Origin of the sequence: Corynebacterium parakroppenstedtii (genome assembly GCF_019754935.1) — a bacterium.
GTDB classification, from domain to species: domain Bacteria; phylum Actinomycetota; class Actinomycetes; order Mycobacteriales; family Mycobacteriaceae; genus Corynebacterium; species Corynebacterium parakroppenstedtii.
The window spans coordinates 403,699-634,384 of sequence record NZ_JAGSOA010000001.1; the positions used below are offsets into that span (position 1 = coordinate 403,699).

The following is a 230,686-nucleotide window of genomic DNA, read 5'->3' on the forward strand; positions in this document are numbered from 1 at the left end:
CAACGTGTTTCGTTGGAACACGATATATTATTTCATCTGAAAAGCATAGGTTGCAGAATGAGCTTTTCACGCTGCCTATTCGGGTGCTGACGCGACCGGTAGACGCACAATCATCACCGGCCACGGCCATATTCTTACCCGAGCAGTGCGTCAACGAATCCCTCAACCTCAAACGGGGCTAAATCGTCGACGCCCTCCCCCAGGCCAACCATCTTCACTGGAACACCGAGCTCTTCCTGCACCTGGAAGACAATTCCGCCCTTGGCCGTGCCATCCAACTTCGTCAAGACCACACCAGTGATGTCCACTGTTTCCGCAAAGATGCGGGCCTGGACCAGACCATTCTGGCCGACGGTCGCGTCGAGAACCAGAAGGACTTCGTCCACGACAGCCTTCTTTTCGACGACGCGCTTCACTTTGCCCAGCTGATCCATCAAGTTGTTCTTCGTGTGGAGCCGGCCTGCGGTATCCAACACAACGACATCCGCGTGATCGGCGACGCCGGCGGCTACCGCATCGAATGCCACCGATGCGGGATCGGCACCTTCGGGACCACGCACAGTGCGGGCATTAACGCGACTCCCCCACGCTTCAAGCTGATCGGCCGCCGCGGCACGGAAGGTATCCGCAGCACCCAAGAGCACGCTGTGTCCCATAGCGGTCAACACGCGTGCCAGCTTTCCGGCCGTCGTCGTCTTACCCGTGCCGTTCACACCGACAACAAGAATCACAGCCGGCTTGCCCTCATAAGGCATCGCGCGGATAGAGCGATCCATCTCCGGGTGGCACGACTCGATCAAAGCCTGGCGGAGCAAAGCTCGAGCCTCCTGCTCTGACGAAACACCCTGAGAAGCGATTTTCTCCCGCAGGGAATCGACCACTTTCATCGTGGCCGCAGTACCCAGGTCCGCCATGACGAGCGTGTCTTCGACGTCTTCCCACGCATCCTCGTCAAGATCGCCGCCGCCCAGAATTCCTAAAACGCCTTTACCGATGGCGTTCTGAGAACGTGACAGCCGGCCGCGCAGCCGGTGGATACGACCATCGACGGGCTCGGGAGTTTCTGCGGGTTCCTCCAGCTCCGCCTCAGCTACAGCCGCGGTGCCTTCATCGGTGGATTCCGTGGACGACGGGCGTTCCTCAGCGGTGCTGCTCTCGCGCGCGAGATCAGCTGCTGCTTCCACACCGACAGCAACCGACTGTGCTGCAGCCGCCGCCTCTTCGGCCTCGGTCTTTTCTTTCTCAGTGAGGGCGCTCTCTGAGAGCCCACTGCTATCCGACGCCGGTTCCTGTTGTGCCGACGAGTCCTCAGCTTCGGCGTCATCTGGCTGCGCTGACGATGCAGCGACGACTGGTTCCGCGGGAGACTCTGTCTCCACGGGCTGCGAGGACGATTCAGTCTCTACCGGCTGTGCTGACGGCTCCGTCTTGTCGTCTTCAACGGCGTTCTCGCTGGTGGCCGATGTCTTCGTTTTTTGTGTTTCGTTTTCGAATGTCTGGTCGGCCGCCTTAGCCTTGCTGGCCTTATCGGCCTTATCAGCTTCATCAGCCTTGTCAGCCGAATCGTCGACTGCTTCATCAGCAGGAGGAACAACCGGCTCATCCTGTTCGCGATCAACGGTTTCCGGGGATTCCGTCACCCCAGCAACGTGATCATCGGGACTCTTCGGTGCTTCGTCGGCACGGGAGTCGTCGGCAGGCTCAGTCGATTGAGGTGCAGGTTTTTCTGCGTGCGCACTAGTTTCTGACGCAGCAGCCTGTTTGCTCGTCGAGGCGCTATTCTCGGCAGAAACTGGTTCCGGTTCTTTTTTAGCCTGTTTCGTTTGCCCAAATTCACCGGCGACGACGTCGGCCTGTGACGGCTTGTGCCCCGTCGCAGGCCCAGCTGCGAAATTAAATCCACCTTTTGCCTGGTAATTGCCCGAATCGGGACGCTTCTTCTCCTCGGTGTCACTCGCCTTACTTTCGAATGACACCGTGTTCTTTTTACGCCTGTGCAGCCCAAAAATAATGAGGAGCGCAAGGAGCACCAGGACAACAACAACGCCAACAATGGTCCACAACACAACAGGAGACATAGTGGCCATTATGTCAGCAACCGTCGCACTGTGAAGAAGGAGCCACAGGATGTCGTACTATTTGCTGCCTATTTACTTCCTTTTGTGGCCGACAACACCCAGCACCATGGCATCGGCAGAGACAATATCCCCGGCGACGAGGTCCGGCAGCATCTCGGCGACACGAGCCCACCCTGCTACTGCTTGTGGGGACAAAGCGCCCATTTTGCCTGCACCGTGGGCTTCCAAGCGCGCGGCCAAGGCAAAAACGAGAGACACGATGGGAGCCAACGCCCACCGATTGTCGACGGATTCCGTGTCCACTCCCTCTAGGCGATCGAACCGGACGCGCGCCGCAGCGTACAACTGGCGATTGCTGTGTCGAATCCTCTTCAGCAGTTTCGCAGCCGTGACCATGAGGTCTTCTTCGCCCAAAAGCTGAGTTAGCTCCTCCCGGTGGGAGAAGGTCTCCAACACGGCCAACAAGCGGGAGTTATCCTCGCTGATCGGGCCTGGCATGATCCCAGCACTATCCAAGAACTGCTGCAGAATAACCTTCTGCTGAGCCTCGGGCATGCGAGCAATATGAACAGTCGTGGGGTCCAAGCACGCGTTGTCCAAACTCTGATCCCGCCCAGTGGTAAACGCTTCAACAGCGCGGTCCCCAACCAAGGAACGGAGTTTCTCCAACGCATTGTTCCGCCCTTGAGCAGGAGTGACGTCAGGGTCAGGAGCCAGGTCGCTTGCCGCATTCGTGTCGTCGCCATTGTCGCCGCCATCACCATCGTCGCCGTCGGACGATTCGGACGATTGCTCCGCAGCTTCCTCCGCAGCAACCATCGCCGCATCCCAACGCTCAACCTCAGCTAAGGCTCCCAAAGCGCCGATCCACGGAGCTGCCGACCCTTGGGAGGTCAACGACTCTGAATCAATCGCAGTGGGATCGAACGCCGACCGAACGAGCCCGCTCGAGATCAACACACTCGGACGCTTCGATGCGTCGACAAGCGATTGAGCCAAGCCCACCAACGCAACACTCGGCTTAGACAGGAAGGCGTCACGGACCACTTCAGCACCGCGAGGCAATGACGTGAACGCTCGCGAATCTGACATCCAGCCCGCTTGCAAGTCCCACAGCAAACTGAAGGTTTCGGCGCCGCCTTCGATTTCTTTCGATTCGCCGGCCAAGAAGGCGCTCAACGAATCGAGCCCGTGGCCCGTCGCATATCCTGGCTGATCCACCATGACAGCTTGGAGGCCTGGACGCGCCGGCGCGCGCAAGTTTTCGCTGACATCCGCGCAATAAACCTGAACAACCAGGGGCCCGACGTTGCGAAGCTCCTCGGGCAAGGTCGCTTCACCTTCGACGACACGAACGCTCAAGGCGCGGCGCCACGGAGCCGTCGTCGGCCACATCCACAAACCCAGCGGACGGCCATCGGGCGAGCCCTTGACCACCGCGACCGAGGTCTCATCCCCCGGAGCCTTGTCCGCCGAGACGACCACGGTGTCGTCTTTCAGCTCGATCTGCCATTCCGGCGTGGGAGCTAACGTCACAAGGCGGACCGATGTGCTCTTCCGGGTCTCCTCATCTACCCAGCTCAGTTCGATACTTCCGCCAGACTGCGAGGCAAGCGCGTGCGCAAAGTCCTTCAAGGGGATGCGCCAGGTCATGCCGTCCCACGTGATCATCTTCTTCGTGCGCACCGGGGACCCGTGATGATTCCTCGCGGTAATCACCGGTTTGTGAAGCTCACTGCCCGTGCGGACACGCAAGAACATCTCGCCGTTCAACTCGGACCCCGCGCACACCAACGGCGTCGACCGCCATCGAGCTTCCTCGCCTTTGAGGGGAACTTGGAAGCGCAGCCGAGGAGGCGTCACCACGATAGGAAGCAGATCACCGTCATCGGTGCTCACCGTCGCCGAGCCACGCGCCGAATCCGCGCCGACCTCAACCGGGTTCGGTTCAATCGAGGCGGGCTTTTCCGTCGCCAATTCGACTGACATCGGTGAGAGCCCACCGGCAACCGGGATACGGAAACCGTGGTTGTCCTCGAGCGACGTCACCAGGCCTTGGACAATCGCGTACCGGTGGCGGAAGGACTCATTCCGCGGACCACGCAGGCGGACAATGTATTCACCCGTCCACGGTGATTCATACAGATCGGGGTCAAACACGTAGACGGCGCCACCATCGGCGGGCACCTCGACAGGTTCCGCAGGGGTGACCTCAACACCAGCCTGACCAGGGCCAGCGTAGGAAGAAATCGATAAATACCAGACCTCATCGGCACCGGACAGCGTCGCCGGGAATTCCGCCAACAGACTTTCAGAATGAACAGGTAGCCCAGAGACCGACCGAACGTGTGAGCACAACTCGCCCTCGGTGAAAATCACTCTCTGACGAGGATCAACACTGCGCAAGGCCGTGCCGGCAGGCTCCCCCGGGCGACGCACCTGGAAGGACGCAGCATCATTAACGTCGACGGTCCGAGCAATCCAGCCATTCCAGCCCCGAAGCTCCACTCCATCGTCGGCGGGCAACGGGGTTTCACGGACAGGGTCGACGATTTCCGCGTCATCGGGCGAAACCACAATGAGGTCCGTGTGGTGGAGCGATACCTTGCTCGTCACGTTGTGGCCGCGCATCGTGAACGCCAAGAACGGCTCCGAGAGCACAGGGATTGTCCACGAGACCCGACGAACAATTTCCTTGACGACGATTTCCCGGGCGGCTTTGCGCACGGGGACGTCGAGGATCTCCGAGAAGCCTTCCGTGTCATTGTCATAGCCCGTGCGGTACTCGACGACCTCACCGTCAATAGAGACGCGCCACCGCAGCTCAACGACGGTTTCGTCCAAGGGCATTTGCGGCAAACGCAGTACCACGCGCTCCCTGTTGACGTCGTAGACCAAGCGCGGCGACGTCTCCCACGACGCCGTCCCCACCGTCGATAAGCGATCTACTGTGCCCGCGGGGCGTTCGCGTAATTCGTCGACAAGATCTTCAAGAATCAGTAGCGGGACGCGATAGGAGCCGTCCTTGCCCACTCCCCATTCGGCCCACTGATCGACCTCATACGGGTGCTGGGCGGCCCACCGATAAAACTCGATGATGTCGTCGAACAGGCGGGTGGCACGCTCTGGTGCAACCGTGCAGAGGGGACCCAGCTGGCGAGTAGGCGATGTCTCCACAAAATGCTCAGTCAGCGATGCGCCGGTGACATTGTCGGGGTCCTCGTCGATGAGCGCGATGAGGCTTGGAATCCACCCCGCGGGAATGGTTGCATGCACTAAAAGCCGGCCCAACTCGCCATCGGACCCCGACGCAGCAATGTCCATCGGATCGAGGCCAGCACGAGAGAGAATCTCGGCCACGTGACCGTCAAAACACCCGTAAAACTGCTCGGCCAGATCGTGGGGTACGCCAAGGCCAGCCCAATATTCAGAATCAAAATTGCTTAAATCGGCGATGCGGCCAGCGCGGCCCACCAACGTCGTCGCCACAATGGCCGGGCACGCCTCCAGAACCGCGGAAAGCTCTGCCCCGGCAGAAATTTGTCGAGTGACAAACCGACCCCAGAAACGGTCCAGGCGCTCTAACTCGTCGCCACTGAGGTTGACCTCGACGGCGAAATCAAGATCTGACAGCTGCCGAGACAGTTCAAGCTCCGTCGTCGATGCCCAACCCAACAAGGGGTCAGCGGAATCTGCAATAAAACTCGTGGGGGCGTCAACGCCTGACAACTGAGTAATCCTTTCCAAGACGCAATTGTGGCTACACGATTATTCGACGTACACCGATCATCTGAGCTCACGACACTTCCGATGAGCCAGCAGGCGACCCGGCGGCTGAACCAGCCACAGCAGGGTCGCTCACTGGCTGGGAGTGAGGGCTCATTCGTTGAGAGATTACACGTGTCATCCCGTCGCCGCGCATTGTCACGCCATACAGCACATTCGCAATGTCCATCGTCGGTTTCTGGTGTGTAATCACAATCAACTGTGAGTCTTCCCGGAGCTCTTCAAAGAGCGCAATCAACCGTCGGAGATTGACATCATCCAGGGCTGCTTCTACCTCATCCATGACGTAGAACGGGGATGGCCGAGCGCGGAAGATCGCTACCAATAAGGCTAGTGCTGTCAGAGACTTTTCACCCCCAGAAAGCAGCGATAGCCTCGTCACTCTCTTCCCCGGCGGGCGCGCGTGGACCTCGATACCGGTGGTCAACATGTCATCGGGATCGGTCAGGGACAGCCGACCTTCGCCGCCGGGGAACAGTGTCTCGAACACCCGGGGGAATTCGTCTTGGACGTCCTCCCAGGCGTCGGTAAAGAGCTGCAAGATGGTGGCGTCGACATCTTTAATCACCCCGCGGAGGTCCTCGCGTGCCTGCTCAACGTCCATGAGCTGGGTGGAAAGGAATGAATAGCGCTCCTCCAGCGCCTTATATTCCTCCAGCGCCAAAGGGTTAACTTTGCCGAGCTGCTTCAATGCACGCTCCGCGGACGCCAGCCGTTTCTTTTCCGACGCGGGATCGAAATCTGTCAGATCCTGGTTTGCCACAACGTCCTCGGGATTGAGACCAAGCTGCTCGACGATGTGCTTCTCAGCCTGTTCCACCCGCACCAACGCTGCTTCACGTTTAACATCCGCGTCGTGCGTCGTTTTCAGCGCATGTTCGCGCTGCGTCGTGATGGCACTCAATGCGTCCCGCGCGCGCCCCCGCTGTGCCGTCGCTTCCGACATGCGCGCGTGGAGTGTGTCGCGCTCCTCGGCCGCTTTGTGGACTGCGGTGTCCACCCGTTTCGCCAGGCTGTCGCACCACTGCGCGATGTGTGCTGCTCGTTGCCGTGCACGCCGACGAGCCCGCTGTGCTTCTTCGTGCCGACGTCGGTGGGCCCGCTCGTGCTCGGCTTGGCGGCGAAGCCTCTCCGCCTGGCCTTTGATCGCCGAGGCTCGTTCCTCGGCACTACGCAGCGCCAACCGGGCCTCGGTTTCCATCGCCCGCACCTGAGTCAGTTCCTCGTGAGCCTGGTCCCGGGCGATTGCCGACGACTCCTCGGAGGAATCATCGGCGTCACTGATTTCCGCGTCGATGCGTGAGCGTCGATCAGCCAAGTCGGCAAGTTCGGCGTGGATATTATCGATGCGCCCTTCGGCGTGGGCGCGGTTTTCCTGGACCTCGTGGAGTTCCTTTTTCAGGCGTTCGACGGCTGCTTCCGCGGTGCTCACGCGCTCTTTGAGGTTCGATGCCACGGCGGTGAACTCAGTGTGCGCAGCACGGGCGGCACCCAAGGCGTCTCGTCGTTCCTGCACGGTCGTTTCCGCGCCGGCAATGGTGCCCGCGAGTTCCCTTGCCTTGGCCGTGTAGTCCGCCAATTCTTCTTGTGCTTGGTCGACGGAGGACTTGATGTCAAGGGTTGTGGCTTCACCGGAACCGCCACTCATCCAACCAGGGCCAATGACGATACCGCTCTGCGTCACAGCACGCAGCCTGGCATCGTCGCGCACCAGCGCAACCCCGGCGGCCACCGACGGGACCGCAACGACGTCGACAAGCAGACCAGTCACCGCGTGGGTGAATTCGCTATCCACTGACACTTTGTCTAAGAACCACTCGCAACCAGCGGGAAGATCCGCATCCAGCCGCCAGGTGGATTCCTGCGATTGGCCCATAATCCACGCCCGGCCAGCATCGGCAGCAACGAGCGATTCGAGGGCATCACCCACACTTCCCGACGCATCCCCCGGTGCGGTAATCGCATCAGCCGCCTCCCCCAACGTCGAGGACAAGGCCGCTTCCCATCCTCGTTCCACGCTGACCGAATCGACGAATGATCCCCACTCCACCGACGAATTTGTGCGGAGCCAGGAAACCCCATTGGTGGGGCGAACCGTGGCTTCTAAGGTGTCAATGCGCGATTGAAGTGCAGAAATGGACCGTTCGTAGTTTCGATCGGTGTCGCGGAGTTCACGGAGGCGATCATCCGCGCTCGCCACATCGCGCTCGGCCTCACTGACCCGATCGAGTATCGCCCTGGCCTGGGAATCGTGGTCCTGAAGAGCAGCATGAGCTGAATCAACATCACTCTTCGCCTGGGCTAGGGCCGGAACAACCGCATCGACGGCCTTCGTTGCACGCTGAAGGTCATCATTAGCAGCCTCCAACCGCTGGCGTGCGGAATCTTCCGCAGCATCTAAACGGGCGACTCCCTCCCGGCGATCCGCAATAGCCCGCAGAGCAGCGAGGTGCTCTTTCTCAACCTGCTGGGCTTTCTCCTCTTTTTCATCAACCTGCTCGCGGATGGTCTCTAACCGCTCGGCTGCTTCTTCCACCGCGGCAGTGGTCTCTTCTTCGCGCTCTGCGGCCTCGCGGGCCCGCGCTTCAAGATCCTCCGGGTCCGGGCCGCGGTAGTCCTCGGATTGATCATCCGCCGATGCCCGATCGGCGGCAATACGTTCGGTCGCCGTGACACGCTCCGACAAGGACGACAACCGGAACCACAGCTGCTGGGCCTCTTCACTCCGCGGCCCGAGCTCGGCAACGCGATGTTCCAGTTCATCGACATGTTCGCGCAATTCCTCGAGCTTCTCGACGAGGGCTTCTTCTTTCTCCCGCGCCTCATTGGCCCGGCGCGTCAATTCGTCGGCATCGTCCCACGCGGTGACCAGCGAGTGCGCGGCGAGGTTGAGTCGAGCCTCGCGAAGGTCCGACTGCACTGTCGCGGCTTTTTGGGCTGCTTCCGCCTGCCTGGCCAGGGGTTTAAGTTGTCGTTCAAGTTCTGCGGTGAGGTCGCGCAGCCGGTCCACATTGGCCTGCATAGATACGAGCTTGCGCTGGGCCTTGTCTTTGCGGCGGCGATGCTTCAAAACTCCGGCCGCTTCTTCGATATAGGCTCGCCGGTCCTCCGGCTTGGATTCCAAGATGGTAGACAGCCGCCCCTGCCCCACGATGACGTGCATCTCCCGGCCGATTCCCGAGTCAGAGAGCAACTCCTGGATATCCATCAAGCGGGCTCTGGCGCCATTTATTTCGTATTCGCCACCCCCGTCGCGAAACACCCGTCGGGTGATGGAGACTTCCGAATAGTCGATGGGCAGGGCACCGTCGGAATTGTCGATCGTGAGGGTGACTTCGGCACGACCAAGGGGTTTGCGTGCGCCTGTGCCTGCGAAGATGACGTCGTCCATGCTTCCGCCGCGCAAAGACTTGGCGCCTTGCTCCCCCATGACCCATGCGAGGGCGTCGACAACGTTGGATTTTCCTGACCCATTCGGCCCGACGACCGCGCAGATTCCGGGTTCGAGTTTTAAGGTCGTCGACGAAGCAAAGGACTTGAATCCTTTAAGGGTCAGCGACTTCAGGTACATGCCAGTAAATCTATTCCGTTGATCAAATTAGCGGTTACCATGTAATGGTTACCGCGTTTCGAACGTTTGGTACCCGCCCCGTGGTTCTTCCCACGACTCCACCACATTATCGACGGAACCGGGGCGATTGGTCGACGTCGGCTCTTCACGCAACCGCGCCAAGAGCTCGGTAACGGGCGCCCGCTCACCTTCAGCGCACACGAGGACTCGGCCGTCGGAGTAGTTAGTCGCGGAGCCCACTAATCCGAGTTCGAGGGCTTGGCTTCGTGTCCACCAGCGGAATCCGACGCCTTGAACGTATCCATGAACCCACGCGGTCAGGCGAACAGGGTCATGCGACTGACCGGATTCAGCTGTAGCCATAAGCTTTGGTCCCTTCCCTACGAGCGTCTACTGCGCAGTATCCTACTCGGCTGCACCGGTTAATGGGCGGCCTACGAATTCTCACTCAGCGCGGACAGAACCGTTAGCACTGCGCCGAATGACTTGCGGGGCGGGCGTTCCCGGACGACGTCCATAGACTTCCTGACCGTCGCCGCGGATGGTGAGGGGATCACTCCCGTCCCAGCACTCGATTCTGTCGTGTCCAGGCAGATTCGGCAGATCGTCGCGGTGGAAGACCGGCGACAATCCTTGGTTGCGCTGCTGTCGGTAATTCTTGAGAAGCGCGATCGCAGCCCCGCCCAACGGGAGAATGGCGGTGAGGTTGATGGCCACCATGATGCCGGCGAACAGGTCCGCGAGTGCCCAGACGATGCCGACCTTACCCAGCGAACCACCCAGCACACAGAGGCACACGAGGAACCGGTATGCGGTCATCACTTTGTTATTCCTGGTGAAGAACTCAATGTTGGATTCACCGTAGTAGTAGTTTCCGATGACCGACGAGAAAGCGAGGAAGAAGATAATCACCGTCACCAAGTGGACTCCCCAGTGGCCCACGGCGGCCGCAACAGAGTTCTGGGTTAACGATGTCGACTCAACGCCTTCACCAAAGGACGGGTTGTTGAGCAAAATGATGAATGCCGTGATTGAGCACACGATGATCGTGTCGAAATACACGCCGAGGGTCTGAATAAGTCCCTGCTTGACCGGGTGGCTCACGGAGGCAGTCGCGGCAGCGTTAGGAATCGACCCCTCACCGGCCTCATTCGAGAACAAGCCACGACGAATGCCGTACATGAACGCCTGTCCGAAGGTTGCCCCCGCGACCTCGCGAATACCCAGGGCCGACGTCACGATCTCCGCAAACATGTGAGGAACCTGCTCAATATTCACCGCAACGACGATGAAACCGGTGACGATGTACAACACAGCCATGATGGGAACCAGCCAGTTGGTGACCGACGCAATACGCTGCACGCCACCGAACACGATGAGTGCCGTCAGGATGGCCAGCGCGACGCCCAACAACGCCTTCCACCACATCGCGTCGGAGCCCGTCGACTCGGTAATGGCGTCGACAATGGAGTTGGACTGAACCGCGTTATAGACAAATCCGTAGGTCACGGTAATGGCGACCACGAACACAGCGGCCAACCACTTAAGATTCAGCCCCTTGGTGATGTAGTAGGCCGGGCCGCCTCGGTAGGAATCGGTGTCCTTCACCTTGTACAGCTGTGCCAGTGTGGACTCGACGAATGCGGTGGCGCCACCGACGATGGCGACCAACCACATCCAGAACACGGCGCCGGGCCCACCGATGGTGATGGCCACTGCGACACCGGCGATATTGCCTGTCCCCACCCGCGATGCCGCCGAAATGGTAAACGCTTTGAACGCGGAGATTCCTTTTTTATCTTTCGAAATGTCACTGGGTTTTTCTGTCAGCGACCGAAACATTTCCGGAACCATACGGATCTGGACGACGACCGTACGGAAACAGAACCACACACCTGCCGCTAACAGCACCCACGTGATGACGGTCCATAACCCGTCACTCGAGCCAGTCACCGCGTTCTCAATAGCTGTCATAGTGAACTACCCTACGACCAACGACAGGAGATCCAGAATTTCTGGTGGCCCGCTCGGCGCTATCGGCAAACATTTAACATGTTTGAAATAAATGGGCAGAGAATCTCTAAAGAATCTCCGTCACAATGCGTCGTGGGCTTCGCGGGCCGCCTGGTGCTCCGCTTCTTTCTTGGTGTGCCCCTCCCCGTGACCCCACACTTTGCCCTGCAAGGACACTGTCGAGGTGAAATGCGGATCGTGGGCCGGCCCGGAAATCGTCGTGTTGTATTCCGGTTCTCCTAAACCACGGCCAGCAATCTTCTCCAGCAACTCCGTCTTCCAGTCCATATGCAGTCCGACGGTCGGCGCAGATTCAATCCTGGACTTAAACAAACGCAGAATAACGTCCTTCGCAGTCTGGAAACCATGCTCCAGATAAATCGCACCCAGCATGGCCTCTGTGGTGTCAGCCAGAATGGAATTTTTATCTTTGCCGTTAGTCAGCTGCTCACCACGGCCCAGCAGCACGTGTTCGCCCAGGCCAATCTCTCGTGCCACATCGGCCAATGCGTACATATTGACGACGCCGGCTCGCATCTTAGAAATCTCCGACTCAGTGCGGTCGGGATAATCCCGGTACAGGCGCTCCGCAACGGAGAGCCCTAACACTGCGTCGCCCAGGAACTCGAGGCGCTCGTTATTCGGCAGCATCCCGTTTTCGTTAGCGAACGAACGGTGGGTCAGCGCCAGGCGTAAAGCGTCGGCAGGAAGAGAGACTCCGAACCCATCGAGTAAAGGCTGATGATCAACATCACCAAAAGCAGCGACCCAGGCTTCTTCGCCCGTCAGCCGCTCGTGCTTCGAATTCTTTTGTTTAGACATCACGTAGATCTTTCAGCTTGTCCTGCAATCCTGCCCACCGCGGATCGACCGTCTCTGTCTCCCCGGATACTCCGTCGGGCTCGGGAGTTTGGGAGTCACACTCCTCACCAAACTCTTCGCACGTGGGAGAGAAAGGCAGTGACACTCCTGCTTCGTCGATAACGGCCTGGGTGAGATCCAACCGATTGTCTTTCACCATCGGGGTCGGATCATCGTCGTCCGCATCGTCGGAATCCTCCGAGGTGATAAAACCCTCTGTCAGCGCCCATACCCCGTTGATATGGAAGGAGAGGTGCGGGGTTAACGGTTTAAGGCACCGAACGCACTCGGCTTCACCGGAGCCCGAAATCTCAGCATCAACCACAAGCCCCTCGCCGACATTGGTGACCGTTGCGTGCACATCAAGAGGGGTGCCGACGCCAAACGCGATCATTTCTAGGCCGATGCGTACTGGCGATGGACCTTCGGTGTCGATGGTCTCTACAGCGCCCGATTGCTGCGATACCGTTGAGACATCCAGGGACAGCGGGTTATGTGCCGTCGGTGTCACTGATTCTTTGCGGTCAGAATGTGAAATTCCCATAACACCGCCCATGGTAATGCACCGCGGACACTACGTCCTCCTGTACCAACTCGGCCACCACCGCAGCAGGGCAAAACTGCACGACAAAGCGGCTTTCGCTGAGTCTTGAAATCGGCCTCAGACTCAACCACAAAGGTAGATGGTTTTAGTTCCGACGGGAGTCTCGGCCGCGGTAATCGTCGCGAGGTTCACGGGAAGCGGACCGGGAACGTCCGCCGGAAATCCCTGCCCCGCCACGCAAGGCAGCGCGATCCTTCCCCACCGTACGCAGCACTGAGGTCAAGGACTCCTCAAACTCGGCCAACTTCTGGTCGACGTACCGGTCGCAATCGCTACGGAGCTTATCCGAATCAGCATGGGCGGAATCGCGAACGCGCGTCGCTTCCTCATTCGCCATCCGTACGACTTCTGATTCGCTAACCAGGCGTGCCTGCTCTTTCAGGCCTTCGTTCACGCTGCGGTCGTAGGATTCATTACCCGACGCGACCAAGCGCTCTGCTTCAGCAGCCGCGCGACCTGTGACGTCGTCGTATTCACGCTGGGCATCTTGGACAATGGAGTCTGCCTCGTCCTCGGCGTGGGCGACCATGCCATGGGCGCGATCTTCCGCGTCATTCATCATCGCGTCGCACTTTTCTTGTGCTTCGGCTACTAAACGCTGGGCTTCAGCCTCGGCATCAGCCACCATGGAGTGCGAGCGTTCAGTGGCTTCGTTTATGATGCCGTCGCGCTTATCCAGAACATCCTGCGCATCGTCCATCTCAGTAGGTATGGCGTTGCGGATTTCGTCTAAAAGATCCAGGACTTCCCGGCGGGGAACCATACAGTTACTAGTCATGGGTACGCCGTAGGCCTGATCGACCATTTGGAGTAGTTCGTCGATGCCTTCGAAAGTTCTGTACATAACCACTAGCTTGGCAGAATTTTCGTAGTTTTGCAGGAAGCCACGCCAACTAGCCGACGAGACCCTTTAACATTCCTGCTCATCACGAGGGCTTAGACCGGAATTACTCTGAAAACTTCTGTTGCATCGCCGCGATGACGTGATCAGGCATGAGTCCCGACACGTCGCCGCCGTAGCGAGCCACCTCCTTACATAGTGTCGACGAAATATGCCCGAACTTCGGCGTCGTCAACAAGAAAAGGGTATCGATTCCAGAAAGCGACCTGTTCATCTGTGCCATCGGCAGCTCATAGGCGTAATCAAGTGAGCTGCGCAAACCTTTCACGAGGGCGCTGATGTGATGTTCCGTGGTGTAATCCACCAGCAGTTTGTTCCACGAATCAACATCGACGTTGGGCAAGTGCTCGACTGCTGTCCGGATCAGGTCACAGCGCTCCTCGACGGAGAAAAGGCCGTGCTTATTCGGATTAAACGTCACCAGCACCGTGACCTGGTCAAACTGAGCAGCTGCCCGCTCGATAATGTCCACGTGTCCGTTGGTGATGGGGTCAAATGACCCCGGGCAGACAACATGCATCCTTGTGTTCCTCTCTCTAGCGCTCCGCGTCCGTGCGCATCATTCTGTGCACATAATATCGAGCGCAATGCGGGCTAACGCTGGATCTACTCAGAAGCTGGATCTACTCAGAACGAGTAAAAGAGGCCATATCCATGCGCGCAGCCCCATATGTCCGCTTTTTTAACTTCTGCCCGGTCGGCTCATATCCCTCTGGCCACTGTGTCTCAGGGCTGGCAGATGAACGCTCCACCACCACAGCAGCCCCGTCCCTCAGATGGGGAGCCAACGCTACCAACATGTCGTGGACAGCTTCGTCGATGAGCGCATAAGGAGGATCGATCAGCACGATGTCGAAGTAATTCTCCGGCGCGCCCGATAAGTAACTGGATACTTTGAGCTGGACGACGTCGGCATCGACATCGCCGACGCGACGAATGTTGTCCTTGATGGTCTCGATCGCAGCCGAATCCGTATCGACGAAAACGACGCTATCTGCCCCGCGCGATGCTGCTTCCAACCCCAACGCGCCGGACCCGGCGAAGAGGTCAAGAACGCGGGCCCCATCGAAACCGAACCGGACACTGAGCGAGGAGAACACTCCCTCTTTGGCCCGGTCAGATGTGGGACGCGTGCCTTCGGCGGGGGCTTTAATGGTCCGCCCGCGTGCGTATCCTGAAATAATTCGCATCTCAATTCCCCTCTTTATGCCTGGACTGCGCTGCCGTATGCGCCGACGTGTGTATGGCCGTGTGTATTACCGCGTGCGCTACTGCGTTGTACCGCCACGCAAGAACTTCTAACTAATCCGTTATGGCTACAATCCTGTCGCCACCGTCGACATTGGAAAAATCGTCACGATCAAGTGAACCTACTGTACCGGCGACGGGCGATACCACGGGAGCTTCTAGCTTCACAGCTTCGACAACTGCGAGGGTTTCCCCAGGCTCTACCCGCTGGCCCGGGGTGACGTGGTAGTGAACAACTCCCGCGAAAGGCGCACAAATGTCCATGCGGTTCACTTTACCGTCCATGTTGGCCTGCTCTTTGTTCACCTCACCTGGGGAAAACTTACCCCGGCTAATCCCCCGCGAAACACTCACCCTTTGCCCAAGAACTCGCGTTCAGTACTGCTATACCCTTCGCTAAGCCGTCGGGCGAGACCAGGATCCGTCTGCACGATGTGCTCAGCTTCGGTTTTCGCCGCCTCAATCAGCGGTTCATCATGGACGACGTCGAGAAGGCGAATATGCGTGGATCTGCCGGACTGATCAGCTCCGACGAGGTCTCCCTCACTGCGAGTGGCCAAATCTAATTCCGCAAGAGCGAAACCGTCAGTGGTGGCCGCAACCCCCTGGAGACGTCGGTACGAGTCACTATCTTCCGGCTGGGCCGTGTGGAACAGGCACCACGATGCATGACTCCCCCGGCCAATCCGCCCACGGAGCTGGTGAAGCTGCGAGATGCCAAAGCTCTCGGCTTCGCGGATCAACATGAGCGTTGCGTTAGGGACATCAACGCCCACCTCGATCACGGTCGTCGAGATCAACACGTCACAGTCGCCGCGCGAAAACTTCCCCATGATGCGTTCTTTGTCAGGATTGGGCAGTTGCCCGTGCAGCATCCCAACCCGTAACCCGTGGAGAGGACCAGCCGTCAATTGCTCGTACATGTCATTCACGCCGCCCTCGCCCTGGATCCGCGGACATACGATGTAGGCCTGCCGGCCCGACGCTACTTCCTCCCGAATCCGCTGGTAAGCGCGGTCAAGCCACCCCTTCTTCCACTCCGGAACGACGGAACTCTGGATGGGTTTCCTGCCCCCGGGGAGCTCAGTGATCGTCGACACGTCGAGATCCCCAAACGTAGTCATCGCGACCGTACGCGGAATGGGCGTGGCAGTCATCACCAGCTGGTGCGGAGTGAGCGGCCCGTCCTCCGTGTCACGCCCTCGACCGCGCAGGCGATCGCGCTGCTCAACACCGAACCGATGTTGCTCATCGACGACGACCAGCCCGAGGTTGAAGAATTCGACATTATCGCTGAGTAACGCATGGGTGCCGACGACGATATCCGTCTCCCCGGTCATGAGCGAGAGGAGGGTCTCTTGGCGCGAGGACGCCGACATCGACCCTGTCACCAGGCGAATCGTGGCGGCGACGCCAGCGTTAGCCATCATCGTCATCAGCGAGTGTGCGTGCTGCGCGGCCAACACCTCAGTAGGGGCTAAGAGCACCGCCTGATATCCGGCGTCCACTGCCTGAAGCATGGCGATGAGAGCAACGATCGTTTTTCCCGACCCTACGTCCCCTTGGAGTAGCCGACACATCGGTGTGGTGGCGGCGAGATCGTCGCCAATCTCGTCCGTGACCGCGCGTTGTTGGTCCGTCAGGGCGAAAGGCAGGCCGGCTAATAACTCGGCGCGGTATCCGTCCTCGCGAGGAGGACATTGCGGGGCGCGACGGTCCGCTGCAGCGTGGCGTCGTAAAGCAAGAATCAACTGCAAACCCAAGGCCTCATTAAAAGCAAGACGCTTGCGGGCCATGGCTTGATCTGCCCACGAGGACGGCATGTGCATTGCCCGGATGGCGTGATCCAGCGACGGCAGGGGTTTGCCCTGCACAGTAGGCACGCGCGGCAGGGGGTCCGGGATGTGATCGCTATGGGTGAGGACGGTGGTAATCGCGTCCAACGTGGTCCACGAATCCACGCGGACCGGGCGCTTCGAACCCCGTTTTGAGCGCTTCGCTGGACGCTTGGTTGATTGTTTGCCCGTCTTTGAACTGCCCGTCTCACTACCAGTAGCCGACGAGAACCGCGATGATTCACTCTTCAGCGGGTAGATAGGCAAAAGCGGAAGCTTGGTGACCAGCGCTGCGGTGTCACGATCAATGATGTTTCGGGATGAACCTCGTTGAGAACCATGTTTGGCCGGCTCATCTGGGGGTTGAGCATCTAATGTCCACTCGTGCGCGAAGTCAATCACCTTGTAGTCGGGATGCGCTAGTTGCAGCGCCCCTCGATACTCCGAGACTGTGCCCACGAAGATAGCTCGGGTTCCGACGATCAAATCTCGAGCCGGAGCAAACGCGTTAAAAAATGTGGCGTTGATAGTCTGGCAGCCGTCGGTAATGACCACCGTGTACAGGCGCTTTCGGGTGCGGGTCGTGATCTTGTTCCCGCGGAGAATCTCCCCCACGAAAGTCACGGTGGTCCCCACGTCAACAGACCCCATATCCGACGTCGACCCGGGCTCGACATACCGGCGCGGGAACCATTCCACCAGCTCAGCAACCGTCGATACCCCGACGGCAGCTAAGTGCGAACGCGTCGAGTCAGGAAGGGAATCAGGCAGGGGAACGACGAGCGGCTCCCACCCCATCATTGGGCGCACGTGTTCCACCTCCCTACTGCCGACGCTGCGAGGGCACGCTTCGTGTACATCACCATTACTCCACACCGATCATGACAGCTGCACCGCACTTCGGGATGGTGAAGAACGAATACTCCGCGTTATCCGACTGTGGAAGCGATTGCACCACCCGGGACCAATGATCGTCGGCAGAAATGACGGTGACGAGTTCGCCGCCTTTGGCAAGTAATTTGGTGACAGTTTCCCAAGCGCGGATCGCTGCAGGGGGCGGTGTGAGTTCGCCGCTGGTGGGGCCGTCGTCATGGTGGCCGGTATCGTTACGGCCGCCCATGTCGTCATAGCTCAGGGCCATCGTTGTTGTCCCCCGTGCTGCGTCAACCATGGCCGCGGCGTCCGCGTCGAGAGATTGTGAGGGATCATGAACCGCCATGGCAGCCAAACCTGCGCACAATGATGATGCCGGAACGACGACAACATTCGGCATGTGCCCATCCACGTCGTGGGGATCAACAATGCCGTTCGTGAGGAGCACTACTTCATCAACATCTTCTTTCGCGATGGCCTCACGTAAAACGTCAAATTGATGCTGTTCAGCGGCTTTTTCATCTGCTTCTATGACGACGGTGTCCGCCCCGGCACGACCAAAGAATGCTGCTGCATCCTCACTCGGCACCACGGCTAAGACGGACCGTAGCCGCGGCCGAGCAGTCTGCAAGGCGGACGGACGATCCGCAGAAACCTGGTGCAGAGTCTCAACCGTGAGTTCGGACACGTCACCGCGCTCATACGCCCCAGAAATGACCTCGCCAGCCCGGTTAGTGTGAATGTGGATGCGGGCGGAATGGTCCGTCAGTGCGCCCACAATCAGGCTGTCGCCCAGGGGAACCAAGAACGTCCGCAGATCCTCAAGATCCGTGTCCTCGATAAAAAACATGACTTCGAGCTGTGACGCCGACGCATCCGCTGCTGTGCTTTCACCACTGGCGCTTCCGCCGCTAGTGTGTCCGGCGCCGGTTTCATCGTTTCCCGTGCCCGGCGCGGAAGCCCTCATAGCGTTTATTGCAGCACTGGCAGAGAGCCCCTGCGCCGACCACCCGCTCCCCGTCAGTAAACTATCACCGCTGGTCCACGTTGTTTTTCCATCAATGTCCGCGGGGTTGAAAGCGTCAACATGACCGGCCCGCGTGCTTAGTACTCGTTCCAGCTCTTCTAACAGGACGACGAGACCACGCCCGCCGGCATCAACGACACCCGCGCGTCGTAACACGGGAAGCTGCGACGGAGTGCGTTCAAGAGCTCGGCTCGCGGCAAGCCTGGCAGCGTGTGCCACTGCACCCGCACTGTCGGTCGAGTGAGCAGCCGACGTCGCCGCAGCAGCTGCGGACCGCAACACGGTGATAACCGTTCCCTCGACCGGATTCACGATGGCAGCCTGCACGAAACGCAAACTATTCGATAACGCGTCACATACCGAAGCACCGTTCAAAGGCCCGGCTTGCGCAGACTCGGCGAGCCCTCGAAGAAGTTGAGAAAGAACAACACCTGAATTTCCGCGCGACCCCTTCGTCGCTCCAATAGCTAGTGCTATGGCTGCTTCGGAGGTCGTTAATTCCGTCGTGTCGTCGCGGTGCGGACTAGAACCAACCCCAGTACCGTTTCTAGTCCGCAACCTGCTCTTTTTCATCTCACGCTCGCGAAGAGCATGGTCCAAGGCAGACACAGCCGACGCCATCGTGAATGCCATATTTGATCCGGTGTCGGAATCCGGCACCGGAAAAACGTTCAGGCGGTTAATCTCTTCCTTCTGCCGGGCCAGGGTATGGGCGCAGGCACGCGCCCACCGCTGAAGCGTCGTGGAGTCAATGGCATCCGGCAGTGATTTGGTCATGGAAGTGCCCATTCGACGGGTTCCGCACCTTGGCTGACCAATAGCTCATTGGCCCTGCTAAACGGGCGTGAACCGAAGAATCCCCGGCTCGCCGATAATGGCGATGGATGCGGGGAGCATACGGTCGGGGTGTTCCCCAACCACTTCGCGGTACTTTGCGCGTCTCGTCCCCACAAAATAGCCACCAGCGGGAGATCCCTCTCAGCCAGCGCTTTGATGGCGCACTCGGTTACTTCCTCCCACCCTTTGCCACGGTGTGATCCCGAATGGCCGGGCTGCACAGTGAGAACCCGGTTAAATAACGCCACACCATGTTCCGACCACGAGGTTAAGTCCCCAGTGGAGGGGGCCGGGCATCCGATATCCTCCTGTAATTCTCGGAAAATGTTCGCCAAACTGCGGGGAATCGGTGTGACATCCGGGTGAACTGAAAAGCTCAACCCCATCGGATGGCCAGGTGTCGGATATGGATCTTGCCCCACAATCAAGACCTTGACCTGGTCGAATGGGTAAGTGAATGCCCGCAACACGTCGGTCCCTGCTGGTAAGTATCCACGGCCGGCTGCGTTTTCCTCTCGCAAAAAATCGCCGAGCTCGTGGATCCGGTCGGTAACAGGATCCAGTGGCTCTTTCCAGCTGTCGTGGATCGGTAACGGTGTCTGCAGGGTCATGGTTCACACTTTAGCGACGCTGGCCCAGCAGGCTCCACACTCTTCGGCATTACTCTCTACCGGACGACTCACCGCCGAAAGGATCCCACCCTAATGTGAACGTCGGCGGCTGCCCGTCGATAGTTAACGGCTCGGTACCCTGTTTGTGGACGCGGCCGAGGAAGCGGAAGCCCGAGGGAATATCCGCTCCGGTGGTGGCGAGAAGAGCGTGGTCCTCACCGCCCTGGCATATCCATTCCATGGGGTCGCGGCCCAGCAAGCGAGCCGCTTCACGCACAGCCGGATCCGGCGCGATCGCGTCCTTATCGAGGTCAATCGTGACGTGACTGGTCCGAGCCATCGTCGAGAGGTCAACAACGAGCCCATCCGAGTTATCCGTCATCGCTGTGGCCCCGGTGGACCGTGCCACCGTGCCGCGCGCCCGAGCCAAAGAGGGGACGCGAAAAGCGTCCACCAGCGTCTGAAGGTGCTCTGAATCGGGAATGGCGTCGGGCGAACCGAAATGCTCGAGCAACGCCCAACCCGCTGCCGAGTACCCCAGCCGTCCACTGGCTATCAGCGTTTGCCCCGGATGAGCGCCTGATAGCGACAAGGCCGGGGCTGGTCCTGCCAGCTCGCCGATCGCGGTGATGCTGAGCGTCAACCGCTCGCTAGTCACCACGTCTCCCCCAACCAGTTCCGCGGGCCACCGGCCGGCCTCGTCGGCAATGCCCCGTGCAATCCCGGTGAGAACGTCACTATCCAGCTCTGGCGGGGCCGCAACTCCTAAAAGAAGTGCAACCGGACGCGCCCCCATCGCTTCTATATCCGCGAAATTTTGCACCACAGCACGGCGACCCACGTCATAGGGCGTCGACCAGTCACTCCGAAAATGCTGGCCCTCCACCAAAAGATCCGTGCTACACACCGTTTTCGACGCAAACGATGACGGAGAGAGAACGGCGGCGTCATCACCATTCATGTCGGAAGGAGCGGCTGAGCGGATGGCGTCGATCACGCCCCGCTCACCTAGGCTACGTATAGGTTGTCCCATTATTCTCTCATCTCAGCGCGACTATCGACATGATGATAATTGATTCCGTAACAATCGGCCGTTGACGCACCGAGACACACCGGGACACACCGAGCGCGCTCCGGGGCAGCTACAGAACCGCCACTGGCACCCGAGCAGCAAGCGACCACCAGTACACTGAGAAATTATGTCTGATGACCAGCCGACTACAGACGAAATCCAACGACTCACCGGCCCAGGAACGATCATTTCCCTCGTCTTGGCCGTCGGGTTAGTCGTCGGTGTCATCATTGCTGCCCGAATTGCGTACGACCACGCTGAGCACCAGCCCGTCACTCTCAACACCATCGATGCGCCTGGTGCGTCGTCGGAGGAATGCAGCAGTCTTATCGACAACCTCCCCAACCACCTCGGTTCTTATGATCGGGTGTCGCTGTCAGACCCAGCCCCTGATGGTGCCGCTGTCTGGATCGATGGCGACAATCGCATAACGCTGCGCTGCGGGGTTCAGCCACCCGATTCCTACACAGCATTATCGACGACGGAAGAGCACGGCAAGGACGAATCCGGCGGCCAGTCAGAGGGTATTCGCTGGTTAGGCATTGCCGACGCCCGCGGTGGCGATAAGCCCGTCACGGATTCCGTGACCTGGTACACGCTGGGGCGCGCGCAAGAGGTTGCCGTCACTGGACCCGAGGATGTGGCAGATGATTTGAGCGATCTTTCTGGTGCGCTGCACCACAACCCGGTGTCGGACGCATCGGCGACAGCGCATCCAACTCAGACACCGTTATCTACGCTCCCCGTCACGGATGAGGCGGCTCGTGGCAAGCAATGTCGTAGTGTCCTTGATACGCTCCCCGGTCACTTCGGTGCGTTACAACGTACGACAAAGGACGCGCTGGGTAACGATCTTCCCGACGGAATGGCAGCGTGGACGGCACCCCGGCGCGACCCCGTCGTCGTGAGGTGCGGAGTGCAGCAGCCCGAGAGTTACCACCCTGGGGCTCAGCTCCAACAGATTAATGATGTTCCGTGGTTTAACGACGGAACGCCCGGTAACCAGCCCGAGGCGGAGGATTCCTCGGGGGATTCGGCGGAGAGCTCAACGCAGAACGCGCCCGAGAACACTTCCACATCGGCGACGGATAACACCTGGTACGCACTGGGATACAGCGATATCGTCGCTCTTTCGATGCCGGCGTCGTCGGGAAATAGCGTCATTACAACGCTGTCCAACGCAATCAGCAAGAATATGGAAAAGTCCGGGGATTAAACGAGGGACTAAGCCAGAAGGCTAAGCCAAAAATCGTTAGGCCCCGGGGTGGGCCACCATCGCACGTTGGATCAGGAGATCCAAGAGGTCGGGATAGTCAATCCCCATCGCACCGAACATTTGTGGATACATCGAGATCGGCGTGAACCCAGGCATGGTGTTGATCTCGTTCAGCACCGGGCCACGGTCCGTCACGAAGAAATCAACGCGTGCCAGGCCTTCACAATCCAAGGCGTGGAAGGTTTCCACAGCGAGTTCGCGGATGTGGCGGATGGTGGCGTCGTCAAAGTGCGGTGGGATTTGTGCCGTAATGACGTTATCCAGGTACTTTGTGTCGAAACCGTAGAACCCTTCGTCGCCCGATTCGGTGTCCTCGAGCTGCGCGGGAAGGGAAGCCTCAACAGTGCCATCTGGCCGCTGAAGAACGCCGCACTCCACTTCCGTGCCCACAATCATGGACTCCACAATGACCTTGGAATCATGCTGACGCGCCAGAGCGAGAGCGTCGTCAAGTTCATCCCACTGGTCAACCTTGGAAATGCCGATGGAGGACCCACCACGCGCAGGCTTCACAAACACTGGCAGGCCCAGAAGATTCTTTTCTTCCTCGGTCAAAGAACGCGTCTCACGAAGGACGACGTCACGCCCGATGGGAAGCCCTTCCGCCGCGGCCAGTTTCTTCGTGAACTCCTTGTCCATCGACGCCGCTGACGCCAATACACCTGCGCCGACGTAGGGGACGGAGGCCATATCAAAGAGCCCTTGGACGGTACCGTCTTCACCGAATCGCCCGTGGAGAACAGGGAAAATGACGTCGACGTCGGCAAATACCTGACCAACGTCAGGGCCGTCCGCATAGACAAAACGGCCAGCGTGCTGCGGGTCGAGTGACAACGACAAGCTGGTGCCGGCCTTCACTTCCGGCAGCTGCCGCTCACGAATGGATAGCTCCTTCGGATCCGAGGACCCTACTACCCAACGCCCATCTCTCGTGATACCGATCGGAACCACCTTGTAACGGTCGGGGTCGAGGTGAGAAATCACAGCGCCCGCAGACACACAAGAAATGGAATGCTCAGAACTACGCCCACCATAAACGACGGCGACGCGGATGCGACTGTGCTCGTTATGGCCGCTGTTCTCGTCGCGCTCCCCACCAGCACCCGGACCTGATTGAGTCGTAGCAACTAGGGGCGATGCCGACTGCGATGTGATGTCCGCCGACGAGTCAGATGAAGGTTCAGATCTAGTCACGGGGACTAAGTGTAGCGGCACTATGCGATGTCGCGGTACTACTCCGCTTTGGTATCGCGCTCCATCAGGTTCATAATGCTCTCTTTCACGGTGGCGCCGTCAAAGCACACCGAGACCACCGCATCCGCGATAGGAACGTCGACACTATGAGCCCGGGCCAACGACTGAATTGCCCGGCACGCGTTAACGCCCTCCGCGACTTGTCCGTGGCAAGCTTCTTGCGCTTCCTCGAGGCTCATTCCCTGACTGAGGTGCTCCCCGAATGTTCTGTTCCGCGACAGAGGTGAATTACAGGTTGCTACTAAGTCGCCGAGCCCGGCGAGCCCGGAAAATATTGCAGGGTTAGCGCCGAGAGCCGTCCCGAGACGCACTGTTTCAGCAAGCCCGCGCGTTATGATCGTCGCTGCGGTGTTAAAACCCAGGTTCTGGCCAGCCGCCATCCCCGCAGCTAGAGCAATCACATTCTTCGCGACTCCCCCGATCTCACAGCCAATAACATCCGTGTTGGTGTACGGCCGGAAATAGGCCGTCGTACACGCTTCCTGAACCCGTTTGGCGCTGTCATGATCGGTGCAGGCCACCACCGTCGCCGCCGGTTGCTCGTCCGCTACCTCCTTAGCCAGATTAGGCCCGGACAGCACTGCGATCTTCTCCGACGGCCGCCCAGACGCCTCCGCGATGACCTCACTCATTCGGCGGGCCGTGTCACGTTCAAGCCCCTTCGGCAGCGACACAATCAACGCGTCGTCGGGAAGCAATTCTTTCCAGTGGGTCAGACTGTCCCGAACCACATGGGACGGAACACCCAGCACAACAGTGTCCGCATCCGTCAAGGCCACGCGAGGATCACTCGTCGCAGTCACAGCATCGGGGATAACGACGCCCGGGAGGTAGCGCTGGTTGCGCCGTGTCGATTGGATCTCATCGGCCACCTCGTCGCGCCGGGCCCACAGTCTGACCGTGTTTCCAGCGTCGGCAAACACTTTCGCCATCGTGGTTCCCCACGATCCTGCCCCCATCACCGCTACTGCAACCATTGCGGACCATCCTTCCCTTCGTCATGCGCACCCTTTGTCATGCGCACTATCGCGTGGGTGCCGCGCCCTTCCCCACCGTGTGCGGCCCTTCCCCACCGTGTGCGTCGGCTCGTCTTTTGGATCCAGCCTAACCGCCCCTATTCGGGCTCGCGCGGATTAACCTCTCACCATTGTTTGAGTTCCTCGCTTATCGTTGACATAGATTCACTCCACAGAATCCCCGGGAGGATACACATCACTATGTCGAAGAAACGTTCATCCCAGTCACACCAAGCCACTCTTGCCGACGCTCCTCTGCCCGGATCACAGGAAAGTGGCAAAAACACGAAGCACCGGTCCGACGCGGAGGGTCGCGTGCAGGGTATCGCCCGTCACCCCGCCCGGGAACTGGACAAAATTACGCTGGCCGCCGGTGCGGTCGTGTGGCGACGTCGGCAGGGAGCGGATTCTTCTACACCGGCCGCTGATGAGTCGTCGCGTGATTCGTCGGCAAGTACTGTGACCGTGGATGACATCGAGGTCCTCCTGATTCACCGTCCACGGTACGACGATTGGTCGCTGGCGAAGGGGAAACTGGATCCCGGTGAGACCCTCCCCATGACGGCTATTCGGGAGATCAAAGAGGAGACCGGTTACGACGTCACGTTGGGGAAACTTCTGGGCCGGGTGACGTATCCGGTGAAGAGTAGGACCAAGGTGGTGTATTACTGGACGGCCGAGAGCGTTGGTGGTTCCTTTGAGGACAATAACGAGGTTGACCAGCTGGTGTGGTTGCCGTTAGAGGAAGCGAAGAAGCGCACGACCTATAAGGTGGATGCGGAGATCCTTGAGAAGGCGGCCCGCGACATTGTCCTCTCCCCCACGTCCCGGATCATTCTTATCCGTCATGCTCATGCCCATCCGCGCGAGGGGTGGGGCGGTAATGATAATCTCCGGCCTCTTGACCGGAAAGGCCGCCGTCAGGCCGACATGTTGCCCCGCGAGTTGGCGGGGTTTGGAATCACCCGGTTGTATTCGGCAGATCCGATCCGCTGTCAGACCACGGCCGAGCCACTATCTCAGAGTTCGGGGCTGCACATTACTATCGACGAGCTGTTCGGCGACAAGGGCTGGGCCGCGCACACGGCCGATGCGAAGCGTCGGATTTCGGACATCATTACGCATGGCGGAGTTTCCGCAATCGTCAGCCAAGGAGAAGCGATTCCGGAGATCATTGCCTGGTTGTCGTCACAAGGGAACGCGTCGATCGATGACATACCGTGTAAGAAAGGCAGCGCATGGGTGCTGACGTTTGTCGACGGGAAGCTATCCGGCGCGGACTATCTCGCCAGCCCGCTGCCGATTAAATAGCGGCGACGGACGCTGGTTGCCGGCCCCCGGACGCTGGGCACTTAAATCGTCGTCGGCATAAACGGCGAGCGCGACTTTTCGTATTGCGTGATGGCGTCTTCATTGCGCAGCGTCAGCGCAATGTCGTCGAGGCCCTCCATCAACCGCCACCGCGTGTGGTCATCGATATCGAACCCAAACACCGCATCGCCGACCGTGACTGTGCGTTCTTCGAGGTCGACGGTCATGGTACGGCCCGGTTGTTCATCCAGAAGTTTCCAGATCAACTCGATATCTTCTTCAGTCATTTGCGCGGCAACAAGCCCGTTCTTGCCTGCGTTGCCGCGGAAAATATCGGCAAACCGCGCAGATATAACGACGCGGAATCCATAGTCCATCAGGGCCCAGGCCGCGTGTTCGCGGGAGGATCCGGTACCGAAATCTGGCCCGGCAACAAGAATCGACCCGTTCTTGTACGTGTCCTGGTTGAGGACGAAATCGGGATCTTCCCGCCATCGCGCGAATAATCCATCCTCGAATCCGGTCCGCGTGACCCGCTTCAGGTACACGGCGGGAATTATCTGATCTGTATCGACGTTGGAGCGCCGGAGTGGAACTCCCACCCCAGTGTGGCTAATGAATTGCTCCATAACCGACCCTTTCTGTGTGGCGTTGTTCGTGGTGTGTGCGTTTTCCTATGCGCGTTTTTCTATGCGCGCGTGCGCGGCGTTCTTTCAGCTACTCCGCTCTATGCACTCGTTGCAGTGCTCTGCGGTGACGCCGTCTCACTGTGTGCGCTACCTACTGGACTGAGATCTGCTGGCGACGCAAAACGACCTTGGACAGCAGTAGCTGCGGCTACATAGGGGCTCACGAGGTGCGTCCGTCCACCCCGCCCTTGGCGGCCTTCAAAGTTACGGTTCGACGTCGACGCACAACGCTGACCTGGCGAAAGCTGGTCAGGGTTCATCCCCAGGCACATCGAGCACCCGGGCAGACGCCACTCGGCACCGGCTTCGGTGAAAATGGCGTCCAGGCCTTCTTCCTCAGCTTGCTGCTTCACGCGCGCGGATCCCGGCACCACCAGCATGCGGACCCCGTCGGCAACTCTCCGACCCTTCACGACGGACGCTGCCGCGCGCATGTCTTCAATGCGGCCGTTCGTACACGATCCAACGAAAACGACGTCAATGGGAACGTCGCGCATGGAAATCCCAGGGGTGAGATCCATGTACTTCAGGGCTTTCTCACACGCCGACGCTTCTTCTGCGTCGGTAAAATCTTCGGGCCCCGGAACGGGTTCCCCGAGTGCAATGCCCTGGCCGGGGTTTGTTCCCCACGTAACGAACGGCGTGATGTCGCTGGCATCGAGGTTAACGACGGTGTCGAATTCAGCGTCGTCGTCGGTCCTCAGCGATTTCCAATATTCGACGGCACCGTCCCAATCCTTCGGAGCGTGCGGGCGGCCCTTGATGTAGTTGAACGTCGTCTCGTCGGGGGCAATCATTCCGGCCCTCGCGCCCGCTTCAATCGACATATTGCACACCGTCATCCGGGCTTCCATCGACAATTGGCGGATCGCTTCGCCGCGGTACTCAATGATGTGTCCTTGACCGCCGCCGGTTCCGATCTTCGCAATAACAGCCAAGATGATGTCCTTGCCCGTCGTTCCTTCAGGGAGGGTCCCGTCGACATTAACCGCCATTGTTTTGAATGGCTTGAGGGGCAGCGTCTGCGTCGCCATCACATGCTCTACTTCGGAGGTTCCGATTCCAAACGCGATAGCGCCGAAAGCTCCGTGGGTTGCGGTGTGGGAATCCCCGCACACCACCGTCATCCCCGGTTGAGTCAGCCCCAATTGTGGCCCGACGACGTGAACAATGCCTTGTTCGCGGTTCCCCATTGGGAAGAGCTTGACGCCGAATTCTTCGGCGTTTTTCCGTAGCGTCGAGACCTGTGTGCGCGACGTGATGTCTTTAATCTCTGCTACGTCGCCGGTCTTGACCCCAATGGTGGGGACATTGTGATCCTCGGTGGCGATGGTGAGGTCAGGCCGGCGAACCGGTCGGCCCGCCATGCGGAGGCCGTCGAACGCCTGGGGCGAGGTCACTTCGTGGACCAGGTGCAGGTCAATGTAGATGAGGTCAGGGTCCCCATTATCCCCGCGTGAGACAATATGGTTTTCCCATACTTTCTCCGCCATCGTGCGCGGGCGGTCCTTGTGGTCGTCCTCAGCAGAGTCCGAGAGCGTCGTCGATGGTGTGCGAGTGGTAGAGGCTCCGGTGGTTGCGGAGGTTTTGTCTGCGGTGGAGTTCGTCATTCTCCAATCCTTCCGTCGTGTCGGCTGCCGTTCCGACGTCCGAGCGTCTCACTATGCAAAATGATAGTATCAAAATATGGGAAAATTAAGCGACTTTGACAACGAACTCGACGACAATCACGCGACCTTCAACCCCGATAGTGGGATCAAAGTTCTTGATCGATCTTTACTCATCCTGCGCACAGCGACCACCCGCCCCATGAACCTGAGCGAAATATGCTCCGCAACCGGGCTGCCACGCGCAACGGCACACCGATTACTTACCGCGCTCCATGTTCACCGATTGCTCGAACGCGATAAAGATGGCCGCTGGAGTGCAGGCCCAGGGCTCTCCGAACTATCCCCCGCCAGCTCGGACCGAATTATCCAGGCCGGAATGACGGTCATGCGCAGCCTCATGGAAAAAACCAACGAATCCGTCCAGATTTACCGCCTCACGGGCAATGTCCGCACATGCATCGCGTCCATCGAACCGGCGAGCGGACTACAGAATACGGTCCCCGTCGGCGCACGCATGTCGCTGCTTCGCGGCTCAGCTGCTCGAGTGTTAATGGCCTGGGCACCGGAGGAAATGATTCAATCCATTATTCCCGACGCCGCCTTCACGGAGGAGGATCTTGCGGAGACACGCGCGACGGGCGTCGCTGAATCAATCGGTGAACGTGACCCGAGTTTAGCCAGCGTCTCGACGCCGATCCGCGCGAGTCAAGGCGTCGTTGCAGCCTTGTCTATTTCAGGCCCTGTGGAACGCTTACGACCCTCGCCACAACAACTGTATGGAAATCTTATCCGCGAGGCGGCCGAAAGGATTAACCAGTCATTGCAGTGAAATTTCTCAAGTTAGTCAGGCTTGACCGCGAAGAGTCATCACAATAAGTACGATATTCAGCCCGATAATGAGCGCTGAGATGACAACACCTATCCATTTCAGCGCTTTATCCCGGTACTGCCCCATGACTTTCCCGCCCGTCACCATTTGCAACGGGATGAGAGCAAACGGAATACCAAAACTCAAGACGACTTGTGAAATAACAAGTGCATAGGTGGCATCTATATTCAGCCCAATAATGAGGAGCGCCGGAATGAGCGTAATTGCGCGCCGTATCCACAGCTTCACTTGGAAATGAAGCATTCCCTTCATCACTTCGGAGCCGGCATATGCCCCGACCGACGTCGAGGCGAGTCCGGAAAATAGCAGCCCGATGGCGAAGATGACGCCTATTGCGGGCCCTAATGCGCTGCTCAGAGCAGCATGGGCACCTTCGATGGTGTCGGTCCCGTGTCGGCCACTTAAGGCGGATGCGGCCAGCAAGAGGAGCCCGATATTCACGAGCCCCGCGATTCCGAGCGCGATAATAATGTCGATACGGGTCGCTTTTAATAAACGACGAATAACGTGGGGATCTTCATGGCCCGCACCATGCCGATGGATAACTAATGACGAATGTAAGTAAATAACGTGGGGCATCACCGTTGCCCCCAGCATCGAGGCAGCGAGTATCACGCTATTGCTTCCTTCAAAGCGGGGAACTAATCCCCCCGCGATTCCTCGAAGATTGGGTGGAGCAAGAAACAAACCTGCAAGGAAACCAAAGGTGATAATGACCAGCATTACTATGATGACCCGCTCGAATACCTTTTGAGCGGTTCCCTGCGTTAACAGCAGAGCCATCGAGACTGCCCCGACAATGATCCCGCCCGTCAGCGGGGATACCCCGAACAATAGATGCAGGGCGACGGCACCACCGATGATCTCTGCGAGGTCAGTAGCCGCCGCCACAATTTCCGCTTGTAGCCAATATGCGATTCGCCACGGTCGGGAAAGCCGTTGGCCTAGCAGCTGGGGAAGGCTCTTCCCGGTGACGATTCCGAGCTTGGCGGCCTGATACTGGATGATCATGGCCATCAGGTTCGCGGCCGCGAGCACCCACACCAGTAGATATCCGTAGGTCGCCCCCGAGGAGATATTCGCTGCAACGTTACCAGGGTCCACGTAGGCAATAGCAGCGATGAAGGCTGGGCCCAGCAGGCCGATAAGCCGCTTCGATGAAGGAGATGCCGGTGGCTGTGACACGGGGTCGGACGAACCTGAGGCTGGTTTTCCGGATGGTCGCCGTCCGCTGTGAGAATCGAGTGATTTCGTCGGCACAGCCTGCTCTGAATCTGACGTAACCTACTCCTTCCGTGAGAGTTTCAGCTTATCGGTTCGGCAGTGCGCCGTCGTAATGTCACACTCTCTCGCGTGGCCTCACGTGCGTGATCTCACGCGGCACATGCCAATGTGTGGGGAACAACAGAGATGGTGATCTCGTCGTACTTAGACAGGCGCATGACCTCGCCATCCAGTTGGACGTGGGAGTCTTTTTCCAAGATGAAATGCCACCGTTTTTCTCGGTCGGTGTTGTGGAGACCCAATGTGCTTGCGCGGAACAGGTAGCCGACAAGCATGGCGAGTGTCAGGCTTTTGTGCTTAACGACATCGAATTTCCCGTTTGTTAGCGAAGTGTGGTCACTAATTTTGATAACTTTGCTCATCCTGGGGACATTGGCAAACACCAAATTATCGAATTTTTCCTGGTGGCCTTCGTGAATGATTTTCACAGGCTTCACTGAGAAGAGGTTCCTGAGGACAATCCAACCCTGATTCCACTTGGTCAAATGCGCCTCAGTGAGTTTTTCTCCGATATGAGGAGTCAGACCGAACCCGATATAGGAATGCGCATAACGCTCAAGATTATCTTTTCCAGTACTAACCAATTTAAGGACATCGATATCCGTATAATCACTGGTAATAATGCGATGCGCTAATGTCTTACCATTACTCAGCGCGTGATAATGATCGTTTGCATTACCGCTCGGCAAGATAGCAGTGCGAATGTGGTCGTGGGGATAACGCATAACGCCATTGACTACTTCGTTATACGTTCCGTCACCGCTGGAGCAAGCGATAACATGAATGTTCTCGGATTCTTTGGTGATCTGAGCGGCTAACTTCTCGGCATGACCCGGATATTTCGTGGCTACGACAGTGACCTCAAAGAGTCCCTCCAGCTGATCAGCCAACCGTCGTGCGCGTGTTTCGCTGTCACCTGTCGAGTGGGGATTAAAGAGGATTGTTACTGGTGTCATATCTTTTCTGTCGTCGTCGTTTGGAGATTATTTCGGTCATTCATCCTGCCGGCGTGAGGCTTCACCAATAGTAGATCCTCCCAAAGAGTGGGCGAGAACAACAACCCATAGGTAGGCTTAACAGAACTGTTGCCCCATGATCGAATAGGACTTTTCATGAGACAGAGTATGGCTGTCGCCATGGCATTTGTAGGCCTCCTGGTTGGTGCCGGTTTCGCCACTGGTAAAGAAATGCTCCAGTACTTCATCGCCTTCGGGTCAATTGGCCTGGTAGGAGTGGTGATCACTGGAACACTCATGGCTATTTTCGGGTGGGTTGTTCTGCAGGTCGGAAGTTATTTCCTTGCCGACGAACACGGGCATGTTTTTAAAAACATTGCACACCCACGAGTATCACGAATTTTGGACCTCTGTGTCTCCGCAACCATGGTGACCATGGGCATGATGATGCTGGCTGGAGCAGGCTCCAGCGTGAAGCAAACCTTCGGTTTACCCACATGGCTGGGTTCTGCTGGGTTAGCGATCATCGTGTATTTCGTCTGTTTCCTTGACGCCGAAAAGGTATCCAACATCATCGGTATTGTGACCCCACTAATGATCGTTGCCGTCATCATTCTTTTCATATGGTCACTCGTTCACGTTCCTGACGACTTTTCCTTTAGCGCAGCGAGCGAACTCGGTAAAAAAGAAGCCGCACCTGTGTCACCGTGGTGGTGGTCAGCTATCAACTGTGCCGGCATGACCTTGATGTGCGCGATCGGAATGTCACTTGTCATCGGCGGTACTCACACTAAGCTTCGCGACGTTGGTATCGGTGGCCTTATCGGTGGCTCGATTATCGGAATCATGATGTTGATGGAGACGGTCACGCTCTTCATCAACGTTAAAGATGCCGGCGGAAAAGATATTCCGATGGCGTCGGTTACCCACGCTATTAACCCTGCCGCCGGTATTATCCTTCAGATCATTATTCTGATCATGATTTTTAATACCGCGTTAGGCGATTTTTACGCCTTCTCACGGCGTATCGACGTTGCCCTTCCCACCCATCCGAAGATTAACCTCGCCGTTATTCTGACTGTGTGCTGGGCAATTAGTTTGTTCGGTTTCGGCCCGTTGATTCAGGTTGTTTTCCCCATTCTGGGATACTTGGGAACGTTCGTCGGAATCGTGTTTATTGCATGGCGTATTCGCTGGAGCCGATTGATCCGCGGCGAAAAGGAACGCCGTAACCGAATTCGACAGCTCACCCACCTGTATATCCACCCCAATATCGCTGTGGATAGCACGATGGAACTGAATCACGAGCTCGAGGGTTCCGACGCTAATAGTGAGAAACTTTTCGCAACGGTTGCCCAAGAGGAACGTCGGAAATTAGATCCCGATGCAACACTGCATAAAGAGGATCGCTAAAGCCACAGCTCTTCGACCATCGCGATGGCATCTTTGTCATGGCGGTGGCGTAGCCGAGCAACGATCCTGCGGCGCGGTGCATCGGGTGCTAGCCCGAGGTATTCCGCAACCAAGCTTTCACACGCTTTATCAATCGTGTTTCCAGTCTCACCGCCGAGGTCGTCGATGCGGTGAGCAATCTCATCATGGGAAATTCCCATGTAATTGGCCAGATTGACCATGGTGATAGACCGGCTCTCTGGGCCCAGCCCTACCCCACCGGCATGAAGTGGATTGGGTGTATCTCCTGGTTCTTCGCGTTCGGCAGAGACTTCATCCTCAAGGAGGAACGGAGCGCGCGGTGCTGCCGGTTCAATGCGGAAATACGTGCCGTTCCCGAAGTCCATCCAAATGCGTTCGCCCTCTGTGATTCCTTGCGCGAGAAGAAGCCGTCGGATCGATCCCGTTGTGGTGCCTGTCGCGTTCCAGGTGACGGATTGATCGCCGTCGTCGCTGGGAATGTGCCGAGGTTGCCCCAGGCGCAATTTGAGTAGCAGGGCGATACCGGCGGGGACTCCGGTTCCGCTGCCCCGCATGTGGTCATGGTTCACGATGACGAGGTATTGCCACCGGCCATTGCGCCAATAAAGTCCCCGAGAATCCTCGGGCTGCCGGTGGGGTTCTACATCGTCGTTCCGTCGGCTCACAATTCCATCATCCAGACGGAATTCACCAGAACTGGCATATGAACGAATCGACGACGCTGATACCCCGAACTTTGTTGTTCCTTCAGAGATGAGATCATCAAGATCCGCCGACGCATCGCCTACACGGGAACCAATAAAGTCACGGATGGAAATGAACTCTTCCAGCCCCCACTCCCGTAAAGCGATCTTGGTTTTGCTAATCCGGATAATTGAGTCTTCAGAATAAGCAGCATTTGCCAAACTACGGGCCTGGCCGATGCCCCACATATGCGCAATCTCATCAAGGGAAAGAGGATGGCCGGCAACATCGAGGGCAGATTGAATGCGGTTTACCGCGGTTGTCGGATTCGCCACCACGTGGTCGCCAATAATGGCGGCACCACAGCCCTCGAGCCACTTGATCAGGTCGTCCTCCGGAACATGGCTGATGCGCTGAATATCTTTAAAAGCGACGACACCGTATTTGTCGGTCATATCATCGAGTAACTCTGTCGTCTTCTTTTGGCATTCGCCGAAGCTAGGAAAACATACCCACCCTTGTTCGACAGTAAAACGATCGTCCAAAACATCGAGTATTTTCCACAAGGGCGCTTCCCAACCGTGCAAAGTTCGTTCGAGTTCTGGGTATTTCTGGGAAAGCGCCTTCACTGTGCCGACGGGATACGCATGATACCGCATTGCGGCAAGGAGGTTGGCGACGGGACCTCGCGATATGGATTCACTGATCGTCGAATCCAGTCCCGCCAAAATTTGACGAATACGCTCCCGGGTTACGCCGACCGCGTGGCCAATGTTCTCTAGCGTTTCTCCATGGCCATCCCCGTAGCGTCGATACAGTATTTCCTGCTCTCGGTCAGAAAACTGTACGAAGATGGTTTCCAGCAGGCGGGCAGCGCGTTCCGCAGGTGGGATGCCGATGGCCCACGAATGAGACATCCCGACAGAAGAAGACAAAGCGTTGTCAACGGCTTCGTTGATGTACGTCGGCGCATCACGATAGCGGTCAACTACGCCGCGAAGGGACCCTTCCATGGCAGCGAGATAAGAAACAATATCCAGCGCAGTGCGTGATTCATCAGGCGATTCGTCATCCTGTCCCTGCCTGGCGAATGTTTCATAGTCGGAGGAAAACAGTAAAGGCGAGGCTTCACTGGAATCATCGTCGGCATAAAAGGTATCGCCCAGACGACTAGATGCATGACCGAGCTGGTCGACGTGAGTTTCGTCGGAAAGGTTATCTTTATCGTTCATAGGGACCTTTCTCGCGCGTGGATGCATGTCAATGCGCACTCACTACCGGTCGATGCATGCCCACTACCTGCCAATACCGTCGAAAAGACCGGTTTCCTTACAGCCTAATCCCCCGACGCTGCTCGAGCAGCATAAGAGCGGGCGAACTGTACAGGAAACCCCTCCGCGAAGAGGTATCGATTCAGGCCGATGCACTTCACAACAGCGATCAATGAGGGTAACCCTAACCATTTTTAAAGTTTTAAGCTAAGCCCAAAGGTAATTTGGTCACCAAAGAGGTCCTACCCGGGTTAACAGATTAATATTATTTAACTTAGCACAATCGCTTGCAGTCGCTCCCATGTTAGGTTACTGTCTAACTTGAATCTGTTTTGTTAAACCTAACTTATTAGCAATACCGGTTCAACCTTATCCATCCTGACATCGGCCGTTAAACACTAGGGCCACCCCGCACTATTCCCACTACGGCAGTAAAACTCCCGGAGGACTCACAGCGATGCCTCATAAGATAGAAAGACCTAATCATGGGTAAGGGGTTTCAGGGCGCCATACTTCGTCTGATGGGCGTGGAAGAACACTATGCACACGTAATCGGGAAGAGTCCGATAACGGACTCTATGTTGCAAATCGATTTCGTATGCCCAAACCTGCTCGAAGAGGGTGGCGAAGCGCCTTCCTCCTGGGTACGAGCATGGTTCCCCGATCCAGATGGCGGAAATAGACTCTTCCAGCGCGCCTACACGCTTATTAATACTTACCCCGAGCAGGGGAAATTTTCCCTTGCCTTCTTGATCCACGACCCCGCCGGACCAGCCGCAATATGGGCTCAGCAAGCACAAATCGGCGATGAATTAACGATTCAACGAATGGGGGGGAGGCTACACCCCCAGCGAGCCAAATCCCGAAGGTTACCTCTTTCTAGGTGACGCGGCTTCCTGGCCCGCAATTTCTTCGATTGTTTCATCGCTTCCCGATGAAGTTCCAGTTGAAGTTGTCATGGAAATGCACCGTGACTCTGACCGTGAACTTCCCTTTCCCTCGCGACCTCAGATGAGGATCACATGGGTACCCAGCAGAGCAGATGATCGCGCGTTGCTCAATGCGCTACAAAACCATGATTATCGCGGATGGCACACTTGGGTCGCGGCTGAAATGAAAGCCACCCGGCTAGTCCGTTCGAATCTGCGCAGTTTGCACGATCAAAATCGTTCCACCATGCACGCCACAGCGTACTGGGTCCGTGGCCGAGCCATGGGTAGGAAACTAGACGTTCCTTCGGAAGAAAACCCTTCATCGGAGAGCCGAGTAACGACGCCAAATGCTCGCGTCTCGGCTGCTCCCGAAACCGATAGCGCGTCGGCTCCATCACACGACCCTCTTCACAACACGGATCTGAGCCACAGCCACCCGCAAAACCAATTCGAAGGCGTTGGCTCACCTACGACCGATGCCACAGGCACTTCTCAGTCTAATGATTCCACCACCCTCGAGGTGAACCAACCGAACTCGCTCCCCAAGACACGTGTAACCCTCATCGCCTGTGGAATTGCCGCTGCGCTCATAACTACCGTACTTCTGCTGCACCACAAGGTGCACTGACTGTCCCATTGGAGAATCCCATGACATCAGAACCCTCCTCTCCTCATGATCACGAGTTACCTGCAGACCAGGATCCCGAGGTACCTCACAGATCCTCTGACCAAAGACTTCGCTTCTCCCCTGCCATAACTATTGCAGCCTTCATCGTGGCGCTGGCATGCCTCGTTACTGCCGTAGCGGCTGTGACAATGGCGGTTCACTCAAACCGACAAGCCCAACGATCCGACGAACGCGTCGCTGAACTCGTCGATGCCATTGAATATGGTGGCGATTCGAGCGTGGACCCCAGTACCAGCAATACTGCCCGTAGTTCGTCGAAAAAGACGAATAAAAAGAAAACCAGCGCTACACCTAAAGGTGGAGATAAGGCCAAGGCCGCGGATACCGCCAAGGGTGGTAACAAAGCCAAAGCTGCTGATACTGCCAAGGGCCAAAATAAAGCCCAGAACGCTAAGGCCGCAGACGGCGCTGCTTCGCGGGGTGGCTCCAACAACCACGGAAATAGCAACAACCACGACGGGAAAAAGTCTGATAATCACCAGAACGAAGCGCCTGCAGCTGAGGACAAGAGTATTCCTGAGCCCACAGCGGACGAGTTATTGCACAGTGTTCTAGCAGCGTCGGATGATTCTTTGAGTTCATCGGAGCGCTATTTCTATGCCACTGACGGTGCAGCAGCTGGTCCTACTCTGGATGAGGTCGCTCGTATCCGAGCTTCAGCCGCACCGCCCGCAGGAGCAGAAGACGTAATTGGTGGATTGAGCTACGAAGTTAGCGACATTGTCACCAAGGGAGACACCGCAACGGCCAAGATCACCCTAGTTTTCCCTGGTGGATGGGGAAAATGGGACTACCCGAATTCCGAGTTTAAGTACGTCGATGGAACATGGAAGCTGCAGAAATCGTCGGTGTGCAACCTCGCTAAGGCCGCATGGATTGGGTGCTACTGATGACCGGCTCCTCTACGAATACGACAAGTAATCGCAGGTTCCTGGTTTTAGTTTTCGCGACTCTCGCGAGCATTTCTTTGCTCTGCATCGCGCTTAGCGGCTGTTCCAGCCACTCAGACAATGACGCGTCGGGAAGTAACGGAAAAGTCAAAGTCGAGCATGCCTACGGAAGCTCTGACCTCCCTAAGGATCCTAAATCGGTTGTTTCCCTAGCGCCCGGCTATACCGACGCCCTGCTTGCTCTAGGCCATCAGCCCAAGGCAATAACGGCCTTCGCAGGTTTCCCTAGCGCAGTCCTTCCCTGGGAGGAGGGGAAACTCAAGCTAAAGCCAGAGGGCGAAACAGCAGAGATGAAGATGATGAATCCCTCCGACGTTCCTCTGGAAAAAATTGCGTCAAATAAGCCGGATGCCGTATTCGCCAGTTCAATGGCAACTGACCAAGGAATATACGACCAACTGAGTGAGATTGCACCAACTGTTGCGGCTTTGAATAAACCGCCCAAACTCGACGACTGGGTAGAACAAACCAAACTCGTCGGCAAAATCTACGGTGAAACCGATAAAGCGGAGCAGGCCATCAACGACGTTGATAAAGACCTGAAAGCTATTTCTGATAAGTATCCCAAATCTAAGGGCGCTACCGTAGCCGTCGCTTTATTCGGTGGGCCAAACAATATTCAGGTTGTGACAGACCCGAACGACGTAACGATGAAAGCGCTCAGCCACCTTGGCTTAGAGATTCCAGATCAACTAAAGAATCTTGGTGGCGGAGAAGGCGGAGTTCAGGGCCGTCTCTCTATGGAAAACATTGATAAGTTGGACGCCGACATTATCATTGTCAGCTCCATGGGAACCACGGATTCACTAGAGAATTCCCCGCAATGGAAAAACCTCAAAGCCGTAAAAGCGGGTCGGGTCATTAAGCCAGATGTCGCAGGTGTAACGGCTTTCCGCGTGCCCACTATTCTTTCCATCCCTTACGCCGTCAACCTAATCCAACCTGCACTGGAAAAACTCTAGTCAGCCAAGGTAAAGGGCGTGGAAGCACGAGAGCTATCCATGCCCTTGGGGTCGGTGCCTCAGCTCAAAGCCTATATCCGCGCAGCTGATACGTCGCACCACGTGAGAATGCCATCACACGCAACCGACACAAAAAGATTCGGCTCACGCACTAAGGGCAAGAGCGCTCGACAAACGTCGGCAAGGAATATGAGGAAGCACTGAGGCGAAAAGAAGTATCGGACGCCCTACTCACACTTCCTGTGACACCGCAGCCCGAACCTCCGTGAAGCGCAATGGGTCGAAGAGCTCAATGGGATGATCCGTACGACCATCGGTAGCAAGATCTGCAAGCATCTCGCCGATGACGGGAACAAATTTAAACCCGTGCCCTGAAAACCCACACGCAATAATTATGTTCTGATCATTCCAACGGGGGTGCCGGCCAATCACAAAATGCTCATCAGGCGTGGTGGTGTACATGCAGCCCCGACTATTCCGATGCTCCCCACGGCCCAGAGCCGGCACAAAAGTCAGCAGACGCTCCCGCATCTTATCGATCTCAGCATCAGTGACCTCCCGATCCAACTGGTCCGGGTCAACCGTCCGGCCATTACGGAAAAACGCCACCTTCGCCCCTGCTTCTTCCCCATCCGCGGCCGGGAAACCGTAAATCTGGAGCTCATCGGCGCGCTCGTGGATATACACCGGGCCCCGTTCATACTTTGGGAACTCCTCCCCTGGGCTAAACCAGTGCATGACCTGGCGCTCCGCGCGCTGCGGAATGCCCGTCTCTTCAAAAAGACCGGGCGCCCAGGCACCTAGGCAGATCACCACTGAGCGGGCAGTAAAGACTTCCGGATCTCCGTACGTTTGTGTGCCGGGCTTTCCTTCCTTGCCGACGGCTCCAACGACCGTCACAGCAACCCCACCGTCCCTTGGCTCAATGTTCAACACCTTGTGGCGATGACGTAGTACCGCGCCGCGTTCTTCCGCTCGGGCCAGCTGTAAGGCAACTGTTAACTCCGGGCGAACAAAACCGGCACGCTTTTCAAACACCGCCACCTCATCGTCCTGCACCGAAAAGTAGGGAAAACGAGCGCGAATGTCGTCGGCAAGAAGTAATTCATGGTCAAGCCCATGCTCTACCGCAGAGATCCGCGACCCCTCCACCGTGGTGCAACCGGGCGGTCCCGCGTACAGGCCTCCCGTGTAATGGACAAGCTGCTCCCACCCACGCTGCTGGCTATCTTCTTCCAGCTCGTCCCACAGCTCAAAAGCCCGCCGTAACAGTGGCACATAATCCGGATGCTCAAAATAGCTCATCCGAATGATCCTCGATCCACCATGGTGGGATCCATTGTCGTGACCGCGATGAAATTGCTCGAAGCCTAAGACCTTCTGCCCTCGTTCACTCAGCCGATCCGCGGCAGCAGACCCCATAGAACCCAAACCCACAACAATGACGTCCGCGTCAAAACCGTCATCTTTATCAAAACCGTGATTGCTCGTCATGCTCTTTATTCTCAGACACGAGCCATTTCCAATGGAATCGAAATCTTAAATTTCGTCAATAGTTTTAACAAAAAGACAAGACAGAAACTCAAAGATCACTAACCTGAAATAAATCAGTAACTAAGGCTACTTAGATTTCAATTACTGGTTGGTTCGCTTCCGCGCCGGTGCCCCGCATACCGCGCCCTCCCGCGGCGCAAGAAAGGAGCGGAAATCACATGAAGGCTCCACCAATAACGAGGGATTCCTCAGATTCCGTCGTAACAACAACCCCAAGCCCCCATGGACTCTGCCCCGTGGAAGAAACCGCGCCAGAAGGAGAAAGCACAATCGTCGACCTAGCAGGTGCGGAGGAACATTCCCGTACGAACATTCGTCGCTCTGTCACCTCTAGCTTCATCGGTAACTTTATCGAGTGGTTCGATTACGCCATGTACGGCTACCTCGCCGTCCTCATAGCCTCGGTTTTCTTCCCAGAATCGGACTCCAATGTCGGGCTAGTTCTCACTTTCGGACTCTTCGCCATCAGCTTCCTCATCCGGCCCATCGGGGCAGTTTTCTGGGGACATATCGGCGATCGCCTGGGGCGCAAAACAACCCTGTCGTGGTCAATTCTGCTGATGTCCGGCGCCACCATGTGCATCGCTTTCCTTCCCGGTTACGACCACATCGGTATCCTCGCCCCGCTCCTCCTCCTAGCACTTCGCCTCGTCCAGGGGTTTTCCGCCGCCGGAGAATATGCCGGTGCAGGAACAATGCTTACCGAAATCGCACCATCCGGTCGTCGCGGGCTCTATGCCGCTATCGTGCCGGCGTCTACCGCTTCGGGATTGCTCCTCGGCTCCTTACTCGCTGCGCTGCTTAATGGAGTTCTCTCCGACACGTATCTGCACTCGTGGGGGTGGCGGATCCCCTTCCTCCTCGCCGCTCCCCTCGGGATCATCGGGCTGTGGATCCGTCGCCACATGGATGAGACCAATGAATTCCAACGCGCACAGGAATCGAAGGAAGTTGCCGTCGGCACTGATGAACCCCAAAAATCTCCCCTGGCCATGGTGTGGAAGGAACCCAAGGCTCTCGGGATCGCTCTTGCCGCGTCCTTGCTGAATACCATCGGTTTTTACGTGATCCTGTCATACTTACCGACGTATCTCAGCGAGGAATTGGGCCAGAACCACACAGATTCCTTCATCGCCACATCCGTCACCCTGTTTGCATATATCTTCAGCGTTCTCTTTACCGGCTGGCTATCCGACCGCGTGGGCCGTAAGAGGATTATGCTCACCGCGTCCATTGCCTTTGTCATCACCATTGTTCCAGCATTCATGCTCCTCGAGGGCGCGGGATTGTTACTCGTTATCGTGATCCAGTTGTGCATGGGAATGGCCCTCGCTCTCAACGACGGTGTTTTGCCGTCGTTCCTTTCCGAGCAATTCAGCACCAAGGTTCGGCTGAGTGGTTTTGCCCTGACCTTCAACGCCGCTAATGCGGTTTTCGGTGGAAGCGCAGCGATGGTTGCCACGCTGTTAATCGGCTGGACGGGATCAGATCTTGCACCTGGCTTTTACCTCATGGCGGCCGCCGTCGTCACGTTTTTTGCGGTACTCGCCGCACGCGAAACCAGTAACCACGAATTAAAGAGAGGATAGGTTTCCATGCCATCTCTACCCACCGGGGTCGTCCCCACTATTGATTCCACGGATTTTCTGAATGAGCGTCTGCGCACTTTTTACAACGGTGAGAAACAGCCTTTGACCTTCAGCGAGGAGGAGATGCAGCGTCGCCTCGATGCTCTGCGCGGCGTCATAGCCGAGCAAGATCTTGATGCCATGGTGCTGACCTCCCAGCACAACATCAAGTACTATTCCGATTTCCTCTACACCCATTTCGGACGTTTCTACGCCGTCGTGGTGACCGCCGACGACTGCTGCACCATCAGTGCCGGTATCGATGCAGGTATGCCTTGGCGACGTTCCAACGGCGATAACCTGATTTACACCGACTGGGGCCGCAACAACTATCCCCACGCGATCAACACCGCCATTCGCGAGCGAGTAACACCACAACGGGTTGGTTTGGAATTCGACGGTCTTTCCGTTCATCTTTATAGCGCCATTACGACGACCATTGGGCCTGAAGTTGAATTCGTCGACATTGCTCCGTCGACAATGAGATTGCGCATGATCAAGTCCGAGGAAGAAATCGCCGTCATTACCGACGGTGCCAACGTGGCGGATATTGGCGGTTTCGCTATCCGCGAGGCTCTCGAGGCCGGGCCTAAGACGGAATACGAGCTTGCGCTCATTGGCACCGAGGCCATGGTGAAGGAGATCGCCCACCGGTATCCCGGCAGCGAGATCCGCGATACATGGGTGTGGTTCCAATCCGGCATTAATACCGACGGTGCCCACAACTGGCCGACGACCCGCATGGTTCAGGCAGACGACATTTTGAGTTTGAACTGTTTCCCGATGATTAGCGGGTACTACACGGCCTTAGAAAGAACGCTATTCTACGGGGATATTGACGACGCCTCCCGCCGCTATTGGGACGTCAATATGGAGGTGTACAACCGGGGCCTTGAACTTATCCGACCAGGTGCGGTGTGTGGGGATATCGCTAAGGAGCTGAACCTTATTTACGCCAAGCACGGGATGCTGGGGCTACGCACCTTCGGCTACGGGCATTCGTTTGGCGTGCTCTCGCACTACTACGGGCGGGAAGCCGGGCTGGAGCTCCGCGAAGATATCGATACTGTCCTAGAGCCGAACATGGTGGTGTCCATGGAACCCATGATTACCGTTCCTGATGGTGAACCGGGTGCCGGCGGATACCGCGAACACGACATTCTTGTGATTACCGACGACGGTGCCCGTAATATCACCGGATTCCCGGCCGGCCCTGAAAAGAACGTGATTGCTGCTGGGTGATTGTTCCGCCAAGGTGGTTGTTCCGCCCGGTGATTGTGGTGGATGTGGGTCGGCTAGCCGTTGTCGCCGATAACCCAGTCCACCATTTCGTAATTATCGAGTAAGGCTTCTTCTTCGTACGTGAGATCATCGGCCTGGCGTAGGTTTAATCGCCTATAGCCCATTTCAATTGTTCATACCGGCGAAGCAAACGGTCTTCGTCATATTCGATAGCCGAAGCGTCGCGGAGCCTACGAAGGATGCCAACAGAGCAAGGCATTTGTTTTTCCACTTTGTCTCGTTCCGCGCGCAATTCTTCAACGGTCCGAGGCTTAAAAAGTGGTCCGGACATTGCTATCGCCTCCCCTTTCTTAACTAGTCTTCCCCCTGGCGAATTTTCTGTGATGTCGAGCCTAGTCAATCAGTGGAGCGTACACGGTAAAATGCCAGGTAACCGAGAGCAATCACAGGGAATCCGGCCACCAAATTCGGCTCGAAACACACACGGCCATTGCACGATCCAGAAAACGCATTACTCGGGGTGCTCACAGGTTACGACGCATCGTATTCTATGCAGGAGTTGAAACTCCTTTTAAGTCACATCGTTCACAAAGAACGATACAACTGACTGAACTATAAAAGTTACTATTAGTGCGATGTTCAGTTTGGATATTGCTGGGTCATAATTATGCCCACTTGAATGCGCGATAGATATGAAACAGAGGATCCATATGCAGACCAAAAGCAGAAAAGATAGAGAAAAGACAAATAACTTCAAGCGATGATTCGAGCCGGAACTTAAAAACATGGAGCAAGCTACAAGCCATGCCAAAGACGATAAGGCCCTGGCCCAGTAATCAGAATTCCGGCCGTCGGCTCCCGATATAATCAACGAGATCACTACTAGCAGTACTACCACTAGGAATCTCCAGCTTAGAAGAATCTTCATGGGGTTCCCTTTAGCATTCACACCACTTCATAATAGCCCGAGAATATGAAATTCGGTGTCTCTATTGCGCCAATTGAACTGGTCAAAACACTTCTTTGGTGACCCCGGTCACCCAACCTCCGTCACTTCTTTCAGGGAGCCACACCACCGCAACCCACTAATCCCCGGTAGCATCGGGGCATCGTGGGATGGCTAGCGCCTAGTGTCGCCGCCCCAGCAATGACCAACGACTGGAAAGAAGGAGCCACGGATATGATCGTAACCACCACAAACACCATCGAAGGGAAGCAGGTCGGCCAGTACCTGCGCGTCGTGGCAGGCGAGACCGTCGCAGGCATTAACGCGTTCAAGGACATCAGCGCAGGGTTCCGCAATCTCGTCGGCGGGCGCTCTAACAGCTACGAGGGTGAGATCCGCAAGGCACGCGAGGATGCGCTCGCAGAGATGGTCGACCGCGCGCACGAGCTCGACGCAGAGGGGGTTCTCGGCGTAGACATCGACTATGAGTCCGTGGGTCAGAACATGATCATGGTCACTGCTTCCGGCACCGCCGTGACATTTCAGTAGACGGCCCAGCTGAACAACCTGGATAGCGCACGGCGCGCCACGGAACTAGGTGTAGGCCTGCAAGAACGCACAGTGGGGTTTTCGCGGAATCATGGAACACCCCTGCAGCCCCGATCATTTCGACATACAGAAAACTTTTGACAGACCCCACCAGCCGCACTAACTTCGCTCTCGGACGCCCTTAGGTGCTCCAGTTCCGAGGCTCGTGCGTACACCGTACGAGCTTTCGTGTATCCAAGAATCCCACGCATATCGGTTACTTCGACGAGTTCGGCCACAGCGGGCCTACTAATCTCGCCAGAACCAACGCCTCAAAGGCCACCCAGTCTTCGGCATTGGCGGATTTATCATCCCGGCAGACAACGTACGCTTATGCCCCGGGCAATTCCGACACCTGAAAAAGATCGAGTTGAATGCGCACAATCATCAATCGCCTGCTAACCCCCTGGACAGACTCGATGCCAAAATCGTCTTCTCCGGCCAAGAAAAACCCCGAGGCGCGGATTATCACACAATGGGATGAGTAAGTTTTAAAATGCTTTCGTCGTTTTCGTTGCCAGATTTATATTCGTGCTACGACGAGCCGGTTACCGAAGCGGTCTACCAGCCGTCATGTCTTCGCGGCAGCTCAGGCGGTTGAGCTTCCGGGTCTTCGACCGTGTACCCGAGGTCTCGAAGCACGCGGGCGGCTACGTTGGGCGCATCACGAACAGCTGCTGCACATTGGGTATCCATCCATTGACTGCGGCGCTCAAGTAGCTTTCTCTTTCACTCACGGTTGCCTTGGAATCCACACTCTTTGATTACAAAGTACAGGAAGCCTTCCAAGGATGGACGGAATCTGTGCCCGCCGACGGGCAAATGTATATCCCCCTGCTCACCTCGCCGCTTGTTCCCTTTCTTTCTGCCGGTGAAGTTTTTCATCAGCGCCGGACTTATAAGGCCTGCAATCCCGTGATAATGAATATGGGCTGCGGGGACACTAGTTTTTCGTCGGTCGTAGTCGAAACGGATACCTGGGGCGGTGTGGACAGTAAGTTCAAACCGACTTTCTAAAACCGTTAGGTGCCTTTCGGTTCGATCTGCCCCCATCGTGTAGTTAACGGATATCCGAAAGAGATCACTGTAGGGAAAATCTCCGTCTTGAGTGGGAGTGCCTGAGTAGACCAGTGGTGCAGTTATCTTGCCGCTTACTGTGTTTGTATCTGCACCTGAGTCGATATTGACTTCAAGGTCATCTTCACTATTGAAGGGGAGCGCGTCCTTGATCGTTTCTAGGACGCGGTTGAAGAAACCTTCGGAGGCCTCCCAAGCTCGTCGATGTTCATGAGTTGAGTAGGCTCTCGATCCTTACGAATTCGTCGTAGAGGCGTCGTTCGGGGTCGGATAGTACCCCCATGACGGCGAGGCCTCGGAGATCTTGTTGTGTCAGCGGGGCGCCTTCGCGCATGATGCCGGCATCTTCAAAGCTGTTGTATATCGCTTTGCGCCGCTCGTGGAGTTTCTTTAGTGGTTCTCCGGTTGATTGTGATGCTCATGGCCGTCTCCTTTTAGCTGTAGTGTGCCATATACAGTAGCGGGGAGTCGAGACATTTTTCTTGGCTGGAGCACAGTTTTATTCGAACATCAGGAAACGCCTCAGGTTTGTGGTACAGGCGTGGTCGCTCCTCCTCTGTGCATGTCCCCACCGCCTTTTGCTACTTATCCCCACTTATCCCCCGAAAAAATCGGACTTCACAAATGCAAAATCCCCCTGACCTGCGTTAACAGGTGAGGGGGTGCTGTACCCTGTACGGGATTTGAACCCGTGCCGCCGCCGTGAGAGGGCGGTGTCCTAGGCCGCTAGACGAACAGGGCATAAGAAACTAAAAAGCTTCTTGCTGGCCTACCAGGACTCGAACCTAGAATGGCGGTACCAGAAACCGCTGTGTTGCCAATTACACCATAGGCCAATGAGCACAAAGCACCGCCAGGCCCGGCTGCGCTGTGCAACGGGGAATAATATAACCATAGGGCCACAGGTGGAGCAAATCCTCAGGTCAGCACTATTCCCAACGCAGCACAGCCCCCGCACAATGCCAACGAATGCCATCCGCTACGGCAATCACTGCAGCAGCAATTACTGTTGGGCTGACCACGGAGTGACGGCCCGCGCATCCTTCAGGCGCTTCATCGTCGTCTGCTTCCCCAACAGCTCCAGGGACTCGAACAAGGGTGGCGATACGGCAGCGCCCGACGTCGCTACTCGAATCGCACCAAACGCCTTCCGAGGCTTCAGACAAAGCCGATCGATCAACGCGCCATGCAGGGCAGCTTCGATGCGGTCCGTCGTAAAGGAGGATTCATCGATCGCATCCAGTTCCTCCATCGCAACATCAAGAGCCTGCACAGCATCCTCTTTGAGGTTCTTCCTGCCGGACTTCTCGTCGATCTCGAAGTCCTCATCCGACACCACGAGGAACTTCAGGAGATCCCACGCATCTCCCAAGGTCTTAATGCGCGTTTGGACAAGCTCAGCAGCAATAGCGAACTTGTCGTCCGGATAGTCCTCGGGGAACCCCTTGTACTCTTCCAAGTACGCCCGCAAACGCTGAGCAAAATCATTTTTGTCGAGCATACGAATATGCTCGGCGTTGATAGCGATCAGCTTCTTCTCATCAAATCGCGCGGGATTGCCCAAGACATCGGCAACGTCGAAATTCTTGACTAATTCATCCCGACCGAAAATATCCTGATCGGCGGACAAAGACCATCCCAAGAGAGACAGATAGTTCACCATTCCTTCCGGAATGATGCCCGCATCCCGGTGATTAAAGAGATTCGACTCCGGGTCCCGCTTCGACAGCTTCTTATTGCCCTGCCCCATCACGAACGGCAAGTGCGCAAACTGCGGAGTCTGCTTCGCAATCCCCAACTTCTTCAGGGCCTCGTACAAAGCCAACTGGCGAGGTGTCGAAGCCAAAATGTCCTCACCGCGCAGCACGTGAGTCACACCCATCATGGCGTCATCAACCGGGTTGACCAGCGGATATAAAGGAGAACCGTCAGACCGGGCAACAACATAGTCTGGCTGAGTTTCAGGCTGGAAGGTCACATGGCCACGGACCAGGTCATCCCATTCCCACACCTGCTCCGGCATGCGGAAACGCCATACCGGTTTGCGGCCCTCTTTTTCATATTCCGCAATTTGTTCATCAGTTAAATTGCGGTCGTAATTGTCATAACCCAATTGCGGATCACGGCCCGCAGCCTTGTGGCGCGCTCTCACTTCATCCGCCGTCGAATAAGCGGGATAAACAAAGCCAGCCTCAATAAGTTTATTTAAAACATCGGCATAAATATCTAACCGCTGAGACTGTCGGTAAGGACCATTCGGCCCGCCGACCTCGCCGATTCCTTCGTCCCAGTCAATGCCCAACCATTGAAGTGAATCAATAATCGCAGCATAGGATTCCTCAGAATCGCGTTTAGCATCGGTATCTTCAATACGAAAGATCATCTTTCCGCCGGTATGACGCGCATACGCCCAGTTAAACAAAGCGGTACGCACCATTCCCACATGGGGAGTACCCGTCGGCGATGGACTAAATCGGACAACAACGTCACTCATGCCCATCAAGCGTAGTGGACACGGTATTTCTCACCACCCCCGCCCTTGTCGCACACGATCAACACAGTGACACCGCCCGAGCATCACGCGATCACGACTGACCTTCATTATCGACGACGGATCCGCCGGAAAAGCTTGCCACCTCGCGCGAACGAACGTACTGTTTCAGCGTGGCTTCAGCATCCGACAACAGCTCCGCACCCCGACCCCGAAACGCCCCTGACTTCCTTCTTTCACGTGTTGACGGCTCGTTGCGCACACAAGGCTCGGATGCCACTTTCACCACTATTAGCGACGCTCAAAGCGCCTTAGACAACGGAAACGCCTCCTACATTGTCGGCGCACTGCCCTTCGATCCGTCACACCCGGCGGCGCTCATTAGCCCCCGCTCCGTGTGGCGATACACGGGCCCCCTGGAACCCCCCGCCTACTACAGGGGCAAAGGCGCCCACGCACACATCATCGCCGAAAACCCCACCCTCGACGAGCACGCGGAGATTATCGACGCCGTCACGCGAACGATCGCGCGGACCAGCGTCGATAAGGTCGTTATTGCTCGCAATGTTGATCTGTTCTTCGATGACCCGATCGACCCCCAGCTGCTGGCCACGCGGCTTATCGACCACGCTCCGAATCTGGACGGTTTTCTTGCGGACCTCTCCCCCGCCGGGGACGAATACGCAGGCCACTGGCTTGTTGGTTCCTCGCCCGAAATGCTGATCCGGCGCCAAGGTCCCATTGTGTCGGCGTATCCCCTGGCCGGTTCGCTCCCGCGGAGCAACGACCCTCAGGAAGACGAACAGCGCGGCCAGCAATTGTTGCACAGCACGAAGAATCTGGATGAGCACCACTATGTCGTCGATCATTACCGACGGGTTCTCGGCCAGCTTTGCCACACGGTTGACATCCCGAGTTCACCAGAGCTCATGCAAACTGCCGAAATGTGGCACTTAGCGACGCCAATCAGGGCGACTATCAACGACGATGGGCCGAGCGCCCTGCACCTTGCGGAGGCCCTCTACCCCACGCCCGCTCTTGCTGGCGTTCCCACCAACGCCGCCATGGAAATTATCCGCACCGCCGAAGGAGACCGCCGATTTTACGGTGGGGCTGTCGGATGGTGCCATGCCAACGGTGACGGCGAGTTCATGGTTAGCATTCGGTGCGCTGAACTGGACAAAGATCTCCAGCACGCCCGAGCCTGGGCCGGTGGTGGGATCGTCGAACAATCCAACTCCACTGAGGAAGTTGAGGAAACATGCGGGAAGATGAAAACAATGCTTCTCGCGATGGGGGCCTCGGAAATTCGCCACAATTAGGGCCGCGACCAGAAAAATCACGGCCGAAAATTAAGGCCGCGACCGAACAAAGGCCGTGTAGCCTACCTAGGCCTTAGCAACCGGATTCTTGAGCGAACCCAATCCAGGTATCTCAATCTCAATCTCGTCACCGGGAACCATCTGCGCTGTCCCCGCAGGTGAACCAGTAGAAATAACGTCGCCGGGGAGAAGAGTGAACGCCTGGGAGACCCACTCAATAATCTCCGGAACCGACTTAATCATTTGATTCGAATTGGAATCCTGCTTCACCGTGGTGGTCCCGTCGTGAGTCAGATGAGCACGGATAGGCAGGCCCTCCAAGTCCAGGGCATCGAGGTTGGTCTCGATCCAGGGGCCCATCGGGCAGAACGTATCGAGTCCTTTGGCGCGCGCCCACTGACCGTCTGAGAACTGCAGGTCACGGGATGAAACGTCGTTCACGATGGTGTAGCCGAGCACAGCGTCACGCCAATTTTCCGCGGCGACATTCTTGACCGGCCGGCCGATGACGATGGCTAGTTCACCCTCGAATTCAACATTCGTCGCGAAGTCCGGGATCCTAATCGGCGATCCCGGCCCCGTAATCGCTGTCGGAGGCTTCAAGAAGATCGTGGGCGGGAGATGCTCCGCGCCCTTTTTAAAGACTTCCGCCACGTGGTCGGCGTAGTTCCGGCCTACCACAACGACTTTCGGCGCCAAAATCGGGGCCAAAAGCCGGACGTCCGCAAGGGGCCATTCCTTCCCTGTTAATGTTGGTTCCCCAAACGGGTGGCCATCAATCTGGCGGCAGACGATGTCGTCGCCCTCACCCTCCACGGAACAAAATGTCATACCTTCAACAGTGGCGATTCGAGCTATTCGCATGCGAACCAGCCTACATAACCCCTCACAGCTGATAAGGAAAACATCCTAAAAACAGCGAGGCTGCTGCCGGCACAGTGCAGGTGCACTGGGGACGCACTGCCACGTCACCACCGCGTCGTCCCCTTCTTCCGAATGACACTCCTCAGCTCCGAACCGAAGTGATCGGCCGACGTTTGTGCCAAGTACAGCTCCGCGCACGCCAGAGCATCCACCAGCGCATTGTGATTGTGATAGCTCGGCAACCCACGCGAATAGCGAGCATTCATCAACCGGACTTCACCACGGCCGGGTCGACGTCCAAATGACACCGCCGACCGTCGCTCCAAATCCATAGTGTCGACGACACGAAGGGGGCTCCACGGCACGCCGACCGCACGCTCACAGGCTGTGGAAATAAAGTCATGCTCGATCAGCGCTAAATGCGCCAACAGAGCACGCCCGGCGGCCGCAGTGACCACATCGGTCAGGATCTCCAATAACGATCGGCCGTTCTCCAGCTGCGAATCCGTGATCCCATGGATAGTCGCCGACTGTCCCACTGAGGCGTCTCCCTCGTGATAGCGCACGAGCCAATGGTCCGCCGATGATAAAGGAATAGCACGACCGTTGATGGCCACCATCCCGAACGACAGCAGACGGTCACGGTCGGCATTCAGACCAGTGGTTTCTACATCAACAGCCAGCAGAGGTAGTTCTGTGAGCGGGGTGTCTAAGGCAGGCGCAGGCGTCGTATAGAAATGATGAAGCGCTTCCGCTAGAGCACGGCGAGAGCGGTTGCGCGGGTCGTCCTTCTCGCGTAACTGTTCGCACACCTCGCGGGAGCGGTCTGCATAGTCTTCCCACGACACCCGTGGTCGTCGTCGAAAAAACCTCATAGCCCCGTGCTCGATTCAGCCGACTTAAGCTCAGAACGAACCAACCGGAACGCATCGCGGAGCGATTCCCGCTCCAAGTGGGCCAGGGAGTCAGGGTCGATACGAGCGTTCGTTTCTTTCCCATCCCGCCACTGCGAAGCTTGATTAGCCAGCAAAATGAGTTGAAATATGTCAAATGCATCGACGAGGTCCTCGACCCGACGGTGGCTAATGACCCCAGCCCGCGCCGCAGCCCGCAACCGATCACGCGTGCCGACCTCATCAACCCACGCTTGAATCGCATACAACCGCGCGAGCTGAACGACAGCCGTCAGCCCGCCCCTCTTGATATCAAGAGTGTTGGCATAATTGCCGGAGCGATCCAGGACGAATCCGCGGAAGAAGCCCAGCGGTGGTTCGCGGTGGCGCGCGATCTTCACCAGCGCGTTAAGGAACCGTCGGTCCCGGCGCGCAGTCATGAGAGCTGCGGAGCGGACGTCGTCGCACAGTTCACTATCTCCGACCACGGGACGCATGTCGAAGAAGGTTTGTGCCTTCATTAATGCCTTCGGGCCGAGGTCATCAGTCCATGTACTAAATTCCTTTTCCCAGGCACTCGCGGTGAGACGCCAATTGCTATTGGACGCCATCATGTCGCCGGGGCACACGGGCAGCCCGGCTTGGGCTACCAGGCTGCTGAACTTTTCACCCAACTGTTTGAAGTAGAAACCGTGCTTATCGGGGTCGTACTCGTCGGACAGAATGATGGCATGGTCCTGGTCGCTAGAGAGCACCATCTCGGAGCGGCCCAGCGATCCCATCACAACAAGGCAGAAGGGCACCGGAGCGGGTCCGATTTCCTCCTGCACTAATTCGATGACGCGCTTCATCATTTCGTCGGTACCCAAGGTCAAAAGCCTCGTGGCCTCGTGCGGAGTGGCGCCACGGTCGATGAAACGCACGGCCACGTCTATCACCGCGTCAAAGCACTCAGAGAGCTGGTCCGTTCGCGCTTCGCGGAATTGCGCGGCGGCAAAAATCGGGTCGCCCTGGAGCTGCCGCATGACGGCGCCCGTCGTCAAGACTCCGACGACATTGTCATCGTCGATCACGGGAAGGTGGTTCACACGGGCTTCTGTTAACTGCAGCATGCCCTCGAACAGCGGCATGCTGGCGTAGGTCACCATGGGTTTGGGCGACATGATGCGCTCCACGGGGCCCGACGGGTCCGCGCCCTTCGCGAGCACTTCCGACCGCAGCGTTGCATCCGTCACAATGCCGACGATCCTGCTCGGGCGCTGGTCGTCGTCGGCTGCCTTCACGACGATGGCGCTGGATAGCTTCCGCTCGCTCATTTTGGTGGCGGTGTCGCGGATCGTGGTCTCGGGCGAAACGATGACCGGTTTCACGGCGACTTCGCCGACGGTTCCGCGGAGGGCGTCGATATCGGCGACTCCCCCTGTGCCCGATGTCTCCCGCAATTCGTTGGCTGAGCTGCGGCGCCTCGTCGTCACTGTGCCGAAGAATGTGGTGACTTCGGGATAGTTCTGGAGGCTTTCAATAACCTCGACGGGAATTTCGATCAGCAGGCTATCTTCGTGCGCCCAGTAAGAATAGTGCTGCGTCGGTTTATCGGATACCCGGCGCGGATAAATTTCGCCGGGGCCGAAGCGGTCGACCAGTTGATCCCGTTCACCGAAGCAGTTGATGGCCCCGGACCGAACAATGCGGATTCCGGTCATAGCGTCGTCACCTGACGTGTCGCGCGAGTGGCTGTGCGACGTATCAGATGTGGCGTCGGCTTTTTCGCCTGCTTTGACGTAGAACATGGTTGCGTTTCGGGCGACCCGTGCGCGGTGGTCGTCGGTAATGCTGTCAAAGGGCGGGGTGTGCGCTAAGAAATCGGTGATTTCTGAGACTTCAACCGTCATGCCCCTACCGTATCGGATTTGCGCGCCGTTTTTTACATGTGGTTTTTTACATGTGTTCCGCGGGTATTTCGCTTCCAGTACTTTCACTTACTCTATTTCCACTTCCAGACAAAGCGGTCTATGTTAAAGGACTATGTCTCGCTCCCGACCTTTATCTTCTGGTTCTTTAGCCTCAGAAGAGTCCTCTTCCGTTGCTGCGCGGATGGATAGGCTCCCCGTCCTTCGGTCACACAAATTGATCACCATTGTGATCGGATTGGGAGTCTTCTTCGATCAATACGAGAACTTCCTGGCCCCCATCATGTCGACGGTGCTGAAGAAGCACTTTGACCTGGGCGGAACTCAGCTGTCGCTTGTTCTGGCGTCGGCGTTCTTGGGCCAATTTGTGGGCGCGCTCTGGATGGGCCGGTTAGCTGACCGCATCGGGCGGCAACATACCTTCATCATCAACTTATTGGTCTACTCGCTTGCCTCGATTGTGTGTGGTCTCGCGCCGCATCCCTCCGTTCTGATCCTCGCGCGGTTCGTCGCGGGAATCGGCATCGGCGGGGAATACGCGCTGGCAGACTCGTACCTTGCCGATATCCTCCCGTCCAAGGTGCGCGGCCGCTACATTGTCTGGGCCTACACGGTGAGCTTCTTCGGTGTGCCTCTGTCAGGGTTCCTCGCCCGGTGGCTCGTTCCCCTGGAGCCTTTCGGGTTCGACGGTTGGCGCTGGATGTTCATTATCGGCGGTGTCGGTGGATTAATCGTGTGGGCCATCCGCAGCTTTCTCCCCGAATCGCCGGTCTGGCTTGAGGCTCATGGCCACACGGAGGAGGCCGAAAAGATCGCGCGTCGTTTTGAGGATGAAGCACGAAAAGAGGGCCACACCCTCGCGGAACCGGACACCCGCGTGCGACCTGTCCACCAGAAGAATGTGCAGTTCTCGGAAGTGTTCGCCCCCGCGGTGAGGAAACGGACGCTCGTTGTCTCCATCATGAGTGTTCTTCAGGTATTCGGGTACTACGGTTTTGGCACGATCGCGACCCTCGCTCTGGCGGCGAAAGGGTTCGATGTCGTCGATTCCATTGCGTATACCGCAGTGACCTACATCGGTTATCCGGTCGGTTCGTTACTGATGGTGCCGCTGGTTGACCGATTCGAGCGCAAGCACCTCATTGTTGCCACCGCCATCATGATGGGCGTTTTCGGTCTCGTCTTCGGATTCTCACCTACACCCGCCGTTGTCATGATTGCCGGTGGATTGTTTACAGCGTCAAGCAACATGTTCTCCGGTGTCTACCACACCTATCTGGCGGAAAACTTCCCCACTCGTATTCGGGGTACGGCTGCTGGTTTCGCCTACTCCCTATCAAAAATCTCGGCGGGCGTCATGCCTTTCATCTTGCTGCCCATTCTTCATAGCGCCGGCCCCGGAACAGTATTCACTGTCGTAGCCATCGCCATGGTGATCATGATGATCGACATCGGAGTTTTCGGAGTGCGCACAACGGGACGCAACGCAGACATCGAAGACCATCTGTGATCGAGGACGTCTAATTCTGCACCCCTAGCATCGTGGCCAATTCCGGTGTCCAACTATCGACCCGCACCGAGGTAGACCCGCAGTTAAACATGTCTGGGGTGCAATACATTCGCACCTTTTCATTTTCATTGCCGACGTCATTATTGCCGACGCCGCTACCGCCGGCATCACTCTCTTCGGCGACGGCGGAGGCGCCATTGATGGCGTCGGGACGCGTGCCAAGGAATGTGTAACCACACGACAGCGAAACCGCTTGGGACGCAGCATTCGTCGGCCAGCTTTCGGATACCGCAATGCCGAAGCCGCAATACGTAAATGCCACAGTGAGTGCGGCTCGTCGGGCCTGAGTTCCATAGCCGTGCCCTTGAAAAGGCCTCAAGATATACGACCCGGTCTCGACGTAGCTATCACCGGCTTTGAGGCCGAGGTCACGAAGGAGTCCGCGCAGCTCCTCCCCGTCTGAGGAGGCAGAGCCAGGAATTCGACGCCGGCGGAGATCAATAACCCCAATAAACTCGCCGTGATGCCGGATAACTAAGGACAAGGTCCACTCGGGCGAGGATGGGTCGCCGGCCCCAAGGCTTGCCATCGTGCTCAGGTGGAACGCAGCGTTGGAATACTTCGGCGCACCGATCCATGGAAAAACCTCGGGACCTGTGGGATCGGCGAACACATCATCCACTCGGGACACCGCGCGAACGGCGTCGGAAATGGCCTGCTCATCCATAGGCCGGAGCTCCAGTGCACCCGCCCTTATGTGCAGGCCGGACGGCGGCCAAATCTCAGGTGGTAACACGGCGGTCCCCTACCCCACAGCTAATTGTCGAGACTGTCCGCAATCCGAGTTCCAACCTCATCAGTGCGTATGCTGCTATCCCTCGAGGCAACATCGTTGCGGACTGCGGCCTCGATGGCATCGGCTTCGTCGGTCTTACCCAAGTGCCGGAATAACAACGCACCCGACAAAATAGCAGCCGTCGGATCCGCGATACCCTTCCCAGCAATATCAGGAGCAGAGCCATGCACGGGCTCAAACATGGATGGATTCGTGCCGGTCGCGTCGATATTGCCCGATGCAGCCAAGCCGATGCCACCGGTGACAGCTCCAGCTAAGTCGGTGATAATGTCGCCGAAAAGATTATCTGTCACGATGACGTCGAAGCGCGACGGGTCAGTGACCATATAAATTGTCGCCGCGTCGATGTGGCAATAATCCACGGCAACGTCTGGATACTCCCGGGCAACCTGGTCGACGGTGCGTTGCCACAGTCCACCTGCATACACCAGGACATTAGTTTTATGGACCAGTGTTACCTTCTTGCGTCGCTCCTGAGCACGGTCAAAGGCGTAGCGGACAACACGTTCAACCCCGTACCGAGTGTTCACACTTGTTTCGTTGGCAACCTCGTGAGGCGTATCGACCCGAATCGAACCGCCGTTTCCGGCATAGAGTCCCTCGGTGCCCTCACGGACGACGATAAAGTCAACCTTCCCCGGATTCGACAGCGGCGAGGCTACCCCCGGATACAGGACTGATGGGCGTAGATTGACATGGTGATCGAGGGCGAATCGCATCTTCAGCAGAAGGCCACGCTCCAGTACCCCCGATGGAACTGTCCTGGGATCACCAACGGCCCCGAGCAGAATCGCATCGTGCTCGCGCAAGGAGGCGAGATCGTCATCAGTAAGAAGCTCCCCGTTGCGAAGGTACCGGCGGGCGCCGAGGTCGTATTCCGTGGTCTCAATGGACTCGCCGCTCCCCGCCAACGCAGCTCGCATCACTTTGAGCGCTTCCGCCGTTACTTCTGTGCCGATCCCGTCGCCAGGGATAACCGCAAGTTTCATATCCTGAGATACCTTTCTCACATCACGGGTTTCTTGTGAGTCTAACCGATCGCCGACGCTCCAGCCATACGTTTAAGCAGCGCGCGGGATTCGTCGTCATTTAGTGTTGCTGCCTGGAGCCGAGCCAGAGCGTCGGCACCATCAAAGTTCACACCAATAAGGACAATTTCCGACGACGGAGCCTCCGACGCCTGCGACCACAACGCTGCAGGTGAGATCGTTAAGTTCGGGCCGGCCTGGGACCACATCTGAATGAGCTCCGGGCGGTCAGCGATCCAACAATGCCCTTTTGACCGAACCAAACCGCGCATTGATTTCACGGCTGCAATGAGACGGCGCTGGTCAAATGGCCGTTGGGACCGAAACGCCACTGAGGAAATCCCGTACTCTTCGGTTTCCGGAGTATGTGGATTCGCGAGCTCATCAAGGTACCCGGGAGCTGCAGCCGACTCCTCAACGTCATAAAGATGCGCATCGAGCACGGCTTCCATCGGAATCTCGCCATTGACGACGCGACGTATGCGGGCACGTGGGTTCATGGCGTGAACTGCGTCTTCAGTTGCCTGGGCGAGTTCATCACGAACCAGGTCACATTTCGTCACAAAGATCATGTCGGCAAACTCGACTTGGTCGACAAGGAGCTCAGCAACCGTGCGGTCATCATCGGGAGCGGCCTCCAAACCTCGATCAGATAGTCGTCCCCGTTTGTGCATCTGAGGCAGGAACGTCGTCGCATCGACCAGGGTCACCATCGTGTCGATCGGAGCGATGCCACCTAGATGGACCCCGTCGGAGAATTCCCACTCGAAGGTCGCGGCGACAGGCATCGGCTCTGAGATCCCCGTTGACTCGATAACAATGTGGTCGAACTTTTGGCTCGCCGCGAGCGACGCCACCGATTCAACGAGATCTTCCCTTAATGTGCAGCAAATGCAGCCATTGGAGAGCTCGACCATACGGTCACTTCCACGCTCAAGGTGCCCCTCACCCGCGATGAGCGCTGCGTCAATATTCACTTCCGAAAAGTCGTTGACGATCACCGCGATTTTGCGGCCAGCGCGGTTGGCCAACAAGTGGTTGAGGAGCGTGGTTTTCCCCGAACCGAGGAACCCGGACAAAACCGTCACCGGCGTCGGCCGAAAGTCGGTCATGCCGGCGTTTCGGACGTTTTCTCTTATTACGTCGTCCATATGGCGCTCTTCAAACACTGTGCATCCCCTTAACGTCTCTCCGCGTCAGTCGCAGCTCAGAGCTCGACATGACGCACTAGTTGAGATGGAGGAAGGTAGTCAGCCAAAGCTAGTCAGCCAGTTCCCGGCGCGGTTGGCTGACTACACATCCTCCAAAGCGTTAATGATACACACTGTCAATAGTGGTGGCTGTCGCCGATCCAGCCAGACATGCCTTCTTAATCAAAATCGAGCGCAATAGCGTACTCGGCATCCAAGGACGCCTTCATCGACTCCATCACATCGTCAGGAACCGCCTTATCCACCCTAAGGACTAGCGTGGCGCCAGTCCCGGCCTTATCCTGCGACAATGCCGCGGCCTCGACGTTAATTCCACGCTCGCCCAACTGGGATCCGACGGCACCCAAGGCGCCCGGGCGGTCCTTGTAGTGCAGGAACACGTTCCGACCTTCCGCGCGCAGATCCAACCCTCGGTCGTTGATGCGGACAATCTTTTCCACACCGTCTAAACCAGTCAGGGCCCCCACGACCGACACAGTGTCGCCCGTATTCGTCACCAGCCGAACCTCTACAACAGAGCGGTGCAACACCGATTCGGCAGCCGTCGTCACAGCGAGTTGGACCCCGCGATCCTCAGCAATAGCCGGGGCATTAACAAATGTCACCTTTTCATCCACCGTGCCCGCGAACACGCCCCGCAACGCTGCAAGGCCCAAGGCGTCGACGTTTTCCGATGACAGCTCACCCCGCGCAATAACTTCCACCGACGTCGTCGCACTATGCTGAATTGCCGACGCCAACACTGCCAGCTTGCGCGTCAGGTTCAGCCACAGAGAAACCTCTTCGCCAATAGCCCCGCCGGACACGTTCACCGCGTCGGGGACAAATTCTCCCGCGAGGGCAAGCAAGACGGATTTCGCTACATCTGTCCCAGCGCGATCCTGCGCCTCCACCGTCGACGCGCCTAGGTGAGGTGTCACCACGACTTCGGGCCGGTCGAACAGCGGAGAATCCGTGCACGGTTCCGTGGCGTACACATCCACACCCGCGCCACGAATGTGGCCGGAATCGATCGCACGAGCCAGTGCTTCTTCGTCGATAAGACCACCGCGAGCAGCATTAACGATAATCTGCCCCTTCTTCGCCTTCTCAAGGAGAGCGTCATTGAACATGCCCGCCGTCTCCTTGGTCTTGGGGAGGTGGATGGTGACGAAATCAGACACCGCCATCAGCTCCTCGAGGTCAATGAGTTCAACCCCCAACTGTGCGGCACGAGCAGGGTTCGCGTAGGGGTCATAAGCAACAATACGTTCAACATCGAAGGCAGCGAGACGCTGAGCAAAGAGCTGCCCAATATGTCCAAAGCCGACGATACCCACGGTCTTGCCGTAGACCTCGACGCCTTTGAAGGAAGACCGTTTCCACTCGCCTTGCCGCAGCGATTGATCGGCCTGAGGTATCTGGCGGGCCGCAGCCAGCAGCAAAGTGATCGCATGTTCGCAGGCTGAGTGGATATTCGACGTGGGCGCATTGACCACCATCACTCCACGCTGCGTTGCGCCCTCAATGTCAACATTGTCCAATCCGACACCCGCTCGGCCAATGATTTTCAGCTCTTTGGCGGCGTCGAGAACTTCTTCATCCACCGTGGTGGCGGAACGTACTAGGAGCGCATCTGCCTCTGGGACGGCAGCCAGGAGCTCAGCACGGTTAGGCCCATCTACCCACCGGACCTCAACGCCATCCCCTAGCGCCTCGATTGTTGATTGAGCAAGCTTGTCAGCGATAAGAACCACAGGTAAGCAGTTGTGATTCACGATTTGGTCCTCCTAGTAAAACAGCGCACGGTCAGGTGCACTCCATCGTGTGGGTTGGGTCTGTGAACAGGTATACGGCCCGGATACGCGGGCGCAGATATACAAAAAGCATAGCCCTCCTACCAGCACATTATGGTGAAATAAGAGGACTATGCTGAATAATATCCCTTTTTTGGGATAATTTAAGCGGTTTCGTCCAACGGGTTAGCGATCCAGCTCATCATGGAGCGCATGTCTTTGCCTGCCTTCTCCAGCGGATGGTTCGCATATTCTTCGCGCAGCCCCTTCAGGCCAGGCTGGCCAGCGTCAACATCCTTGAACATGGCATCGACAAAGGTGCCGTCCTGGATCTCGGAGAGAACCTTCTTCATCGACTCCTTGACGTGGTCATCAATGATCTTTGGTCCCGAAACATAACCACCGAACTCAGCGGTTTCCGAAATCGAGTAATTCATATTCGACAGGCCACCCTCGAAGATGAGGTCGACGATCAGCTTCATCTCGTGGCACACCTCGAAGAACGCCATCTCCGGTGCGTAACCAGCTTCGACAAGAACCTCGAAGCCCGTCATCATCAGCTTTTCCAAGCCACCACAGAGGACTGCCTGCTCACCGAAGAGGTCGGTTTCGGTCTCTTCGCGGAAGGTGGTCTCGATAACTCCTGCACGTCCAGCGCCGATAGCGGCCGCATAGGACAGTGCCAAGGCTGTGCCCTCTCCGCTCGGATCATTTTCCACGGCAATCAACGACGGAACGCCCTTGCCCTCCGTAAACTGGCGACGAACCAGGTGGCCGGGCCCCTTCGGTGCAACCATGCCCACCGTCACTCCCTTAGGAGCGACGATCTTCTTGAAGTGAATGTTCAAACCGTGGGCGAAGAAAATCGCGTCCCCGTCTTTCAGATGAGGTTCAATCTCATTCTTGAAGATCGTGATCTGCGACGTATCAGGAGCCAAGATCATGATAAGATCTGCCCACTCAGCGGCCTCAGCGTTAGATAACACTTCAAAGCCAGCTTCTTTGGCCTTCTCCGCAGACTTCGAACCCTCGCGCAGGCCGATACGGACCTCGACGCCAGAATCACGCAAGCACTTAGCGTGTGCGTGGCCCTGTGAGCCGTAGCCAATCACCGCTACTTTGCGGCCTTGGATAATGCTCAGGTCTGCGTCATCGTCGTAATAAGTTTTGATTGCCATTGCAACTCCTTTCAAGAGTTCCACTTGTCGAGAAAATCATATCATAGGGTGAGACTAACGTTTGGGCATCATCGGATTCGCACCACGACTTAAAGCAACCACCCCCGAATACACTTGTTCGCGGATACCGAACGGGCGAAGGACATCCAACAAGGCAACCAATTTCCCGGGCTGCCCCGTCGCCTCAATGACCACCGACTCAGGTGCTACATCCACTACGCGAGCACGGAACAGGTTGGCAGCGTCGACGACCTGTGCCCGGTTCTCATTATTCGCCGCAACCTTCACCATCAACAGTGCACGGGAGACCATTTGATCGTCCTTCTGCCGAATAACCTTCAGCACCGGGACCAATTTATTGAGCTGTTTTGTGATCTGCTCAATAGAAACCTCATCTATTTCAACGACAATGGTGATCCGATTGACCCCCTCCAGATCGGTCGTGCCTGTCGTCATTGAAATAATGTTGAACGATCGCCGAGCAAACATCCCGGACAGCCGAGCAACAATGCCTGGCTGATCTTCCACTAAGAGACTCAACGTGTGTTGCATGCCCCTACTCCTCTCCCCCGCCGCGCTGGTCATCGGTTGCTGTGGTGGTTCCTTCCGCAGCCACCCGAGCCTGGTCCTCTTCAATAACGTCGCTCACCTCAGTAACAGACTCTTCATCAATCATCTGATCTGAGTCGAATAGTGGTCGCAGGTTGAGGGCGTACTGGATCTCATCATTCGAGTGTCCCGAGGCAACCATTGGCCAGACTTGCGCATCCTCACCAACAATGAAATCAATAACCACAGGCCGGTCATTGATCTCACGCGCTTTTTTGATCGTCGGCACGATGTCTTCTTCTTGAGTAACCCGGAAGCTCGCGCACCCCATCGACTCTGCCAACGAGACAAAATCTGGTAAATACTCACCCTTCGGGTGAAGACCGGTGTGCGAATAGTGGCTCTGATAAAACAAATTCTGCCACTGACGAACCATGCCCAAGTTGCCGTTATTAATAACCGCAACTTTAATTGGGAGATCGTTGACCGCGCAGGTCACCAGTTCCTGGTTAGTCATCTGGAAACAACCATCACCATCGATAGCCCAGACTTCTTTCCCCGGAGAGCCGGCTTGGGCACCCATTGCCGCGGGGATGGCATATCCCATCGTCCCCAGACCACCCGAGTTCAACCATGTCCGGGGTTGTTCATAATCGACGAACTGCGCCGCCCACATTTGGTGCTGCCCCACACCAGCACAATAAATTGCGTCAGGGCCAACTTCATCAGAAATAGCCTTAATGACGGCTTGAGGAGCTAACTTGCCATCGTCGGGATTTTCCCATCCCAATGCATAGGTCTTCTGCAAAGAGTGGAGGTAGTCAACCCAGCGACTACATTCAGGCTGCTTCAGGTTCTTTTTCTCGTACATGTTGGTAAGAGACTGAAGAACTTCCCGAGCATCCCCGACAATGGGAACCTCAACTTCACGAATTTTCCCGATCTCCGCGGGATCAATATCAGCATGGATAAACTTCGCCTCCGGAGCGAAGGACTCAACATCGCCTGTAACACGATCATCGAACCGTGTCCCGATGGCTATAACAACATCGGCTTTCTGCAATGAGGCGACAGCCGAGACGCTGCCATGCATCCCCGGCATCCCCATGTGCAGAGGATGAGAATCGGGGAAAGATCCCAGCGCCATTAACGTCGTCACCACGGGAATGCCCGTGGTCTCGACGAACTCTGCAAGCTCCGCGCTGGCATTAGCTTTAATCACCCCACCGCCGACATAAAGCACCGGGCGACGAGATTGCGCGATAAGATCCACAGCCTGCTTGATCTTCCGCGAGTGCGGCGACGTCGTCGGCCTGTAACCAGGAAGCTCTAGCTCAACAGGCCACTGGAACTCAGCAACTTGGTTCTGAATGTCCTTCGGCACATCCACAAGCACCGGGCCAGGCCGACCAGTAGATGCCAAGTGGAATGCTTCAGCAATCAGACGCGGGATGTCCTCGACTTTGGTCACCATGAAGTTGTGCTTCGTAACTGGAAGGGTCACCCCGCAAATATCAGCCTCCTGGAAAGCGTCGGTTCCCAATAAGTGCAGCCCCACCTGACCCGTAATCGCGACGACCGGAACAGAATCAATATTGGCATCGGCCAGCGGCGTAACAAGGTTTGTCGCACCGGGTCCTGATGTCGCAATGCACACGCCAACTTCACCGGTTGCTTGGGCATAACCAGTTGCGGCGTGTCCAGCACCCTGCTCGTGGCGGACCAGAATGTGATTGAGGGTGGTCGATTCGTAAAGGGCCTCATAGAGGGGAAGAACAGCACCACCCGGAAGTCCGAAAACAGTCCGGGCGCCCAATACCTCGAGGGTACGGACAATAAGCTCTGCGCCGGTGAGCTTCTCTTTTCGGACTTTCTGGGCGGGTTTCTTATGTGCTCCCGACTGCGTTGCCACAGTTGAAGCCGCAACCGTCGCCGGAGTGGGCGGTTGAGAGGGGGCGTTCACGGTTTTGTGCTCTCCTCACTGTGTTATCAGGGGTATTAGCCTCAGCGGAACTTTATCCCCGACGAATGAGCGCGATAGTGCCATCGTCGCGAGTTCCGACAAAGCATCGGATATGAAAAAAGCCCTTCTCGCGTGGTGCGAAAGGGCGGTGACGAGTAACCAGGAAAGCTAACGCCCTCTCGGTACTACAAGAATGATGGTGGTCATCGTTGCGCTCGTCATATGTAGAACTATAAAGGCACAGACACGTCAGACCAACTACGACCACGAAAAACCACTGGAATTGCCCGATAATGGCGCACTATCACCCCCAAATGGTAAGAAAAACGCCGAAACTCCGAGGAAAGCGCCACCACGAGAGCGACCTAGCACTCCCCTACCATCCCCGTGCTGATAGTTCACTGAGAATATTTACTGAGATCAGTGAAAAGATCATCCGCATCGTGGCCAACCGCACAATCTGGTGACTAAGTTTAGGTCTATGCCGTTCAAGTTCTATTTGACTTCCATGTGGGAGTGGGTGGCCAACACCGGTCTATCCCTTGCCATCTTGATCTGTATCGCCATACTCATACCGCGCATCGGTCGACTCGTGGTCCGCTGGGCGACGATCAAGATGAACGAGCACGAAGAACGGCGCGGAGAAATTGCCGACACCGAAGGCTACAAGGGGCGGTTAGCCATCCTCGGCGCACTGGTCTACATCGCGGAGGCCATCGCCTTCTTCTTCGTAGCCATCCGGATTCTTAAAGACTTCGGATTCTCGACGACCGGCGCGGCCGTTCCCGCAACCGTTGTTTCTGCCGCGGTTGCGTTTGGTGCGCAGAAAATCATCGCTGACTTCCTCGCTGGATTCTTCATCATTACCGAGCGGCAGTATGGCGTCGGTGACTGGGTCATCCTTCAGAATAAGGACGCCCCGGTGGAGGGAACAGTGACGGCTATTACCTTGCGGTCGACGACGGTGCGGACGATCAACGGCCAAGAGGCCGTGGTACCTAACTCGGTGCCACTGGTGGCCGTTAATGCCTCCTCTGGGTGGGCGAAGGCTCAGATCGACATCCCCGTTCCGCTTACCGCAGGTGACAATACTGAGGACCTGAACGCGCTCTTCGACGGGTGCGTGAACCGCACTCTGGCTAAACCTGAGATCGCGCGCCTCGTCAGCGACGACGCCGATGCCGTGAGCATCCTGCCCGCGCTGGATCTGATTCCACCGACATCGGCGGGCGTTCCGTGGAGCATCCAGTACCGCGTCCTTATCCGCGTCGAGCCGGGACAGCAATGGACTGTTGAACGTGCTCTTCGGTCAGCTGTCATGGATGAGATGTGGGCATCGTATTCCCGGTCAACTATTGAGAGCTTGCCGGGACTCACTCGGTCTTCAGGAGACTCGTACCATGCGCATGGTGATGGGCATGGTGACGAGCACCACGGTGAACGCAGTGGTGACGGTGCACACGCGTCGACAACTTCCGGCACAGACAAGGCGACCACCGGTGACAACACCCAGGCGTTGGATACAACACGTCGGTGGGCTGCGACACTGCAACACGAAGAAGACGAATTCGAAGGCCGGCCAACGTCGTCGGATGTGCAAGGGCCTGCGTCGTCAGAGACCGCCTCTGGTGTCGGGCCTAATGTCGGTGCCAATGGCAGCGGCACGGCCAGCGACTCGGAAACCGTCGTCTTCCCCTCGGCATCAGGCTCCGGATCAGGCTCTACGTCAGGCTCAACGGCGGAAACGCGAGTCTTCTCAGCCGAAGATGACACCACAGCTGCTGAACGTGCTGCCCAGGCCTCCGATCATGGGGTTAACCCGACCGATCGGGGGACCAGCAGCGCCGATGCTTCAGACGCAACAACGTCGAAGAAGGCAGAAGACACCCGTACGTCGCTAGAAAAAGAAGCGGAAGATGCGCAGCAAAATGGTCTGTTCAGGAGGATTTCGTATGAGCGACGGATCCAACGGCTCTTCTCGATCGGCGGACGGTGCCGCGCATCAACCAGTGCCATCGTGCTGGTTCTCATCATCTTGGTGATCCTCCAAGGGCTCACCTATGACGGCGGCGACCGCGGCTCTGGAATACTAGCCCCCTCGTCGTTCCAATCGCGTTCGGACAAGAAGGAGTCTGACGACAAATCGGAGAGCTCAGCTCCCACGACACCGGAGTCAAATACTCATTCTGAGAATCCGACTACGGAGCAAGATAGCAATAGCGAGAACGGCAGCAACACTCCAACGACAACGCCGAATCGCACGCAGCCCACGACGACCACCACGAATACGGAGAACAACCGGAACCAACAGAATTCCACGAATGGAAATCAAAATTCCGGGAATAACGGGAATACGGGATCCAATTCTGACGAAGACAACTCCGGTACCGGAGGGGCCAACCAACAGGACACTGATAGCAGCAACCAGGGCTCAGGGTCCGGCAACTCCAACAGTGGGAATGACAACTCCGGCCAGATGAATCTGAGCCACGGTCAAGGCGACAACAACACAGCATCTACAATGGCCCCATGAGTTCGACTCCGTCCGGCGAGCACACCCCAGGCTCTCACCCACGCCCACACCACGCACGACCAGGTCAGGGTGCGGGCCGACAGGCATCTCGCCCTGCGGCATCCTCACCCCGCACACAGAAGGATAAGATCAGGACAACGACGACCATCCGTCCCGACAGAATGAACCTCATCGGGGCGATCGTCATGTTCCTGATCTTCCTCATTTTCGTGGGCTATAAACCCGCCTACCTCTTCTGGGTGCTGATCTTCCCTATCCTCTTCGCCGTGTGGGTTCTCCGTGCTCGTACTGAGATCTCACCGACGGGTATTACCGCGCGGTATCTTTTCCGCTCCAGCCGAACACTATCCTGGGATGACTTCTCCGGTATTCAGTTCAGCCGTGGCGGACGAGCCTTTGCTGTGCCGAATGGGCCGGGTCACGGGGCGACTGATCAGCCTGCGGAGCGCGGACGCACAAGCCGGTCCAGGCAAAAACGCGATACCATCGCATTACCTGGAGTGACGTTTAATAACCTTCCGAAGCTTGCCAAGGCCTCCGGCGGACTCATCCCTGACCCTGTTACGCCGGGGCGAAACCGCGATGATGACGAGTTGACCACCGTCAATCGCGACGGGTACGCCGTCGTCAAGACCCGTGAGGAGGCGACGAAGGAGCACAATGCCAAACTCATCGCCGCCGAGATGGAACGACGACGCGCCGCCCAGCACTCCACATCCGACGAAACCTCGGAGACAAGCCACCGCGACCAGTCAGACACACCGGAAAAACCTGACCAGGATTAGCAGCGGCTGCCGACCATTCCAGACATCACACTGTTGAGGAGCCAACCCCCATGATCCCCCTACGATCGTCGGTCACTACCCAAGGCCGCAACGCCGCTGGAGCCCGCGCGCTATGGCGAGCGGCCGGCTTAAAAGATGGCGACTTTAACAAGCCCATCATCGCCATCGCGAACTCCTACACGCAGTTCGTTCCCGGCCATGTGCATCTCAAGGACGTCGGGGACATTGTCGCTGGTGCCATCCGTGAAGCCGGCGGCGTTCCGCGAGAGTTCAACACCATTGCCGTCGACGATGGAATCGCCATGGGCCACGGCGGGATGCTCTACTCACTCCCCTCCCGCGAAATCATCTCCGATTCCGTGGAATATATGGTCAATGCGCACGCCGCGGACGCAATTGTCTGCATTTCCAACTGTGACAAGATCACGCCGGGAATGCTCAATGCGGCCATGCGGCTTAACATTCCCGCCATCTTCGTGTCCGGTGGCCCCATGGAGGCAGGAAAAGCTGTCGTCGTCGACGGAGTTGCGCATACTCCAACCGACCTCATTACAGCGATATCGGCGTCGGCAAACGATAATGTCGACGACCGCGGGCTCTCTATCGTCGAAAATTCGGCGTGCCCGACCTGTGGATCGTGTTCAGGAATGTTTACCGCGAACTCGATGAACAGCTTGACGGAGGCGCTCGGGCTGTCACTCCCCGGTAATGGCTCCACTCTGGCTACTCATGCGGCCCGGCGCGCGCTCTTTGAGAACGCCGGGCGGATGATCGTTGATATGTGCCAGCGTTACTACAACCATGACGACGATAGTGTCCTCCCACGTAAGGTGGCCAATAAACATGCCTTCGATAACGCCATGACCCTCGACATGGCGATGGGTGGATCCACGAACACTGTTCTGCATATTCTTGCCGCGGCGCAAGAGGGCGACATCGATTTTGATCTTACCGACATCGACCGTCTGTCTAGGGAAGTTCCTTGTCTGTCCAAGGTCGCGCCGAATTCCAATTACCACATGGAAGACGTCCATCGTGCGGGTGGAATCCCTGCGATCCTCGGCGAGCTCAATCGCGCGGGGCTACTCCACGACGATGTGCACGCGGTTCATGCGCAGTCTCTGTCGGACTGGTTAGCGACCTGGGATATTCGCACGGATAACCCCACACAAATTGCTTTGGATTTGTTCCATGCTGCCCCAGGTGGCGTGCGAACAACGGTCCCATTCTCCACGGATAATAAGTGGGACGAACTTGACACGGACTCCGAAAACGGGTGCATCCGCGACGTGGGCCACGCTTATACCGCCGATGGTGGGCTGGTTATTCTGCGCGGGAACCTCGCTGAGGACGGAGCGGTCATTAAGGCTGCCGGAATTGATGAGTCGCTATGGCACTTCTCTGGGCCTGCCCACGTGTTGGAGTCACAAGAGGATGCCGTTAACGCTATTTTGAACAAGCAGATCAAACCCGGCGAGGTCGTCGTCATCCGGTATGAGGGCCCCGCCGGTGGTCCTGGGATGCAAGAAATGCTACATCCTACCGCGTTCTTGAAAGGCGCTGGCTTAGGAACCCAGTGCGCGCTGATCACGGATGGGCGCTTCTCGGGTGGCTCATCAGGTATTTCTGTTGGACATATTTCACCCGAGGCAGCACATGGTGGCTTGATTGGTCTTATTCACGACGGTGACACCATTACTATCGACGTCCACAAGCGCCAGCTCACCCTTGACGTGCCCGAGGACGTGTTGGCGGAGCGTCGTGAGAAGATGAACGCCTCTGAGCACCCGTGGCGTCCTCTCAACCGTCAACGTCGGGTGAGCAAGGCACTCCAGGCGTACGCGTCGATGGCAACCAGCGCTGATACAGGTGCTGTTCGGAAAGTCAACGACCGCCGGTAGTCCCCGGTTTCGAGTTTGCCATCATGCGCAACACGAACGGCCCCTCTGGGATCAACGGTCAGGGTTGAACCTGCGAGGGGCCGACTTTATGGGTTAGTTAAACGGGTTTGACTGGGCGACGACGACCCACACCGCTGCTCCCGCGAGCAATCCAATAATCGTGCTGAACCAGCCGCTCCCCAGCGGACGTCGAGCCCAACCGCGAGTGGCATCCACTCCCCACCTTCCGGGACCACTGAACGCCACACCGATAGATAATGCGGTGAGCAACACCCACACCTGTACGTGCGGAGCCATGTTAAACGGCGAGAATGCGCCCGGCTGGAGGTCGATGGAGTACATGGCCATAAAGCTCGATACCGCAACCGCCATGCAGGCGCCCAGCGGTGCAAGTACGCCCAATACGAGGAACGCTCCGGCGGCAGTTTCGATGATGGGCACGGCCCAGGCTAGGAGCTCATTGCCCTTCATGAAGTAGAAGTCGTTGTGCAATCCATCGACGCCGGAGCTGCCTCCTAGCTCGAAGAGGGTTCGGACACCGTAAAAGAGCAGCATCGCTCCCAGAGCCAGGCGAATGAGGAAGAGCCCGAAGTCGGTAGTTCCCCGGCGCGGGTCCTCATCCTCATAGATCTCGTCGTCGACGTCGACGTCACCAGTGCTATCGACCGGGCGGTCGTCGTCCTCTCCCAATGGGACAGCACCATCTCTATATTCACCGGCGACGCCATCGCTCGCCACGAGACCGGCAGCCACCCTGTCACCCTGACGGTCGTCGGAATAGTGAGCTCTATCAACGTGGTCACGGTCATAAGCGCCTGATGTCGGCATATCGACGCGTGTCTCGTTGATCTGCTCATCAGGTCGATCGACGTATGTGTCGTGGGGCGCGTAGCGCGACGCGGATTCCGGGGATGCACTCCTGTCGGCCGAAGCCGGGGTTGCCGACGCAGGTTCTTCCTCATCCATGGTGGCCATATTTAAATCTGACACCGGAGCGTTAGCGAAAACGGCATCCTCGTCCGACGTTGACCGCGCACCGGGAATATCCTCAGGCTGATCGAACAACGGATCATGAGTCTTCGCTTCCTGAGACTGCTCACGAGGTGTAATCACCTGTGGTGCGGCCCGTCCCGTCAAGGAATAAATGTCACGCCGTCCCCGTGGACGCTGCTCAACGACAGTGAGTTCGTCGGCTGCAAAATCTTCATCAGATGGCACTTCAGATTCTGGTTCACTACTAGCGACGTCGTGAGGCACATCGTGAGCTGTGACACGCTCAGGTTCGCCGGCCCCGCGATTATCTGCGTGATCATCCCTAGGATCATCATTGCCGGCACGAGTCTCCGATTCCGCAGGGGTAGCCGCAGAGCTAGCCGAACTAGCAGGCTTGACCGGCCGTGATCCGGCCACCGTCGGAATGTCGTCTAAATCATCCATTGCCTGAAGATCGTCTAGATCACGGGAATCACTCGCGTTGGATGACCCGCGTGACTTCTCATCCCACGGATCCAGCCCACGATGATCTATCGCCCCATATGACAATGACGGTGCAGACTTCTCCTGCACTTCGTGGGACTCCCCTTCTGCCGACGCAGTTTCACGTGCGGCATCGGCGCTATTCCCCGTCGATGTGGACGTATCAGATGTGGGCACATCGATCTCGTCCCGGGATTCGCGGTCAGGGATAGGGGTATCAGCTGTAGGGCCACTAGGTTTATTGCGGGACTTTCTTCCGAACATAACCCCACTTTAAAGGTGAACAGTGACACAACGCAGATAATTTACGTGGTGTGTCGATTAATATCCTTACAACCAGGGCAAATAGTGTTTGAGGCAGTCTCCGTTATCAACTACTCAGACGTGGACGCTGGCACACTTCCCGGCCGACCACCGGAGTTATCGGTTGATTTACCTTCTCCAGATGCTCCCCCATCACCCGACGTGTTCTCGTGTGAGGAAGCGTCGTGTGAGTCATCATCTGACTCCTCATCGAGCTCTTTCCTCACTGCTTCCCTCAGCTCCGCATTTTCAATATTTGACGCCCTGACAAGGTGGCGTAATTGTCGACGCTGCTTTGAGGTAAAGCGCTTCTTCGGATTGTCACGGCGCTCGACTAATTCGCTAATTCGATCACGACGTTCAGCCTCATCCTCAATGCGAGAATGCCCGCGGAACCAGGCAATCAACAACACAATAATAAGGAAAACGCCCAGGTAACCTAAGGCAGGATATACCGTCGCAATTAAGGATTTGAACCCCAGAAAGCTCAAAACAAATCCCGCCAATGTCGTGCCAATGAAAATAATGCGGAACTTGTCGGGACGCTTGGCCGATAGGCGTCGTCCCAATGAGTAAAACATTCCAATCGCGGTATTAAAGATCATGCCGTAAATAACCACGGCCATGACCCAACCAAGGCCGCCGTTGATGTTATCCACCAGGGAAAGCATGGGTAATGCGTCATCTTTAACCGTCGCCGTGGAGCACAATAAAGCAACTGCTGAAATGGTGAGCAAAATACCGAAGGTAAGGCCTCCGAAGAAGCCTCCCCACCCCGCCTCACGCGGGTACAGGTGAGAACCGCCAATAACAATGGCCATGGATACCGACAGAATTAATGACAGGCCCACATAGTTCAGACTCGACAACGCAAAGTTCGGGAAGCTATTGGGAATTGATGAGGCTACCTCACTGAGGTGCCCCCAAGAATCACTGCGATCAACGAAGGAATAGATCGACGCGGCGACAACAAAAACGATGATAAATGGCGTAATACCGCCAATGACGGCTGAAACTCTATCAACGTCCAACATGCCGGCTGCTAAAACGAGAACCAGCATGATGACCGAACCAGCCCACACTGGCCACCCCAGCTGCTGTTTGAGGTTCTCCCCCGCACCCGCGAACATCACGAATCCAATACAAAACAGCGTGGCAATAATGGCGAGATCGAGAAACTTGGATACCCAGGTGGGCAATGAGCCGGACAATACTTCATTGTGCTCATCAGCCATGTAATAGCTGCCCAGTTGCAGCACCGTGTACCCTGTTGCCGCCATGATCACCGAGGCAAGAATCGCACCCAGAATTCCCCACGTTCCGTAGGACACGAAATACTGCTGGATCTCCTGCCCCGACGCGAAACCCGCACCAACAATTAATCCAACAAAGGACAACGCAATACTTATTGTGCGTTTAACCACTGATCTAACTTTCTATCTATTCCGAATGTAACGATCGACTGCTATTCCCGATGCCCACTAGTTCACCGGGGTGCTTGACACCGTGGAACTTGAGCCAGTATCTCCCCCAGCGCTAGTACCTCCGCCCGCGCTGTCCTTCGCATCCGGCTCATCGATCTCTTCGGGTTCAGGAGCCTCATCAGACTTGGTATCACTCGTCACGTCGTCGCGAATAAGTTTCCGAAGATCGTCATCGTCCAGGTTCGAGTCCCCGATCAGGTGCCGGAGCCGACGAGCTTGTTTCGAGGTAAACCGCACATTCGGATCGAGCTTGCGCTCAGCAAGTTCGCGAGCCTCTTGGCGACGGCCTCCTTCGTCATGCATCGCAGTCCGTCCCCGGAACCAAGCAATGAACAGCAACGCGATGAGCACGAACCCGACATAGCCCATGATCGGGTAAACGCTGGACAGCAACGTCTTGAATCCGAAGAAGCTGACGGCAAAGCCGATCACGGTGACGACCGTGAACACGATCCGGAATTTCTCCGGGTGACGTGCGGTCAAACGACGTCCCAAGGAATAGAACAGGCCCAAGCAGGTGTTAAAGATCATCCCGTAGATGATCAGGGACATGATCACACCTAAGGCGGGGTGAATGTCGTCAACCAGCGTCAACATGGGCAGGTCGGACCCCTGAACGGTTTTGATCTTCAGGAAGAGCGACAAGGTGCTGATGATGAGCAGCACACCGAACGTGATGCCTCCCACGAGCCCACCGAGGCCGGCTTCACGCGGGTAAAGGTGAGAGCCACCAATAACAATGGCCATCGCCACATTGACCATAAGGACCAGGCCCGCGTAGTTAAGAGCACTGATCCACCAGTTTGGAAGATTGGTATCGACGTTCTGGGTAAGTGGTTCGAGATTCGACAGGCTTCCGTCAGTGTGCGTGTACGCCCATATCGCCGCGCCGACGAGGGCGACCACGATGAATGGTGTGATGGCGCCGATCACTGTGCTGACGCGATCGGCATCAAGCATTCCTGCGGCCAACACGAGAACCAGCAGAATCGCAGACCCCACCCACGATGGAATTCCGAACTGTTGGTTGAGGTTAGAGCCGCCCCCGGCCAGCATCACGAAGCCCACGGAAAACAGCGTGAACACAATGCCGATATCCAAAACCCATGACACCGTTTTTGTGCCGATGGTGCGTAAGACACCAGCATGCTCATCAGCTTGGAAATAGCTTCCTAGCTGCAACACAATCATTCCGGCAGCGGACATCAGGACCGCTACGACAACAGCCCCCCAGATCCCCATTTTTCCGAAGGCCACGAAATACTGGAGCACTTCCTGGCCAGATGAAAAGCCGGCGCCGACGATAAGGCCAACAACCGACATAGCAACAGCAATTGTTCTTTTGAACATCGAATCCTCAAGAAAGGGTTGATTAGCTTTCTATTGAGGAATCATACCGGGCGAGGGGCTATAACTAATAGTTAGTACAGCGTCCTAACTGCATTTGGCCACAATGAGCTGCTGAACACGAGCCGGATCAGCCTTGCCACGGGTCGCCTTCATTACTGCACCAACGATCGCGCCCGCTGCCTTCGTCTTCCCGCCCTTGATCTTCTCGACAATGTCGGGGTTAGCCGCCAAAGCCTCATCGACAGCTTTCTCGAGGGCGCCGTCGTCGCGGACAACTTCAAGCCCACGGTCCTTCACGACATTATCGACGACGGCCGGGCTTTCGGGATCATCAACATTTTCCTTACCCTCACCGGCGAGGACGCCATCGATAGCAGAGCGAGCCAGCTTATTTGTCAGCTTCCCCTCGCCGACGAGCCCCGCCACACGAGCAACCTGGCGAGGGCTAATGGGCAGCGCATCCAGCTCTACTTCCTGCTCATTCGCCTTTTGCGCCAGGTAGGAAACCCACCACGAACGCGCCTCAGTTGGCGTAGCGCCGGCTTCGACCGTGTCAGCCACGAGATCCAAGGCGCCCGCGTTCACGAGATCGCGGAGCTCCTCGTCGGAAAGCTTCCATTCCTTCTGGATCCGAGCACGGCGCACCCACGGAAGCTCAGGCAACGTCGCACGGATTTCCTCGACCCATTCAGATGGAGCAACGACGGGTGGTAAGTCAGGGTCGTTAAAGTAGCGGTAATCCGCCATCGTTTCTTTCGGACGGCCCTTCGACGTCGTGCCGTCGGTCTCCTGATAGTGCCGTGTCTCCTGGACAATCTCGACGCCGTGCTTCAGGCACTGAGCCTGACGCTGCATCTCGAACCGCACAGCCTGTTCCACTGAGCGCAACGAATTGATGTTCTTCGTCTCCGTGCGGGTACCGAATTCTTCCGTACCGATTGGGCGCAAGGACAGGTTCGAGTCAACACGCATCGAACCCTGGTCCATGCGGGCGTCCGAAACCTTGAGAGCTTTCATAAGATCACGCACGGCCGTGACATAAGCACGAGCCACTTCCGGCGCGCGTTCACCCGCACCCACGATGGGCTTGGTCACGATCTCGATCAGCGGCACACCAGCGCGGTTAGCGTCGACAAGGGACTTTGTTGCGCCAGCGATGCGACCACCCTGCCCACCGATGTGGGTCAACTTACAGGTGTCTTCCTCCATATGGGCGCGCTCAATCTCCACGCGGAACGTCGAACCATCATCGAGCTGAACATCCAAATAGCCGTCGTACGCGATCGGCTCGTCGTACTGGCTGATCTGGTAATTCTTCGGCTGGTCCGGGTAGAAGTAATTCTTTCGCGCAAACCGCGACCGCTCGGCGATCGAGCAATTGAGGGCCAAACCAATTTTAATTGCCCATTCGACGCCCTTCTTATTCACCACGGGCAGCGCGCCCGGCAAACCTAAACAGCACGGGTCGGCGTGGGAATTGGGGGCATCACCGAACTCAACCGAGGACGACGAAAACATCTTCGATTTCGTCGCGAGCTCAACGTGAATTTCCATTCCCATAACGGGATCAAACTGCGCGACGACGTCCTCATAATCCATAACATCGTCGGAATAATCCTGAATCGACTGAGCGGGAGAAGTCATAACCAACAGTGTAGCGCCAGAGTATTCAACAACTTGTAAAGGGACAACAGAGCCGAACACCTACACGTCGTTGCGGTCGAGGATGTCGCGCAACACATCGTCGTCAATATTCGACTCGCCGATGAGGTGGCGGAGCTGGCGCTTCTGTTTAGAGGTGAACCGCTTGGTGGGGTCCAACTTTCGCTCAGCCAACTCATGCAGTTTCCGACGTCGGTCCCCTTCTTCCTGAATCTGGATCCGCGATTTCCTCCACGAATAAACCAACACAATCATGAGGACGACACCGACATACCCCAAGATCGGATAGACATTCGACACCAGCGTTTTGAACCCGAAGAAGCTGATCACGAAAGCAACCAGGGCTGTCGCAACGAGCGTCGGGCGGAAGCGTTCCTCATGGTTTGCAGTCAACCGACGGGCCAGGGCGTAGAAAACGCCCAGTGCTGTATTGAAGATCATGCCGTAAATGACAATCGACATGACCCACCCGAACGGGCCGTTAAAATTCGCCGCGAGGGCCAGCATCGGAAGATCTGCGTCTTTGACGTCATCGACCTTCACGTACAGCGAGAATGCGATGACGATCAGCAAGAACCCGAAAATCAGGCCTCCGAGGCCGCCACCAATGCCGGCCTGACGCGGATAAAAATAGGAACCACCAATCACGATGGCCATGGACACACCACAAATAAGGTTGAAGCCCACATAGTTAAGCGCAGAAATCCACCAGTTCGGCAGGTTCGTGTTGATGGCCGTTGAGGACGCGTCTAAGTGACTGAAGTCAGGATGAATTCCGATCAACGTCACCAGCCCGACAACCGTGATACAGACAATGATGAACGGAGTAATCGCTCCAATAATGGCCGAGACTTTGGAAACATCTAGCATCCCTGATACCAGGACGAGGACCAGCAGAATCGTCGCACCCACCCACGTCGGAAGACCATATTGCTGCTTCAGGTTTGAACCCGCGCCTGCGAACATCACAAACCCTAGCGAAAACAGGGTGACCAGGATGCCGATGTCCAAAAAGATGGCCAGCAACTTGGTCGCGGAACTGTCAATGACCCTTTTGTGCTCTTGGGCTCGGTAATAGCTACCTAGGACAAAAACAGAGGTGCCGGCAATACTCATCAAAACCGCAGCGAGGACCACGCCCCACAAGCCCCAGTGTCCAAAAGCGACGAAAAACTGCAGCCCCTCCTGCCCCGAGGCTGTTCCCGCGCCAACGATCAGCCCCACAAAAGCTAAAGCGATCGAAAGCGTATTTCTGAACATGAGGAGTTCTCCTTGGAACAAGATCACCAGAGAGCCGGAAAGACTCAGCTACCACCGGGACAGGTTACTCGACTACACGGACAAAAACCGCCATTTAACACGATCGCTCGCATTTGTAACACACTATTAATGAAAAACAATGATGGCTGTCACAGCGGTTCCATAAGGTAAAAAGAATGAATCCGCTCCCCCACCGACAAACGTCGAAAAGCCAGCGAATACCGTCGACACCACTGGTTGCGACGCAATCACCACAATTACCTCATCGCAGACGGATATGGGCGTCGTTGTTGGGTACCCTCGTCCTGGTTATTGCCAGCGGATATGCGCAGGCACCCACACTGACAGCACACGCTGCACCGCCGACACCTCCCCGAGATATTTCCGTCGCTCCCGAATCAAATACCGAATACCGCCCAGACATGACGGCGGTGCAGACGGACTCGTACTCCATTTCGACGGCAAATCCCGTCTCGACGGCTGCCGCCCGCGATGTGTTAGCCGCCGGAGGAACCGCTGCTGATGCGCTAGTCACAGCGCAACTCGTGTTAGGGCTGGTGGAGCCTCAATCGTCGGGTATCGGCGGCGGGGGCTACATCCTGTATCACGACGCGGCGAGTGACTCTGTCACCGCCATCGATGGCCGCGAAACCGCACCCGACGACGCACCTGACACCTACCTGTCGCAGATATCCGCTACCGATACCCGCACACCGCAGCCCGACGCGCGACGTTCCGGTAGGTCAATCGGCGTACCGGGCATCATGGCCGCCTTAGGTACACTCCATGCTCAACACGGAAAAACGCAGTGGGGCGACCTTGTTCAACCGGCCATCACCCTCTCTGAGAACGGGTTCGACATCAGCCCTCGGCTCGCGACAACAATTGAGGACAATGCCGCAGACCTCGCTCGCGATCCAGAAGCTGCGGCCTATTACCTCAACCCGGACGGAACCGGAAAGAAAACCGGAACACGCCTCACCAACCCGGCCTATGCCACGACGCTGACATCACTCAAGCTGGGTGGCCCACAAGTGCTGTATACCGGGAAAATAGCCGACGACATCGTCGCCCGAGCACGCAGCAACCACGACGGAACCACGCCATCGTCCTTAACAACGGCTGATCTCGCGAAATATAATCCCACTGTAAAACAAGCGCTGTGTGGCCCCTACCGCACCCATATTGTCTGTGGTGCGCCCCCATCCACCTCGGGTGGCGTTACGGTAACAGCCACTCTGGGGATTCTTTCTCACGCGAATCTGTCCGCCATGAAACCGCTCAAGGTCGACGAGAATGGTGGTGTTCCCTCCCCCGAAGCGGTCCATACTATTTCTGAAGCAGAACGACTCACCTACGCGGACCGCGACGCCTACCTTGCTGATACCGATTTCGAGAACCTCCCCGACGGGGACTACACGAAATTACTCAACCCGGAGTACCTCGCGCAGCGATATTCGCAGATCAACCCAGAGAAATCCATGGGAACAGCGAAAGCCGGAACTTTCGACACGGACCACGCCCGCGGTGAGGATCAGCCCGAACACGGAACCAGCCACATTTCCGTCGTCGATTCGTATGGGAACGCGGCCAGCATGACAACGAGTGTGGAATCGGCATTCGGTTCATTCCACATGGTCGATGGGTTCATGCTCAACAATCAACTCACCGATTTCGAGGCAACACCCCGCGACGACGCCGGCCACCTCAAGGCGAACCGAGTGGAAGGCGGTAAACGGCCACGATCGTCCATGTCCCCCACGATCGTGTACACCACGACGAAGACCGGTGAGCGGGGGGACCTCTACGCCGTCGTTGGATCTCCCGGCGGAGCCGTCATTCCGCAATTCGTCATCAAAACATTGGTCGGCATCCTCGACTGGGGGCTAGACCCGCAGCAAGCCGTCGCTCTTCCCAATTTTGGGGCCCGTAACACACCGGACACCGGAATTGGTGGTGAGCATCCGGACATCGGACATAGCGGAACGGCCACGCCAGAGGCTCACGAACTGATCGACGGGCTCACATGTCGAGGGCACACCGTCAACCTCGACGAACAATCGAGTGGACTATCCGCCATCGTCCGAACTCGCGACGGACACCTCCTCGGTGGAGCAGATCCGCGTCGGGAAGGAACCGTCATGGGCGGGGCATTACCCGAAATAATTATCCGAAGAGGGCAGCCGCAGCCTCGTACCGTTCGATTGGAACAACCTTCAGCGTGCCCACGGCATCCTGGAGGCTGACCAGCCCGATGTTCTCTCCCTGGAGGGATGCAACGGTCCCGTATTTACCTTCGTGAGCTGCCCGACAAGCGTGAACACCATAACGCGTAGCCAGAACGCGATCATAAGCAGTCGGCGTTCCACCGCGCTGAATATGGCCCAAGACCGTTGTACGAACATCGTGGCCCAGGCGCTCATGGATGGCATCGGCTACTTGCTGGCCTACGCCGGTGAAAACCTCATGGCCGAATTGGTCAATCCCACCAGTTTTCAGTTCCATGGTTCCTTCTTTCGGGCGGGCACCCTCAGCAACGACAACGATTCCGTATTTCTCGCCCATCTGGAAGCGGCGTTCCATGGCTTTACAGATCTCGTCGATATCGAACGGAACCTCGGGAATCACAGTGTAATGAGCCCCACCGGCCATACCGGAATGAAGTGCAATCCAGCCGACGTGCCGACCCATGACCTCCACGACCATCACACGATTGTGCGACTCTGCGGTGGTGTGCAACCGGTCAATCGCGTCAGTGGCGACGGACACGGCGGTGTCGAAACCGAAGGTGTAGTCCGTCGCGTTGACGTCATTGTCGATGGTTTTAGGGACGCCCACCACAGGAATTCCGTTTTCATGAAGCCAGAGAGCACCTTTCAGCGTTCCCTCGCCACCGATGGGGATCAAGGCATCGACCCCGGCGTTCTCTAGGTTTTCCTTAATTTGTTCAATTCCTTCGCGGAATTTGTCGGGGTGCAAACGGCCCGTGCCCAAGATAGTTCCGCCCCGGAGGAGAACCCGGTCAATCTCCTCATCGTCGTAGAGCTGAATTCGGCGATCCTCGAGGAGCCCCACCCAGCCATCTTCATAGCCGACCACGGTGGAGCCATATTCAGAACTTGCGGTGCGGACAATCCCACGAATCACCGCGTTCAGTCCCGGGCAATCACCACCGGAGGTAAGAGTCGCAATACGCATAGTGACTACCCTAGCCGGATCGCCGCCATGTTGCCTATCCGGGACCACCTACTTCTTTCCGCGCGTTGCAGCTGTTGTTCCTTGGAATTGCGTAACAACGACCAAACCGATCAATAACACTCCTGCTGGGAAAATCATGGTCCAGCCCAATGACGATACTGGATCAGTATGCTGCATGAACACGTCGAGCGTCGCCGCAACAGTAGCTGAACCAATCACTGAACCGACTTGGCGTGTGGTGTTATACACGCCAGACCCCGCGCCCGTTTTCTCCATCGGAAGATCACGCATCGTCGTGGTCGAATTGGGTGCCCACACGAACGCGTTCCCCAGCCCTTGCAAAGCGATGGGCACGAACATCCACCACACCGACGTGTCCGGCTTCATGACCAAGAAGTAGCACAGCATGGACACTGTCATAAAGGTAAATCCAGATAGAGATAGCCGACGCGGCGGAACTGTATCCGACAAACGGCCGACGAATGGGGATAGCACACCTGATATCAGAGCCATTGGCACCATCATCAGCCCTGCCTTCAACGCCGACATCTGATGGAACTGCTGGAAGTAAATCATGATCGGAACCATCGGACCTGCCACGGCAAATCCCATCGTCGTGATCGAAATATTCCCCACCGAGAAATTCTTATCCTTAAAGAGGGACAGTGGGACGAGAACCTCGACGCCACGCTGAGCGCCCCACTTTTCAATCATGATGAAAATACCGAAGACAACAACGGACGCTGCGATCATGATCCAAATCCACGGTGCCCAGTCTGCATTACCACCCTCTTGAAGCGCGAAGACCAGCAAGAACACTGCGATGACTGACGTGACAATCCCGCCCCAGTCGTAGCCGTGATTTCTGGTCGGCAATTGTGGTACCCATTTGAGCACCATGATGACTGAGACAACTCCGATCGGGACGTTAACGAAGAAAATCCATTCCCAGCCGATCCACGTGGTCAATAACCCACCGAGGACTGGGCCGGCCAAGCCTGCCATGCCGGCGGTGGCACCCCATAAACCCATGGCCGCGCCGCGTCGTTCACGCGCGAAGATTCGGTTAATCACGCTCATAGTTTGAGGGGTCAACAGAGCAGCGCCCAGCCCCTGAACAGCGCGAGCAGCTATGAGCCAATGAATATCCGGCGCTAAGCCACAACCCAAGGATGAGAGGGTGAAGACAACCATGCCGGCGACATAGACGTTCTTCGGCCCTATCTGGTCTCCCAATCGACCTGTGACCAAAAGTGGGACAGCGTATGTCAGGAGATACACCGACGTCACCCACAGCACTTGGCTGTAGTCGACATTTAACGCACTCTGAAAATCAGGGGTCGCCACTGCCACAATGGTTTGGTCCAAGAGGATCATAAAAAAGCCCACACAAAGCGCCACTAACGCACGCCACGCGTCTCTTTCCGAGATCATTCCCTTGGATTGATTCGCCTGAGCCGAGATGGCGGAGGAATTATTCTCTGCTGTGTTTGTTATCGTCTCCTGGTGCGACGATCCGCTGAGGTTATCAGTCAAAAAAGCTTCCTTACCTCTTATCTATTCACCACTATTTATCTACTCATCGCTACAAAGAAAAGAGTGAACGCTGACGGCCTTCGGGGTTTGTGCCCCGGGGAAGTCACGGTACATTCCGGCTGCACATCCACAGAAATACTCGAAAAGCGAACTATTTAAGGTGAAAGTCGTGCTCTCAGCAGAGGCTCCACCTTTTCCATCCAGACAGGTTACGCGCACACAAAGACCATCGCGAAACCACGAATCGGGTCAACGATCAGACGGTGGCCACAAGGCTCAGGGGGCATAAGTCGAGCCAGCCCCCGAGCAACACCTTGTACAGCGTGCCTATTTAATTAGGCTACCGAGGCACCACCCAAAGCGCGCCCTCGCCAGACTCATTAGCGCGCATCGTCGGCTGAGAAACATCACCATGCTGGACGATACTCGAGGTCATCGGCAACGAACGTCGGAACGGAGCCATTAAATTCAAGCTCTCAATCTCAGATTCCGGCACCCACACCAGTTCAATGGACTCATTATTCTTGTGCACCTCAAGCGGATGAGAGGCAAAGGCCGACACCGTCGTATACGTCCACTCACGCACACTGGGATCCATCAGCCCCACCCAACGCTTCCCCGTCAGCGAGGTGTACCAGGGCAAACGCGGCCAATCTTCAGCTGGCGCCCTCCGCACAGCATAATCCACCGGCACCCGCGTCGTCACTTGCTTTTGTACGACGGTGACATCCTGGGGATTGAGACCGGCTTCTTCAATGGCTTCGCGTAACGCGGCTTCTTCGACTCTCTCATCTGCGTCGCGCGCTCCACCCGGGACACCCCAGGTCAGAGGCATTGATGTCCACTCGGCGCGATATTGCATGAGGACCATGGGAAGACCATCAGGCCCCGGCGCTCGAAGCAACAATCCCGCTGCTCCTTCGACTCCCCAGAACCGCGCACCGTTTGCTTGAATTGCCCAACCGTCTCCACTGTGGTCCATAGGCCCTAACCTACTCTTGTGACTCTCCCGAGCGAGCAGCCTCATAAGCAGCACCGACGCGATAAAGCCGATCATCCTGGTGCGCTGGGGCCATAATCTGCAGGCCAACGGGAAGATTCGTATCAGAGGCAAGCCCGGAGGGAACAGACATTCCGCACAGACCTGCAAGGTTCAGCGGCAGCGTGCACAGGTCGAATCGATACATCGAAATGGGATCATCGACCTTGGTGCCCAACTTGAACGCCGTCGTCGGCGTAGTCGGAGAGACCAACACATCGACCTTCTCATACGCCTTGGCAAAATCACGGGCAATCAACGCACGGACACGCTGAGCCTGCAGATAGTAGGCGTCATAGTATCCAACAGAGAGCGCATAAGTTCCCAGGATGATGCGTCGCTTCACCTCTGAGCCAAAGCCCTCTTCGCGGGACAGTTCCATCACGTCATTGGCCGAGTGATGACCATCATCACCGACGCGCAGACCGTAGCGCATGCCGTCGAACCGGGCGAGGTTGGAGCTCACCTCACACGGAAGAATGAGGTAGTACGCGCTCAACGCATCGTCGAAGTGAGGACAATCCACATCCACGACCTCAGCACCCAGGCGAGAGAGGGTGCTCACGGCCTCGTTGTACGACTCGAGGACGCCATCCTGGTAGCCATCGCCAGCCAATTGCTTGACGACGCCGACCTTTAGGCCAGACAGATCCCCCTTCGCGCCCTCGCGGGCGGCCTGAACCACCGGCGCAACGGGGCGGTTGACCGAGGTGGAATCATGCGGGTCATACCCCGCGATAACCTCATGCAAAAGCGCGGTGTCCAACACTGTGCGCCCGGTGGGGCCACCCTGGTCAAGCGACGAAGCACAAGCGACGAGGCCATAACGCGACACTGTGCCATAAGTCGGCTTTACCCCGACCGTGTTGGTGAGGGCCGCCGGCTGGCGGATCGATCCGCCCGTGTCTGTACCGATCGCCAGGGGTGCCATTCCCGACGCCAACGCCGCGGCCGAGCCACCGCCGGAGCCACCCGGTGTCCGGGCAAGATCCCACGGATTGTGTGTCGGCCCATAGGCGGAGTTTTCCGTGGATGAGCCCATGGCGAATTCATCCATATTGGTCTTTCCGACGATAGGAAGACCGGCCTCGCGCAGACGCTTCGTCACGGTCGCGTCGTACGGGCTCATGTATCCTTCAAGGATTTTTGACGCACACGTCGTCGGTGCGTCCGTCGTCGTAAAGACATCTTTTAGGGCTAAAGGAACACCGGCAAGAGGTGAGGATGGCTTCTCACCACGGGCGATACGGTCATCGACTTTCTTAGCCGCCGCAAGAGCTTCGTCGGCAGAAACATGCAAGAAAGCATGAATATCGCCGTCGATCTGTGAAATACGGTCGAGATGGGCTTGAGTCGCCTCTACCGACGACACCTCGCCGGAATGGATTTTTTCAGCCAGATCTGCTGCGGTGTACGTCGTTAGATCGTCGGCATTGAAGTTCGCAACGCGATATGTGGTCTCCATGGTTTACTCCCCCAGAATCCGCGGTACTTCGAAACGATCACGCTGGCTAGCCGGAGCCTGATCCAAGGCCTGCTCTGCCGTCAACGTCGGATGAACTTCATCCTCTCGCATAACACCGGCAAGATCAGAGGGATGGCTCATGGGTTCCACGCCCTCAGTATCAACATTCGATACTTTTTGGACGTGCTCGATAATGCCGTCGATCTGGTCAGCGAATTCATTCAGCTCGTCGTCGGTGAGAGAGAGCCGAGACAAGCGCGCAAGGTGCGCAACCTCGTCGCGGGAAATAGAAGACACAGTGGTTCCTTCACCTGGTGTGACAATGATGACTCCCCTAGCTTAGCCGGTTGCGCGGTCTATGTGGGCTTAGGGGGACGGCCGCCGACACTAACCAGGTACACCGGGGTGCGACAGTCCAAAATGCACCAATCTGTCTACTTCTGTCACCCGGTTCCTACGCATGTCACAGAGAAGGCCTACACTGTCTAGTTGATCACAGCGCAATGATCACACCGCATCGTCGAATATAAGGGTTTTCTATGTCGTTCCTCCTCCGCGTCTTCCTGCCTGATGCTCCCGGCAGCTTAGGCCGTCTTGCCGCATCTATCGGCGAGGTCGGCGGGGATATCCGCAGCGTCGATGTCGTTAGCCATAATTTTTCCGACGGTGCAGTGGTGGACGATGTGGTGATCGACCTTCCACCCACATCCCTACCGGACACCCTCATTACCGCAGCTCAACAGGTCGACGGCGTCGAAGTCGATTCCATCCGCCCGTTCTCCGGCTCGGTGAACCGCTCCGGGCAAGTCGCCATGTTGGCATCGATCGCCCAGGCACCATCCCGAAGCAAAGCTCTCCAGCTCCTTGTTGACGGACTTCCCACGACAATGTCGGCGGGCTGGGCCATCGTGTTAAGCGGACGAACGGACGTGCATCGCGTTGCTGCATCCATGGCCGCCCCCGAGGATGACGGGCGCATTCTTCAGTCCGCCCCGGTGACGACGGCTCGGTGCCTCGACCGCGAAGACGACGATTGGCTGCCCGAGAGCTGGACGGTTATGGATTCAGCGCTGGCGGCCGCACCAATTAGCGACAAGGACGACGTTCTCGTTATCGGCCGCCCGGGCGGGCCGGATTTCCTCGCCGGTGAGGTTGAGCACCTCGGCAAGCTCGGCACCATCCTGAGCGCAATGATGGACTAGCAGCCTACGACTTGAGGAAGTACGTGTAGGCCACCGAATCCGTGACCTCCTTGAACTGGTATCCCAGTTCTTGCATGTGATGGTCGAAATCATCATCCGACCCATCGCCCGCCGGGTTCTCCGTGTCATCGAATCCGCAGAGCACGCGACCGTAATCCATCCCGTGGCTCCGGTAGTGGAAAAGGCTGATATTCCAGTGCGTGCCCAGGACCTTCAGGAAGTGGAGCAAGGCGCCAGGGTGCTCAGGGAACTGGATGGAGAACACGCGCTCGTTGAAATGCCTAGGTGCTCGCCCACCGATCATGTAGCGGACATGCTCCTTCGCAGCGTCGTCGCTGGATAAATCGACGACGTCATAGGAGCGCTCCTGCAAGCCTGCGATGATGTCATCGCGCTCTTGATCTCCCTCGTGGAGCTGAACACCGACGAAGATGCGCGCACGATCATGGTCATCCACGCGGTAGTTAAATTCCGTCACAGACCGGCCGCCGAGAACCTGACAGAACTCAAGGAACGCGCCTTTACGTTCTGGAATCGTCACACCCAGAAGCGCTTCACCATGTTCACCCAGCTCAGCGCGTTCGGAAATGTACCGGAGGCCATGGAAATTCAGGTTTGCGCCGGATAGCACATGGGCCAGCGTCTCACCATGCACTCCATGGGTCGTCACGTATTTTTTCAACCCCGCGAGAGCAACGGCCCCCGATGGCTCAGCCACCGCGCGGGTGTCGTCGAAAATATCTTTGACGGCAGCACTGATTTCGTCGGAATTGACCGTGATGACCTCGTCCAAATTATCCCGACAGACGCGAAAGGTCTCGTCCCCAATGCGAGCAACTGCCACACCTTCCGCATACAAGGACACGCGGTCCAATGTGACGGGCTCGCCGGCCTTCATGGCTGCGGTCAAACAGGCCGAGCCCTCGGGCTCCACCCCAATAACGCTGATGCGCGGGTTCAGCTGTTTCAACACGACGGCCACACCAGCGGCTAGGCCACCGCCACCGACGGGAACGAAAACACGATCAACTGTCGACGCTTGCTGGAAGATTTCCAGCCCAATGGTCCCCTGACCAGCGATGACATGCGGGTCGTCGAACGGAGGGACGAAAACTCGGCCCTCGGATTGGGCGATTTCAGAGGCGCGTTCCTTGGCCTCGTCGAAGTTGTCGCCGAAAAGGAGGACCTCGCCGCCGAAGTTCCGGACCGCATCGACCTTGATCTGCGGGGTCATCGTCGGCATAACGATGAGTGCCGACACATCCATGATGCTGCCGGATAGAGCAATACCCTGCGCATGGTTACCCGCCGAGGCCGTGACCACACCGCGACGTTTCTCGTCGTCGGTGAGGGCAGCCATGCGAGCATAGGCGCCACGGACCTTGAAGCTATGGACCGGCTGGGTGTCCTCGCGCTTGACATAGACGTTATTGCCCAACCGCTGCGACATCCGCGGCATAGGCTCCAGCAGGGTCCTCTCCGTGGCGTCATACACAGGGGCTCGGACAACCAGGCTCAAATAATCAGAATTGGAACGGTGGGGGTTCTGGGCGGGGGACATTGTGTTACTCCTGAGTGTCGTCTATCTCATGTCGTCTATGTCATCGTTAGCATCATGACCGAAAGTCGGCCAAAGGGAAAGCCGCAGCTTAAGCGGGGTCACTCACATGGCCTGTTTCTAAAAGCTCTTTAAATTCGTCCTCGTCGAGAATACGCAACCCGAGGTCCCGCGCCTTCGTCTCCTTCGATCCGGCATTAGCCCCGACCACGACATAATCCGTCTTCTTGGACACGGACCCCGCTGCCCGACCTCCCCGAGAGATAATCGCTTCCTTCGCCGAGTCGCGCGTGAAATCCTCCAAAGTACCTGTAACGACGACGGTCGTGCCCTCCAAAGTCTGAGGTTGCGCCTGCTGCTGGTCTTCCTCCATACGGACACCGGCCGCGGCCCAGGCGTCGACAATTTTTATATGCCAACCGACGGCAAACCATGATCTCAACGACGCTGCGATGATGCTGCCTACTCCATCGATCCGGGCTAGTTCTTCCTCGGACGCGTTACGAATGGCGTCGAGAGACCCATACTTGGTGGCCAGTGCGCGGGCAGCTGTGGGGCCCACGTGACGAATGGAGAGCGCCACGATAACCCGCCATAGCTCGGTGGATTTCGCTTCCTCGAGGTTTTTCAGCAAAGCCTTCCCCGTCGCATTGACCTTCCCAGCCTTCGTCGTAAACACCGAGGTCATCAGAAGATGTGATTCATCGAGGTCAAAGAGCTCGGATTCATTCGTCAGCGCTCCCGACCTGATCAGATCCTGGATGCCCGACACACCCAAAGCATCGATGTCGAAAGCGGAGCGGCCGGCCAAATACGTCATCCGGGCGAGCAACTGGCCAGGGCACCCCTGTGTATTGGGGCATCTCCAATCCGCGTCATCTACCTTGGCCTGCACCAACGGCGTGCCACACTCAGGGCAGACAGTGGAGAACACGAATGGTTTTTCGGACCCATCACGCGCATCTGCTACCGGGCCCAGCACTTCGGGAATGACCTCACCGGCCTTGCGGATGGTGACCCTATCGCCGATCAGCACACCTTTGTCGTGAACTTCCGACGGGTTGTGCAGCGTCGCCCGAGCAACCGTGGAGCCAGCCACCAAGACGGGATCCAGCACGGCGTACGTCGTCGCGCGACCAGTCCGGCCGATGCCGATGCGAATATCGCGCAGCGTCGTTACGACCTCTTCGGGCGGATACTTGTAGGCAATAGCCCACCGGGGAGCGCGCGAGGTCTCCCCCAAATCCTCCTGCTCAGCGAGGTCATCAACTTTGACAACTAAACCGTCCATTTCGTGGGTCGCGTCGTGACGGTGCTCGCCCCAGTACTCCATTTGGGCAATGACCTCGTCGGCCGAGGTCACACGCTTGGTGTACGGCGATACCCGGAAACCCCACGCGGCCAAAGCAGTGTACGCATCATGTTGGGTCGAAGGTTCCCAGCCCTCGCGTGCTCCGATCCCGTGGCAGATCATCGACAAGTTCCGCTTAGCGGTTTCCGCGGGGTTCTTTTGACGCAAAGATCCTGCCGCGGCATTGCGTGGGTTGGCAAAAGGCTTCCGGCCTTGCTCCACGCGGTCAGCGTTAATCACAGCGAACTCTTCGACACCAATGAACACTTCGCCTCGAACTTCCAGCAACGCTGGTACGGGATACTCGTCCGTCGGGGAAATTGTTTGGGGGATATCGGAGATCGTCCGGGCGTTCGGAGTGATGTCTTCGCCGGTGACGCCGTCGCCACGAGTGGCGGCAGACACGAGTTCGCCGTCGCGATATACCAGATCGATGGATAAACCGTCGATCTTTAACTCTGTTAAGTACGTCGGCGCGGGGGTTCTATGCAGCCATTCCAACAACTCTGATTTCGAAAAAACATTGTCCAAGCTGTACAAGCGCTCGATGTGGCGGACCGGGGCAAAGGTCACTTCGCCAGCGCTGGTCTCGATAGGGGGCGGAACGGGCGCGCCCACCTCTTCCGTCGGTGAACCATTCTTGGCTAACTCCGGATGGTCGGCTTCCAGGTCTTGGAGGGTCTTAAAAAGGTGATCGAATTCAGCATCCGAGATCACGGGCTCACTGTTGTAGTACAAGTCACGGTGGCGCCGAACATCAGCAGCAAGTTGGTTCCAATACGCTTGAAGATCGGTGCTCACGTCAGTGGAATTCCCGGAATTATTCACACGCCCAGCATAGAGGGATTTCATCGCCGGCCCACATTACAACTGCCACTGCCAGCGCACGCCGCGAACAACGTCGCAGGTGCTACCACAGGCCCTACCACCGCCAATGCCGGCGCGGACCGAACACCTATCCTCGTGTCCGACCCGTCGTCTAATCTATGCCTATGCCGCTTCCATCGTCCGTGCCGAGTCACTTTGATCCCGCCTCTATGCTCAGCTTCGATCTGGAGACCACTGGGACCAACCCTCTACAGGCGAGAATTGTGACGTCGGCCCTCGTCTCCATCCACGGTGGATCGGCTAACTCCACAGAATTACTCGCCGACCCTGGTATTGAGATTCCCGAGTCGGCATCAAAAATCCATGGGATCTCGACGGAGTACGCGAAGGAGCATGGTGAACCTCATGACGAAGTCCTCCACAAGACCATTCGTGCGATTTACGACGGATGGGAGCGCGGACAAACGCTCATTGTCTTCAACGCTGCCTATGACCTCACGATTTTGCGGCACCTAGAGCCGTCATTTGTCTGCAGCGGATTAGTGTTCGACCCCCTCGTGATGGATCGGGCGTTGGAGCCACAGCGGAAAGGCGCGCGTAAGTTGGGGACCTTGGTGAAGCGCTATGGGATTCAGTTGGACAATGCCCACAATGCCAGCGCGGATGCCCTCGCGGCTGCTCGAGTGGCGTGGAAAATGGCGCGGATGTGGCCTGACCTGGTCAAGAAAACGTGCGATGAGCTGATGGAATTCCAGGCGGTCTCTTACTTCGACTACCAATCGCATCTGCGTGACTATTTCGCGTCCCAAGGCCGAGAGATGACAGATTTCTCCACCGCGTGGCCAATGCGGGATGGTTCGCACATGTGACCCGCATAAACCAGTAGGGCTGCTACACAATGATGGGGGTTCTTCTTCCCCGCTACTTTCACTCACCACAATTAAAGGTTAGGATAGCCTCATGCCAAGGATTTCAGCGAAGTCAGTGATTGAACACCGGCGTCAAACGTCCGAGAAAATCCTCGATGCCGTCGAAGAAATCCTCGAAGAATCCCAAACCGACCAGAACGCAGCCCCGCTAACTGTCGGGACTGTTGCTAAGCGCCTCGGTATGGGCAGGTCAAGCCTCTACCGGTATCACAACAATGTCGACGACATGATCGAGGCCGTCGTCGTTCGGGATTTCCCCCGGCGCGCCCAGGTCATCACCGACCAAATGGACGATGCACCAGGGCCGCTCGACGCTATCGAGGCCTACGCCCGCGCTAGCTTCCGCGAAGCCCGCGAGTCTCGACACTCGTGGCGATCAGCCCTTTCGCGGGTCCACCTTGACGACGACGCACGAGCAAGAATCGGACGTCTGCACGCCAAATTGACCCAGGCCTTAGCGCGTGAGGTCGATAAACTGCCCGACATTCCGGCGGAATTGAAGCCGGAACTGATCTCGAGTATCCAGTCGCTTATTAACGCTGGGGTCACCGCGATGGGTGGTCCCATGAATGGTCACGGTGGAACCAAAGGGCCGCACGGTCGCGAAGTCACCTCAGGTTCCGCTGGTGAGGATAGTGCCGAGTCCGGGCACGATTCTGTCCCCGTGATGCAGCACCACACCGCGGTGGAAACCGAGAACACCCGCGCGGTAGAACCGCTGGATAACACCGAAGTGGAAGATTGGTACGTGACAGCTATCCAGGCTGTGATTACTGCTGCACAGAGTTCTGTGCAGCGGCCGACGCAATCCAAGTAAACCCGGGGCCGACGGAGTGCCCGCGCCGATGTGGCGGTCGCACCTACAGCAGATGCTAGGACTATAGATCTCCGCTATCGCGGCGGAGAATATCCCGCACATCGTCAGCTAACCGCAGCGATTCCGCAGTGGACTGCTCCCTCCCACGTCGGCCATGTCCTTCAACAACGCTCACCCGCTCCCCCATGAGAGTCGGGTCAATCCCCGTCGCTTTCCACACGCGGGCGATGCGCACGGCCCGATCACGGGCGGGATCCTCACTCGCGTACGCGGTTGTCACGATGGCCTGGTCGCGATAACGCTCACCAGCGTCAGCGTCAACGTCAGCACCGATTCCCGCTGCGCCCGGCGTGGCCCCAGCGTCATCATCCGCGCCTGTATTGCCCGCCACGCCGATCACCATCGACCGACCATCCGCGTCGATAAACTCACCTACTCGGTCGAGCATATGATGCGTCGACGACCCATTCGCCGCAGCGCGTTCCAGTTCATCCAACCCGATTAGCGGCATTGCCCACTCTGGCATCTCGAGATCGTCCGGCAGCGACGCCACACAGGACATCACAACACCAGCAACAAGCCCCTGCGAGGCGTCATCGGTAATAACCCCTCCCAGCTCGTCGAACACGCCATTGATGGTCCTGTCCCACTCGGTGCTCAGAACATCGTTGTGGACGGGAGGAATAATGTCCCAATCAGTGGTCCCAGCGATACGTCCCCGGACGAGCGTGCCCACATAGGGCTCCTCAATGTGCAGGACAATGCGCTTGCCAAACCGGCGGTGAATCTCCGAAAGATACTCGGCGACGCCACCGCTCCACTCGTCGTGAAAACCGCGGACCGCCGACCTATCCGACACGATACGGTGGCCATCCGATAATTCCGTCGCGACGGCCAGCGACCACGGGCCCATCACCTGGACCTTCATCTCCTGGCTAGAGAACGCGGAACCCCCTTCCCACGCTTCCTCATACACATCGATATCGCGATGGATCTCATCGTTGCGGCGGCGGGAGGCCACCGTCGGCCCCGACATTTGCCACGATCGTGGCCCCTGAACATAGGAGGACGACAACAACGACAACGTCGATCCCGACAATGACGACCCCACACCGCGGTTAATCAACTGAGGGATGAACGGTAGCGCGGCCTCCCCTGCAATGATGCGAGCTGCCTCGCGAGGATCGCGAGTCTCCAGGGCTCCCCACCCCGACGCCCACGCCGCGCCGGCCGAATTCTGGTTCATGGCCAGCATATTAGCTGTTTGAGGACGCGCCCGCGGTGGTTGGTTGCAGCTTAGAGACCGACACCGTGTCACAAATCGTCCCCGAGCCCAACACAATGTCGCCGTCCGGATCGGGTCGGTAAATCACCGCAGCTTGACCACGCGCAACACCAGTCAGCGGAGAATGAAGATCAATCGTTGCCACACCGTCGTCAATAGTGACCGTGGCATCGACAACACCGCCATGGGCACGAACCTGGACCTGGCACTCCTGCGTCGATCCTTCATGCTCATCGAGGCGAATGAGACGATCGGCATACAACCGTCCAACGCGAAGATCATCGCGTGTGCCGACGGTGACAGTTCCGGTGTCAGCATCAATATCGGTGACATACCTGGGTTTTCCGTCGGGCGCTGGACCAGGTAGGCCGAGGCCCTTGCGCTGCCCGATGGTGAAACCGTAGATGCCGTCGTGATGGCCGATCACGTTGCCATCCTGGTCTTTCAGGTCACCCGACCGGACACCGATGTGGTTGCCCAAGAATGCCTTCGTATTCCCATCCGGGATGAAGCAAATGTCATGGCTATCGGGCTTCGACGCCGTCACGAGTCCAGCCGCCTCCGCCTCTTTGCGGATATCAGGCTTGCGGGTGTCTCCCAGAGGAAATAAACAATGGGCCAGCTGCTCATCGTTCAAGACGCCCAGGACATACGACTGGTCTTTCTTATCATCGATTGCCCGACGGAGTTCGCCGTCCTTCAACCGCGCATAATGGCCCGTCGCCACGGCATCAAACCCCAGCGCGATACCGCGGTCGAGCAGCGCCTGGAACTTGATCTTCTCATTACACCGCAGGCAAGGGTTGGGCGTCTCCCCCATCTCATACGAATTAATAAAAGGATCGACGACGTCCTCGCGGAATCGATCGGAGAAGTCCCAGACGTAGAAAGGGATTCCCAACGCGTCGGCAACACGGCGAGCATCGCCGGAGTCTTCCAGCGAACAGCACCCGCGCGAACCGACGCGCAACGTCGTCGGCGTCGAGGCTAGTGCTAAATGAACGCCGATGACCTCATGCCCCTCGGCGACCAATCGCGCAGCGGCAACGGATGAATCAACACCGCCACTCATTGCTGCCATTACACGCATGACAATCCCATCTGTTGAATACGAAACTAAGCCACACACTTTAGGTAGTTGTGCTCACCGGGACAACCCTGCTTATGCCATCCCGGCAGCACGCGCCTGTTCGACGATCTTCGGGAGGACCGCTTCCAGAGCGGCAACATCCTTCTCCGACGTCGTCCGACCCAAGGTAAACCGTAGCGTTCCGCGGGCGGCGACGGACTCCACTCCAATCGCCATGACCACATGGCTCACCCGATTCACGCCAGCCGCACACGCCGACCCGGTCGACGCGTCGAAGCCCGCTTGGTCCAACAACATAATGAGGCTGTCGCCTTCCGCGCCCGGAAAACTCACGTGAACGTGTCCCGGCAGTGCTGGCTCCGCGGTATGAATTAACGAATCCGGAATTTCTCGGCTAATAAAGGACAAGAGGCGGTCCCTAAGGCCGGAAAGCCGAGCGCGTTCGGCCTCCATCTCGTGGCAGGCCTCTGACAGGGCGGCAGCGGTCCCCACCGCACCGGCAACATTTAGCGTTCCTGGGCGAATGGACCTTTCCTGCCCGCCACCACGCAGAATCTTATGAAGATTCGTCGCGCGCCCGCACAACAACAGGCCCGTCGATCGCGGACCACCAAATTTGTGTGCCGACGCTGCAATCGTCGTTGCACCCGACGAATGGAAATCCACGGGAACGTGGCCAACGGCCTGCACGGCATCAGCATGCCACGGGACGTTGTGCTCTGCGGCCAGCGATGCAATCTCATCAACCGGTTGCAGCGCGCCGGTTTCATTGTTCGCCCACTGGAGAGCCATGAGCGCAGCTGGGCCGTCGGTAAGAACGTCGGCAAGAAAATCGGTGCGATAATGGCCGCTGGAATCGACCGGCACCTCGATAACATCAGCTTCCGGCCCCGGCGAGGACGGATCTGTGCCCGACGCTTTGGCCGGTTCTAACACGGCGGGGTGTTCCACCGATCCGACGATGACGCGGTGTGGCGACGACTTTTCTTGGGCACGTTCGGCATAAAGCCCCTGCACAGCGAGGTTATCGGCCTCTGTTCCGGATGCCGTGAAAATGACCTCGATCGGCTCGGCACCGAGCAAACGCGCGATGGTTTCGCGGGCTTCTTCCACAGCTTTGCGTGCATCACGCCCTGACGCGTACTGGCCCCCGGGGTTCAACAGATCCCACGAGTCCATGATGGCGTCTTTGGCAACCTGCCTGAGAGGACTTGTTGCGGCATGATCCATAAAAAAACGAGCTGTAGTCACCCTTCGAAGGGTAATACAGCTCGTTCAAGCCTTCATCTAGTGCTCACGCGCCGTGCGGTGCTGAGTTATCTAGTGGCTTTTAATGGCCTCGGTAGCCTGGGGAGCTACGTCGAACAGGTCACCGACGATACCGAAGTCGGCGATCTCGAAGATGGCTGCTTCCTCATCCTTGTTGACCGCAACGATGGTCTTGGACGTCTGCATACCTGCTTTGTGCTGGATAGCACCTGAAATACCGAGCGCGACATAGAGGTCTGGCGACACTGTCTTACCCGTTTGTCCCACCTGGAACTTGCCTGGGTAGTAGTCAGAGTCGACGGCGGCACGGGAGGCACCCACTGCAGCGCCGAGGGCATCGGCTAGGGGCTCGATAACGTCGGCGAACCCGTCGGCGGATCCGACGCCGCGGCCACCAGAGACCACGATCTTCGCTTCGGTGAGCTCGGGGCGGTCGCCAGCCTCTGCCGGTGAGAAGGAGGTGACCTTCACGGCAACTGGGCCGGGCTCAGGCATCTCGACGGGCTCAATATTTCCTGCGGCCGCCTGAGGCTCGGGATCGACCGAACCGGGACGGAGAAGGAAGATCGGGGAAGATCCTCCGACGGAGAGCTCGACGGTGTAATCGCCACCGAAAATAGAGCTGGCTGCGGTGTGATCAGCGTTAATCTCGGTCACATCACAGAGAACGCCGGATGCTACGCGGGCACCGACGCGCCCTCCGATCTCTTTGCCCGTCGCGGAGGACGAAATGATGACGGGCACTTCGAGGCCCGCTGCCAGGGCTGACAATGCGTCTACAGAAGGCGTGACCAAGTAGTTAGCAGCGTAATCGTTTTCTGCTGCGTAAATCGTTTCCGCACCTGCAGCGGCTAAGTCGTCCTTCAAGGCTTCTGCTGTGCCCTCAGCACCAACGACAACCGCGCCCACGGAACCGAATACGCGACCCGCGGTAATCAGTTCGTTGGTGTTGTTGGACAAGGCTCCATCAGCATGTTCGACGAGAACTAGTACATCAGTCATGGGAAAGTCCTTTCGTTACCGGCCATTACTGACCGAATATTCCTGTTAGTAAACAAACAACGATGGTGAGTTATGGTCTCGATGCCACGTTTAGATGAGCTTTTCGTTGGCCAAGAATTCCACGAACTTCGTTCCACCATCGCCTTCGTCGGTAATGATTTCACCAGCGGACTTTTCCGGCTTGGGTGCGTATCCGGTCACGGACGTCGCAGCATTCTCCAATCCGACGTTGGCAGCGTCGACTCCAATATCCTCGAGATCGACCTGCTGAATCTTCTTCTTCTTTGCTGCCATGATTCCCTTGAAGGCAGCGAAGCGGGGCTCGTTGGCCTTCTCAGTTACGGAGATAATGGCCGGTGTCGGAGCCTCCAGGCTGTACACGCCCTCTTCGCGGGCGCTTTCGCCGGTGACCGTGCCATTTTCGACGGAGAATGAACGCAGACCGGTCACCGCGGGGATCTGGCGGTATTCCGAGATCAACCCGGGCACAGTTCCCATATTGCCGTCGGTGGACTCGTTGCCGCAGATAATGAGTTCAATGTCATCGACCAGGTTGAGGGCCTGCGACAGTGTCCATGCAGTTCCCAGGACATCGGAGCCAGCGAGGGCATCATCACACACGTGGATAGCTTCGTCGCAGCCGAGCGACAGGGCCTTCCGCAGTGCTTCCTTGGCACTATCGGGGCCGACGGTCAGCGCGGTGACTGTGTAATCCCCTCCTGCTTCCTTGAGCTGAAGGGCTGCTTCCACGGCGTTTTCATTGATCTCGTCGAGAACCTGATCGGTGCTCTCGCGGTCAACGGTGTAATCGTCCTCGGTGAGCTGCCGCTCGGAGTAGGTGTCCGGTACTTGCTTAACTAACACGACAATGTTCGACATTCATTCACCTTTCTCATGGTGTCGGGGCGAAAAACCGGAGGCTGCAGCCGTCGCCGGCGTACCTCACATCAATATCTCGCTCGTTTTGAAGACCACTTTAACGCACTTTTGTGGCCTAGCACACAAAAGTGTGTTCAAACTCTCTAGACCCGTGACCAATGCCCCCGTTTGTGTGGGCCACAGCGCCGACATCATTCCCGCGATCCGATCGGCTTCCCGCGGTCTCACCGGGGTTACTGGCGTTGTCGTTAATAACCCTTATTAATGGAACTCTCGCGGGCCGCAAATGAACGCGACCGAGGAATTCTTCCCCTGCCTATCCCCCACCTGCGTGATCACGATCGTGTAGCTGCCACCTGATAATCCGGCCGACGGTGAATCCGTAGCCGCCCCTCCTCGAGTCATCCCGTGAGCAGAGGCTTCTTTGTTGCGCTTGTTGTGCTGATTGCGCGCCTTCTTCCCCGAATGCTTCCGCGCGGCAGACATGATTTTTGCCCGAACATGATCGGGGTTCGCAGCCACACCACGCACGAGAATTTCAATCTGCCCAGGAGCACGCTTCGCCATCGTCGACGTCAATTTGGACAGTGGCACGGCATCCAGGACCTCACACGCTAAAACACCTGCTGGCGGTGTATCGCCAGTTAAGAAGGCAATATGAGGATCGATCTGCCGCATTCCCCACCGGTACGCAGCTTGACGCACCAATCCTGCCCGAACAATCGCTCCATCCGGATCGACGATGTACCGGTCAGCCAGGCTCTTCTTTCGGCTTCCGGAGTCGTCATCTACATCCGACGAAGGCGCCGAAGAGCCTGCCGATTGCGGGATTTCTGGATCCGTATCAGTGAACATGTCGACGGATCCATCCGCATGGATCAGGGTTGCCCGGCGCGTAATGCGTCGCTGCTGAACCGAGCTGTCGTGACCGGCGTTATTGTGATCGGTGCTGTTCTGATTATCCGTGTTGCCGTCGCCAGTAACCGCCGCACGAATACCCGACGTTGACGCCGCGATTTCAGGCGTCCACAAACATGCCTCTTTCACCGCACCGGCGACGGAGATAATCTCTACTTCCCCATCCCAACTGGAGTAATCGATCCCAGGGGCGCACTTCACGACGAGCTCCGGCGAACGATCGGCGTGGCCCCTCGCCTGTTCCCCGGGCCTCAGACCACGCCATGTATCGATCAAACCAGGTAGAGGCGGGATTAAATCCTGAGGCTGAGAGATTCGTCGGCCCTGAACACGACGGGCAGGATCGGCAATGACAACAGCCGGAAACGACACCGGGCACAAAGCATCAGCGCGAACAATCAAAGGGCGAGTAAACCGCGCCGGATCTACTTGTGCGGCCTTCTCGGATACCGCTTTTCCAAGCACGGCCATATTGTGCTGGGCCATCGCTACCCTGCCGGGATCGATATCAGACCCGATAGCGGTCAACCCCTCGCCAGCAAGAGCAGCAAGCTCACTACCGATGGAGCATGTCACATCGTGCACCAGCCCGCCTGCCTGCAACGACGGCGCCAACGCCAACCGCCTCGCCCTGTACTGAGCAATGACCAGGGCGGTTGCTTGTTGAACCGACTCCGCGTCGACGAGCCACTCGTCAACAACATTCTCGGATACTTTGGCGTCCACAGGTCGAGCGCCCCGCGCCGACCGTCGAGCAACCATTAATTCAGCCAACGCACGACCATATTGCCCATATTTCGAGCGCAACATAGCCCCGTCGGCAAATTCAGTGGCCTTCGAAAACTCCAGAGGTTCTGCCTCGGCGCACGCGTCCGGATGGCTCGTTATCCACGCAACGTCGTCTCGAGACAACACCGTTAGGCCCACCCGCGGGCGTAGTACGTGTCAAAGGAGCGTTCCACAGTGAAATATTCATCCATAAAGGGACGATCCCGAACCGCGCCGGTCACAGGTTCAACAGTCAGATCCGACGCATACCCCAGCACTTCATCAACAGTTCGGAATGTATCCAACATGCGCAACTGCACCCACGTCGGCGGGAGGAGACGGATTTTGCGGTAACGCCAGCCATCGAGCAGTGTTGACGGCCTGAACCACCCGCTCGACGCGGCTTCTATCGCATCATCGTGTGTGTTCTGTCCTTCCGGCTGCGCGGCCACAAAGAAGTGGGTGTCATAGCGCGCCGTGTCTCCGGGAGGGCTCACCCAGTTTGCCCAGGGTCGCAGCAGGTCAGCGCGGAGATACAGACCGGTGTCGTCCAAGAAATTAGAGAACGCTAGTTCGTGGCTTTCTAGGCGCGAGCGGAAAGGAATGTAAGGGTCGGTATCGCCCACGACATTGCCGTCGTGAAGCCCGGCCAAAAGAGTTCCCGATTCTTCAAAGGTTTCTCGCACAGCAGCACAAACCAGTGCACGGGCATCGTCTCGAGGAACTTTCAAATGACGTGCCCACCAGGATGTATCGTGACCAACCCACCGAAGCTCCGGTGAATCCACACCATCACCGTCGACATCCCCGGGAAGATCACGCTGGTCAACGCCGCCTCCAGGGAAAACGGTCATTTCCGGGTAGTGGATCATCGTGGAGGCGCGTTCTTGAACGTAAACCTCCATCCCCCACACCGTGTCCCGCAGCAACAGAACGGTAGAGGCACGTCTCTCACCTGTCGGTGTCAGAAACATGACCCTCCCTTTCTGCCAAGCAGATAACTTGTACACCACACCGCGATCTCACAGTTTCGTCCGTGAGCATCTTCTGCGAGCATCGTTCTCAATGAGCATCGTAGATTAGCTCAAACACTACCGGAATTATCGACGATGACGTCGCGAAGATTTCACTCGGTGAGCGAAGAAACGGCCGTCGACGGTATCCAACGTAATCGGCTGATGGAACGTCTTCGTTAAATTCTCCCCGGTGAGGACCTCGTCGATGGGCCCGGCGACAACCTGTTTGCCTTCGTCAAGGAGCATTGCGTGGGTGAAGCCCTGAGGAATTTCTTCCACGTGGTGAGTAACCATAACGATCACGGGAGCATCAGGGTTATTCGCCAATGTGGACAGGCGCTCGACAAGGTCCTCACGCCCGCCCAGGTCAAGCCCAGCGCCTGGCTCGTCGAGAAGAAGTAATTCCGGATCAGTCATTAACGAGCGCGCGATTAAAACCCGTTTACGCTCCCCTTCCGACAGGGTCGACCACGTGCGGTCGGCTAAATGCATCGCGCCGAGATCCTCAAGGATAAGCGTTGCTTGTTCCTTATCGACGTCGTCGTACTGCTCACGCCACCGCCCCAGAATGTTGTAGCCGGCGGAGATCACTAAGTCGAGAACACGCTCCCGACCGGGAATACGCTGGGCCAATGCGGAGGACGACATACCGATCATCGTGCGCACATCCCGCACATCGGTCTTGCCCAAAACTTCGCCCATGATCACGCTGCGGCCCGTCGTCGGATAGGTTTCCGCACCCGCGACCTTCATCAGCGTCGTCTTACCAGCACCATTCGGGCCGATAATGACCCAACGCTGCCCGGGTTTCACCACCCAGTTCATGGGCTGCAATAACGTCGAACCATTCCGAACGACGCTCACGTCGTCAAGAGAAATAAGAGCGTCGGGGTCAATCGGAAGTGCATCAAGCTCCTCACGAGAGCGAACCGTCGCGTGAGGCTGGGAATCATCGGAACCGTGCGTGTGGGAAGAAGTGTCGTGTCGAGTCACATCACCATCTTAGGGCTAACCCACGACACGTTCCGTCACTTTGCACAACGCGTCGTCACTTTCGGTGGACGGCCGCCGAAACTGTTCAGCCCAAAAAGGGGTTCTGTGCTGCGCGATATCTGGGTTGTCCTCTACTCTGTTGGAGAGAACGAGTGCGGAGCACGACAAAAAGGAGATACCTGTGACCGGACGGCTCGGAACCGTTGGACGACTCGGCATTGACGACGTCCGCCCCCGCGTATCCAGTGGCGAAGTACCCGCCAAGGCAGTGGTCGGAGAGGTCATCCCCCTCAGCGCCGTCGTGTGGCGCGAGGGGCACGATGCTGTCTCTGCCACAGCCATCGTGAAGGGGCCTGCTTCCGCGTCGGGACCCTCCGCCGTTCAGCGCATCCCCATGATGCCGGCACATGGCGACCCTGACCTGGTCAACGCCATATTCGTGCCCGACTGCCCGGGGACGTGGACTTTCCGTATCGACGCATGGTCAGACCCCTACCGCACGTGGCGGCGCGCCATCGAGGCCAAGGTTGAAGCTGGTCAAAGCGCCGAGGAGGTCGCGAATGACCTCGAAATTGGGGCGCGGATTATGGAGGACACCGCCAACAACGTCGCCTCCGTCACCGACCGTCCCCACCTCTTGTCTGTCGCCGCGTCCTTGAGGTCCGATCGCGATATTCGCGCGCGCATTGCCCCGGCACTGTCGGCAGAGACAACAAGCATTTTCCGACGGACACCTCTCCGCGAACTGTTGACGCGCGGCCGCACTTACGAGGTGTACGTGGAACGTCGGCGGGCGCTCGTCGGATCCTGGTACGAGTTCTTCCCGCGCTCCACCGGCGGCGTGGAAAATGGCGAACCGGTACACGGAACGTTTGCGACAGCCGCCGAGTCTCTCGACCGGATCGCGCGAATGAACTTTGACGTTGTGTATCTTCCGCCGATCCACCCCATCGGGCATATCAACCGCAAGGGGAAGAACAACACGCTTGACCCCACCCCGGATGACGTCGGCTCCCCCTGGGCCATCGGATCATCCGAGGGTGGGCATGACGCGGTCCACCCCGACCTTGGCACTCTCGACGATTTTGATGCGTTCGTTGCCCGTGCTCGTGAACTGAACCTCGAGGTAGCGCTCGATTTCGCGTTGCAGTGCGCCCCTGACCACCCGTGGGCTGCGCCTCACCCCGAATGGTTTACCGTTCTTCCCGACGGCACCATTGCCTACGCGGAAAACCCGCCGAAGAAGTATCAAGACATCTACCCCTTGAATTTCGATAACGATCCCGAAGGATTATTCGCCGAGATTCACCGCGTCCTGGTGTTCTGGATCAAACGGGGAGTCCATATCTTCCGTGTGGATAACCCCCACACCAAGCCCACCGCGTTTTGGGCACGTCTGATTTCCACGATCCACCAGACCTACCCCGACATCGTGTTCCTCGCGGAAGCGTTTACCCGTCGGCCAATCCTCTATGGCCTGGCAAAAGCTGGTTTTTCACAGTCGTACACCTATTTCACGTGGCAGACGTCGAAAAAAGAACTGGAAGCATTTGCTGAGGAAATTCGCGATGCGGCCGATGCCTGCCGGCCCAATCTCTTCGTGAATACACCCGACATTCTCCATGCGAGTCTTCAGCATGGCGGAAAGGCGATGTTCGCGATTCGTGCGGCTCTCGCCACCACTCTGAGCCCATCGTGGGGAATGTACTCCGGTTTCGAGATTTACGAACACGTCGCGGTCAAAGAGGGCAGCGAAGAATACCTCGATAGCGAAAAATACCAGCTCAAGCCACGCGATTTTGAGGGAGCTCGCCTCCGCGGTGAATCACTGGAACCCTTCGTGACGGTGCTCAACACCATCCGCCGGGAGCAGCCCGCTCTTCAACAGCTCCGGACGCTCAGGCTCGTGCCGTCGGATAACGACAAGATCATGGCGTACACCAAGGTTGATCCGCTTACGGGAAATGCGCTGGCCATCGTCGTCAATCTAGATTCTGAGAACGTCCAAGAGACCACAATTCACCTTGACCTGGAGTCGCTGGGGCTGCCCTCGACTGTTGAGGTTCACGACCTTATTACTGACCAACAATGGACGTGGGGTGAGGACAATTATGTTCGCCTCGATCCGACCTTCAACGTGTGTCACATCGTTAAATTGCCGGAAATCCCCACTGACTATCGCGACCGCAGCGGCTTTGCTCCTCACCACGAGTATCGCTACACCTGCTAAGACCTGCTAAAACGACGGTACCCGTACACGCCGCCCACCTCCTGAGGAGAGACCATGCCAACTATCCACCCGAATGACCGCGCACGAATACTTGCAGGTACTCATTACAACCCGCACTCTGTTCTTGGTGCACATCCCCACGACGACGGAACGACGACAATCACAGCATTTCGTCCCGGCGCGCAATCAGTCACCGTCGAGACCCCGTCTGAGACTGTCGACGCGGTTAACGACGGTGATGGTTTCTTTACCGTATCCATACCGGGCGGAGTGACCGACCACCGGCTGCACATCACCTATCCCGATGGTGAAACCATAACGATTGCTAACGGGTACACGTGGCTACCCACACTCGGGGAAATGGATATCCACCTCATCGGCGAGGGACGCCACGAGCGCCTGTGGGAAGTGCTGGGTGCTCATGTCCGCCATTACGACACCGAGATGGGGAGCGTCGACGGCACATCGTTCGCTGTGTGGGCGCCGAATGCTCAGGGCGTGACAGTGACGGGATCTTTCTGCGCGTGGAATAAGAACCAGTTCCCCATGCGCTCGCTGGGGTCGTCGGGAATTTGGGAAGTTTTCGTCCCCAACGTCTCCGCCGGGGCGTACTACAAATTCTGCGTGACCACGCCTGATGGGGATCGGATCGATAAGGCCGACCCCATGGCGCGCCGGGCTGAGGTGCCGCCGGCCACGGCGTCGATCGTGGCCGATAGTGATTATTCGTGGTCCGATGATGAGTGGATGGCTGAGAAAACGCGGAAGAATCTCCAGGACTCGCCCATCTCCATTTACGAAGTTCACCTGGAGTCCTGGCATAAGGGCCTTTCCTACACGGAGCTCGCGGATGAATTGGTGTCCTATGTTTCGGATATGGGATACACGCATGTGGAATTCATGCCGGTCACCGAGTACCCGTTCTCGGGATCGTGGGGGTACCAAGTCACCTCGTATTACGCCCCCACTTCGCGTTTCGGTACTCCCGACGAGTTCCGCGCCCTTGTCGATGCCTTCCACGAAGCGGGAATCGGCGTCATCATGGACTGGGTTCCCGGGCACTTCCCCAAGGACGAGTGGGCACTAGCCCGCTTCGACGGCCGGGCCTGCTACGAGCACCCCGATTGGCGACGGGGGGAACAAAAGGACTGGGGTACCTACGTCTTCGACTTCGGACGAGCGGAAGTGCGCAACTTCCTCGTAGCCAACGCGTTGTACTGGGTAGATCAGTTCCACATCGACGGGCTGCGTGTCGATGCCGTCGCCTCGATTTTGTACCTGGATTACAGCCGTAAAGAGGGCGAATGGCTCCCCAACCAGTACGGTGGCCGCGAGAACCTCGATGCCGTTCAATTCCTGCAGGAGATGAACGCTACCGTCGAGAGGGCCTATCCCGGAACAATGACCGTGGCGGAGGAATCCACCTCGTGGCCAGGGGTGACGGCCCCAACTTATGACGGCGGGCTGGGATTCACGTTTAAGTGGAACATGGGGTGGATGCACGACACCCTCGAATACATCTCCAACGACCCCATTTACCGCCCCTGGCACCATGGGGATATCACGTTTTCGCTGGTGTACGCGTGGTCTGAAAAGTTCATCCTCCCCATCAGCCATGATGAAGTGGTTTATGGGAAGGGGACGCTGTGGTCGCGGATGCCGGGCGATACATGGAATAAGGCAGCAGGGCTGCGTACCTATCTGGCTTTCATGTGGGCGCACCCCGGTAAGCAACTTCTGTTCCAGGGGCAGGACTTTGGGCAAACCACCGAGTGGAATCACGACGAGTCTTTGCCGTGGGGGCAGCAAGAAGGCTGGGAAGGCGAATACCACGCAGCCGTATCGCGCCTGGTCAAGGACCTTAATGGCCTTTACTCGACTACCCCTGCGCTCTACACACAAGACAACGAACCCAGCGGTTTTTCGTGGATTAACGCTAGCGACGCCCAACGCGGCGTGCTGAGCTTCATGCGGTACGGGTCGAACGGGCAGCGCGTCGCGTGCGTATTCAACTTCTCGGGAACCACATATCCCCAGTACCAATTGGGTCTCACCAATGCTGGACGGTGGACAGAAATTCTCAACACCGACTCGTCCGATTATGAAGGCGCCGGTGGCGGAAACCTGGGGCAGATCACGGCGAATAGTGGTGAATACGACGGCTACCCTGCCTCAGCGACTATCTTCGTGCCCGCCATGAGTGCCCTGTTCTTCCGCTTCGACGGGTAACGCGGGGATGATGTAGCCCGGCTGGCGGGCTAGCGGGAACGATCGCTACCTGTCTGCTGGCCAACCAAGCTGGGGTTTTAGAACAGGGCGCTCGCCATTTCCCGCCTGGCTGTGGCTACGCGCGGGTCGGCGGGATCACACAGCGTGAACAGTTCAATCAACCGATCCTTGACCTGAGTCTTTTGATCCCCTGCCGATACCCGCAAGAGGTCGAGAAGCACGCGAAACGCGTCCTCTTCCTTCGACGAGATCATGTACTGATCAGCCTGAGCGAAGGTCTTCTCTGGTTCAGACGTCGGGTCATCGGGTGCCTGTGCCTCTGACACTCGTTTGAGGAGGGACACGTTCGCACGCGCAGCCTTGGCCTCAGTGTTATGCGGCTCGGCGTCAATAATGTTGTCGTAGGCGGCGAGCGCAGCATCGAAGTCCCCATTATTGAGGGCCTCTTCAGCAGCATCAAACCGAGGGTCTGATGGGGGTTGTTCGTCCTCAGTGGACGACGCTTTATCGGCGTCGGGAATACCGGGCAATTGATCGCCGACTGCCTGCAAGATTTGGTCGATCCACCCTTGTAACTGTTCTTTTGGCTGTTGCCCTTCGAGAACCGAAATCGGGCGACCATTTCCCAATGCTATGACTGTCGGAATAGCGCGAACACCAAAGGCCTGGGCAATCTGGGGAACTGTGTCCGCACTGACATTGGCAAAGATCCACTTGTAATTCGCCTGTCGTGCCATGGACTCAAGATTCTGGACGATGTCTTGAGAATCTGGCGACCGCGTCGAACTAATCGCGACAATAACCGGGACCTGCATAGACCGCTTGAGGACGTCATTTTCAAAATTGGCCTCGGTAACATCGACGGTCATCTGGGCTGTGCCACTCGTAGAGCCGCCACCGGGAACGCCGGCACCACCCTGCGCATTATTCCCGGCGCTTGAAACCGGCGCGTCGTTCGCCCGGCGCGCTTGGCGCTGACGTTGCTTTTCCGCCTCCGCCCGAGCTTCAGCTCGTGCTTTAACTTCGCCTAAATCAACTGCACCAGCTATAAACCGCTCAGGGCCTTTTCCCGGAGATGTCATTACTGTCTTGTATCCCTCTCAGTAAGAATGCCTAATTGTTCTGTGTCGTCACTATATTCTTGGCGATCCCGTCGGACGCTACTACGTGGTGCGACGCTCCGCCCGTCCGCCGTTCACTTCTCAGATGACGACTCAAGGCGACGGTTCACCGCGTCCACCTTCTCGGTGAGCTGATGGTCAAAACCCGGGCGAATATCGGCCTTTACCACTAGAGACGTTCTAGGACTCACCGAGCTGACAGCTTCCGTTGCCCGCTTCACGACATCGAAAACCTCGTCCCATTCACCTTCGATCAGCGTGAACATGGCGTTTGTCTCGTTCGGAAGACCCGACTCCCGAACAACTCGGATTGCCTCAGCAACCGCATCCGCGACACCACCATCGTCGTCAGTAGAAGTAGTCGGAGCAACAGAAAACGCAACAATCATGGCCCCGATGTTAGTCCAGCCTGACGGACAATGTCGTACAAAATCACACTCCTGAATACGCCTGCGAAGGAGCAATATTGGCCGCGGGGGGCTTAGCATAGAAGCATGAGTAACAACGAGTACAGCACCGAAGTACCGCACGAACTAGTCACCTGCCTGGATCACGTAGGTATCGCCACAACTGACTTGGATGCCACGCTGGAGTGGTACCGCACGAACATGGGGTGGATCTGCCACCACGTCGAAACAAATGAAGAACAGGGTGTTCAGGAGGCCATGGTTGGCCCGAAGACACTCACGGAGTTACAGGGAATGATTCAGGTTCTGGCTCCGCTGAACGAAAAGTCGACGATCGCTAAGTTCCTTGACAAGAAGGGCCCGGGTTTGCAGCAGATGTGTCTGCGCACGACCGATATCGACGCCCTCTGTGACCACCTGCGTAAGCAAGGTACCCGGCTTCTTTATGACGAGCCGAAGAACGGAACCGCTGGTGCTCGCATTAACTTCGTTCACCCGAAGGATGCAGGCGGAGTTCTTCTCGAACTGACTCAGCCAGGGAAGTAAGTTTTCCTGTCGCTCTGGGGTCCACGTTGGTGGGCCCCATTTTTGTTGGGTCCTACGGTAATGGCAGGACCTTTGTTGGGGCCCCGTTTTCACTGGACGAGCGAGCGACCCCGCCTTGGCACGCTAAACCGGCCGGACCCTGGCACGCTAAAAAAGACGAAGCTCCTGAGACGGGGTACCACGCAGTTCGTCGTAGTCGACGGTCACGCACGTGAACCCACGATCCTCCGCAAGCGTCCGCGCCTGCGGTTTGATCTCTTGCGCCGCGAAAAGTCCCTGCACTGGGGCTAAAATCTCATCCCTGTTCAGCAACTCGACGTACCGCGTGAGCTGCTCAACGCCATCAATCCCACCGCGTCGCTTCACCTCAACGGCCACGGTCTTCCCGCTCGCGTCCCTGGTCAAAATATCAACGGGACCAATAGGCGTCGGATATTCGCGGCGAACGAGCGTAAAGCCCTCCCCCAACGCTTCCGGATGCTGCGCTAACAGCTCCTGAAGATGCGCTTCCACACCATCCTTCGTGAGGCCTGGATCCTCGCCCAGGTCATACATGGTGTCAGAAATCTTGTCATGCACCGTGATGCGGAGCTGTTCGCCTTTTTTATTCTCGACGACCCAGAGCTCTTCCTCATGCGCGGTTCGGGCCGAGCCGTCGGTCTCCTGTCCTTCAGAGTTGCCGACGGAGCTACCGTCGGTAAAGTCGGCGTCGGGATCGTCGATGGCAATCGGGTGGACCGTGAGCGTACACGGCGGAGTCATCCAATTGAGAGGTTTATAGGCCCGGTCATCGGCGTGGACTGACACTGATCCGTCAGCTTTAACCATGAGTAAACGAGTTGCTTTAGGCAAGTGGGCGGTTAAACGACCAACATAATCGACGGAACACGTAGCGATGACAAGGCGCATGAGCGAGAGAGTACCAAATCGTGTTCTCTCAGAACCTATTACGTCACGGCGTCGAGCAAGGCGCTGCGTCTAGCGATGTAGGCGATCAAGCCACGCTTGATACCACCGTCGTTAACTGTGACTGTGGAACCTGTGGCCCCGTTCTTTAACCCGTCGGGGGTGTTTACTGAGCCGCTGGATTCTGGTGCTCGGGGCGGATTCCAACCACGCCACCAATGCCATATCCATAGCGTGTCCCCCGGCTACATCCACTCGTACATCCCCCGCTTGAAGTTCGACTATCCGCGGATCGGCTAATAGCCGTAATACCCCCGTTTTGACGTCTCGTCGGCCAACAATTTCTATGTTGTGCCTTTCACACGATAAGTCTGCCCCCGGTTTAAGAGACCGCAGCAAGTAAAGCTTTGCGGCGTCTTCCCCCAAAATGATGACCCCGTGGTGCCAGCGATGTCGTCGGCCGTCACGATAAACGGCGGTACAGACTGGTATGCCACGGGGCCGGATCCACGAAAATCGCCATATGGCGACTCCCATTCCCCATACGAGGATGGCCATACACGCCATTGTCACGGTGAAGAGAACCATGGGCCACCTCTCCCATTACGTCCGTCGACGGCTCGTCATGCACGTCGTTCCTTGACCTGAGTATAAACGACGAAACCCCCGTGTTCCTAAGAATTGGCCTTAGAAACTACGGGGGCGTAGGTGAGAGCTATACAGTCGACCTACTTTTCTTTCGCACGCTGGACTGCTCGGAGCTCGGATTGAGCTTGAGCACGGTCATGTGAATCCGTGTCGGAGCCTTTGTAGCTCTGCTCTGCGCTGGAAACATCCACTTCTGATGACCACGTGGCGTGGTCCGCCAGAATAGATACCTTGTGCTTGCCGACGGACAGGAACCCGCCCTGTACTGCAGCGACTTTCTTTTCGCCGTCGGTGGTACGGATGATGACCACACCGTTTTCAACAAGCTGCCCAAGGATAGGTTCGTGTCCGGGAAGTATGCCGATTTCACCTTCTGTGGTCTGTGCGGTGACAGACGTCGCAGCACCGGACCATAGCGCTCGCTCAACGGAGACTAACTCAGTGGCAATTTCAGCCATGGTGTCCCTACCTTACTTCTCTTGCAGCTTCTTGTATTCGGCTTCGACGTCGTCCAGACCGCCGAGGCCGTTAAAGCAGCGCTCGGGGTATGCGTCATATTCGCCATCGCAAATACGGCGGAAGGCGTCGATGGTGTCCTTCAGCGGGACGTAGGAGCCTGGCAGGCCGGTGAACTTTTCAGCAACGAAGAAGTTCTGGCCGAGGAAGCGCTCGATACGACGTGCACGCTGGACGGTGATCTTGTCTTCTTCAGACAGCTCGTCCATACCAAGAATGGCGATAATATCCTGCAGCTCCTTGTTCTTCTGAAGGATATTGATGACTCGCTGCGCAACTTGATAGTGCTCCTCGCCGACGATTCCAGGCTCGAGGATACGAGACGTGGAGGTCAGCGGGTTCACAGCGGGGTAAATACCCTTCGATGCGATGGAGCGGTCGAGCTCTGTGGTCGCATCCAAGTGGGCGAACACGGTCGCAGGAGCCGGGTCGGTGTAGTCGTCGGCGGGGACGTAGACAGCCTGCAGAGAGGTAATCGAACGACCCTTGGTCGACGTAATGCGCTCCTGGAGCTCACCCATCTCATCAGCCAATGTTGGCTGGTAACCCACAGCAGAAGGCATGCGACCCAGCAGCGTGGAAACCTCGGAACCTGCCTGGCTGAAACGGAAGATGTTGTCGATGAAGAGCAGCACGTCCTGATGCTGAACGTCACGGAAGTATTCCGCCATTGTCAGCCCCGAGAGAGCCACACGCATACGAACTCCCGGCGGCTCGTCCATCTGGCCGAACACGAGGGCCGTATCTTGGAGCACGCCCATCTCTTCCATTTCGAGGAAGAGGTCCGTGCCCTCACGGGTGCGCTCGCCGACGCCGGCGAACACCGACGTACCGGAGAACTCGCGGGCAATACGGGTGATCATTTCCTGGATGAGCACTGTCTTGCCCACACCAGCACCACCGAACAGGCCAATCTTTCCACCCTTAACGTACGGGGTGAGAAGGTCGATGACCTTAATACCGGTCTCGAGGATCTCGGTTTTACCTTCGAGTTGGTCGAAAGCTGGTGGCTTACGGTGGATGGACCATTGCTCGCCGTCACGGCCGAGCCCTGGCTCGTCAAGGCAGTCGCCGAGGGCGTTGAACACGTGTCCCTTGACGGTGTCCCCGACGGGAACAGAAATCGGTTTGCCGGTGTCTTTCACTTCGGCACCACGGATCAAACCATCGGTCGGTGCCATTGACACGGCACGGACGATGTTGTCACCGAGGTGCTGGGCAACCTCGAGGGTAATTGTCTTGGCGACGGCCTCTAGATCAACGTCGACGGTCAGCGCGTTGAATAGCGCCGGTAGTTCTCCGCGAGGGAATTCCACGTCGACAACCGGGCCGATGACGCGTGCGACACGGCCACTGAGGCCCGTCTGCTGCTCACTAAGAGCTGTAGTCATTGGTTAGTCACTTTCTCCGCTGTCGTCGAGCGCTCCCGCGCCACCGACGATCTCTGTAATTTCCTGGGTAATTTGTGCCTGACGAGCTTGGTTAGCTGTACGAGACAACGTGGTGGCAAGCTCAGTTGCGTTATCCGTCGCCGAACTCATAGCTGTACGGCGTGCTGCGGATTCTGACGCAGCTGACTCCAGCAGCAAGGCATACAAAGCACGAGACACGTAGTGCGGGAGGAGCTCCGACAGCAATGTGGTCGCGTCGGGCTCAAATTCGTAGTTGGCACTAATTTCGGAATCGTCCGGGTCAGACAGCATGTCTTCGCCAGTCTCTACTTCCTCATAGTCGATGACGGCTTCCATCGGAAGCATCTGGCGTGCGACGGCCTTCTGAGACAGCATCGACTCGAACTTCGTGTACACGACGTGGAGCTGGTCGAAGCCTTGCACACTCTCGCCCTCAGGCGCGGTGAGCCCGGGGCGCCACTCTGCTTTGCCCGATGAGCTAGCAACGAATGCGTCGATAAGGTGCCGACGCATTTCGTGCGTGCCTTCGTACTCGGGGTCCTGAGAATATCCGGTCCAAGCACCTTCAAGGGCCTCACCGCGGAAGCGGTAGTAGGTCAGCCCCTTGTTACCGAAGACATAGAGGACAACCTCATAGCCCTGCTTTTCCAACAAAGCGCGTAGTTCAGCAACTTTCTTGAAAACGTTGTGGTTGTACCCGCCACACATTCCCCGGTCGCTGGACACCACCAAAATGGCGGCACGGTTTCCGCCTTCGCGTTCGCGGAGCATCGGGTGGTCCAGTGAACTTGCCGATGACAAGCGATGGACGACCTTGGTAATTTCCTCCGCGTACGGTTGCGAGGCAGCTACCCTGGCCTGCGCTTTCGTGATCTTCGAAGTGGCGATCAGCTCTTGGGCCTTCGTGATCTTCTTAGTCGAGTTAACGGACTTAATCCGGTCTCGCAGTTCACGTAACGTAGCCATTTACACTCATCGCCTCCCTTCGTTCTTATCCATTGCGCGCACCGCCCTTACTTGCCCGAGGACTTACGCGACACAGTGATTTGTTCTTTACCCAACTCGGATTGCTCCATTGGGTCTACATCGGGCTCGTTGATAACAGGTTTGCCGTCGGAGGCCTGGAAGTTCTGCTTGAACTCATCCACAGCGGAGGAAAGCTCTGCCTTGGATTCGTCATTGAGTGGGGATCCACCCTCGACCTGCTCGAAGACACCAGCGTGCTTCGAATGGAGGTGCTCGAGGAATTCAGATTCGAACCGACGAATATCTTCGACGGGAACGGAGTCAAAGTCGCCATTGCCAGCTAGGTAGATCGACACCATCTGGTCTTCCACAGCTTGCGGATGGTTCTCCGGCTGCTTCAACAGCTCAACAAGGCGAGATCCGCGCTCCAGCTGTGCCTTGGAGGAATCGTCGAGGTCCGAGGCGAAAGCAGCGAATGCTTCCAAGTCGCGGTATGCGGCGAGGTCAATACGCAGCGAACCCGAAACCTTCTTCATGCCCTTCGTCTGGGCGGCACCACCGACACGGGAGACCGACACACCGACGTTAATAGCGGGGCGAACACCCTGGTTGAAGAGGTCTGACTCCAAGAAGACCTGACCGTCGGTAATAGAAATGACGTTGGTCGGAATGAAGGCGGACACGTCGTTCGCTTTTGTCTCGATGATCGGCAGGGCCGTCATAGAGCCGCCACCCAAGTCGTCGGAGAGCTTAGCTGCACGCTCCAACAAGCGGGAGTGGAGGTAGAAAACGTCACCTGGGTACGCCTCACGTCCCGGCGGACGGCGCAGCAGCAAGGAGATGGCACGGTAAGCCTCAGCCTGCTTGGTGAGGTCATCGTAGACGACCAGTACGTGCTTGCCCTTGTACATCCAGTGCTGTCCCAGTGCGGCACCAGCGAAGGGTGCGAGCCACTTAAAACCAGCTGAATCTGATGCGGGAGCAGCGACAATGGTCGTGTAATCCAGGGCGCCGTTGTCCTCTAGGGTCTTACGGACACCAGCGATTGTGGAACCCTTCTGACCGATGGCGACATAAATGCAGCGAACCTGCTTTTCCGGGTCCCCGGATTCCCAGTTGGCTTTCTGGTTAATGATGGTATCGAGGCAAACAGCCGTCTTACCGGTTTTACGGTCACCAATGATGAGCTGTCGCTGGCCCCGCCCGATCGGGGTCATCGCGTCGATAGCTTTAATACCGGTCTGGAGTGGTTCCTCGACTGGTTGACGCATCAACACTGAGGGCGCCTGCAGTTCCAGGACGCGATCTTCTTCTGCCTCGATGGATCCCAGGCCGTCGATTGGCTGGCCCAGGGGGTTAATAACGCGGCCGAGGAATTTGTCCCCAACCGGAATGGATAGGACCTCTCCGGTCCTTTTTACTTCGTCGCCTTCCCGCAAGGTCTCGTAGCTTCCCAAGACCACGACACCGACTTTATCGGTGTCAAGGTTTTGGGCGACGCCGATGACGCCACCTGGGAACTCGAGCAACTCATTAGCCATGACTGATGGCATACCCGAAACCTGGGCGATACCGTCAGCCGCACTAATGACCACGCCGACCTCCTCACGGGAGGCCTCCGCGGAGTAGCTCGAGGTGTAGTTCGCAATCGCGCTACGGATCTCGTCGGAGGAGATCGTCAGCTCCGCCATGTTCTTCCTGCTCTCGGTAGTCTCTTCCAGCATTACTTGTTTATTACGTCGTATTTCTGGTCGCGGTCACGACCGGCATTCCGTCCGCCGTGGGCGTCAGGCAAAAGCTCGCCGTAATTTCTCGAGTTTGCCCGATGTGCTGCCATCGATACGCTCATCTCCGACCCGGATGACCATTCCACCGAGGATGCTGGGATCGACCTCTCCGTGGATGGACATCTTGTGACCATAAATTCGACCGAGCTTGTCAGCCAGGGTGGATCGTTGGGTATCGCTCAATTCGCCGGCAGTCACAACATGAGCAACGTCGTACCCACGCAGCTGCGCTGCCTCCCGCGATAGCGTTTCACATGCTTCGACAGGACGTTGTTTAGCACGAGAAATCGCCTGCAAGGCAAGAGTTTCTGTAATTGAAGTAACTTTGCCGTACAAGACTGAGGCCAACAATTGGCGACGTCGGTCCGCACTAGCTTGTCGGTCTGCCAAAAGCATCTCCAGCTGCGGGGCGTCTTCAAGAACCCTCGCCAACTGGAACAACTCAGATTCGACGGTCGTAAGCTTGTCGTCTGCCTCGGCAGCGCGGAACAGAGCCCGGCGGCCAAGTTGAACAAGCCCATTGCGGAAATCGCGCGTATTCGACCAGTCTTTATCTACTGCAGAACGCAACACGCTGCGCGAAGCCTGATTGAGCTTCTCACCGAAAACGCGATCGGCAAGGTCTGCACGTTTCTCGGAGGACGCTGCGGGATCAATAAGCGCCACACGCAAGTCACGGTTGGAGTCCAAAACCTCAACGACGTCGAAGAGCTCGGGTCCGATTTGTGCGCCGTCGACGGCCGCGTTGGACTGAGCAACGGTGTTGTCGAGGGTAGTCGCCAACTCGGTCATCGATTCTCGGCTCGCTGCGTGCATACTGATCACTTCCCTGCCGGAATGTCATCCAAGGAAGACAGGAAAGAATCCACTGTCTCCGCGCGCTTGGCATCGTCGGATAGATGAGAGCCGAGGAGCTTCTCCGCCAGATCGACCGAATTCTGACCCATGTCCTTACGCAGGTCAGCGACGACGGCATCACGCTGAGCAGCAAGTTGCTTTTCGCCTTGAGCGATAATGCGGTTGCTTTCCTCCGTTGCTTCGGTCTTCATATCCGCAACGATCTTTTGCCCGTCAGCACGAGCTTCGTCGCGAATACGAGCGGCCTCTGCACGAGCCTCAGCGAGCTGGTCATTGTATTTTTGCAACGCAGCCTTCGCCTCGGATTGCGCGGCCTCCGCACGTTGAATACCGCCTTCAATGCGATCTTCACGCTCAGAAAGAACCTCTTGGAACTTCGGAAGAACAAACTTCCAGAAAAGCCATAGGATCAGTACGAAGCAGACGATGGACCAGACGAGGTCGTATGGCAAAGGGAGAAGCGGCAAGTTGCCCTTTTCGAGAGGCAGCGTGTCCTCAGCCAAAATAAGTGAGTTCGTCATAGTCTCCAGCTTTCGCTATTTCGAATATCAGGATGTAGTGAAAACAACCTGATTAGAACAGGAAGCCGGCGACCAAGCCGATAAGGGCAAGAGCCTCAGTGAAGGCGATGCCCAGGAACATTGTGGTACGCAACTGGCCAGCCATTTCCGGCTGACGTGCCATGCCTTCCACCGTCTTTCCGGCGACAATACCGATACCGATACCAGGGCCGATAGCAGCAAGGCCGTAGCCGATAGCACCGAAGCCGTCATAGCTGGTGGAGTCTGCAGCGAGAAGGATCTCGTTCATGGGGTGTTCCGTTCCCTTTCAAAATGCCGTTGGTTTTCCAACGACGTATTCGTGAAAAACTTCGAGTGGGGTGTTCAGTTAGTGTTCGTCCGCATGCAGGGAAAGCTCAATGTACACCGCAGTCAGCAGAGCGAAAATGTACGCCTGCAGGAAAATCACCAAAATCTCAAACAGCGAGAAGGCAAAAGCTGCCGCGATGGTAAAGCCGGACGCAACAAGCCAGCCGTTCATCTGCCAGAAGAAGAAGTTGGTTGCCGAGTACAAGAGCACCAGCACGATGTGACCTGACAGCATGTTGGCCATAAGACGAATGGTCAGCGTGACAGGCCTCAAAATGAAGGTCGAGAAGAACTCAATCGGTACGACCAAGAAATAGAGAAGGAAAGGCAACCCCGGAATTACCAGAGAGCTCTTCATGTACTTCCCGAACCCGTACCGCTTGGCACCTGCGTAAATCATGCAGATGTAGGCAACCACGGCCAAGAGCAGTGGCATACCGATACGAGCATTGGGGGAAACGTTCAAGAACGGGATCACCGATGGTGCGTTCATGAACAGCACAAGGAAGAAGATCGTGGAAATAATCGGAAGGAAGCGACGTCCTTCTTTTCGACCAAGAATCTCCTCACTGATGTGGATACGGACGAAATCCAACAAGTACTCAGCGACGTTCTGCACGCCACGCGGAACTAACTTCGGCTTCCGCATAGCGAAGAAGAAGAACAGCCCCATGAGCACCATCACGAGGAGTCGGACGAACATGATGCGGTCGATGGCGAACCAACCGTCGGCAAAATTACCGAACCAAAGGTTGATGTGATCACCATTCGACGCACCGTCGGGACAGCGTGGCTCACCGTCACTGCCGGTCCCACAAACGAACCCCGGGAAAAAGTCGTGGTCCAGATCTGGGGCGTGGAAATGCCCCTTCATGGACAAGGTTGTAACGCTCAGCGTTCTCTCCCGTGTTCGGGCCGCTTTCTGCCAAACAGAAAACGGTGCGATGGAGGTCTATGTGCATAGCCCACCGCGGATTCCGTCGCACATCATCGCGGGGGCCCGGGGGTTATTCGGGGGTGGCTACGCATAGCGACTTTTCCTTATAACCCGCAGTTGACGATAGCAGCTTAATTCAGGTTTTTCCCAAGCGATCTCTCAATCCGACCCCCCTAAAACTACACCTGATTCACCCCCATGCAGGCTATTGCTGGTGGTCCCGTTCTTCTGCCCATTCTCGGTCAGCGATATAGGTCACACGCGCGGTTAAAACACCCCATGTTTCTGAGACCAATCCGACGATTAACGCGGCGATCACAGTGACCGCCAACGCCAGGTGGTCATAGAAATACATGTTCTTCAGGACGACTAAGACAAGTAAAACAACGACAACCTTGAGCAGCCACGTCCCCATCACCACAGCCATCGTCGTTTGGGGATTTGTCCGGGAGGTGATGAGCACACTCACGATAGTGAGCAAAACAAAGGCACCACCGATGACCGACCCGATGAGCGCCCCCCAGACACCTCGCATCCCTGATTGTCCACCCCAAGCCAACAACGAAACCACAGCTAAACAGGCAATTGCGATACCCCCCAGGCGCGCAGCCTTCAGCAGCGGCCACCGTGGATCCGACACATGCCGGTTCTTCTTCGCGATCACGTCGTCGATAGGAGAAGCACCGTCGGTCGACGAGCTAGCCGACGAGTTCGACGTTTCAGAAGAGTTCTGTCCATCAGATTGTTCTGGTGTATTTTCGCCGGAATCCCCCGATGCGAAAGTGGAGTATGGAGACGTCGGCTTAGACGAGGCGCTGTTCGGTTCGCCAGAGGAATGGGAATCAGTCACGCTGGCTGATTGTAGCGGTCCGGGTGCCGACGATCACGCGAGCGCGGTACAGACGTAATCCCGACGGCGATGATGATCGCTAGCCCCACCGCAATGAGGGTAATGTCCGTCGGCAAAATTGTTGCTGCCACCGCGCTGAAGGCGACAACGCTCACCCACGTGTAGAGCACAAGGACCACTCGTCGGTGCGTGTGCCCGAGCTGGAGCAGCCTGTGGTGCAGGTGCTTTTTATCCGGGGCGAACGGGCTTTTGCCATGACCGACACGGCGGATAACAGCCATGATGAGGTCGAGCATCGGGATGAACACACTCGCTGCCACCACGATGATCGGGCTCAGCAGCGCGAAAATATCGGCGGCACCATAGAGCGACATCGTGATGCGGCCCGACGCTGAGGTCGATGCCGCCGCGAGGAGGAGGCCGATCAGCATGGATCCCGTGTCGCCCATGAAAATTCGGCTTGGCTCAAAGTTGTGGGGCAAGAAGCCCGCGCAGGCTCCGATCAAGACGGCGGAAATAATGGCCGGAGGATAAGCGCTCACCGCTCCCCCTTGGTCGTGGAGAATGGTGAGCGAAAACGCGAAGAGTGAGATTCCCGCGATCCCCCCGACGCCGGCCGCCAACCCGTCGAGACCGTCGACAAAGTTAATCGCGTTGATCAGGGTGACGGTGAAGACGACAGTCAGGACTGTGGACTGGACTTGATCCAGAATGACCGTGGTGCCCCCATGCCAAGGCACATAGAGGAGGTACCAGCTCAGCCCCAGCAAACTCATGACCGTTGCGCCCGCAATCTGCCCGACCAGTTTCACGAGAGCCGGAATGTCATACAAATCATCGATAATGCCAACAACAACGATGATGAGGGCAGCCCATAACACGGCTCTCAAGTCCGGAGTCATGGGAGGAAAACCGCGGTTCAACGCCGGTAATTGGTTGGCCACCAGTAAGGCTGCAATGACGCCGGTGAACATCGCGACTCCCCCCAACCGCGGTCGGGGTTGTTTATGGACGTCGCGGGCACGTGGTATAGCTACTCTCCCGGTCCGCACCATGGCGGATCGTATGCATCCTGTTGTCAGGAAAGTCACGATGCAGCCCGTGCAGAGAACAAGGATGAGTTCCCGAATGGGCACACCGGTTCCCCCCACCGCTGATTGTGCACAAACGATCATGATGTTTCTCTACCCCGCATTCCCTGGACTATCCGCGCACGTGAGGCCGTTCTTTTCCCCTCGAACTATCTCTGACGCAGCGTAGCAGGGCTCGTTCCAATAACCTCGGAAATACGTTCTGCAGAAATCGCCCCTTCACGCAAAAGATGAGGGGTGGGCGAGGTCAGATCAATGATGGTCGACGGCTCCCCGATCGTCGCCTCTCCATCATCCAGATAGACGGATACTTCGCTTCCCAGCATCTGCTTCGCGGCAATTGCCGACGTCGCAGGCGGCTGCCCCGAAATATTGGCGGAGCTCACCGCCATGGGGCCTGTGGCTCTCAGTAGCTCAATCGCGACCGGCTGTAGCGGCATCCGAAGCATCACTGATCCGTTAGTATCCCCAAGGTCCCAGGGCAACGACGGAGCCTGTGTCACCACAAATGACAGTCCGCCAGGCCAAAACGCTTGGACTAATTCGCGCATCCGCGGGGTGACTGTCTGCACTAGGCCGTCGACGGTGTCCCATGACCCAATCAACACGGGAACAGGCATGTCAGGGCCACGATGCTTCGCCCGCAACAGCGCGGCAACAGCGTCGTTATCGAATGCATCACACCCGATGCCATAGACGGTGTCGGTGGGGATAACGACCAGACGTCCGCCCTTTACTGCGCTCTGGGCAGCCTCCAGGCCACGACGTCGTTCGTCTTGGTCAGTGCAATCGTAAATTGTGTTCATGAGTGTTATTACGCTTTCCTCGTGTGTGCGGCCCGAATGCCCGTCACAAACCTATCGCGTCCAGCTAAGTCCTTATGTATTTCTACATCGGTGAAACTGTGATCATTCAAACATTGTGAGGTCACAGGACCGTTGAGCTCGTCATGTTCCACAGCCACGAAGGTGCCGGGGCTAGACAAATCCTCAACCACGGCCATCATCGGCACGATCACGCTCATTCCATCCGCACCAGCGAAAACGGCATCATGAGGATCGGCCGCGACTTCGGGCGAAATCGCCGTGTTCTCGGGCACATAGGGTGGATTCGAAACAACCATATCCACCTTCAGGTCAGGCGTCGTTTCACGCGTCGGCTCGGGATTGTCACCGTCACGCGTATCCCGATCACGCGTGTCCCGGCCACACATGTCCCGAATGGCTTTCACGATACTGGGATCGGTGGCGTCCCCTGTGCACAGGCTCACAGAGAGCTGTTCGGCGTCGTCTTCTGACAGGCCAGCGTCCAGCGCTTCGGCCCGCCAATTCTGTATGAAGGTCTCGACGTTGCGACGGGCGTAATCCAGTGCGACGTCGCTTGTGTCAACGCCAACAATCTGGATTCGTGGGAGCGTGCCGACGTCACCGGTAACGATGTCTCCCCCGCGCGGATCCGCTACCCGCTGCTCTCTCAAGTCGCGATGAAGAGACAGCAACGCATTACCCGCCGCGTGCGCAACACCCAGCGCTAAAGTTCCAGGCCCGGTACACAAATCAACGATGGTGTAATCCGCAGGCACAGAGTTCGGCGACCCGGATTCCCCGGACGGGTTATCTAACGCCCTGCGGAGTTGCTTTCCCGCCCATTCCACAATCAATTCGGTTTCCGGACGAGGAATAAAAGCCCCCGGGCCAACCAGCAGGTCGATCCCGGCGAAACGCACCGTCCCCATAATGTGCTGCAGGGGTTCCCGCTGCTCGCGTCGGCTAATACACGCTTCGAAAAACTCGGCCGTGTCGGGATCGACGTGGTCTTGGCGTCGGAAGAATAATGACGACCGTGTGACCGGTTCCGCACCCGGCGCGCCCTTAACAGTGAGCGCATGTGCCATCAGAAGCTCAGCATCGACCCGTGGAGAATCCACCCCCGCAGCGCGCAGTCGTCCGCCGGCGTTGTTGATCATCTGGCGAACAGATGTACGGGGATATGTCATTCTGCCTCGAGCCGCTCGGCGCGCTCTGCGGACTGCAGCGCAGAGAAGAGGTCATCCAGGTCGCCGTCGAGAACCTGGTCGAGGTTGTGCGCCTTGTAATTAATTCTGTGGTCAGAGATGCGGTTTTCGGGGAAATTGTATGTACGGATGCGCTCCGAACGGTCCATGGTCCGCACCTGAGCGGCACGATCGGCCGACGCCGCAGCCTCGGCTTCTTCTTCCTTCATCTGCTGCAGCCGGGCGGCCAGGACCTGCATCGCACGCGCCTTGTTTTGGATTTGGCTACGTTCTTTCTGACAGGTCACGATCAGCCCAGTCGGCAAGTGTGTGATGCGGACAGCGGAGTCGGTCGTGTTCACACCCTGGCCACCTTTACCGGATGAGCGGTACACATCGACGCGGATGTCTTTGTCATCAATCTCGACATCCTCGATCTCATCGGGTTCCGGATAGACGAGGACACCGGCGGCTGAGGTCTGGATACGTCCCTGGGACTCGGTGACGGGAACTCGCTGAACACGGTGAACACCACCCTCAAACTTGAAGACACTCCACGCACCGTCCCGAGACGGTTTCTTGGAGCGAATAGACATGGTGATGTCTTTAATTCCCCCGAGGTCCGTGGGAGCGTCGTCCAGAACGTCGATCGCGAAGCCATGTTTGTCCGCGTAGCGCTGGTACATCCGCACTAATTCGCCGGCGAAGAGGGCTGCTTCTTCCCCGCCCGCACCGGACTTCACTTCCATCACGATGTCATCGCCATCATGGGGATCCCGCGGGGCCAAAAGGTCAGCTAGCTTATCCGATAGCTCCTCTTTTTCCGCCCGAAGACGCTCGGCTTCTGCCGCGAATTCCTGGTCTTCATGGGCCATTTCCTCGGCGGCTTCGAGATCGTCGGTAACGGCATTTAACCGGTCATTAGTCTGAATGATGGGCTGGAGTTCAGAGAACCGCTTCCCCACCTTCCGCGCGCGAGCAGCGTCGTTGTGTAAATCAGGATCAGCTAATTGAGCTTCGAGCCCTTGATATTCCGAAACAATGTCGTCGACCGCCGAAACATGCGTCGCCATGACCCAGAGTGCTCCTTTAACTGCTCACTACAAATACCGGTAACTACACGAATATAGCGCGACGGCGGCGGCTCAACCGAACCACCGCCCGCACCGTGACCAGGAGAGCTTTACCTCCTGGCGCCACTACTTCACATCATTGCCTGGCTTCACGGCTTAGCGTCGCGCATAAGGGGGACGAATTACTCGTCATCATCATCGGGAACACTCATGGGTGCCGACGATGCAATCTGCATGAGGAACTCGCCATTGTTCTTGGTCTTGCGCAGCTGCTTGATAAGCAAGTCGATAGCCTGCTGCGGGTCCAGTGCCGACAAGATTCGACGCAGCTTGTGCATGACGCGTGCCTCATCGGGAGCCAGGAGTAGCTCGTCCTTACGGGTACCCGACGGATTCACGTCGACAGCTGGGAAGACGCGGCGCTCCGAAATCTTCCGGTCAAGCTTCAGCTCTGCGTTACCCGTGCCCTTGAATTCCTCGAAGATGACGGTGTCACCGGCGGAACCAGTCTCGACCATCGCCGTCGCGATAATGGTCAGCGAACCACCGTTTTCGATGTTGCGGGCTGCGCCCAGGAATCGTTTCGGCGGGTAGAGGGCGTTGGAATCCACACCACCGGAGAGGATCCGTCCCGACGCCGGCGACGAGTTGTTGTACGCACGACCCAGGCGAGTAATGGAATCCAACAACACAACAACGTCCTGACCAGCCTCAACAAGGCGCTTAGCCCGCTCAATCGCCAGTTCAGCGACGGTGGTGTGCTCGCTCGGCGGACGGTCAAACGTCGAAGCGATCACTTCGCCATTGACCGAGCGCTGCATGTCGGTGACTTCTTCAGGGCGCTCGTCGACAAGAACGACCATGAGGTAGCACTCTTGGTTATTCGTCGTGATGGCGTTAGCGACGTCCTGCAGAATCGTCGTTTTACCAGCCTTCGGCGGGGACACGATCAGCGCGCGCTGCCCCTTACCGATCGGCATGATGAGGTCAATCACACGGGTCGTGAGCTTCTTCTGGTCCGTCTCCAACCGCAGCCGCTGGTTCGGGTACAGCGGTGTGAGCTTGGCGAACTCGGGGCGGGCCTTGGCCTCCTCCGGCGTCATGCCATTGACTGTGTCAACGCGCGCCAACGGGGCGAACTTCTGCCGGTTGCGGCCGCGACCATGCTGTGGGCGGCTGGAGCCGTCCTCACGGACCTTGATTTGCCCGGTCACAGCGTCGCCACGACGCATTCCTTGGGACCGAACCATGTTCATGGACACATACACATCATTCGGGCCGGACTGGTACCCCGACGTGCGAATGAACGCGGTGTTGTTGTCAACAACATCGAGGATGCCCGCGATCGGCTGGAATGTCTCCCCTTCGCGCAGCTGGTTCGGGTTCTGGTTGTCGCGATTATCCCGGTTGCGGCGGTTGCGCCGATTGCCACGGTTATTACGGTCGTTGCGGTTATTGCGACCTCCACGATCGTTCCGGTTGTCACGATCATTGCGGTTGTTGCGGCCACCCCGGTGGTCCTGGTTATTGCGACCACCGCGACCATTGTGGTCGTTGTTGTCGCCGGAGTTGTCGTCATTGTGGCCATAGCGGTCATCACGGTCGTCATGGGACCGTCGATGATCATTATTGTTATTCCGATCATCATCCCGGCGGGAGTTGTTGTCATCCGAATCGTCGGAAGAATCGCGGGACGACGTGTTCCGGTCATCCCCGTCATTGGAATGACCGTTGTGCCGGGCACGGTGACGACGCGCGCGACGTGCCTGGGAGCGCGATTTGTAGCCGTGGTGGCGGGAATCGTCAGAATCGTCGTCGCGGCCGTTGTCATTGTCCGAGCCGGAGTCCGAGTGGGAATCGAAGCCACCCGAGTGCTCGTCCCCACGACGTTCATCGTGGCCGTTATGCCGGTTATCGGAGCCGGAACCGTGTCCGGAGCCATGTCCGTCGTTGTTTGCCGACGATCCAGCGTTAAATGAATCGGAGTTCGGCGATTCAGAGTTATCCGAATGGTGGGACTCTGCCTTCGGTTCCCCCGCTTTCCGTGTGGATCGACGAGGCCGAGAATACGGCTGACCAGCGTCGGCGGCCTGAATGGCTGCGATAATATCCCCCTTGCGCAGCCCTGAGAGTCCTCGAATCCCCTTTTCGGCAGCTAGCGCCTTTAATTCCGGGATGCGCATAGCGGCCAGGTTGTTCGTGTCCGTATCAGTCACGGATGTCCTTTCGTTGCCAGCCCCTCCGGGGACAATTGTCAGTATTTGTCAGTGGATACGTGTCTCATGACGCGTTGGAGGGTTAGCCCTGTGGTGTTGTCCTATCGCGACGCTGCTTCATCGCTCTACCGTCGGTGGCCTCACGATGGTGTTTCTCCGATGATGCAGCATGTCAACGGAATGTGCGTCATTTCGTGTCCGCTTGTGCCAATGTGCCTAAAGGAAGACACGTGACCTGCCCGAACTGCTATCGCGGTTTTTACCATTAGCCATCGCGGGCGATGCAGATTCGCGACACTACGCGCGATTACGAAATGAAGGATTCTTTGTAGTGTCCGGTCATCGGTGTTGCATTCAGGGTGGATGAGAAATCCCCTGGATCCACCACGCTTGCTAGGCCGGAAGCCGATGTTACACATCGTTCGGCTCGATGCCCTAGCGGAGAATACACAACCTGATGAGCAGTCCGAAAACTACAACCAAAGGAATCGCCCATAACCGTACCACTTTCCAGCACAAGTCGCTGCAATGGCACGCGGATGGGCTTCACCTGTATTTACGGTCTGTCTGACTTAAAGTAAACGGCATGAAGTCGACGATGATGGACGTGCCTCTTTCTGTCACCCAAATTTTCACCTACGGTGCCACAGTTTTCGGGGACACAGAGGTAACGAGTTGGGGCGAATCCGGGCCAGAGACCATCACGTTTTCCGCACTCGCCGGCCGAGCTGCCGCCTGTGCTCATGCTCTACGGTCACTCTGCAGTATCGACGCCGACCAACGCATCGGAACCATGATGGACAACTGCGCGGAACACCTCGAAGTGTTTTTCGCCTCGTCCTGCATGGGAGCCGTCTTTAGCCCCCTAAATTCGCACCTTTCCGACGATCAGATCGTCCACATCATTAACTATGCGGACCAGAAGATCATCGTTGTTTCGCCCCGCAATGCACCCCGCTTGGCACGGCTGATCACCGAATGTCCGGGAGTCAACCACATCATCGTTGCGTCCGGGTCGTCGGCACAGCGCGCTGAGGGCGTCGCTGCGTTCGATGCTGTCCCTGAGCCCCATTTTTCGGTCACCGATTATGAGGCTTTTATCGACGGACAATCCACGGAGTTTCCGTGGCCCGATCTTCCCGAAGACACCGCTGCTGCCCTCTGTTTTTCGACGGGCACTGAGGGGGCACCCAAGGGGGTGGCCTATTCCCACCGTTCTATGTTCTTGCACTCGCAGTCATTGCTGGGGGTGGATTCCTTCGCCATCACTAATGGCGTGTCTTTCCTGTGTTGTGTTCCCATTTATCACGTCCTGAGCTGGGGTGTTCCTCTCGCCGCGTGGATGGCTGGTGCGCCGCTTATCTTCCCCGGCGAGGATCTTTCGGCGCCTCGTCTTGCGCAGGTGATTGCCACCTCTATGCCTCGTACGGCACATGGGGTTCCGACATTATGGGTTTCGCTCTTTTCCTACTATTTCCACAACCCACCGAAGCGTATGAGTCTTCGGGAGATTTTCGCTGGTGGCGCTCCTGTTCCTCCGGTGCTCATTAAAGTGTGGGAAGAAAAGTTTGGTGTCGACGTCATTCATTGCTGGGGAATGACAGAAACGTCACCTGTGGGGACAGTATCGCGCCCACCAGCAGGCTTAAGCGGGGAGACAAGGGATCTATACCGCGAATCCCAGGGTCGTTTCCCTGTCGCTATGAATTTTCGTATTGCCGACGATGCCGGCCATGTTCTGGAAGGTCATGATCGCAATCAAGGCGAAATCCAAGTGCGCGGCAACTGGGTGACCGGGTCCTACTTCCATTCACCGACGGGCGAAGGCGATGGGCCTGCTTCCCGTTTCCGCGGCGAAGCCATCGATTATGCCGATGATCGTTTTACCGACGACGGATGGTTCCGTACAGGAGACGTCGGCTCTATTAACCGTGATGGGTTCTTAACGGTCAATGATCGCATTCGCGATGTCATCCGCTCAGGTGGGGAATGGATTTACTCAGCCGAATTAGAAAACTATGTTGTCGACGCTCCCCCGGTTCTTGAGTGTGCTGTTATTGGGTATCCCGATGAGACCTGGGGTGAGCGCCCGTTGGCGGTGACTGTTCTTGCCGACGGGGTTGAGCGGTCGGCGGCGACAGCGGAGCGCCTTCGCACACGATTGCGTGGGGTCATTCCTGGGTGGATGATCCCCGAGTACTGGGCGTTCGTTGACACTATCGATAAGACGAGTGTCGATAAATATGACAAGAAGGACCTGCGGCAGCACCTTGCCGACGGGAAGCTAGATGTCATTTCGTTACAAGGCCCCCGTCGCAGTGGCGATAGCTATGGGGATCCGAGTTCCTCTAGCTCACCATCGCAGGGCTAGCGTCTGGGTGGGCGGTCCCGCCACATACTCATCCCAGTTTTTTGCGATTGACCTGGATAGGCCCGGCGATGGGTAGCGTCAGGACACGAAGCCCTTCGGAGGATGCCGTATCGACGATTTCAGCGGGCAGATCCTCGGTAGACAAAACCATGATGGTGGGGCCGGCACCCGATAAATACGCTGCATAACCGCGGTTACGCAGGCGGTTAACCCATTCTGCAGAGACCGGCAAGGCATCTGCACGATAGGGCTGGTGAAGGCGATCCCTCGTGCCCTCCCACAACAATTCCGGGTTGGTACGCAGTGCGACCGTCATGACTGCCGTTCGGGATACGTTAAATCGTGCGTCAATATGGCTCACGTCACTGGGCAGTACTCGGCGCACCGCATTCGTCGACGCTGTGAAATCGGGTATAAAGGCCGTCGCGCGAATGTCAGGGTGAACATCCACGCCGATCGCATGGTACTGGGGCGCAGTTTCACCATCGACTGGTGTATCTGTCCAGGACACTACTGCACCGCCCAGCACGGATGCTGCCGCATTGTCAGGGTGTCCCTCAAAAGAACTAACTACTTGGACAACCTGATCGGTGGCGAGGGCGTTATCTGCCAGGGCATTGGCAGCACATACCCCAGCAGCTGCAGCCGCCGCTGACGAGCCAAGACCACGTGATTGGGGAATCGCATTTTCACAGGACACCGCCAGACCAGGCACGTCGGCATGTGCCGCCCGGAGCCCTTCACGAATCGCCCGAACCACCAAATGAGTTCCATCGAGGGGGACCTCGCCGGCACCTTCACCCTGGACGTCAACGGTTAAACCAGAAGGAGTGACCTCGACGGTCACGATGTCATACAGCCCCACAGCCAAGCCAAGGGTGTCGAATCCAGGTCCTAAATTGGCCGACGACGCTGGCACGCGTACCGTTACTGAGCGCCCCACCGGTATGTCATGTGGCACTTAGTCGTCTCCCTCCATACGCAGCACGCGTTCGACGGAGAGCACCGTATCAATGGATGCGACATCAGCCACGGTTTTCTCAAGGTCTTCTTCCCGCGCCGTGTGGGTGACAACAACCAGACGGGCACCGTTTTCACTGCCCTCCTGGCGGACAGTTTTCAACGATATGCCACGGTTAGCGAAGCACTTAGCGACGTCGGCAAGAACACCAACCTGGTCCTTCACGTGCATCACAACGTGGTACCGGGTGTCAATAGAGCCAAATGAAGCGATTGGCAGCGACGCGTAGACAGATTCTCCCGGGGCGCGACCACCCAAGAGGATATTTCGCGACGCCCCAATCACGTCACCTAAGACAGCTGACGCGGTCGGATTTCCCCCGGCGCCATTTCCGTAAAACATCAGACGCCCCGCGGCTTCCGCCTCAACGAACACCGCATTGAACGACTGCGACACGCTCGCTAACGGGTGGTTACGCGACACCAATGCCGGATACACCCTGGCAGAGACTGATTCTTTGCCATCGCTATCAACAAGTCGCTCACAGAGGGCAAGCAATTTAATAGTGCATCCAACCGCTTGTGCCGACGCGATATCCGCTGCGGTGATTTCACGAATACCCTCGCGGTAGACGTCGTCGGCAGATACGCGAGTGTGGAAAGCAATGGATGCGAGGATGGCCGCCTTGGATGCTGCGTCATATCCATCGACATCGGCGGTGGGATCTGCCTCGGCATATCCTAAGCGGGTGGCTTCGGCCAGCATCTCGTCATAGGACGCACCCGACTCATCCATGGCGTCCAGGATGAAGTTCGTCGTCCCATTAACTATGCCCATGACCCTGTTCACACGGTCGCCAGCAAGGGAGCGGCGCAGAGGCCCCACCACGGGGATCGCTGCTGCCACTGCTGCTTCGAAGAACAAATCTGCGCCCGATGCGTCGGCTGCTTCTGCTAACTCGTCCGCATGAGCCGCGACCAGGGCTTTGTTCGCGGTGACTACTGATTTACCCGCACGCAACGCCGCCAACACGAGTTTTCGTGGCAGGTCAATGCCACCGATGACTTCCACGACGAGGTCGACGTCGTCGCGAAGCACCAAGCTCATGGCGTCGTCGGTGAGGAGATCGGGATCAACGCCTTCGCGCGGGCGGGATAGATCGGAAACCGCCACACCGCGGATTTCGATTGGTCCACCAGCTCGCTCGGTAAATTCGTCGGCATACTCGTTCATGAGCCGATAGGCAGCCTGCCCGACAGTGCCAAAACCGAGGAGGGCAACTCCGACGGTTTCCCCGGCCCCTTTTCCGGTGTTGTAGCTAGTTTGCTGGGTCATATTCCTATCCCTTGTGCTTCCCTTATGTTGGTTCCTTTATGTGGTGTTCGGTTTACAACGTTGTTGGCTCAACGTCGTTGTCCTATATGCGTCGGCAGACAAAGCTGTATGAAGGATACTATATCTAGTATTTATGCTGTTCTACTCAGGTTTTAGGTAACCGACAGATCAGATCGACGGATTCGACCTATCGTCAGCAGTGGTCAGCAATCTTCAGCATCCGTCAGCAATCTTCGTCGAGCGCAAGAAGGTCATCAATAGTTTCCCGACGAACCATCACGCGTTCGTGCCCGTCGCGCACCGCGACAACAGCCGGCCGACAGAACATGTTGTACCGCGACGACATAGAGAAGCAGTACGCACCAGTGCCTGCGAGGGCGATACGGTCCCCAACCTCGATGTCGTCGGGATAAATCCCGTCTTCAACGAGGATATCTCCGGATTCACAGTGCGATCCCACAAGCCGAGTGGGAATCGGGTTTCCGTGCATCAGGCGATTAATCACCCGTCCGTCGTAATGGGCGTTGTACAGCGCGGGGCGGATGTTATCGGACATCCCGCCATCGACGGCGAGATAACGCCGCGTGGATCGCTCATCCGTGGGCACATCTTTAATCGTCCCCACCGTGTACACGGTCACGGTCGACGGGCCGGCAATGGCGCGGCCAGGCTCAACCATCAATGTCGGGGGGTCAAAGTGCAGGTCATGGGCCGCTTTGTGGACGCGAGCTTTGAGATCGTCAGCCACCGACCGTACATCCAGGGGCGAATCCGACGCACTGTAGGCAATACCGTAACCGCCACCCAGATCCAGGATGTCCAAGGAATCCTTGACATCTTTTTTCTCGACGCCACCATCGCTGCCGTACCGCCCGAGTTGGTGGTGCAGATCAGCCATCAAGCCAAGTAAACGTTCGGCCGCAAGCGAGAATCCGTCGGCGTCGAAAACCTGCGACCCGACGTGACAATGCAGCCCCGAGACCGCCAAAGACTCATATTCCATCGCCGCAAGGACAGCATCCTTAGCTGCACCGGAAGCCAACGACAGGCCGAATTTCTGGTCCTCGTGTGACGTCGCAATAAATTCGTGAGTGTCCGCGTGAACACCTGGTGTCACACGAATCAACACTTCTTGGCGGACGCCAGCATCCCGCGCAATCTTCCCTAACCGATCCACTTCCTGACGAGAGTCGATCACGATGTGGCCCACACCCGCCTGAACGGCCTTGGTCAACGTGCTGTCCAACTTATTATTGCCATGCACGGTGATGCGCTCGGGGGGAAAATCTGCACGTAATGCCACATCCAGCTCACCATCGGAGGCGACGTCGAGGCATAATCCCTCGCTCGCTACCCATCGGGCAATGCCGACAGTGAGGAATGCTTTGGATGCGTAGTGGACATGGCCGGGGCCGTCGAACGCATCGGCCATGGCCCGGCACCGGGCACGGAAATCGTCCTCATCCACGACCATGAGGGGGGTTCCATATTTATTTGCCAAGTCGGCCAGGCGGACACCGGCAATCGACACCTGACCATCGTCGTCGCGGTGCGCGTTCATAGGCCACACATGAGGTGGCAGAGCATTGAATTGCTCGGTTGAAAACTCGGGCAGGCTTGCATCGGCGTACAGATGCGCGAAGCCTGGTCCTTTACCCAGTAGATCCACGGGGGCTCCTACATACGTTCGGGTGCGCTGACACCGAGAAGGTTCAATGCGTTAGCGATTGTTTGGCGGGTTGCTTGAGCTAATGCCAGCCGTGCGTAGACAATCGGGGCTGCATCATCGCCCGCCGGTTCTGATTTCTTAGGGAGGATTTGGCAGGAGTCATAGAACCGGTGGAATGTCCCCGCGAGCTCCTCCGTATAGCGCGCAATGCGGTGCGGTTCACGGAGCTCCGCTGCGGTTCCCACCACAGAGGGAAACTCGCCCAGAGTGCGGATAAGCGCACCCTCATAGTCATTGGTCAGAAGAGAGTAATCGGGGTCTTTGACCGCGATATCCGCCGCCTGCGCTTTTCTTCCCAATGAGCACAGCCGCGCGTGCGCGTACTGCACATAAAACACGGGATTGTCGTTAGTTTGGCGGGCCCACAGATCCATATCAATATCCAGTGTTTGATCCACTGAGCTGCGGATAAGCGCATAGCGGGCAGCGTCGACACCAATAAGTTCGACAAGGTCATCGAGCGTGATGACCGTTCCGGCGCGTTTGGACATTTTGACAGCTTTGCCTTCGCGCACCAAGTTCACCATCTGGCCGATGAGAACCTCGACTTGGGTGGGGTCATAGCCCAGTGCCTGCGCTGCTGCCTTGAGGCGGGCGATATAACCGTGGTGGTCGGCCCCCAACATATAAATGCATAAGTTATGCCCCCGTTCGATTTTGTCCCTGATGTAGGCAATATCTCCCGCGATATATGCTGCGTCGCCGTCGGACTTGATCACGACGCGGTCTTTGTCGTCACCAAATGAGGTGCTGCGCAGCCACCAAGCCCCATCGGCCTCGTAGAGGTTGCCATTGTCCTTCAGTTTTTGTATCGCCTGATCCACCGCGCCGGATTCGAAGAGCGAGTTCTCATGGAAGAACACATCGAAGTCGGTGCCGAATTCGTGGAGGGTGCGCTTAATGTGCGCAAACATGAGGTCCACGCCTTCCTTACGGAAGATTTCCTGACGCTCCTCAGGGGGCAGCTGCGTTGCTTCCGGGTGCTTTTCGACGACGGAGGACGCGATGTCCTGAATGTATTCGCCTCCGTAGCCATCCTCTGGGGTGGGCTGGCCGAGTGCGGCCGCGACGAGCGATCGTGCGAAGCGATCGATCTGCCGCCCGTGGTCGTTGAAGTAATACTCCCTGGTAATCGACGCACCGCGGAATGCAAAAATACGGCCGAGAGCATCGCCGACTGCGGCCCAGCGTGTACCACCCAAGTGGATGGGCCCGGTGGGGTTCGCTGATACGAATTCGAGGTTGATGACCTCGTCGCTGAGTTCTGAGCTGCTTCCAAACCGTTCCCCCTCGGCGAGGATGCGACCCACGATTTCTCCCTGAGCAGCGGCGGCCAAACGAATATTGAGGAACCCGGGGCCGGCGACGTCGACAGTGCCGATGGCGGAATTAGTGGCTAAATCTTCTGCTAACCAACCGGCTAGCTCTCGGGGTGATGTCCCCACTTTCTTAGCAATCTGCAAGGCCAAGTTGGTTGCGTAGTCGCCATGTTCCGGGTTGCGGGGTCGTTCTACTGTCACCGTCGGCGGTAAAACCGAGGCATCTTTCCCGTGGTGTGACAATACGGATTCAGCACGCGTGGCAATGAGAGTCGACAATTCTTCGGGAGTCATAGGCCCACAGTGTACGGCACCACACCAGGGTTCCCTATCACCGCCAAGCGCTGCTCCAGCTCGCTGTCAGTTTCGGTTGGTTGAACCGTTTGTCACGACGGAGTGTCGCTGCCAGCTCTTCGCTATTCACCCCGAAAGAGGGTAAATCGGAGATTTTATTTCCGAAACGTTGGTATTGCGTTAATACACATACGTTTCTAGGGAATTTCCGTGCACTGCGCGAATGCTTAATAAAGTTTCCCGACAATCATTTCCATTTCATTTTCAACTCATTTACCTGCGCCAATACACGCTGATCACCTCTGAGGAATGCAGTTTTAGTCCTAAACTGATGATGACGACTTTAACCCTGAGGAGGGCTTGTGCGTATCGCACTATTTTCCACGTGTATCGGGGATGCCCTATTTCCTGACGCTTCCAAGGCGACGGCAGTGATCTTGTCCCGGCTTGGCCACGAAGTAGTATTCCCCGAAGGCCAGACGTGCTGCGGACAGATGCACGTCAACACTGGCTATCAAAGAGAAATCATCCCCCAGATCCGCGACTATGTTGACGCATTCTCGGATCCTTCCATTGACTACGTCATCGCACCATCGGGCTCATGCACGGGCGCGGTCCGCCACCAGCACCACATGGTTGCGGAACGCTATGGCGATAAAGCACTCGTCGACGGTGTGAAGAAGACGGCACCGAAGACCTTGGATCTCTCGGAGTTCCTCGTTGATATCGAGGGGAAAACAAATATTGGTGCTTATTTCCCCCACCGCGTGACGTACCACTCAACCTGCCACTCGCTGCGCATGGTGAAGGTGGGCGACCGCCCCTATCAGCTACTCAAACAGGTCAAGAGCCTGGATCTTGTCCGCCTGCCCGGCGCGGAGGAATGCTGCGGTTTCGGCGGAACGTTCTCAGTCAAGAACGCGGATACGTCGGCCGCCATGGTGGGCGACAAAGCTCGCAATGTTGTCTCGACCGGTGCGGAATTCGTCACCGCCGGCGACCCGAGCTGCCTGATGAATATCGGCGGTAGCTTGTCCCGCCAGCGCTCTGGGGTCCGCGCCCTGCACATTGCGGAAATCCTCGCATCGACTGAAGAACACCCCTGGACGCCGGAAGGCGCGTTCTATTCCAAGGAGGCAATGCTGTGACCATCAGTCTTGGTATGCCGACGATGCCACCCACCGCCCCTGACGGCGTCGGCAATCTTCGCGGTACGGAGAGATTCCAGCAAGCTGCCCGCCATGATCTAAAGAATTCGGTCCAGCGCCACAACTTGCGGATGGCGACGCACACGATTCGAGATAAGCGCGCCCGTGTCGTCGGTGAAATCGACGATTGGCAGCAGCTTCGCGACGCCGGGTCGGCCATTAAACGTGATGTGATGGCTCGGATGCCTGAGCTTCTGGAGCAGTTTGAGGAAGCCGTCACCGCCCGTGGTGGTCATGTGCACTGGGCCCGCGACGCGAAAGAGGCCAATGAGATCATCACCGGTCTTGTGAAGGAGACGGGTGAGAAGAAAGTCGTCAAGATTAAGTCGATGGCGACGATGGAGATCGGCCTCAACGATGCTCTCAAGGAAGCTGGAATTGAGGCGCGTGAAACGGACCTGGCGGAGCTGATTGTTCAGCTTGGTCATGACCGTCCGTCGCACATCGTGGTTCCTGCGATTCACCGCAACCGCGCTGAAATCCGGGACATCTTCATCAAGGAGATGCCCAACACAGATGAGAGTTTGACGGATAACCCTGCAGACTTGGCCGAGGCATCGCGACTCTTCCTGCGCAAGCAGTTTATGGATGCGAAGGTCGCCATTTCTGGCGCTAACTTCGGTATCGCAGAGACGGGCACCCTGTCCATCGTCGAGTCTGAGGGTAATGGCCGCATGTGCCTGACTTTGCCTGAGACCTTGATTTCCGTGATGGGGATTGAAAAGCTCTTGCCGACGTTCAAGGACCTCGAGGTGTTCTTACAGCTGCTTCCCCGGTCCTCCACTGGCGAGCGCATGAACCCCTACACCAGCCTGTGGTCAGGAACGACTGAAGGCGACGGGCCGAAGAACTTCCACATTGTGCTCATTGACAATGGACGCACACATGCGCTGGCGAATGCCATCGGCCGTGAAGCGCTGAAGTGCATCCGCTGCTCCGCGTGCTTGAACGTGTGCCCGGTCTACGAGCGGGCTGGTGGCCACGCCTACGGGTCAACCTACCCAGGCCCAATCGGCGCCATTTTGACCCCACAGCTGGCCGGCATGGAATCCGCTGAGGATCCCAATGCCTCACTCCCCTATGCCTCCTCATTGTGCGGTGCCTGCTTCGAGGTCTGCCCCGTCGAGATCGACATCCCGTCCGCGTTGCTGGAGCTTCGCCACCAGAAGATTGAGCACCACCGGCCGAAGTTCGAGGGCATGATCATGAGCAGCATGGGGCTGGTCTTCGGGAACAAACAGATTTGGAACTTCTCCGCCCGAGCCGCTGTGTTGGGACGCGCTCTCGGATGGCCGAAGGGGAAGATCACGAGCCTGCCGGGCTTCCTCGCTGGCTGGTCGAATGTGCGGGATACGGCAATTCCGCCGAAGAAATCGTTCCGTGCGTGGTTTGCTTCCGAGGAAGGCAAGAGGACTCTGGCCGCTGCCCGGAAGGAAGGCATTCCGGATAACAGTTTCCGCCATGCCGATCACAACACTGGCAACGCCGCCGAAGTAAAGGTCAGTGAACCTGGCGAGCGGAAGACGTCATCGAAGCCTCTCGAGCATGTGCTGGACGACGCTACTTCTAAGTCACAAGCACACGACGACAGCAGCGCTAAGAATTCGTCGAAGGAGGGGAAGTAGTCATGGGATTCCGGTCTACGTCCGCTAAAGAAGAAATCCTCGGACGAATCCGCAACGCAAACAAACTGGCTGGTGTGCCATCGGACCCCTACCCCATTCCACGGGACTACAGGACCAACCGGACCCGGTCCACCGACGAACTAGTTGATCTTCTCGAAGATCGATTGGTGGATTATAAGGCCGACGTTCACATCCTGAAAGAGGCTGACCTGCCGTCCACGGTGGCTGACCTGTGCCGCGAACATGGCTTCTCCAAACTCGGAGTAGCTGAGGGCATCGACGAATCGATTTATTCCTCAGTCTCGGCGGATGTTGAGAAGGATGATCGCTCCACGGATCCACATAAGTTGGGGCGCTTTGATGCGATTATCACGGAATCTCACGTCAGTTCCGCACAGACGGGCACGATCTACCTGGATGGGTCAGCGACGAATGGGCGACGTGCCCTGACGCTGGTCCCCGACTGCCACTTATGCATCGTGCGTGAGGAGTCGATTGTCTACGGTGTTCCTGAGGCAATTGATCGCCTCAACCCGGAGATGCCGATTACTCTTGTCTCTGGACCGTCGGCGACCTCTGATATCGAGTTGAGTCGTGTTGAAGGGGTTCACGGACCACGAACTCTGATCGTGTTGATTGTTCGGAAGTGACTGGTAGATGGGGCATTCTCGCGTGATTGCCGACGCGAGTTACCCCACGTGTTCGTACTTTCACGGCGGAGTGCTAAGGTAGTTTCGTCGTGCGGTGAACACCCCGTTATCCGTTGAATCAGTGTCAAAGGATCGTGGTGTTTTGCCAGTGATGCCTCCGTAGCTCAGGGGATAGAGCGTTGGTTTCCGGTACCAAAGGTCGCAGGTTCGAATCCTGTCGGGGGCACAGTAAAACCCCGCTTTGACCAGTACAGATACTTGGCCAAAGCGGGGTTTAGTCTTTATCTAACTAGCTTGCTTGATCGTCTCTACCTCAATATCCACGTCATCTTCTTTTATTCCTGCAAGATAAGCGATCGCTTCCCGCATTTCATCCGCGGCATCATCGAGGTTTTCCACCTGGGAAACGGCACCCACTTCTGGGCACACGAGGACCCAGACATCACTACTCGTTCCTGGTTCAGCTGTGACAGTAAAAGTAGACATTATTAACCCACCGTCTTTCTTTTCCTCGGTCAAAGCCGGTATACCGCTTTCTATTGTATTGCTTTGAATCCGATAAGAATGAAAGTTATTCGGGTTACATGCCACGGAGGACAGCGTGTGGCGGGGTGTGAATCAGCTAAATCAGGAGTTCCCCCAAAACAAAACCTGAAGCAACCGCCGTTGCAATAGCCACCGTGCCAGGAATAAGGAACGGGTGGTTAAACACGTATTTTCCGATCCGCGTGGTTCCCGTATCGTCCATTTCCACGGCCGCGAGAAGCGTCGGATATGTCGGCAAAATAAACAAGGAACTTACTGCTGCAAACGATGCCACAGCTATGACAGGGCTTACCCCCACCGCCAATGCTGCGGGCATGAGAGCCTTCGTTGTAGCCGCCTGGGAGTACAACAAGGCCGCAGCAAGGAACAACACCACAGCAAGCATCCACGGGTAGTCCTTCAACACGTTCCCGGCTAGATCTTTAATCTGGTCCAGGTGCGCGTCGATAATGGTTGTTCCCAGCCATGCAACACCCATGACGCATATACACGCGGACATGCCCGACTTAAACACCTGAGTCGTCAAAATTTCAGCAGCCGGTAGTCTGCACACGAGCGTAATGATCGTGGCGGTGGCCAGCATCAACGAAATGATGGCTTCATTTCTGGGCAAAGTCGGATGTGAAATTAAGCCCACTTGGTCGGAAATGAGGGTCGCGTAGACCATTACCGCAACAATTGCGATAAGGAAAATCCACACCGAAAGTTTGGAATTCTTTGTGGGGACATACGCCTTCTGACCTTGCGTCCGCTTCACTAGACCTTTAGCTAGCCGATCTTGATAAATCGGGTCATCGCTTAACTCTTTACCCAGGTGATTGGTAATGAACGCTGCAGGAAAAATAGCCAAGAAAGTGGACGGAATAACCACAGCAAGGAGCGTCAGATAGCTCACCCCATGCGGCTCCATTAGCGAGGCCATCAGGACGACCGCGGCCGAAATCGGCGACGCGGTAATCGCAATCTGAGATGCGACAACGGAAATGGATAACGGCCTGGACGGGCGGACACCACCCTCTTTCGCTACTTCGGCAATGACCGGAAGCGTCGAAAAAGCGGTATGCCCTGTACCGGCCAATAACGTCATGAAATACGTGACAATCGGGGCAAGGAATGTGACTCGCTTGGGATTCTTCCGCAAGAAACGTTCAGCAACGTGAACCAGGTAGTCCATTCCCCCGGCCAATTGCATCGCGGCAATCGCCGAAATGACAGACATAATAATGCTGATGACGTCGAACGGGATCTGTTCATGGGACACCGGGACTCCGGTCAGTCCGAGGACAAGTACCCCCAGGCCGCCGGCGAAGCCGATTGCTATTGAACCTAACCGGGCCCCCAGGACAATAGCCGCCAAGACGATCAATATCTGCAGTGCAAACAAAAATCGAGGCTTTCTACTCACGCGTAAACAGGTGAATCAACGGGCGCGACCGCGTCATCATCGCCAACGTTTACAACGGGCCGTAGCCCGGAACGCTTGTGATCCGTCCACACACTAGTACCCCCGGATTCACATCCCCAACACCCCAGGAAGAAGGCACAATTACACTGACATTCACTCTCGGCAGAGGCTCAGGCGCGTGCCGGCGCGGCTTAGGACGTACCAACACATGCCAGAAACGCGAAATTCGCCGTCGATAATCTACTTATCAACGACGAATAAGCGCTCAATCTTGCGGCTACGTGTCAGTTCTAGCGCGCGCTCACCTGCCCGAACCGACTTGCGATCGGAGCCAAAACGAGCGGTCGTGCCGCCATCACAGCTGCAACTGCAACAGCTAGGCCACCGACGAACCAGAGGAAGCCACCCCAGTTCGCAGAGTCATTACCAGCGAACATGTGATTCAGGTTTTCGCGGAAGCCCGTCGTGAAGACAAGGAAGACGTGAACGAAAACGAAGAAAACGAAGAAGATCATCGTCGGGTAGTGAATGTGACGGGCGACCGGGGCCGGGTACAGCTTGTTCAGGTTTTTTGCCTTCTTCGGCCACCATTCACTCATGCGCACGCCCGAGATCGCAGCGAGCGGGGCTGCGACGAAGATCACCAGGAAGTACATGATCTGCTGCAAACTGTTGAAGTTCTCCCAACCGTGTTCCGCCGGCCACTCGAACGACGCATACTGCAATGCTGCGGATAGGGCGTTCGGGAAGACTTTCCAACTGGTCGGCACGAGGCGCGTCCAGTGACCAGTGGAGAACAAGAGCACGACGAAAACCACACCGTTGACCAGCCACAACACATCAAGTGAAGTGTGCAGCCACAAGAAAATGCTGATTTTCTTACCGCCACGTTTCGATTGCCACACGGCGGGAGGCTTTTGCTGATGACGCACTTGCAAACCAGTCCGGATAATCAGCAGCATGAAGAAGAAGTTGAGGTAATGCTGCCATCGAGCCCACAGTGGGAAACCAGGATCCGGCTCGGGCGAAGGATCGTATTCGCCGGGATACTTGTCCACCCATCGAGAGACGGCATCCAGGCTCATCAGCCATCGGGCGCCAACAACCACGATGACGCCGAGGACAATGAGTCCAGCGGCAACGAGGCCTGCGATCTTGCCCCACTGCATCAGACTCTTTTCACCGATCATGATCGGTTCACGCTGCTTCTTCGAGTCCTTCTTCCCGGACTTTTTGGCAGCGTCTTTGCCGGTCTTGCCTTTTCCGGCCTTGCCAGTGCCTGATTTCTTATTGCCCGGCGCTTTCGGCCCACCGGGTTTATTCGCAGCTGGAGCTTTTGCGCCCGGCTTGCCTGGTGCGCCTGCGCCCGGTTTGCTGGGTTTCCCTGGCTTCCCTGGCGCACCAGGTTTCTTAGCTCCAGGTTTACTGGGGGCACCGGGAGCGGCTGCTCCAGCCGCCGAGGGTGCCTTCGGAGCGCCTGGAGCGGACGGTGCTTTAGGTGCCCCTGGAGCGGACGGTGCCGAGGGGGCTTTCGGTGCGCCCGGGGCCTTGGGAGCTCCCCCTGCTTTGGCGGATGCCGGAGCCTTCGGAGCCCCAGGAGCACCCGGTGCAGATGGTGCAGACGGGGCTTTCGGTGCGCCCGGAGCTTTAGGCGCTCCACCCGCTTTAGCGGACGTCGGCGCTTTTGGCGCGCCTGATGCAGATGACGCTTTTGGCGCACCGGGGGCCTTCGGGGCACCGCCTGCCTTAGCAGCAGACGGAGCCTTCGCTGTCTTAGGAGCACTAGGGGCTTGTGGATCACCATCGGACTTGGTGTCGCCAGAATCCTCCGGTGCCCTACTAGCTGGTCCTGCGCCGGGAGCTTTTGGCGCGCCTGGTGCTGCCGGAGCGCCAGGGGCTTGCGACTTAGCGCTGAGCTTCGGTTTGTCGCCCGACCCGGCGTCGTCACCCTGAGTAGTGGCGCTATCGACCTCGCGCGGCTCCACCGCCTCCGTCGTCGTGTCATCGCTGTCAGACGCGGCTGGAGCACGTTTTTTCGAGGCCTCCGATGGGGATGGGCTCCCCGGTGGGGGTGGAGGAACTGGCGACATCGTAGATCTCTCCTCATCAATTCAAGCTCGTCATTAAGTCGCGGCAATCCTGGTCCCGGTGTCCGAGTGCGACGGTTGTACCCCACCGCCGGGTTGTCCACGCTGAGATAACCACCGATATACGGTCAGCATCTTTCGTAGATAGCCCAAGCGAGCGGACTCACAGAACCGTCACGACTGATCGTCGCGATGAAAGAATATCAACAGCTTACTGTGAACAGTGTCACTAAAGGGTGAAAAGCCACAGATCTGAAAATCACAGCTCCCCCCGCCCACCCAAGAAAGCGGTTTCGCCCAAAAGACCCACTTGTAGTGTGGCCATAAACTCGATGAACGCACAGCACATCAAATGACCTGTCTCTATACTTGATACGTAGCACTACTTGGTGTTCGGATACGACCGAATTCATTCGGTCGCCTACCGGAAAAGCGTCGTCAATTGATTGAGATGAAAGGACACAGCAATGGCAGATACCGTTATCGAGACCTACAACGAAGATGGTGAATGGAAGAACCGTCCTCAGGGTAATGAACGTGCAACCAGCACCCACGAGACCAAAGAGGAAGCTGTCGAATACGGCCGTAAACTCGCCAAAGAACGCAAGGGCGACCACATCATCAAGAATCTGGACGGCACTATTTCTGAGCGTCACTCTTACTCGGAATAGTTCGAAGCAATAAAGAACGAGCCCACGAAGAGCACACGGTTTAGAAGGCCGCGTGGCTTACTATGAGCGAGTGGCGAAGCGTGTTAGCCGGTGCTCTTCTCACGGGCTCAGTTGATCACGCAACAATTTCCAGCACCACCGCTCTCCCACTGCGCGAGCATCGAGTGAATCTGATGTTTCCCAATACAACTGTTATCTCTACTACTGACCCACTTCCATCTAGTCTCCGTACCGCCCGAGACCGAGCGCGCAGCGTTGAAATATTCACGGGAGCGGGGATGAGCGCTGATAGCGGTTTAGATACTTTCCGCGATGCAGAGACTGGTTTATGGAGTCACGTGGATCCCCAAGCGATGGCCAGTATTGATTCGTGGCGGGAGGATCCCGATCCCATGTGGGCCTGGTATCAGTGGCGGGAACAATGTGCGCGTGAAGCGCAGCCGCATGCCGGGCACAAAGCGTTGGCTCGGTGGGGTGCGCGCGATGGGGTGACGATGCACACCACCACCCAAAATATCGATGACCTGCACGAACGCGCGGGAGCAACAAATGTGGCGCACCTCCACGGCCGCCTGAACGAATATCGATGCAGCGTGTGTGGAAAGCCCGCGCCCGGTGAAGAACCCCCAGCCCACCCCGTTGAGCGGCTCGCTCCCCCTCGCTGCGTCGAGTGCGGGGGAACAGTCCGCCCTAGCGTCGTGTGGTTTGGCGAGGCCCTGCCATCCAAAGATTGGTCAGAGGCAGAAGCAGCCATGAACGACGCCGACCTGGTGGTCATCGTCGGAACGTCTGGCGTCGTTTATCCGGCAGCATCATTGCCGACGCTTGCCGCGCGCCGTGGCACCCCCATCGTGGAGGTCAGCCCGGCCGAGACTGACCTTACCCAGTTAGCTACGTGGTCGATCCGGGCGAACGCCGCCGAAGGTTTGCCCTGGCTCGTCGACCAATAGCCTTCTTCTACTCCTCGAATTCACCGCAGGGATCGTGGACATTCCCCACAAGATCTTTGACTGAGTCAATGACACGGCTAGGCCGGTAGGGGAAGTCCTCAATCATGTCGTCGTCGGTAATACCGGACCGGACGAGGATTGTTTTCATACCGGCTTCCATCCCGGCCTTGATGTCGGTATCCATGCGATCGCCCACCATGATGGTGTTCTCGGAGTGGACACCGATACGGCGAAGGGCCGACCTCATCATCATCGGATTCGGCTTACCGACGTAATAGGGTTCCTTCAACGATGCCGTCTGAATCAGAGACGCGACAGCACCGGTAGCGGGCAGCACCCCTTCCGGCGATGGCCCCGTGATATCAGGGTTAGTACAAATAAACTTTGCACCTCGGCGGATGAGCCGAATCGCTGTCGTAATGGCCTCAAAGGAATACGTGCGGGTTTCCCCAAGCACAACGTATTCGGGATCCGAGTCAGTCAGAATCCACCCTATTTCGTGAAGCGCAGTGGTTAATCCGGATTCACCGACGACGTATGCCGTCGAGACTTCTTTCTGGCTAGCGAGAAAAGCTGCCGTGGCTTTGGCCGATGTCCAGATACGCTCGGCGGGAATATCGATCCCCGTTCGCTCTAAACGAGCCGAGAGATCGCGCGGGGTATAGATCGAATTGTTGGTGAGCACCATATATTCGACGTCATTTTCGCGGAGCTCGTTAAGGAACTCATCCGCACCGGGAATGATCTCGCCTTCTTTGACCAAAACGCCATCCATATCTGTGAGGAAAGAGATGGGGTCATCGCGCTGAGGCGGAGTATTGAGAACATCGGTGACAGGCACGCGTGGCTTTTCGCCTTGATCGACGCTACTGGAGGTCACGCTTTCTGCTTCTCGCGCATTTTCCGCATTTTTCTTGTCGTCTGACATGTTGTCTATTCTCGTCCTTTCAGCTATTGATCCACAATGTAGAACGCGGTGGGATAGCGCCAACAGCGCTCAGTTCCAGAAATCAATCGGTTCCGATGATTACTTCGTTCTGGTCATTTCGATCCTTTTCGCTGCTTCGACAGATTTATACCTTTCAGGAACACATGTCATGACGATGATCTGGTGTTTCTTTCCTGATTCCGTCAGGAGTTCATTCATTTTCGTGGCCCGCTCGGTATCCGCATAGCCGAGGGCATCGTCGAGGAAGACAGGCACACTCTGGTCCCCCACAAGCTCCGCGACTGCTAGGCGCTGGATAATCTGGAGTTGCTCGGCTGCACCACCGGAGAGCTCGGCGAGATTAACTACTCGACCATTGAGGACACGCTTCGAGATTGTCGACGCGCTAGTGGCTTGTTTGCCCCTGTGTTTCCTGCCTGTTGATCCGCCGTGAGCGGCATCGTCCTCTGACGTAAATGACACGTCCGGGCCGAAAACGTGGCCAGCCTTCTCAGTAAGAAGGTTGATATATGGCTCGAGGTACTCTTTCTTCGCATCCTCATAGTGCTTTTCCACCAGCTCGTGCAAGCGGCGAATAGCGTTGGCTCGCATCGTGACAGCCTTGAGAGTGTTTTCTTTTTGCTTGAGGATCGTCCTTTTCTCCTGAAGATCTGCATCAGGCGACCCAGATCCTTCAATCTGTCCTCGAAGATGATTCTGCTGTGCCTTCGAGTTTTCGATTACGTGCAGAAGATCTCTTTCTCGGCGTTTGGCGTCCTCGAGTTTCTTAGTGTTCTGCTCAGGGTCGAGTGCTTTGAGATCGTGGACGGCTTTGTCGTATGCACCGCGTCGGTAGGCCCACTGTTCTTCCGCTTCATGGAAGTTATTCGCCAGAGCCTCGTCGGACAGAGCCTCCTGCGCTTCGGTTAACTTTTCTAAAGCTCTGTCGCGTTCCTTGTTCGCCGAATCGCGATTGGCTTTTTCACGCGATAGCTGGGCTGACACATCTTCTTGACGAAGTTTCTCCAGGTCGACGCGTGCCACATCACAAGCGTGCTCAGCACGGTCCCTTTCCGCCCTAGCTAAATGAATGTCCTCACTCGACGGCGCACTGTCAACTTTTAAAACCTCATGAGCTCGTCCCGTGGACGTAAGGTCAGTACCTGAATCATGGTCAGGAGCACTCTGTTCCTCCCGATCGAGGAGTTCTTGATACTGATCTTCACAGTCGTCGGCAGAACGACTCAGCTCGTGTAGCTTCGCCTCGATGGCTTCACGTGGTTGGTTTCCCCAGGCTATTTCTTGATCACGCTGTGCGACATCACGTTCATTGCGAGCCTGGGTATAGGCATGATGACGTTGTTCGGCGTCATCAAAGGATTCCAACCCATGCTTTTTTAACAAGCCTTTGAAGGCCTCGTGTGCGGAATCGACATCTTTCCTTCGATCACTCATTTCAGCAGAGGGACAGATTTCTAGTGTGTATTCCCCTAGTTCAATGCGCTGGGGCCTATCCATGGGATATTCCCCTACAGCGTCGTCCCCGTCGGGCCCCTCGACATGGATAGTTCCTACCGCAAGACCTAGAGCCTCTTCTTGGTTACGCCATGCCTCTTGACTCTTTTTCAAATCATCAAACGCGTCATCGTCGATAATGGATGAGCCGTTATTGAGTTTGCTCTCAGCTTCCTGCCGACGCTTGTTAGCAGCATCTCCTGACAGTAGCTTGGTCCGAACCTGTTCGGCCTCCTTCGTGGACGCGGCCCAATCTCTGTGAATTTTGAGCTTGTCCAACTCTAAATCCGCACACGTTTTAACCCGCTGCGCATCGTCATACGTATCTTGAGCAGCTTTGAGCCGCCCCTCATAGGATTCAGCTTGTTTTGCTACCTGGTTATATCTTTCTTCTACCTTCGCCGCCTGCTGTTGGCGTTCAGCATAGTCGTCGCGAAGCTGCGTCCGACTTTGTTTTAACTCTTGCTGATGTTGAAGCGCAGATTCAGCGTCTTTCCGATCTTGTTCCGCCTGCTTCAGTTTCGCTTGAGCCTCATCGATTTTCTTTTTTTCGTTTTGCGCACTGTGCAGTAACGCACCCACGTCAATAAGTGTTTTTTTATTGTCGTCGAGTTTGTGGGTTATTCTCTCCAGCTCTGCTCGCAAATTCGCTAATTTTTCTGCAGCCTTTTCGGCATCTTCTTCATCTCCCTTTGCCTCTTCATACCCACTGATAGCGTCTTTATGCATGCCTGCTCGCGGTTTGCCCACTGCTGTGAAGTATTTGTCAAACTCACTCTTAATGTCTCCTCGCAAACCAACCGCGTCGCTATCGTCATTACTATCAGATTCTGAGAGACTGTTTTCGAGTGCAGCATAGTTTCCGACGTCGAGGAAATCCCATGTCCCACTAACCTGACTGACCGTCAAGGCGTCAAAAGGCAATGATTGGTCACTTGAGGAAAACACCTCCTCAACCCATTTCTCTGCGTCTTTTCCGGTTTTGGTTGTTCGCTGCGGACTAAGAATCGTAAGTTCTGCTTGAGAGTTTTTCAGCCATCTCTTGTACATCGAGAAGTGCTGTCCGTCGACGGTCATCTCCACGGTAACTTGGGGGGCAACATCCTTGTCCACCGGTTTAGCAGCTTTAACTTCCGCTTTTGAGCTTGAGTACGAGGCAGACTTCCACATCGTTAGTGCTTTAACAACACTAGATTTCCCCACCTCATTCGGCCCAGAGATCACTGTTACACCAGTGTCCGGGAATTCTAAGGTAACGTGGTCGATAGTACGGAAGTTACTAATATCAATTTTGTGGATTTGTATGACCATTACTCGCTTTCCTGATACTTCTGATTAAGTTGGTAAAGAATTCTTAGCGCTTCCCTATCGGTATCGTCTTCAGGATCAAGATCGTCGAGAACTTTCCGAAAATACCCGTGTAAATTAAAGGCATCCGCATCGAGGGAGTCCGGCACAATGCTGAGTTTGGTTTTACCTTCGTGGTCGTAAAAAGCCGCGAACTTAGAAGCTAAGCGTTGTTTGTACTCCTCTATCCGGCTATCTTGTTCAAGGCTGATCCTTCCGGAGAGCGTGCTCCTTACGACGGTCGTTGAGGCGTCACGCATGTTATTGAGATCAGAAAACCATTGTTCTATATCCGCGTCAGTGTTCACTTCGCGCACATCGGAATGGAAGGACCACTCGGCCACATGGACAGGATCGACGGTCAACGTCGTTGTTCCATCGGCGACATCAATATCAACAACTAAGCAGTATCCGGAGTCTCGTTCACGATCGTCCAGATCAGTTGGCTCAGGGGATCCCGAGAACCACATACCTCCAAGGTCATCGAGTTCTTCTACGGAGTGGGTGTCTCCCATGGCGATGTAGTCGACCTGGTGAGTACTTAATGCTTGATCAACGTTGTCCAGGTCGACCGCGTGATCTGCGTGAGCCGTAGACTCATACCAATCCCGTCGGGGCTGACCATGTCCTACCAGGACCCGGACCCCGGAAGACGGTTCAAGGTTGCGTAAGGCAGCCGAGACCGTATCTTCAGTTGGTTTATTGCTGGTCAGCGGCGCTCCTACAACTTCAATACCGCCAAGGTGGTGGATGGAATTGTCGGAAATAATGATTCCACCCGCCTCTTGTATGCGGGTAGCAAATGGCGAGTTCCACACGCTCCCGATCTGGTAGGGGTCATGGTTACCAGGTAAGAACACGATGGGGATCGGCGTGAAGCGTTCAATCGCCTCAATGAAGCGGCTCTGTATCCGCTCCCCTACCTGCGGCGAGTCAAAGACGTCGCCGGCGACCACGACGGCATCACACTGCCGGTCATGAGCTATATCTGCCATCCGTTTAATGACCGTGAAACGAGCTTGTGCGTAGAGCGCTTGGGAATCAAGGCCACCGTCGTCGTTATTCGTGTTTTTGTCTGTTTTCAGGAACCACCGTTCCATTCCTAGTTGCCAGTCTGAGGTGTGGAGAATGCGGGCATGGCCACGTGCTGAGGAATGCCCGTGATTAATCGTGCGTGTTACTTTCTCGGGGTGAGAGTGTGAGGGAGCCATAATTATCCTTCGTCAGTTATCCTTCGTCATTCGGGGACTGATCTACGTGTTCTTGTTGTTCGTCGGGGTGAGCCATTTCTGGCGGTGCGGTCATGAGGTGGTGATAAGCGTCTTCGAGGTCACTGCGTGCACTGAGCTGCCCCACCGCCCCATACGAAACCCAACTGAGGACTTTCATGAGGGCTTGTTGGTCGTGGTCTTCCAGTGCCGATGCTTTCTTCACGTCCGGTGGATCTGGGTAGTTGGTGGGCACGCCCCAAAACGTCTCGGGGTCGGTCTGTTGCCCATCGACGCCATAAGCAGACAAATTGCCCCCACCTGCATCCCATCCACGTCGCGCTGTTGCGTTGTTCTGTCCGAATGCATCAGAACTGGGGAGATCCGGAGTCGATGACGACGTCCCGCGTCCAGTCTCTGGGTATCCCTGGGCCTGATGAACTCGCCGAGAGATGTCCGCTCCGGTGGTGTTGGCCACGCGGAGAATACTGAAAGGATCGCTGGTAAACCGCTCTTGCAGATATAGGCCAACGGCATAGATATGTTTGCACCACGGGTCCGGGTCAGGGCAGCTGCATGACCACCGTGCATCATCGAACGGGAACAGCATGCTTTCGAGGCGACGGTCTTCCTGCGCATGCACAAAACTGTCGTGTGCCTGATCATCGTCGGCCAGGTACTTAATAGCGTGGTCGACGGCATCGGGGTCATGCGGAACATACGCATGAATGGTGAACGGCTCCGGCTGAGACCCCATCACCTGGGCGACTATCTGCCAATCCTCGACGTCTACTCGCAAGAGGGCGTCCTGCCGGAAGTAATCGCGGCCTCGCTTCTTCCTCCCGGCCTCGGTATTGTCATCGAGCTGGCGCATGATTACTGAGGCTGGCCACGGGTGAGCACTGCGGTCGTCGTGGCCATGAGGCCGACGAGAACTAGAGCGTCGCTTTCCCCCTGATTGTCGGTTCACTGACCTCGCGGATCCCCCGTGCTGAGATTGACGCGCACGTCGATGAGGGGCCGCGGTCTCTTCCTTATCTGCGTCAGCGGTGTTTCGGTTTCGACCGAAGTTCAGGTAGATAACGTTATCGTCAACGGTGAGACGGCGACGCTTATCGCCTGATCGCGAGTGATTATGTGGTGTGTCACTCATGGCGTCTCCTGGCATTGCTGGTCGTTGGCAGGCTATGCCGCGCCCGAGCGTTGGTGTATTCGGACCGAATTGGCTTCGTAGATTCCTTCATGGCAACCAACTGGATCAGCTCATCGTCTGATAACTCGGAGATCCAAGCCTCACCAGTGCCGACAACGGCGCTGGCCAGCTGGAGTTTTCCTTCGATAATATCGTTGATTTTTTCTTCGATCGTTCCTTTACTAATTAGCTTATACACACTGACGTCGTGTTCTTGGCCAATGCGATATGCACGGTCAGTAGCTTGATTTTCGACGGCCGGATTCCACCACCGGTCCATGTGAATAACAACACTGGCTCCAGTGAGGTTCAGGCCGGTTCCCCCTGCTCGGAGGGACAAAATCATGATCGGCGGGCCCGCCGGGGAATTAAAAGTATTCACCATGCGGTCCCGTTCTTTTCGCTCTACCGAGCCGTTAAGAAAAGGGACGTCAATTCCATATCGGTTGTTGAAATATGTTTTGAGCATATTCCCGAACACGACGAATTGGGTGAAGATAAGCACCTTTCGTCCCTGCTGGAGCGCTTCATCCACGAGGGGTTCGGCGATGGCGACTTTTCCGGAACGATGGTGAGATCCGTCCAAGAATGGTGAGTCGTCTCCCAGGTACTGCGCGGGGTGGTTGCATATCTGCTTTAACCCCGTGAGCAGCTTAAAAATCAACCCACGACGATCCATTCCTCCCTGTTTGGACTCGAGTTCCTTAGCCACTGTAGCCGTGACGGCTTTATACAGGCTCGCCTGTTGCGGAAGCATCCCTGCTACCAATACGGCTTCGTTCTTTTCGGGAAGATCATCAACAACAGCGGGATCAGTCTTCACTCTCCGGAGAATGAATGGTTGCGTGAGCGCTTTTAAGTCCGCTGTGAGGTTGTCGTCGTGGTACCGCTCAATGGGGATCGAGTACCGGTCGCGGAACTCGTTACGCTTCCCAAAGAGGCCTGGATTACAAAAGTCCATCACTGCCCACAGCTCATCCAACCGGTTTTCGACGGGCGTGCCGGTCAGCGCAAGCCGGTGAAATGCCTGCAAGGTCCGGACAGCTTTCGCGTTCTTCGTACTGGGGTTCTTCACTTGCTGGGCTTCATCTATGACGATGCGGTGAAAGTACGTCCGCCCTAAAACCTCTTGATCACGCGTCGCAATGGCATACGTGGTGACAATGAGATCGGTTTCGGCGATCTTGTCCGTCAGCGCTTCACCCTCAAGCCGCTCCGGACCGTGGTGTAAGTACGTGCTCAGGCCCGGCGCGAATTTTTTTGCCTCCGCAATCCAGTTCCCAATCACCGATGTCGGAGCAATAACAAGGACCGGCCCTGAGGGCACCGCATTTTCTTTTTCATAGGTTAAGAGCGTCAGCGTCTGCAGTGTTTTTCCGAGACCCATATCATCAGCCAGCACGCAGCCAAGATGTTGCGACGTCATCCACGCGAGCCAATCAAAACCTCGACGCTGATATTCTCGCAACTCAACAGTAATCCCCGACGGCGTGTCCATGCGCTGAGGCGCAATGGCTTTATTCACTCCGATGAGCGCACTAATCCACGTCGCTGCTTCCACCATCACGCTGGGTTCGTCCGCGTTGGGGTCGTCGAGATCCTCTTCGCCGTCGCCAGGTGACCCGGCTATTCCGTCGGCAATAATTGATCCTGCTTCGCCATCGTCGCGAAGATCGCGACGAATCTCGTCGGTAGCGCGACGTAGCTGACCTACTGTCACCTGACTCTCGTCGGTACCGCTGTTGCTATTGTCAGAAGTCCTGTTTACCAGGGACGATAAGTGCTTCGATGCCGCTTTGAGCACGCGAGTATCAGCCTGCACCCATTTCCCTCGGATGTTGACGAGGTCCGTGCTGGATTGGAGGAGGTCATCTACCTCCGCGGACGATAGTTGGGTGCCACCCATAGATGCGGACCATGAAAAGTCCAAGAGCTGGTCGAAACCCAGCTTCGCGTCGCCTGGCCCGTTCACCACCGCGGGCTGCGCTGACAGCGACACTCGGACTTTTTCTTTTGTCCATGGCGCCGGAACGAGGACGCGGAACCCTATGTGCCGAAGCGCATCTGCACCCCGGTCAATGAATTCCACAATGTCGTTCGTGGATAAAAGGTAGTCACGCGTATCGGGGTCAATGCCATACGTGGCGAGTTGCGGCCACACATGGCCTGCCAGCTCTAGTTGCTCGTCCACACGCTTGCGAAGTGCAGGGTCATTGATCGGCTGCGGAATCGGTGCGGGCGCGTCGGTACCCGAGCGGTAAGCCAAACGGATCCGCCACTGGATTTCGGGTTCAGGCGCCACGGTGGCACCGAAGTCATGAACGTTGTCAGTTGTACCGACGAGCCGGGACGCGTCCTCGTCTCGGACTATGTCCGCCTCCGCGAGCTCACGGGAGGCACGCGGATCCGCCGGGTTGAGACGCGGCTCTTCCGTTTCCACATCATCGGGTTCGTGGACAATAAAGATGAGGTCATAGCTTTCCGACGACATTTTGCTACGCCACGTATTGATATCGACGACCATCGACCCGGTCGCCCGATCCAACGGTGATCCGTCAATAAGTGAGCGGACCAAAGGCTGAACAATCTCCTCTTGATCGGGCATAGAGACCAACGTCCGCCGCGATAAAGCGTCGATAAGTGGGACGGAAATTCGTTCAGCGAGATCACGGCCGCCGGAGAGCGTTAGTACCTCTGGTGTTGCTTCAACCATCTGGGCAAGCCAAACGCGTTCCGCCATGCCGACGGCGGGCTGCCACATCGGAATCCATTCCTGATCAACCCACTGCATTCGAAAGAGGACACGCCCCGACATGCGGAGTTTTTCCAATCCGCGCAAGAGGGTAAGCACGAATTCCGTTTCCGGCGCGATACCCACGTCGTCCGGAAGCTCATCATTGTCCTGCAACCGGGCCAGCGCTATCAGGAACTCGACCGTCTGATCCGGAGTGAACTCTACTGTCGGGATCGTCAACTCGCGGAGCCGCCCTTTTGGCGTTGATAGCACAGCATGTGCCCGCCGTGGCGCCACTGTCCGTCGACCACGATTAGTTAACGCATCCAGAATGACCTGCGGAAACTGGTCACGTGGCAGGTCAGAATAATTAGCCACCACCTTGTGACCATCGGTCTCCTCCACCCACACATGCATGCCGGAATGCACCGGCCACAAAACATGGAGAAGATACGCAGTCATGGTTTCATTGATACCAGGCCCACGAGACAAACAGTCGATACATCCATAGAACACCGTCGAACATATTTTCGATAGAGTCGCCAAAACCACGTGACAACGACGTGAAAACCACGAAAAACTAAGGATCAGTGTGGGCAAAACAGCTCGCCGGATTTGATACGCCTACTTATCCGTGACACCCTGAAAACGCTCTTCTATCAATCCCCAATTTTTCTATTCGTATTTGTTCGTATTCTTTGTCCCTATTCGTAGCGGTTCATGATTGATGGAACTGCTGTCCCAGCACGCTAACCACCGAGGAGTCTTTGTGAGTCAACAAACGTGGTTCATTATCGCCATGGTGATTTATCTGCTCGCCATGCTTGCGATAGGTCTGTATTCGTTCCGCCAAACCGATGAATACGACGATTACATGCTTGGCGGACGCGGCCTGCACCCGTTCGTCGCCGCCCTCTCCGCCGGGGCGTCGGACATGTCCGGCTGGCTCCTCATGGGGCTGCCTGGCGCCATGTACGTCTCGGGCTTCGGCCAGCTATGGATGCCCATCGGCCTCCTGATCGGCTGTTGGGCTAACTGGAAGTGGACCGCCCCACGGTTGCGTTCCTACACGGAAATCGCAGATAACTCCATCACCATCCCGTCGTTCTTGGAAAAACGGCTCAACGACAAGAGCCATGCGCTTCGTATAGCCGCTGGCCTCATCATTTTGGTTTTCTTCACCTTCTACGTCGCGTCAGGAATGGTGTCCGGCGGCAAGTATTTCCAGTCGACGTTCGGCGGCGACTACCTCGTCGGCATGCTGGTCATTGCGTGTGTGACCGTTGCGTACACCTTCATCGGTGGTTTCTTGGCTGTGTCCTACACGGATACCGTCCAGGGCCTGATCATGTTCATCGCGCTGATCCTGGTCCCCACCTTCGCTTTGCTGCACATGCATGACGCCGGCTCAATCTGGACGTACCAGACCGAGCACAACTACGGCTTCCACGAAGCATTGAGCTCCAACCCCCACTGGTTCTCCCTTTTCAACGGCGTGTCCTTCATCACCGCCATCTCAGGATTGGCATGGGGCTTGGGTTACTTCGGACAGCCACACATCATTGTCCGCTTCATGGCTCTGCGTAAGCCGTCTGAGGCACGATCCGGGCGTCGCTACGGCGTTGTGTGGATGTCCCTCTGCATCATCGGCGCAACTATGGTGGCCGTCATTGGGCCTTCCTTCTTTGGCCAGGACTCCTCAATCCACATCGACGACACTGTCAACTACGAGACGATCTTCCTGGATATGGGACAGATTTTGTTCCACCCGCTGATCGCTGGTCTCATTTTGACGGCGGTTCTTGCGGCTATCATGTCGACGATCGCCTCTCAGCTGCTCGTTGTCTCCTCTGCGCTGGTTGAGGACATCTACAACGGTCTGATCAACAAGAACGCGAGCCACAAGACGTTGATCAACCTCTCACGCGCTGCTGTGATCATGGTGGCCGTCGTTGCTGCCCTGCTGGCTTTGGATCCGAACAGCCAGATCCTCAACCTGGTGTCCTTCGCCTGGGCCGGCTTCGGATCTGCGTTCGGTCCAATGGTGGTGGCCGCACTGTACTGGCGTCGTCTGAACTACCAGGGTGCGCTGGCTGGGATGGTCACTGGTGCGGTCGTGGCCTTCGTTTGGGGCCAGTGGATCGTTGACACCCCGTTCGGCAACGGACTCTACGAGATGATCCCGGGCGTCATTTGCAGCACAATCGCTATGATCGCCGTGACCTTGGCGACGCCCAAACCTGACAAGAGCATCACCGACGGCTTCGACGAGGCCTCCCGCCTCGCGCGCGTCGCGGAAGCCAACCCCGAGCTGAACATCGCCACAGCTCAGGAGAAGATCGAGGAAGGCAACATCAAGGCCTAGTTTTCCTTGGAACCTCACCACGTGGAGTGCGTCTAAACAGACGTGCTCCACGTTTTTTCATCTTCGCGTACTTATTACCACCGACGCAGGCTCAGGGTCGTCACTCTCGTCCTGGTCGCAGGGCTTCTCGTTGTAACGATAGTCGCCATTAAGCATCGCCCGGAAACCAGCGAGCGTCGATCGTTGGACGCGCTTCTATCGTCGGCACGAATCATTGACTACCGGACCACAATTCTGGGGTATCAGCGCGATAAATTCGGCGACGGGTGGGCACGATCCCCTACCCCACAAGGAACATGGTGCACCACCCGGCAACACGTCCTTCGCGAACAGCTTGATGACATAAAAACAGCTGACACCTGCGACGTCGTCGGCGGGCGTGGACTCGACCCTTACACAGGCAAGAGCCTCACCATCGGATCTATCGACATCGACCACATCGTGCCACTCGCTGCCGCGTGGGACTTGGGTGCGGCACGGTGGTCGCGCGAGGAACGGATGAGCTTTGCCAATGACAGGAAACGGAATCTGGTGGTGACCGATTCCCATGTGAACAGGACAAAGAGCGACAAAACACCAGAAGAATGGATGCCGCCGAGCACACGACAAGCCTGCTGGTACGCCACCACCTACGCCAAGGTGATTGTCGCGTACGATCTCGCGCTGACTCAACGGGACGCGAGTGCCCTTCGGGAGGCCTGCTGAGAAAACCAAACAGAACACCGGGCCCAGCGCATCGCCACGCCACCACGCTCAACGTCGAATCTGACTTCGTGTCATGCCATCGACCCCTCGGCCGGCCACTATCCGCTGGCAGGTACCCTATTGACAGACGACGTATTCATTGACGACCCCTGACCCCAAAGAAAAGGACACATCGTGCCTGAACACTTCATGGTGCTTATCCACGTCATTGCGGCGATCATCCTGATCGGCCCTGTCATGGTAGCCACCTCACAATTCCCGAAAGCTGCACAAGCAGCGCATAACGGTGATGAGTTAGCGCGAGGCCGAGCCCAATCGCTGCACTCGATCACCAAAGCCTACGGATTGTGGTCCTTGCTCGTTCCCCTTATCGGATTTGGTACCCTCTTTACCGTCGACGGTGCCCTCAAGAACTACTTCATCCACACCGGCATATTACTGACGGTGATCGGGTGGGGAATCCTCTTCTTCGTGATCGTTCCTAAGCAAAGGACCCTGATCGCGGACCTCAATCTTCTCGACGAGGCCGACGACATCGAACCCGACGAGGTTCCGCCCGCACAGTGGGATAAGACCCCGGGCATGCTCAACATGTTCTCCGGAATTTTCAACGCCCTGTGGGTTATCACCGCTATCTTGATGTTCTTCCGACCTTAAGTCGTTGACGCCACAGGACGTATAACTGCGAAGAGGCCGACAGCGCAATGCTGCCGGCCTCCATTTGTTTTATTACTGGTTCAGGGCGGGGTTTAATCCCTCCCAATCGCCGGTTTAGTACCGGTCGTCGCGACTACGCCCACGAAAACCGCGGTCATTGAAGCCACGGCCGCCTCGGCCATTCCAATCCCGGCCACTACGGTTCCGATCATTGCGGCCCCCATCACGACGATCGTTGCGACCACCGTCGCGGCGTCGGTCTCCACGATCCCATGAATCGCGTCCACCGCGACCACGATCATCACGGCCCCGATCGTCACGACCACGCCCACGGAATCCACGGTCGTTGAAACCACGACCACCATCACGACCACGTGAACGACGGTCACCATGACCGCGATCATTGAATCGGCCGCCGCGACGATCACCCGACTGGCGATCCCGCTTATGCGCACCCGGCCGTCCCGCTGGCGCACCCGGATCCGGCTCAATCTTGATGAGCTGGCCGGACACACGCGTGTCCTCCAACGCCTCAAAGACCTCCATCGGCAAATCCGCAGGGAGCTCAACCAAGGAGTGCTCCGGGAAGATCGAAATCTTACCGAAATCACGGGAGTTGAGGCCGCCCTCATTCGCGATGGCACCCACGATGGCACCAGGCCGAACCTGCTGACGCTTACCCACCGCGATCTTGTACACAGCCATTTCTTTACCCGTGCGATCAGTGAACCGCGGGGGTTCCTTGCCACTGAAGCGCTCGTTCAGACTACGGGTATCGGGCTCGCGGTCATTCCTGCGGCCTCGTCGATCATTACGACGATCGTTACGTCGGATGGTGTCTTCCTTCAACAGGAATTCGTCACCCGATTGCGATTGGGTTGCGAGCGCAGCAGCAATATCTGCCAGCGGTGTTTCGTGCTCCTCGGCGTAGGAGTTGATCAGGCCACGGAACAAATCAACCTGCGGATCTGCCAAGGACTCCGTGATCGACTGCGCAAACTTCGCCTTGCGGGTCTCGTTGACCTCATCAACCGTCGGCAATTGCATTTCCTCAATCGAGGACTTGGTTGCACGCTCGATGGACCGCAACAAACGACGCTCACGCGGGGTTACGAACAAAATCGCCTCACCGGAGCGCCCCGCACGGCCGGTACGCCCAATACGGTGCACATAGGACTCCGTATCGTGCGGAATGTCATAGTTGACGACGTGGGAAATGCGCTCGACATCCAAGCCACGAGCGGCCACATCCGTCGCAACCAGAATGTCCAGGCGACCGTCACGCAACTGATCGACGGTCCGCTCACGCTGATTCTGCGCCATGTCGCCATTAATCGCGGCGGCAGAGAACCCGCGGGCACGAAGCTTCTCCGCGAGCTCCTCAGTATTCTGCTTCGTCCGCGCGAACATGATCATCGCATCGAACTCGGTGACCTCGAGGATACGGGTCAACGCGTCCAGCTTGTAATGGTGATTGACCAGCAAATACTGCTGGTGGATGTTGTCCGCCGTGCGCTGTTGCGATTTAATCGTGACTTCGCGCGGATCCTCCAGGTACTGCTTTGACAACCGACGGATCGACGCCGGCATCGTCGCAGAGAACAACGCCGTCTGCTTATGTTCCGGAGTATCAGCGAGAATACGCTCAACGTCCTCCTGGAAACCCATGTTGAGCATCTCATCGGCCTCATCCAAGACGAGGTATTTGAGCTCGGAAAGATCCAGGCTGCCGCGCTCCAGATGGTCGATCACGCGACCGGGCGTACCCACCACAATGTGGGCTCCACGCCGCAACCCCGACAGCTGAATGCCATACGACTGACCACCATAAATCGGGAGGACATGCACACCACCCAAATGGTCAGCGAACTCCTGAAACGCATCCGCCACCTGCAGCGCAAGCTCACGCGTCGGCGACAACACCAATGCCTGGGGCTTCTTCTGCGAGCGGTCCAACCGCGACAGGATCGGCAGCGCAAAAGCAGCCGTCTTACCGGTACCGGTCTGAGCTAAGCCGACAACATCCCGCCCCTGAGCGAGGATCGGAATCGTGGCCGCCTGAATAGGCGACGGGGTCTCGAATCCGACCTTTTTCACAGCACGGACGACGTCATCGCTCAAGTCAAGATCGTCGAAAGACGGACCCTCGTCTTTGTCATCATCGGTGTCCGTTGATGCATCTTTGGCCGACGTTTCTTTGTCCGAGGCGTCCTGATCGGACGTGCTCTCCTGCTCAGGCGCATACTCCGCACGGGTTTCGTCACCGCCGTTTTCAGTCGAAGCGGTGTGTGCCTCATCCCCACTATCTGCCACGTCTGAGCTCGTCGTCGGCTCAGACTTATCCTTCGAATCATCCACCGAATCAGCGGAGATCACGTCGTCCAACGTCAACGCATCATCCTCAGCGCCGCGTTGCTCATCCACATTCTCATTCACACTCATGTCAGTGCCCTGCGTCGGGCCTTCACTCTCATTTCCCATTGCGGAGCTTGCGCTCTCGCCTCCCTTAACGGAGTTTGTCTCAAAGTCGATCGGGGTGGTGGGCTCGTCAGCCATATATTTTTACCCATCTATTTTCTGCCCGACATATCCGTTTCAACGCTCACATCCAACGCGCGTAACTTCATCGGAGGCCATCACTGGTGAACTCTCAACCAGGCTGGACACTCAACCGCACTTCGTCAACAGCTTTCACACTCGACTTCCACCACAGCGCTCTGCCGCGTTCACCCGAGGGTCACCCGAGAGCGCAAAAGATCGCAACAGTAGTAAGGGGAAGAGGGTCAGCGTCGACAAGAAGTAGAACGGTGAACACTGGTCAGAGGTTCACGGGTGAGGACGTAACGGTATTCGTCGGTACTCAACAACGTTTCACATCACAATAGCCACTTGTTGGTCACAGGCTGTCTCAACAGCAACGACGACAAGCAGCTATCACACTCCCACGGGCGGACCTTGTGAAGTCATCCCGTCGGAACCCAAACGCAGGTAAGGCAGGTGCCTATTCGCAAGAATCGTGGGCTCCAGCCGGTGCGCTCAGTCCCCAACAGGTTACGCGTCCGGCCAGAAAAAAGCGATTCGACCTGGTGGCTCGGCTTGATGGTGAAGCATGGTGGCCCGGTCTAGTGGCTGGGCGCGGCCACTCAGGCGGCTAGGCCCGTTAAACCACCGTCATCGGGTAGATCAGCAGCAAGAGCGGGGCGATCACGCCCATAGAAATCGCCAAGCTCAGCAGTAAACGGAAGGTCCTATTCTGCTTCTCCTCCTGCACCTGGGCGACGACCAAGGTGCCGGCAACGTGCACAGGGTTAACCACCATCAACGCCGCCGGCGCGGCAATCGCGGCAATCACCCACGTCATATGCTCGTTCCCCGGGAACGAAGACATCGCAATCGGCAACGCAAGCCCCAACACGCTCAACGTCGAGGATTCAATATTGCACAACAGGGTGGTCAAGTAGACGATCGCGGCCAGGAGCAGGGCCGAGCTACCGATAGACAACATGCCATGCTGGATCGAATCCATCGTGCCAATGTGCTTCATGACGCCCAGGTACGTCAGCAAACCAGTCAACAGGATGATGGCATTCCACGGCACCGTCTTCAGCAGGGCCTTCTCCGGCGGGTTAAAGACCAACTGCAAAATGACGACCATCGCCATCGCGGTCAATCCAACATCCCAACCGAAGGCAATCACGCAGACCACAAACATGATCAAGGCGAGGCCCGAGCACATTGCATAAACAGGCCGTTCCACGGCGTCGTCGGCCGCGCCTTCGACGACCTGCTCAGGCTTCAAATTCGCACGGGCACGGCCCCACTTCGTCGCGGTGAAAATAACCTGGAGCACAGCCACGGCAACCACTGCTGTCACCATCGCGACGGCCCAGACGCCCCACTTGGAATAGGACACATTATGATCCGCAGCGATCGAACTAATCAGAGCGCCGACGGGGTTCAACGGCGACGGCCCCGCCATATTCGCCCCGATAATCACAGCGAGCTCGTTGATAAAGAACATGTGGCGCGTTCGCGACGACACATAGGCCACCATCGGCACCAATAGCGCAATCGGTGCGGTAGCAAACGCGCCCGCCGTCGATAGCGCAGCGCCCAAAATGAACACTGCCCAGGGCAACACGTAAACCCGGTCCCCTACGACGTCGAAAATTTTGACTATCAACCACGTCAAGGCGCCCGACTCTTTCATATGGGCAAAGAGCAGTGAAACACCGGCAATCAGGACGACAAGTTTGCCGTCGAAAAACTCGAAAACTTGCTTGGCATCAACCCCCGCGATCACGGCGAGAGGAAGTGTGGCAGCAAGGGCCAAGATACCGATATTCAGCTTCTTACTGATGGCCAGTAAGAACACAAGAACCAGGAGTATCAACGAAAGTAGCTGGTCAAAGGGCATGAGCGATACCTTCCATCCGTGCGCTCCAAGTCAGGGGTGAGCGGGTATCACAGACGTGCCACTGAAACCAGTAGCTGTAAGCGCGGACTTCGGGGCATCCTCCGTGAACTTCCCACGGTTCTCTTGTAACGGTACGCTCGAGTGAGTGCGATCCATTAAATCCGACTCCATTACATCAACAGATACCACCATGTCAACTGGCCAACAGGCCCCCATTCGAGGGCCCGAGTACCGACGCACGCCGCTGCGAGTGCTCGCCGCAGGTGGCTGTGCCATCGCTCTGTGTGGTGTCGTCACCGGGTGTTCCTCAAACTCGGACGACGACAACTCCACCAGCGTTGTCACGTCGACGTCGACCAGGACTGCTGCTCCGTCGGCACAAAAGAGCCCTGCCCCATCGGAGGACAATGGCGAGGGCCCCTCGATTCCGCCTAGCTCTGCTGCGGATCCATCTGGCGCTAACACCAGTGGTGCTGCGAACGACAATGCGCTGCTTAATGCCCTGGTCGGATCTGACAAAAAGAACACCGACGTCAAAGACGTCCGTGGAGCGGGCACAACCAAAGAGCTGGGCGAGCCGGCCTTGGCTAGCGGTATGCCGTTCTATCCTCCGGGCGTGCAATTTACACGCAATGGCAAGACGATGACTGTCTGTAGCCGTGGAAATGACGCGGCGATTAAAAAGGGCATCGAGCAGGTTGCAGCGCTGGATGGCACGAGTTGCGAGTTTGCTAGTGCCGCGGCGGGCGAAGCTTTTAACAAGGTGACCGGGTCCAAGAAGCTGAGCCAGATGACGCCATTGTCGATTACCGCAACATCCCCGGTAAGCAATGAAAAGATCACTCTTAAGTGCGAAAGCCAAGCGGATGTTACCGCTTGCGAAAGCAAGAGCGGCGCATCGGTCTTGATGTGGTAGCGGTGGTGCGGGTGCCGTGGTGCTGTATCCGTACCGCGCGTGCCGTAGCGCTCTAGCCAGTGCTTACGTTTCGTTCACCCACGGGTCACGCGCATTATTTCCCCATGGATCGTTGGCTGAGTTGATGAGCTCAGCCTCCCAGTTCTCTGCTTGGTCGACAGCGACACTGAGCACGTTGAAAACCGTGTCATAGTCCTTGAACACGCCCAGATCCATAACTTCCACAGCGACGTCATCGTCACGGAGATCATCGTCATTCTCAGACGCATCGGGGTCGATGTCGTCCGAGTCATCAATGTCGGCGGAGTCGTCTGCGTCCTCCGCGTCATCGGATTCGTCAGATTCGTCTGCGTCCTCTGTGTCATCAGAGTCATCGGCATCGTCGGGGTCGATATAGGTCACAAATGCCACACTGACCGACGGGGACGACGAATCCACCGTCGTCACCACTTCCAGGGACGACGACTCCCCCACATCCGCGGATAGCAGCGTCGGATCCTCGTCATCTTGTTCAAAGTCCAAATCCGCAATACGCGCATCTGAGCCGTCGAGAAGATCTCGGATAATCGTCACAGCTTGGTCCGTCGCAACGTGGAAATTGACCGTATCGACGGCATCCTCGACGGTGAATACCGCTGTGACCAGCATGGCGTCGTCATCGGATGCATCGTCGCCCAGCGCGGCATTAGCGACGGCCACGTACACATTGGCTGCCGGAATGTCGGAATTGATCTCTTCGCAACGGAGATCCACGTCCGGCGAGATGGGGACATACAGGGCCTCGCCCGATATACGGGATTCGATCCCTTCCCGGTCGAGAGCCGCCGCGATCAATTCTAGGAAATTCATGTCCCTCCACTACCTTTCCAACGCCGGCCGAACCGCGATAGGCGTTGCCCCGAGTGTACGCCGAGCCCGAGCCTTTCTACAGGCCATAAGGATAGGGTGAGCTAAAAGCTAGGTGGTTGCGCGTGGCGGGTGGTCGCGTGGCGGGCTCCGGCGGGTGGCGGATAATTCCGCACAAGGCGCGGCATCTATAGCTCAAGAAGGTTCCGCCGAGATTTTTTATCCCGACGCGGACAGTTCGTGCACATATCTGCCATCGGCGAGCGATACATCATGCAGCACGATGACCTCACGACGACGACACGCTCCTCACCCATCGCGTCGGTAATCCACTGGGAACGAAATGGCGGCACCCGGGCGCCCCATGTCGCCGCTTCGTCGCGGAACGCGTCCTCACACGTTGCCGCACACTCCTCCCCTTCGTCCGGAGCGAAATCGTCATTGCCTGCTTCCGTGGCTGCACTTCCTAAAGCGTCGACGGCGATGGCCCGGAGTGGGGCCGGCGAGACTGACGTCACCTCAGCGAGCGATTCGATGACGGGGCGGATCGTGTCGGCAAAAATCGCGCCGAATTGATCACGCGTTGTGGTTGTCCCGGGATGGAAGCTCCACCACATGCCTTCTCTGTGCTGGAGGATCCCGTCGTCGATGTTCGGGCTGGGGCATACCGATTCCTGCACCGTGAGCCACAGCGAAGGGGCGACGAGGGTGTTGCAGAAACTGTAGAGCCACAGGTGGGCCGCGTCTTTTTCGGACTCTAACTGGAATTGATGTTGGGCAGCGGCAACATTGCGGGTCATCACAGCAGGGGCCACGAAGTCGGAAAGGGTCCACGTCGCTCCGGCGGTATTGTGGCCGAAGCCCTGCTCCGGCGTCGGACCGGTGGGGTGACGATTTTCATTACTCGACAGGGCACCCTCATTCGGTCTACTATAAACACCGTTGGGTGATACGCCACCTACTTCAGGTGCGAATCGCGGCTGGCGGGATATGAGCCGAGCGAAAGCCCGGTCTAGTGAATCAGTGCCCATTCCACACTCCGCCTCCCACTGTGAGAACACTCCGAAACATGCTGGATAACGCTATCAACTGTTTCTGCGAGGCATCTTCCACAGTACCAATACTCATCAGCTCCCACAGCAGTATTCATTTTCCATCCAGATACCCGCCGCCGTGGACCGCAACGGAGTGGTACACAGGCATCTCGTAGGGCCTCTGACAGTGGAAAATCCAAAACTTATATATTTAGATGTAACGCTCACATATGAATTTCACTAAATATTAAGTGGGTGCACCACAGTATCCCCTCGGACGCTGCCGAGAACCCAACACGATGTAACACGCGTCGTTTGTTCACAGACCACATCGCGAGCCAGACCACAACCGACTCGCGCCCCGAGCAAACGACACTAAGGAGAAGAATTACATGACTACGACACCACGCCGTAAGACAATCGGCATCCGTTCCACCCGCCAGAGGGCAGCCGTCGAAGATACCCTCGCTGACCTTCCTCGGTTCGCTTCTGCCGGCGACATTCACCGTCGCATCGTCGACAAGGGTGAGAGCGTCGGGCTCACCACTGTGTATAGGACCCTTCAGGCACTTGCCGACGCCGGAGAAGTCGACGTTCTCAATAGCCTGGGTGGCGAGGCGCTGTACCGCAAGTGCAACTCCTCGACACACCATCACCACTTGGTATGCACCAACTGCGGAGCCGCCGTAGAAATCGACGGAGGCCCCGTCGAAGAGTGGTCACAACAGGCTGCCGACGAGCACGGCTACGTTCTCACCGGCCACACCGCCGAGGTGTTCGGCCTATGCCCGCGGTGCCACGGTAAAAAGTCGTAATACACGATGACTCGTTGTGCATGAGTGCACCCAGTGACAGCGGATATTAGCCGGCCGGAGATGAGTTATCTGGCCGGCTTTATCATTGTGTGCTGCGTTGGTGGGTAGGGCTGTTGCGGCAGTTGGGGGTTTACGACAAAATGCGTCCGCCTGCCGGAAAACTGTGGGGGTATGTAGGGGTCGGTTGTGAATACTGCGGGGGAATATGGGCGAAAAATGGCCGAAAATTGACCATATGCCCCCGCACTTTTATTTTGGGCCGCATATACCCGCGCACTTTTCGGACTCCAGGATTCTGTCCGCACCGCCTGCTGTCGTATTACCCGGCGCTTGTGTAGAGAAATCCCCGGAAGACCAACCAAGTGGCCGCTAATTTAGCCCGAGAAAATACGTCCCAAAACAAAGGTCACACTGGCTGCACCAGCACCAATCGCAAGCTGGAATAACGCACGCTTCACCACGGAGGTGCCAGAGAGCAAACCGACGGTTCCTCCCGTGCACAAGAGCGCAATCCCCACCAGCGTGCAGGCCACCACCACTGCGGCAAGCCCCGTCATACCCAACAAGAACGGCAACACCGGAATGATCGCGCCGGACGCAAAGAACAGGAAACTTGATATCGCCGCGCCCAGAGCAGTGCCCACGACATCATGCGACTCCGCATACACCGGGTTAGCCATACGGCGTGCGGTATCACGAGCTCCCGGCTGTTCCTGCGCGGACATCGCGCGGGTGACCTCGTCGAAGACCTCGACAGCTTTACGTTGAGCCTTTTCCGCGTCGTATCCCCTCGCCCGATAAACCAAAGCCAACTCATTAGCGTTCATGTCCAACTTCGGGACGATATGCTTCGCCTCCGGGTTAGGTTCTGACGCCGCAAGCAGTTTCCGCTGCGAGGAGACCGATACATACTCCCCGGCCCCCATCGACAAGGCGCCGGCTAGCAAACCAGACAGGCCGGTCACCAGGACCGTGTGATGCGAAATCCCGGAGCCGATCACGCCGAGCACCAACGCCAAGTTCGATACCAGACCGTCGTTGGCGCCGAATACCGCTGCACGGAAACTCCCCGACATGTTTTCCCGTCCGCGAGCTGCCAAACCCCGAACAACCTCGGCGTGGATCGCTTCGTCGGCAATCATTTGCTCGGTAGCGTCGGTGTCTTTCAAGTACGGGGAGCGGGTCTCTGCGGACTGCATAAGTGCCAAGACCCAGACGGAGCCCATGTTCTTCGCCATCCAGCCGAGGAAACGCGTGCCCCAGCTGGGAGAACGCGGCATCCCCACCCGGTCACCGAGGCGCTCCAGCCAGTACTCCTCGTGACGGTGCTCGGCCTCAGCGATCTCTAACAGGATGGTGCGCTCTTCCCCCGTTTTCTTCCGGGCAAGTTCGCGATACACAGCCGCCTCAGCGCGTTCATTCGCTAAGTAACGCTGCCACCGGTTGATTTGCCTGCGGGTAGGGGTAGGGACATCAGTGGTCTTCTTCGAATTCATCGATCACTCCTCGGTACACACCATCAACCCCACAACCATGCAGTCAGGCCCTGGCCGCTACGTCACTCCGTCGCCACTATTTGACCCCACCGAAACGACGGTCACGGTGAGCGTATTCATTTATAGCGGCCCAAATATGGTTCTTCGTAAAATCGGGAAAAAGAACATCTTGAAAAACATACTCCGCATAGGCGGACTGCCACAAGAGGAAATTCGATGTTCTTTTTTCTCCGGAGGGACGAAGAAATAAATCTACATCCGGCATTTCCGGATCATATAAGAATGATGAAATATTTTTTTCAGTGATATCCGAAGGAGAAATTTCACCACTCTGAACTTTTTCGGCCACTATTTTCATGGCATCCGCAATTTCCGCACGACCGCCATAATTAATACACATGTTGAGTGTCATCCTAGTGTTATTCACGGTCAGAGCCTCAGCTTTCTCCAGCTCGCGAATAACTACCCTCCACAACCTGGGACGACGGCCGATCCAGCGAATACGAACCCCCTTCGCATCCAGCTCATCACGATGATCATGCAACACCCGACGGCTAAACCCCATGATGAAGCGAACCTCTTCAGGGCTGCGTCGCCAATTCTCAGTCGAAAACGCGTAGGCCGACAGTGTGTTCACGCCGGCCTCAAGACAACCATCGACGGCGTCCATCAGCACGGCCTCACCGCGCTTGTGCCCCTCTGTGCGGGGAAGACCACGCTCCCGAGCCCAACGGCCATTCCCATCCATCACCAGAGCAATATGGCGAGGAATCAAGTCAGCGGGAAGATCAGGCGGAGCAGATGGAAGTTGAACAGATGACGAAGAATTCACACGGAATATTCTGCCAGACCGGTGTTGGTGTTCACGACCACCTGCCAACCTGGTCCGACGACCAACCGGGCGCGGACGCGTAAACACGCGGAGCCGGCTGCCTAGCCTTCCATGAGTTCCACGGTCCGCAGTTTCATGCCGAGATGCCACTGCACATGCTCTACAACGAGATCGTGGCACCCATCAGCGATGCGACGAAACTCCGGGGAATCACCCGACGACATCCATGCATCGCGGACTGCTCCATCGCGATCATGAGCAAGCCACCACGCCAACCGCAGGGATTCCTCGGGAACTGTCAAGGCTCCGGGCGGGCGACACGCACCACACACAGCCCCACCGATCGACGCTGAAAACGCATGGTGAGGACCTGGTTGGCCACACCCGGCACAGGAAAACAGTTGCGGTTCCCACCCTTCCGCGGCCAGGGCACGCAGAACAAACTTGTCGACGCGCAACGTCGGCAAGCCCACGCCAGGCACGCTGGACTGCTCCCCCTGTGCAGCTGAGTCCACCGGCCAGGAGTGCGCAATATCGCGGATGGCCGCTGCGGCATCATCACACAGCGTCGCCTCTTCACCCACCGTCAGTTTCTCGGCAACATCAAGCACCGCGCACGCAGCCGTGTACTTGGCGTAGGAATCAACAATCAACTGGTTGTAGGAGCGGACCGTTTCCGCCGACGTCAGCGTCGCCAGTGATCCCCGGCCAACATAAAGCTGCACATCGACGACGACGAAGGGCGCGAGGCGACCACCAAACCGACTTTTGTTCTTCCGCACGCCTTTCGCGACAGCCCTGACGACGCCATGCTCACGAGTAAGCAAAACCACGATGCGGTCGGCTTCGCTGAAATCGTAATGGCGAACTACTAAGGCGCGGTCGCGATAATTCTGACGCATAAAAGAATTAAAAGCCCAATCTTCCTAAGGACTTAGGATCGGACTGCCAATTATCGAGCACTTTGATCCTCAGATCAACAAACACGTTCTGCCCCATGAGTTCGATGAGCGACTTACGCGACTGAGAAATAATCCGACCCATCCGTCGATTATTTTTACCCAATAGAATTTTCTTTTGACCGAGGCGCTCCACATAAATAATCGCATGGATATCAAGAACGTTAGGGCAGTCGGGATTGGGTAAAACCTCGTCAACTTCCACGGCCACCGAGTGAGGCAACTCGTCACGCAGCCCTGATAGTGCGGCCTCACGGATTAATTCAGAGATGCGTGTGTCACGGTCTTCATCCGTCACGTGCTCATCGGGATAAAACTTTGGTCCCTCAGGAAGATAGCTCGTCAATACTTCAAGAAGGGTGGAAAGCTGAAAATTATTCTTCGCCGAGCATGGGACAACATCGGCACCGTCGAGAAGATCATGGAGTGCGAGCAGTTGGGCGCCGATTTCATCCTTCGATGCAATATCAGTTTTCGTAACAATACCGATCAAAGGCATCTTCGGGGCGACTTTCCGGACATTCTCCACGATCCACCGGTCCCCCGGCCCCAATTTCTCATTAGCGGGAACACACACCCCGATGACATCGACATCGGCGTACGTATCTTTAACCACTTCATTCAAGCGCTCGCCCAGCAGCGTTCTCGGGCGGTGCAGTCCGGGAGTATCGACGACAATGATCTGCGCATTATCCTCGTGGATCACACCGCGGATGGGATGACGAGTGGTCTCCGGCTGGTCTGCGGTAATTGCAATTTTCTCACCCACCAAGGCATTAGTTAATGTCGATTTCCCCGTATTCGGGCGTCCGACGAAGCTAACAAAACCTGACCGAAAACCGTCGGGTTGATCGCCCAGGGAACTGCCTTGTGGTGCGTCCATCGCGTTTATTCTCCTTCTAGCGTGTGGGGCAATTTGTTATTTATGGGGCAATGATATTTAGCGTGATGAAATGTGCCCGCCATGCTCATCACTCATCATGATTCAGACTTGTGATCACCCGTGCCGCTGTGGACGATCCCATTATTCGAAGAATCATCACCATTGACAGGTTCACTGAACGTGGCCGAACGGCTCACAACGACGCTGGTAATCCGGATGCGGCCTCGACGATCGTGTCCTCCCTCAGCGCGGAAAGTCAGCCCCGCCGTCGTGACCTGGGCACCCGGTAGCGGAACACGGCCTAACTCAAAGGCCAACAAACCTGCAACAGTCTCAACGTCCTCTAGCTGCTCCTCGGAGAATTCGATGTCAATTCCCCGCTTCTCGTTGTAAAGCTCGACCAATTCGTCTAGAGAGAAGCGTGCAACTAGTCGGAATGATCCATCGTCGAGTTCCTCGACGGGGGCAACTTCGTCCTCGTCATATTCGTCGCTGATCTCTCCCACGATTTCTTCCAAAATATCTTCAATGGAAATCAAACCAGCAATGGCGCCGAATTCGTCGACAAGAAGAGCGATATGGTCGTGGGATGTCTGCATGTCACCCAAAAGCTCATCTAAGGGCAGAGAATCGGGGACAAATTCCGCCGGCCGCATGACTTCTTTGACCGGCGTCGAGTTTTTACTGGGATCGTCATAGGACAAGGCCACAAGGTCCTTCAGATAGACAACGCCCTCAATATCGTCAACATTTTCACCGACGACAGGAATACGCGAGTGACCTGACCGGACGCACAAACGGGTTGCCTGGCGCGCGCTCTTTTCCGATTCAATCCACAACATGTCTGTTCGTGGAACCATCACTTGCCGAGCACGCGTATTAGCTAAGTCGAAAATAGCCTGGATCATTCGCCGTTCTTCGACCTGAACAACACCGCGTTCTGAGGCTATATCCACCATTTCGCGGAGCTCAACCTCGTTAGTAAAGGGCCCTTGTTCGAATTTCTTTCCGGGCGTAAAAACATTTCCCAACCAAATGAGCAACGATGCCAGCGGGCTAAATAACTTCACAATCGGCCGTAAGAAAAACGCCGCTCGCAAACCAACCGTGTAGGGGTTTTGGCGGCCGACAGTTCGTCCGACCACACCCAAGAACACATAAGAAAGGACCGTAAGCAGGACAATCGCAACGACAACAGCAGCCTCGTGAATTAACCGAATAGCGAGGACCGTAATAATGACCGATGCTCCCGCCTCGCACGCCGTTCGAACAAGAATAAGGGGGTTAATAAAACGAGCCCGATTATCCAATATCGCCAATAACGCGCGGGTGCTCCGTGTCTCATCCATATCTTCAACACGGGCACGTGAAATTGAGACCAATGCGGTCTCTACTGCTGTAAAAATCGCGGCAATAGCCAAAAGAACCACGACAATAACGCAGTCAATAAGGCCTTCAGTCAGAAAATTCACGGGTATGTAACGTCTTTCTATGACTTATCGCGATCAGTCGGCTCCGCGATCATCCCACCAACTGTGGACTTAATCATGTCCTGATCCAGTGCCTCCCGATCTGCTGCGGTGGGAAACGCGCCGGGGCCCGTCGGCTTCGGCCCATAGGAGACACCGCGTTCTTCCAGATCGGTGTACCAATCAGCCAGGATGTCGTTCTGGAGGGCGAACATCCGGCGCTCCTCCTCAGGGGCCACATGGTCATAGCCCAACAGATGCAAAATGCCGTGCACAGTCAGTAAAGACAACTCGTGGCCCAAACCGTGGCCGGCCCGATGAGCCTGACGCTCAGCGAAAGCGGGGCACAACACAATGTCACCTAACATCGCCGGACCAGGGGCATCCGCATCTGGTCTGCCAGAGCCGGGAGTGAGCTCATCCATAGGAAAACTCATGACGTCCGTCGGGCCTTCCAAATCCAGCCACCGGAAGTGGAGGTCCTCTATCGTCGGCTCATCAACAATAGAAATGGTCATATCTGCGGCCGGGTGAATATCCATCCGCATAAGAGCGAATTGCGCCACGTCGATAAGCGCTTCTTCGTTGACTCCGTCATACCCGGATTCATTAAAGACTTCGATACTCACTCTGAGTCCTTCCACACATACCGCTGATGCTGAAACCGTTCACCCTGCGTGTGGCCAGCATCCTGGTGGCTACCATGTCGCTTGCCTCGTCGCGACGTTCCCGAACGAGGACTATCACCGTCATCACCCTCAAAGGCTGCGTATGCGTCGACAATGGCGGACACCAGATGATGCCGAACAACATCCTCGGATTGCATACGGATAACGCTGATGTCTTTGACCCCATCCAGCACATTGACGGCACGCGCCAATCCTGACTCCTGGTGGGGCAAATCGACCTGGGTGAGGTCGCCCGTCACAACCATTGTTGTACCAAAACCAAGACGCGTCAGAAACATCTTCATCTGCGCGGGCGTGGTGTTTTGTGCTTCGTCCAGAATGACGAAAGCATCGTTGAGGGTCCGCCCACGCATATAGGCCAACGGGGCGACCTCGATAATTCCGGATTCCATCAGCTTAGGAATGGTTTCGGGTTCGACCATATCGCGAAGGGCATCATGCAGTGGACGCAAATACGGATCGATTTTTTCGTGCAAAGTCCCAGGTAAAAACCCTAAATTCTCGCCAGCCTCGACAGCCGGCCGCGTCAGAATAATCCGGTGAACCTCACGGTGCTGCAGCGCCTGCACAGCCTTAGCCATGGCCAAATAGGTTTTACCCGAGCCCGCCGGACCTATTCCGAAAACAATCGTGTTGCTATCGATCGCATCAACATAATCGCGCTGACCAGGGGTCTTGGGGTGAACACCCCTCCCGCGTCGCGTCACAATCGCAGCACTCTCCGACGGCAACGTCTCCGCCTCACCCCGAACCAATGTCACAGTTCTGGATACCGCATCAGCGGAAATGGGGTGCCCACGACGGGCCATCGACTGCAGCTCGAGGAAAATCCGACGGACCGCTTGACAATCCGCGGGCCTGCCGGACACGGTGACCCGGGCGCCGCGAACATGGACATCGGCATCCACTGACCGCTCCATGATGCGAAGGTTCTGATCCGCCGGACCAAGGGCCTGCGCTGCGTACTCGTCGTCAAGATCGAAGCTTAACGACGATATAGCCGACGACACGACGCTCTCGTGATCGTCACCAGCTAGCGCCCGCGGGGTGCCGGACCGTGGGGATTGACGTCGGGATGCCGAATTCGACGTACTCAGTGGAAACCTCCCTGGTTAGTGTGCTCACTCAGTGTAGCGTGCAGTGTGGTTCTCGTCGCCCCGACGCTCATATGCAGGTCTATCGCGCCTCGGACCAACGCCCGGACAGCACATTCACAGCGCCGAGAGCAACGCTCGCTGCCGTGGCGGTTCGCAATACTTCGGGGCCAAGAACAACGGACGTGGCACCCGCACGAACAAAAGCATCATGCTCATCAGGAGCGATGCCACCTTCAGGACCCACAATGAGCATGATCTGCGACGCATGACGTAACTTTTCGGCCAACGCAGTCACGGGAACCGATTCCGATTCCTCCAGCACGAGAGCGAGGCCGCCCGATTGCGTGACTTGTTCAATGGCATTGACGACGTCATCCGTCGTCGATAAAGCGGCGATCCGTGGAAAACGCGCGCGTCGAGACTGCTTCGACGACGCGACAGCAGTATCGGCCCACTTGGCGCCCGCTTTCTTCTCTTTGCCCTTCCACCGGGCAATCGAACGAGAGGCCGACCACGGAACAATTGCATCGGCACCCGCTTGGCACGCTAAATCAACCGCGAGTTCGGACCGATCAGACTTGGGAAGAGCTTGGACGACGGTAATGGGCGGAGTGGGCATCGGCGTGTGGCCGGCCTCCAGAACTGTGGCCCTCAGCTGGGTCTTTGACGGGGTGGACTCCACTGTGCACCGGAGCCAATCGCCCTCACCATTAACCAAGACCAGCGAATCCCCCGCCACCAGCCGCTTCACTGTAACGGCATGACGGCCTTCCGAACCAGTGAGAAGAACGACGTCACCGACGTCGTACTGCGTCAGTGGCTTCTGCCCGTGAACATCAGTGTCACCGCCGAGGTCGTCATCGCGTTGCCCGCCGAGTTGGCCGGTACCGTCGTCACGCGGACCGACAACGTCGGCTAACGATGGAAATGCTCCGCCGGGATATCCAGCGAAGCCATACACAAAGACGGGATCACTCATGTGAACACTTAACGCCCAACAAACCGGCTACGCAGCCGGGAGAAGAAACCGCCACCCGATTCCCTGTCATTCACGACGGCATCGTCCTTGCGGTGGTTCTTCACCTGCTTCAACAGCTTCTCTGTCTTGGAATCCAGCTTGGTCGGCACGGCGACACTAACGTGAGCCACCACATTGCCCTTGCGGTCGGAACGAATTCGCGGCATACCACGGCCCTCGACGGTGATCGTTTCATCCGGCTGCGTTCCCGGAGCAATGTCGAGGGGGAATTCCTCCCCTACCGGGTCCTTCACGGAAATCGAGGTGCCGAGCGCTGCGTCGACCATGGGGACCGACACGCTCAGGTGGAGGTCGTCGCCCTCGCGGACAAAAACGCTGTCCGGTGCCACGCGAACCTCAACATAGAGATCGCCGGCCGGTCCGCCGCCGGGGCCTACTTCACCCTGGCCCGAGAGGCGAACACGCATACCGTCGTCAATACCGGCCGGAATATCGACGGTGATGGGGCGACGCTTCTTCACACGGCCATCGCCATCACACTTCGGGCACGGATCTTTAATGATCTCACCGGTGCCGCCACATCGGCTGCACTCCCGAACGGTTTGCACATTCCCTAAGAAGCTGCGCTGTGTTTCGACGACTTCACCCCGACCCTGGCACGTCGGGCACGTCACTGGCGACTGTCCAGATTGAGAACCTTTGCCCTGGCAGGCGTCGCACAAGATGGCCGTATCGACGGTGACCTCTTTGCGAACACCGGTGTAGCACTCGGCGAGATCGAGCTTCATGCGGACGAGGGCGTCATTACCAGGGCGCACGCGCGGTTTCGGTCCACGCATTCCTGCGCCCGCACCACCGAAGAACTGCTCGAAAATATCTCCCAGGCCGCCACCGCCGAAGCCACCTGAGAATCCGCCTGCGCCACCATAATTCGGCTGTGCCTCGGGGTCACCGCCGGCATCGACGATGCTTCGCTTTTGCGGATCGGTCAGCACCTCTTGGGCGATTTTGAGTTCGTTGAATTTGTCAGCGGCCTCAGCGGAATCATTGACATCGGGGTGATACTTCCGCGCCTTGCGTCGGAAAGCTTTCTTAATGTCCGCGTCAGAAGCATTTCTATCGACGCCTAATATTCCGTAATAATCTCGAGCCACAGCTCACGTACTCCTTGTTTACCTACGTCAGTGTTCAGGGGTTAGCTTTATTCACAATTTAATAATGGTTAAAAGCGGGGAATCTCGCGATAATAATACGTTCTTCCACTCGTGCTCAGTTTTAGCACTCTTGCACTTTGAGTGCTAGTTTTCCGACGGCCTCTGCTACGAGGATCGCGGCCCACTCCGATCACTCCCCGCGGAGAACGTCGCCAACATACTTAGCGACGACGGCAACGTGCGACATCGTACCTGGATAATCCATAAATGTTGGCCCAACGACACCTAAGCCACCCAGCCGCTCAGCCGCACCGCCATACCCAGCAGACACGATGGACGCGCCGCGGAGCTCTTCAGTTTCGTTCTCCTCGCCGATGGACACGTGTACGGACTCCAAATCCCGAGCAGCAGCCAGCAGTTTCAACACCACCACTTGCTCCTCAAGAGCCTCCAACACGGGCCGCAACGCGTTGGATCCCTCCTGAGTACGGGTCAAATTCGACGCCCCGGCAAGAATCAGACGGTCAGACGGGCGCTCAACAAGGGTTTCGACGATCACAGTGGCGCACGCAACAATGACCGACCGCAGCTCACGCGGTGCATGAGCCACCAACGATTCCATCGCGTCCGGAGCTTCCGCCAGGGTTTTGCCGCTCAACGCACGGTTCACCGCGTCGCGAACGCGCGGGACATCCTCAGTCGGAATTTCCGACGTGACCTCCACATTCCGCTGTTCCACACGTCCCGTGTCCGTAATTAACACCAAGAGAAGGCGGTGAGGCGTCAGCTGCACGATTTCGCAGTGCTTGACATGGCTGACGGTCAGGGTCGGCACTTGAACCACAGCAACTTGCCTGGTCAACTGGGCGAGCAACTGAACGCTGCGTCGTAAAACATCCTCCAAATCAACACCATCTTGAAGGAACGACAAAATGGCGCGATGCTCCGCCCTGGACAAGGGCTTAATGTCATGGATCGTGTCGACGAAAGCCCGGTAGCCCTTCTCCGTGGGAATGCGCCCGGAACTAGCGTGCTGCTGCGTGATGTAGCCTTCCGCTTCCAACACGCCCATGTCATTGCGAATCGTCGCTGATGACACACCTAATTTATGCCGCTCGACCAACGACTTCGAGCCCACCGGTTCCCGCGACGTAATGTAATCGGTCACGATGGCCCGCAACACCTCAGCACGGCGTTCTTGAGTTCCAGCCATCAGTACCTCCTTATCGTGTCGTCGACCAACCGTGGCCTTCGTGACAGGCCGCTAGCTCTGAGAGCCCGCTAGCTATCTTCACTCACCAGAATATCGGTGATGATCCCATCCGCTAATAAACGCCCACGATTCGTGACCGCCACCCGATCGGGAGAAGGACGCCACAACAACCCGTCATCAATAAACCGCTGCACGCATGATGTTGTTGAATCAGGCAGCTGGGATTCCTCGATCCCCTCGGCCAACCGCAAGGCCAACATTACGCGCTCCTCATGGCGTTCAGAGGGGGTTAAATCCTCGACGCCCTTCAAGGCAAGCGCGTCCTCGCTCTGGCTGATCATCGCAGAGTAGCGGGCGGGATGTTTGACATTAACAAACCTCTGGTTGCCGATGTGGCCGTGCGCGCCCGGGCCGGCACCCCACCAGTCGCCGTCGCGCCAATAGACCAAGTTGTGGCGGCACTCACCGCCCGGACGCGACCAGTTGGAGACTTCGTACCAGGAAAAACCCCGCCCACTCAGAGCGTCGTCGATAATGCCGTACCGACGGGCCAAGGTGTCCTCATCGGTTTCGGTCAGCTCACCGTGGCGCACTTTGCGGAACATCGCCGTTCCCCGCTCGATGATCAGCGAATAGGCCGAAACGTGATCAACATCCGCGCTAAGAACCGCATCAACCGAGCGCTTGACATCATCGTCCACTTCCCCGGGCGTGCCATAAATGAGGTCAAGGTTGACGTGCTCGAACCCCGCCCGGCGCGCCTCCTGAGCAGCAGCAACCGGCCTACCGGGAGTGTGACGCCTGTCCAACACCCGAAGCACTTTCTCCGACGCGGACTGCATCCCTAAGCTCACCCGCGTGAAACCGGCCTCACGCAGTCCTGAGAAGAACTCTGGCGAGGTGGATTCCGGGTTGGCCTCCGTCGTTACCTCTGCTCCTGGGCTCAAACCCATCGACGAGCGCACGGCGTTGAGTGCTCGCGTTAACCCCTCTGCCCCCACCAGGGAGGGTGTTCCCCCACCGACGAACACCGTATCGGCTGGTGGCAGGTGGTAACACTTTGTAGCTCGGGAGAGTTCACGCTCGACGGCATCAAAGTACTGGAGGACGGGCGATGGTGCGCCGTCACGAACACCCAATTCCCTCGGTGTGTAGGTATTGAAATCGCAATAGCCGCAGCGTGTCACACAAAAAGGGACGTGGATATAAACCCCGAAAGAATCCTTCTTCTTAGGAGGCAAAGTGGCCACCTTGGCGGCGCGACGCCACACTCGCCACGATGCGGTCCACCCGCGCACGCTCCTCCAAAAACGGCGGCGGGCAGGTCCCCCGCATCATCCGAGTAAAGGGCGGATACGGCCAGGCCACGGTGTTCTTCCACGCGTCAATGGCACTGACCACATGGTCGTAGGCTCGCGCGAAAACGATCGATAAATTGGTTGACGACGCATCCTCCACGGCCAGGTTCGTCTGGTACTCCACCCAACTGGCCACATCGGCGCACAGTCCCGACGCGGTCTCTGTACGACTCGTCAACGCGGTGCTCACCGCGTCCGCATCCACCACCGTCGGGATGGGAAAGCAGTGAGTCAGCGATTCCGCTGTGACTTTGAGCGGCTCATTCGGCAGACCTGTCATCGGGCGGCCAGAGCGTTCACGTGCCCCCGGACCCGCCGAGAGCACCCCACTTTTTAGTCCCGACGTCAGAGCGCGGCGAATTCCGTCGAGTTCAGGTACGACGCTGCGAATATCCTCGCGGGCCTCGCGGATAATGACGTCACATTCTTCCAGGCAATCATCGGCAAGATCTGCATCCCAATCAGCCAGGGCTTCACCGATGTTGTCGATATAGGTGGCGACCTCGTCGCCGATATCGGAGACCTCCTGAGTGAGCTCGCGAAGCCTTTCCGTGGCGCTACACCGAGCGGGAGACTCTTCAAGCACAGGCGAACTCCTCACAGAATCGACCGAACCAGACGATGGGAGCAGGAGAAATCATAACGGAAATAACTGTTTCCGGACGACTGATCACTCTGCACAACCGGTATCAAATAGGGACGGGGATAACCATAAGGCAGCAGGAAGCCCATTGCATTGCGGCGCGCCGAAAGATGGTTACTTCTGATACAGGTTCGCCACATCCCGAGCGAAATGTTGCATCACCACATGCCGCTTGACCTTCAAGGTCGCGGTCAGTTCGCCCTCTTCTTCGGTGAAATCACGGTCGAGGATATGGAACTTCTTGACTGCCTCCGCATGCGACACCGTGCTATTAGCATCGTTAATGGCATCCTGGATTTCCGCCCGCAAAACCGGATTAGCATGCAACTCACGATTGCTCACATTGTCATTAATACCGTGGTCGCTCTTCCACTTTTCCACGGCGACTTCATCGAGTGTGACAAGGCATCCGATGAACGGCTGGCCATCTCCCACAAGCATCACTTGACTGATCAGGGGGTGCGTGCGCATGCGATCTTCCAAAGGACCAGGAGACACATTCTTGCCGCCCGCTGTCACCAGCAATTCCTTCTTTCGGCCTGTGATTTTGATGTGACCAGAGTCGAGAATCTCCCCCAAATCGCCGGTGTGGAAGTAGCCATCCTCATCGAAGCATTCCTCAGTCGCTTCCTCGTTATTCCAGTAGCCATCGAAAACAACGGGCCCCTTCAAGCACAATTCTCCCCCCTCGGAGATATGTGCTGAACAGCCACCAGACGGGCGCCCCACCGTTCCGATAATGTTGTCGTCGTAGTTGACGCAAAATGCAGCGGTTGATTCCGTCAAACCGTAGCCTTCATAGACTGTGGTTCCGATGCCACGGAAGAAATGGAGTAGCTCAGGGTTCATGGCCGAACCGCCGGATATGCCAAATTGGACCGCTCCACCCATAGCAGCGCGAACCTTACGGTACATGAGGCGGTCATAGAGGGCTCTCCGCCACTTGAGGACCCGTGATGGACGACCTTCATCTAAAGCCTTCGAATACTGGATAGCTGTTGCTTCGGCGCGGGCAAACAACAGCATCCCTAACGGACCTTTACTCTTCGCCTGAGCTTGCACACCATTACGGACTTTTTCAAAAACCCGCGGCACACCAAGGATCATATTTGGCTGCACACGCTGGAATTCGATACTGATAGTGGAAAAATCGGACCAGTGAGATTGCTGTGCTCCGCCGATAGCCATCGCCAAAGAAATGGCGCGGGCAAACACGTGGGCTAAAGGAAGAAAAGTGATGTACCACATACCGGGACGAGCAATGGTCCGGCCGATATTGTGGGTCAACAGAGAACGCGCTTCAGCTAACCAGTTAGCGTGGGTGAGCCGACATCCTTTCGGCCGACCTGTGGTGCCAGAGGTATACACCAGGCTCGCTAAGTCAGAGGATTTCGTCGAATGGATGCGCTCCCACACAGCGTCATCGGACACATCGCGACCTTCAAAAGCGAGCGTATCCAAGGCTGAGGAATTAAATTCCAGAATGCGTCGAAGTTTAGTCGGGGAACCTTTCAAGCGCGGTTTTCCGTCACTGTCCAATTCCAGGAACCGCATAAGTTCGGTGTGCTCACGAGTTTCCGTAATCGCGAATACGGTTCCTGAATCCTCGATAATCCACTGAATCTGGCTTGCCGACGACGAACCATAAATCGGAACGGTCACCGCTCCTGCTGCCCAAATGGCGAAGTCCATGACCGTCCACTCGTATCGCGTTTCCGACAGCAATGCGACACGATCGCCGTGCTCGACACCATTGGCAATAAGCCCCTTGGCCACAGCCATGACCTCGGCAATGAACTCTTCAGATGTCACGCTGACCCATTCGAAGTTCTTGGGGCGAGTGAATAATGCCAGCTTGGGGCGTCGTTTATTGTTATCCAGAACTGCGGTCAAACAGGTTTCATTCTCGCCCACTGAGTAGAGAGCCTTGGTCGAGCTTTCTTGCATTGTTCATTAACCTCCGAGTACCTGGCTGTGTGACCTACGCTACTTTTGTGATTGGTGAATAATCTACGCTATTCCTCCCACTCAATGTGGGGGATCAAATAATTAATGCTATCCCTCACCACATCCGGGCCACCACCACCCCCACAAGCAGTACTCATTTTCCCGACGGCTGCAGAATGACCCCCGCTACGTCCCCACGCGAGCCTGTTCAGACATCATCTTTCTGCAAGAATAGCCCCGTGACCTACTCAGAAAAACTCCGCTCCCTCAGCGCACACTGTGGCGTTGCAACGTCCTACACCGACTATCGCGGCTCCCACGTGGACGTCGCCGACGAAACACTCGAGAACACCCTGCACGCCCTTGGCCTGAGTTTTTCCCACGACGACGCCGGCATCGATGCAGCTAGCGAATACTTTTACACCAAAGAAGCCACCCGATCCCTTCCCCCCACTGTTATCGGAGTCGAAGGCGAGGACGTCACCTTCCCCGTTCACGTTATCGACGGCGAACCTGTGGACGTCTGGGTAGTCACCGAAGACGGTGAACGATACGACTGCCAGCAAATTGAGGATCTCACCCCCGCGAGGCACGTCGATTATCCCGTTAACCATGCTGGCGAACCACTTACGGGCAATAAACTCGACGCGGGCGCGGACGGGGCAAGCGCGGCCGCTCATGCTTCTGGCGCGGCGAGCTACGGGCAAGCGTCATTTACCGTCCCGAAAGACCTGCCACTGGGATGGCACACCATTTATGCCTCCTCCCCTACACGCGGCCAGGCAGAAACGACCCTCATTATTACGCCCTCCCGTCTCTCTGCCGCCGACGACCTCGGCGCTCATCCCCAAGCGGGTTTGATGGCGCAGCTCTATTCGGTCCGCGATTCCGGGGCCTGGGGAATCGGGGATTTCTACACCTTGGGTACACTCGCCCGCCATGCCGCAGAACAGGGGAGCTCGTTTATCCTGGCCAACCCACTTCACGCAGCGGAACCCGCGCCGCCGGTGGAGGATTCACCGTATCTTCCCACCACGCGTCGCTATATCAACCCGATCTATATTCGTCCCGGCGCGATCCCCGAGGCCGCCCACCTTCCCGACGATGCCGCCGAGGCACTGCAGGAACGGGGACGTCGTCATTACCCAGAGAACACCTCGTCGGCCTATATCAACCGGAACCCTATTTATACCGACAAGTTGCTGAGCTTGAAAGACATTTACGACGTCGAACGGTCGGCGACGCGGCAACACGCGTTCGATACCTTTGTTGAGCATGAGGGCCAGGGCCTCACACGCTTTGCACAATGGTGTGCTGACCAGTCAGAACCGTGGTGGCGTGAGAAGCTCGGTCATGACAGTGAGGACGATTCGTTCCCGCCGCGCAACTATTGGGTCGGCTTTTACCAGTGGCTCCAGTGGATCGTCGATGAGCAGCTGGAAGCAGCCGACGTGACCGCTCGTGATAGCGGAATGAGCCTCGGGCTGATGGCTGATCTTGCGGTGGGAGTCCACCCGGGTGGATCAGATGCGGAAGCACTGGCCCCCTACCTAGCGCCGGATTGTTCGGTGGGAGCACCGCCCGATGGGTATAACCAAATGGGTCAGGACTGGTCCCAACCCCCGTGGCACCCGTGGAAGCTAGCGGAAGCAGGGTATCGCCCATGGCGTGACCTGCTGCGCACTGTCCTCCGTCACGCCGGAGGCATCCGAGTTGACCACATCCTGGGGCTCTTCCGCCTGTGGTGGATACACCGCCCTGCACCTGGCGAAGCAGCTGATCCCCGCGCCGGGACGTACGTGAACTACGACCACGCGGCGATGGTGGGCGTTCTTGCGCTGGAGGCGGAACGCGCAGGTGCCGTCGTTGTCGGTGAGGATCTCGGCACATTCGAGCCGTGGGTTCAAGACTATTTGCAATCGCGCGGCATCATGGGGACGTCGATTCTCTGGTTTGAAAATGACAACGATGCGCCGCGGCACTCCGAGAATTATCGACGCTTGTGCTTGGCGTCGGTGACGACCCACGATTTGCCCCCGACCGCCGGATACTTGGATGGCGAGCACGTGACGCTGCGTCAGAAGCTGGGAATTTTGACGTCGGATCCGAAAGAAGAGGATGCCAACGATCTGGAGTGGCAGAACCGCGTTCTCGACACGGTGCGCGAGCATGGTGATTTCGACGGAACTCCCGCCGACGTGTCCTACGAGGGGTTGGCGCGCGATGAACGGCCGAATTCGGCGGCCATTATTGCTGAGCTGCACAAATTCCTAGCGGAGTCGCCCGCTGCGCTGACCTGCACGAGTTTGGTCGACATTGTTCACGATCGGCGAGTACAGAACCAGCCGGGAACCACGGCGGATATCTATCCCAACTGGAGGGTTCCGTTGTGCGACGATGATGGGAATGCAGTGGTGCTGGAGGACCTGTTTAGGTCCGATGAGTGGGCGCAATCCTATTTCCACTCGCGGCGGTGACGCGCACTAGAAATGCGCCACGAGGTAGGCGACCACGATAACCGCGATGAGGAGAAAGAGGAAGTTTCTCACCTGGGAATTCTTCACGAGTCCTCCTTCCCATCATCGCCGTCCGCTGTCAGGTTGCGATCGTTAATTGCATTCTCGATCGGTATACCGACCTTATCAACAAGGTGAAGAACGACCCACGCCACACCCATCGACACGACGACGACAATCGGTATGACAATGGGAGCTTGGCCCCACACGGATAAAGAGATAATCCATTGCTCTGCCGAATTCCATGCGTCCGCACTGGACTGAGACAACGACGAAGGGGCCGAGGAAACGAGCGCGGTGCCGTGTATAGCGGTGCCATGTAGGTCCGCCAATGCTGCACCGGATAAAGCTAAGACATCAGGATGGATCACCATGGCACGATCCCCGCTCCTCCTCGATACAGTTTCTTGGTCACATTCTCAGTCAAAGGACCTTCGGCCAGACGGCTCCTATTATGCACGCCTTCGACGCTCGGTAAGGCCTCAAGCCTCCTGTCATAAACGTGATTGAATGGTTCTATGACTTCGGAGCCGCCTACCGAACCGTCGAAGCATACGACGGCCCTCGACGACCGCGCGGAAGATAGCCACGCAGAGGGCACCCACTCGCCTTCCACAGGTGATGATGCGCGGGATCGTCTCTACGCTTCCACGGCTGAACTTTACGATCGCGTGGCGGCTCGCTTGTCGTCCCGGCTCATAGGCTCGTATTCAACGTCGTTTACCTTATCGACGCGCCTGCTTGGCCCACGAGTTCGGCAGGATATCCACAATCTCTACGGAATTGTCCGCGTGGCCGATGAAGTTGTCGACGGCGCAGCGGGCGGCCATGGTGTTCCCCCAGAACACATTCGGGACATCCTCAACGACTATGAACAACGCGTTCACGAAGGTTGCGCCACCGGGTTTTCGACCGATCCAATCATCCACGCCTTCGCCGGCACAGCGCGGTCATGCGACATCAAACCCAGCCATCTATCAGCATTTTTCGAATCGATGCGCGCCGATATTCCCGCATCTGTTCCCTCATCCGCTCCCGCGTCGCCCTCCATCACCCACCAAGCACCCCAGTCCACAACGGTGTACGACGCCGAGACCCGCGACACCTACATTTACGGTTCAGCGGAAGTCATTGGCCTCATGTGCCTGTCCATTTTCTTGCGCGACGAAACACCATCGCCCGCCGACCATCGCACAATGGAACAGGGTGCTCGCCATCTCGGGGCAGCGTTTCAAAAAATTAATTTTCTTCGGGATTATGCGGCGGACAAGGACGGCCTGAACCGCGATTACGTCGCGCATGGGCAGCCCCTCAATGACGAGACCAAAGACTCTTTCCTGGCCGAGATCTACCGCGATTTATCTATCGCTCACCAGTCTATTCCTCTCCTACCCGCGAGCTCACGCCTCGGGGTACGCGCTGCATATGCGATCTTTTTAAAGCTTGCTCATTCTCTTGAGCACACACCAGCTCAGAAGGTGACGTCCTCCAGGATCCGCGTGGGGAATGCCACCAAACTTCTTACGACGGCACAGTCCGTCGTGGCCGGAGAAACTCGCCGCTTCCGCACTCGCCATCGTCGCGGTACCAATTCTTGACGTTCCCCTGGTCTTCTCAACGCAACCTGCGTCGCCAAGGCCAGCGTCGGCAATAATGACTAGACCTCCTCGATGGGTGAGGCCCAGAGGGATAAGTTAGAGCGGAACTGCCCAGGTCATCCCCCTGAATATGTTCCATGTCACCGATAACGACTATCCTTGCTGCCATGCCTGGCCACCAATTTTCCACCCTCTCGATAGAGGAACTGCGTGCCCGCGGAACAAGGAAGTGGACTCATTTTCCTCCCGACGTGCTGCCCGTCTGGATCGCGGAATCCGACTTCGATACCTGCCCGGCCGTGATCGACGCGGTTAACGCGGGTGTTCGTCGGCAATATTTCGGTTATCCACCCGAACTCCCTGAGCTCGGGGAAGCCCTCAGTTCCTGGTGCCATGACGCATATGGGTGGGACGTTGACCCGACTGCCATCGCAGGCGTGCCCGACGTGGTTCGAGGTCTTCGGCTGGCCATCACGCACTTCACGGATCCTGGCAGCCCCATCGTCATCCCTACCCCCGCATATATGCCGTTTTTCGCGCTGCTGGAGGTATGCGACCGGCCTGGAGTGTTCGTCCCCATGATCCAGGACACCGCGACCAGCCGGTGGGTATTCGACCTCGACGGTCTGGAGCGGGCATTCGCCAATGGTGCTGGCAGCATGATCCTGTGCAACCCGCACAACCCCTTGGGGACCGCTTTTACTGCCGACGAACTTCGCACGGTGACCGATCTCGCAGCCCGCTATGACGTGCGCGTTTTCTCCGACGAAATCCACGGGCCACTGGTTTATGACCGCCCGCATATCCCGACGGCGAGCGTGTCCGAGACCGCTGCCCGCGTGACGATCACGGCCACGGCTACCTCAAAGGGGTGGAACACGGCCGGCTTGAAATGCGCGCAACTGATTTTCACGAATTCCGCCGACAAATATGTGTGGGATACGCGCATTAACTTCCTGGATAAGGAGGGGGTATCGACGCTCGGCCAGCTGGCAGCGATCGGAGCGTACACGGATGGCCGGGAATGGCTCCGGGAGGAAATTGATTACCTCCGCGACAACAAGAACCTTCTTGTTGAGGCTCTCAACCGGATTCCGAATGTGCGCACTACTAACCCAGAAGCGACGTTCTTGCTGTGGGTGGACATGACCGATGTGGTCATTCCCGCTGTGCCGGATGAATCTCGGAATGGCGAGGACAACGACACCACCGACAAGGGAATAACGTTCGGCGACAGTATCCGCCGTGGCGGTCTCAACCCCGAACAATGGCTGGTCAAACACGCGAAGTTAGCACCTAATGACGGTGCTGCTTTCGCTGCACCTCCCGCCGAGTCCGCGCAGGGGAACACGGCACAGGGGAACGGCAACGAATCCCAATCGCTCCCCCACGGATTCGGATGCATTCGGATCAATTTCGCAACCTCGCGCGACATCTGTGAAATGATTGCCACTACGTTGACCCAGCTCTTCGGCTCCACCGAGAATCCGAATGGCACACCACGCCACACCACACTAACCGGTGCCCCAGAGGCTCACTAACCACCAACGCTAACCATCCACGAATAACCCATGGTCGGACTTCTCACAGCACATACGTCGACAACCTCGGCGTCGAAGCGTCGGAAATTGCAACACCTCGCCACATTCACTGCAACAACCACGGTGGCGGCCCTCTCACTCTTCATCGCAGGATGCAGTGCGGGCCACACAGCGGTCCAAACTGGACGCGTCGCCTCCGACAACTCCGCCGTCATTGCGCTGACAGCAGCCCCTGCCACCCTTGACTTCACAACATCAGGGGGAGCGGCGATACCTCAGGCGTTGATTGGGAATGTATACGAGGGACTGGTTCGGATATCGTCCCAAGGGGACATCGAACCCCAGCTGGCGACGTCATGGGATCTCTCCCCGGATCGCACAACCTACACCTTTCACCTGCGGGAAGGAGTGCATTTTTCTAACGGTGACGAGTTTACCGCCGATACCGCCAAGTTCAGTATCGACCGGGTCAAATCGGACGCGTGGACCAACGGGCTCAAGGCGGGGATGAAGCCGGTGACGCGCACGCAAGCCGTCGATAAATACACCTTGGCCGTCACGCTCTCCGCCCCCAGTAATGGCTGGTTGTGGTCCATGGGCACGCTCATCGGGGCGCAAATGACGCCCCGTGGCGTCGATCATTTGGCCACCGCACCCGTCGGGACCGGCCCTTTTACCGTCGACGAGTACAAGGTCGGCCGATTCCTCACATTAACGGCGAACCAGTCATATTGGGGCCAGCAACCAGCCACCCGCCATGTGGCGTTGCGCTATATGACAGATTCCACCGCGACAGCGAATGCGCTCCGGTCAGGTGACGTCGACGCGATTGTCGGAATGGATGCCCCGGAGATGGTCTCTTCCTTCCACGACAACAATCGGTATGCCGTCGATGTTGGTACGACAACCGGCAAAGTACTGCTGACCATGAACAATAAGCGTGCGCCGTTTAACGACGTCCGTGTCAGGCGGGCGGTGATGTACGCGATCAACCGGCAAGCGGTGATCAATACCGCGTGGGGCGGTTTTGGTGAAGATACCGGTGGCGTTCCTGCCCCGCCGACGGATCCGTGGTCATACCACTCCACCGAGTATCCCTACGATCCTGATCGCGCGCGGGAATTGTTGTCCGAAGCCGGCGTCCACGATGTCGATATCACCTTCACCGTGCCGGCCCGCGCGTATGCCACCAATGCTGCAGAGCTCATTATTTCTGAGCTGGAGGACGTCGGAATTCATGCTCATATCGAATCGCAGGAATTCCCCGCCGTGTGGTTGTCTCAAACTCTTACCCAGCATGACTACGACATGTCCATCATTGAGCACGCTGAGGCCAGGGACATTCCCACATTGTTCGGAAACCCGGACTACTACCTCGGTTACGACGACGAGCAAACACGCACACTCTTGTCCGCTGCGGATTCCGCGCCTCCTGATGAGTACGCGCCCCTCATGCGCAAAGCTGTTGATCGGATCATGAATCAAGCAGGTGCTAACACGATATTCATCTATCCCAACATCGTTGTGCGGGATAAGGATCTCACCGGTATCCCTACGACTATTGCCGGGCAGGGGCTGGAACTCGCTGGTATTAACCGCGCCCATCACTCGACCGCACGGAGCGAATCATGACAGCTCATGTACGCATCGTAGGCAGGATCGCTCTGCGCTATATCGTGTCCCTGTGGGCAGCGTCGGTCATCATTTTCATGATCATGCGGCTCATTCCAGGTGATCCCGCGGAGGTTTCCCTGGGCGAGACCGCGACGCCACAAGCTATTGAGTCGATGAAGCACACGCTGGGGACCGATCGACCGCTGATCACACAGTACTTTTCGTGGATCACCGGGATGCTGCATGGGCACTTCGGGGTCTCCTACTCCAGTGGAACGGACATCGGGCCAATACTGATGGACCGGACGGCGGTCAGCCTCATTCTGGTTCTGACCAGCATGGTTCTTGCCATTGCACTCGCCGTCCCCCTGGGAACCTGGGCAGCCATGCGTAACCACAAACCGGACGGCACTGCCCTGTCGGTGCTGGCACACGTGGGCATCGCCATTCCCAGTTTCCTAGCCGGCATCCTGTTGATCTCGCTTTTTGCCGTTCACTGGAGCGTCCTCCCCGCAAATGGCTGGGTTCCCCCGAACCAATCCTTCACCGGTTTTCTCCGACGGCTCATCCTTCCGTGTTGCGCATTGGCGTTCATTCAGGCAGCGATCCTGACACGCTATGTTCGATCAGCAGTCTTGGAGGTTCTGCACCAGGAATACATCCGTACCGCCAGGTCAACGGGCTTATCGACGCTTCACGCCCTCGTTGCCCACGGTGCGAGGAATGCAGCCGTGCCCATCGTGGCAGTCATTGGCGTCAACATGGCCACACTTGTCGTCGGAGCTGTGCTCATTGAGCAGGTTTTCGTCATCCCCGGATTGGGATCCTACGTCCTTGATGCGGTGAATAGTCGCGACATGATTACCGTCCAAAGCTGCGTCATGATGCTGGTCACCATCACGCTCACCGTCACGCTGGCCGCCGACGCCGTAGCGGCACTGATTGACCCCAGAATGTCGAGGTCACGCCTTGTCTAACGCACGCACACAAGTACCACGTTCAGGGACACCGAATCCAGTGATGGCAGGAAAGAATCGACGGTTAACGGCGGTGACCCGCGCCAACCACCGCGTCATGTTTATGGTTGGGGCAGCCGTGGTGAGCGTGGTCGTCCTTGTCGCACTGGTATCGCTGGTCTGGACACCGTATGGGCCACAAGAGGCTAACCCGGCGTCGGCACTACAACCGCCGAGTTGGGACCATTGGGTGGGAACCGACCGGTACGGTCGGGATACGTTATCGCGGATCATGGTCGGATCCCAGATCTCACTCGAAGTGAGCGTTCTCGCGGTCGCGATTGGTGCCGGGGTCGGCGTTCCGCTCGGGATACTTGCCGCAGTCCGCGGAGGGTGGCTGGATTCCTTCATCATGCGGCTGTCGGATTTAGCGCTGGCATTCCCGGCTCTCCTGTTGGCGATCATCGCCGGATCGGTTGTCGGCGTCGGCACGTCGTCAGAGATGGTTGCCATTGGGATTGCGTTTATCCCCAACTTTGCCCGCGTATCGCGCGCGGGCACCCGACAAGTCCTCAGCCAGGACTACATTTTGGCCGCTCGAAGTGCGGGAATGGGATGGCTCTCCATTGCGACGAGGCACATCGTTCGTGGAATTACCGGCCTCATCATTGTCCAGGCGACGGTTTCGGTGGCGCTCGCCATTCTGGCTGAGGCAGGGTTGTCATTCTTGGGCCTGGGGACACCGCCGCCGCAGGCCTCATGGGGCCGGATGCTCCAGGACTCTCAGGTTTTCCTCGATTCACACGCGGAGCTGGCTCTGTGGCCGGGGCTCGCTATCGCCCTCACGGTACTGGGGTTCAATCTTCTTGGCGATGGGCTCCGCGACATCCTCGATCCGTTCTCCCACCGGGCAATGTACGACGCTCCAGCCACGAGCGCGGCTCATGAGGAGCCTGAGCAGGGGCCGAAATCAGAGGAGGCGTCGCGAGAAACAGCGCTGGAGTCAGCGGCGAACGAATCGTCGTCGGCAATTTTGCGGGTGAGAGACCTGTCATTGACCACTCCGCGCTCTGCAAATGCGGCCGCAAATGAGCGTCGATTAGTTGACTCTCTGAGCTTCAGTCTCGAGCCCGGTGCCAGGCTCGGGCTCATCGGCGAATCCGGATCGGGGAAATCGTTAACGGCACTGGCGATCATGGGACTTTTGCCCGACGATGTGCGCCCGTCCGGATCGATCATGTTCGCTGGCAACGAAATTGTGGGCGCTGCTGATAGCACCCTCAGCCAGTTCCGGAGCGTGCGCATGTCGATGGTTTTCCAAGAGCCCATGACTGCGCTGAATCCGCTCATGACCGTGGGCAAACAAATCGAACGCGCATGTCGGGCTGGTACACGAGAAGCCAAGCGTACTGGCGGAAACCAACATTCGTCTGATCACAGCCGGCGGGAGCGTGACGTTAAAGTCCGTGAGCTTCTTGAGTCGGTGGGGCTCCCCGAGCGCGCTTACTATTCGTATCCGTTTGAGCTCTCTGGCGGCCAACGCCAGCGAGTTCTCATCGCGATGGCGTTTGCGAATGACCCTGAGCTTCTCATTTGCGACGAACCGACAACGGCGCTGGACGTCACCGTTCAACGGTCTATTTTGATGCTGATCAACCGGCTTGTTCGCGAAAACAACACCGCGCTGCTGTTCATCACGCATGATTTGACGGTCGTTGCGAACATGTGTGACAACATTCTGGTCTTGAAGGATGGGGTTCCGCGCGAATACGGGCCGACAGAGCGCATCTTGCAGCATCCTCGGGATTCCTACACAACGATGCTGGTTCACAATGCGCACGTTCATGACATTCGCGACGAAGACGATGCACAGGGTCACGATGGGTCCGCCGAACATGATGCACGCAACGAGGCTTCCCCGACGCCATCGTCAACCGATCCTCTCATCCAGGTCCACCATGTAAGCCAGGTATTCGATCAACGTCAGAACCGCTTCGGGCCGTCGTCGGCAATCACTGCTGTCGACGATGTGACATTAGACATCCACCGGGGCGAACGCCTTGGCATCGTCGGCGAATCTGGATCGGGCAAAACTACCCTGCTGAAGATCATGGCGGGGCTCACCCGACCGACATCCGGCGATGTCCGTGTCGACGGGCGCGTCATTACCAATCCGCACGATATGAGCCGCTATGGGCAGGTTGTCTTCCAGGATCCGCGTGGTTCCTTGGATCCCACCATGACTATCGGTGATTCGCTGGCCGAACCACTCCGCGCGCAACCACATCCCCTCCCCCGAGACGAACAGCGCGAACGCATAGCCACCGTGCTCAAGCAGGTGGGGCTGGATCCGTCGGCAATAGATCGGTTCCCTCATCACTTCAGTGGTGGCCAACGGCAGCGGATTTCACTTGCCCGCGCGCTGACTACCCACCCTCATATTCTTCTTGCCGACGAGCCCGTGTCGGCGTTGGACGTCACCGTGCGGAACCGCGTCATTGCGCTTCTCGATGAGCTGGCCGAAGACTATGGACTGACAATGGTGTTCTTATCGCACGATCTTGACGTTGTGCGGCACATTTGCGACACGGTTGCTGTGATGAAGAACGGGCGGATCGTCGAAAAGGGAACAAGCGATCAGATTTATCGCAATCCTCAGCATGAGTACACGAAGGAACTGATTAGCGCTGCCTGCCAACCGGCCCCGCCGACATAAGATTCAACATAAAACTCAACCGGCCGTGACAGAGCGGCTGGTAAGCTCGCCGGCATGAAAGCTAAGTACCATTCTGATCCTGAGGGGGACGATTCCATCACGAATACCAATGAGCATTACAACTTTTATGAGCAGCTCAACCTGGACCCGTCGTTAGCGCCGGAAGAGCTTGTCGACATCTGCACGTCCCGGCTGCGCGAGCTGGAGAACAACGGTGTTCCTGAAACCGATGCGCGCGTGCAAGAGCTTCTAGCGGCTCGGACGATTTTCCACAATGACCGGGCGAAGGCCACCTACGACGATGCGCTGCAGCGGACTGATATCCCGGCGATGACTGTTCCGGCGCTGCGTCATCTTGCCCGCACAGGAACATTGCCGGACGAGTATGCCAGTGCGGCAGCTTCCGGCACCCAAAGTGATGAGGTCGGCGCACACTGGGGTGAGGGTAACGCGACTGCTGGCCTGTTTTCGGAAGAAGGCCTGGATGAGCAGGCTGGTTCTGAGGCCGATGCCCAGTCCTCCACCAAGTCGCTATCGCCGTTTAGCGTTGCTCCAACACCGATCAAAATCAGTGTGACGTTGATCGGTCTGATGGGAATCATTGCGGCAATTGCCGTTGTGTGGTCCCGGTTCTCTGATGATGTTCGCGTCATTCAATACAACCCCATGACTGGTGCTGTGATGTATAACCACCCGACGTTCACAGTCAACGAATCATGGGCAATGCTCACGATGGGGGCCGGCATTCTTATTCCCGCCCTTCTTGTGCCCCAGCTTCGACGATTCATGCGCGTGCCTGTGCTTGCTTATGCGGTCACGGGGCTGATGCTGTCAGCATTTCCGTATAAGTCCGTCGTCGTTGGTGAGGGCGACAAAATCGTGACCATCATTACCGCTCTGGCGTCGGCCGCGCTGATCGCGCTCGCCATGATGATGACCACTCGTACCCGCACAACACCCGACACATCGGGGAAGGATGGTTTCACTACCGCGGATCCTGATGGCTCTTCCTTCGAGGCGGAGAACGCTGGGGCTAGGACCGCGGGTGCTGAGTCCGCAGCGGCTTCTCGAACTGCAAGCGGCGCAGAGGTTACCGACCAGCACATCTCTGGTACTGCCGGCAAGCAGACTAACGAATAGGTTTGCCTTTCTCGTCGTAAGTGTAAAAGCCTCGGCCGGTCTTCTTTCCTAGCCGACCGGCTTGGACCATACGACGCAGTAGGGGCGGGCAGGCGTACGCCGGGTCGCCGTATTCGTCGACCATGACGTCGGCGATAGACGCGACAGTGTCCAGCCCCACCATGTCGGAAAGCGCAATAGGTCCCATGGGGTGTGCTGCACCATTGCGCATACCAGCGTCGATGTCTTCCTTCGTCGCCACGCCATTTTCCAGCATGCGGATCGCAGAAAGCAGGTAGGGCACCAACAAGAAGTTGACGATAAACCCAGAGCGATCCTTCGCCTTGATCACCGTTTTCTTGAGCACCTCACTGGCCCACTTTTCAGCCCGATCCGCGACGGCATCTGTCGTATCCAAGGTCCGAACGTGCTCAACTAACGGAAGAACCGGAACGGGGTTAAAGAAGTGCAGCCCCATCACGCGACCTGGGTTCGACGTTGCCGACGCAATCTGCTGAATCGGCAGCGACGAGGTGTTAGAACACAAAGGCGCATCGGGATCCGAAACAATCTTGTCGAGCTTCCCAAAAATATCGGCTTTGACCTCGGGATTTTCAACAATCGCTTCACAGACTAACTGGCGGTCCGCAAATTCTTCCAAGTCAGTGGTGATGCGGATACGCCCGAGCGCGGCATCCTTCTCCTTCTCAGACAGCTTGCCTCGTGATACACCGCGCTCGAGGGACTTGGTGATCCTCTCGAGGCCTTTGTCGGCGAACTCCTGGGCAGCTTCCCACGCTACGACGTCGGAACCATGACGGGCAGCAACCTCGATAATGCCTGACCCCATTTGACCAGCACCGACGACACCTACACGCAACGCTGAAATGTCGACCGAGTCCGATGCCTTATCGTTGTTCTTCTGATCTGCCATGAGTATGTTGTCCCCTCTTTTGCTCTTAGCCGCTGTGGTCAGCGTTTCATTGGTGGTTTCCCTTACAGGTGGTTTCCCTCATGGTAAAAACATCACTGGCTTTTCGTCGGAAAATACGAAAGAAAATGGCAGTTGTACTCGCCCGGGGCCCATCCTCGTACTAGTCCCCCGTCCCAGTGTGGGGGCTTTTACCAGGTCTTATATTGCCTATCGTTGACGAAAAAGCCGTGTCCTTCAGCGCTGGTACACGTCATTCCACTTGCCTTCGATGTGCATGTGTAGGTGGTTGTGTAGGTCCCCTGGACTGGGATTGTTTTCGATTGACCATAAGGCAGCACAGGTCCTGTCCGTGGGAATTCTCCCTGCAAGAGCCAGTGGCACGGTTCCGCGTCGGGACCTCGGCGGAAACCAATCATGGTGTCATTTCTCGCTTCGACACCCAGATATGGGCATCGATTTTCGTCACCCCATCGGGGATGCTGATGGACATCACAGCCATCGTCATCCATCCCGCGGAACTGGCACACGATGTTGCTACTTGGACTTTGAAATACCGTCCGGCCTGGTGACGTCGTGGTTGCACCCCCACCTGCTGCGCCACTGCCGGTCCTGGGAGTTGCTGTCCCATTCTTCGCGGTTCGTGGCAATGCTGCGCGGTTCCCCTGAGCACCGCCCTGTTGTTGCTGGGCAGTTCCATTCGTCGCACCGCGCTGCGTGCCACTATGACGGCTGGTCGTCGTCGAATTGAGACTGGGATGCGGGTTATCCTGAGGGGTCCCTGTCGCCGGCTGCGGTGCACGCGAGTTCGAGGTGGAATGAGTCTGCGACTGAGTTGCCGACGCTACCGACGCGTGATCATGGGCAGAATTCGCAACATCATCGCTGCTGCTACACCCAGCTAAGCCACCGCCGACGACAATCCCGACAGCCACCGCGATGCTCGCGCCACGTCGTGTGGTCTGCATGATCCGTCGACAACCGGCACGCCCAAAGAGGCCACGAGACTCGGACACCTCGGGGGTTCCCGTTACCTCGGGTTGGCGACGTCGACCATGGGGAGCATTCATGTCACCGACAATACGTGACAACGCCGGGATAGGACACCCCCATTTCGCGCCACGAGATAGGTATGAGGTACGAAGGAAAACTCACTACAGAGGCCATCGGGGCAAGGGTACTCACTGTGAATAACGGCCACACCCGACGTACTATCCGCAGTTTCCCCACGTCACCCCTATCCGAACTCGAGTTCGAATTTTGTGTGTATGATGTCCCTCATGCGAACGACGCGAGCACATTGTTCCAGCCACCTTGGACCATTGTTTTCCCACTATTCACTCTCAGCACTGGTGGGCATTGTTCTCAGCCTCGGCCTTGTTATGCCCCTTGCAGGCTGCGGCGATATCGCTACACAGAGCGACAATGGTTCATCGTCCGCTGCCTCCGCAGCCAACAATGATGCCGCTCCCACGAACGATGGCACTGGACCAAACGACAATGGCTCAGCCGACGATGGCTCGTCACCCGCAGATTCTCCTGATCAAGGCGCTAATGAACCACCCGCAACGGATGCTGCTTTCCCCGGTTCCCCACGTGCTGAACACATCGGTCAGCTGAGCAAACAAGAAAGCGCCGATGCACTCACAGCGCTGAATGTCCCCTTCCCCACCGGCGACATTCACGCACTTCTCGCAGCGCTGCCTGAATCACCGCGTCGTGGTGGCGCAGAGCGATACCAGCGCAAGAATTTCGGCCCGTCATGGGCGGATGTGGACCGCAACGGCTGTGACACCCGCAATGACATCCTCCACCGGGACCTCACGGACATCACGACGAAACCGCCACAGGGATGCGTCGTTCTCACGGGGGAATTACATGACCCCTACACGGGCAACACCATCGATTTCCACCGTGGGAAGAAAACCTCGCAGGCAGTACAAATCGACCACGTTGTCGCGCTATCCAATGCATGGGCCAGTGGCGCCTATGCCCTGCCGTATGCCGCGCGCACTGCACTTGCCAACGATCCACTCAACTTGCTCGCCGTGGACGGCCCGACCAACAACGCCAAGTCCGACAAGGACGCTGCCGAGTGGATGCCGCCGAACACCGCCTACCGGTGCGGATACGCCGACCGGCAAGTTCGAGTGAAGTCGAAATACCATCTACGGGTCACGCGACAGGAGAAAGAGGCGCTCACCGCTGTGCTTAATCAGTGCGCGGCGTAGCGCCCCCGCAGAGCCCCGGCGAGACCTACTTCTTACCCTCGTCCGTCGATAAGGCCGCAACGAACGCTTCCTGAGGAACTGAGACAGAACCGATACTCTTCATGCGCTTCTTACCGGCCTTCTGCTTCTCCAGGAGCTTCCGCTTACGAGAAATGTCGCCGCCGTAGCACTTGGCCAACACATCTTTGCGGACAGCACGGACATTCTCGCGCGCAATGATCTTCGACCCGATTGCAGCCTGAATCGGTACCTCAAACTGCTGACGAGGGATGAGCTCCTTGAGCTTCGTCGTCATCTTATTGCCGTACCACTGAGCATTGTCCCGGTGCACGATGGCAGAGAACGCATCCACTGGATCGCCCTGCAAGAGAATATCGACTTTCACGAGGTCGGCAATCTGCTCGCCGGCATCCTCATAATTTAAGGACGCGTACCCCTTCGTGCGGGACTTCAGCATGTCGAAGAAGTCGAAGATGATCTCTCCCAGCGGCATGGTGTACCGCAGCTCGACGCGGTCTTCTGACAGATAGTCCATGCCCCCCATCTGGCCGCGCTTGGACTGGCACAGCTCCATCGTCGGGCCCAAGAACTCCGCCGGAACGATCACAGTCATCTTCACGATAGGTTCGTAGATCTCCCGCGGCTTTCCATCAGGCCAATCGGAAGGATTACGCACCTTGATCTCTTCGCCTGCCTCGGTCACCACGCGGTACACCACCGAGGGAGCGGTCGAAATCAAATCCAAGTTGAACTCGCGCTCCAGCCGAGCACGGGTAATTTCCATATGGAGCAAACCCAAGAACCCACACCGAAAACCGAAGCCCAATGCCACGGACGACTCCGGCTCATAGGTCAACGCGGCGTCGTTGAGCTGCAGTTTCTCTAAGGCGTCGCGCAAATCCGGGTACTGGTCCGCCGAAATCGGGAACAAGCCCGAATACACCATCGGCTTCGGCTCTTCATAGCCCTTCAACGGTTCCGTGGCAGGATCATTCACCACGGTCACGGTGTCGCCCACCTTCGACTGGCGCACATCCTTCACACCCGTGATGAGGTACCCTACTTCGCCGACACCCAAACCGTCGGTCTTCTTCGGCTGCGGCGACACCACGCCGATCTCCAGCGTCTCGTGCGTGGCCCCCGTCGACATCATCTGAATCTTCTCGCGAGCTTTCAGCCGACCATCCATCACGCGCACATAGGTTACGACGCCCCGATAGGTGTCATATACCGAATCGAAGATTAGAGCGCGGGCAGGCGCATCCGCATCCCCCGTCGGCGCAGGAACAACATCACACAACTTGTCTAACAGTTCGGGGACGCCGTCACCCGTCTTCGCCGAGACCCGCAACACTTCTTCCGGTTCACACCCAATGATCAACGCCAGCTCGTCGGCAAACTTGTCGGGGTCCGCCGCAGGAAGATCAATCTTGTTCAGGACCGGAATAATTTCCAGGTCATTCTCCATCGCGAGATACAGATTCGCGAGCGTCTGCGCCTCAATGCCCTGAGCAGCGTCGACAAGAAGGATTGCCCCCTCACACGCCTCCAGGGCACGCGACACCTCATAAGTGAAGTCGACGTGACCGGGGGTGTCGATGAGATGGAGCACAATCTGCTCACCCGCATGGTCCCCGGTTTTGGGGACCCACGGCAGGCGCACGTTCTGGGCCTTAATCGTGATGCCCCGTTCGCGCTCAATGTCCATGTTGTCCAGATACTGGTCGCGCATGTCACGATCGCCGACCACCCCGGTGAGCTGCAGAATTCGATCCGCCAAAGTCGATTTCCCGTGGTCGATGTGTGCGATGATGCAGAAGTTCCGGATACGCGCCGGGTCGGTGAACGTTGTTTCCGCGTAGTTGGTGGCCATAAAAGAGCTGTGATCCTCTCCGTCAGTACTCGGTGATCACAGTACTAGACGTTGGATTGCACCACTTTTCACACCGAATTATTGTGGGGACATGTTCGTACCGCGAGGAAATTCGGGCCCATTTTCATACGACTCTGAGCCCGAACGCCACACGCAGCGGTCTTCCCTAATCCGTCACATCACCGGCTTTCTTGCCCACAAGCGGGCAACCACGAGTGACGATGACTTCGAACTCCCTGACGCGGCCGGACGGTCGCACTCTTCACGCCGATCTCGTCGCGTGCCGACGTCATTCTCGCGGCCATTCCACCACGAAGGCGCCCTGGACCAAGGCCTTGCTTCACTACAGCAGGGACTAGGCATGACGGACTCCAGCGTTTCGACGTTTAATAACGAAGATGAGCCGGTTCTCGCACGGCCCACTGGGGCCTGCGCCTCTACCCTCATTTATGCACCGGATATGGATGGGCAAGCCGATCCTGGCGAGGTCGTCTGGGTTCATTCCCCGAACAAGCAATCGGATGGCCGGGAACGAGCAATCGTTATCCTGGGCCACCACGAGCGATACATCCGTGGACTTCTCATTTCGACGAATGACGAGCACTCGACGGATAACAACTGGCTGGAGATCGGCGCCGGGGGCTGGGACATGCAGGGCCGACCCGCATGGGTTCGGTTGGACAAGATCATTGAGGTTCCCGACCATATGATTCGTCGGAAAGGGACGGTGTTACCCCGGAGGCGGTTCGAGCGCATCGCCAGCCGGCTGCGGACGGACTACAACTGGCGTTAATGGTGGGCTGGGTTGGCAGCGCTGATATTGGACGCAATTCTTGAAGCACTGTAAAGTGTCCTGGAGTTCTACCACGCATGTGGACGATGAGCCGGAACAAGCAGGACCTTGGGTTTGTTCTTGAAGGTCGCTCATTCACGGGCTGATGCCCTTATATCGCCCTCCACATGCTCTTCACATGAGAAATGACATGAAGAGTTGTGGTAGATCGAGTCGTGCGCACCCAGTGCATGACAAGCGTAGAGAAAGAGGTAATTCCCGTGGCAAACATTAAGTCCAAGAAGAAGCGCATCAAGACAAACGAAAAGGCCCGTCAGCGCAACAAGGCCGTCCGTTCGCGTTTGCACACCGAGAACCGCAAGTTCCGTGAGCTCGTCGCTGCTGGTGACAAGGCTGGTGCCGAGGCTCAGCTTCGCCTGGCGTCCCGCGAGTACGACAAAGCCGTTACTAAGGGCACTCTCCACCGCAACAATGCTGCGAACAAGAAGTCTGCGATGGCTAAGTTGTTCAACTCGATGGACTAATTTTCCTACGAGTCCGCTGGTTCGTGTGGGCGGCAAGACCGTGTGATCGTTCGGTCACCTGTCTCTAAGCCCGCTAACCAGGGTGTTCCCCGCTCCGCTCGGAGCGGGGTTTTTCATTGCGTCCACGAGTGTTTGCACTAACGGTCATCTCCTCCGTGGCTATTTCATCCGCGCAAGCTCCGCCAGACGCCGAACACCTAGTTCAACAGCACTATCTTGGTCACCCGCGGCACCTTTAATCCCTGCTTCCATCTGCGCAGCAACCTGCACGGCCTCGGCAATTGCAGCCTGCGACCATCTCTGAGCTATCGGCGCTGTCCGTTTCAGTTTCCACGGTGGCATCCCTAACCGCGACGCATCACGATAGGGATCAATACGCCTATTCCCACTAAGCCGAGCGACCTCGCTGATCCCACGACACACCGCCGTCGAGATCGCCATGTGAGCCACTCCCAACTGGAGAGCCCGACGCACTTTTGCCACCGACTGGTCCACGTTGCCGGCGATAACGTCGTCGGCGATGGAAAAACTGCTGACTTCCGCGGTGCCGGTGTAGTACCGTCGCACGGCCTCGAGGTCGACTTTTCCGTCGTTATCGGCGACCAGCTGGCTCACCGCCGACGCCAATTCGCGCACGTTGGAACCGACGCTCTCGATGAGGGCAGAGACGACATCTGGGTTCACTCGCACGCGAAGCCGGTGGAACTCTGACTGCACAAAAGTGGGCAGTTCACGGACCGGAATGGCGTCAGCCCGGTGTTCTTCGCCAAGCTTGAGGAGTTTGGACACCATGGCCTTCGTCCGGCCTTCACCCGAATGTTGAATGATCAGGGTGATGCCCGGCGCGGGGTCTTTCGCAGTGGCAAGCACGAGTGATGCCGGCTCTTTACCTGCGTCATTCATGTTTGTAATGACGACGATGCGGTCTTCGCCGAAGAGACTGGGGCTCAGCAGCTCGGTGAGCTCGGGGCCCGTGATGTCTCCTGCGCGGACTGTGGTAACGGTGAGTTCATCGCCGGTGGGCGAGTTCTCACGGACACGTTTGACGATGGCACGGCGGTGACGATCCGCAAGGAAATCTTCTGTTCCGACAATGATGTGTACGGGTGCGGGCGCGCCGGATCCCTCCGCAGGGTCGAATGTGGTGCGTGACCTCCGTGATGGTGCCATGCCCGTCAGTCTACTGACCGCCGGGGACATAACGCGGCTCATGGGCAGAACCTCCATGAACAGGTACGTCCGTTGCTGCGTAGGACGACAATGCCTTCGTCGACAAGGGTGGTGACCGGTGCTCCATTGGCCAGTTGGCTCGGGCGAAAGGATTGATTACCGGCACCCGAATGCGATGATGGCGTTGGTGACGTCGGCGTGGTGATGACGAACCACCGTGCAGACGACGACTCTGGATCGATCTGTTTTTTATCGCTGACGAATGCGACAGCCTCGCCGTCCGCGCGGTGAGAAGCGTGGTGGGCAACATGGTTGCGGGAAGAAAGCTTCAGCTCACGGGCGCAATCTTTGATTCTTCGCTGGAGGCGTGAGGCCACCTCAGAGGTCACATCGTCAGGGGATGCGGGTGCTTGGTTGTCGACGTTGGCCAGAGCGTAGTGACTGTCTGGCCACATCATCACCGAGATAGTGGGCGAAAACGGACACACTGCAACGGTCCACTGAGTTGGAGGAAACGCGGGGGATCTCACGAGGTGGGTGATGGCCCGCAGGCGGTCGAAGGCGTCGCGTGGTGGACGCAACGCGTACTCCGATGCTTGATTGCTCGGTCCACCGCCCGTCGGTCCCACTCCTGCGGAGAACTCTCCTGAGCGATCGCGCTCGCCGGCAGTCCCACCGCCAGTTGCTGCTAGACACGTCGACATGGCGACCACAACAACTCCGACGCTCCCCAGTGCTTTGCCCCACCAGCTTGTGATCCGTCGGCTCGTCATCCCGCAGCTCGTCGTCCACGGTCGGAGCCGACGTTGCGCGGAACCAGCTCTCGGGCCAGGGGCCGCGGAAAACATCCGTCGGATAAAAACACCTGACCATAACGTCGACAAGAAAAAGTAGGAACCGACAACGGCAGTAATAACAATGATTGCTGAACCTGGTGATCCGACAACCAATTGGGCGGCCTCGCACTTGGCTATCGCGTGCCCAACCCAGCGAATCCACCACAAAACCGGCGTGCATGCAGCCATGCCTACCGACGCCAGCCAAGTGGCTCCGCGGCAGAACGAATCGCTGAGCCATTGAATGGCTTCACAGACTGTTCCCGCACGTATCCCCACGGGATGAGCCACAACGCTCAGTGCGCACAGAACGAGCGCGATGGTCCCGATGACCGTGACGGGCGCGACGACGAATCCGACTAAGGAATTGGCCACGATCGACAGAGCCGAGGTCCGGCCAATAACGAGCAAGATAATAGGTTGGGTGACCACATCTGCAGCTATGCATACGGCGCATCCGGTGATAACTGCCCGCGTGCGCCGCGATACCTCACCGGACTTTCCGCATGCGTTCAATACACGCACCACGACCTTCTCAATGGCATCGGACAAAGGTGGCGCAAGACAGATAATGCCGGCCGTCGCAGCGCACGATAAGGCAAATCCCAAGGACACGGCCATATCCGGGTTCCACACCACGAGCCCGATAATCCCCGCACACAAGGCGGGCAACGCTTGCCGACGCCTCCCCGCCATCGTGGCAAGAAGTCCCACGGTCCCCGCGACAGCCGCCCGCAACACGGACGCGTCCAATCCGATGAGAAGGACAAATCCCACCAATGAGCACCCCGCGCAGAGATAACGAACACGCGGACGCTCGGTGAAGACGATCGCGGCAACCACTCCAAGAACGATCGCAACATTCGCCCCGGACACCGCGGACAGGTGGCTGAGGCCAGAGGTGACAAAAGCTGCTTTATCGTCGTCAGATTGTAACGACGTATCACCAATCACCATCCCCTGAGCCAAACCCTCCAGATCCTCGGGCACATAGCGACGCGAGGCCTCAAGGAACTCCCGATGGACTGCGGACATCGCATGGCACCCGACACTCCATAACCGGCCGACACCCCACCCCATCGGCGACGATGGAGGTGCCTGCACGACGTGCAACCCCTGGCCTGACCCACTGTGTCCCGCGGATGACAGCGTTATTGGTGCAGTTCCCGGCTGGAAAGCCTCTTTGACCGACACGAGTCCTTCAAGGCGCTGACCAGGGTTAACTGTACGAAGCTCAGCCCCGCCTGAGACGAAAATATCCGACGGCATTCCCTTGAGGGATACCGATACGCCATACCGCTCCTGTCCCGGCTCGAAGGGAGCCTCCGGGAGCCGACGCGGGTAGGACGTCGCGGTGCAGTCCATAGATTGGTCAATGAGCAGATGGCCGCCCTGCTTGTGGGCTAACCAATGGCTCAACGAGCGACGGATGGCGTAGATCGATCTGACCCCTCCGATGATGGCGCCGACAACCACCATGAGAAACTGCAATCCCCAAGAGCGACGCGCATCGCCCGCGATCCCCCCGCCGTAACTACGTCGACGACGATTCATGTACCAGTGTGCAGAGATCACCGTCGCTGCTGCTAGTGCAGCACACACCGCCACAGCGGATACGGGATGGCCGAGCCACCAGGCAATAAAGCCCCCATCACCGTGAAAACTGGCCGCTTCTGACGTTCCCCATCGGAACCACACCACGACACCACTCGCTGCCCACACACCGGCAGCGCAGGGCAGTAACCGGCCATCCAGCGGAACCCGTTCTTTTGTTTTCTCACGGTTCGGACGTGCGGACTGGCTGTCCCCCACAGAAGGCGGGTTATCAGATCGTGACGGCATCGCGCATCGCGGCCAGTTTTGCGGGGCCTATCCCCTTAACTTCCGCCAATTGGTCGATACTTCGGAACGGCCCGTTCTGCTCGCGGTAGGCAATGATTGCCGACGCCGTTTTGGGCCCCACACCAGGTATGGCGGTCAGCTCAGCCTCACCTGCCGTATTGATATTCGTCCCGCCACCCGACTTCGCTGGCGGCCCCTGGCCTGGCGCGGATCCACCGCCGTGCCTCCCGCCGGCGCCCACGGTTGCGATCCTGCGTTCCCGGATGGTTCACCGCCGATAATGGTGCCATCTTTCCCTTCTTCTCCGATGCAGATTTGTTGCCCATCGAGTAGCTTTTGCGCTCGGTTAAGCCCGTCCCACCTGCCACGATCGGTCAGTCCGCCGGTCGCGTTGATGGCGTCATCAACCCGGGCTTGGGCATCCAGAGAGACTAATCCGGGATGAACGACATTGCAGACGACCGCGACCGTAATAGGCTGTGATGCCGGCTCGTGGCCGTTATGCGATCCCTCCTGAGCCCCAGCCTCTTTCTTATGCGCCGGTGCACCCGTTGAACCGTGGTCCGACGATTCCGCACCGGTTTTCTCTCTGGCCTCCCCGCGGTGGGTCTCTGCATCGGCCGACACCACCTGCGCCGCTTTAGACACGGGACGCTGACTATTGTCCTCCCCCATCAACGCGAACCCGATCACGGTGGACACTACAAGTACAGCAAGAACAACTATTCCGACACACGCCCGCGGCGACATCCCCTGGAGAAGCCGGATACCGCGCCGGGCATGTCCATCACGGGAGAAATCATAAAGGGCAACGTTGCTGTCATCCTCGGCGCGTTCGGCATCGAACATCCTGATTCGATCGCGACCTACGCTGTTCCCTGGACTCTGCGGGGCAGGTAAAGGCGAGGTGTTCTGTGGTCTCGACCGTGGCACGAACTCGCCGGGGAGATAGTTATCCGCGCCACGCTCAAGCACATTGGTCTCATTGGCGACGTCCGCCCGCGTCATCCCCACACTGCCCCTGCTACTCATGAGCCGGAGAGTAGAGAACTCCGCCCCTCATCGCTGGGCACGTCGGCCATCAGGACGGCCACGTTGTGGACAAACAAAGTTATCCACAGATATGGACAGCGCGCCACTGCTGCCCAGCCAGCGACAGCGCCCGCTACAACTCAGCAGCGTCCCGCGTATTGATCACCGACACCGCAATCGCACCCGCACCAGTATGCACTGCCAAAGCCGGGGAGAGTTCCGCCTGCGTCAGGACCACGTCGGCAGACGGGAACTGATCTATCCCCCATCGTTTACCCAGGTCAACGAATGTATTGTTCGCTTCCAAGGCCTTTTTCAACCCTGCACCAACAATGCGCGCACGGTCATCGGCACCCGAGTGGTGAATACAGATACGCACGGGTTCCGTATCTCCATCAGCACTGCGAGAAACAGTCGAGGCACCGTCCGTACTGGAATCCGCACCGGAACCCCCACTAGACCGATCCGCCTCGTCGGCACTAGTGGTCACAGTCGCAGCATCCACCACCATGTCGACAAGCCGGGTAAATGCTTTCGCCTGCGTCCGCGTCCGCGCAACGACACCAAAACTTCCATCATGCAGGGAAAATAGTGACTTCACGGGCAGCGCAGATGACATCAACGATGACATCGTGCTCATCCGCCCCGAGCGTCGCAAACCGTCGGTACGCTCAAGGTAGAGGAACAATTGCGAATGGCCCGTGATCATCGACGCACGTCTCGCGCATTCCTCCAAGTCGCCACCATTCTGCGCCGCACGAGCAGCAGCCATGGCGGCCTCCCCCACCGGCATCCCGATCGAATCGGTTTCAATAACGCGGACTTTTCCCTCGAAAACCGCCGAGGCCGCCACCGCCGCTGACCAGGTACTACTGAGCTTTTGTCCAAGATGAACAGCGACGACACCCTCGTCACCAGACCGTTCCATCTCCCGGCCATACGCTGCGGCGAGCTCCAACGCGGTCACCCCCGACGTCGAACTTGCGTCATCGGAAGACACGACATGCAAAGGGAGGACGGTAATCCCCCATTCCCGCGCCCGCTCAACGGGCAAGCACGATGAGGAATCGGTAATGACGCGGACAGTCACTGCAGCCCCTCAATCGACGTCCTGGTATAGGTCACACCAACGCCCTCACTACCCGGTTGAGCAGGAGCGAAAGGAATACCCAGCGCGGACGCATTCCACGCGTCCAAATACCACTGCGCATCGTCGATAGTAGATTCAGTAAACGTCGCCACCGGGGTCGTATCCAACGCAGGATCCGCCGGTCGGTCACCGGAATTGTCGACTGTCGAGTGGTCGTAGTGGAAACGTGGACGCGCCGTCAGCTGAGCCCAACTCGTATTCCCCAACCCCGAGAATGACGAGTAGTTGTCCGTCGGCAATCCCAATAATGAGCAGGTCAAGCCGGCGATAGTGCCCCCATGGGCCACGCACACGACTGTGCCGCCTTCCCACTCGGAGAACGAATGCATGAGCTCATCAACAAGGCTGCGGGCACGGGCAGCGACCTCCAGACGGGTCTCACCACCCGGCGGGGCCCAGTGAGGGTTATGCCGCCACATCGCGCGCTGACCCGGGTGAGTAGCGTCGATCTCCTCATGCGAATGAGCCTGCCACGACCCCAAATGGGTCTCACGCAAACGGTCATCGAGCACGGGAGTGAGCCCATGAGGTGCTGCGATCAGCCCCGCAGTTTCCGCTGCTCGCGACAGGTCAGAGGTCACCACTCGTCGGATATCCCACCGACTGAGTTCATCAGCAGTCCGCTGGGCTTGACGTCGCCCCAGATCGCTGAGATGCGTATCCATCTGGCCCTGCATGCGGCCAGTGGCGTTGTAATCCGTCTGACCGTGTCGAAGAAGAATAAGGCGGCGAGCCATCGGTACTACCTAGATTTCGTCCGCGTCGGGTTCACGGCCGGCCAGCGGAATGTCATCAATCACATCAGCCCGGTGCGCAGCGTCGCTGGTATCAGAGAGCCCACCGCGCTGGGAGGGTTCAATGCCCTCGACCTCGATCACCGGGCAGTCTTTCCACAGGCTATCGAGCCCATAAAAATCGCGCTCCGGCTCGCGCTGGACATGCACCACAATGTCGTTGTAATCCAGCAGCACCCAGCGCGCTTCACGGCTGCCCTCGCGTCGGACCGGTTTGTAGCCCGCTTCAGCAAGTTTGTCTTCGATTTCGTCGGCAATAGACATGACATGACGTTCGTTATCGCCACTACACACGACGAAGCAGTCGGTGATCACCAACTGGCCCGACACGTCCAAAACAACGATGTCCGACGCTATTTTGTCCGATGCGGCACGTGCGGCAATCTGCGCCATGCTCACTGATTCTTCTGATGCAGCCATAAAATCCTTCGTTATTGTTTTCGTTATTGTTGTTCAGTCTTGTCGGCGGAGAAGCAAAGTCTCATTGTGGCACGGGACCCCGTTTACCACCTAAGGCCTACCACATACCCGACGCCCCGCCTTGTCCCGAGGGCAGGTACAGCCTTTCCTTCGCAATGTATTGCACCACACCATCGGGCACGAGGTACCAAATCGGCCGATTCGCCCGGGCACGCGCGCGAATATTCGTCGACGAAATCGCCATAGCCGGCACCTCCACCATCGTGACGCTGTCCCCCAACGGGCCTAGCTCGGTTTTCTCCAACGAATACCCGGGCCTCGTGACGGCGACGAACGTCGCCAATGACATCATCTCGGTGCAATCGCGCCACGTCGCCATCCTCGCCACAGCATCGGCACCGGTGATGAAGAACAATTCGGCGTTCGGGTATCGCTCGTGCAAATCATGGAGCGTATCGACGGTATAAGTGGGGCCACCGCGGTCGATATCCACCCTCGACACACTGAACCGTGGGTTCGACGCCGTCGCGATCGTGGTCATGAGGTAGCGATCTTCAGCCGGCGTCACGGAGCGGTTCTTCTTCTGCCACGGCTGGCCCGTCGGAACGAAAAGTACGCGATCCAAAGAAAAAAGATCCGCGACCTCAGAGGCGGCCACCAGGTGCCCATGATGAATGGGATCAAAGGTGCCGCCCATAATTCCAAGGCGCGGATAGTTCGTCGATGTCTGCATCACAGAAGAAACTCTACGGGCGAGTGTGTCCCTCTCCGTAAATGACCCACTTTGTGGACGTCAATTCCGGCAGCCCCATGGGGCCACGCGCGTGCAGCTTCTGCGTCGAAATGCCGATTTCTGCACCAAAACCGAACTGCTCACCATCGGTGTACGCCGTCGATGCGTTGACGTACACGGCCGCGGCGTCCACAGCAGCTTCAAATTCCTTCGCCGCCGACCAGTCCTGCGTGGCAATGGCCTCCGAGTGGCCCGTCGAATAGGTGCGGATCCACTCCACGGCGCCCTGTTCGTCGGGAACAATCGCTGCAGCAATGTCCATGGACAAGTACTCCGAGGTCCAGTCCTTTTCCTCGGCTTCCACCACATTGTCGACGCCCAGGTCACGCAATTCCTGACGTCCGTGAATGGTCACACCCGCATCCTGGAGGGCCTTGAGTACAGCGACTTTGTCCTCATCAGGCAGGCGACCGTCGAGAAGAACCGTTTCGGTCGCGTTGCACACCGAGCAGCGTCGGGTCTTGCCATTGATCACCATCGCGATGGCGTCGGCAAGATCGGCGTCTTTATGCACGTAGAAGTGGCAATTTCCGGTGCCCGTTTCGATTGTTGGCACCGTTGCACCGGTGACGACGGCGTTGATCAGGCCCGCACCGCCGCGGGGGATCACGATGTCCACCAGGCCGCGGGCCGTGATCAGATCCTGGACGCTGTCGTGCGTGGTGCATGGCAAAAGCTGCACGGCGTCCTCGGGCACGTCCTGATCCGCGCACGCCTGCCGGAGCACATCGACCAGGGCGCTATTGGAATGAACAGCGGACTTCGAGCCACGAAGCAGCGCGACATTCCCCGACTTCAGCGCCAGGCCAAAGGCATCAACCGTCACGTTCGGGCGGGCTTCATAAACCATGCCCATCACACCGAGCGGGACGCGCACCTGCTTGAGCTCCAGGCCATTCGGCAAGGTCGAGCCGCGAACAATGTCACCCACGGGGTCGGGCAGCGCAGCCACCTGGCGCAGGCCGTCGGCGATTCCCTCGATGCGATCCTCGTCGAGAACCAGGCGGTCGATGAGAGCCTCGGACATCCCCCGCTCGCGGCCGGCGGCAACATCTTTGTCATTCGCCTCAATAATTGCCGACGCTGACTTCAGTAATGCGTCAGCTGCGTGATGGAGCAGCTCATTCTTTTGAACCGTTGTTAAACGAAGTGTTTGGGCAACGTCATGAGCACGCTGGGCCTTATCGAGGACCTCGGCACGCTCCTGTGCACGCTCGTCGTCGAGCTTCGTGTTCTGTTCGTTCGTCTTCGGATCGTTCTGGGGATTCTGGCTAGGTGTTGTCATGAAGCCTTTCTCATTGTGATTGTCAATCACGGCGCGGTAATCGACAGTTATCAATCGCGGCCGTGATGTCCTCACGATGCTTTTTAACCTACTGCCCCACCTAGGCGCGGGAAGCGAAATTGGACAAATAATCCCGGTGCACCACGGGGCGGTGGAGGTATTCGGGAAGCTCCTCCGAGGACCGACCAATCATGTCCGCCAATGTTGAGGAGTCGTAATTAACTTCGCCGCGGCCAATGACCTGCCCCTTCGGGCCAACAATGTCGACGATGTCACCCGCGGTGAAGTCCCCGTCGGCACGACGAATACCAACAGCAAGAAGCGACGAATGCTTCTCCGTCACAGCCTTCATTGCGCCGGCGTCAAGACGCAACGTGCCGCTGGCGTCGGCGGCATACAGCGCCCAGAACTTCCACGCAGACAGGCGTTCTTCGCGTGGCCAGAACGCAGTTCCGACGTCCGCATCATTCAATGCCGGGCCGATGTTAGCCGTCGACGTTAACAGCACCGGAACTCCAGCGCGCGATGCCAACCGAGCAGCCGAGAGTTTCGAGGCCATGCCGCCTGTACCCAATTTGCCGCCATCGCCCGCAGCGACTTCCTTCAGATCGTTGCCGCTCTTGACCTCGGGCACAAAGCGTGCACCCGGCGAGGACGGATTGCGGTCATACAAGCCATCCACATCGGACAGCAGCACTAACGCGTCCGCTGAGACCAGGTGTGCCACCAGTGCGGCCAGACGGTCATTGTCTCCGAAGCGCATTTCCGAGGTCGCCACCGCGTCGTTCTCGTTAACAATGGGAACGACATGCATACGGCGAAGGCGATCAATCGTGCGCTGTGCGTTGCGAGCACGGTCACGACGGCCCGCATCGGACTGCGTTAACAGAACCTGAGCAATCGGCCTGCCGTAGCGGGCGAAAGTTCGTCCCCATTCTTGTGCCAATAGCACCTGGCCGACGGCGGCAGCTGCCTGTTTCGTCGCTAGGTCGGTGGGTTTCGTCGGCAAGTTCAGTGGTTTCATGCCGCAGGCCACCGCGCCCGATGACACAACAATCACGTCGCTACCACGGGCCATGCGGGCCTCCAGCGCATCGCAAATGCGGTCCATGGCCTCCGGGTACACGGCCCCGTTGTCATCCGTCAACGAGGACGACCCAATCTTGACGACGATCTTCTTAGCGTCGGCAATGCGCTCACGAACGGTGGATTCGTGGCCAGCGGCACGATCATCTATGCCCTGGTCGGGGTCCGGGAATTGGAATTCTTTGGCCGGAACAACCGGGCCCGGCATATGTACGTGCACATCGTCACGCATGGGTACTCCCTCAGGGGCAGGTGCGTCTGGCTGGAAGTCCGAAGGGAGTTCGGCGTCGGGTTGTTGACCCGACACTTCCTGGTCAGACGGTTGTGGATGGTCGGGTGCGACGTCGTTGTCGACGTTCGCGCGATCTGTCGTGTAATTAGTTGTTTGTTCAGGGGTCAGGGTCTGGGTAAAAGAAGGCATCGATCCTGATACATCAGATTGAGAACAGAAAAGTGATGAAGAGATGAGGGCATACGTCCTCTGCCGCTCATCAAGCACGCTATCCAGTATTAGCAAGAAAAGGAGGAACTGTCATATCCCATCCGCCTATTATCGACGGTCTGCAGTGTCTTTTTCCTTGCATTATGATGGGAGATGTGGAGCGCGTCACAGCGCGCGCGGATCGGACAATTCCCTTCCCCTACTCTTCGGTGTTTAGCCTTCCCACCGCTCGCGTGACGCTTCCTGCCCAAGGTCGTATTCATCAATAAGTCCACGACGAACCTGCGACGCCCGCTTGCGCTCTTCCGCGGTCGCCCGATGGGTTTGCGACAAGCGCGCATCCGAACCACGACTATCCGGTGTGCGATCGATACCCGCCGAGGTCGTCGGCTCCCACTCGAACGTGATGTCTCCAATTGTCACATCGCAACCGGGCTGCGCGCCGGCATCAAAAAGAGCATCCTCCACACCGATCCGGGCCAGGCGATCGGCCAAGTACCCCACCGCTTCATCGTTTTCAAAGTCGGTTTGACGTATCCAACGGTCGAGTTTCTTACCTTCGACGATAAAGCCGCCGAGCTCATTGTCCGTGCCATTATCCGTGTGGACGACAAAATCCTCACCGGCGTTCTTCGCTGCGCTCTTGCGGCCCAGTTTCCCTCGACGCTTGTCAACAGGCTCGGGCCGAAGAACCGCCACGGGCTCTTCGTCGACCGGGTGCTCAGACCGATACTTCTTCACGATCTCCCATAAACCGAAGCGAAGCTCGTCCAGGCCCTCGTGGGCGACCGACGAAATCGTGAAAATGGGCCACCCGAATTGTTCAAGGGACTCCTTTTCCAGCTCAGCCATGTCGCGCGCATCAGGCACATCCATCTTCGTCAGAACAATGACGCGCGGACGCTCACGCAGATCCCCCAACCCGGTATCGTGATCCAATGCTGTTTGGTACGCGGCTAATTCTTCTTCCAGCGCACGGATGTCGTCGACCGGGTTACGGTCGGCTTCCAGGGCCGCCGGGTCAACCACGTGGGCGATCACCGCACACCGTTCAATATGGCGCAGGAAATCCAACCCCAGGCCGCGACCTTCAGAAGCGCCGGGGATCAAACCGGGGACATCCGCGATCGTGAAAGCGTCATTATCCACCATGACGACACCAAGGTTCGGCGTGAGCGTCGTGAAGGGATAATCCGCAATCTTCGGCTTCGCCGCCGAAAGCACGCTGATCAGTGACGACTTCCCGGCCGAGGGGTAGCCCACCAGTCCGACGTCGGCAATGGACTTCAGTTCAAGAACGACGTCTTTTTCTTCACCAGGCTCGCCGAGGAGAGCAAAACCAGGTGCCCGGCGTGCCTTGGACACGAGGGCCGCATTCCCTAACCCTCCGTAACCGCCTTCTGCGATGGTGAAACGGGTGCCCACGCCCGTCAAGTCCGCAATCACGGTGCCATCGGGTTCCGTGACCACGGTGCCATCGGGCACAGGGAGGACTAGGTCTTCGCCCCGGGCACCGTTGCGGTTGTCACCAGCCCCATTACCGCCCCGGGTTGCCTTGATATGCGGGTGGAAGTGGAAATCGACGAGCGTGTGAACCTGGTTGCTGGCCTCCACAATGACATCACCGCCGTGGCCGCCATTGCCTCCGTCGGGGCCGCCCAAAGGGACGAATTTCTCGCGGCGAATGGACGCGCACCCATGGCCGCCATCGCCGGCCCGGACATGCAGCACAACGCGGTCAACAAACTGAGGCATGAATTCCAATCCTTCCGTGAAACGGCTCGGGTGAACCGGATCAAGCGCTGCCGATCTTACATCTGATGGTGCCGACTAATGTCGACATTGTCGAGGGAAACCATATGGGATCGGGTGGTTAGCTTGTGCCCCACCCACAGCGCAATAAAAAGCGGTAGGCCGATATATGAAGACAGAATGGTAGAGAAACTAGACCAATCAAAGAGCGCTTGATAGTTCTGACCGATAATCACTACAGCACACATCACCAGTGCAACAATCGGCCCTGCGGGAAACCAACGAGCACGGTAGGGCAGGTCAGCGGGGTCATTCCCTTGGGCGATGTAGGCGCGCCGGAAACGATAATGGCTCCACGCGATGGACATCCACGCTAAGAAGCCGGCTAGGCCCGACGCATTGACCAGCCACTCATAGGCTGCCCCTTCTCCAATCAACGACGTCAAGAAGCACAGCAAACCAACCGCCGTCGTGGCGAACAGTGCCGGCCGGGGCACACCACGTTTCGATGTTTTCGCGAAGATGCGGGGTGCAACACCATCTTTCGCCATCGCGTACAGCATTCGTGTCGACGCATAAAGGCCGGAATTCCCTGCCGACAAAATCGAGGTCAAAATAACCGCATTCATGATGGTCGCTGCGGCAAGAACACCCGCGTTTTGGAACACCAAGGTGAAGGGTGAAACGGAGATATTGTCGACGTCGGACCGAAGGAGATTGGGGTCGGTATAGGGAATAAGGAATCCAATGACCGTAATCGCACCGATGTAGAAAAGCATGATCCGGATGAAGACGCTGCGGATAGCGCGGGGAATGTCTTTATCCGGATTTCGCGATTCGCCGGCTGCGACTCCGACTAATTCCGTGCCTTGGAATGAAAATCCGGCAATCATGAAGACGTTGAGGATACCTAGGAATCCTGCTTTAAATGGTGCCTCACCATGGGTCCAGTTGGAGAACCCTGGGGACTTTCCGCCCAAAATACCGGCGATCATGAGCACGCCTAAACCTAGAAAGACAATCACCGCAACAACTTTGATAAGCGCGAACCAGAATTCGCCCTCGCCGTATCCTTTTACTGAGACGATATTCAGCGAAAAGAGGAGCGCGAGGAATATCGCCGACCACACCCACCCCGGAGTCGAGGGGAACCAGAATTTCATGACCAGGGCTGCCGCCACGAGTTCTGCTGCTACAGTGATCGCCCAGTTAAACCAATAATTCCAGCCGGTGGCAAAACCAAATGACGGCGACACATAGGCGCGGGCATAGTGAGCGAAGGCTCCTGACACCGGTGAATACGTCGCCATTTCCCCCAGCGACTGCATCAGTAAGAACACCATGAGACCGATGGCACCGTAGGCGACGAGAGCACCACCTGGACCGGCATCGGCAATCGTGGCACCCGAGGCGACGAAGAGCCCGGTGCCAATGGCGCCCCCGATGGCGATCATGTTCATGTGCCGTGATTCCAACCCCCGGTTCAGAGATTCGCTGTGAGGGGTTGTGGTGCTATTCCGGCTGTGGTGGCTCACGAGTTCTCCCTCAACATCATTGGGGTTGGGGTGGGGTAGGAATGGTTGGCATGCCTGCCGAGTGATTATTCCAGATATAAAAAGAGCTCCCCCGGGCGGAAAGACGCCGGAGGAGCTGCGGAGACGGCGAACTAGGCCTTGGCGGGCTCAGCTTCGACGTTCTCGACGATATTGACGGTGCGACGGTTACGCTTACGAGCGAACTGAACTGCACCTGCCTTCAGGGCGAAGAGCGTGTCGTCGCCACCACGGCCGACATTTTCGCCGGGGTGGAATGAGGTACCACGCTGGCGAACAAGAATCTCGCCCGCCTTGACCTGCTGGCCACCGAAGCGTTTCACGCCGAGGCGCTTTGACTCTGAATCGCGACCGTTGTTTGAGCTGGCCGCACCTTTCTTGTGTGCCATTGGTTGATTTCCCTCCTTGGAAAAACTCGGGCACGTGGCAGCTGTGGGTCATGAACCCGCAGCGGCCGCGAGACTTACTTGATGCCGGTGATCTTCACAACGGTCAACGGCTGGCGATGCCCGTGGCGACGCTTGTATCCGGTCTTGTTCCTGTAATGCATGTTGCGGATCTTCGGGCCCTTGGTGTGCTCGACGATCTCGGCGTTCACTGCCACTGAGGACAGATCATCACCTGAGGTGATTGAGGCACCGTCGACGAGCAAAACCGGGGAGAGAGCCACGGACAAACCCGGCTCACCCTCGATCTTCTCGACCTTGACGAGGTCACCTTCAGCAACCTTGTACTGCTTTCCGCCGGTCTTGACGATCGCGTACATAAGAGGGCTACCCCTTTTTATTTTTCGCTCGGCTCAGGGCTAATCACCCTGACTGGACTATTAACGTGTTCGCGGCATATGACATGAACGGTTGCCCGGGCGCAATCATGAGCACACACGGGCCTAGACAGTCGGCCTGCGAACAGCGACTGCTCAAGACTACCCGGTCACCGATGGATAACAAAACCGTCTATATCATTGTTACCAGTGTGAAACGAATCGACGTTTACTCCCGGGCATCTTGAGCTACCGATCACTTCTTTGTGGAAGCTCTCCGCCGCGCACGACGTCGACCACTCTTGCGCGCGGATGACCCACTGTGAGAGTCGTTGTCCCGCTTGTCGGAGCGCTCTGACCGGTTGTCGGCCGATGACTTATCCGATTGCTTCTGGTCTGGAGCGTTCGACGAGCCACGACCCGTTTTATCGGTTTTACCGTCTGGATAGTTGTCCTTTTCCGGCGGTACATCGGACCGGGAGTTTCCGCGAGTAGCTCGCCGACGCCGTGGCGACCGGTCGAACTGCCGTTGTGCCTCCTCATACGTCTCCTTATGCTGAGACGAAGTGTCTGCTGAGGAGGATTTCTTGTCTCGGGACCGGGACGATGACTCTCCAGAATCCTTCGAGCGGGATTTGGTTCGGGACGCATCCTTACTTTGGTGCTCGTCCTTCGCCTGGGACGCATCCTTATTGCGAGACTTCGATTGCGGCGACGATGCCTTCTTAGCCTGCGATGCGCTCCGGCGGGTCGCGTGACGACGACCACGCTGCTTCTTACCGCGTGTGGTCGTCTCTCCGCTCCCCTTGTCCGCGTCGCCGTCAGCATGGCGAGCGTTTTCCTCGTCACGCTTCGTCGCGTCCTCCGGCTGGTTCGCTTTCGCGCTATCGGACTCGGTGTGGTCTGCCTTTACCTGCTCCTCACGCTGAGAACGCGATGAGCGTGTTGCTTTACGACGCCGCCGACGGCGCGGCCGTCCATCCTTGTCTCCAGAGGAGTCGTCATCATCGCCACCACTCCGAGAGTCTTGCGCAGCTGAGAGATAATCAGCGCCACTGGGCTCATCGGGATCTTCATCGTCGGCAAGAATTACTGCAGCCGCAGCGATTTCCTCGATGGAGCGCCGGCGCGTTGTCGTCTCGTCAGAGCCGCCCTGTTTTCCAAAATGACTCTGCGTCCCAGAGTCACCTTTTCCAGCATGGTCCTTCTTAGAACGGCCACCTCCAGAACGATCACCCTTAGAGCGGTCATTCTTAGAAACGCCCGACGTGGAATCACTTGACGCATCGTCCACGTGATCGTCGATGTCGTCGTCAAACGAGTACTCGGGAAGATCGTTGTCGACATTGTCCTGAAGCGCCGCGCTGTCGTCATCGGACTCATCATCATCCGTGCTGCTCAACAGGATGGGATCGTCGTGGACAATGAACCCTCGGCCGTGGCACTCGCTACATGGCGTCGAGAAGGTCTCAACCAAGCCCTTGCCCAGCCGCTTACGGGTGATCTGGACAAGCCCCAAGGACGTCACTTCACCCAGCTGGTGGCGGGTTCGGTCCTTGGCCAGGGCTTCACTGAGCCGGCGAAGCACCAATTCCTGGTTTTCTTCCAGCACCATGTCAATGAAGTCGACGACGATCATGCCGCCGATGTCACGCAGCCGCATTTGACGGACGATCTCGTCGGCGGCTTCAAGGTTGTTGCGGGTCACGGTCTCTTCGAGGCTGCCGCTCGAGCCGGTGAAACGGCCAGTGTTGACGTCAATGACCGTCATAGCCTCGGTTTTCTCAATGACAAGCGTGCCTCCGGACGGCAGGAACACCACGCGGTCCAGCGCTTGTTTCAGTTGCTTATCAATGCCCCAGTGGCCGAAAGCGTCCTGCCCATCATGGTCCTGACGCTCATACTTCGACAGTTTCTCTTCCAGGTCCGGCGCAATGCGGTGGATGTACGACGACACCATCGACCACGAGCGGTCTCCGTCGACAATAAGCTCATCGAAGTCCTCATTGAAGAGATCACGAACCACCTTGACCAGCAGGTTCGGCTCTTCATGCAGTGTTTGCGGGCTGTCAAAGTGCGGCTTCGATCCCTTCTTGCCGCCCTTCGAATTTTTCTTCCCGGAACCTTTCCCGGAGGACGTCTGCGAGCCCGGTAAAGTACGAAGTTCGTCAGCCTTCTCCAGGATCGTGTCCCACACATTCTGCTGCCGACGAACATCACGAGCGATGTCCTCGGTATCGACGCCCTCGGCGGCCGTGCGGATAATTGCACCACCCTCATCAGGCAAAATGCCGGAAACCGCTTTCTTCAAACGCTTCCGCTCGGGCTCAGGCAGCTTGCGCGATACCCCGTGCGCACGCCCTTCAGGCACGTACACCAGGTACCGGCCTGCCAGCGAAATGTGGCTGGTGAGCCGCGGCCCCTTGTGCCCGACTGAATCCTTCGTAACCTGAACCAGAATCGGATCGCCCGGCTTGAGTGCTTTTTCGATCTTCCGCTGGCGGCCGGTGTGCCGAGTATGCCGCCAATCAATGTCTCCGGAGTAGATCACACCGTTGCGGTCAGTTCCGATATCGACGAAGGCAGCTTCCATGCTGGCCAGGACGTTTTGTACTCGTCCTAAGTAGATATTGCCGACGAGGGTCCGCGTGCGTTCCGATGTCACGAAGTGTTCGACCAGCTGGTCGTCTTCCATGATGGCGACTTGGGTGACTTTTCCGGAGCCGTCGGATCGCACTGAATCGCGGACGATCATCCGGCGGTGAACGGCGTCCCGGCGCGCCTGGAACTCAGCCGTGCTGATGGTCTGGTGCTTGTCGCGCTTGTTTTCTTCGCGACGCTTCCGCGCGGCCGCAGCACGTGTAGAGCCCTTGATCTTGGCGGGCTCATCGGACTTTTGCGACTCCTGTTTCCCCTCGCCGGAGCCATCACCGTTGCCCGAGGAGTTGTTGCCCGAGGAACGCCCCTTCTTGTTCTTGTCCTTACGTTTATTGGAGTCGTGCTTGTTTGAGTCGTGTTTGTGATCTTTCTTGTCCCCCGATTTACCCTTATCGCTGCTCTTCTTCGACCGCTTCGACGACGAACCACGCTCATCTTCCGAGGTGTCGTCTTCGTTGTGGTCTTTGGAGTGACGAGATTTCGACGACCCGTCGACGTTCTTCTTGCCACGGCCACGGCGACCCCTGCGGCGTCGATATGACGACGGTGAGTCGTCATTCTCCTCATTGTCGACGTCCGATGTGTCCTCTGCGTCTCCCGTCGATTCCTCATCGGACGTGGGAGAGTCACCTGAGTTGTCGCGGGATTCCGTCGACTCCGTGGCGACCGGTGTGGGCGCCATAAAAATCGGAGTCGGAATGGAAACGTGATTCGCTTCCCGGTCCTCAGCGGTGTCGGAGCTCTCAGTTTCTAGCTCTTCGGCGTCTGGTTCGTCAGTATCTGGCGTATCGACGTCGGTCTTTTCCGCCTCAGTCTCTTCTACCGCGGACTCATCGACGTTGGCTTCCCCAGCGTCAGCGTCCTCTGCTTCGGACTTATCTTCCTCAGGCGTCTTCGCCTCAGCCTTATCCGCCTGTCCCTTATCGGTATCAGCGTTCTCAGACTCGTCATCACGCGCGGGGTCAGAGCTACCTTTGTCTGCAGCTTGGACGCGGTGGCGGAATTCGGCCACTTGTTCACGAGTGACGGTCGATTGCGCACTGCGAACGTTGATTCCGACGGCCCCAAGAAGGGCAATGACTTCTTTGCTCGTGTGCCCGATGAGTTTCGCTAACTGGTGGACACGTGTTTTCGCGGCTAGGTCACGCTCGTCGAGTGAAGAGATGACTGCTTTTGTTCCGGCAGATAGCGCACTTAATTCGGTCACCATCTCTGTGTGGGCCGCTCGTGATGCCCGAGTGTTCCTCGACTTTGATTGTGATGATGTGTTTGTCGTTCGTTTTGCCGAACGTCGGCGGGGTGTACCGCTTGTGTCAGCCACAATTCTCCTTTAGCAGCACCGCAGTGGTCGCGCCCCAGATAATGGCACGGGCCGATGATCCGGTCCGTCATGCGCACGATGGCTTTCTCATTCCGAGCGATGTGTGCTCGGCACCATCGAACACTGACTAGCACAGTACGTGTACAAATCCTGTTGGACCGAGTGAGCAGTGCGGTTCTTTTGTCATGGTAAAGCTTGCTGGCGGAACAGAAACGGGGGCGCAGCTTGCAGCTATCTTCTAAAAGCTCGCGGTTATAGACACCGGGGTAATAAAGCAATCCCGGACGGCCCCTCGCTGTTAAACGACACACATGGGGACACACAATGTGCGGTCATGCGCTGCAGCGCAGCTTCGCCCGTCTGCATTCCGAATATTATTTTGTCATAGGTGGACCGGAGGACGGAGGATCAGCAGCCCTCGCCCACTACAATTCCCCGTACAACCAGGCCAGATGCCTTGGTGAACGGAGTGTCGTTATCGTTCCCGCACCTTCAACATGTTGTCATGTGCCATGTAGTCATCATGCGGGTCGATACGAATTTAAAGGTTCGGGAACCAGATACCGATTTCGCGTTCTGCCGATTCCGGCGAGTCCGAACCATGAACGACGTTGGCATCAACGTCGAGAGCGAAATCTCCGCGGATGCTCCCCGGTGTCGCTTTCTTCACAGGGTCGGTACCCCCAGCGAGCTGCCGCCAAGCCTCAATAGCGTGTGGGCCTTCAACAACTCCAGCAACGAGCGGCCCCGATGTGATGAATTCAATGAGGTCTTTGAAGAACGGCTTGCCTTTGTGCTCTTCGTAGTGCTTTTCCGCGGTCTCCCGGTCTGCCACGCGCAGATCCAGGGCGGAGAATGTGAGCCCCTTGCGCTCGATACGGGCGAGAATCTCCCCTACGAGGCCTCGTTTGACTGCGTCGGGCTTAATCAGAATGAGGGTACGTTCAGACATACCATCATTGTAAGTCATGAGTCGCCTACGCTTGAAAGGCTTAGCAAAGCGTCTTTCCTAGAGAGGGCTCCCTGCCCACGGAATGGCCGAACAGCAAGCATTGGGACGGTCGAACAGTATCCAGCCTCTCGCGTCACAACACCGACTGGAGGAAAGCTTGGAGTCGATCTGACTTCGGGTTGTTGATCACGTCCTGCGGAGCGCCTTGCTCTACAATCTGTCCTTCATCCATAAACACGACGTTATCGGCCATTTCGCGGGCGAATCCCATTTCGTGAGTCACCACGATCATGGTCATTCCACTTTCGGCAAGCTCTTGCAGAACAGTGAGAACTTCAGAGACCAGCTCAGGGTCCAGTGCCGACGTCGGTTCGTCGAACAACATAATCTCTGGATCCATAGCCAACGCACGCGCGATGGCAACACGCTGCTGCTGGCCACCCGACAATTCACCGGGATAGTGCGTCGCGCGTTCCCCTAATCCAACCCGTTCTAGGAGTTCAAGTGCCCGTTTCTTGGCCTTCTCTTTGGGTACACCTTTAACCCGGCGCGGCGCTTCCATGACATTTTCCAAAGCAGTCATGTGAGGGAAAAGGTTGAAACGCTGGAACACCATCCCAATGCGGGAACGCTGCCGGGAGATGTCTTTCGCTTTCAAACGCTGGAGTCGCCCGTCGGAAAGAGGTTCTTGCTCATACCCCTGCAGCTCTCCATCGATCCGAATGGAACCTGCCTGGATTCGCTCAAGTTGGTTAACGCATCGCAGAAGAGTCGATTTTCCCGATCCTGATGGGCCGATGAGCACGGTGACGTCGCCACGATTCACCGACAATGACACGTCTTTGAGGATGACGAGCTCACCGAAGGCTTTCCACAAACCGTCGATGACAACTAGCGGCTCACCTGAACCGGCCGTAGCCGTCGGCGCCGACGTCGTACCCGTCGATGTATTCTGATCCGGGTTTACGGGCTTACTCACTGTTCAACCTCCGGGATTTTGCTCAGTTTCGACGGGTCAGACGCCACTTTTTGGATTCGTTTGGAGCTACGGTTCTTATCAAAACCGCGGCCGAAGTATCGCTCGAGGAAGTACTGCCCAACCATGAGCACACTGGTCACGACGAGGTACCACAGCGCCGCGACAATCAGCAGCGGGATCGGTGCATAGAGGCGGTTAGCAATGGCATTTGTTGCATACTGCAGATCCAGAGTAAACGGAACGGCCAGAACCAGGGAGGTCGTCTTCAGCATGCCGATGGTTTCATTCCCTAGCGGCGGGATAATGACACGCATCGCCTGCGGGATAATAATTCGACGAAGGACGGTGCTGTGCTTCATTCCCAAGGCTCGGGCGGCCTCATGCTGGCCTTCGTCCACGCTCTCTAAACCGGATCGGACGATTTCGGCAAGGTAGGCGCCTTCGTTAAAACCAAGCCCCAGTGTTGCAGCCCAAAACGCCGTGATGATGTCGGACGTATCGAATTTGAAGAACTCCGGGCCGAAGGGAACCCCCATGGACAACTTCGGATACAGAACAGCCAACAGCCCCCAGAAAACTAACTGGGTGTAGACAGGGATTCCACGGAAAACGAAAATATACGCCCAAGCAACGGAACGAAGAACAGGATTCTCACTCTGCCGCATAATGGCCGCGGTCACAGCCAGCACAATACCGATCGCCATGGCCAGAACGGTCAGCAACAGGGTCCAGCCAACACCTTTCACGACGTTCACGTCGCGGATGTAGTCATTGACCACGTCCCACTGATAATTAGTGTTTGTGATCAGGCCGTGAATGAACATCGCGACTAAGACTGCAACGATGACAGCTGCAATCCATGTACCCGGATGGAAGACCCCACGTTCCCGGATTCGACCGGGAATAGGATCGGTGTGATGTGAAGCCATGTTGGTGTCTCTCGTTACGTGATCAGTGCGGGTACCTATCGAGGGGTCAGCCCACAGGTCGCAATATTATTGATGTTTGAACATATTATTACATCAACATCCCGAAGACGAGGTCGGGCTCTGGTGCGGAGGTTCGATTAGCTTTCCGACAGCGGCCACGACAGTGTTCCGTACGATGGCCCACCCGACTCCCCCGATTACTGCCTAATCCCCGACGAAAAATCCCCCGAATACCCCGATCCCATGCACGTTCCGCGGACTTATGTGTGCTGGGTAGTTAGTAACCCGCGCTTCATCCGCTCAATCAAGTTTTTGCGCAGGTACACGATATACGCCCAGACGAGCGCGAAAACGATCCCCATCACACCCATTGCGGGATGAACAATGAACCCAACGATGGCGACAACCTGCAAGAACAAGTCGACACCCAGGGCCCAAGTCTTCCCCTGTAGGAACGACATCACCAATAAGGCAACGCAAAATACGATCACCGACACGATGTTGAAAGGAGTGTTATACGCGCCTTCATCAACTCGCGCTACTACGGGGAGAACCAGTAAGAACGTGATGAACTCCATGATCAAGGTCCCGGCCATCACTCCCCGCAACCCTTTCAGCGGGTCCTTCACCGGATCATGGCCGGGCCCTAGGGGGCCATACTCGATCGCGTCGTCGCCCTTCGCGCCGGGGCGCTGACTACCAGGCCGCTGGTTGCCGGGCCGCTGAGCACCGTCGCGACCCGAACCTGTTTCTCGTCGATCCACCACTACTCCGGTTCCTTTCCTAGCAGCGCACGCGCACGGCCTGCTGAATAAACACTGCCCGTTATAACGACCCCTGTTCCAGCCAAGCCGTAACCTTCTTCCTCGCCTTCCTCTTCAGCCAGCGCAACAGCATCTTCAATGGCGTCGGCCATGGAGGCTGAAACATGCACACGTTCGTCACCGAAAAGGGTGCGCGCGAGCTCTGCTAACTCATCGACGGGCATAGCTCGTGGCGAGTCGACCTCGGTGACAACGATTTCATCAAACGTGTCGCGCAGGGTTTCCAACACTCCGACGACATCTTTGTCTTGGAAGATGCTGACGATGCCGATGGGGCGTCGGAAAGAAAAGTCGTCGTGAAGGGTTTCTGCTAAAGCCCGGGCGCCTTGGGGGTTATGGGTGGCGTCAACAAATACCGATGGCGAGGTTCGGATGCGCTCTAAACGGGCTGGTGAACTGACGTTACCGAAGCCCTCGCGAACAGTGTTGATGTCCAATTGACGTCCGCCGCCCGCACCAAAGAAAGCCTCGACGGCGGCAAGTGCTGTCGCAGCATTCCGGGCCTGGTAGGCGCCAGACAGCGGGAGGAAGATGTTTTCGTATGTTCCACCGAGACCACGGATAGTTAAGGTCTGGCCGCCAACCGCCACGGATCGCTCAACGACGCCATATTCACTCCCGGCGCGGGCCACCGAGGCATCGACGGAAACCGCTTGTTCCAGGATCACATTCATCGCTGCGGGGTCCTGCTCGGCGATAATGGCGACATTATCCGGCGGGGTCAGAAGATCATCCTTGTCCCACCGCGACTTAATAATTCCCGCCTTTTCACCGGCGATTTCTTCAATCGTGTCGCCGAGGTATTCGGAGTGGTCCATTCCCACCGGAGTTATCACGGTCACGTCCCCGTGCACGACGTTGGTTGCATCCCAACGGCCACCCATGCCGACTTCGACGACAGCAACGTCAACGGGGGCGTCGGCAAATGCGGCAAATGCCATCGTCGTGAGCACTTCAAAGGTGCTCATGCGCGGTCCCCCGTCGTCCTCAGATCGGCGGTCGACCATCTCGACAAAAGGCTTAATGGATTTCCAGGTCTGCACAAAGTCTGCGGGATGGATGGGTTCCCCATCGATGGCAATTCGTTCCGTCACCGACTGCAGGTGAGGGCTGGTGGTACGGCCGGTGCGACGGTGAAACGCGCGAAGAAGGGATTCAATCATCCGCGTAACGGACGTTTTCCCATTAGTTCCCGCAACATGGATAGATGGGTATGCGTGCTGAGGATCACCCAAAAGATCGAGCACCTGATGCATGCGGTCCAGGGTGGGATCAATTTTCGTCTCTGGCCAGCGCGAATTGAGCTGGTCTTCGACGTCCGCCAACGCCTCGAGATCGTCCGGTGTGATGGTGCGGTGCACGACTTCCGGCTTTGTCTCGTCGCTCAAGGGCAACGTCAGTCCAGCATCATCGACTTCGAGATCGTCGGAGATCGCGGCGTTGATGTCCTCCGGGCTCAGCGACGCCGGATCGACTGAATTGCCCTCGATCTTGTCGTGATGGGAATGGGGGATTCCCCCGTCATTGCCGAGGTCATCCTCGTCACGACCTGCCACCATTCATACCTTCTTCCTTGTATCCCGCGTCGTTGTATACCGTTCGTACGCAGTGTGTACACATTCTCTGGGGCTTACTTATCCGAGGTCCGCCAACCGAGCTGAAATCCGGGCAACCTCTTCCTCGGCAATCGCTCGACGTTCACGGATCTTGTTCACCACGGCGTCCGGCGCTTTCGTGAGGAAGTTCTCGTTGGCTAGCTTCTTACCGGTGGTCTCCAGTTCTTTGTTCGCCGCTTTGAGGTCTTTCTCCATCCGCTTGCGCTCAGCGTCCTTATCGACGGTGTCGGACGTATCCAGTTCGACAGTAATCGTGGTTTGCGATAAGCGCAGTTCGATGGAAGCCGTTGCAGAGAATCCCTCCGAGGGTTCGTCGATACGGGCCAAATTACGGATGGCAGGTTCTTGCGCCTGGAGATCTGCCGCGGAACAATCAACGCGCGCTGGTACCCGCTGTGATGGTTTTACGCCCTGGTCAGAACGGAAACGGCGGATTTCCGTCACCAATTTGATGAGGTCTTCCACACGACGTTGAGCAACAGGGTCTACGTCGGCACCGTTTGTTGTCATCGACGCATCGGGCCAGGCAGAAACAACCAGAGATTCTTTCTGTCCGTCTACTCCATCGGTGAGCGCGGTCCACAGGGTTTCTGTCACATAGGGCATCGTCGGGTGCAGTAGGCGGAGAATGGTGTCCAGCACTCGGCCGATAACGCATTGTGTGGCCTGCCCGGTTGCATCATTATCATCGGGGTCGCGCGGAATCTGTGTCTTCGCAATTTCCAGGTACCAGTCACAGAACTCGTCCCACGTGAAGTGGTAGAGCGCCTCGCTCGCTTTCGCGAATTCGTACTTTTCCAGGGACTTATCAACATACTGGCGGGTCGCCTCCAACCGGTCCAGAATCCACCGGTCAGCATCCGTGAGGGATGAGCGATCTGGCAACGGACCAACCTGCGCGCCATTCATCAGCGCAAACCGGGTTGCGTTAAAGAGCTTCGTCGCGAAGTTACGTGAGGACTGCGCGGCGTCGTTGCCGAGTGGCAGGTCTGTTCCCGGATTTGCCCCACGGGCCAGCGTGAAGCGCAAGGCGTCGGCACCATAATCCCGCACCCAGTCCATGGGGTCGATGCCATTGCCCAGTGACTTCGACATCTTCCGGCCCTGTTCATCGCGGACAAGACCGTGCAAGAAAATGTCCGTGAAAGGTACCTGGGGAAGGCCGTTCTCCGCTGTCGCGCCCTGGCCCTCATGAAGGGTTGAGTCCTCAAGGGTATCGGCGTAGGTGGCGAACATCATCATTCGGGCTACCCAGAAAAACAGGATGTCATATCCTGTGACCAGCACGGACGTCGGATAGAATTTGTCCAGGTCCTCGGTGTGGTCCGGCCAGCCCATCGTCGAGAACGGCCACAAACCAGAAGAAAACCAGGTATCCAACACATCGGGATCCTGATGCCAGCCTTCACCTGATGGTGGTTCATCATCAGGCCCACAACAAACGACCTCACCGTCAGGGCCGTACCAAATCGGAATCCGATGCCCCCACCACAACTGCCGAGAAATACACCAGTCGTGCATGTTGTCGACCCAATCGAACCAGCGGGGTGTCTGGCTTTCCGGGTGAATGACGGTATCACCGCTGCTCACAGCTTCGGACGCCATCTTGGCGAGGCCATCGACCTTCACCCACCATTGCTCAGACAAGCGGGGCTCAATGGCCTCTTTGGTGCGCTCGGAGTGCCCCACCGAGTGGACATAGGGGCGGATCTCCTTCACAATTCGGCCCTGTTCGCGCAGCGCTTCCGTGATCGCCTTCCGCGCCTCATACCGATCCATGCCATCGAACTGGGTTCCGGTATCCGCAATATGCGCCGTCTTATCCAACACAACAGGCATATCGAGGTTGTGGCGCTGCCCCATCGCGAAGTCGTTGGGGTCATGAGCCGGCGTGATCTTCACAGCACCCGTACCGAATTCCGGATCGACATAATCGTCGGCAATGACCTTCATCATGCGGCCTTCGATAAAGGGGTGCGGCAGCTCTTTGCCGACAAGGTCTTTGTATCGATCATCGTCCGGATGGACGGCCACGGCGACGTCGCCCAGCATCGTCTCAACACGCGTCGTCGCGACAATGACGTGCGGCTCGTCGTCGTTGAGCGAACCGTAGCGGATGGAAACGAGCTCACCCTCGTCGTCGGAGTACACGACCTCGATATCCGAGATCGCGGTCTCTAACTTCGGCGACCAATTCACCATTCGGTTCGCACGGTAAATTAACCCCTGATCATAAAGCTTCTTGAACATGGTCTGAACCGCACGCGAGAGCCCCTCGTCGAGAGTAAACCGCTCACGCGACCAATCCAGAGAATCCCCCAACGCGCGCATTTGGTTGCCGATTCTCTCGGCATAGTCTTTCTTCCACGACCACACCTTGTCGACGAATTCCTCGCGGCCGTAATCGAAGCGATCCTTCCCCTCTGTCTCCTTGAGAAGCGCCTCGACCTTAGTTTGGGTAGCGATACCCGCGTGGTCCATCCCCGGGAGCCACAGGACCTCATAGCCTTGCATCCGCTTCTGGCGAGCGAGGGCATCCATAATCGTGTGGTCCAGTGCGTGGCCCATGTGCAACTGCCCGGTCACATTCGGCGGCGGCAAAACAATGGAATACGACGGCTTCGATGACGACGCATCCGCCGTGAAGTAGCCCTTGTTTAGCCAGCTCTCATAAAGTTTCTTCTCAACATCCGCGGGATTCCACTGCTTAGGTAAGAGGTCTGCGCGGTTCGTCGTAGAGGATTTCGATGATGACGAGGAGCCTTGCGGCGTGTGACGGGCTGAATTCATGAGGTTCATTCTAAAACGGGCCGAGGACATATGCCGTTTCGGGGCAACGACAGCATAAGGCCCGGCTCTTCCACCAGGGAGAGCCGGGCCTTTATAACCGTTCATCAACGGCCTAACAACCGATTATGAGCCGTCGAGGGCTGCCAAGGCTAGATCAAGCCGCTATCCTCCACGACCTTCTTCTCGTTACGGAGTTCCTCCACGTTGGCGTTGATGAGCTTGCGCTGTGCGTCGGAAATCTCCAGGTCCTTAACAACTTCCCACTCACCGTTCACCGAGCGGCACGGGACGGAAGCGACCAGGCCTTCGTCGATACCGTAGGAACCATCCGACGGAAGCGACACGGATACCCAGTCGCCCTCCGGGGTTCCGGCGAACCAATCACGCATGTGATCGATGGCCGCTGAGGCTGCGGAGGCTGCCGAGGACTTACCGCGGACCTCGATGATTTCAGCCCCACGCTTGGCAACACGCGGACGGAACTCGTCGGCAAGCCACTTTTCATCGACCTTGTCGGCAACAGACTCGCCATTGACCGTGGCGTAGGTTACGTCGGGGAACTGCGTAGCAGAGTGGTTGCCCCACACCGTCATCTTCGCGAAGTCTTTCACCGGGGCACCCAGCTTTTCGGACAGCTGAGCCAGCGACCGGTTGTGATCCAGACGGGTCATGGCGGTGAAGTGGTTGGCAGGGATGTCGGGGGCGCTGGCCTTCGCGATCAGGCAGTTGGTGTTGGCAGGGTTGCCCACGACGAGTACGCGCACATCTTTGGCAGCGTGATCGTTGATTGCTTTACCTTGGGGCCCAAAAATCTTGCCGTTTGCTGCAAGGAGATCGGAGCGTTCCTCCCCTTTACCGCGGGGCTTGGAACCAACCAAGAAAACCGCCTGGGCATCCTCAAATGCTTCCTCTGCCTTATCGGTGACCGTAATACCAGTGACCAGCGGGAATGCAGCGTCGAAGAGCTCCATCGCGACACCCTGAGCAGCGGAAACAGCCTGCGGAATATCGAGCAGCCGGAGGTGAACCGGGGTGTCCTTACCAAAGACGTCACCTGAAGCAATGCGGAAGAGCAAAGAGTACGAAATCTGCCCGGATGCTCCGGAAACAGCAACGTTGACGGGATTCTTTCCTTCAGCAGTCATTAAAACCTTCCCTACATATCGGTGTACCGCGTACCACCCGTTCACAGTCGGGCCATCCACCTACTACTCGAGAGGTCAGTTGCCCGGAAAAGAGCTACGGAACGGTAGGTCTGCGCTCCCCCAACGATACTCCTTAACCGGGCCACCCTGCATTTACAGTTTTTTTGGAATCCCAGAACACATTACCAACTCCTTCGGTCTGCGTGACTACGAATGTGGCGTGGCGTCGGCTCCACACCGATCCTTCCACATAGCGACATTGATTGTGCTCTCCACGTGATAGCGATGCTCTCCGCGTGGCAGCGATGCTTTCGGCGAGGGGGTAGTTCCTCGCGCCGATCGTATAAAGGCGGGCATTGATCGGAACACTATGCGCTTTACTACCCCCGAAAATGGTCAAAAATCCTCTGCAAACTGCGATAAACCAGGAGATAATGCAGAAAGTAAAAACTAAAGTCTACGATTGTGTTGGTAATTATGGCACCAGGTCGAGACCGTAACTGTTCCTCTACCACCGTTAGTCGATCAGCATCACTAGCACGTGGAGGTTGGTGGCGGACTGGATCATAAGCTCGTCGATAATGTGAACCAGTCGATGAGGGATCAAGGAGCATGAGGCAACAGACTCAGCACGCCGCGAACTGAAGCCATAGATGTCAACCCCGTTCGAAGTAATGAGTATGTCAACATCGCCTATACACAACGACTCCCCCTCAGCACCCGACCTCATTTCCATCGATACCGAACCTATCTCAAATGACGCTGAGACCTCAGCCCCTGAGCATGAGGAAATTCTCGACGCCGCGCTGACCGTTTTTTCTAACGTCGGCTATAACGAGGCTCGCCTTGAAAATATCGCGAGCGCGTCCGGTGTCTCTAAACGGATGATCCATTACTATTACGGCGACAAAAAAGGCCTGTACATGGAGTGTCTGCGCTATGCAGAAACGCTCCTCCATCCCAAGGCAGAAGATCTTATTCCTGACAGTGACGTGCCGGTTGAGGCGATCCGGCAGCTCATTGACATCCTTGTGAGGAAGTTCTTTGCTGAGCCACGGTCGGCGAGGATGCTAGCCATGGAAAACCTGCTTGGGATTCTTCCCCAAGACGCCGATGTACACATCTTTTCTGGTTCACCCGCCGTCCTACAGATCGGACGCCTACTCATGAATGGCCAGGATCACGGTGCGTTTCGGCCAGGAGTTTCCGCGATCGATATTTACTTCATTATCTGCGCGTTAGCGATGTTTCCCGCGTATAACCAGTCGACATTTCGATCTATGTACGACGTAGCCACCGGCGACGAAACCAACCGCGATGGCATTAATGCGCTGATTCAAGATACTGTGATCAGCCTATTAACGACGACGATGGCCACACGCGAGGGAGATTCCTACACCGTCACAACCGAGCAGCTTCGCGCCAGTGAGCGTGAGAATACGCCACTATATGGTGACGGTGATCTCTTGGATGGCAGTGATGCACCGGCTCCTAATGAAACGAATCGATTCGACGAACAATTTGGTCCGTTCTCGGAATTTTATCGCGACTGATTGAACGTTGGGCCGCGGTTCGCGCTCCGACACACCTTGCTTTCCACACGTGAATCGTCGGCAACCATGTACGGGTTGAGGTTGCCGGCCTTGGGGGTCCAGGCCCGGCCGGCATTCAAGATGGCCGGCCTTTGAGAGCGGCCGGCTTTTGAGAGCGGCCGGCTTTAGGCGGATTCCCGTTCTGCTTCCGTGGACGAAATCAGCCTCGGTTCAGCACCTTCTGTGACGCATTCTTCTGAAATAACCACTTCAGTGACGTCCTCTGAGTCGGGGACCTCGAACATGACCGGGCCTAGGATCTCCTCCAGGATCGCCCTCAGGCCACGAGCCCCCGTACCGCGTTCGATGGCTTTGTCGGCAATGGCCTTGAGCGCACCCTCCTCCATGGTCAGGGTTACGCCGTCCATGTCGAGCAACCTGCTGTACTGCTTGACCAGCGAGTTCTTCGGCTCAGTCAGCACACGAACCAGCGCTTCGCGGTCAAGATCATTGACGGTAGCGACGACCGGGAGGCGCCCAATGAACTCGGGAATTAACCCGAATTTCACCAGGTCTTCGGGCTGAGCATAGGAGAACGCATCGAGTTCGTTTTCCTCTTTAGAGGACACATTCGCACCGAATCCGAGCCCTTGCTTTCCGCGCCGCTCACCAATGACTTTCTCCAAGCCCGCGAACGCACCGGCAACGATGAACAGGACGTTCTTCGTATCTAACTGGATAAATTCTTGGTTCGGATGCTTCCGGCCACCCTGCGGCGGGACCGAGGCCACCGTTCCTTCGAGGATTTTCAGCAGTGCCTGCTGAACACCCTCGCCTGAAACGTCCCTGGTAATCGAGGGGTTTTCCGATTTGCGTGAAATCTTGTCGACCTCGTCGATGTAAATGATTCCGCGCTGGGCACGATCAACATCAAAGTCTGCAGCCTGGAGGAGTTTCAGAAGAATGTTCTCCACGTCTTCACCGACATAGCCAGCCTCAGTCAGACTGGTCGCGTCGGTCATGGCGAAGGGAACGTCGAGCATGCGGGCCAGTGTTTGCGCCAGGTAGGTCTTGCCGGAACCAGTCGGGCCGAGCATGAGGATGTTGGACTTGGCGATCTCTATATCGTCGTCAGAGTTATGGTGATCATTCTCATCGGCTTGGATACGCTTGTAGTGGTTGTAAACCGCCACAGCTAAAGTCCGCTTTGCCGTGTCCTGTCCAATGACGTAATCACCGAGAAAGTCGACGATCTGCGATGGCTTCGGTAGTGCCTTGTCGGTCTTCTGTGCGGGTGAATTATCAAATTCTTCTTCGATAATTTCATTGCACAGGTCGATGCATTCGTCGCAGATGTATACACCTGGGCCCGCGATGAGTTTGCGGACCTGCTTCTGGCTCTTTCCGCAAAAAGAGCACTTCAGGACATCGGCGCTTTCCTGCATACGTGCCATAAATTCCCTTGACCCCTAACGACTTCGTAGGCGTACAACCGTTGATGGTTGTCTATCCGAGACCAAAGCCCAGAATAGCAGCGGAGCTAGTCGATTCCGCGCTCATTCTGGGCTCGTTGTCATCTCATTATAAAACTGGGCAGCAAACCGGCACCTCCGGTTCATAGGCCCTGTTCGCGTCGGTGCCTCTTTCCTACTTCTGTGCAGAGGCCTTCCGGTAATCAAAGACTTGGTCGATGATTCCGTATTCCTTCGCACCTTCCGCGGTGAGGATCTTGTCGCGGTCGGTATCGATACGGATTTGTTCCGCTGATACGCCAGTGTGCCGAGCCAAGGTGGTCTCCATCAAGGTCCGCATACGCTCAATCTCTGCGGCCTGGATTTCGAGGTCGGAAACCTGCCCCTGCGTACCCTGCGTCGCTGGCTGGTGAATAAGGACGCGCGCGTTCGGTAACGCAGCACGCTTGCCCGGAGTACCGGCTGCCAACAGCACCGCGGCTGCCGACGCTGCCTGCCCCAAGCAGACCGTGACGACGTCGGGACGGACGTACTGCATGGTGTCGTAAATCGCCATGAGCGACGTGAACGATCCGCCGGGCGAGTTGATGTACATGGTGATGTCACGGTCCGGGTCTAGCCCCTCGAGGACGAGGAGCTGAGCCATGATGTCGTTGGCGGAGGCGTCGTCGACCTGGGTGCCGAGGAAGATGATGCGCTCTTCGAAAAGCTTGTTATACGGGTTAGATTCTTTCGCCCCAAACGAGCTGTGCTCGACAAATGATGGGAGGATGTAGCGGCTTTCTGGCATCTGCATGTGGGAAACCCCGTTCAGTTGAGAAGAAGAATAATGGTTGAGTTCATCGCTAGGGTTCATGGCCACTACTCTGTCTCCTCCTTCGCCGATGTAATCACGTGGTCAACAAAGCCGTACTCTAAGGCCTCCTGGGCATCGAACCAGCGGTCGCGGTCGGAGTCCTTTTGAATTCGCTCCAGCGGCTGGCCGGTGTGCTGCGCGTTGAGCTCGGCCAAATCGCGCTTGGTGCGGGCGAACTGCTCTGCCTGAATGGCAATATCGGCTGCCGTTCCGCCAACACCTGCCGACGGCTGGTGCATCAAAATACGAGCGTGAGGCAAAGCGTAGCGTTTGCCCTTTGTCCCCGCGGTGAGGAGGAACTGGCCCATGGAGGCAGCCAGGCCCATCCCGTACGTGGCGATGTCGCACGGCGCGTAAGTCATGGTGTCATAAATGGCCATGCCTGCGGTCACAGAGCCACCGGGCGAGTTGATATACAACGAAATGTCTCGCGTCGGGTCCTCCGCGGAGAGCAAAAGGATCTGTGCGCACAGCCGGTTGGCGATGTCATCATTAACCTCGGTGCCGAGGAAGATAATGCGTTCCCGCAGCAGTCGCTCGAAGACGGAATCGTTAAGGTTCAGTCCTGCTGTCCCATTGTCCATGGTGGGGGCAGAATAGCCCTTCTGAGCACTAAGTCCAGTGTCGTTTGGGGAAAAGTTCATTATGTACGCTCACTTTCCAATGTTTTTGGGTGCACCCCAGACTAGCTAATTCGATGAAGCGTGGCTCGCCTTTTGCGCTCTGTTCGCTGTTAGCGTGCGTCGGCATGAGATGCCGATGCCCCCACACCTTTCGGGGCGTGGGGGCAGTGTCGGAATTATCCGCAAGTCAACGGTTTATTTTTCAGTGTTCTCTGAATCGTCATCGGTGGGCGTTGCCACGGGCGCTTCTGCCGCTTGATCGAATTCAGCCGATTCTTCGGTCTCGGTGCCCGAAGGCGTTGCTTCGCTGTTTTCAGATGCTTCGGCATCTGCAGGCCCGGTAGAAGTCTCGTCGGCGTTTTCTTCTTCACCGAAATATTCTTTCGGATCGATTTCGTTGCCATCGGTGTCCTTGACTGAAACCGTGCAGATGGATTCAGCCAAAGCCTTGCCACGACGAACATCGGCATAAAGGGCACCGATCTGGTCCGACGCCTGAATAGCCTGCATGAACTGCTGAGGCTCCATGCCGTACCGCTGGGCGGTGAACATAATGTGCTCGGTGAATTCCTGCTGGCTGACCTCTGGCTGGAGTTCATCAGCGAGAGTGTCAAGGAACAGCTGAGTCCGCACGGCTTCCTCTGCGCTGGACCGGGTGTCACGATCGAACTCTTCGCGGCTGCTGCCCTGAGCGGCGAGAAGCTGGTCAAAGGCTTTCTCATCGCCGTTGAACTGCTGCAGGAGCTGATTCAGCTGGCCTTTAACTTGCTCTTCGACGACGGCTTCTGGCAGCTCGAAGTCGGTCTTTTCCAGAGCCTTCTCGAGAACCTTGTCCCGGATGGACGACGCCTGCTCGGCCTTCTTGTTTTCCTCAACCTGCTTAGCCAAGGACTCACGAAGCTCGCCAATGGTGTCGAATTCCGATGCGAGCTGAGCGAAGTCATCGTCAGCTTCGGGAAGCTCACGTTCTTTGAGCGACTTCACGGTGACAGTGACCTCGGCCTCTTCGCCTTCGTGGTCACCGGCGACGAGGTTCGACTTAAAGGTCTTTGATTCATCGACCTTCATGCCCTCGAGCGCGTCGTCCAAGCCCTCGATGAGCTCACCGTTACCAACCTGGTGGGAAAGGCCTTCGGTCGTGGCCTCGTCAACGGGTTCGCCACCCACAGTTGCGGACAGGTCAATAGAAACGAAGTCGTCCTTCTGAACTGGGCGCTCGACTGCCTTCAAGGTGCCGAAACGTGCGCGGAGGTTGTCCAGCTCAGCGTCGACAGCGGCGTCGTCGGCAACGAGCGGATCGACTTCGACCTCGATGGTGGAGAAATCAGGAAGGTCAATCTCCGGGCGGACGTCAGCCTCTGCGGTGAACTCAACGAGCTCGTTATCTTCCAACCGGGTGATGTCAATGGTCGGCTGCGTGAGGACCTTAAGGTCATGCTCTTCAACAGCCTGGCTGTAGCGGCTGGGCAGCATGTTGTTGATGGCCTGGTCAAGGATAGCCCCACGACCGAGCCGCGCCTCAAGAACGCGCGGAGGAACCTTACCCTTACGGAAGCCAGGGAGTGTGACCTGCTGCGCCAGCGAGCGGTAGGCTTGGTCGATCTCCGGCTGAAGCTCGTCAAAAGGAACTTCGACAGTAAGCTTTACGCGAGTCGCGCTCTGTTGCTCAACGGAGCTCTTCACGGATGCACACTCCTGTGGTGTCGTTGGTTATTTGGAATACAATTTCTCTCTATTTGTGGAGACCCGGCCTGCCAAACGTCGTGTCTGACCGGCCGGACCACTCCTGGTCGGGGTAGCGGGATTCGAACCCACGACCCCTCGCTCCCAAAGCGAGTGCGCTACCAAGCTGCGCCATACCCCGGTATGAAAGAAAGTCCACCGGCCACGTGTGCCGAAGACAACTAGAGTCTACGGGCACCGTTTTTGCCGCTTTCAATGACCCCCACTATTCAGCGCTATCCACCGCAAAATACGTGGTGAAAGAGCTTTTTGTGATGTTACACGGTGAACTTATGGATTAGCAATGGAGCGAGGATGCGCCGTTTTCTACTCTCCGCTGTGACAGCAGCTCTATGCCTTAAGTCCTATGCCTTACGTTCCCTGTCTCACGACGGGCACTGCCGCATGATGACGGCATAACCTATCCAAAAAGTGTCCACACCGCGTTCTGTCGTATAACACCCGGGAGGAACCCAATTCCTGGGGCGCGAAACACTGACACACAGAAGAAGGAACCGGTACACGGAAAACTGCGGGGAAACTACATCTAGAGCCCAAAAGTGCAGGGGGATACGCGCCCCAAAACAAAAGTGCGGGGGAATATGGTCAATTTTCGGCCATTTTTCGCCCATATCCCCACAGTTTTCACCACCGACCCCGATATACCCCCACAGTTTTCCGGCACGCGAACACACTATTGGCGTATAACCCCGAAGAACCCGTGTGGGCATATGCATGGTCATACGACGAAACCCGGCTAGTTCTCCGCAAGCGTGGAAAACTAGCCGGGTTTTAATGCCGTCGGGACTTTCGATGTCTCCGACACAATGGAGGGAATGACGGGAATCGAACCCGCGTCTTCAGCTTGGAAGGCTGAGGTATTAGCCACTATACGACATTCCCATTGCGAAAAACGGTACCTGAGCAAGTGAAACGCGACTAAAGCGCATTTCAACGCCCACGAACCTTCTTTCCGCGATGTGTTGCCATAGTACATTCCGTTCGCGGTTTCGCAAAACCCGAACTCACCACAAATTACGCATTCTCGATCCCGCTACAACGCTGCCTTTTAAACACCGCATTAAACGTCTCACGAACCAAACACTCACGAGCGCAGAAGCATCAGCTTCGCACGAGCAGCCGCGTCGCCAATTAGGCAAGCGCCACCAGCAGCAATAACGCCCAGAATGTCGGTCACCTAAAGGCCCGTCGCGTAAAATAATGGTGACGACACTACCCCTGGAGGAACCATGCCTACCGATACTCCTGCTACCCCACTATCAGGCGATTCTTCCGCATCACTGACGGCAACAACTCTCTCCACTGATTTATCCCAGACGCAGCTCATCGCCAATGGAGTCAGTTTTGATTATTCGGGAGTCCCGGTTCTCCGCAACATCGATCTCACCTTGTCAGCGGGCGACGTTCTCGGGCTGGTCGGCGATAACGGCGCTGGTAAATCGACGTTAATGTGGGTCCTCTCTGGCCGACGCAAGCCCACGAGCGGCGTCGTTACCCACGTCGGGCAACGTGTTCTTGGTTCACAGGAATTAGAAGCTCCCTTCGATTCAACCGGCGATATGCTCATTAAAGAGGCACTGGGGCCGTCACTCCGTCGCTTGCAAGCATTCGAGGAGGCGACGGAAGCACTCGCTGACGCGGAGACAGACGAGGAAGTTGGCCGAGCAAATGAGCGTTACTCAACGATTTTCTCCGATGTCACGGCCCACGATGATTGGAATGCCGAACATAACGCGGACATTATTCTCGACAGCCTCGGCCTCACCAATGACGACTCCACGACTGTCGATGGAGAACCGCTGCTCTCACGCAGAACAGCCGATCTATCTGGCGGCCAGCGAGCGCGTCTTGGGTTAGCGCTCACCCTCATTCGCAATCCTGAGATCCTTCTTCTCGACGAGCCCACCAACCACCTCGACGACCGTGGCAGAGAACTTGTTATCGATCACATTCATAACCACGCTGGCGTGGTTGTCGTCGCTACGCATGATCGGGATTTTCTCGATGCGGTGTGTACGCAGATCGGCGATATCGTGCCCCGGCGCGAGGGAATTCACATTTTTAGAGGCAATTACACCGCTTATGACAAGCACCGTCGGCACGAACGAGCGCTATGGGAGCATCAATGGAAGACGGAGCAGAGGGAGAAAAACCAGCTAGAACAGGATATTGAGGCACATCATGAGTCGGCCGGTCCGAAAAAGGCGAAGCGGGACAACGAAAAGGTCATGTATGGGATGGCCGGTAACCGGGCCGAGCGTCAATTGTCCCGACGAATCCGTGCGGCGCGGCAACGTCTCACTGAGCTCGAGGAGAACGGTGTTGAACAGCCTCCTGCGGTTCTGGGGCTCGATGCGCCTTTGACCACGCCTGTACCGCGTCGTCGGGTCGCGGCAGGATCCGACGAGGACTTCGCCATAAAACTACAAGGACTCGTTGTTCCTGATCGTGTCCGCGTGGGATCTTTGACTATTCGTCCGGGCGAAAAAGTGGTGATTACGGGTCCAAATGGAGCGGGTAAGTCGTCGTTACTGGGAGCTATCTCCGGCGCGGTACCAACAGAGAGCGGGCAAGTTCGCATTGGGGAAGGCCAAAGCGTCGGTGTTCTCCACCAAGAACAGCGTTGGGATGACCCCACACAATCAGCGGAAGATCTGTATGCGTTGGCCCCTCACCCCACTGTGAGTTTCGACGAGCTCGGACTGCTGGCCCCGGAGGACGCTATTCGACCCGTCGGGGACCTCTCTATAGGCCAGCAACGACGAGTAGCGCTTGCGCTGATTGCGGCCCGCCCGCCCCACATTCTCCTTCTCGACGAGCCGACGAACCACCTCTCCGTCGACTTGATTGAAGAGGTGCAGGATGCCATCGCGAGCGCTGAGGGGACAGTGCTGGTTGTCACTCACGACCGTCGGATGATTGAGCGGTTGGAGGCTCGGCACCTAATTGTTGACCACCACGAGGTGGTGGAGGGGCAACGAGGGCACCGTTCAGTCGAGTTCCAATAATTAGTTTTGGCAACCATACCATTATCAGTACCCCTACTATGGGGTAACTTTTTTACCGGCTCGATAACGAATAGTTAACGATTCTTTATCGGGCAGAAATCTGCAGATTCTTTGGTAAGCAGCGCCTTTAAACGTGGGTTGAACACATACGGGGGTGTAATAAGTAGTTTAACGGATTTCATGCCGGTTTAGCTGGAGTTTTGCTACATAGCGCTCCCCTATTTTTCAGGCGTACACTCCTGACTCATGACACCGATCCTTCTTGACAAAGACTCAGGACACGAGCTGTGGACCGCAGCGCAATGCGCTGAGTTTTCTGGTACAGCGCGGGGTACATTCACCAGCTATGCGGGTCGTGGTCGCGCACCAAAGCCTGTAGCAAAGTTTCAGGGATTGACTCTCTGGGACGCTGAAGACGTAAAGCATTGGCACGAGAATCGAGTTGACCGTAGGAGAAAAAACGACTCTGACACCGACGGTTAAGCGCCACCCTGACCAGGCCATAACCACGCTGTCCGATGACGAATGCTCCTCTTCGGTGGAGAACGAGCTAAAAGAAGATAACACCGGAAAAGGAAAAGCATCTCTTGCACATTGTTGCGCAAGAGATGCTTTCTTTTATGGCACGTTCGTGCCCCAGCCCCGACGGCCGCCCGAGCGGCCTACTGGTCTTCGGGCAAAGCGGGTGCCATCCCCGTA

Annotated in this window: 179 protein-coding genes, 5 tRNA genes and 1 pseudogene (1 of these 185 cut by a window edge); 48 read left to right on the forward strand and 137 right to left on the reverse strand. The window is 57.3% G+C overall.

Annotated elements, in window-relative coordinates; translation table 11 throughout:
- Positions 1–134: 134 nt before the first annotated feature.
- The 15 genes from ftsY to KCQ76_RS01795 all read right to left on the reverse strand — a co-directional run bounded on the left by ftsY (position 135) and on the right by KCQ76_RS01795 (position 21,278).
- Positions 135–2,078 (reverse strand): signal recognition particle-docking protein FtsY, encoded by a 1,944-nt coding sequence (ftsY, locus tag KCQ76_RS01725; RefSeq protein WP_046202724.1) that lies wholly within the window; start codon positions 2,076–2,078, stop codon positions 135–137.
- A 72-nt stretch (positions 2,079–2,150) separates the two neighbouring features.
- Positions 2,151–5,825 carry a hypothetical protein gene (locus tag KCQ76_RS01730; RefSeq protein WP_152646897.1) on the reverse strand — a complete coding sequence of 1,225 codons (3,675 nt, stop codon included), beginning with the start codon at positions 5,823–5,825 and terminating at the stop codon, positions 2,151–2,153.
- A 49-nt stretch (positions 5,826–5,874) separates the two neighbouring features.
- Positions 5,875–9,435, reverse strand: a complete 3,561-nt coding sequence (gene smc / locus KCQ76_RS01735) for a chromosome segregation protein SMC (protein ID WP_046205170.1) — start codon at positions 9,433–9,435, stop codon at positions 5,875–5,877.
- Positions 9,436–9,483: 48 nt separating this feature from the next.
- Entirely contained in the window at positions 9,484–9,798 is a 315-nt protein-coding gene (locus tag KCQ76_RS01740; RefSeq protein ID WP_046202467.1) for an acylphosphatase, read from the reverse strand.
- Between the two features lie 81 nt (positions 9,799–9,879).
- A complete protein-coding gene (locus KCQ76_RS01745) occupies positions 9,880–11,409 on the reverse strand; it encodes an alanine/glycine:cation symporter family protein (RefSeq protein WP_046202468.1) in 1,530 nt (509 codons plus the stop codon).
- A 120-nt stretch (positions 11,410–11,529) separates the two neighbouring features.
- The gene (gene rnc / locus KCQ76_RS01750; protein WP_046202469.1) at positions 11,530–12,270 is read right to left on the reverse strand and encodes a ribonuclease III; all 741 of its coding nucleotides are present in this window, start codon (positions 12,268–12,270) and stop codon (positions 11,530–11,532) included.
- Positions 12,263–12,853, reverse strand: a complete 591-nt coding sequence (locus KCQ76_RS01755; protein ID WP_046202725.1) for a YceD family protein — start codon at positions 12,851–12,853, stop codon at positions 12,263–12,265. The genes rnc and KCQ76_RS01755 overlap by 8 nt, the downstream gene beginning before the upstream one ends.
- Before the next feature lie 145 nt (positions 12,854–12,998).
- Positions 12,999–13,757, reverse strand: coding sequence for a FliH/SctL family protein (locus tag KCQ76_RS01760; protein ID WP_046202470.1), 759 nt, complete (start codon positions 13,755–13,757; stop codon positions 12,999–13,001).
- Positions 13,758–13,860: 103 nt separating this feature from the next.
- Positions 13,861–14,334 (reverse strand): pantetheine-phosphate adenylyltransferase, encoded by a 474-nt coding sequence (coaD, locus tag KCQ76_RS01765; protein WP_046202471.1) that lies wholly within the window; start codon positions 14,332–14,334, stop codon positions 13,861–13,863.
- A 103-nt stretch (positions 14,335–14,437) separates the two neighbouring features.
- Entirely contained in the window at positions 14,438–15,004 is a 567-nt protein-coding gene (locus tag KCQ76_RS01770) for an RsmD family RNA methyltransferase (protein ID WP_012731832.1), read from the reverse strand.
- Positions 15,005–15,116: 112 nt separating this feature from the next.
- Positions 15,117–15,326 carry an acyl-CoA carboxylase biotin carboxyl carrier protein subunit gene (locus KCQ76_RS01775; RefSeq protein ID WP_041629395.1) on the reverse strand — a complete coding sequence of 70 codons (210 nt, stop codon included), beginning with the start codon at positions 15,324–15,326 and terminating at the stop codon, positions 15,117–15,119.
- An 86-nt stretch (positions 15,327–15,412) separates the two neighbouring features.
- Positions 15,413–17,698: an ATP-dependent DNA helicase RecG gene (locus KCQ76_RS01780; protein ID WP_046202472.1), complete on the reverse strand. Its 2,286-nt coding sequence runs from the start codon at positions 17,696–17,698 to the stop codon at positions 15,413–15,415.
- Between the two features lie 64 nt (positions 17,699–17,762).
- Positions 17,763–19,574, reverse strand: coding sequence for a DAK2 domain-containing protein (locus KCQ76_RS01785; RefSeq protein ID WP_146003197.1), 1,812 nt, complete (start codon positions 19,572–19,574; stop codon positions 17,763–17,765).
- On the reverse strand, positions 19,571–20,245 hold the full coding sequence (locus tag KCQ76_RS01790) for a uracil-DNA glycosylase (protein WP_046202474.1): 675 nt from the start codon (positions 20,243–20,245) through the stop codon (positions 19,571–19,573). The genes KCQ76_RS01785 and KCQ76_RS01790 overlap by 4 nt, the downstream gene beginning before the upstream one ends.
- 49 nt (positions 20,246–20,294) lie before the next feature.
- Positions 20,295–21,278, reverse strand: a complete 984-nt coding sequence (locus KCQ76_RS01795; protein ID WP_046202475.1) for a thiamine-phosphate kinase — start codon at positions 21,276–21,278, stop codon at positions 20,295–20,297.
- A gap of 166 nt (positions 21,279–21,444) precedes the next feature.
- Here KCQ76_RS01795 and KCQ76_RS01800 point away from each other — a divergent pair, with 166 nt between their 5' ends.
- On the forward strand, positions 21,445–22,533 hold the full coding sequence (locus KCQ76_RS01800) for a DUF3515 domain-containing protein (protein WP_046202476.1): 1,089 nt from the start codon (positions 21,445–21,447) through the stop codon (positions 22,531–22,533).
- A 36-nt stretch (positions 22,534–22,569) separates the two neighbouring features.
- Here the strand turns inward: KCQ76_RS01800 and KCQ76_RS01805 are convergent, their stop codons facing one another.
- Together KCQ76_RS01805 and KCQ76_RS01810 are read right to left on the reverse strand one after the other, a co-directional pair.
- Complete coding sequence (locus KCQ76_RS01805; protein ID WP_046202726.1) at positions 22,570–23,646, reverse strand: D-alanine--D-alanine ligase family protein; 1,077 nt, start codon at positions 23,644–23,646, stop codon at positions 22,570–22,572.
- A 179-nt stretch (positions 23,647–23,825) separates the two neighbouring features.
- On the reverse strand, positions 23,826–24,824 hold the full coding sequence (locus tag KCQ76_RS01810) for an NAD(P)H-dependent glycerol-3-phosphate dehydrogenase (protein WP_221914775.1): 999 nt from the start codon (positions 24,822–24,824) through the stop codon (positions 23,826–23,828).
- Positions 24,825–25,064: 240 nt separating this feature from the next.
- Here KCQ76_RS01810 and KCQ76_RS01815 point away from each other — a divergent pair, with 240 nt between their 5' ends.
- Positions 25,065–26,174, forward strand: coding sequence for an NUDIX hydrolase (locus KCQ76_RS01815; protein ID WP_082089812.1), 1,110 nt, complete (start codon positions 25,065–25,067; stop codon positions 26,172–26,174).
- A 41-nt stretch (positions 26,175–26,215) separates the two neighbouring features.
- Here KCQ76_RS01815 and leuD read toward each other — a convergent pair whose 3' ends face one another.
- Together leuD and leuC are read right to left on the reverse strand one after the other, a co-directional pair.
- Positions 26,216–26,803, reverse strand: coding sequence for a 3-isopropylmalate dehydratase small subunit (leuD, locus tag KCQ76_RS01820; protein ID WP_046202478.1), 588 nt, complete (start codon positions 26,801–26,803; stop codon positions 26,216–26,218).
- Between the two features lie 98 nt (positions 26,804–26,901).
- Positions 26,902–28,473 (reverse strand): 3-isopropylmalate dehydratase large subunit, encoded by a 1,572-nt coding sequence (gene leuC, locus KCQ76_RS01825; RefSeq protein ID WP_373369100.1) that lies wholly within the window; start codon positions 28,471–28,473, stop codon positions 26,902–26,904.
- Positions 28,474–28,549: 76 nt separating this feature from the next.
- On the opposite strand from leuC, the gene KCQ76_RS01830 reads away from it, so the two are divergent.
- Positions 28,550–29,302, forward strand: a complete 753-nt coding sequence (locus tag KCQ76_RS01830; RefSeq protein ID WP_180962442.1) for an IclR family transcriptional regulator — start codon at positions 28,550–28,552, stop codon at positions 29,300–29,302.
- A gap of 15 nt (positions 29,303–29,317) precedes the next feature.
- On the opposite strand, the gene KCQ76_RS01835 is transcribed toward KCQ76_RS01830, so the two are convergent.
- Together KCQ76_RS01835 and KCQ76_RS01840 are read right to left on the reverse strand one after the other, a co-directional pair.
- Positions 29,318–30,547, reverse strand: a complete 1,230-nt coding sequence (locus KCQ76_RS01835; protein ID WP_046202730.1) for an Nramp family divalent metal transporter — start codon at positions 30,545–30,547, stop codon at positions 29,318–29,320.
- A 188-nt stretch (positions 30,548–30,735) separates the two neighbouring features.
- Positions 30,736–31,602, reverse strand: a complete 867-nt coding sequence (locus KCQ76_RS01840; protein ID WP_046202479.1) for a diacylglycerol/lipid kinase family protein — start codon at positions 31,600–31,602, stop codon at positions 30,736–30,738.
- A gap of 156 nt (positions 31,603–31,758) precedes the next feature.
- Between KCQ76_RS01840 and KCQ76_RS01845 the strand changes: the two genes are divergently transcribed.
- Positions 31,759–33,015, forward strand: coding sequence for a YkvI family membrane protein (locus tag KCQ76_RS01845; protein WP_046202480.1), 1,257 nt, complete (start codon positions 31,759–31,761; stop codon positions 33,013–33,015).
- Here KCQ76_RS01845 and KCQ76_RS01850 read toward each other — a convergent pair.
- Positions 33,012–34,952, reverse strand: a complete 1,941-nt coding sequence (locus KCQ76_RS01850) for a sigma factor-like helix-turn-helix DNA-binding protein (protein WP_046202481.1) — start codon at positions 34,950–34,952, stop codon at positions 33,012–33,014. The genes KCQ76_RS01845 and KCQ76_RS01850 overlap by 4 nt on opposite strands.
- 617 nt (positions 34,953–35,569) lie before the next feature.
- On the opposite strand from KCQ76_RS01850, the gene KCQ76_RS11125 reads away from it, so the two are divergent.
- From KCQ76_RS11125 to KCQ76_RS01870, 4 genes and pseudogenes are all read left to right on the forward strand, one after another.
- On the forward strand, positions 35,570–35,878 hold the full coding sequence (locus tag KCQ76_RS11125; RefSeq protein WP_160296115.1) for a siderophore-interacting protein: 309 nt from the start codon (positions 35,570–35,572) through the stop codon (positions 35,876–35,878).
- Positions 35,871–36,551, forward strand: a pseudogene (locus KCQ76_RS11130) (SIP domain-containing protein); the annotation flags it as partial. The gene KCQ76_RS11125 and the pseudogene KCQ76_RS11130, both read left to right, overlap by 8 nt.
- 20 nt (positions 36,552–36,571) lie before the next feature.
- Positions 36,572–37,501, forward strand: coding sequence for an MTB12 C-terminal domain-containing protein (locus KCQ76_RS01865; protein WP_046202484.1), 930 nt, complete (start codon positions 36,572–36,574; stop codon positions 37,499–37,501).
- Complete coding sequence (locus KCQ76_RS01870; RefSeq protein WP_046202485.1) at positions 37,501–38,523, forward strand: iron-siderophore ABC transporter substrate-binding protein; 1,023 nt, start codon at positions 37,501–37,503, stop codon at positions 38,521–38,523. The genes KCQ76_RS01865 and KCQ76_RS01870 overlap by 1 nt, the downstream gene beginning before the upstream one ends.
- 231 nt (positions 38,524–38,754) lie before the next feature.
- On the opposite strand, the gene solA is transcribed toward KCQ76_RS01870, so the two are convergent.
- Positions 38,755–40,017 carry an N-methyl-L-tryptophan oxidase gene (solA, locus tag KCQ76_RS01875; protein ID WP_046202486.1) on the reverse strand — a complete coding sequence of 421 codons (1,263 nt, stop codon included), beginning with the start codon at positions 40,015–40,017 and terminating at the stop codon, positions 38,755–38,757.
- 218 nt (positions 40,018–40,235) lie between these two features.
- Here solA and KCQ76_RS01880 point away from each other — a divergent pair, with 218 nt between their 5' ends.
- Both KCQ76_RS01880 and KCQ76_RS01885 read left to right on the forward strand, forming a co-directional pair.
- Entirely contained in the window at positions 40,236–41,666 is a 1,431-nt protein-coding gene (locus KCQ76_RS01880; protein ID WP_102215080.1) for an MFS transporter, read from the forward strand.
- Positions 41,667–41,672: 6 nt separating this feature from the next.
- The gene (locus KCQ76_RS01885) at positions 41,673–42,947 is read left to right on the forward strand and encodes an aminopeptidase P family protein (protein WP_221914776.1); all 1,275 of its coding nucleotides are present in this window, start codon (positions 41,673–41,675) and stop codon (positions 42,945–42,947) included.
- Between the two features lie 145 nt (positions 42,948–43,092).
- On the opposite strand, the gene KCQ76_RS01890 is transcribed toward KCQ76_RS01885, so the two are convergent.
- The gene (locus tag KCQ76_RS01890; protein ID WP_082089810.1) at positions 43,093–43,278 is read right to left on the reverse strand and encodes a hypothetical protein; all 186 of its coding nucleotides are present in this window, start codon (positions 43,276–43,278) and stop codon (positions 43,093–43,095) included.
- Positions 43,279–44,127: 849 nt separating this feature from the next.
- Here KCQ76_RS01890 and KCQ76_RS01895 point away from each other — a divergent pair.
- The gene (locus KCQ76_RS01895) at positions 44,128–44,442 is read left to right on the forward strand and encodes a YbjQ family protein (RefSeq protein ID WP_046202489.1); all 315 of its coding nucleotides are present in this window, start codon (positions 44,128–44,130) and stop codon (positions 44,440–44,442) included.
- A 1,784-nt stretch (positions 44,443–46,226) separates the two neighbouring features.
- Here the strand turns inward: KCQ76_RS01895 and KCQ76_RS01900 are convergent.
- The 3 genes from KCQ76_RS01900 to gltX all read right to left on the reverse strand — a co-directional run bounded on the left by KCQ76_RS01900 (position 46,227) and on the right by gltX (position 48,052).
- A tRNA-Glu gene (locus KCQ76_RS01900) sits at positions 46,227–46,299 on the reverse strand.
- 23 nt (positions 46,300–46,322) lie between these two features.
- Positions 46,323–46,394: transfer RNA gene (locus tag KCQ76_RS01905), tRNA-Gln, on the reverse strand.
- 167 nt (positions 46,395–46,561) lie between these two features.
- Positions 46,562–48,052: a glutamate--tRNA ligase gene (gene gltX, locus KCQ76_RS01910; protein ID WP_046205159.1), complete on the reverse strand. Its 1,491-nt coding sequence runs from the start codon at positions 48,050–48,052 to the stop codon at positions 46,562–46,564.
- A gap of 170 nt (positions 48,053–48,222) precedes the next feature.
- On the opposite strand from gltX, the gene KCQ76_RS01915 reads away from it, so the two are divergent.
- On the forward strand, positions 48,223–49,371 hold the full coding sequence (locus KCQ76_RS01915) for an isochorismate synthase (protein WP_046202491.1): 1,149 nt from the start codon (positions 48,223–48,225) through the stop codon (positions 49,369–49,371).
- A gap of 66 nt (positions 49,372–49,437) precedes the next feature.
- On the opposite strand, the gene KCQ76_RS01920 is transcribed toward KCQ76_RS01915, so the two are convergent.
- The 3 genes from KCQ76_RS01920 to KCQ76_RS01930 all read right to left on the reverse strand — a co-directional run bounded on the left by KCQ76_RS01920 (position 49,438) and on the right by KCQ76_RS01930 (position 53,020).
- A complete protein-coding gene (locus tag KCQ76_RS01920; protein WP_046202492.1) occupies positions 49,438–50,235 on the reverse strand; it encodes a fumarylacetoacetate hydrolase family protein in 798 nt (265 codons plus the stop codon).
- A 104-nt stretch (positions 50,236–50,339) separates the two neighbouring features.
- Entirely contained in the window at positions 50,340–51,110 is a 771-nt protein-coding gene (locus KCQ76_RS01925; protein WP_082089781.1) for an exonuclease domain-containing protein, read from the reverse strand.
- Complete coding sequence (locus tag KCQ76_RS01930; protein WP_046205132.1) at positions 51,107–53,020, reverse strand: DUF294 nucleotidyltransferase-like domain-containing protein; 1,914 nt, start codon at positions 53,018–53,020, stop codon at positions 51,107–51,109. The genes KCQ76_RS01925 and KCQ76_RS01930 overlap by 4 nt, the downstream gene beginning before the upstream one ends.
- A gap of 133 nt (positions 53,021–53,153) precedes the next feature.
- Here KCQ76_RS01930 and KCQ76_RS01935 point away from each other — a divergent pair, with 133 nt between their 5' ends.
- Complete coding sequence (locus KCQ76_RS01935) at positions 53,154–54,548, forward strand: MFS transporter (RefSeq protein ID WP_046202494.1); 1,395 nt, start codon at positions 53,154–53,156, stop codon at positions 54,546–54,548.
- 10 nt (positions 54,549–54,558) lie between these two features.
- Here the strand turns inward: KCQ76_RS01935 and KCQ76_RS01940 are convergent, their stop codons facing one another.
- From KCQ76_RS01940 to KCQ76_RS01970, 7 genes are all read right to left on the reverse strand, one after another.
- Positions 54,559–55,275 (reverse strand): GNAT family N-acetyltransferase, encoded by a 717-nt coding sequence (locus KCQ76_RS01940; protein WP_046202495.1) that lies wholly within the window; start codon positions 55,273–55,275, stop codon positions 54,559–54,561.
- An 89-nt stretch (positions 55,276–55,364) separates the two neighbouring features.
- Positions 55,365–56,393, reverse strand: a complete 1,029-nt coding sequence (locus KCQ76_RS01945) for a 3-isopropylmalate dehydrogenase (RefSeq protein ID WP_046202496.1) — start codon at positions 56,391–56,393, stop codon at positions 55,365–55,367.
- A 41-nt stretch (positions 56,394–56,434) separates the two neighbouring features.
- Positions 56,435–57,583, reverse strand: a complete 1,149-nt coding sequence (locus KCQ76_RS01950; RefSeq protein WP_231725269.1) for a GTP-binding protein — start codon at positions 57,581–57,583, stop codon at positions 56,435–56,437.
- Between the two features lie 218 nt (positions 57,584–57,801).
- Positions 57,802–59,400 carry a phosphoglycerate dehydrogenase gene (serA, locus tag KCQ76_RS01955; RefSeq protein ID WP_046205131.1) on the reverse strand — a complete coding sequence of 533 codons (1,599 nt, stop codon included), beginning with the start codon at positions 59,398–59,400 and terminating at the stop codon, positions 57,802–57,804.
- Between the two features lie 182 nt (positions 59,401–59,582).
- Positions 59,583–60,596: a ketol-acid reductoisomerase gene (gene ilvC, locus KCQ76_RS01960; protein WP_046202498.1), complete on the reverse strand. Its 1,014-nt coding sequence runs from the start codon at positions 60,594–60,596 to the stop codon at positions 59,583–59,585.
- Positions 60,597–60,650: 54 nt separating this feature from the next.
- Positions 60,651–61,148 carry an acetolactate synthase small subunit gene (gene ilvN / locus KCQ76_RS01965; RefSeq protein ID WP_046202499.1) on the reverse strand — a complete coding sequence of 166 codons (498 nt, stop codon included), beginning with the start codon at positions 61,146–61,148 and terminating at the stop codon, positions 60,651–60,653.
- A gap of 4 nt (positions 61,149–61,152) precedes the next feature.
- On the reverse strand, positions 61,153–63,108 hold the full coding sequence (locus KCQ76_RS01970; RefSeq protein WP_046202500.1) for an acetolactate synthase large subunit: 1,956 nt from the start codon (positions 63,106–63,108) through the stop codon (positions 61,153–61,155).
- Positions 63,109–63,589: 481 nt separating this feature from the next.
- Between KCQ76_RS01970 and KCQ76_RS01975 the strand changes: the two genes are divergently transcribed.
- The 3 genes from KCQ76_RS01975 to ilvD are packed head-to-tail and all read left to right on the forward strand — an operon-like array spanning position 63,590 to position 68,327.
- The gene (locus KCQ76_RS01975) at positions 63,590–65,641 is read left to right on the forward strand and encodes a mechanosensitive ion channel family protein (protein ID WP_052722212.1); all 2,052 of its coding nucleotides are present in this window, start codon (positions 63,590–63,592) and stop codon (positions 65,639–65,641) included.
- Complete coding sequence (locus KCQ76_RS01980) at positions 65,638–66,426, forward strand: PH domain-containing protein (RefSeq protein WP_082089780.1); 789 nt, start codon at positions 65,638–65,640, stop codon at positions 66,424–66,426. The genes KCQ76_RS01975 and KCQ76_RS01980 overlap by 4 nt, the downstream gene beginning before the upstream one ends.
- A gap of 50 nt (positions 66,427–66,476) precedes the next feature.
- Complete coding sequence (ilvD, locus tag KCQ76_RS01985; protein WP_046202501.1) at positions 66,477–68,327, forward strand: dihydroxy-acid dehydratase; 1,851 nt, start codon at positions 66,477–66,479, stop codon at positions 68,325–68,327.
- Positions 68,328–68,420: 93 nt separating this feature from the next.
- Here the strand turns inward: ilvD and KCQ76_RS01990 are convergent, their stop codons facing one another.
- From KCQ76_RS01990 to KCQ76_RS02010, 5 genes are all read right to left on the reverse strand, one after another.
- Complete coding sequence (locus tag KCQ76_RS01990; protein WP_052723053.1) at positions 68,421–70,067, reverse strand: DoxX family protein; 1,647 nt, start codon at positions 70,065–70,067, stop codon at positions 68,421–68,423.
- Between the two features lie 110 nt (positions 70,068–70,177).
- A complete protein-coding gene (locus tag KCQ76_RS01995; protein ID WP_046202502.1) occupies positions 70,178–71,530 on the reverse strand; it encodes a YkvI family membrane protein in 1,353 nt (450 codons plus the stop codon).
- Positions 71,531–71,587: 57 nt separating this feature from the next.
- The gene (locus tag KCQ76_RS02000; RefSeq protein ID WP_046202503.1) at positions 71,588–72,940 is read right to left on the reverse strand and encodes a YkvI family membrane protein; all 1,353 of its coding nucleotides are present in this window, start codon (positions 72,938–72,940) and stop codon (positions 71,588–71,590) included.
- Between the two features lie 84 nt (positions 72,941–73,024).
- Positions 73,025–74,584 carry an Asp-tRNA(Asn)/Glu-tRNA(Gln) amidotransferase subunit GatB gene (gatB, locus tag KCQ76_RS02005; protein ID WP_046202736.1) on the reverse strand — a complete coding sequence of 520 codons (1,560 nt, stop codon included), beginning with the start codon at positions 74,582–74,584 and terminating at the stop codon, positions 73,025–73,027.
- Between the two features lie 60 nt (positions 74,585–74,644).
- The gene (locus KCQ76_RS02010; RefSeq protein WP_102215082.1) at positions 74,645–75,862 is read right to left on the reverse strand and encodes a YkvI family membrane protein; all 1,218 of its coding nucleotides are present in this window, start codon (positions 75,860–75,862) and stop codon (positions 74,645–74,647) included.
- Positions 75,863–76,038: 176 nt separating this feature from the next.
- Between KCQ76_RS02010 and KCQ76_RS02015 the strand changes: the two genes are divergently transcribed.
- A complete protein-coding gene (locus tag KCQ76_RS02015) occupies positions 76,039–78,108 on the forward strand; it encodes a gamma-glutamyltransferase family protein (RefSeq protein ID WP_231725268.1) in 2,070 nt (689 codons plus the stop codon).
- Here KCQ76_RS02015 and KCQ76_RS02020 read toward each other — a convergent pair.
- The 5 genes from KCQ76_RS02020 to gatC form a co-directional block, all read right to left on the reverse strand.
- A complete protein-coding gene (locus tag KCQ76_RS02020; protein WP_046202504.1) occupies positions 78,029–79,060 on the reverse strand; it encodes a 6-phosphofructokinase in 1,032 nt (343 codons plus the stop codon). The genes KCQ76_RS02015 and KCQ76_RS02020 overlap by 80 nt on opposite strands.
- A 48-nt stretch (positions 79,061–79,108) precedes the next feature.
- Positions 79,109–80,494, reverse strand: a complete 1,386-nt coding sequence (locus KCQ76_RS02025) for an MFS transporter (RefSeq protein ID WP_082089801.1) — start codon at positions 80,492–80,494, stop codon at positions 79,109–79,111.
- Between the two features lie 442 nt (positions 80,495–80,936).
- Complete coding sequence (locus KCQ76_RS02030; RefSeq protein ID WP_052722209.1) at positions 80,937–81,578, reverse strand: NUDIX hydrolase; 642 nt, start codon at positions 81,576–81,578, stop codon at positions 80,937–80,939.
- A gap of 10 nt (positions 81,579–81,588) precedes the next feature.
- Entirely contained in the window at positions 81,589–83,100 is a 1,512-nt protein-coding gene (gatA, locus tag KCQ76_RS02035) for an Asp-tRNA(Asn)/Glu-tRNA(Gln) amidotransferase subunit GatA (protein WP_046202505.1), read from the reverse strand.
- Between the two features lie 3 nt (positions 83,101–83,103).
- Positions 83,104–83,397 (reverse strand): Asp-tRNA(Asn)/Glu-tRNA(Gln) amidotransferase subunit GatC, encoded by a 294-nt coding sequence (gene gatC / locus KCQ76_RS02040; protein WP_046202506.1) that lies wholly within the window; start codon positions 83,395–83,397, stop codon positions 83,104–83,106.
- A gap of 242 nt (positions 83,398–83,639) precedes the next feature.
- Between gatC and KCQ76_RS02045 the strand changes: the two genes are divergently transcribed.
- Complete coding sequence (locus KCQ76_RS02045; RefSeq protein ID WP_046202507.1) at positions 83,640–84,302, forward strand: ACT domain-containing protein; 663 nt, start codon at positions 83,640–83,642, stop codon at positions 84,300–84,302.
- A 4-nt stretch (positions 84,303–84,306) separates the two neighbouring features.
- Here KCQ76_RS02045 and ilvA read toward each other — a convergent pair whose 3' ends face one another.
- Together ilvA and ligA are read right to left on the reverse strand one after the other, a co-directional pair.
- Positions 84,307–85,863, reverse strand: coding sequence for a threonine ammonia-lyase, biosynthetic (gene ilvA, locus KCQ76_RS02050; protein WP_221914777.1), 1,557 nt, complete (start codon positions 85,861–85,863; stop codon positions 84,307–84,309).
- Between the two features lie 88 nt (positions 85,864–85,951).
- Positions 85,952–88,063, reverse strand: coding sequence for an NAD-dependent DNA ligase LigA (gene ligA, locus KCQ76_RS02055; protein ID WP_046202509.1), 2,112 nt, complete (start codon positions 88,061–88,063; stop codon positions 85,952–85,954).
- Positions 88,064–88,197: 134 nt separating this feature from the next.
- Here ligA and KCQ76_RS02060 point away from each other — a divergent pair, with 134 nt between their 5' ends.
- Positions 88,198–88,908 carry a 3'-5' exonuclease gene (locus tag KCQ76_RS02060; RefSeq protein WP_046202510.1) on the forward strand — a complete coding sequence of 237 codons (711 nt, stop codon included), beginning with the start codon at positions 88,198–88,200 and terminating at the stop codon, positions 88,906–88,908.
- 91 nt (positions 88,909–88,999) lie between these two features.
- Positions 89,000–89,785, forward strand: a complete 786-nt coding sequence (locus KCQ76_RS02065) for a TetR/AcrR family transcriptional regulator (RefSeq protein ID WP_052723054.1) — start codon at positions 89,000–89,002, stop codon at positions 89,783–89,785.
- 61 nt (positions 89,786–89,846) lie between these two features.
- Here KCQ76_RS02065 and KCQ76_RS02070 read toward each other — a convergent pair whose 3' ends face one another.
- The 8 genes from KCQ76_RS02070 to KCQ76_RS02105 all read right to left on the reverse strand — a co-directional run bounded on the left by KCQ76_RS02070 (position 89,847) and on the right by KCQ76_RS02105 (position 98,909).
- Positions 89,847–91,031 carry a hypothetical protein gene (locus KCQ76_RS02070; RefSeq protein WP_052722207.1) on the reverse strand — a complete coding sequence of 395 codons (1,185 nt, stop codon included), beginning with the start codon at positions 91,029–91,031 and terminating at the stop codon, positions 89,847–89,849.
- Between the two features lie 10 nt (positions 91,032–91,041).
- A complete protein-coding gene (mnmA, locus tag KCQ76_RS02075; RefSeq protein WP_046202511.1) occupies positions 91,042–92,160 on the reverse strand; it encodes a tRNA 2-thiouridine(34) synthase MnmA in 1,119 nt (372 codons plus the stop codon).
- Between the two features lie 72 nt (positions 92,161–92,232).
- Entirely contained in the window at positions 92,233–93,390 is a 1,158-nt protein-coding gene (locus KCQ76_RS02080) for a cysteine desulfurase family protein (protein WP_046202512.1), read from the reverse strand.
- Positions 93,391–93,480: 90 nt separating this feature from the next.
- Complete coding sequence (locus KCQ76_RS02085) at positions 93,481–94,431, reverse strand: electron transfer flavoprotein subunit alpha/FixB family protein (protein WP_046202513.1); 951 nt, start codon at positions 94,429–94,431, stop codon at positions 93,481–93,483.
- 90 nt (positions 94,432–94,521) lie between these two features.
- Complete coding sequence (locus KCQ76_RS02090) at positions 94,522–95,310, reverse strand: electron transfer flavoprotein subunit beta/FixA family protein (RefSeq protein WP_046202514.1); 789 nt, start codon at positions 95,308–95,310, stop codon at positions 94,522–94,524.
- A gap of 261 nt (positions 95,311–95,571) precedes the next feature.
- Positions 95,572–97,143 carry a TRM11 family methyltransferase gene (locus KCQ76_RS02095; RefSeq protein ID WP_146003199.1) on the reverse strand — a complete coding sequence of 524 codons (1,572 nt, stop codon included), beginning with the start codon at positions 97,141–97,143 and terminating at the stop codon, positions 95,572–95,574.
- Positions 97,144–97,145: 2 nt separating this feature from the next.
- Positions 97,146–97,970: an NUDIX hydrolase gene (locus KCQ76_RS02100; RefSeq protein ID WP_046202516.1), complete on the reverse strand. Its 825-nt coding sequence runs from the start codon at positions 97,968–97,970 to the stop codon at positions 97,146–97,148.
- Positions 97,971–98,096: 126 nt separating this feature from the next.
- The gene (locus KCQ76_RS02105; protein ID WP_046202743.1) at positions 98,097–98,909 is read right to left on the reverse strand and encodes an ABC transporter ATP-binding protein; all 813 of its coding nucleotides are present in this window, start codon (positions 98,907–98,909) and stop codon (positions 98,097–98,099) included.
- 277 nt (positions 98,910–99,186) lie between these two features.
- Here KCQ76_RS02105 and KCQ76_RS02110 point away from each other — a divergent pair, with 277 nt between their 5' ends.
- Together KCQ76_RS02110 and glgB are read left to right on the forward strand one after the other, a co-directional pair.
- Positions 99,187–101,235: an alpha-1,4-glucan--maltose-1-phosphate maltosyltransferase gene (locus tag KCQ76_RS02110; protein WP_046202517.1), complete on the forward strand. Its 2,049-nt coding sequence runs from the start codon at positions 99,187–99,189 to the stop codon at positions 101,233–101,235.
- A 54-nt stretch (positions 101,236–101,289) separates the two neighbouring features.
- Positions 101,290–103,464: a 1,4-alpha-glucan branching protein GlgB gene (gene glgB / locus KCQ76_RS02115; RefSeq protein WP_046202518.1), complete on the forward strand. Its 2,175-nt coding sequence runs from the start codon at positions 101,290–101,292 to the stop codon at positions 103,462–103,464.
- Positions 103,465–103,541: 77 nt separating this feature from the next.
- On the opposite strand, the gene KCQ76_RS02120 is transcribed toward glgB, so the two are convergent.
- The gene (locus KCQ76_RS02120) at positions 103,542–104,546 is read right to left on the reverse strand and encodes a tetratricopeptide repeat protein (protein ID WP_046205130.1); all 1,005 of its coding nucleotides are present in this window, start codon (positions 104,544–104,546) and stop codon (positions 103,542–103,544) included.
- Between the two features lie 113 nt (positions 104,547–104,659).
- Positions 104,660–104,974 (reverse strand): thiamine-binding protein, encoded by a 315-nt coding sequence (locus KCQ76_RS02125; protein ID WP_046202521.1) that lies wholly within the window; start codon positions 104,972–104,974, stop codon positions 104,660–104,662.
- Positions 104,975–105,079: 105 nt separating this feature from the next.
- Here KCQ76_RS02125 and mce point away from each other — a divergent pair, with 105 nt between their 5' ends.
- On the forward strand, positions 105,080–105,538 hold the full coding sequence (mce, locus tag KCQ76_RS02130; RefSeq protein WP_046202522.1) for a methylmalonyl-CoA epimerase: 459 nt from the start codon (positions 105,080–105,082) through the stop codon (positions 105,536–105,538).
- A gap of 147 nt (positions 105,539–105,685) precedes the next feature.
- Here mce and nucS read toward each other — a convergent pair whose 3' ends face one another.
- The 16 genes from nucS to rho all read right to left on the reverse strand — a co-directional run bounded on the left by nucS (position 105,686) and on the right by rho (position 121,660).
- Positions 105,686–106,447, reverse strand: a complete 762-nt coding sequence (gene nucS / locus KCQ76_RS02135) for an endonuclease NucS (RefSeq protein WP_046202523.1) — start codon at positions 106,445–106,447, stop codon at positions 105,686–105,688.
- A 111-nt stretch (positions 106,448–106,558) separates the two neighbouring features.
- Complete coding sequence (locus KCQ76_RS11135) at positions 106,559–107,032, reverse strand: DUF2550 family protein (RefSeq protein WP_046202524.1); 474 nt, start codon at positions 107,030–107,032, stop codon at positions 106,559–106,561.
- Positions 107,033–107,172: 140 nt separating this feature from the next.
- Positions 107,173–107,550 (reverse strand): F0F1 ATP synthase subunit epsilon, encoded by a 378-nt coding sequence (locus KCQ76_RS02145; RefSeq protein ID WP_012731905.1) that lies wholly within the window; start codon positions 107,548–107,550, stop codon positions 107,173–107,175.
- Between the two features lie 12 nt (positions 107,551–107,562).
- Positions 107,563–108,999, reverse strand: a complete 1,437-nt coding sequence (atpD, locus tag KCQ76_RS02150) for a F0F1 ATP synthase subunit beta (RefSeq protein ID WP_012731906.1) — start codon at positions 108,997–108,999, stop codon at positions 107,563–107,565.
- Positions 109,000–109,002: 3 nt separating this feature from the next.
- Positions 109,003–109,986 carry a F0F1 ATP synthase subunit gamma gene (locus KCQ76_RS02155; RefSeq protein ID WP_046202525.1) on the reverse strand — a complete coding sequence of 328 codons (984 nt, stop codon included), beginning with the start codon at positions 109,984–109,986 and terminating at the stop codon, positions 109,003–109,005.
- A 47-nt stretch (positions 109,987–110,033) separates the two neighbouring features.
- Complete coding sequence (gene atpA / locus KCQ76_RS02160; protein WP_221914822.1) at positions 110,034–111,677, reverse strand: F0F1 ATP synthase subunit alpha; 1,644 nt, start codon at positions 111,675–111,677, stop codon at positions 110,034–110,036.
- Positions 111,678–111,773: 96 nt separating this feature from the next.
- Entirely contained in the window at positions 111,774–112,589 is an 816-nt protein-coding gene (locus KCQ76_RS02165) for a F0F1 ATP synthase subunit delta (protein WP_046202527.1), read from the reverse strand.
- A 5-nt stretch (positions 112,590–112,594) separates the two neighbouring features.
- Positions 112,595–113,152, reverse strand: coding sequence for a F0F1 ATP synthase subunit B (locus KCQ76_RS02170; RefSeq protein ID WP_046202528.1), 558 nt, complete (start codon positions 113,150–113,152; stop codon positions 112,595–112,597).
- Between the two features lie 52 nt (positions 113,153–113,204).
- Positions 113,205–113,441, reverse strand: coding sequence for an ATP synthase F0 subunit C (locus KCQ76_RS02175; protein ID WP_012731911.1), 237 nt, complete (start codon positions 113,439–113,441; stop codon positions 113,205–113,207).
- A gap of 78 nt (positions 113,442–113,519) precedes the next feature.
- Positions 113,520–114,374, reverse strand: a complete 855-nt coding sequence (atpB, locus tag KCQ76_RS02180; protein ID WP_012731912.1) for a F0F1 ATP synthase subunit A — start codon at positions 114,372–114,374, stop codon at positions 113,520–113,522.
- Positions 114,375–114,642: 268 nt separating this feature from the next.
- Positions 114,643–115,287: a Cg1360 family ATP-synthase-associated protein gene (locus KCQ76_RS11040; RefSeq protein WP_306421796.1), complete on the reverse strand. Its 645-nt coding sequence runs from the start codon at positions 115,285–115,287 to the stop codon at positions 114,643–114,645.
- Positions 115,284–116,462 carry an MraY family glycosyltransferase gene (locus KCQ76_RS02190; protein ID WP_046202529.1) on the reverse strand — a complete coding sequence of 393 codons (1,179 nt, stop codon included), beginning with the start codon at positions 116,460–116,462 and terminating at the stop codon, positions 115,284–115,286. The genes KCQ76_RS11040 and KCQ76_RS02190 overlap by 4 nt, the downstream gene beginning before the upstream one ends.
- A 65-nt stretch (positions 116,463–116,527) precedes the next feature.
- Positions 116,528–117,184, reverse strand: coding sequence for an L-threonylcarbamoyladenylate synthase (locus KCQ76_RS02195; RefSeq protein WP_046202530.1), 657 nt, complete (start codon positions 117,182–117,184; stop codon positions 116,528–116,530).
- Between the two features lie 8 nt (positions 117,185–117,192).
- A complete protein-coding gene (locus tag KCQ76_RS02200) occupies positions 117,193–118,374 on the reverse strand; it encodes a N5-glutamine methyltransferase family protein (RefSeq protein ID WP_046202531.1) in 1,182 nt (393 codons plus the stop codon).
- Complete coding sequence (prfA, locus tag KCQ76_RS02205) at positions 118,371–119,444, reverse strand: peptide chain release factor 1 (RefSeq protein ID WP_046202532.1); 1,074 nt, start codon at positions 119,442–119,444, stop codon at positions 118,371–118,373. The genes KCQ76_RS02200 and prfA overlap by 4 nt, the downstream gene beginning before the upstream one ends.
- A gap of 182 nt (positions 119,445–119,626) precedes the next feature.
- On the reverse strand, positions 119,627–121,660 hold the full coding sequence (rho, locus tag KCQ76_RS02210; protein ID WP_046202533.1) for a transcription termination factor Rho: 2,034 nt from the start codon (positions 121,658–121,660) through the stop codon (positions 119,627–119,629).
- Positions 121,661–122,246: 586 nt separating this feature from the next.
- On the opposite strand from rho, the gene KCQ76_RS02215 reads away from it, so the two are divergent.
- Positions 122,247–124,031 (forward strand): long-chain fatty-acid--CoA ligase, encoded by a 1,785-nt coding sequence (locus KCQ76_RS02215; protein WP_046202534.1) that lies wholly within the window; start codon positions 122,247–122,249, stop codon positions 124,029–124,031.
- 28 nt (positions 124,032–124,059) lie between these two features.
- On the opposite strand, the gene thrB is transcribed toward KCQ76_RS02215, so the two are convergent.
- From thrB to argS, 4 genes are all read right to left on the reverse strand, one after another.
- The gene (thrB, locus tag KCQ76_RS02220; protein WP_046202535.1) at positions 124,060–124,992 is read right to left on the reverse strand and encodes a homoserine kinase; all 933 of its coding nucleotides are present in this window, start codon (positions 124,990–124,992) and stop codon (positions 124,060–124,062) included.
- Positions 124,993–126,327 carry a homoserine dehydrogenase gene (locus tag KCQ76_RS02225; RefSeq protein ID WP_046202536.1) on the reverse strand — a complete coding sequence of 445 codons (1,335 nt, stop codon included), beginning with the start codon at positions 126,325–126,327 and terminating at the stop codon, positions 124,993–124,995.
- Between the two features lie 223 nt (positions 126,328–126,550).
- Positions 126,551–127,888, reverse strand: a complete 1,338-nt coding sequence (lysA, locus tag KCQ76_RS02230; protein WP_046202745.1) for a diaminopimelate decarboxylase — start codon at positions 127,886–127,888, stop codon at positions 126,551–126,553.
- Positions 127,889–128,004: 116 nt separating this feature from the next.
- Positions 128,005–129,669, reverse strand: a complete 1,665-nt coding sequence (gene argS, locus KCQ76_RS02235) for an arginine--tRNA ligase (protein ID WP_046205127.1) — start codon at positions 129,667–129,669, stop codon at positions 128,005–128,007.
- A gap of 362 nt (positions 129,670–130,031) precedes the next feature.
- Between argS and KCQ76_RS02240 the strand changes: the two genes are divergently transcribed.
- The 4 genes from KCQ76_RS02240 to KCQ76_RS02255 all read left to right on the forward strand — a co-directional run bounded on the left by KCQ76_RS02240 (position 130,032) and on the right by KCQ76_RS02255 (position 133,378).
- Complete coding sequence (locus KCQ76_RS02240) at positions 130,032–130,817, forward strand: (Fe-S)-binding protein (RefSeq protein WP_046202537.1); 786 nt, start codon at positions 130,032–130,034, stop codon at positions 130,815–130,817.
- Positions 130,814–132,502: a LutB/LldF family L-lactate oxidation iron-sulfur protein gene (locus KCQ76_RS02245; RefSeq protein WP_221914778.1), complete on the forward strand. Its 1,689-nt coding sequence runs from the start codon at positions 130,814–130,816 to the stop codon at positions 132,500–132,502. Before KCQ76_RS02240 ends, KCQ76_RS02245 begins: the two co-directional genes overlap by 4 nt.
- Positions 132,503–132,504: 2 nt before the next feature.
- Complete coding sequence (locus KCQ76_RS02250) at positions 132,505–133,152, forward strand: LutC/YkgG family protein (protein ID WP_046202539.1); 648 nt, start codon at positions 132,505–132,507, stop codon at positions 133,150–133,152.
- Positions 133,153–133,305: 153 nt separating this feature from the next.
- Positions 133,306–133,378, forward strand: a tRNA-Arg gene (locus tag KCQ76_RS02255).
- Positions 133,379–133,437: 59 nt separating this feature from the next.
- Here KCQ76_RS02255 and KCQ76_RS02260 read toward each other — a convergent pair.
- From KCQ76_RS02260 to KCQ76_RS02270, 3 genes are all read right to left on the reverse strand, one after another.
- Positions 133,438–133,638: a hypothetical protein gene (locus tag KCQ76_RS02260; protein ID WP_060941859.1), complete on the reverse strand. Its 201-nt coding sequence runs from the start codon at positions 133,636–133,638 to the stop codon at positions 133,438–133,440.
- 136 nt (positions 133,639–133,774) lie between these two features.
- Positions 133,775–135,082 carry an anaerobic C4-dicarboxylate transporter gene (locus KCQ76_RS02265; RefSeq protein WP_046202540.1) on the reverse strand — a complete coding sequence of 436 codons (1,308 nt, stop codon included), beginning with the start codon at positions 135,080–135,082 and terminating at the stop codon, positions 133,775–133,777.
- 311 nt (positions 135,083–135,393) lie between these two features.
- On the reverse strand, positions 135,394–137,193 hold the full coding sequence (locus KCQ76_RS02270) for a cytochrome b/b6 domain-containing protein (protein WP_082089779.1): 1,800 nt from the start codon (positions 137,191–137,193) through the stop codon (positions 135,394–135,396).
- A 464-nt stretch (positions 137,194–137,657) separates the two neighbouring features.
- Here KCQ76_RS02270 and KCQ76_RS02275 point away from each other — a divergent pair, with 464 nt between their 5' ends.
- Positions 137,658–137,861, forward strand: a complete 204-nt coding sequence (locus tag KCQ76_RS02275) for a DUF2188 domain-containing protein (RefSeq protein WP_046202541.1) — start codon at positions 137,658–137,660, stop codon at positions 137,859–137,861.
- A gap of 173 nt (positions 137,862–138,034) precedes the next feature.
- Positions 138,035–138,811 (forward strand): NAD-dependent deacylase, encoded by a 777-nt coding sequence (locus tag KCQ76_RS02280; RefSeq protein WP_046202748.1) that lies wholly within the window; start codon positions 138,035–138,037, stop codon positions 138,809–138,811.
- 7 nt (positions 138,812–138,818) lie between these two features.
- Here the strand turns inward: KCQ76_RS02280 and KCQ76_RS02285 are convergent, their stop codons facing one another.
- The 5 genes from KCQ76_RS02285 to KCQ76_RS02305 form a co-directional block, all read right to left on the reverse strand.
- Positions 138,819–139,586, reverse strand: coding sequence for an HAD-IIA family hydrolase (locus KCQ76_RS02285; protein WP_041629424.1), 768 nt, complete (start codon positions 139,584–139,586; stop codon positions 138,819–138,821).
- 252 nt (positions 139,587–139,838) lie between these two features.
- Positions 139,839–142,565 carry an AAA family ATPase gene (locus KCQ76_RS02290; protein WP_221914779.1) on the reverse strand — a complete coding sequence of 909 codons (2,727 nt, stop codon included), beginning with the start codon at positions 142,563–142,565 and terminating at the stop codon, positions 139,839–139,841.
- Positions 142,565–143,812 (reverse strand): metallophosphoesterase family protein, encoded by a 1,248-nt coding sequence (locus tag KCQ76_RS02295; RefSeq protein WP_046202543.1) that lies wholly within the window; start codon positions 143,810–143,812, stop codon positions 142,565–142,567. The genes KCQ76_RS02290 and KCQ76_RS02295 overlap by 1 nt, the downstream gene beginning before the upstream one ends.
- A 16-nt stretch (positions 143,813–143,828) precedes the next feature.
- Positions 143,829–144,962 carry a hypothetical protein gene (locus tag KCQ76_RS02300; RefSeq protein ID WP_046202544.1) on the reverse strand — a complete coding sequence of 378 codons (1,134 nt, stop codon included), beginning with the start codon at positions 144,960–144,962 and terminating at the stop codon, positions 143,829–143,831.
- Positions 144,955–148,197: a DEAD/DEAH box helicase gene (locus KCQ76_RS02305; RefSeq protein WP_052722204.1), complete on the reverse strand. Its 3,243-nt coding sequence runs from the start codon at positions 148,195–148,197 to the stop codon at positions 144,955–144,957. The genes KCQ76_RS02300 and KCQ76_RS02305 overlap by 8 nt, the downstream gene beginning before the upstream one ends.
- Positions 148,198–148,504: 307 nt before the next feature.
- Between KCQ76_RS02305 and putP the strand changes: the two genes are divergently transcribed.
- The 3 genes from putP to KCQ76_RS02320 all read left to right on the forward strand — a co-directional run bounded on the left by putP (position 148,505) and on the right by KCQ76_RS02320 (position 151,462).
- Complete coding sequence (gene putP, locus KCQ76_RS02310) at positions 148,505–150,100, forward strand: sodium/proline symporter PutP (protein WP_046202545.1); 1,596 nt, start codon at positions 148,505–148,507, stop codon at positions 150,098–150,100.
- Between the two features lie 42 nt (positions 150,101–150,142).
- The gene (locus KCQ76_RS02315) at positions 150,143–150,805 is read left to right on the forward strand and encodes an HNH endonuclease family protein (RefSeq protein ID WP_052722203.1); all 663 of its coding nucleotides are present in this window, start codon (positions 150,143–150,145) and stop codon (positions 150,803–150,805) included.
- Positions 150,806–150,979: 174 nt separating this feature from the next.
- Positions 150,980–151,462 carry a DUF2269 domain-containing protein gene (locus tag KCQ76_RS02320; protein WP_236881194.1) on the forward strand — a complete coding sequence of 161 codons (483 nt, stop codon included), beginning with the start codon at positions 150,980–150,982 and terminating at the stop codon, positions 151,460–151,462.
- Between the two features lie 114 nt (positions 151,463–151,576).
- On the opposite strand, the gene KCQ76_RS02325 is transcribed toward KCQ76_RS02320, so the two are convergent.
- Together KCQ76_RS02325 and KCQ76_RS02330 are read right to left on the reverse strand one after the other, a co-directional pair.
- Positions 151,577–154,018 carry a DEAD/DEAH box helicase gene (locus KCQ76_RS02325; RefSeq protein WP_046202546.1) on the reverse strand — a complete coding sequence of 814 codons (2,442 nt, stop codon included), beginning with the start codon at positions 154,016–154,018 and terminating at the stop codon, positions 151,577–151,579.
- Positions 154,019–154,622: 604 nt separating this feature from the next.
- On the reverse strand, positions 154,623–155,879 hold the full coding sequence (locus tag KCQ76_RS02330; protein ID WP_046202547.1) for an SLC13 family permease: 1,257 nt from the start codon (positions 155,877–155,879) through the stop codon (positions 154,623–154,625).
- 190 nt (positions 155,880–156,069) lie between these two features.
- Here KCQ76_RS02330 and KCQ76_RS02335 point away from each other — a divergent pair, with 190 nt between their 5' ends.
- Positions 156,070–156,795, forward strand: a complete 726-nt coding sequence (locus tag KCQ76_RS02335; RefSeq protein WP_146003200.1) for a hypothetical protein — start codon at positions 156,070–156,072, stop codon at positions 156,793–156,795.
- 63 nt (positions 156,796–156,858) lie between these two features.
- Here KCQ76_RS02335 and KCQ76_RS02340 read toward each other — a convergent pair whose 3' ends face one another.
- On the reverse strand, positions 156,859–157,644 hold the full coding sequence (locus KCQ76_RS02340; protein ID WP_052722202.1) for a hypothetical protein: 786 nt from the start codon (positions 157,642–157,644) through the stop codon (positions 156,859–156,861).
- 185 nt (positions 157,645–157,829) lie between these two features.
- A complete protein-coding gene (locus KCQ76_RS02345) occupies positions 157,830–158,672 on the reverse strand; it encodes a (2Fe-2S)-binding protein (protein ID WP_046202549.1) in 843 nt (280 codons plus the stop codon).
- A gap of 395 nt (positions 158,673–159,067) precedes the next feature.
- Here KCQ76_RS02345 and KCQ76_RS02350 point away from each other — a divergent pair, with 395 nt between their 5' ends.
- Positions 159,068–159,490 carry a Fur family transcriptional regulator gene (locus tag KCQ76_RS02350; protein ID WP_012731946.1) on the forward strand — a complete coding sequence of 141 codons (423 nt, stop codon included), beginning with the start codon at positions 159,068–159,070 and terminating at the stop codon, positions 159,488–159,490.
- Positions 159,491–159,864: 374 nt separating this feature from the next.
- Here the strand turns inward: KCQ76_RS02350 and KCQ76_RS02355 are convergent, their stop codons facing one another.
- From KCQ76_RS02355 to KCQ76_RS02415, 13 genes are all read right to left on the reverse strand, one after another.
- Complete coding sequence (locus KCQ76_RS02355; protein WP_046202550.1) at positions 159,865–160,986, reverse strand: VIT1/CCC1 transporter family protein; 1,122 nt, start codon at positions 160,984–160,986, stop codon at positions 159,865–159,867.
- Between the two features lie 76 nt (positions 160,987–161,062).
- Positions 161,063–161,818 carry an isoprenyl transferase gene (locus KCQ76_RS02360; protein ID WP_052722201.1) on the reverse strand — a complete coding sequence of 252 codons (756 nt, stop codon included), beginning with the start codon at positions 161,816–161,818 and terminating at the stop codon, positions 161,063–161,065.
- Positions 161,819–161,919: 101 nt separating this feature from the next.
- Positions 161,920–162,720 carry a DNA repair protein RecO gene (gene recO / locus KCQ76_RS02365; RefSeq protein ID WP_046202551.1) on the reverse strand — a complete coding sequence of 267 codons (801 nt, stop codon included), beginning with the start codon at positions 162,718–162,720 and terminating at the stop codon, positions 161,920–161,922.
- A gap of 7 nt (positions 162,721–162,727) precedes the next feature.
- Positions 162,728–163,660: a GTPase Era gene (gene era, locus KCQ76_RS02370; RefSeq protein ID WP_046202552.1), complete on the reverse strand. Its 933-nt coding sequence runs from the start codon at positions 163,658–163,660 to the stop codon at positions 162,728–162,730.
- Positions 163,661–163,755: 95 nt separating this feature from the next.
- Entirely contained in the window at positions 163,756–165,132 is a 1,377-nt protein-coding gene (locus KCQ76_RS02375; RefSeq protein ID WP_082089778.1) for a hemolysin family protein, read from the reverse strand.
- A gap of 17 nt (positions 165,133–165,149) precedes the next feature.
- On the reverse strand, positions 165,150–165,758 hold the full coding sequence (gene ybeY / locus KCQ76_RS02380) for an rRNA maturation RNase YbeY (RefSeq protein WP_046202553.1): 609 nt from the start codon (positions 165,756–165,758) through the stop codon (positions 165,150–165,152).
- A complete protein-coding gene (locus KCQ76_RS02385) occupies positions 165,755–166,828 on the reverse strand; it encodes a PhoH family protein (RefSeq protein WP_221914780.1) in 1,074 nt (357 codons plus the stop codon). The genes ybeY and KCQ76_RS02385 overlap by 4 nt, the downstream gene beginning before the upstream one ends.
- 166 nt (positions 166,829–166,994) lie before the next feature.
- On the reverse strand, positions 166,995–167,894 hold the full coding sequence (locus tag KCQ76_RS02390) for a 16S rRNA (uracil(1498)-N(3))-methyltransferase (protein WP_082089777.1): 900 nt from the start codon (positions 167,892–167,894) through the stop codon (positions 166,995–166,997).
- A gap of 8 nt (positions 167,895–167,902) precedes the next feature.
- Entirely contained in the window at positions 167,903–169,048 is a 1,146-nt protein-coding gene (gene dnaJ / locus KCQ76_RS02395) for a molecular chaperone DnaJ (protein ID WP_012731955.1), read from the reverse strand.
- A 190-nt stretch (positions 169,049–169,238) separates the two neighbouring features.
- Positions 169,239–170,264: a heat-inducible transcriptional repressor HrcA gene (hrcA, locus tag KCQ76_RS02400; RefSeq protein ID WP_046202555.1), complete on the reverse strand. Its 1,026-nt coding sequence runs from the start codon at positions 170,262–170,264 to the stop codon at positions 169,239–169,241.
- A 65-nt stretch (positions 170,265–170,329) separates the two neighbouring features.
- Entirely contained in the window at positions 170,330–171,502 is a 1,173-nt protein-coding gene (hemW, locus tag KCQ76_RS02405; protein ID WP_082089800.1) for a radical SAM family heme chaperone HemW, read from the reverse strand.
- Positions 171,492–172,205, reverse strand: a complete 714-nt coding sequence (locus KCQ76_RS02410; RefSeq protein ID WP_046202557.1) for a hypothetical protein — start codon at positions 172,203–172,205, stop codon at positions 171,492–171,494. Before KCQ76_RS02410 ends, hemW begins: the two co-directional genes overlap by 11 nt.
- A 171-nt stretch (positions 172,206–172,376) precedes the next feature.
- Positions 172,377–174,209, reverse strand: coding sequence for an AMP-dependent synthetase/ligase (locus tag KCQ76_RS02415; RefSeq protein ID WP_221914781.1), 1,833 nt, complete (start codon positions 174,207–174,209; stop codon positions 172,377–172,379).
- Positions 174,210–174,448: 239 nt separating this feature from the next.
- Between KCQ76_RS02415 and malQ the strand changes: the two genes are divergently transcribed.
- On the forward strand, positions 174,449–176,686 hold the full coding sequence (gene malQ, locus KCQ76_RS02420; protein WP_046202559.1) for a 4-alpha-glucanotransferase: 2,238 nt from the start codon (positions 174,449–174,451) through the stop codon (positions 176,684–176,686).
- Positions 176,687–176,769: 83 nt separating this feature from the next.
- On the opposite strand, the gene KCQ76_RS02425 is transcribed toward malQ, so the two are convergent.
- Positions 176,770–177,099: a hypothetical protein gene (locus tag KCQ76_RS02425; protein ID WP_046202560.1), complete on the reverse strand. Its 330-nt coding sequence runs from the start codon at positions 177,097–177,099 to the stop codon at positions 176,770–176,772.
- A 144-nt stretch (positions 177,100–177,243) separates the two neighbouring features.
- On the opposite strand from KCQ76_RS02425, the gene KCQ76_RS02430 reads away from it, so the two are divergent.
- The 6 genes from KCQ76_RS02430 to KCQ76_RS02455 all read left to right on the forward strand — a co-directional run bounded on the left by KCQ76_RS02430 (position 177,244) and on the right by KCQ76_RS02455 (position 186,290).
- A complete protein-coding gene (locus KCQ76_RS02430; protein WP_052722200.1) occupies positions 177,244–178,323 on the forward strand; it encodes a phytoene/squalene synthase family protein in 1,080 nt (359 codons plus the stop codon).
- 167 nt (positions 178,324–178,490) lie between these two features.
- Positions 178,491–179,864 carry a MalY/PatB family protein gene (locus tag KCQ76_RS02435; RefSeq protein ID WP_160296118.1) on the forward strand — a complete coding sequence of 458 codons (1,374 nt, stop codon included), beginning with the start codon at positions 178,491–178,493 and terminating at the stop codon, positions 179,862–179,864.
- A gap of 30 nt (positions 179,865–179,894) precedes the next feature.
- The gene (locus KCQ76_RS02440; protein ID WP_231725266.1) at positions 179,895–181,496 is read left to right on the forward strand and encodes an ABC transporter substrate-binding protein; all 1,602 of its coding nucleotides are present in this window, start codon (positions 179,895–179,897) and stop codon (positions 181,494–181,496) included.
- Positions 181,493–182,455 (forward strand): ABC transporter permease, encoded by a 963-nt coding sequence (locus KCQ76_RS02445; protein WP_060941856.1) that lies wholly within the window; start codon positions 181,493–181,495, stop codon positions 182,453–182,455. Before KCQ76_RS02440 ends, KCQ76_RS02445 begins: the two co-directional genes overlap by 4 nt.
- A 43-nt stretch (positions 182,456–182,498) precedes the next feature.
- Positions 182,499–185,150, forward strand: a complete 2,652-nt coding sequence (locus tag KCQ76_RS02450) for an ABC transporter ATP-binding protein/permease (RefSeq protein ID WP_046202561.1) — start codon at positions 182,499–182,501, stop codon at positions 185,148–185,150.
- Positions 185,151–185,204: 54 nt separating this feature from the next.
- Entirely contained in the window at positions 185,205–186,290 is a 1,086-nt protein-coding gene (locus tag KCQ76_RS02455; protein WP_046202562.1) for a hypothetical protein, read from the forward strand.
- On the opposite strand, the gene KCQ76_RS02460 is transcribed toward KCQ76_RS02455, so the two are convergent.
- Positions 186,280–187,203 carry a 3-hydroxybutyryl-CoA dehydrogenase gene (locus KCQ76_RS02460; RefSeq protein ID WP_046202563.1) on the reverse strand — a complete coding sequence of 308 codons (924 nt, stop codon included), beginning with the start codon at positions 187,201–187,203 and terminating at the stop codon, positions 186,280–186,282. The genes KCQ76_RS02455 and KCQ76_RS02460 overlap by 11 nt on opposite strands.
- Before the next feature lie 188 nt (positions 187,204–187,391).
- Positions 187,392–188,270 (reverse strand): hypothetical protein, encoded by an 879-nt coding sequence (locus KCQ76_RS02465; protein WP_146003201.1) that lies wholly within the window; start codon positions 188,268–188,270, stop codon positions 187,392–187,394.
- A 210-nt stretch (positions 188,271–188,480) separates the two neighbouring features.
- On the opposite strand from KCQ76_RS02465, the gene KCQ76_RS11045 reads away from it, so the two are divergent.
- Complete coding sequence (locus tag KCQ76_RS11045; protein ID WP_306421797.1) at positions 188,481–189,431, forward strand: HNH endonuclease family protein; 951 nt, start codon at positions 188,481–188,483, stop codon at positions 189,429–189,431.
- Positions 189,432–189,456: 25 nt separating this feature from the next.
- Here the strand turns inward: KCQ76_RS11045 and lepA are convergent, their stop codons facing one another.
- The gene (lepA, locus tag KCQ76_RS02475; protein WP_046202565.1) at positions 189,457–191,304 is read right to left on the reverse strand and encodes a translation elongation factor 4; all 1,848 of its coding nucleotides are present in this window, start codon (positions 191,302–191,304) and stop codon (positions 189,457–189,459) included.
- 91 nt (positions 191,305–191,395) lie between these two features.
- On the opposite strand from lepA, the gene KCQ76_RS02480 reads away from it, so the two are divergent.
- Positions 191,396–192,097, forward strand: coding sequence for a type II toxin-antitoxin system PemK/MazF family toxin (locus KCQ76_RS02480; protein WP_052722198.1), 702 nt, complete (start codon positions 191,396–191,398; stop codon positions 192,095–192,097).
- A 260-nt stretch (positions 192,098–192,357) separates the two neighbouring features.
- Positions 192,358–192,621 carry a 30S ribosomal protein S20 gene (rpsT, locus tag KCQ76_RS02485; protein WP_046202566.1) on the forward strand — a complete coding sequence of 88 codons (264 nt, stop codon included), beginning with the start codon at positions 192,358–192,360 and terminating at the stop codon, positions 192,619–192,621.
- A gap of 159 nt (positions 192,622–192,780) precedes the next feature.
- On the opposite strand, the gene holA is transcribed toward rpsT, so the two are convergent.
- The 22 genes from holA to KCQ76_RS02595 form a co-directional block, all read right to left on the reverse strand.
- Complete coding sequence (gene holA, locus KCQ76_RS02490; protein ID WP_046202760.1) at positions 192,781–193,791, reverse strand: DNA polymerase III subunit delta; 1,011 nt, start codon at positions 193,789–193,791, stop codon at positions 192,781–192,783.
- Positions 193,792–193,829: 38 nt separating this feature from the next.
- Complete coding sequence (locus KCQ76_RS02495; protein WP_160296119.1) at positions 193,830–196,439, reverse strand: ComEC/Rec2 family competence protein; 2,610 nt, start codon at positions 196,437–196,439, stop codon at positions 193,830–193,832.
- 13 nt (positions 196,440–196,452) lie between these two features.
- Positions 196,453–196,710, reverse strand: a complete 258-nt coding sequence (locus tag KCQ76_RS11140; protein ID WP_160296120.1) for a ComEA family DNA-binding protein — start codon at positions 196,708–196,710, stop codon at positions 196,453–196,455.
- Entirely contained in the window at positions 196,605–197,501 is an 897-nt protein-coding gene (locus KCQ76_RS02505; RefSeq protein ID WP_160296121.1) for a polysaccharide biosynthesis/export family protein, read from the reverse strand. Before KCQ76_RS02505 ends, KCQ76_RS11140 begins: the two co-directional genes overlap by 106 nt.
- Before the next feature lie 133 nt (positions 197,502–197,634).
- Positions 197,635–198,591: a DegV family protein gene (locus tag KCQ76_RS02510; protein WP_046202567.1), complete on the reverse strand. Its 957-nt coding sequence runs from the start codon at positions 198,589–198,591 to the stop codon at positions 197,635–197,637.
- A complete protein-coding gene (locus KCQ76_RS02515) occupies positions 198,588–199,388 on the reverse strand; it encodes a histidine phosphatase family protein (RefSeq protein ID WP_046202568.1) in 801 nt (266 codons plus the stop codon). Before KCQ76_RS02515 ends, KCQ76_RS02510 begins: the two co-directional genes overlap by 4 nt.
- A 9-nt stretch (positions 199,389–199,397) precedes the next feature.
- Positions 199,398–199,865, reverse strand: a complete 468-nt coding sequence (rsfS, locus tag KCQ76_RS02520) for a ribosome silencing factor (RefSeq protein WP_046202569.1) — start codon at positions 199,863–199,865, stop codon at positions 199,398–199,400.
- Positions 199,866–199,962: 97 nt separating this feature from the next.
- Entirely contained in the window at positions 199,963–200,598 is a 636-nt protein-coding gene (nadD, locus tag KCQ76_RS02525; protein WP_060941855.1) for a nicotinate-nucleotide adenylyltransferase, read from the reverse strand.
- Positions 200,599–200,611: 13 nt separating this feature from the next.
- Positions 200,612–201,943 (reverse strand): glutamate-5-semialdehyde dehydrogenase, encoded by a 1,332-nt coding sequence (locus KCQ76_RS02530; RefSeq protein ID WP_046202570.1) that lies wholly within the window; start codon positions 201,941–201,943, stop codon positions 200,612–200,614.
- A gap of 100 nt (positions 201,944–202,043) precedes the next feature.
- Positions 202,044–203,450 carry a glutamate 5-kinase gene (gene proB / locus KCQ76_RS02535; protein ID WP_180962444.1) on the reverse strand — a complete coding sequence of 469 codons (1,407 nt, stop codon included), beginning with the start codon at positions 203,448–203,450 and terminating at the stop codon, positions 202,044–202,046.
- 234 nt (positions 203,451–203,684) lie between these two features.
- Entirely contained in the window at positions 203,685–205,226 is a 1,542-nt protein-coding gene (obgE, locus tag KCQ76_RS02540; RefSeq protein WP_046205121.1) for a GTPase ObgE, read from the reverse strand.
- 56 nt (positions 205,227–205,282) lie between these two features.
- The gene (locus KCQ76_RS02545) at positions 205,283–206,677 is read right to left on the reverse strand and encodes an amino acid permease (RefSeq protein ID WP_373369105.1); all 1,395 of its coding nucleotides are present in this window, start codon (positions 206,675–206,677) and stop codon (positions 205,283–205,285) included.
- Positions 206,678–206,889: 212 nt separating this feature from the next.
- Entirely contained in the window at positions 206,890–207,165 is a 276-nt protein-coding gene (rpmA, locus tag KCQ76_RS02550; RefSeq protein ID WP_012731987.1) for a 50S ribosomal protein L27, read from the reverse strand.
- A gap of 74 nt (positions 207,166–207,239) precedes the next feature.
- Positions 207,240–207,542, reverse strand: a complete 303-nt coding sequence (gene rplU, locus KCQ76_RS02555) for a 50S ribosomal protein L21 (protein ID WP_046202572.1) — start codon at positions 207,540–207,542, stop codon at positions 207,240–207,242.
- A gap of 253 nt (positions 207,543–207,795) precedes the next feature.
- Positions 207,796–211,518, reverse strand: coding sequence for a translation initiation factor IF-2 N-terminal domain-containing protein (locus tag KCQ76_RS02560; protein ID WP_146003202.1), 3,723 nt, complete (start codon positions 211,516–211,518; stop codon positions 207,796–207,798).
- 541 nt (positions 211,519–212,059) lie between these two features.
- A complete protein-coding gene (ndk, locus tag KCQ76_RS02565) occupies positions 212,060–212,470 on the reverse strand; it encodes a nucleoside-diphosphate kinase (protein ID WP_046202573.1) in 411 nt (136 codons plus the stop codon).
- A gap of 133 nt (positions 212,471–212,603) precedes the next feature.
- The gene (locus KCQ76_RS02570; RefSeq protein WP_082089771.1) at positions 212,604–213,449 is read right to left on the reverse strand and encodes an amino acid ABC transporter ATP-binding protein; all 846 of its coding nucleotides are present in this window, start codon (positions 213,447–213,449) and stop codon (positions 212,604–212,606) included.
- Complete coding sequence (locus tag KCQ76_RS02575; RefSeq protein ID WP_012731992.1) at positions 213,446–214,378, reverse strand: amino acid ABC transporter permease; 933 nt, start codon at positions 214,376–214,378, stop codon at positions 213,446–213,448. Before KCQ76_RS02575 ends, KCQ76_RS02570 begins: the two co-directional genes overlap by 4 nt.
- A 260-nt stretch (positions 214,379–214,638) precedes the next feature.
- A complete protein-coding gene (locus KCQ76_RS02580) occupies positions 214,639–215,043 on the reverse strand; it encodes a DUF4233 domain-containing protein (protein ID WP_046202765.1) in 405 nt (134 codons plus the stop codon).
- A gap of 101 nt (positions 215,044–215,144) precedes the next feature.
- Positions 215,145–216,662 (reverse strand): bifunctional tetrahydrofolate synthase/dihydrofolate synthase, encoded by a 1,518-nt coding sequence (folC, locus tag KCQ76_RS02585; protein ID WP_373369104.1) that lies wholly within the window; start codon positions 216,660–216,662, stop codon positions 215,145–215,147.
- A gap of 174 nt (positions 216,663–216,836) precedes the next feature.
- Positions 216,837–219,608, reverse strand: a complete 2,772-nt coding sequence (locus KCQ76_RS02590; RefSeq protein WP_046205120.1) for a valine--tRNA ligase — start codon at positions 219,606–219,608, stop codon at positions 216,837–216,839.
- A 149-nt stretch (positions 219,609–219,757) separates the two neighbouring features.
- The gene (locus KCQ76_RS02595) at positions 219,758–220,753 is read right to left on the reverse strand and encodes a malate dehydrogenase (RefSeq protein ID WP_046202574.1); all 996 of its coding nucleotides are present in this window, start codon (positions 220,751–220,753) and stop codon (positions 219,758–219,760) included.
- A gap of 680 nt (positions 220,754–221,433) precedes the next feature.
- Between KCQ76_RS02595 and KCQ76_RS02600 the strand changes: the two genes are divergently transcribed.
- A complete protein-coding gene (locus KCQ76_RS02600; protein WP_052722194.1) occupies positions 221,434–222,306 on the forward strand; it encodes a TetR/AcrR family transcriptional regulator in 873 nt (290 codons plus the stop codon).
- A 164-nt stretch (positions 222,307–222,470) separates the two neighbouring features.
- Here KCQ76_RS02600 and clpX read toward each other — a convergent pair whose 3' ends face one another.
- The 6 genes from clpX to KCQ76_RS02630 all read right to left on the reverse strand — a co-directional run bounded on the left by clpX (position 222,471) and on the right by KCQ76_RS02630 (position 227,861).
- Positions 222,471–223,739, reverse strand: coding sequence for an ATP-dependent Clp protease ATP-binding subunit ClpX (clpX, locus tag KCQ76_RS02605; protein WP_221914782.1), 1,269 nt, complete (start codon positions 223,737–223,739; stop codon positions 222,471–222,473).
- Positions 223,740–223,932: 193 nt separating this feature from the next.
- On the reverse strand, positions 223,933–224,553 hold the full coding sequence (locus KCQ76_RS02610; protein WP_041629449.1) for an ATP-dependent Clp protease proteolytic subunit: 621 nt from the start codon (positions 224,551–224,553) through the stop codon (positions 223,933–223,935).
- Positions 224,554–224,618: 65 nt separating this feature from the next.
- Positions 224,619–225,257, reverse strand: a complete 639-nt coding sequence (locus KCQ76_RS02615) for an ATP-dependent Clp protease proteolytic subunit (protein ID WP_082089769.1) — start codon at positions 225,255–225,257, stop codon at positions 224,619–224,621.
- A gap of 174 nt (positions 225,258–225,431) precedes the next feature.
- A complete protein-coding gene (gene tig / locus KCQ76_RS02620) occupies positions 225,432–226,919 on the reverse strand; it encodes a trigger factor (RefSeq protein ID WP_046202576.1) in 1,488 nt (495 codons plus the stop codon).
- A 104-nt stretch (positions 226,920–227,023) separates the two neighbouring features.
- A tRNA-Pro gene (locus KCQ76_RS02625) sits at positions 227,024–227,100 on the reverse strand.
- A 686-nt stretch (positions 227,101–227,786) separates the two neighbouring features.
- A tRNA-Gly gene (locus KCQ76_RS02630) sits at positions 227,787–227,861 on the reverse strand.
- A gap of 347 nt (positions 227,862–228,208) precedes the next feature.
- On the opposite strand from KCQ76_RS02630, the gene KCQ76_RS02635 reads away from it, so the two are divergent.
- Positions 228,209–229,987 (forward strand): ABC-F family ATP-binding cassette domain-containing protein, encoded by a 1,779-nt coding sequence (locus KCQ76_RS02635; protein ID WP_052722193.1) that lies wholly within the window; start codon positions 228,209–228,211, stop codon positions 229,985–229,987.
- Positions 229,988–230,233: 246 nt separating this feature from the next.
- Positions 230,234–230,470: a helix-turn-helix transcriptional regulator gene (locus KCQ76_RS10740; protein WP_081429426.1), complete on the forward strand. Its 237-nt coding sequence runs from the start codon at positions 230,234–230,236 to the stop codon at positions 230,468–230,470.
- 179 nt (positions 230,471–230,649) lie between these two features.
- Here KCQ76_RS10740 and KCQ76_RS02640 read toward each other — a convergent pair whose 3' ends face one another.
- Positions 230,650–230,686, reverse strand: partial view of a ribose-5-phosphate isomerase gene (locus KCQ76_RS02640; protein ID WP_046202577.1) — the 3' portion only. The gene runs 440 nt beyond the window's last position; the window shows 37 of its 477 coding nt (coding positions 441–477); its start codon lies beyond the right edge, outside the window; its stop codon occupies positions 230,650–230,652.

Excerpts from the sequence above, each read along its gene's own strand:
- ftsY (WP_046202724.1), bottom strand. The coding sequence starts at position 2,078 with ATGTCTCCTGTTGTGTTGTGGACCATTGTTGGCGTTGTTGTTGTCCTG.
- smc (WP_046205170.1), bottom strand. The coding sequence starts at position 9,435 with ATGTACCTGAAGTCGCTGACCCTTAAAGGATTCAAGTCCTTTGCTTCG.
- KCQ76_RS01740 (WP_046202467.1), bottom strand. The coding sequence starts at position 9,798 with ATGGCTACAGCTGAATCCGGTCAGTCGCATGACCCTGTTCGCCTGACC.
- KCQ76_RS01745 (WP_046202468.1), bottom strand. The coding sequence starts at position 11,409 with ATGACAGCTATTGAGAACGCGGTGACTGGCTCGAGTGACGGGTTATGG.
- rnc (WP_046202469.1), bottom strand. The coding sequence starts at position 12,270 with ATGTCTAAACAAAAGAATTCGAAGCACGAGCGGCTGACGGGCGAAGAA.
- KCQ76_RS01755 (WP_046202725.1), bottom strand. The coding sequence starts at position 12,853 with ATGGGAATTTCACATTCTGACCGCAAAGAATCAGTGACACCGACGGCA.
- KCQ76_RS01760 (WP_046202470.1), bottom strand. The coding sequence starts at position 13,757 with ATGTACAGAACTTTCGAAGGCATCGACGAACTACTCCAAATGGTCGAT.
- coaD (WP_046202471.1), bottom strand. The coding sequence starts at position 14,334 with ATGCATGTTGTCTGCCCGGGGTCATTTGACCCCATCACCAACGGACAC.
- KCQ76_RS01770 (WP_012731832.1), bottom strand. The coding sequence starts at position 15,004 with ATGCGAATTATTTCAGGATACGCACGCGGGCGGACCATTAAAGCCCCC.
- KCQ76_RS01775 (WP_041629395.1), bottom strand. The coding sequence starts at position 15,326 with ATGGACATTTGTGCGCCTTTCGCGGGAGTTGTTCACTACCACGTCACC.
- KCQ76_RS01780 (WP_046202472.1), bottom strand. The coding sequence starts at position 17,698 with ATGATGGGGTGGGAGCCGCTCGTCGTTCCCCTGCCTGATTCCCTTCCT.
- KCQ76_RS01785 (WP_146003197.1), bottom strand. The coding sequence starts at position 19,574 with ATGACCAAATCACTGCCGGATGCCATTGACTCCACGACGCTTCAGCGG.
- KCQ76_RS01790 (WP_046202474.1), bottom strand. The coding sequence starts at position 20,245 with ATGACCCTGCAGACACCGTTACCGATCCACGACAGCTGGAAAGAGCCA.
- KCQ76_RS01795 (WP_046202475.1), bottom strand. The coding sequence starts at position 21,278 with ATGGGACAACCTATACGTAGCCTAGGTGAGCGGGGCGTGATCGACGCC.
- KCQ76_RS01800 (WP_046202476.1), top strand. The coding sequence starts at position 21,445 with ATGTCTGATGACCAGCCGACTACAGACGAAATCCAACGACTCACCGGC.
- KCQ76_RS01810 (WP_221914775.1), bottom strand. The coding sequence starts at position 24,824 with ATGGTTGCAGTAGCGGTGATGGGGGCAGGATCGTGGGGAACCACGATG.
- KCQ76_RS01815 (WP_082089812.1), top strand. The coding sequence starts at position 25,065 with ATGTCGAAGAAACGTTCATCCCAGTCACACCAAGCCACTCTTGCCGAC.
- leuD (WP_046202478.1), bottom strand. The coding sequence starts at position 26,803 with ATGGAGCAATTCATTAGCCACACTGGGGTGGGAGTTCCACTCCGGCGC.
- leuC (WP_373369100.1), bottom strand. The coding sequence starts at position 28,473 with ATGACGAACTCCACCGCAGACAAAACCTCCGCAACCACCGGAGCCTCT.
- KCQ76_RS01830 (WP_180962442.1), top strand. The coding sequence starts at position 28,550 with ATGGGAAAATTAAGCGACTTTGACAACGAACTCGACGACAATCACGCG.
- KCQ76_RS01840 (WP_046202479.1), bottom strand. The coding sequence starts at position 31,602 with ATGACACCAGTAACAATCCTCTTTAATCCCCACTCGACAGGTGACAGC.
- KCQ76_RS01845 (WP_046202480.1), top strand. The coding sequence starts at position 31,759 with ATGAGACAGAGTATGGCTGTCGCCATGGCATTTGTAGGCCTCCTGGTT.
- KCQ76_RS01850 (WP_046202481.1), bottom strand. The coding sequence starts at position 34,952 with ATGAACGATAAAGATAACCTTTCCGACGAAACTCACGTCGACCAGCTC.
- KCQ76_RS11125 (WP_160296115.1), top strand. The coding sequence starts at position 35,570 with ATGTTGCAAATCGATTTCGTATGCCCAAACCTGCTCGAAGAGGGTGGC.
- KCQ76_RS01865 (WP_046202484.1), top strand. The coding sequence starts at position 36,572 with ATGACATCAGAACCCTCCTCTCCTCATGATCACGAGTTACCTGCAGAC.
- KCQ76_RS01870 (WP_046202485.1), top strand. The coding sequence starts at position 37,501 with ATGACCGGCTCCTCTACGAATACGACAAGTAATCGCAGGTTCCTGGTT.
- solA (WP_046202486.1), bottom strand. The coding sequence starts at position 40,017 with ATGACGAGCAATCACGGTTTTGATAAAGATGACGGTTTTGACGCGGAC.
- KCQ76_RS01880 (WP_102215080.1), top strand. The coding sequence starts at position 40,236 with ATGAAGGCTCCACCAATAACGAGGGATTCCTCAGATTCCGTCGTAACA.
- KCQ76_RS01885 (WP_221914776.1), top strand. The coding sequence starts at position 41,673 with ATGCCATCTCTACCCACCGGGGTCGTCCCCACTATTGATTCCACGGAT.
- KCQ76_RS01890 (WP_082089810.1), bottom strand. The coding sequence starts at position 43,278 with ATGTCCGGACCACTTTTTAAGCCTCGGACCGTTGAAGAATTGCGCGCG.
- KCQ76_RS01895 (WP_046202489.1), top strand. The coding sequence starts at position 44,128 with ATGATCGTAACCACCACAAACACCATCGAAGGGAAGCAGGTCGGCCAG.
- gltX (WP_046205159.1), bottom strand. The coding sequence starts at position 48,052 with ATGAGTGACGTTGTTGTCCGATTTAGTCCATCGCCGACGGGTACTCCC.
- KCQ76_RS01920 (WP_046202492.1), bottom strand. The coding sequence starts at position 50,235 with ATGCGAATAGCTCGAATCGCCACTGTTGAAGGTATGACATTTTGTTCC.
- KCQ76_RS01925 (WP_082089781.1), bottom strand. The coding sequence starts at position 51,110 with ATGAGGTTTTTTCGACGACGACCACGGGTGTCGTGGGAAGACTATGCA.
- KCQ76_RS01930 (WP_046205132.1), bottom strand. The coding sequence starts at position 53,020 with ATGACGGTTGAAGTCTCAGAAATCACCGATTTCTTAGCGCACACCCCG.
- KCQ76_RS01935 (WP_046202494.1), top strand. The coding sequence starts at position 53,154 with ATGTCTCGCTCCCGACCTTTATCTTCTGGTTCTTTAGCCTCAGAAGAG.
- KCQ76_RS01940 (WP_046202495.1), bottom strand. The coding sequence starts at position 55,275 with ATGGATGAGCAGGCCATTTCCGACGCCGTTCGCGCGGTGTCCCGAGTG.
- KCQ76_RS01945 (WP_046202496.1), bottom strand. The coding sequence starts at position 56,393 with ATGAAACTTGCGGTTATCCCTGGCGACGGGATCGGCACAGAAGTAACG.
- KCQ76_RS01950 (WP_231725269.1), bottom strand. The coding sequence starts at position 57,583 with ATGGACGACGTAATAAGAGAAAACGTCCGAAACGCCGGCATGACCGAC.
- ilvC (WP_046202498.1), bottom strand. The coding sequence starts at position 60,596 with ATGGCAATCAAAACTTATTACGACGATGACGCAGACCTGAGCATTATC.
- ilvN (WP_046202499.1), bottom strand. The coding sequence starts at position 61,148 with ATGCAACACACGTTGAGTCTCTTAGTGGAAGATCAGCCAGGCATTGTT.
- KCQ76_RS01975 (WP_052722212.1), top strand. The coding sequence starts at position 63,590 with ATGCCGTTCAAGTTCTATTTGACTTCCATGTGGGAGTGGGTGGCCAAC.
- KCQ76_RS01980 (WP_082089780.1), top strand. The coding sequence starts at position 65,638 with ATGAGTTCGACTCCGTCCGGCGAGCACACCCCAGGCTCTCACCCACGC.
- ilvD (WP_046202501.1), top strand. The coding sequence starts at position 66,477 with ATGATCCCCCTACGATCGTCGGTCACTACCCAAGGCCGCAACGCCGCT.
- KCQ76_RS01990 (WP_052723053.1), bottom strand. The coding sequence starts at position 70,067 with ATGTTCGGAAGAAAGTCCCGCAATAAACCTAGTGGCCCTACAGCTGAT.
- KCQ76_RS02000 (WP_046202503.1), bottom strand. The coding sequence starts at position 72,940 with ATGTTCAAAAGAACAATTGCTGTTGCTATGTCGGTTGTTGGCCTTATC.
- gatB (WP_046202736.1), bottom strand. The coding sequence starts at position 74,584 with ATGACTTCTCCCGCTCAGTCGATTCAGGATTATTCCGACGATGTTATG.
- KCQ76_RS02010 (WP_102215082.1), bottom strand. The coding sequence starts at position 75,862 with ATGTTCAGAAATACGCTTTCGATCGCTTTAGCTTTTGTGGGGCTGATC.
- KCQ76_RS02015 (WP_231725268.1), top strand. The coding sequence starts at position 76,039 with ATGAATCCGCTCCCCCACCGACAAACGTCGAAAAGCCAGCGAATACCG.
- KCQ76_RS02020 (WP_046202504.1), bottom strand. The coding sequence starts at position 79,060 with ATGCGTATTGCGACTCTTACCTCCGGTGGTGATTGCCCGGGACTGAAC.
- KCQ76_RS02025 (WP_082089801.1), bottom strand. The coding sequence starts at position 80,494 with ATGATCTCGGAAAGAGACGCGTGGCGTGCGTTAGTGGCGCTTTGTGTG.
- KCQ76_RS02030 (WP_052722209.1), bottom strand. The coding sequence starts at position 81,578 with ATGGACCACAGTGGAGACGGTTGGGCAATTCAAGCAAACGGTGCGCGG.
- gatA (WP_046202505.1), bottom strand. The coding sequence starts at position 83,100 with ATGGAGACCACATATCGCGTTGCGAACTTCAATGCCGACGATCTAACG.
- KCQ76_RS02045 (WP_046202507.1), top strand. The coding sequence starts at position 83,640 with ATGTCGTTCCTCCTCCGCGTCTTCCTGCCTGATGCTCCCGGCAGCTTA.
- ilvA (WP_221914777.1), bottom strand. The coding sequence starts at position 85,863 with ATGTCCCCCGCCCAGAACCCCCACCGTTCCAATTCTGATTATTTGAGC.
- ligA (WP_046202509.1), bottom strand. The coding sequence starts at position 88,063 with ATGAAATCCCTCTATGCTGGGCGTGTGAATAATTCCGGGAATTCCACT.
- KCQ76_RS02060 (WP_046202510.1), top strand. The coding sequence starts at position 88,198 with ATGCCTATGCCGCTTCCATCGTCCGTGCCGAGTCACTTTGATCCCGCC.
- KCQ76_RS02065 (WP_052723054.1), top strand. The coding sequence starts at position 89,000 with ATGCCAAGGATTTCAGCGAAGTCAGTGATTGAACACCGGCGTCAAACG.
- KCQ76_RS02070 (WP_052722207.1), bottom strand. The coding sequence starts at position 91,031 with ATGAACCAGAATTCGGCCGGCGCGGCGTGGGCGTCGGGGTGGGGAGCC.
- mnmA (WP_046202511.1), bottom strand. The coding sequence starts at position 92,160 with ATGCGTGTAATGGCAGCAATGAGTGGCGGTGTTGATTCATCCGTTGCC.
- KCQ76_RS02080 (WP_046202512.1), bottom strand. The coding sequence starts at position 93,390 with ATGGATCATGCCGCAACAAGTCCTCTCAGGCAGGTTGCCAAAGACGCC.
- KCQ76_RS02085 (WP_046202513.1), bottom strand. The coding sequence starts at position 94,431 with ATGACTGATGTACTAGTTCTCGTCGAACATGCTGATGGAGCCTTGTCC.
- KCQ76_RS02090 (WP_046202514.1), bottom strand. The coding sequence starts at position 95,310 with ATGTCGAACATTGTCGTGTTAGTTAAGCAAGTACCGGACACCTACTCC.
- KCQ76_RS02100 (WP_046202516.1), bottom strand. The coding sequence starts at position 97,970 with ATGTTTCTGACACCGACAGGTGAGAGACGTGCCTCTACCGTTCTGTTG.
- glgB (WP_046202518.1), top strand. The coding sequence starts at position 101,290 with ATGCCAACTATCCACCCGAATGACCGCGCACGAATACTTGCAGGTACT.
- KCQ76_RS02120 (WP_046205130.1), bottom strand. The coding sequence starts at position 104,546 with ATGACATCTCCGGGAAAAGGCCCTGAGCGGTTTATAGCTGGTGCAGTT.
- KCQ76_RS02125 (WP_046202521.1), bottom strand. The coding sequence starts at position 104,974 with ATGATTGTTGCGTTTTCTGTTGCTCCGACTACTTCTACTGACGACGAT.
- mce (WP_046202522.1), top strand. The coding sequence starts at position 105,080 with ATGAGTAACAACGAGTACAGCACCGAAGTACCGCACGAACTAGTCACC.
- nucS (WP_046202523.1), bottom strand. The coding sequence starts at position 106,447 with ATGCGCCTTGTCATCGCTACGTGTTCCGTCGATTATGTTGGTCGTTTA.
- KCQ76_RS11135 (WP_046202524.1), bottom strand. The coding sequence starts at position 107,032 with ATGGTTCTCTTCACCGTGACAATGGCGTGTATGGCCATCCTCGTATGG.
- KCQ76_RS02145 (WP_012731905.1), bottom strand. The coding sequence starts at position 107,550 with ATGGCTGAAATTGCCACTGAGTTAGTCTCCGTTGAGCGAGCGCTATGG.
- atpD (WP_012731906.1), bottom strand. The coding sequence starts at position 108,999 with ATGACTACAGCTCTTAGTGAGCAGCAGACGGGCCTCAGTGGCCGTGTC.
- KCQ76_RS02155 (WP_046202525.1), bottom strand. The coding sequence starts at position 109,986 with ATGGCTACGTTACGTGAACTGCGAGACCGGATTAAGTCCGTTAACTCG.
- atpA (WP_221914822.1), bottom strand. The coding sequence starts at position 111,677 with ATGGCGGAGCTGACGATCTCCTCCGACGAGATCCGTAGCGCGATTGCG.
- KCQ76_RS02165 (WP_046202527.1), bottom strand. The coding sequence starts at position 112,589 with ATGCACGCAGCGAGCCGAGAATCGATGACCGAGTTGGCGACTACCCTC.
- KCQ76_RS02170 (WP_046202528.1), bottom strand. The coding sequence starts at position 113,152 with ATGACGAACTCACTTATTTTGGCTGAGGACACGCTGCCTCTCGAAAAG.
- KCQ76_RS02175 (WP_012731911.1), bottom strand. The coding sequence starts at position 113,441 with ATGAACGAGATCCTTCTCGCTGCAGACTCCACCAGCTATGACGGCTTC.
- atpB (WP_012731912.1), bottom strand. The coding sequence starts at position 114,374 with ATGAAGGGGCATTTCCACGCCCCAGATCTGGACCACGACTTTTTCCCG.
- KCQ76_RS02190 (WP_046202529.1), bottom strand. The coding sequence starts at position 116,462 with ATGATCGTTTGTGCACAATCAGCGGTGGGGGGAACCGGTGTGCCCATT.
- KCQ76_RS02195 (WP_046202530.1), bottom strand. The coding sequence starts at position 117,184 with ATGAACACAATTTACGATTGCACTGACCAAGACGAACGACGTCGTGGC.
- KCQ76_RS02200 (WP_046202531.1), bottom strand. The coding sequence starts at position 118,374 with ATGACATATCCCCGTACATCTGTTCGCCAGATGATCAACAACGCCGGC.
- prfA (WP_046202532.1), bottom strand. The coding sequence starts at position 119,444 with ATGGCGACGCATGTTTCGGCGGTCGACGACATTGTTTCGGAATATCAA.
- KCQ76_RS02215 (WP_046202534.1), top strand. The coding sequence starts at position 122,247 with ATGAAGTCGACGATGATGGACGTGCCTCTTTCTGTCACCCAAATTTTC.
- KCQ76_RS02225 (WP_046202536.1), bottom strand. The coding sequence starts at position 126,327 with ATGACCCAGCAAACTAGCTACAACACCGGAAAAGGGGCCGGGGAAACC.
- lysA (WP_046202745.1), bottom strand. The coding sequence starts at position 127,888 with ATGAACGCGCACCGCGACGACGATGGTCAGGTGTCGATTGCCGGTGTC.
- argS (WP_046205127.1), bottom strand. The coding sequence starts at position 129,669 with ATGACTCCCGAAGAATTGTCGACTCTCATTGCCACGCGTGCTGAATCC.
- KCQ76_RS02250 (WP_046202539.1), top strand. The coding sequence starts at position 132,505 with ATGGGATTCCGGTCTACGTCCGCTAAAGAAGAAATCCTCGGACGAATC.
- KCQ76_RS02260 (WP_060941859.1), bottom strand. The coding sequence starts at position 133,638 with ATGTCTACTTTTACTGTCACAGCTGAACCAGGAACGAGTAGTGATGTC.
- KCQ76_RS02270 (WP_082089779.1), bottom strand. The coding sequence starts at position 137,193 with ATGTCGCCAGTTCCTCCACCCCCACCGGGGAGCCCATCCCCATCGGAG.
- KCQ76_RS02275 (WP_046202541.1), top strand. The coding sequence starts at position 137,658 with ATGGCAGATACCGTTATCGAGACCTACAACGAAGATGGTGAATGGAAG.
- KCQ76_RS02280 (WP_046202748.1), top strand. The coding sequence starts at position 138,035 with ATGTTTCCCAATACAACTGTTATCTCTACTACTGACCCACTTCCATCT.
- KCQ76_RS02285 (WP_041629424.1), bottom strand. The coding sequence starts at position 139,586 with ATGGATGGCGTTTTGGTCAAAGAAGGCGAGATCATTCCCGGTGCGGAT.
- KCQ76_RS02290 (WP_221914779.1), bottom strand. The coding sequence starts at position 142,565 with ATGGTCATACAAATCCACAAAATTGATATTAGTAACTTCCGTACTATC.
- KCQ76_RS02295 (WP_046202543.1), bottom strand. The coding sequence starts at position 143,812 with ATGGCTCCCTCACACTCTCACCCCGAGAAAGTAACACGCACGATTAAT.
- KCQ76_RS02300 (WP_046202544.1), bottom strand. The coding sequence starts at position 144,962 with ATGAGTGACACACCACATAATCACTCGCGATCAGGCGATAAGCGTCGC.
- KCQ76_RS02305 (WP_052722204.1), bottom strand. The coding sequence starts at position 148,197 with ATGACTGCGTATCTTCTCCATGTTTTGTGGCCGGTGCATTCCGGCATG.
- KCQ76_RS02325 (WP_046202546.1), bottom strand. The coding sequence starts at position 154,018 with ATGGCTGACGAGCCCACCACCCCGATCGACTTTGAGACAAACTCCGTT.
- KCQ76_RS02330 (WP_046202547.1), bottom strand. The coding sequence starts at position 155,879 with ATGCCCTTTGACCAGCTACTTTCGTTGATACTCCTGGTTCTTGTGTTC.
- KCQ76_RS02335 (WP_146003200.1), top strand. The coding sequence starts at position 156,070 with ATGTCAACTGGCCAACAGGCCCCCATTCGAGGGCCCGAGTACCGACGC.
- KCQ76_RS02340 (WP_052722202.1), bottom strand. The coding sequence starts at position 157,644 with ATGAATTTCCTAGAATTGATCGCGGCGGCTCTCGACCGGGAAGGGATC.
- KCQ76_RS02345 (WP_046202549.1), bottom strand. The coding sequence starts at position 158,672 with ATGGGCACTGATTCACTAGACCGGGCTTTCGCTCGGCTCATATCCCGC.
- KCQ76_RS02350 (WP_012731946.1), top strand. The coding sequence starts at position 159,068 with ATGACTACGACACCACGCCGTAAGACAATCGGCATCCGTTCCACCCGC.
- KCQ76_RS02355 (WP_046202550.1), bottom strand. The coding sequence starts at position 160,986 with ATGAATTCGAAGAAGACCACTGATGTCCCTACCCCTACCCGCAGGCAA.
- recO (WP_046202551.1), bottom strand. The coding sequence starts at position 162,720 with ATGCGTCAGAATTATCGCGACCGCGCCTTAGTAGTTCGCCATTACGAT.
- era (WP_046202552.1), bottom strand. The coding sequence starts at position 163,660 with ATGGACGCACCACAAGGCAGTTCCCTGGGCGATCAACCCGACGGTTTT.
- KCQ76_RS02390 (WP_082089777.1), bottom strand. The coding sequence starts at position 167,894 with ATGAGTGATCCCGTCTTTGTGTATGGCTTCGCTGGATATCCCGGCGGA.
- KCQ76_RS02415 (WP_221914781.1), bottom strand. The coding sequence starts at position 174,209 with ATGCAAGAAAGCTCGACCAAGGCTCTCTACTCAGTGGGCGAGAATGAA.
- KCQ76_RS02425 (WP_046202560.1), bottom strand. The coding sequence starts at position 177,099 with ATGGTGATCCATCCTGATGTCTTAGCTTTATCCGGTGCAGCATTGGCG.
- KCQ76_RS02430 (WP_052722200.1), top strand. The coding sequence starts at position 177,244 with ATGACTTCGGAGCCGCCTACCGAACCGTCGAAGCATACGACGGCCCTC.
- KCQ76_RS02435 (WP_160296118.1), top strand. The coding sequence starts at position 178,491 with ATGCCTGGCCACCAATTTTCCACCCTCTCGATAGAGGAACTGCGTGCC.
- KCQ76_RS02440 (WP_231725266.1), top strand. The coding sequence starts at position 179,895 with ATGGTCGGACTTCTCACAGCACATACGTCGACAACCTCGGCGTCGAAG.
- KCQ76_RS02445 (WP_060941856.1), top strand. The coding sequence starts at position 181,493 with ATGACAGCTCATGTACGCATCGTAGGCAGGATCGCTCTGCGCTATATC.
- KCQ76_RS02450 (WP_046202561.1), top strand. The coding sequence starts at position 182,499 with ATGGCAGGAAAGAATCGACGGTTAACGGCGGTGACCCGCGCCAACCAC.
- KCQ76_RS02455 (WP_046202562.1), top strand. The coding sequence starts at position 185,205 with ATGAAAGCTAAGTACCATTCTGATCCTGAGGGGGACGATTCCATCACG.
- KCQ76_RS02460 (WP_046202563.1), bottom strand. The coding sequence starts at position 187,203 with ATGGCAGATCAGAAGAACAACGATAAGGCATCGGACTCGGTCGACATT.
- KCQ76_RS02465 (WP_146003201.1), bottom strand. The coding sequence starts at position 188,270 with ATGAATGCTCCCCATGGTCGACGTCGCCAACCCGAGGTAACGGGAACC.
- KCQ76_RS11045 (WP_306421797.1), top strand. The coding sequence starts at position 188,481 with ATGCGAACGACGCGAGCACATTGTTCCAGCCACCTTGGACCATTGTTT.
- lepA (WP_046202565.1), bottom strand. The coding sequence starts at position 191,304 with ATGGCCACCAACTACGCGGAAACAACGTTCACCGACCCGGCGCGTATC.
- KCQ76_RS02480 (WP_052722198.1), top strand. The coding sequence starts at position 191,396 with ATGTTCGTACCGCGAGGAAATTCGGGCCCATTTTCATACGACTCTGAG.
- holA (WP_046202760.1), bottom strand. The coding sequence starts at position 193,791 with ATGGCACCATCACGGAGGTCACGCACCACATTCGACCCTGCGGAGGGA.
- KCQ76_RS02505 (WP_160296121.1), bottom strand. The coding sequence starts at position 197,501 with ATGAGTAGCAGGGGCAGTGTGGGGATGACGCGGGCGGACGTCGCCAAT.
- KCQ76_RS02515 (WP_046202568.1), bottom strand. The coding sequence starts at position 199,388 with ATGGCTCGCCGCCTTATTCTTCTTCGACACGGTCAGACGGATTACAAC.
- rsfS (WP_046202569.1), bottom strand. The coding sequence starts at position 199,865 with ATGGCTGCATCAGAAGAATCAGTGAGCATGGCGCAGATTGCCGCACGT.
- nadD (WP_060941855.1), bottom strand. The coding sequence starts at position 200,598 with ATGCAGACATCGACGAACTATCCGCGCCTTGGAATTATGGGCGGCACC.
- KCQ76_RS02530 (WP_046202570.1), bottom strand. The coding sequence starts at position 201,943 with ATGACAACACCTAGCCAGAATCCCCAGAACGATCCGAAGACGAACGAA.
- proB (WP_180962444.1), bottom strand. The coding sequence starts at position 203,450 with ATGCCTTCTTTTACCCAGACCCTGACCCCTGAACAAACAACTAATTAC.
- obgE (WP_046205121.1), bottom strand. The coding sequence starts at position 205,226 with ATGCCTCAGTTTGTTGACCGCGTTGTGCTGCATGTCCGGGCCGGCGAT.
- KCQ76_RS02545 (WP_373369105.1), bottom strand. The coding sequence starts at position 206,677 with ATGATCGCCATCGGGGGCGCCATTGGCACCGGGCTCTTCGTCGCCTCG.
- rpmA (WP_012731987.1), bottom strand. The coding sequence starts at position 207,165 with ATGGCACACAAGAAAGGTGCGGCCAGCTCAAACAACGGTCGCGATTCA.
- rplU (WP_046202572.1), bottom strand. The coding sequence starts at position 207,542 with ATGTACGCGATCGTCAAGACCGGCGGAAAGCAGTACAAGGTTGCTGAA.
- ndk (WP_046202573.1), bottom strand. The coding sequence starts at position 212,470 with ATGTCTGAACGTACCCTCATTCTGATTAAGCCCGACGCAGTCAAACGA.
- KCQ76_RS02575 (WP_012731992.1), bottom strand. The coding sequence starts at position 214,378 with ATGGCTTCACATCACACCGATCCTATTCCCGGTCGAATCCGGGAACGT.
- KCQ76_RS02590 (WP_046205120.1), bottom strand. The coding sequence starts at position 219,608 with ATGAATTCAGCCCGTCACACGCCGCAAGGCTCCTCGTCATCATCGAAA.
- KCQ76_RS02595 (WP_046202574.1), bottom strand. The coding sequence starts at position 220,753 with ATGACTGCTGAAGGAAAGAATCCCGTCAACGTTGCTGTTTCCGGAGCA.
- KCQ76_RS02600 (WP_052722194.1), top strand. The coding sequence starts at position 221,434 with ATGTCAACATCGCCTATACACAACGACTCCCCCTCAGCACCCGACCTC.
- clpX (WP_221914782.1), bottom strand. The coding sequence starts at position 223,739 with ATGGCACGTATGCAGGAAAGCGCCGATGTCCTGAAGTGCTCTTTTTGC.
- KCQ76_RS02610 (WP_041629449.1), bottom strand. The coding sequence starts at position 224,553 with ATGCAGATGCCAGAAAGCCGCTACATCCTCCCATCATTTGTCGAGCAC.
- KCQ76_RS02615 (WP_082089769.1), bottom strand. The coding sequence starts at position 225,257 with ATGAACTTTTCCCCAAACGACACTGGACTTAGTGCTCAGAAGGGCTAT.
- KCQ76_RS02635 (WP_052722193.1), top strand. The coding sequence starts at position 228,209 with ATGCCTACCGATACTCCTGCTACCCCACTATCAGGCGATTCTTCCGCA.
- KCQ76_RS10740 (WP_081429426.1), top strand. The coding sequence starts at position 230,234 with ATGACACCGATCCTTCTTGACAAAGACTCAGGACACGAGCTGTGGACC.